The sequence below is a fragment of the Streptomyces sp. NPDC090119 genome, assembly GCF_044747085.1.
Lineage (GTDB): Bacteria > Actinomycetota > Actinomycetes > Streptomycetales > Streptomycetaceae > Streptomyces.
The window spans coordinates 46,509-269,678 of record NZ_JBIVDK010000007.1; the positions used below are offsets into that span (position 1 = coordinate 46,509).

A 223,170-nucleotide genomic window follows, 5' to 3' on the forward strand; every position below is an offset into this window, starting at 1 on the left:
CCGCCCCCCCCCCCGCGCGGCCCCCCCCCCCCCCCCCCCCCCCGCCCCCGCCCCCCCCCCCCCCCCCCCCCCCCCCCCCCCCCCCCCCCGAACGGCCGGGCTTCTACGCCACGAAGGACCCCGGCGCCTCGCCGCCCCCGCTGGCCCCCGACTCCACCAGCCGGGCCGCCGACGCCAGCCGGGCGGCCGCCTCGTCCGCCACCGCGCCCCCCACCGTGAACGGCAGCCGCAGATACCCCTCGAAGGCGCCGTCCACGCCGAAGCGGGGGCCGGAGGGGACCCGGACGCCGACGCGCTCGCCCACCTCGGCGAGGCGGGAACCGGAGAGGCCACCGGCCCGGACCCAGAGGGTCAGACCGCCGGACGGCACCTCGTACTCCCAGTCGGGCAGCTCGCGGCGCAGCGCGGTGATGAGGGCGTCCCGGTTCTCGCGGGCCTGGGCGCGGCGGAGCGCCACCGCCTGCTCCCAGCCGCCGCTGCTGAACAGCCAGTGCACGGCGAGCTGTTCGAGGACAGGGGTGCCCATGTCGGCGTAGGCGCGCGCGGAGACCAGGCTGCGGATGACGTCCGGGGCGGCGCGCACCCAGCCGATGCGCATCCCGGCCCAGAACGCCTTGCTGGCCGAGCCGACCGTGATGACGGTGGAACCGGCCGGGTCGAAGCCGCACATCGGGCGCGGCATGGTCCGGCCCAGCTCCTCGTCGAACCACAGCTCGCTCATCGTCTCGTCGGCCACCAGCACGGTCCCGGCCGCGCGGGCCGCGTCGACGAGACGGCGCCGCTGGTCCTCGTCGGCCAGCGCGCCCGTCGGGTTGTGGAAGTCGGCGACGACGTAGGCGAGCCGGGGCGCGGCCTCGCGCAGCACCTGGCGCCAGCGGTCGAGGTCCCAGCCGCTGAGCCCCTCGGCCATGGCGACGGGCACCAGCCGGGCGCCCGCCTCCCGCATGAGCTGGAGGATGTTGGCGTAGGACGGCGACTCCACGGCGATCCGCTCGCCCCGGCCCGCGAAGAGATGGCAGATCGCGTCGATGGCGCCCATCGCACCGGTGGTCACCATGATCTGCTCGGGCATGGTCGGGATGCCGCGCGCGGTGTACCGCTCGGCGATCATGGCGCGCAGCGCGGGCAGCCCGGCCGGGTAGTCGCCGTGGGTGTGGGCGTAGGGCGGCAGGTCCTCCAGCGCGCCGGTGACCGCGCGGGTGAGCCACGGCTCGGGCGCCGGGAGGGCCGCGCAGCCCAGGTCGATCAGGGAGCCGAGCGTCTCGGGCGGCAGGGGCTCCAGTCCGCGCGCGGGCAGCGGGTTGCCCGCCGGGACGGCCGTCCAACTGCCCGCCCCGCGCCGGGACTCCAGGAAGCCCTCGGTGCGCAGGGTCTCGTAGGCGGCGGCGACGGTGGTGCGGCTGACGGAGAGGGCGAGGGCCAGTTCGCGTTCGGCGGGCAGCCGGGCGGCCACGGGGACGCGGCCCTCCAGCACGAGCAGCCGGATGCCGTCGGCCAGGGCGCGGTAGGCGGGCGGGCGGCGCGTGCCGGGGCCGCCGGGGCGGTCCTGCTGGGAGCCGAGGAGCCGGGCGAGCTGCGCGGCACCCACCGCAGAGGTCCAATGTGCCATGAAGATCAGTCCACCTTCCCCGGATTGGCCATGGATGGCCCTCCGCCTCAAGCCACAGAGTGGCACGGGTCAGGCCACCGTCACCACCCAGGGGGGTATCCCATGGCCACTCCGGACCGTCTCACCCGCCGGTTGTTCCAGCTGTACGCCGGACTCGCGCTGTACGGGGCGAGTTCCGCGCTGCTCGTCCGGTCGGGCCTCGGCCTGGAGCCGTGGAACGTGCTGCACCAGGGGCTCGCCGCCCGCACCGGACTCAGCATGGGCGTGGTGCTGACCCTGCTCGGCGCCGCGATCCTGCTGCTGTGGATACCGCTGCGCCAGCGCCCCGGCCTGGGCACGGTCTCCAACGTGCTGGTGATCGGTTTCGCCATGGACGCCACCCTGTCCGTGCTGCCCGGCGCGCACGGCATGGCGGCGCGGATCGCGCTGCTGGTCTCCGGGATCGTGCTGAACGGCGCGGCGACCGGCCTGTACATCGCGGCGGACTTCGGTCCCGGCCCGCGCGACGGTCTGATGACCGGCCTGCACCGCCGCACCGGCCGCTCGATCCGGCTGATCCGCACCTGCGTGGAGGTCACGGTGGTGGCGACCGGCTTCGCCCTCGGCGGCACGGTCGGCGTCGGCACCGTGCTGTACGCGCTGGCGATCGGCCCGCTCGCCCAGTTCTTCCTGCGCCTCTTCGCGCTGCGCCCGGCGCCCGCGACGACCAGGGTGGTTGCCTCCGGTGCGCCGGAGCGCGCGATACTGCGCCGGTGACCGAGCCGATACGCCATCCGTACCTGGACCATCCCGGCCCCATCGCCTTCGCCCACCGGGGCGGGGCGGCCGAGGGACCGGAGAAGACCGAGAACACCGTGGCGCAGTTCCGCCGGGCGGTGGAGCTGGGCTACCGCTACATCGAGACCGACGTCCACCTCACCGCGGACGGCACGCTGGTCGCCTTCCACGACGACTCCCTGGACCGGGTCACCGACGGCACCGGCCGCATCGCCGACCTGCCGTGGGCGGAGGTCCGGCACGCGCGGGTGGGCGGCAAGGAGCCCGTACCGCTCTTCGCGGAGCTGCTGGAGACGTTCCCCGAGGTCCGCTGGAACGTGGACGTGAAGGCGGAGGCGGCGCTGCTGCCCTTCCTGGAGCTGGTCGGCCGCGCGGACGCCTGGGACCGCGTCTGCCTGGGCTCCTTCTCGGAGGCGCGGGTACGGCGCGCGCAGCGGCTGGCGGGGCCGAGGCTGGCCACCTCGTTCGGCACCCTCGGCGTACTGGGGCTGCGGCTGCGCTCGTGGGGATTGCCCGCCCCGGTGCGCGGCTCGGCCGTGGCGGCGCAGGTGCCGGAGGCCCAGTCGGGCGTCCCGGTGGCCGACCGGCGCTTCGTGCGGGCGGCGCACGCGCTGGGGCTCCAGGTGCACGTGTGGACGGTCAACGAACCCGAGCGGATGCACCGGCTCCTGGATCTGGGAGTCGATGGCATCATGACCGATCACATCGACACGTTGCGCGAGGTCATGGAGGACCGCGGCGTCTGGGTCTGACCCGGTCCCGTACCACCTCCCCCGCCTTGGCACGGCACTGCGGCGGGGAAGCGAGGGCGCGGGGTGGGGATCGACACCGTGCGGGCGGGGGCGTCCGACGAGGCGGCGGGGCTACGGCGCGAGCAGCGCGGCTGGTACTGGTACGACTGGGCGTGCTCGGTCTACTCCACGAGCGTCCTGACCGTGTTCCTCGGCCCGTACCTCACCGCCGTGGCCCGGCACGCGGCCGACGCCGAGGGCTATGTGCACCCGCTCGGGATACCGGTGCGGGCGGGCTCGTTCTTCGCGTACACCGTGTCCCTGTCGGTGATCGTCGCGGTGCTGGTGATGCCCCTGGTGGGGAGCCTGGCCGACCGTACGGGGCGTAAGAAGCCGCTGCTGGCGGCGGCCGCGTACACCGGGGCGGCCGCGACCACGGGCATGTTCTTCCTGGACGGCGACCGCTATCTGCTGGGCGGGCTGCTGCTGGTGGTGGCCAACGCGGCGCAGTCGGTCGGGATGATGCTCTACAACTCCTATCTGCCGCAGATCGCCCCGCCCGCCGACCGCGACCGGGTCTCCTCGCGCGGCTGGGCCTTCGGCTACGCGGCGGGCTCCCTGATGCTGGTCGTCGACCTGGTGCTGTACACGGCCCACGACTCCTTCGGGCTCTCCGAGACGGCCGCCGTGCGGATCTGTCTCGCCTCGGCCGGGCTGTGGTGGGGCGCCTTCGCGCTGATCCCGCTGCGCCGACTGCGCGACCGGCACGCGCGCGTGGCGGGCGCCGCCCCGACCGGGCTGCGCCAGCTCGCGGCGACGGTGCGGGACATGCGCCGCCACCCCCACACCCTCGCCTTCCTGCTGGCGTACCTCGTCTACAACGACGGCATCCAGACGGTGATCACCCAGGCGTCGGTGTACGGCTCGGAGGAGCTGGGGCTCGGGCAGTCCACGCTGATCGGCGCGGTGCTGCTGGTGCAGGTGCTGGCGGTGGCGGGCGCGCTGGCGATGGGCAGGCTGGCGCGGACCCACGGCGCCCGGCGCACGATCCTCGGCTCCCTGGTGGCCTGGACGCTCACCCTGACCGCCGGGTACTTCCTGCCCGCCGGGGCGCCGGTGTTCTTCTACGTCCTGGCCGCCGCGATCGGGCTGGTGCTCGGCGGCAGCCAGGCGCTGTCCCGCTCGCTGTTCTCGCATCTGGTGCCGCCGGGCAAGGAGGCGGAGTACTTCTCCGCGTACGAGCTGAGCGACCGGGGCATGAGCTGGCTCGGCCCGCTGCTGTTCGGGGTGACCTACCAGCTCACCGGGAGCTACCGCTCCGCGATCGTCTCGCTGGTGGCCTTCTTCGTGATCGGTTTCGTCCTGCTGGCGCGGGTGCCGGTGCGGCGTGCGATCGGCGAGGCGGGGAATCCGGTCCCGGAGAGAATTTAGTGTTCAACACGAAAGGGCGGTAGTGTACGCGTTTGGCCTGCCAGGCGTACCGTTACTGCGCGTCAAAGACAGTGAAACGCTGGGTCATATCTGCGCGCAGATGTGACAAACCGGACGCCTGTGGGTAGAACAAGGGGCGGCTACGACGGCGACGCGCGGCCCGGAACGGGACTCCGGACGGGAATCTTTACCGCCGACCGGACGTTGACCGGATGACGACGACAGCGACACCTGTCCTGTGGGCGACAAGCCCGGGAGGCACGATTCATGAGTGAGCGAGCTCTTCGCGGTACGCGCCTCGTGGTGACCAGCTACGAGACGGACCGCGGTATCGACCTGGCCCCGCGCCAGGCCGTGGAGTACGCATGCGAGAAGGGGCATCGTTTCGAGATGCCCTTCTCGGTCGAGGCGGAGATTCCGCCGGAGTGGGAGTGCAAGGTCTGCGGGGCCCAGGCACTCCTGGTCGACGGCAACGGCCCTGAGGAGAAGAAGGCCAAGCCCGCGCGTACCCACTGGGACATGCTGATGGAACGGCGCACCCGCGAGGAACTCGAAGAGGTCCTCGAGGAGCGTCTGGCGGTGCTGCGTTCGGGCGCGATGAACATCGCGGTACACCCGCGCGACAGCCGCAAGTCCGCGTAGCCCCCAGGGGCTGCGCCGGATCGAGCGCACAGCGAACAACCGCGGGCGCCGCACATCTTCAGGGATGTGCGGCGCCCGCGGTTCTGTGCTGTCCGGACCCCGGCGAGGCGGGCGGCCCGCCCGGCTCAGCGGTTGAGCGGCTCAGCGGTTCAGCGGCGGCCGGGGCTCGTCGGTGGGGTCGTCGCGGCGCTCGTGGATGACCTCGCCCTGCACCACCTTGCCGTCCGGATGGTGGATGCGGACCTGCTGGAAGGCGTCACCGAGGGAACCCCGCCCGGCCCCGCCCAGCTTGCGGTTCACCAGATGCTCGGTGCGGCGGCGGACGACGTTCTGCACCGGGGGCAGCAGCAGGAGCAGTCCGGCCACGTCGGAGAGCATGCCGGGGAGCATCAGCAGGAGTCCGGCGAGCATCAGCAGGCCGTTGCTGCCGCCGCCGGAGGAGGGCGCGGTGCCGCGGCGCAGGGCCTCGTCCAGGTTGCGGAAGGCGCGGCGGCCCGCCCGCTTCACCACGACCGCGCCCGCGACGAAGCCCGCGGCCAGGATCAGGAACACGGCGAGCCCGCCGGCCGCGTCCGCGACCAGGACGAGCAGCCAGATCTCCAGCACCAGCCACGCGGCGATGCCCAGCGGCAGATACCTGCGCGGCGCCGAACGCCTGGGCCGCCCGGTCTGCCCGGTCTGCGGAGGAGTGGATGCGCCAGTCGTCATGCTTCCAGTGTGCCTGGGCCCGGCTCAGTGCCGCATAAGGGGTGGATCATCCCGCCCGCCGGGCCCGTACGGGTGCTACCTGCCCCTGGCCTTGATCTTGCCGACGCGGTCGCCCACGCCCCACGCGGTGACCCGCCACAGGGCCTCCACGAGGATGTCCTTGCTCATCTTGGAGTCGCCGAACTCGCGCTCCACGAACGTGATGGGGACCTCCACCACGTGATACCCGGCCTTGACCGCGCGGCGGGCGAGGTCGACCTGGAAGCAGTAGCCCTGCGAGGCGACCTCCTCCAGTCCGAGCCCCTGGAGCGTCTCGGCGCGGAAGGCGCGGTAGCCGCCGGTGATGTCGCGCAGCGGCAGGTCGAGCGCGATACGGGAGTAGAGGCTGCCGCCGCGGGAGATGACCTCGCGGGACCTGGGCCAGTTCACCACCCGGCCGCCGGGCACCCAGCGCGAGCCGAGCACCAGGTCGGCGCCCTTGAGGGCGGTCAGCAGCCGGGGCAGTTCCTCGGGCTGGTGGGAGCCGTCGGCGTCCATCTCGACCAGCACGCCGTAGTCGTGCTCCATGCCCCAGCGGAAGCCCGCGAGGTAGGCGGCGCCCAGGCCCTCCTTGCCCTTGCGGTGCAGCACCTGGACGTGGTCGTCCGCGACGGCCAGCTCGTCGGCCAGCTTGCCGGTGCCGTCCGGGCTGTTGTCGTCCGCCACGAGGACGTGCGCCTCGGGGACCGCCTTGCGTACCCGGCCCACGATGGCCTTGATGTTCTCCGCCTCGTTGTAGGTCGGAATGATCACCAAGGCCGTGCCGAGCGGACCGAACTGCCGCCCTCTGGCCTTGGCGGAGAGGGTCCCGTCGCCGTCGTTCACTGCTGCCCCTTCATGTCGTGCGCAGGCGTCCACCATAGTGGTCACGGCCTGTGTTGACGCCGCGGCACGGGCCGCGGGTGGTTTCGGGACTCGACGACCTGGGCAGAAGCGTGCTCTCCGGCGACGGATGGGGGCCCGCGCCGCCCTTCGGGCCGGCCTGGGACCCGCTGGCTGCGGGTCGACCGAGAGCCGTTGTCTACTGAGCGCGCGGGCCCCATCCGGGTCACACCTTGCCGACCGGCCGGAGCGCTCCCTCGTCGGCGCGAGCACTGCGCCTGGCTGCCGTCGACGGTGCCCCGGTACGGCACACCGTCCTGACCCAGTGGCGCTGCGACGAGTGCGCGAACACTCCCCGGTCGAACGTCCGTTGGTGGACTCGGCCGAACCTACCGGGCGGCCGCCGTCGGCTGTCAACAGCCCCCTGGCCTGGGCGTACACCGGCGGGGGCACGGAAACGGCGGGGATGCGCAGGTCGGACGCCCGGGCGGGGCCACCCGTTCGGCGGGACGGCGGGGCGCGAGATCACTCGCCCGGCCGTACGAACACCGTCCGTCCCCCGACCACCGTCCGCAGACAGACCGGGAGTCCGGTGCCGGGGGTGAGGTCGGGCAGGCCGGGGGTGCCGGAACGCGGATCGGTGGACCAGCGGGCCACCCGGTCGTCGGGGGCCTGCACGATCAGGTCGCCGGTGTGCCAGACCGCGTAGTCGGCGGGCGCGCCCGGCACCAGGACGCCCGCGTCGTCCCGGCCGATGGCGCGCCAGCCGCCGCGCGTGTGCGCGGTGAACGCGGCCCGCACCGACACCCGGTGCTCCGGCGTGCGGTGGAAGGCGGCGGCGCGGACGGTGCCCCAGGGGTCGAGCGGGGTGACCGGGCTGTCGGACCCGAAGGCCAGCGGCACCCCGGCGCGCAGCAGGGCCGCGTACGGGTTGAGGGTGCGGGCCCGCTCGACGCCCAGCCGGTCGGCGTACATGCCGTCGTCGCCGCCCCAGACGGCGTCGAAGGCGGGCTGGACGGAGGCGATCAGGCCCAGCTCGGCGAAGGCGGCGACGGTGTCCGGGGTGAGCATCTCGGCGTGCTCGACCCGGTGCCGGGCGGCCCGGACACGGGCGAGGCCGACCTTCTCGGCGGCGGCGCGGACGCCCTCGACGACGGCGGTGACGGCGGCGTCGCCGATGGCGTGGAAGCCCGCCTGGAGCCCGGCCTCGGTGCAGGCGACGACGTGTTCGGCGACCGCGTCGGCGTCCAGGTAGGCGGTTCCGGTGTGCGGGGCGTCGGTGTACGGCTGGTGCAGGCAGGCGGTGTGGGAGCCGAGCGCCCCGTCCACGAAGAGGTCACCGGCCGCGCCGACCGCGCCCAGTTCGCGGGCCCTGTCGACGTCCCGGTCGGCCCAGTAGCCGACGACGCGGGGGCCGGACAGCTCGGCGGCGAGCCTCAGCAGGCCGGTGAAGTCGTCCTCGGAGGAGATCTGCGGGCCGCCGCACTCGTGCACCGAGCCGATGCCGAGGGAGGCCGCGTGCGCGAGCGCGGTGCGCTGGGCCTCGTCCCGCTGGGCCGGGGCGAGCGCGCCCAGGGCGGCCTCGCGGACGGCATGGTGGTCGTCGGCGGTGAGCGGGGCGTCGGCGCGGCTCACCCCGGCCGGGACGAGGTCCAGCAGGGCGGTGCTGACGACGGCCGAGTGGACGTCGGCGCGGGAGAGGTAGAGCGGGCGGCCCCCGGTGGCGGCGTCCAGCTCCGCGCGCGTCGGCGGACGGCCGCCGGGCCAGCGGGCGGCGTCCCAGCCGTGGCCCAGCAGGACCCGGTCGGCGGGGCGGGCGGCGGCGAAGTCCCGGACCAGGGCGAGGGCCGCCTCCAGCGTCGGCGCGCCGGAGAGGTCGAGGCCGGTCAGGGCGAGTCCGGTGGCGGTGGTGTGGACGTGGGCGTCGGTGAAGGCGGGGGTGACCAGGGCGCCGTCGAGGTCGATCACCTCGTCCACCCCGTCGGCGAAGGCGTCGGCGGCGCCCTCGGAGCCCACCCAGGCGACCTGGCCGCGCTCCACCACCATCGCGGTGGCGAAGGGGTCGGCGGGGCTGTGGACCTCTCCTCGGCGCAGGAGGACGGTCCGGGGGGCGGCGGGCTGCTCACTCATGCCCACCAGTCTCTCCCGTGTCCGCGCGGCGCCCGGAACCGGGGCGCGTGTCGGGCGGCTCAGGAGATCTTCGGCGGGCGTGCCTCGTAGGGCGTGGACAGCACGACCGTGGTCCGGGTGGAGACCCCGGCCAGGGAGCGGAGCCGGGCGAGCAGCTCCTCCAGTTCGTGCGGGGTGGCCACCCGCACCTTGAGGATGTAGTTCTCGTCCCCGGCGACGCTGTGGCACGCCTCGATCTCGGGGACGCCCGCGAGCCGTTCGGCGATGTCGTCGGGGGCGCTGGGGTCGAAGGGCTTGACGGAGATGAACGCGGTCATCGGCAGCCCGACGGCCTCGGGGTCGACGACGGCGGCGTAGCCGCGGATGACACCCCGCTGTTCGAGCCGCCGCACCCGCTGGTGCACGGCCGACGTGGACAGGCCCGTGGCCTTGCCCAGGTCCGTGTAGCTCATCCGCCCGTCCTTGACGAGCAGCTGCACGATCTGACGATCCAGCTCCTCCATGCCGCCAAAACCTACCGTGCCGTCCCGCGCGCGTGCGCGCGGGCGGGCTTCGGGGATCTTTGATGGCGCGGCTCGCGGCATCTGGGCGGATATCCACCGTTAGCCTGTGACGAACGCCACACCACATGAACGCGCTGCGTGAGGTTCTCACGATTACCGCCGAGAACCTGCGGGAAGTGCTTGCTGTGGTCGAGGCCGCAGTGCCTTCACGGCCCAGCCTTAGGGGGAGAATCCCATGCAGAGTGTCAAGCGCCCCGTGCGTTCCGCCGCCAAGCGGCAGCAGTCGGTCGTCGAGCCCGAGCCGGAGGGCGTCGAACCGGGTTCCGGTGACGCCTACGACCTCGACGCCGACTACGACACCTTCGAGATGTACCGGGTGATCTGCCCGGACTGCGCGCAGGCCATCGCGCTGTTGGCGGACGAGGAGTCCCTGCCGGAGCACGCGCTGTGCGCCTCGCCGTGGAACCCGTTCGGCCTGACGGCCTGTGCCGGTACGGGCCGCGCGGCGGCGGACGCCCGCCCCGCCGACGAGTCCTTCGAGCCGCAGGAGCAGGACACCGCCCTGCTGCTCACGCTCCCCCAGGGCCTGGACTGGCGTACACAGCCGTTCTCGCACGTGGGCGGTCCGGGTTCGCGCCCGCTGCGGTTGCCGTTCATGCGCGGCCAGGCCGCCGCCTGAGCCCGTCAGGACAGCGAACGTACCGGTGACCCCGCGGCGAGTGCCGCGGGGTCACCGCGTTCCGTTCGGGATGAGGACGGCGCTGAACTGACGCTCGATTCCCCGCGCCGGTGACCCGTCCCCGCGCGCTCGCGTTGGCCAGGCATGACTCCCACTCAGACGGCCACCGGGCGTCAGCGCCGCGTCTACCTGCCCCGGCCCGCGGATTCGGCTTCGTCGCCGCAGCACCCGGACCCGCCCATCTACACCGAGCTGATGCGGATCTGGGCCGACCTGGGCCGCACACTGCCGGGGCGCCAGGACCCGGAGTGGACCGCGCTGGCGGCCCCGATCGTGCGCAGGGGGCAGTTCAGCGACTCTCCGGCCCCGCCAGGTGACGAGCGATGACCATCCGCTGGATCTGGTTGGTGCCCTCGACGATCTGGAGCACCTTGGCCTCGCGCATGAGCCGCTCGGCGGGGAAGTCGGCGGTGTAGCCGTACCCGCCGAGGATCTGCACGGCGTCGATGGTGACCCGCATGGCGGTGTCGGTGCAGTGCAGCTTGGCCATGGCGGCCTGCTTGGCGAACGGCCTGCCCGCGTCCTTCAGCCGGGCCGCCGCCAGGTACAGCGCCCGGCCGGCCTCGATCTGGGTGGCCATGTCGGCCAGCATGAAGCGCAGTCCCTGGAAGTCCGCGATGGGGTGGCCGAACTGGCGGCGCTCGGCCGCGTAGGACACCGCCTGGTCCAGGGCCGACTGGGCGACACCGATGGCGCAGGCCGCTATGCCGAGCCGCCCCGAGTCGAGGGCGGACAGGGCGATGCCGAAGCCCTGGCCCTCCTCGCCGATGCGGCGCTCGTCCGGGACGCGTACGCCGTCCAGGTGAATCTGGGCGGTGGGGCTGCCCTTGAGGCCCATCTTCTTCTCGGGCGCGGCCGCACTGAGGCCCTCGGCGTCGCCGGGCACCAGGAAGGCGGTGATGCCGCGCGGGCCGTCCTCGCCGGTGCGGGCCATCACGGTGTAGAAGTCGGCGATGCCGCCGTGGGTGATCCACGCCTTGGTGCCGCTGAGCACCCAGTCGTCGCCGTCCCGGACGGCCCTGGTGCGCAGGGAGGCGGCGTCGGAGCCGGAGGACGCCTCGGAGAGGCAGTAGGCGCCGAGCAGGCCGCCGCCGAGCATGGCGGGCAGGTGCTCGACCTGCTGCTGCTTGGTGCCGTGGGTGGCGAGCGCGTACGAGGCGAGGGTGTGCACGCTGACGCCGAGGCCGACGGTGAGACGGGCCGTGGACAGCTCCTCCAGCACCTGGAGGTAGACCTCGTAGGGCTGCTCGCCGCCGCCGTGCTCGGGGTCGTAGGGCAGGCCCAGCAGCCCCGCCTCCGAGAGCAGGGTGAAGACCTCGCGGGGGAAGCGTCCGGCGTCCTCCTCCTCGGCCGCCTTCGGCGCGATCTCGCGCTGTGCGATGTCCCGGACCAGGGCGAGCAGATCCCTCGCCTCGTCCGTGGGCAGTTGACGCTCCACCGGCTGCGTTTCGCGGTCGGACATGGCGTCGGACTCCTCCCTGTGCGGGCACATCGGCGGATGTGCGCCTTGGGTGGGGCGGCTCCGCGCGATCGCTCCGGTTTCGCCGAGGGTGCGCCTCCGGGTCTCGGAAGCGGCTGACCAGCGGCTTGTGCCGTGAGTATGCCCGATCGGGGACCTCCCGTCACCAGTTAACGACCGCTTACTTCAAGAATCCAGCCGGGGCCGTTCCGGGGGCTTTCGTCAGCCGTCGCGGCGGGCCGGTGGCGGGGCCGGACAGGAGGGGTCCAGCTCCTCGATCGCGCGCAGGGTGCCGCCGAGCGTCTTCACCAGCAGCTCGCCGAGGGCGGCGCGGGTCAGCTCGGGGCGGCCGATCCAGTCGAGCGTGGTCCCCTCGACGCTGCACACCCAGGAGAACAGTCCGGTGCGGGCCAGCGGGCCGATGTCGGTCCTGCCGTACGCGCCGTCGGCGATGGTGGCGACGATGGCCGCGCGCACCCCGTCCCGGATGGCGTGCACCTCGGCGTCGAAGCCGACGCCGCCGCTGACGATGGTGCGGTACGCGGCCTGGTGGTGCTCGGCGAAGCGGAGGTAGCCGTCGATGGTGCGCTGGAGGCGGTCCACCTGGGGCAGTTCGGCGCCGCTGGCGGCGAAGGCGACCAGCTCGGCGACGGAGTCCTGGACGATCGCCAGGTAGTAGCCGCGCTTGGAGCGGAAGTAGTAGTAGATCAGGCCTTTGGCGACATGGGCCTGGCGGGCGATGTCGTCCATGGACAGCGCGTCGTAGGAGGTGTCCGCGAACAGCGCGCGCCCGATGGCGAGGAGTTCGGCACGGCGGGCCGCGGAGCGGTCGGTGCCGCGCGCCCGGACGGGGACGGCCGCTTGTTGCTGACGCACGCTCACAGTCTGCCCTGGTCTCGGCGTTCGGCGGGACCCGCGCAGTATGGCAGAGGGGGGGGGGGGGGGGGCCCCCCCCCCCCCCCCCCCCCGTACCGGGTCAGCGCACGCCCACCGCCGCGAGCGCGCGGAGCTGGCGCGGGGTCGGGCGGGCCGGGAAGTACAGGTAGCAGACGCCGCCCGTACCGCTCCTGACCTGGCCGTTCGCGTCATAGCGCTTGGTGCGCAGCCAAATGTTTTCGTATTCCCGGCGGGCGTAGACCCGGCGCACCTCGGGGTCGCCGGGTGAGGCCGGGTCGTTGGCGATGACGTCGCCGGCGGCGGTGAAGCCGATGACCGTCATCAGGTGGCCGGAGGTGCCGTAACCGGCGCCGGTCAGCTCGGTCTTGAGGAACGACTGGGAGGTGATGGCCGGGATGCCCGCCGCGATCAGGGTCTCCAGGTCGGTGAGCGAGCCCAGCCGGGTCACCACGCCCTGGATGCCGGGGAAGGTGGCCGCGTAGGCCGCGTTGAACGGCCAGTTGCCGCAGCCGGTGTACTGGTAGTCGTAGGTGTACCGGGCCGCGTGGTCGACCTGCGGGTCCGCGTAGGAGGGGTCGACCCAGGCGAGCTGCTCCGGGGTGAGGCGGCCGCCCCAGTACTCGACGATCATCTGCGAGGAGGTCGGGCTGCACCACGCCTCGCCGCCGTTGTCGTACTCGGGGTACTGGCCCTTGTGGATCTCCTGCGAGTAGCGCGGGACGACGAGTTCGCGGGCGAGACCGGGGGTGGACGCCGGGACGGTGAAGCGGTCGGGGACGTCGGAGCCCATCGCGCCGACCCGCCACACGGTCGGGGTGCGGCGGGTGCCCGGCGTCCGGTACAGGGTGAGCCGCAGCCGGTACGCCGTCGCGCGCAGGCCGGTGCTCGCGTCGTCGATGGCGAAGGTGTCGGTCCACACCGAGCTCTTGCCGTCGCTCTGGTCGTCCACCGAGGTCCGCTTGATGTCCTCGTCGCCCGCGGCCCAGCGGCCCATCACGTACCAGGGGGCGGCGGTGCCGTCGGAGTATGTCGCCTGGAGCTCGATCTGCAGCCAGGTGCCCGCGGGGGTGTCCGCGTTCCAGGAGGCGATCAGCTCGGTGGCGGGCACCCGGAGCCGGTGGAGCGGGGAGGTCCAGGTCGCGTACTCCCAGGTGGCGGTGGTGCCGGTGTGCGGGTCGGTGTAGTCCGCGCTGCCCCGGGGCGCGCCGATGGCGATGCCGGGGCGCCGGCCGGGGACGGTCCGGACGCCCTGTCCGGTGCCGCCGCGCCAGTCGAGGTACGTGGTCCAGGCGCGGTTGTCGACGGGACGGGCGGGCGCGCGGCCCGCGTCGTCGGCGTCGGCGGCCGCCGGTGCGGTGGCGGCGGCCGCGGGTACCGTTCCGGCGACCGCCGCGACAGCGAAGGCGGCAGCCAGAACGGTACGGCGGGACGGCTGCTGGGCTCTGCTCATGGGCGCGACTACCCCCAGGTGTCCGGGTCGGGACGGTTCAGGTGCACGGGCGTGCGCCAACTCGGGTGCACGGTTGTGCGCCAACTATGGAGCAGCGGACATGCCCCTGCCAGCACTTCGACCCATGCCGCGCCCATGAATATTGGTCTCCACCATTGATGACATGGGCCCACCATGGCAGGCCCATGTCATCCAGTGCCGACAGGGCAGGACTCAGACCAGGTCCATCGCCGCGACCTCGTCGGGGCGGCCATAGCTGACCGGGCCCTGGAAGCGGCGGCGGGCCGTGGTGAACCACCACACCGTGGCGATGAGCAGGACGGCCGCCAGCGCGATCGGCGCGTAGTTGAAGGAGTCCACGGTGATCGGGGACGCCTGCGGGAGCATGAACAGGACGCTGCTGAGCAGGATCCAGATCACCGCGGCCCAACCGATCGGCCGGCCCCAGCGGCCCAGGTGCCAGGGGCCCGGCTGGAACTCGTCACCGAGGCGCAGCCGCAGGAAGATCGGCACCGCGTAGGCGAGGAACAGCCCCACCACGTTGACGCTGACGATCGCCGTGAACGCCGTGTGCGACCACCAGCCGGGCACCACCAGGGCGAGCGAGCAGGCGACGGCGAGCCACACCGCCTTGACGGGCGTACGGGTGCGCGTGGAGACCGAGTGCCACCAGCGCGAGCCGGGCATGGCGCCGTCCCGCGAGAAGGCGAAGATCTGCCGGGTGTTGCTGGTGAGGTTGGCGAGGCCGCAGAAGAGCATGGCGCCGATGACGATGAGCAGCATGGCCTTGGCGGTGCCGAGGCCGAGCCCGTCGATGAGAATCTGGACGGGCGGGGCGTCCGAACCGGCCACCTTGGTGTAGTCGCTAATGCTGTACACCAGCGCGAGCATCAGGATCAGACCGGTGATCGCCGAATAGCCGATGGCGCGGGTGATCCCCTTCGGCGCGTTGACCGTCGCCTGGACCGTTTCCTCCGACATGTGGAAGCTGCCGTCGAAGCCGGTGAACGTCCAGCTGGTGACCAGCAGGCCCAGCATGCCGCCGTAAAGGCCGTTGGTGAAGCCGGTGTTGTTCTCGAAATGCGTGACGAAGGACGCCGACTGGTGATGATCGGGAATCACGATGAGTGCGCCCACGATCACCACGAGTCCGATCAGCAGCCACCACACGGAAATCCGGTTCAGCACCGCGACGAGCTGGACGGTGTAGGTGTTGGCGAGGCCCTGGAGCACGATGATCAGCGCGGTGATCAGCACCGTCTGGTGGGCGGTGGGCTCGTACGACGGCCACTGCAGGGCGACGAACGCCTGGATGAAGGTGGCGGCGGCGTAACCCGTGGCGGCGGTGCCGCCGATCTGCCCGACGAAGTTCAGCCAGCCGGTGAACCAGGACCAGGCGCCCTTGTGCCGCTTGGCGAGCTTACCGGCGGAGAAATACAGCGCCCCGCTCGTCGGATAGGCGGAGGCGACCTCCGCCATGGCGGCACCGATGAACAGCACCATCACGGAGACCCCGATCCAGCCGAACACGAGAATACGGGGGCCACCCGCGTTCAGGCCGAATCCGAAGGACGAGAAAATACCCGAGAGGATATTGATGATGGTGAAGGAGATCGCGAAATTGTCGAATGCCTTGAAACGACGCGTGAGTTTACGCGGATAACCCATAGCGTGCAGGGTCGCGTCGTCGTCGAGCACGACCGGGGTTTCGGCCGCCGGAGCCTCGGCCCCTGGCGGCGATATCCGTTCCGACACTGATCTGCCTTTCTGTTGGGGGGTGGACGCGGTAGGTGGGGGGCTCAGGCGGGCCCGGGGACGGGCAGACCGCAGGCGCGCCGGGCGCGGGAGAGCTGTTCGGCGGGGTCGCCGAAGGCGCTCCAGGGCATGCGCGAGGCGTACGGGCCCATCGCCGCGAAGACCGCGCGGGCCTCGAACTCGCTCTGGCCCATGACCAGCGCGTGCGCGAGGTAGGCCAGGTCGAGCACCGGGGTGAAGCGGGAACGGGCCACCGTGGGCAACCAGTTGCGGTAGGCGGCCAGCGCGGTGGAGCGCCACTGCGGCTGCTCCCAGACCCGGTCGGCGAGGAGCTGGGTGGGGTTGTAGCTCTCCACCAGCGCGACCAGCGGCAGCAGCCGGAGCGCGGATTCGGCGGGCGCGCGCTGACTGAGGAAGGCGGCCACGTCCCAGGCGGCGTTGACCGAGCCGCCGTGCCGGGTGAAGAAGAAGGAGAGGAAGCGGTGGTGGCCCTCGCGGTGCCAGGGGTCCAGGGACAGGATGTGGGCGAACAGCCGCCAGGGTCCGGGCGGCGCGGTGAGCAGGCCCTGCGGTGCCGGTTCGCGCAGCTGGTGCAGCCGGGCCATGGCCAGCTTGGCGACCCAGGGCGTGGGGTCGCCGGGGGCGAGGGCGGCGGCGCGTTCGCAGGCGGTCAGCGCGATCCGCTCCAGCGCCTCGGCGCGCTCGTCGCGCGCGTCGGCGGCCCGCATGGCGCGCTGCACGGCCACCCGGGCCCACATCAGCGCGGCCTCGGGCGACGGCTCCTCGGCGAGCCAGCGCTCCACGAGGTCGGTGCCGGACGCCTCCGAGGCCAGCACCAGCGAGCGGTGGGCGCGCAGCGCGAAATCGGACCGGGTCTCGGCGAGGGCCTCGTAGGCGTAGCGGTGACGTCCGGCGCGCACGTCGACGCAGACGCTCGCCAGGACGCGGTCGTCGGCCGCCGGGTGCCAGACGTACTGCCCCTCGAATAACTCCGCGGCCATGCTCCCCTGTCCGTCCCGATACGACGCGTCGCAGTTGTGCAGGACGCACCTTACTCACCGGCCGACGCACCTGGAACGCCTAATTTCACATATCGGTCGGCGGATTCCGAGTGAAAATCTCCACCGATTGACCTTCGGTCAGCGGGCGGTTCGGGAAGTCGCGTTTTTCCGGCCGTCGAGTACGCCTCCCATCGGCCCCTACTAGACTGTTTCCGGCAGAACTCCCCCACACCGCACCACACCTTAAGGAATCGCCATTCACGACCTCGCGGGGCGCCTGCGCGGCCTCCCCCCGTCGCTGGGGCCGGTCCGGCTGGTCGGCGTCGACGGGCACGCGGGCTCCGGGAAGTCGACCTTCGCCGGACGGCTGGCCGCCGCGCTCGGCGGGGCGCCGGTGCTGCACCTGGACGACATCGCCAGCCACGCCGAACTCTTCGCCTGGACCGGCCGGTTCACCACCCAGGTGATCGAGCCACTGGGCCAGGGCGAGAGCGCGCGGTACGCCCCCTACGACTGGAACCTGCGCGCCTTCGGCCCGCCCCGCACCCTGCTGCCCGCCCCGGTGGTCCTGGTCGAGGGCGTGGGCGCGGGACGCCGGGAGCTGCGCCCGCATCTCGCGGCGCTGCTGTGGATGGAGCTGCCCGAGCGGGAGTCCTGGGCGCGCGGCCGCCGCCGGGACGGCGCCGCGCAGCGGGAGTTCTGGGACGGCTGGACCGCGGCGGAGCGCGCGCACTTCGCCTTCGACCCCTCGCGCCCCCACGCACACCTCCTGGTGTCCGCGACACCGGAGGGGTACGAGGTGCTGCCCGGACCCGCGAGCCCCCTCTGACCGGACTCCGACCGGGCCGGCCCCACCCGAATTATCACTCACGGTGATGACCCATCGGCTGTGTGCTGAACTTGTGAAGGCGGTCGCATCGGAAGTTCGTTCAGGGCCCCAACTCGGCTTGACCCGGCGCCCATCCAGGTCTTACGTTCTCTACACACGGTCCTTCACGGACCGCCCGAAGACACGAAGCCCCCGATCGTTCCCCCGTGATCGGGGGTTTCGTACTGCCCCGAGCCGGTCTCGGGGGAGCCGGACGCACCGATCTGATCACCCTCGGTGACCGCGCCCCGTGCGCCCCGCATGCTCCCACCTCGTCAAATGCCGTCTGCGGCACCCTTCGGCAGCCGGTCTTCCCACGGGTACGATGCCCTCGGTGCGACCTTCGAGCGGCTGCCTCGCGCACCTGCAACTCCGGTTCGCGGTACAGCGGTTCGACCGCGGAGACCGCCGAGCGCCTGCCCGGCGGGCAACCAACGGGGGGCACGGTTCGTGGGGGACGTGATGGACTTCGGCACGCAGGGCCCCGAGGCCCCCGCCGACCTCGCCTGGCTGCGAGGCGTGGACGCCTACACGATGGGCGCCTATCCGCAGGCCGAGGAGGAGTTCCGCGCCGCGGCGCGGATGGACCCGGGGATGGCCGACGCCTGGCTCGGACTGCACGCGCTCCGGGTCGACACGACCACCGCGCTGCTCAGGATGTTCCGGCACCGCGACCGCTTCGGCGAGCAGCGCGCCCGGCACCGCCGCGCCCTCAACTCCTGGTACTGGCTGGGCTGGTGGGTGCAGCCGGTGCTGGAGAGCCCCCGCGATCTGCTGCTGGCGCACGCCTCGCACTGGCTGGACGGCCGCCATGTGCCGGAGCTGGACCGGGCGCTGGCCGGGCTGCCCCCCATGGACACCGACCCGCAGGTACGGTTCCTGCACGCCTGCCGCGCCTATCTCGTCAAGGACTGGGACCAGCTGGTCCGGCACACCGACCCGCTGCGGGACGATCCCCTGCTGGGGATAGAGGCGGGCCTGTTCGGCGGCATGGCCCGGGTCCGGCTGGAGACGTTCGGGCAGGCCGAGCCGCTGCTCGCGGCGGCCCTGATGCGCTGCCGCAGCGAGCAGCCGCAGCGCAAGGAACTGCGGTACTGGCTGGCCCGCGCCCACGAGGGCACCGGCCGCAGCGCCGCCGCGCTGCCGCTGTACCGGGCCGTGCACCGGGTCGACCCGGCCTTCATGGACACTTCCGCCCGGCTCGCCGCCATCGCCGAGGGCGACGGGTACGACGACCCGGCCGACTTCGCGGCGATCACCCTGTCCGGCGCCGGGCAGGACACGATGGACGGCCCCGACACCTTCGACCCGCTGTTCGGCACCGAGGGCCGTGATCTCCGGCTGTCCGAGCCCGAGCTGCCGACCGGGCCGCTCCCCTCGGTGCCGGACCGCGCGGTCCGGGTGAAGAGCGGTGTCACCTCCCCGCACCTGCCGGCCGGGCCGACCGATCCGGCCTTACTGGAGGAGGCGCTCGCGGAGCTGGAACGCATGGTGGGTCTGGAACCCGTCAAGCGCCAGGTGAAGGCGCTCTCCGCGCAGCTGAACATGGCCCGGCTGCGCGCCGGGCAGGGGCTGCCGGTGCAGCCGCCGAAACGGCACTTCGTCTTCTCCGGCCCCTCCGGCACCGGCAAGACCACGGTGGCCCGCATCCTCGGCCGGGTCTTCTACGCGCTGGGGCTGCTCGGCGGCGATCACCTGGTGGAGGCGCAGCGGGCCGATCTGGTCGGCGAGTACCTGGGCCAGACCGCGGTGAAGGCCAACGAGCTGATCGACTCGGCCATCGGCGGGGTGCTCTTCGTGGACGAGGCGTACGCGCTGTCCAACTCCGGGTACGGCAAGGGCGACGCGTACGGCGACGAGGCGCTCCAGGTGCTGCTGAAGCGGGCCGAGGACAACCGGGACCACCTGGTGGTGATCCTCGCCGGGTACCCCGAGGGCATGGACCGGCTGCTGGCGGCCAACCCCGGCCTGTCGTCCCGCTTCACGACCCGCGTGGACTTCCCCTCCTACCGGCCCGCCGAACTCACCGAGATCGGCCGGGTGCTCGCGGCGGAGAACGGCGACGAGTGGGACGAGGAGGCGGTGGAGGAGCTGCGCTCCATCGCCGGGCACGTGGTCGACCAGGGCTGGATCGACGAGCTGGGCAACGGCCGGTTCCTGCGCACGATGTACGAGAAGAGCTGCGCGTACCGGGACCTGCGGCTGTCCACCTGTCCGGGCGTGCTGTCCCGCGAGGACCTGGCCACGCTGCGGCTGCCGGACCTGATGCAGGCGTACGGCGAGGTGCTGTCGGGCCGGGCACCGCAGGACCCGTCGGCGATGTGACGACGGGTCCCGCGGCCGGTGCGCCCTAGGTGGCCAGTGCCTGTTCCGGGTCGCCGCTCTTGCGCTGGCGGGCCGGGGCCGGGCGCAGGGGCACCGGTTCCGTCCTCGGCGCGGGCTCCGGGGTGTCCGGGTGGGCCGGGTCGTGGACCTCGCCCACCAGCAGCTCCAGCGCGTCCTCCAGCGCGACCAGGCCCAGCACCCGGCCGGAGGCGTCCGCCACCTGGGCCAGATGGGTGGCGGCCCGGCGCATCACGGTCAGCGCGTCGTCCAGCGGGAGTTCCGCCCGCATCGTGGCCATCGGACGCCACACGTGCTGCGGCACGGCGCGGTCGGAGTCCTCCAGGTCGAGGACGTCCTTCACATGCACGTACCCCATGAAGGCGCCCGCGCCCGCGGCCACCGGGAAGCGGGAGTAGCCGGTGCGCGCGGTCAGCTCCACGATCTCCCCCGGCGTCACCGAGGGCGGCACCGTGACGAGGGTCTCGCGCTTGAGCAGGACGTCGGTCACCGGGCGGGAGCCCAGTTCCAGCGCGTCCTCGAGCCGCTCCTGCGCCTCCGGGTCGAGCAGCCCGGCCTGGCCGGAGTCCTCCAGCAGGCGGTTGAGCTGCTCGCTGGTGACGACGGCCTCGACCTCGTCCTTGGGCTCGACGCGGAACAGCCGCAGGATGCCCTGCGCGCAGGCGCCGAGCGCCACGGTGACCGGCTTGCAGATCCGGGCGAAGTACACCAGGCCGGGGCCGAGCCACAGCGCGGCCTTCTCCGGCGCGGCCATGGCCAGGTTCTTCGGCACCATCTCACCGATGACCAGGTGGAAGAAGACCACCGCGGCCAGCGCGATCACATAGCCCAGCGGGTGGATCGCACCCTCGGGGACATGGACCGCCTCGAACACCGGCTCCAGCAGCTGGGCCACGGTCGGCTCGGCCACCGCGCCGAGGGTCAGCGAGCAGACGGTGATGCCGAACTGGGCGGCCGCCATCATCTGCGGCAGCCGCTCCAGACCGTGCAGCACCTGGCGGGCACGCGCGGTGCCGACCGGCTCGATCTGGCTGCGGCGGACGGAGACGAGCGCGAACTCGGCGCCGACGAAGAATCCGTTGGCGAGGACGAGCAGCGCGGCGAAGAGGAGTTGGACGACGCTCATCGGGCGGCCTCCGTCGGCTGGGCGATGGGGGCCGTGCGGACCAGGCGGACCCGCTCGGCGCGGTAGTGGCTGACCTGGCGCACGGACAGCCGCCAGCCGGGCAGTTCGGCCCGGTCGCCGGGGGCCGGGATACGGCCGAGCAGATCGGCCATGAGCCCGGCGACGGTCTCGTAGGGCCCCTCGGGGGCGTCGAGACCTATGCGGGTGAGGACGTCGACGCGGCAGCCGCCGTCCACGTCCCAGGCGGGCCGTCCGTCCTCGGGCGGGGCGGGGGCGACCTCGGGCACGACCTGGCGGTCGTGCTCGTCGCGGACCTCGCCGACCAGTTCCTCGACGATGTCCTCCAGCGTGACCACGCCCGCGGTGCCGCCGTACTCGTCGACGACGACCGCGATGGGCTGCTCGCTGCGCAGCCGGGTCAGCAGGGGGCGCACCGGCAGGGTCTCCGGGACCAGCAGCGCCTTTCCGGCGATCCGGGCGACCGGCGTACGCAGTCGCTCGTGCGCCGGGACCGCCAGGGCGTCCTTGAGGTGGACCATGCCGACGATCTCGTCGATCTTCTCCCGGTAGACGGGGAAGCGGGACAGGCCGGTGGCGCGGGTGAGGTTGACGACGTCCTCGGCGGTGGCCGAGTCCTGGAGCGCGCTGACCCGCACCCGCGGGGTCATGACGTGCTGGGCGGTCAGGTCGCCGAGGGACAGGGTGCGGACGAACAGGTCGGCCGTGTCCTGCTCCAGGGCTCCGGCCTGGGCGGAGTGCCGGGCCAGGGAGACCAGTTCGCCGGGGGTACGGGCGGAGGCCAGCTCGTCGGCGGGCTCGACGCCGAGGGCGCGCACCAGCCGGTTGGCGACCGTGTTGAGCACGGAGATCACCGGCCGGAACAGCCGCGAGAACAGGTGCTGCGGGCCCGCCACGAACCGCGCGACCTGGAGCGGCTTGGAGACCGCCCAGTTCTTGGGGACCAGCTCACCGACGACCATCTGGATCGCGGAGGCCAGCAGCATGCCGACAACCACCGCGACGCCGGAGGCCACGCCCTCGGGGATGCCGAGCGCGCCGAGGGGGCCGCCGAGCAGGTCCGCGAGGGCCGGTTCGGCGAGCATGCCGACGACCAGCGAGGTGATGGTGATGCCGAGCTGGGTGCCGGAGAGCTGGAAGGAGAGTTCCTTCAGCGACTCCACGACCGTACGGGCGCGTGTGTCGCCCTCGGCCGCGGCCCGCTCGGCGTCCTGGCGCTCGACGGTGACGAGGCCGAACTCGGCGGCCACGAAGAAGCCGTTGGCGAGGATCAGCAGGAAGGCCGCTCCGAGGAGCAGCAGGGGGGTGCTCATGATGCCGCCGCCTCCGCGTGCCCGCGGGCCGGGTGGTCCGCGGTATGTCGGCTGGGGGCGGCGCAGGTACTACAGGACGATCCGTCCATCGCCGGAGAGGGTCACTCCTCGGATAGCAGGGAAAACCTCCGCGCGCCGGGCGTGGCACGACGGAGGCGGAGGCGAGTGGAAAACGCCTCCGCCAACAGATTAGTCAAGACCGGGGCAGGTGCGGCAAGGGTGGCCGCCCCTGATTGGCCCCCGAGTGGGACCCCGAGGGGCCCCTGAGCCCGTCCGGGGCTCAGGCGCGGGGCAGCTCCGGATCGCGCGGCGCCTGCTGCTCCACCAGAGTGCGCAGGGTCCGCGCGTCGGCGATGGCGCGCTGCTTGGCGACGCCGGGCTGGATGCCGAGCGCGGCCAGGCTGGTGCCGTCGCTGAGGTCGAGGAACACCCAGGGGTCGCCCGGACGCAGGTTGACCCCGACGATCTCGGCCCAGGCCAGCTTGCGGCTGCCCGCGATGTTGACGACCGTGACGCCGGACTGCTCGGCGACGACCTTCACCCGGCCCAGCCGGGCCAGCACCCAGGCCATCAGGGCCCCGGTGACGATGAAGCTGAGGCGCTCCCCCGGACCCATCTCCAGCAGCAGGGCGACGGCGGTGACGACCACGAAGATCGCCAAGCCGGCGGTGAGCAGGATCACCCGCGTGCGTTCCGGCCGGAAGGTGACCGGGAGGGCGGGCTGGGCGGGGGGCTGGGGAAGCTCGGACATCTGGTTCGGGTTCCTCAGAGACGGCAGGCGTGGATGGCCGTGGTCAGGATGGCCCGGGCGCCGATGGCGTACAGGTCGTCCATGATCCGCTGGGCGTCCTTGGTGGGGACCATGGCGCGCACGGCGACCCAGCCCTCGTTGTGCAGCGGGGAGACGGTCGGGGACTCCAGGCCGGGCGTGAGCGCGACGGCCTTCTCCAGCTGCTCGACCCGGCAGTCGTAGTCCATCATCACGTAGGTCCGCGCGACCAGGACGCCCTGGAGGCGGCGCAGGAACTGCTGGACCTTCGGCTCCTCGGCGTCCGCGCCGGTGCGGCGGATGACGACGGCCTCGGACTTCATGATGGGCTCGCCGAAGACCTCCAGGCCCGCGTTGCGCAGCGAGGTGCCGGTCTCCACCACGTCCGCGATGATCTCCGCCACGCCCAGCTCGATCGCGGTCTCCACCGCGCCGTCGAGGTGGACCACGGAGGCGTCGATGGCATTGTCGGCGAGGTGGCGGGCGACGATGCCCTCGTAGGAGGTGGCGACCGTGCGGCCCTTCAGGTCGGCCGCACTGGCGGCGGTGCCGGGCTTGGCGGCGAAGTGGAAGGTGGAGCGGGCGAAGCCGAGGGGGAGGATCTCCTCGGCTTCGGCGCCGGAGTCGATCAGCAGGTCGCGGCCGGTGATGCCGATGTCGAGCTGCCCGGAGGAGACGTAGATCGCGATGTCCCGGGGGCGGAGGTAGAAGAACTCGACCTCGTTGACCGGGTCCACGGTCCGCAGTTCCTTGGACTCCCGGCGCTGCCGGTAGCCGGCCTCATGCAGCATGTCCCCCGCAGGTCCGGACAGGGAACCCTTGTTGGGGACGGCGATGCGCAGCATGAGGACGGCTTCCTTCGTGTGACGGGGTGGTGCGGTGGGTGGGGCGGGTGGGGCGAGGGATCACAGGTGGGCGTAGACGTCGTCCAGCGAGATGCCACGGGCGACCATCATCACCTGGACGTGGTAGAGCAGCTGCGAGATCTCCTCGGCGGCCGCTTCCTTGCCCTCGTACTCGGCGGCCATCCAGACCTCGGCGGCCTCCTCGACGACCTTCTTGCCGATGGCATGGACGCCCTTGCCGACCAGTTCGGCGGTGCGGGAGGTGGCGGGGTCGCCGGTGGCTGCCTTGTGCTGGAGCTCGGTGAAGAGCTCCTCGAACGTCTTATTGGACATGGTGGTCCTCACCCTACGCGGTCCGGGCGGTGTCTCAGTGCCAGGGTTCGGACACCGAGCGGAGGGTGGCCGCCGTGGCGACCGCCGCGGTGACCGCCTCGTGGCCCTTGTCCTCGCTGGAGCCCTCGATGCCCGCCCGGTCCAGGGCCTGCTCCTCGGTGTCGCAGGTGAGGACGCCGAAGCCGACGGGGACGCCGGTCTGCACCGAGACCTGGGTGAGGCCCTGGGTGACGCCCTGGCACACATACTCGAAGTGCGGGGTGCCGCCGCGGATGACGACACCGAGGGCGACGACCGCGTGGTAGCCGCGGTCGGCCATCACCTTGGCGGCGACCGGGAGTTCGAAGCTGCCGGGGACCTTGATCAGGGTCGGCTCGTCGATCCCGAGGTCGTGCAGGGCGCGCAGGGCGCCGTTCACCAGACCGTCCATCACCTTGTCGTGCCACTGTGCCGCGATGACGGCGACCCGGAGGTCGCTGACGTTGCTGCGTACGGAGATCTCCGGTGCACCCTTGCCGCTCACGTTGCTCCTTCGTGCTGTTCGCTCTGTTCGCTTACTGGTTGCCGCAGGTGGACACCGCGGGGGTGTCCAGCCAGGGCAGGTCATGGCCCATCCGGTCGCGCTTGGTGCGCAGGTACCGGACGTTGTGCTCGTCGGCGTGGACCGGCATCGGCTCGCGGCCGGTGACCTGGATGCCGTGCCGGGTGAGCGCGTCGGTCTTGTCGGGGTTGTTGGTCATCAGGCGGACGTCCCGCACGCCGAGGTCGGCGAGGATCTGGGCGCCTGCCGCGTAGTCGCGGGCGTCGGCGGGCAGGCCGAGTTCCAGGTTGGCGTCGAGGGTGTCCCGGCCGCGTTCCTGGAGTTCGTAGGCGCGCAGCTTGGACAGCAGGCCGATGCCGCGTCCCTCGTGGCCGCGCAGGTAGACGACGACGCCCCTCCCCTCGGCGTGGATGCGGGCGAGGGCGGCGTCGAGCTGGGGGCCGCAGTCGCAGCGCAGGGAGGCGAAGACGTCGCCGGTGAGGCACTCGGAGTGGACGCGGGCGAGGACGCCGGTGCCGTCGCCGAGGTCGCCGTGGACGAGGGCGACGTGTTCGACGCCGTCGGGGGCCCGGTAGCCGTAGGCGGTGAAGGTGCCGTGGCGGGTGGGCAGGCTGGTCTCGGCCTCGCGGCGCACGGTGGGCGCGGCGGCCACGGTCTGCTCGCGTTCGGCGGCCTCGGGGGCGCGGAGGTGGGTGACGAGGTCGGCGATGGAGATGATCGTCAGTCCGTGCTTGCGGGCGAACGGGATCAGCTCGGGCAGCCGCAGCATGCGGCCGTCCTCCCCGGCGATCTCCACGATGGCCCCGGCGGGGCGGAGTCCGGCGAGGCGGGCGAGGTCGACGGCGGCCTCGGTGTGGCCGTCGCGGACGAGGACGCCGCCCTCACGGGCGCGCAGCGGGAAGATGTGGCCGGGGCGGACCAGGTCGGTGGGCTGGGCGGTGCCGGTCGCCAGCAGCTTCAGGGTGGTGGCGCGGTCGGCGGCGGAGATGCCGGTGGTCACGCCGTGCAGGGGCGAGGCGTCCACGGAGACGGTGAAGGCCGTCTTCATCGACTCGGTGTTGTCCGCGACCATCTGCGGCAGCTTCAGCCGGTCGAGTTCGGCGCCCTCCATGGGGGCGCAGATCAGGCCCCGGCACTCGCTCATCATGAAGGCGACGATCTCGGGGGTGACCTTCTCGGCGGCGATGACGAGGTCGCCCTCGTTCTCGCGGTCCTCGTCGTCCACGACCACGACGGGGCGGCCCGCGGCGATGTCGGCGACGGCCTGCTCGACGGGGTCGAGGCGGAACTCTTCGATGCTGTCACCGGGGTGCAGCGTGGGTGCCGAGGTCATGCGGGCGTTCCTTCCAGGACGGGCCGCGTGTCCTTGCGGGAGCGCAGCCACCAGTCGCGCATGCCCCACAGGACGAGCGCGCCGTAGATCACGTAGACGAAGCCGGAGAAGGCGTAGCCGTTGGCGAAGTTGAGCGGGACACCGACGAGGTCGACCAGCAGCCAGGCGATCCAGAACTCGACCATGCCCTTGGCCTGGGCGTACATGGCGACGATGGTGCCGACGAAGATGTAGGCGTCCGGCCAGGGGTCCCAGGACAGCGACGGGTACGCGGTGAAGAGCAGCGCGACGGCGACGGTGCCGGCCGCGGCCGCCGCGATCATGGCGGCGCGCTCGCGCCAGGTGGCGAAGCGGGGGGCGATGTGGCCGTCGGCGGCCTTGCCGCGGCTGCGGCTCCACTGCCAGAAGCCGTAGACGGCGACGGCCATGACGACGACCTGCTTGCCCGCGCTGCCCGCGAGGTGACCGTAGAACGCGGCGAAGAGGATCAGGCCGGAGACGAACTGGACCGGCCAGGTCATCAGGGAGCGGCGCCAGCCGAGCGCGAGGGCGGCCAGGCCGAAGAGGTTGCCGATCATGTCCGACCAGAGGATGTGCTGGCCGAACAGGGTGAACGCCTCGGTGTTCAGCGAGTTCACGCGCCTGCCTCCTGCCCGGCCGCGAGCAGCCGCTCCACGTACTTGGCGATGACGTCGACCTCGAGGTTGACCGGGTCGCCGGGCTGCTTGTGGCCGAGCGTGGTCAGGGCGAGGGTGGTGGGGATGAGGCTGACGGTGAGGAAGTCGGGGCCCGCTTCGACCACGGTGAGGCTGATGCCGTCGATGGTGATGGAGCCCTTCTCCACGACGTAGCGGGAGAGGTGGGCGGGCAGCGAGATCCTGACGATCTCCCAGTGCTCGGACGGGGTACGGGCCAGCACCTCGCCGGTGCCGTCGACATGGCCCTGCACGATGTGGCCGCCGAGGCGGGCGCCGACGGCGGTGGGGCGCTCCAGGTTGACGCGGGAGCCGACGGCGAGCGCGCCGAGGCTGGAGCGCTTGAGGGTCTCGGCCATCACGTCGGCGGTGAACTCGTCGCCTTCGTGGTCGACCACGGTGAGACAGACACCGTTGACGGCGATGGAGTCCCCGTGGCGGGCGCCTTCGGTGACGACGGGGCCACGGAGCCGGAAACGGGAGGCGTCGCCGAGGTTCTCGACGGCGGTGACCTCGCCCAGCTCTTCCACGATTCCGGTGAACACGTCCCCGGTCCTCCTGCCTCTTCGGGCACGGACTCCGGGGGCCGGTCGATGAACGACGGCATGGACGGGCGGAACGCACCGAGGTCACGACGCCGAGACGGACCCGTCCGGACACGGACGAGACCGGAAATACGGCGGCGCGCAGGATGCTGCTCGCCCGCCGCGCACTGCCTCCCATCCGGACTTTAACCGTCGGTCCAGGAATTTCACCTGGTCAACCGGCCGCTGGAAGCGACCGGGTCGCGGACTGTAACCGCCGGTTCGGACTTTCACCGACCCCGGAGTGCGCTGCTTCTGGTACACGGCAAGTCTGCCACGCCCGCCCGTCGGCCATACAGGTGACCGGTGTGGGCTGCCTCACAGCCAAGCCGTTCGAGTGAACTCCCAAGTCAACATCCCCGCATCACAAGGCAATTGAGCTTGGTCCGGACCTATTGACCGGAGTGGTCTAGTCCTTTTATGGTGCGACCGGACCCGGCGGCGGTGACGAAGGCCCTTGCCCGCCGCCGGGTCACCCCAGCCGGATGTCACATTCCCGGCGGTGGCGCCGTCCTGGGTCATGGGGCGCGCCGAACGGGCCGCCCCCGACCCTCAGGGAAGGCGAGCGGCATGACCACGATCCTGGTGACGGGCGGCACCGGCACCCTCGGCCGGCTGGTGACGGAGAAGCTCCGGGCGGACGGCCACGAGGTGCGGGTGCTCAGCAGGCACAGCGAGCCGTACGCGGTCGATCTGCGCAAGGGCGGCCCCGCGCTGGACGCGGCGCTGGCGGGTGTGGACACCGTGGTGCACTGCGCCAGCTCGCCGAACGGCGGCGACGAGAAGGCCGCGGGCCACCTGATCCAAGCCGCGCGGCGGGCCGGGGTGGCGCACCTGGTGTACATCTCCATCGTCGGCGTGGACCGGGTGCCGCTGCCCTACTACCGGGCCAAGCTCGCGGTGGAGCGGCGGATCGAGGAGTCGGGGCTCGGCTGGACGGTGCTGCGCACGACCCAGTTCCACGACCTGATGGTCACCTTCCTGAGCAAGCTGACCGCACCCCCGCTGGCCCTCCTCCCGGCCGCCCTGTCGGACCAGCCGGTGGAGGTGGCCGAAGTGGCCGCCCGCCTGGCCGAGTTGGCGCTCACCGCACCTGCGGGACGCGTGCCCGACATCGGCGGCCCCGAGGTCCGCTCGGTGACCTCCCTGGCCCGCGCCCACCTGGACGCCACGGGCAGGCGCCGCCGCCTGCTGGAGGTGCCCCTGTTCGGGCGGACGTACGGGGCGTTCCGCGCGGGCGGCCATCTGGCACCGGAACGGGCGGTGGGCAGGGGGACGTTCGAGGAGTACCTGGCGCGCCGGTTCGGCTGAGCGGAGGGTCTCGGGACCGCTCTACGGGGCGAACAGCTCGTCCTGGGCGCGGTCGCGGGCCGTCAGGAGGGCGCCGCGCAGGACCGCCGTGCCGCCGAGGGTGCCGGGGCGGACCTCGGTGGACAGGGGCGACATGCGCTTCAGGCGGGCGCCGACCCGCGCCGCGAGCGCCTCTCCCCCGGCCTGGCCGACCTCGCCGCCGAGGACCACGCAGCCGGGGTCGAGGATCGCGGTCACGGCGGCGGCGCCGATGGCGAGGCGGTCGGCGAGGGCGTCGAGGAAGCGGGCGGCGGGCGCGGTGCCGTCGGCGACCGCCCGCGCGACCAGGCGCGCGGCGACCGGCCCGTCCGGCGGGCCCTCGACCGGCAGCCCGTGCTCGCGGGCGAGGGCGCCGATCGCGGCGGCGCCCGCCAGGGCGTGGAAGCCGCCGTCACAGTCGGTCGCGGAGGGCAGCGACCCGGTGCCGGGGACGGGCAGGAAGCCGATCTCGCCCGTACCGCCGGAGGCTCCCCGGCGCAGGCGCCCGTCGAGGACGACGGCGGCGCCGACCCCGTGCCCGAGCCAGAGCAGGACGAAGGTGTCCCGGTCGCGGGCGGCGCCCTCGCGCTGCTCGGCGAGGGCCGCGAGGTTGGTCTCGTTCTCGACGGTGACCCGCGCCTCCGGCAGCCGCCACTGGAGCGCCGCGACCAGGCTGCGGTGCCAGGCGGGCAGCCCGCTGGAGTCGCGCAGGTCGCCGGTGGCGGGGTCGACCAGGCCGGGCGCGCCGATGCCGACGGTGTGCAGCCCGGCCCAGACGTCCGGGCCCGCCTTCCGCGCCGCCTCCTCCACCGCGGCGACCGCCCGCTCCACGGCGGGGCCGGTGCCGCTCCCGGCGTCGATGGGCACGGCCACCTCCGCGAGCACCCGCCCGACCAGGTCGGAGACCAGCACCAGGACCCCACCGGTGCGCACGTCGAGGGCGGCCAGGTGGGCGCGGTCGGCGGCGATGCCGTAGAGCCGGGCGTTGGGTCCCCGGCGCTGTTCGCCCGACTCCCCCACCACCCGGATCAGACCGGAGACGGTGAGGCGCTCGACGAGGTCGCTCACGGTCGGCCGGGAGAGTCCGGTCAGCTGCTTGAGCTGTCCCGCCGTCAGCGGGCCCTCCTGCTGCAACAGCCGCAGGGCGAGCCGGTCGTTGATGGCCCGTGCGGTGCTCGGTGATGCGGGCATGACGGGAATCCTCCCAGAGATTCCAGAGGCGGGCTGCCGGACGCACTCTATCTATCAGGCAGGGTCCCTGATAGTTTGCGCGGATGCCGAGGACGTGCCGAGGACGGTACGGCGGGCGACTTGCTGGGGAGGGACGTGAACATGGGTGAGATGAGCCGGCCGGCCGGGGAGGTCAGGCGGGCCCGGTACGCCGTGGCCGCCGTGTTCGCGGTGCACGGCGCGGTGACGGGTTCGTTCGCCACTCGGGTGCCCTGGATTCAGGAGCACGCGGGGCTGAGCGCGGGCCAGCTCGGTTTCGCGCTCGCCTTCACGGCGCTCGGTGCGTCCGTCGCGATGCCGCTGGCGGGCTGGATCAGTCACCGCTTCGGTACCCGTACGGCCCTGCGCGGACTGCTCGCGCTGTGGACGCTCTCCCTGGTGCTGCCCTCGCTGGCGCCGAACCTGCTCACGCTGTGCCTGGGCATGTTCGCGTACGGCGCCGCCGCGGGCATGGCGGACGTGGCGATGAACGCGCTCGGGGTGGAGATCGAGCGGCTGCTCGGCAAGTCGATCATGTCGGGGCTGCACGGCATGTGGAGCACGGGCGCCCTGATCGGCTCGGCGGCGGGCACCCTCGCCGCCCACCTGGGCGCGGACGCGCGGCTGCACCATGTGCTCGCCGCCGCCGTGCTCACCGTGCTGGGCCAAGTGGCGTGCGTCTGGGTGCTGGACGTGCAGCCCGCCGAGGACGAGGAGCCGCCGCCGAGGTTCGCGCTGCCGCCCCGCTCGGCCCTGCTGATCGGCGCGGTCGGCTTCTGCGCGGTGTTCGCAGAGGGGGCCAGCCTGGACTGGTCGGCGGTGTTCCTGCGGGACCGGCTGGACGGCTCACCGGGCCTGGCGGCCGCCACGACGACCGGGTTCATGCTGACCATGGCCGTCGCCCGGATCGCCGGGGACGCGGTGGTGAACCGCTTCGGCGCGGTGCGCACGGTCCGGACGGGCGGCCTGCTCGCCGGGGTGGGCGGGCTGCTGGTGGTCCTCGCGGACCGACCGCCGCTGGCCATGGCCGGGTTCGCGCTGATGGGCCTCGGCATCGCGGTGGTCGTCCCGCTCTGCTTCGCGGCGGCCGGGCACTCCGGGCCCAACCCGAGCCAGGCCATCGCGGGCGTGGCCACCATCACCTATACCTCGGGGCTGATCGCGCCGAGTCTGATCGGCGGGGTGGCGCAGGTGACCAGCCTGACCGTGTCGTTCATCGTGGTGACCGTGCTGGCCTGTGCGCTGGCCGGGTTCGCGGGCGTGCTGCGCACCGCCGAGCGCGGTGGCGGCGAGGTCAGTCGGCAGGCCGCAGCAGTTCCCGGCCCGCCTGCCTGAACCCCTCGCTCCAGGGCGCGGGCCGCAGCGTGGCCGCGTCCAGCCGGACCAGGACGCGGGTGCCGCGCGCGTAGGTCGTGGCGCCGTCGGCCGAGCAGAGCCGGAAGCCGTAGGTCAGGCCCGTGGTGCCGAGCCGCTCCAGCCAGAGGTGGACGGCGTAGGTGCCGGGTCGGGTGACGGGCGCCTCATAGCCGATGACGAGTTCCCGGACCGCGTTGCAGGCGTCGCCCGCCGCCGCCCAGTCACCGTCGAAGCGGACCCCGCGGGCGTTCCACAGCTCGGTCCAGGCGCGCTCGACCAGCAGCGGATACCGGGCGTTGTGCAGGAGTCCGAGTGCGTCCAGGTCGTCGAAGTGCACGGCGACGGGGACGAGTTGGCCGTAGGAGACGGTGGGGGTGGTCGGGGCTTCGGCGGTCACGGGTGGGGCTCCCGGGCGTGGCGGGCGGGGCGGCACGCGCCCCCGGACACCGTCATACTAAGCGACCGCTCAGGCCCCCTCGGAGGCAACTCCCCTGGTCAGACCGGGGTCCCCGGACACCCGTTCCCGGCGCGCGAGGGACACCGCGGGCGCGAAGCGCACCTCGGTACCCCTGACAATGGTGCGGACCGTCTTCAGTACAGAGAAAGCGAAACCCCACCATGGACCTCGGCGTGCGTTGGCGAATGCACGGTGATGGAAAGTCACCCGCACCCGGAGCGGTGGTACGCCCCGACGAACGGCTGACCTGGCCGCGCACGGTGGGCCTGGGCGCCCAGCACGTCGTGGCGATGTTCGGCGCCTCCTTCGTCGCCCCCGTGCTCATGGGCCTGGACCCCAACCTGGCGATCATGATGTCGGGTGTGGCGACGGTGATCTTCCTGCTCGCCACCCGCGGCCGGGTCCCCAGCTACCTGGGCTGCTCGCTGTCCTTCGTCGGCGTCGCCGCGGTGATCCGCGCGGACGGCGGCAGCAGCGCGACCGTGACCGGCGCGATCCTCGTCGTCGGCGTGGTGCTGTTCCTGGTGGGTCTGGCGGTGCAGAAGTTCGGCGCGCGGATCATCCACGCCGCGATGCCGCCGATCGTCACGGGTGCCGTGGTCATGCTGATCGGCTTCAACCTGGCGCCGGTGACCGCGACGACGTACTGGCCGCAGGACCAGTGGACGGCGCTGCTGGTGATGCTGTTCACCGGGCTGGCCGTGGTCTGCCTGCGGGGCTTCTGGTCGCGCATCGCGATCTTCCTGGGCCTGGTCTTCGGCTACCTGATCTCCTGGATCTTCGACCTGACCCTCGGCAAGATCCACTCGGCGGACGCCAGCGGCAAGATCACCGACCACTGGCGCCTGGACCTGTCCGGCGTCTCCAAGGCGGACTGGATCGGGCTGCCCACCTTCCACGGGCCGTCCTTCCAGTGGTCCGCGATCCTGGTCGCGCTGCCCGTGGTGATCGCCCTGGTCGCGGAGAACGCGGGCCACGTCAAGGCGGTCGGCGAGATGACCGGCGACTCGCTGGACGACAAGCTCGGCACCGCGATCTCGGCGGACGGCGTCGCCTCGGTGCTGTCCACCGCGGTCGGCGGCCCGCCGAACACCACCTACTCCGAGAACATCGGCGTGATGGCCGCGACCCGCGTCTACTCCACGGCCGCCTACTGGGCCGCCGCCTGCTTCGCCCTGCTCTTCGGCGTCTGCCCCAAGTTCGGCGCGGTGGTGGCCGCGATCCCCGGCGGTGTCCTCGGCGGCATCACCGTCATCCTGTACGGCATGATCGGCCTGCTCGGCGCGCAGATCTGGCTGCACGGCAAGGTGGACCTGCGCAATCCGCTGAACCTGGTCCCGGCGGCCGCGGGCATCATCATCGGCGTCGGCAACGTCACCATGAAGTTCACCGACACCTTCTCGCTGAGCGGCATCGCGCTGGGCACCCTGGTCGTCATCACCGGCTACCACGCCCTGCGCGCCTTCGCCCCGGCCCACCTGAAGACGCAGCAGCCGCTGCTGGACGAGGGCACGTCGTCGTACGACAAGTCGGCCGACGGCTCCTCCGACCGTCCCGCCGACGGGTCCGGCAAGCCGTAGCGGCGGCCGTACCGGCCCGGCGTTCGCTCGTTCCGGCGAAGCACCGGGCCGGTCGGCCCACCGGCCGGTGCGCGGCTGCCACCCTTCCCCCATGGCGCTGCCGCGATACACCACCACCCCTGTCGACGCCGTCCTGGCCCGGATGCGCGCGCTCGGCTCGGAGCTGCCCGAGCGGGACGGGGTCGCCGTGTTCAACCGGGTCTACCTCACCGTCACCGAGGAGGTGGACCGGCGGCTGGACGGCGGGGAGTTCCCGGACCCGTGCGCGGCGGCCGCGCTGGACGTCCGGTTCGCGGAGCGGTACCTCGCGGCCGTGGACGCGGTCGCCGAGGACCGCCGTCCGCCCGCCTGCTGGCGCCCGCTGTTCCAGCTCCGCCGCCATCCCGGCGTCCGGCCCCTGCAGTTCGCGCTGGCCGGTATCAACGCGCACATCGGGCACGACCTGGCGCTCGCGGTGGTCGACACCTGCCAGGCGCTGGGGTGCGCCCCGGCCGAGCTGGAGGACGAGTTCGACCGGGTCGGCGAGGTGCTGGCCGCGCTGGAGGAGCGCATCCGCGAGGATCTGATGCCGGGTCCCGACCTGCTCCAGATCGCCGACCCGATCACGCATCTGCTGGGCGCGTGGAGCCTGGAGCGGGCCCGCGACGCCACCTGGTCGGCGGCCCGGGTGCTGTGGGCGCTGCGCCGCTGCGGTGACGTGGCCGAGGAGTTCACGACCCGGCTGGACGCGGCGGTCGGCTTCGCGGGGCGGATGCTGCTCACCCCCCTGGGTGATTGAGGTGGCCTGAAGTCACCCCATCGGGTGACTTGGGGAACAGCCGGGCGAGGACCGCGCGTTGGAGAGGCATCCCGACGCGAAGGAGCACCGGCATGACGACCAGGCTCGGCCTCGGCCTTCCCCAGATGCGCCAGTACGACCTCGCCAAGGACGTGCCCGACGTGGCGCGCGCCGCCGAGGAGATCGGTTACGACAGCCTGTGGGTCTTCGAGCGGGCCCTGGTCCCGGAGCCCGCCACCCAGGGGCTGTACGGCATACCGGGCATGCCCTGGCCGGACTACTACCGGGGCGTGGCCGACCCGCTGGTCACCCTCACCCTGGCCGCCACCGCGACCTCGCGGGCCGAGCTGGGCTCCAGTGTGCTGGTGGCCCCGCTGCACCTGCCGTTCCAGCTCGCCAAGTCGCTGGCCACGCTGGACGTGGTGAGCGGCGGCCGCGTCATCGCGGGCTTCGGCACGGGCTGGTCCCTGGACGAGTACGCGGCCTCGGGGGTGCTCCCCTTCGAGGAGCGCGGCACCGCCCTGGACGAGGTGATCGCGGTGTGCCGGGCGGTGTGGGGCCCCGACCCGGTCATCCACCACGGCAAGACCACCGACATCGACTCCGCGATCGTGGGTCCGAAGCCGGTGCGGCCGGTCCCGGTCCTGCTGGCGGCGACGAACCGGCGGGCGATGCGGCGGCTGGTGGAGCGGGCCGACGGCTGGCTGCCGGGCGCCTATGGTCCGGAGCAGCTCGCCGCCCAGTGGCGCGACCTGAGCGAGCTGGCTGAGGAAACCGGCCGCACCGAGCCCGTCCGTACGGTCATCCGGGTGAACGCGCGCGTGACCCCCGGGCCCCGCACCGGCGCCGAGGGCCCGCTGTTCGAGGGCACCATCGACCAGATCGTGGCCGACATCGCGGCGCACACCGGCATCGTCCCGGACGCGGAGATACTCCTCGACGTCCAAAGCGAGTCGCGGGACGCGGCCCAGCTGAAGGACACCGCGGCGGAGCTGTACGAGAAGGCGCGGGCGGCCGGGATCTGAGCCCCGGCCGCCGCCCCTTGGCCGTTGACGTGCTCCGGCTCAGTCCTCGGGCAGCTCGACCGGCGCGATCTCGTCGTAGACGTCGCCGGGGCCCGGGTTGGTCGGGTCGGTCTCGCCGCCGAAGTGCCGCATGACGCCCCAGACCGCGTTCAGCGCGGTCTGGACCGCGCCCTCGGCCCAGCCTGCCGTCCAGGAGATGTCGTCACCGGCGAGGAAGACGCCCCGCTTGTCCTCGGGCAGCCGGTCCTGCATGAAGTGCGTGAACAGGCGGCGCTGGTAGCGGTAGTGGCCGGGCAGGTTGGCCTTGAACGCGCCCATGAAGTAGGGCTCGTTCTCCCAGGAGACGGTCACCGGGTTGCCGATGATGTGCTTCCGGATGTCGACCTTCGGGTAGATCTCGCCGAGCGACTTCAGCATGACCTCCATCCGCTCGTTCGCGGACAGCGGCAGCCACTTCAGGCTGTCGTCGCACCAGGTGTAGGAGAGGCAGATGACGGCGGGCTTGTCCGGACCCTCGTCCAGCAGGTAAGTACCGCGCGTCATGCGGTCGGTGAGCGTCATCGACATGACGTCCCGGCCCGTCTCCTCGTCCTTGTCCAGCCAGAAGGGGCGGTCCACGGGCACGAAGAGCTTGCTGGACTCCATGTAGTGGGTGCGCTCGATCGCGGTCCAGTGGTCGATCGGGAAGAGCGAGTCGTCACAGGCGATCTTGGAGAGCAGCATCCAGGACTGGGCGGTGAAGATCGCCGCCTGGTAGGTACGGATGTCGCCGTTCGCGTCGGTGACCGTGATCCGGTTGCCGGAGGTGCGGTTCAGCCGGGTCACGGCCGGGCGGGGCTCGCCGTTCACGTGCAGCGACGCCAGCGAGGTGCCGTAGGGCCAGTGGACGATCTTCTCCGGCTCGCGCTCCCACATGCGCAGCGGGAGCTGCTGGGAGCCGCCGACGATGCCCCGGTGGTGGTCGTCGGCCTCGGTGTAGACGACGCGCAGGATCTCCAGGATGGAGTTGGGGAAGTCGGTGTCCCAGCCGCCGGTGCCGAAGCCGACCTGGCCGAAGATCTCGCGATGCCGGAAGGACTTGAACGCCTCGGAGTCGCAGAGGAAGCCGTAGAAGGTCTGGTTGTCGAGCTTCTCGACCAGGTTCGCCCAGATCTCGCGGATCCGCGGCACGTCACGCTCGCGCATGGCGCGGTTCATGTCGGAGAAGTCGGCGCCCTCCTCCAGGCACTTGTTCCACGCGGCGGCGACGTCCCGGTAGACCTGCGGCAGGTCGGCGACGGTCTCCGCGTAGTGCGACTCGCCCTTGAGGTCCACCACGGTCGACGGGGTGCCCTCGGCCAGCGGGTTGGGGAAGGGGCGGGTGTGCAGCCCGACGAGGTCGATGTAGTGCTGCAGGGCCGTGGAGGACGGCGGGAAGCGCATCGCGCCCATCTCGGCGGTCAGCGACTCGTCGCAGCCCTCGAACCCGACCGTGCGCAGCCGTCCGCCGAGCTGGTCGGCCTCGTAGACGACGGGCTTGAGGCCCATCTTCATCAGCTCGTACGCGGCCACGATGCCGGACAGACCGCCGCCGATGACGGCGACCTCGGTGCCGTGCTCGGTCGCCGGTATCTGGCCGATGCCCGCCGGGTGGGCGAGGAAGTCGTCGTAGGCGTAGGGGAAGTCCGGGCCGAACATGGTGATCGGCGGCTGCTGCTCGTCGGCGTGCTCGACGGCGTTGGGCACCGTGGACGTCATGGGGTACGGACTCCTTGCGCGGAAGTACTGCGAGGAACTGTGGGGAGGGAGGTTCAGACGGTGAGCGAGCCGTACAGACCGGGTCGGCGGTCCTTCAGGTACGGGTTGGCCTCACGGGAGGCGGCCAGGAAGGCGGGGTCGGCGTCGGCGAACACCAGCTCGGCCGAGGCGCGCCCGGCGCGGACGCGGGCCACCCCGTCGGGCCCGGCCAGCGTGGTGAGCCCGACGAACTCGAACTCCCCTTCCTGGCCGACCCGGTTGACGTAGGCCACGTACATCTGGTTCTCGAAGGCCCGCACCGGGATCATCGACTCCGGCACGAACTGGTACGGGTGCATCTGCGCGGTCGGCACGATCAGCAGGTCGGTACCGGCCAGCGCGTGGGCGCGGACGTTCTCCGGGAACTCGACGTCATAGCAGATCAGCAGGCCCACGGTGAGGCCGTTCAGCTCGGTCTGCACGACCTGCCGCTCGCCCGGCGTGAAGTGGTCGCGCTCGAAGCAGCCGAAGAGGTGGGTCTTGCGGTAGTTGGCCAGCCGGGCGCCCTCGGCGGAGATGATCTGCGCGGAGTTGTACACCGTGTCGCCGTCGCGCTCGGGGTAGCCGTAGGCGACGGCCAGGCCGTGCCGGGTGGCGATGTCGGCGACCGCGTCGGCCGAGTCGCCGTCGGCGGGCTCGGCGAGGTGCGGGATCTCGCCGCCGATCGCGTACCCGGTCAGGAACATCTCCGGTGCGGCCAGCAGCCCGGCGCCCGCCTCGGCGGCACGGCCCGCGGCCTCGTCGAGGACCTTGAGGTTCTCGGCGACGGAGCCGGGGCGGCCGGAGCTCTGGAGCAGGGCGGTGCGCATGCGTGATCCTCACCGGAAAAATGGGGGTTCGGGGGGCATCGGGAAGCCAGTTAGACGGTACGGTCGGCGCGCTCACCCGGACAAGAAGCACCCGTTGCGCGCCGGTGCGCGGTTCGTTGCGTCGCCGGGCACCCGAACGGCGATTCATTGCGCGTGCCACGGATGCACGCGCGTAGAACTCGGCTACAGCTCGCGGAGTCGCGCCACGATCTCCCGCAGCAGTTCGGGGTCGGCGGCGTCGTGCACCGGGAGGCGGCGGGGCGCGTCGATGCGGATCAGGCCCTGTTCGGCGAGGTCACCGAGGAGGACGCGGACCACGGTGAGCGGCAGATCGGCGTCGGCGGCCAGCTCGACCACCGGGCGCGGGCCGCGCCGGACATGGCCGAGCAGCTCCGCGCGGGGGTGGTCGACGCCGGGGCCGTCCGGGCCGGGCTCCAGGGCCGTGACCCGGGACATCAGGTCGATGGCGTGCCGCTCCGAGGGCCGGGTGCGGCCTCCGGTGACGGTGTAGGGGCGGACCATCGCCCCGGTGTCCTCCTCGTACCAGTACTCCTCGTCCACCGCCGGTCACGGCGCCGAGCGGGCCGCGGCGTCCAGATGGCGGCCGAGGCGGCGGACGAGGAGGGCCATCTCGTGGGCGAGCTGCCCCACGTCGGTGCGGGCCTCGCAGAGCACGGCGAGCCTGCTGCCGTGTCCGGCGGGGGTGATGAAGAGGTAGGCGTCCTCCAGCATGACCATGGTCTGCCGGACCTCCCCGGCGGCGAACCGGTCCCCCGCCGAGTCGGCGAGCCCCTGGAGGCCCGAGCAGACGGCGGACAGATGCTCGATGTCGCGGCGGCGCATGCCGTCGGAGCTGCTGAGCGGCAGCCCGTCGGCGGTGAGGAGCACGGCCTGGCGTACGTGTTCGGTGCGCGACACGAGATCGTCGAGCAGCCAGCCCAGGTCGGTGCCGGGCGCGCCCTGGGGCACGGCCGGGTTCTCCGGGTTCAGATCGTCACCGTACATCGTCGGTGTCCGTCCCTTCGTCGGCGTTGACGTCGGCGGGCAGGCCGTTGCGGCCGTTGTGCAGCCCCCGCTGGAACGCGGCGAACAGCGCCCGCATCTCCTCGGGGTCGGCCGCGCCGAGCGGGGTGTCGTCGGCGGGCGGCGGGTCGGCGCGGAGTTCCGGGGCGAGGGACGCCTGCCGGGTGCGGGTGGGCAGCGCGGCGGTGCCGGGCGACGCCGATATCGGGGTGCGCACCGGTCTGCGGGGGCTCGGGGGCGTGGGGGCCGGGCGGCCCCGAGCGGGTTCGACGGTCGCCAGCACCCCGGCCGGGAGCAGCACCGTGGCGGTCGTGCCCCCGTAGGGGGATTCCCCGAGGCTCACCTCGATGCCGTGCCGGGCGGCGAGGCGGCCGACCACGTACAGGCCGAGCCGGTCGTGCCGGGTCGGGTCGAAGGCGTCGGGGTCCCGCAGGGTGCGGGTCGCCTCTTCGCGCTGTCCGGCGTCGAGGCCGAGGCCCCGGTCGTCGACGCGCAGTACGAGGCGGCCGTCCTCGTGCTCGGTGCGCAGGGTGACCTCGGTGTGCGGGGGCGAGAACAGGGTGGCGTTCTCCAGCAGTTCGGCCAGCAGGTGCGCCACGTCGGCGACGGCGTCGGCCGCGATCCCGGCCCCCGGCATCGGCGGCACGACCACCCGGGCGTATGCCTCGATCTCGCCGACCGCCGAGGCGACCACGTCCGCGACGGGTACGGGTCCGCGCCAGCGGCGGCCGGGTGCGGCACCGGAGAGGATGATCAGGCTCTCCGCGTGGCGCCGCATCCGGGTGGTGAGGTGGTCGATCCGGAACAGCTCGCGCAGCACGTCCGGGTCGTCGGTGCGCCGCTCCAGGGTGTCGACGAGCTTCAACTGCCGGTGTACGAGCGCCTGGTTGCGGCGGGCGATGTTGAGCAGCACCGCGGACAGGCCCCGGCGCAGGGCGGCCTGGTGGACGGCGGCCTCGACGGCGGCGAGCCGGGCGGTGTTGAAGGAGCGGCCGACCTGGCCGATCTCGTCGTCGTACACCTCGCCGGCGGCCAGCGGCGGGGCCTCGGCAACCGCGTCGACCCGCTCACCGGCGCTCAACCGGCGCATGACGTCGGGGAGTTGTCGGGTGCTGAGCAGGTCGGCCGCGTCGCGCAGGTTCTCCAGCCTCCGGGAGACGCGCCGGGCACCGCGTACCGCGAGCCACAGGGAGAGGGCGGCGGCGACCAGCCCGACCGCGCCGACGACGGCGGCCTTGGTCAACTCCCGGTAGGCGAAGGCCCGTCCGCGCGCGGCGGAGTGCTCGGCGGCGCTGGAGCACAGCCGCATGTAGCTGTGCACGGCCCGGTCCGCGACCGAGCGCCAGGTGCCCGCGGCGACGGCCTGGTCCGCGCCGCCGACCCCGGCGGTGAGCAGGGCGTCCTCGGCGCGTTCCAGTGCCCGGTGCAGGTCGCCGTCGCGGAACTCCTCGTACCGGGCGTAGGAGTCGGCGGGCAGCTCGGGCGCGTAGGTCCGCTCGAAGAGGCGGCGGTCCTCGATGGCGGCGGTGAGCAGGGCGTACTGCGGTGCGGTCAGGGTGCCCGCGGCCCGTGCCCCGGCGACCAGGGCGTCCTCCCGGGACACGAACTCCCGGACCCGGACCAGCTCGATGACGGTCTGGGACTCGCGGGCGAGCTGTCCGGCCTGGAGGGCGGTGAGCGCGGACTCGACGGCGAAGCCGGGTTCGACCAGGGCGTTGTACCGGGTGACGGCCTGGTCCCAGCCGATCCGCCGGGACAGGACGTCACGGCGCAGCGCCTCCAGCTTCGTGGTGGCGGTGGCCATGGCGTCCAGGGCCCGGCGCTGGCGGGCGGTGAGCCGGTCCCGGTCGCCGCTCGCGAGGGCCCGGCGCATGGCGGTGACCGCGCGGTCGGTGCGGCGCTGCTGGGCGAGGAGGGCTGCCGCCGGTTCGGTCGCGCGGGGGTCGCCGAGGTGGGCGGCGGACATCCGGCGCTCGATCTGGATCTGCCCGATCGCGGTGTCCACGGGGGTGCCGTAGTCCTCGTAGACCCCCTGGAGCCGGATCAGGGCCCGTAACTCGCCGGTGACGGAGACCATCGCGAAGCTCCAGAGCACGGTCAGGGCGAGGGCCGGGGCCAGGGCGAGGGCGATGATGCGGGCGCGGATGGTACGGGGACGCCAGACGGGCCGACGCATGCATCACCTGCCGGTTACCAGTCGGTAGAAAGTGCCGGTCAACCTACGGGATCGCTCCAGGGAGCGCAATGGTTACCGTAGGTAGCCCGGCCCCCGCGATCAGCCCGGCGCGCCCGACGAGAAGCGCCGCAGCAGCGGCGAGAGCACCAGCACCGACTTGGTCCGCTCCACGAAGGGCTCCCCGGCGATCCGCTCCAGGACCCGTTCGAAGTGCCGCATGTCGGAGGCGAAGACCTGGGCGATGGCGTCCGCGTCCCCGGTGACCGTGGAGGCGGCCACCACCTCCTGGTACCGCTCCAGACCGCGCAGGATGGTCTCCGGCGAGGTGTTGCTGCGGCAGTAGATCTCGATGTACCCCTCGGTCTCCCAGCCGAGGGCCGCCGGGTCCACCCGGACGGTGAACCCGGTGATGGCTCCGGTGGCCCGCAGCCGGTCCACCCGCCGCTTCACGGCGGGTGCGGACAGGCCGACCAGTTGCCCGATGTCCGCGTAGGAGCGGCGGGCGTCCTCGGCGAGGGCGTGCACGATGCGTTCGTCGAGATCGTTCAGCACAGGGGGTGGTTCACTTCGTCGGTACGGTCACTTCTCCTACGAAGTAGAACACGAGCCCCGCCCGTCCCCGCACCAGGAGCGCGCAGGTCGCGGGCGTGTGCGGGGTCAGCTCCAGCTGGCGTGCAGGGGCATGCCCTCGGCGTACCCGGCCGCGCTCTGGATGCCGACGATGGCCTTCTCGGCGAACTCCTCCAGCGAACCGGCACCCGCGTAGGTGCAGGAGGAGCGGACGCCCGCGATGATCGAGTCCACCAGGTCCTCCACGCCCGGCCGGGCCGGGTCGAGGAACATCCGCGAGGTGGAGATGCCCTCCTCGAAGAGCCCCTTGCGGGCGCGGTCGTACGACGACTCCTCCGAGGTGCGGTTGCGCACCGCGCGGGCCGACGCCATGCCGAACGACTCCTTGTACAGGCGGCCGTTGGCGTCCTGCTGGAGGTCGCCGGGCGACTCGTAGGTGCCCGCGAACCAGGAGCCGACCATGACGTTGGAGGCACCGGCCGCGAGGGCCATGGCCACGTCGCGCGGGTGGCGGACGCCGCCGTCGGCCCACACGTGCTTGCCGTACTTCCGCGCCTCGGCCGCGCACTCCAGCACGGCGGAGAACTGCGGGCGGCCCACGCCGGTCATCATCCGGGTGGTGCACATCGCGCCCGGTCCGACACCGACCTTGACGATGTCGGCGCCCGCCTCGATCAGATCGCGGACGCCCTCGGCGGAGACGATGTTGCCCGCGACGATCGGCACCCGCGGGTCGAGCGCGCGCACGGTGCGGACCGCGCTGATCATCGACTCCTGGTGGCCGTGCGCGGTGTCGATGACGAGGGTGTCCACGCCCGCGTCGAGCAGCTGCTTGGCCTTGCCCGCCACGTCGCCGTTGATGCCCACGGCCGCCGCGACGCGCAGCTTGCCGTCGGCGTCCACGGCCGGGGTGTAGAGGGTGGCGCGCAGGGCGCCCTTGCGGGTGAGGATGCCCGCGAGGCGGCCCTCGGCGTCGACGGCCGGGGCGTAGCGGCGGTTGGCCGCGTCCAGGGTGTTGAAGGCCTCGCGCGGGTCGATGTCGGCGTCGAGCAGCAACAGGTCGCGGGACATGACCACTTCGAGCTGGGTGAAGCGGTCGACCCCGCTGAGGTCCTGGTCGGTGACGACGCCGACCGGACGGTGGTCGCCGTCCACGACGACCCCGGCGTTGTGCGACCGCTTGGGCAGCAGGGCCAGCGCGTCGGCCACCGTCTGGTGCGGGGACAGCACGATCGGGGTGTCCAGCACGAGGTGACGGCTCTTGACCCAGGTGACGACCTCGGTGACGACGTCGATGGGAATGTCCTGCGGGATGACCACCAGGCCACCGCGCCGGGCCATGGTCTCCGCCATCCGGCGGCCCGCGATGGCGGTCATGTTGGCGACGACCAGCGGAATGGTGGTGCCGGTGCCGTCGGGAGAGCCGAGGTCCACCGCCTGCCGCGAGCCGACCGCGGAACGGCTCGGCACCATGAAGACGTCGTCGTACGTCAGGTCGTAGGCGGGCTGGATGTCATTGAGGAAACGCACGTGCCGCACATCCCGGTCGATCAGAGGTGACCCCCTGACGGGTGCGCCAGGGGGAAAGAGCACGTACCTCATTGTCCCATGCCAGGGGCCTGATCATGCCCCCGCTGAACCTCCAGGGACACCGGGTCACAGCTCGGAGGTTCCTCCAAGGGCAAGCATCACGTCGAGGAACGAGGTGCGGTCGACCGCCTCGGAGAACACGTCCCGCGCGATGCGCCACTCCTGCCCGTTCAGCTCGGCGAACGGCTCCCAGTTCCGCACGACGACCAGCAGCCCGCGCTCGATCGCGGCCGGGGGCCAGACGGTGTTGTCGGAGAGGGAGTCCAGCAGGGCGTCCCAGTTGCGGCCGAACCAGTCGGGCAGGTTCAGCGCGGTCACGACCTGGTCCATCAGTCCGGCCTTGTCGCGGACCCCCTTGAGGTCGAGGGTGACCGCGACCCGGTCGACAAGGTCTTCACTCATCTCAGCACCGCCCGGAACGAGTTGTAATGATCATCGGTGTAGTAGAACTCCCCGCCGTCCCCGGTGATCATGCGCCGGGCACCCCGGCTCCCGACGCCCGGGGTGGGCACGGTGTACTCGTGGTAGTAGCCACGCTGGTGCTTCGGCAGATGGCCCTCGAAGTTCCCGAAGACGATCCCGTCCCGTGCGTACGGATAGGGGCCGCCCTTGTCGATGAGGGCGAGGGTCCGCCGGGCCTCGGCGGGCAGCCGGGACTCCGGGACGGTGGCCATGCCCTCGGCCCACGCCGGGACCGAGCCGGTCTGCTGCGAGGCGGCCGGAGGCTCGGGGGCCGTGTCCATGCCGGCGCAGCCGGCCAGCAGGACACCGAGGACGGCGAGCACACCGGCGAACAGGCGTGCCCGGCCGCTGTTCCTCTTGAGGATCTGGGGGACGAACCGCGACAGCATGCCGCAGATGCTGCCACGGCGCGCCCGCCGTGGCAGCGTTCCGCCGGATTTCGGGCGGCCGGTCCTCAGACCCCGTCGGGGTCGGCGCGGCTGAGCGCGGCCTTCGGCGTGGGGCCCGCGGTGAGCAGGTAGTCCGCGGCCGAGGTGTCCGTCACCAGGCTGGTGACCAGCCCGGAGCGCAGCACCGCGTCGATCGCCGGGCCCTTGCGCTGGCCGCCCGCGATGGCCACGACCTCCGGGATACGGCGCAGCTGGTCGGTCTTGACCGTGATGCACCGCTCCCCCAGGTCGCGTCCGATGCGGCGGCCGTCGGCGTCGAAGAGGTGCGCGGACATCTCGGCGGCGACACCGAGCGAGGCGTAGTGCGCGCGCTCCTCGTCGCTGAGCATGTCGTGCACCGTGGAGATGCCCGGTTCCCAGGAGCCGATGGAGACGCAGGCGACCGTGACCTTGTCGAAGTACTCGAAGGCGCGGGCGATCCCGGTCTGGTTGCGCAGGGCGGCGGCGGTGGCCTCGTCCGGCAGCAGCATCGGCGCGTAGATGGGGTGGGCGTCGCCGCCGGACACCTGGGCGGCGCGGCGGACGGCCTCGACGGAGCCGCGCTCGGCGGTCCCGGCGTCGTACACGCCCGTCAGCTGTACCACCGTGCACGGCGGCAGCCGGTCGAGCGCGGCCGCCATGTGGATGGTGGAGCGGCCCCAGGCGAGGCCGAGGACAGCGCCCTCGTCGACGAGTTCACCGAGCAGTTCGGCGGCGACCTCGCCCAGGTTCTCCGGGTCGGGGGTCTCCTCGGCGTCGGCCGGGGACTCGACCACGACGGCGTGTCTGAGGCCGTACCGGGCGCGGAGCGCGTCCGAGCGCTCGGCGTCCAGTTCGGCCGGGACGCGGATCTCGATGCGGACGAGATCCCGTTCGAGGGCGGTCTCCAGGACCCGGGCCACCTTGAAGCGGCTGACGCCGAACTCCTCCGCGATCTGGATCTTGGACTTTCCCTCCAGGTAGAAGCGGCGGGCCATGGCCGCCGCCTGCACCAGCTCAGCGGGTCCCATCCGCATGGCTGACCGGCCCGCCGACATACCCGACACGGCGCTCTCCTCACTGCTGTTCACACTCTGGATTCGCCGTTCATCCTCGCAGATCCGGCGCCGCGCTTCCGCCCTGATGGGTGGCCTTCTCTCAACCGTTCACCTCGGCGTGGCTCAGTGGCCGCACGCCCAGGACGAATCGGCGATCGCGCGGTCCGCCTGCGCGCGCAGCACCCGGACCGCCTCGGCCGGGTCCTGGGCGCCGTACACGGCCGATCCGGCGACGAAGACGTCCGCTCCGGCCTCGGCGCAGCGCTCGATCGTCTCGGCCGAGACACCGCCGTCGACCTGCAGCCACATCTGCAGGCCGTGCTTGGCGATCAGGTCGCGGGTGCGGCGGATCTTGGGCAGCGTGATGTCGAGGAACGCCTGCCCGCCGAAGCCCGGCTCGACCGTCATGATCAGCAGCATGTCCAGCTCGGGGAGCATGTCCTCGTACGACTCGATCGGCGTCGCGGGCTTCAGCGCCATGGCGGCGCGGGCACCCTTGGCGCGGATCTCACGGGCGAGCCGGATGGGGGCGTGCGCCGCCTCCACGTGGAAGGTCACCGAGGAGGCGCCCGCCTCCACGTACTGCGGGGCCCAGCGGTCGGGGTCCTCGATCATCAGGTGGCAGTCCAGCGGGATGTCCGTGGCGCGGGCCAGGGACTCCACGACCGGGGTGCCGAGCGTGAGGTTCGGGACGAAGTGGTTGTCCATGACGTCGACATGGAGATAGTCGGCGCCCTCGACCGCCTTCGCCTCGTCGGCGAGGCGGGCGAAGTCTGCGGACAGGATGCTGGGGTTGATCTGCGCGGCCATGGGCCAAGCCTGCCATGCCCCTCCGGGGGGTGCGGCGTCGGCCCGGTGGAGGTGCGGTCGTTCTTCGGGTGCCGGCCCGGTGGGGGTTGTTCGCGCAGTTCCCCGCGCCCCTGGGTCGGCTGCCCTCAGCGGGGTTTCAGACGTGTCCCAAGTGCTTCACGCCGTGCGGCGGATCAGGGCCAGGTACATGGCGTCCGTGCCGTGTTTGTGGGGCCAGAGTTGGATGTCGGGGCCTTCGCCGAGGTCGGGGACGCCGGGGAGGAGGGGGCGGGCGTCGATGAGTTCGGCGTCGGGGTGCTGCTTGAGGAGGTCGGCGACCACCGCGCGGGTTTCGGCCAGGTGCGGGGAGCAGGTGGCGTAGCCGACCACGCCGCCGACGCGGACGGAGTCCAGGGCGGTGCGGAGGAGGGCGCGCTGGAGCGGGGCGAAGTTGTCGAGGTCCTCGGGGCGGCGGCGCCAGCGGGCTTCCGGGCGGCGGCGGAGGGCGCCCAGGCCGGTGCAGGGGACGTCCATCAGGACGCGGTCGAAGGTGCCGGAGCGCCACGGCGGACGGGTGCCGTCCGCGGTGATCACCTGGTAGGGGCCGGGGTTGCCCGCCAGCGCCTTGGCGACCAGGCCCGCGCGGTGCGGCTGCTTCTCGGCGGCGAGGAGGGTGGCGCCGCGTTCGGCGGCGAGGGCGGCCAGCAGCGCGGCCTTGCCGCCGGGACCGGCACAGCCGTCGAGCCACTTCTCGTCGGGGCCGTCCAGGGGCGCGTTGGCGAGGGCGAGGGCGACCAGCTGGCTGCCCTCGTCCTGCACACCGGCCCGCCCCTCGCGCACGGCCGTCACCGCGCCCGGCTCGCCGCCCTCGGTGAGCCGTACCGCGTACGGCGACCAGTCACCGGCCACGGCGGCGTCCTCGGTCAGCAGTTCCTCGGCGGTGGCCCGGCCGGGCCGCGCGACGAGGGTGACCTCGGGCCGCTCGTTGTCCGCCGCGAGCAGCTCCTCGATGCCCGCGCGGCCGCCGCCGAGGGAGTCCCAGAGTGCGGAGACGACCCAGCGGGGGTGGGAGTGGACGACGGCGAGATGGTCCTCGGGGTCCTCGTCGTAGGGCGGCGCGACCAGTTCCAGCCAGCCGTCCAGGTCGTGCTGGGCGATCTTGCGCAGCACGGCGTTGACGAACTTGGCCCGCCCGTCGCCGAGCACCACGCGGGCCAGCTCGACCGAGGCCGACACGGCGGCATGGGTGGGGATGCGCGTCCCGAGCAGCTGGTGGGCACCCAGGCTCAGCACGTCGAGCACCGGCGGGTCCACCTCGCGCAGCGGCCGGTCGACACACCGGGCGATGATCGCGTCGTACGTGCCCTGACGGCGCAACGTGCCGTAGACCAGCTCGGTGGCGAGGGCGGCGTCCCGCGCGTCGAAGTCGCCGTTCTCCCGCGCCTTGCGCAGCAGCGGGGGCAGCACGAGGTTGGCGTAGGCGTCCCGTTCGTCCACCGCGCGCAGCGCGTCGAAGGCGAGGACGCGGACGGGGTCCTTCTGGGGGCGCCGGTAGGGCTTGGCGGGCCGCTGCGGCCGACGGGACTGCTCGCTCACGAAAGGTGCTCCGGATGTGCTTCAGGGGGGTGCGATCACCAGCGTACGTCGGCGGACCGTCACCCCCCACTCGCGGGGTGTCAGCCGCCGAGCGTCTCGCCCTCGCCGATCCGCGCCCCGCGCGCCCAGTCGGCGGCCCGCATCGGCTTCTTGCCCTGGGCCTGCACCCACAGCAGTTCGACGGCGTACGAGCCGGTGCCCACGTGCACGCTGTTCTTTCCGACGGCGAGCTGACCCGGCGCGAGGTCGGTCCGCTCGGGCACGGGCGTGACCTGGACCAGCTTGAGCCGCTCGCCCCGCAACACCGTCCACGCGCCGGGGGCGGGCGTGCAGCCGCGCACCACCCGGTCGACGCGCAGCGCGGGCGCCGCCCAGTCGACCTTGGCGTCCTCGACCGTGATCTTCGGCGCGAGGGTGATGCCCTCGGCGGGCTGCGGTACGGCCTTCAGGGTGCCGTCCGCGATGCCGTCCATGGTGGCCGCGAGCAGCCCGGACCCGGCGAAGGCGAGCCGGGTGAGCAGGTCGCCGCTGGTGTCGGTGGGGCGGATCTCCTCGGTGACGGTGCCGTAGACCGGGCCGGAGTCCAGGCCCTCCTCGATGAGGAAGGTGGCGGCGCCGGTGATCTCGTCGCCCGACATGATCGAGTGCTGCACGGGCGCGGCTCCGCGCCAGGCGGGCAGCAGCGAGAAGTGCAGGTTGACCCAGCCGTGGGCGGGGATGTCGAGGGCGACGCGGGGCAGCAGGGCGCCGTAGGCGACGACCGGGCAGCAGTCCGGGCCGATCTCCCTCAGGCGCTCCAGGAACGCCGGGTCGCGGGGGCTGACCGGCTTCAGCACCTCGATCCCGGCCTCCTCGGCCCGCTCGGCCACGGGCGAGGCGACCAGCCTGCGGCCCCGCCCGGCGGGCGCGTCGGGCCGCGTGACGACGGCGGCGACCTCGTGCCGCCCGGAGGCGATCAGGGCGTCCAGGGCGGGAACGGCGACCTCGGGGGTACCGGCGAAGACGAGCTTCATGGGCGGGATCGAGCCTCTCGATCGACGGCGGACGGGCAGCGGACCAGTCTATGACGGCGGGCGAATGTCAGATCGCCGCAGGCGCCGTTCCCCGCCGCCCACCCGCCCGAGGCCGCCGACGGCGACAGGCCCCCACATGTCGTCCAGCCTCCCGGCCGACAGTGAACGGGTGGTGCGCGGGTGGGAGACCCCGGCGTACAAACACACTCCGCACGCCCCCACCCCGTGACCAGCGGAGCGTCCACGCGTTGGTCAAGAGAGAGTTGACCACTTCGGGCCGCTCAAGCCCCCGCTTCAGCCGCCCACTTCCTTTCAACGCCGGTTCGAGAGGCTTGTCCATGGCCGACCACGCAACCCACGACGCCCAGGCCCGTGCCAGCCTGCACTTGCTGGTGCGGGACATCGAGCGGGTCCGCCGGCAGGTGGACGCACTGCGCACCCTCACCGCCCAGCTCGGCAACGTCTACCGCCCCCGCCGCTCCGGCCCGTCGACCGGCTTCGTCGTCTACGGACGCGCCCCCGCGCCGACGGTCCGCCTCGCCCAGGAACTCCGGGACAGCGTCGAGACCCTGGTGACGGCGGCTGTGGACTTCGACCGCTCGCTCGGCTTCTCCTGGGACGCGGTGGGTTCCGCGCTCGGCGTCACCAAGCAGGCCGTGCACCGCCGTTACGGCGCCCGCCGGGCCGCCGCCCAGGCCGCGGCCGATGCCGAGCGGGCCACCGAGCCCTCGGGCACCCGCACCATCAACACCGGCATGCCGACCGTCCCGGCGGCCCGCTCCATGCCGACCCAGCCGACCGCGGGCAGCTCCACCCTCCGCGACGACCCACGGCCGCCCGCCTTCCCCGGCCCGCGCAGCAGCGGCTGACCCGGCTCACCCCGCGCCCTCCCGGCACCGCCCGGGAGGGCGTTCGCACGCCCGGACACGCGACGATGCCCTGCCCGCCAGGGCCTCAGCCGATGTCCGGCGGGTCGACCCGCACCCGCACCGGCTCCGCGCTCCCGCGGGCCATCCGGGCAGCCTGGGCCGTCTTGAGGGCGGCGGCCAGTGCGGCGCCGCTGCCGGGCGGTACCCGGATCAGCGCCCGTTCCCAGCTCTCCCCCGGCGGTGGCGCGCCGGGCCTGCGCGGGCGGCCGGGCAGCGTCGGGGGCAGCGGTACCGGACCCAGCACCTCGGCGTCCGGGGGCGACTCGACGGCGGCGAGGAACTCGGCGACCGCCTGGGGCGTCCCGGACACGGCCGCCATCCGCGACACCGGGGGGAAGCCCAGCTCGGCCCGCTCGGCCAGCTCGCGCACCGCGAACCCGACCGGGTCCCACCGCACCAGCGCCTGCACCGGCCGCAGGGTCGGCTCGGCCACGACCACGACGGTCCCCCGCTCCCCCTGCGGCCGGACCAGTGCCGCCGCCCCGATCCACCGGCGCAGCGCGTCCTCGCCGGAGCGCAGGTCGGGACGGCCGAGCATGGCCCAGCCGTCGAGCAGCAGCGCCGCCGCGTAACCGCCCTCGGCGACCGGCTCGGCGCCCGGTGTACTCACGACCAGGGCGGGCGCGTCCGGCACGGTGTCGAGGACATGCTCACGGCCGGAGGTGCGTACGGGGACGGCGGGGAAGGCGCGCCCCAGTTCCTCGGCGGTGCGGCGCGCGCCGACGACCTGGGCGCGCAGCCGGAAGCCGCCGCACTCGGGACAGTGCCAGGAGTGCTCCTCGCGCCCGCACCACTCGCAGCGCAGCGCCCCGGCGTCCTGCGCCTGGAGCGGCCCGGCGCAGTGCGCGCACCGCGCGGGCGCCCGGCACTGGGCGCAGGCCAGGCGGGGCACGTATCCGCGCCGGGGCACCTGCACCAGCACCGGGCCGGTCTTCAGCCCCTCCCGGACGGCCTGCCAGGCGAGGCTGGGCAGGCGGGCGGCGCGGGCGGCCTCGTCGCGGGCGAGGTCGGTGTCCCCGACGGTGCGTACCAGCGGCGCGGTGCGGCGGACCTGGTCGCGCCCGGCGGTCAGGGGGCGCGCCCAGCCGCTCTCGACGAGCTGGGCGGCCTCCACCGTGCAGCTCCAACTGCCCACCAGGAAGGCGCACTTGTCGAGGGAGGCGCGCAGCAGCAGGACGTCGCGGGCGTGTGGCTGAGGGGCGTGCTGTTCGCTGTGGCTGTCGTCGCCGTCGTCCCAGATGGCCACGAGACCGAGGTCCTGGACGGGCGCGAACATGGCGGCGCGGGTGCCGACGACGGCCCGTACGGAGCCGCGCCGTACCGCGAGCCACTGCGCGTACCGCTTCTCGGGTCCGGCGTCGGCGGTGAGCAGCGCGTGGCGGCCCTTGCCGAGTAGGTCGGTCAGCGCGGCGTCGACCCGTGCGGCGGTGCGGCCGTCGGGGACGACGACCAGCGCGCCGCGTCCCGAGGCGAGGGTGGCGGCGACGGCGCGGGCGATCTCCTCGCTCCACTCGGGTCCCGGCAGCGCGTTCCACACCGCGCGGGGCGAACCGCCGGAGGCCAGGGCGTCGAGGAAGGCAGGACCGTGCTCGTAGCGGGCCCAGGTGCCCGCGTCCGGGGCCGGGGGCGCCGGGAGGGGCTCGGGGGAGGCACGCTTCTCCGCGCGGGCGCTGCGCGGCGGCACGGCCAGTTGCAGCACGTCGGCGAGGCTGCCCGCGTACCGGTCGGCGACGGCGCGGGCGAGTCCGAGGAGTTCCTCGCCGAGCACCGGTTCCGGGGAGACGACCTGGGCGAGGGCGGCGAGCGGGCCCGCGTAGTCGGAGTCGTCACGTCGCTCGATCAGGTAGCCGTCGATCAGGCCTCCGCCCTCACGGCGCCCGTCCCGCACCCGGTGCCGCCCGGCGCCGAACCGCACCCGGACCCGCACACCGGGCTGCGCGTCGGCGTCGAGTTCCTCGGGCACGGCGTAGTCGAAGTAGCGGTCGAGGTGGAGCACGCCCTTGTCGACGAGCACCCGGGCGACCGGCCGGTCCTTGGCGAGCGCCGCCCCCCGCCAGGTGCGCGGCTTGGCGCGCGGTACGTCGGCGCCGCGCACGCTCTCCCGGATGAGCGCGAGCTGCTCCGGCGGCGGCCCCTCGGCCCCGCCGCCCCCCGGCCCGTTCTCGCTGCTCACGCTTGCATTCTTCCAAAGACCACTGACAGCACCGTCCGCGAGCTACCCGGAACACGCCGAGGCCCGGCGCCCCCGAAGGGAGGCCGGGCCTCGGTTCACGCGGTGCGGGTCAGACGCCGGCGGCCTTGCGCAGGGCGTCGACGCGGTCGGTGCGCTCCCAGGTGAAGTCGGGGATCTCCCGGCCGAAGTGGCCGTAGGCCGCCGTCTGGGCGTAGATCGGACGCAGCAGGTCGAGGTCGCGGATGATCGCGGCCGGGCGGAGGTCGAAGACCTCGTCGATGGCCTTCTCGATCTTCTCCGGCTCGATCTTGGCGGTGCCGAAGGTCTCCACGAACAGACCGACCGGCTCGGCCTTGCCGATCGCGTACGCGACCTGGACCTCGCAGCGCGAGGCCAGACCCGCCGCCACCACGTTCTTGGCGACCCAGCGCATCGCGTACGCGGCCGAACGGTCCACCTTCGACGGGTCCTTGCCCGAGAAGGCACCGCCACCATGACGGGCCATGCCGCCGTACGTGTCGATGATGATCTTGCGGCCGGTCAGACCCGCGTCACCCATCGGACCGCCGATCTCGAACCGGCCCGTCGGGTTCACCAGCAGGCGGTAGCCCTCGGTGTCGATCTTGATGCCCTCGTCCAGCAGCGCCTTCAGCTCGGGCTCCACCACGAACTCGCGGATGTCCGGCGCCAGCAGCGACTCCAGGTCGATGTCCGAGGCGTGCTGGCTGGAGACCACGACGGTGTCGAGACGGACGGCCTTGTCGCCGTCGTACTCGATGGTGACCTGCGTCTTGCCGTCGGGGCGCAGGTAGGGGATGGTGCCGTTCTTGCGGACCTCGGAGAGCCGCTTGGACAGGCGGTGCGCCAGGAAGATCGGCAGCGGCATCAGCGTCGGCGTCTCGTCCGAGGCGTAGCCGAACATCAGACCCTGGTCGCCCGCGCCCTGCTTGTCCAGCTCGTCCTCATCGCCCTCGACCCGCGACTCGTAGGCCGTGTCGACGCCCTGCGCGATGTCCGGGGACTGCGCGCCGATGGACACCGAGACGCCGCAGGAGGCGCCGTCGAAGCCCTTCTTCGAGGAGTCGTAGCCGATCTCCAGGATCTTCTCGCGCACCAGCTGGGCGATGGGCGCGTAGGCCTTGGTGGTGACCTCGCCGGCCACGTGGACCAGGCCGGTGGTGATCAGCGTCTCGACGGCGACGCGGGACGAGGGGTCCTCGCGGAGCAGCGCGTCGAGAATGGTGTCGCTGATCTGGTCAGCGATCTTGTCGGGGTGACCTTCGGTCACGGACTCCGAGGTGAACAGGCGACGGGACACAACGCTCCCTGGGGTTGCAGCGGCTGCTGTCTGATCATTGAAGGACCACGTCGGGAGCTGCGCCCAACGTCGTCCGTGAACAGTTTATCGGTCACACCTGCCCACAAGGCCACCTGTTCTCGACCAGCGAGAACGCTGTGACCTGCGGCACAGGCATTCTGCCCGCAGGCGCGCGGCGTTGGCCAGAGCCGCCACGCGCCATCGCGGTGTGAAAAAAAGACTCCGGGTGGCCGAAAACGACCGTCCCGTACGGCCCAGCCGGTTCAGCCGAGCCGGGCCGCCACCAGGTCCCAGACGGTGTCGGCCAGGGCCTCCTTCGGTCCGTGCGGGACGGCCGTCTCGGTGCCGTCGGCGCCGAGGACCACCGCCTCGTTGTCCGCCGAGCCGAAGGTCCTGCGCTCCCCCACCTCGTTCACCACGAGCAGATCGCAGCCCTTGCGGGCCAGCTTGGCGCGGCCGTTGGCGAGCACGTCGTCGGTCTCGGCGGCGAAGCCGACGACGACCTGGCCGGGACGGGCGCGCTCGGCGGCGACCTCCGCGAGCACGTCCGGGTTGCGGACCAGGGCGACCGGTTCGGGCTCCTGGCCGTCCTTCTTCTTGATCTTCCCGCTCGCGTAGACGGCCGGGCGGAAGTCGGCGACGGCGGCGGCCATGACCACGGCGTCGGCGTCGGCCGCGGCCTTGAGCACCGCCTCGCGCAGCTGGACGGCGGTGCCGACGCGCACGATGTCCACCCCCGCCGGGTCGGGCAGCTCGGCGTTGGCCGAGACCAATGTCACGCGGGCCCCGCGCGCGGCGGCGGTCCGGGCGAGGGCGTAACCCTGCTTGCCGGAGGAACGGTTGCCGAGGAAGCGCACCGGGTCGAGCGGCTCACGGGTGCCGCCCGCCGAGACCACCACATGGCGGCCCGCGAGATCGGGTTCGGCCACGCCCCGCGCCAGCACCCGGCGGCACACCTCGAAGATCTCGGCCGGGTCGGGCAGCCGCCCCTTGCCGGTGTCGACACCGGTGAGGCGGCCGACGGCGGGCTCGACGACGACCGCGCCCCGGCGGCGCAGGGTGGCCACGTTCTCCTGGGTGGCGGGGTGCTCCCACATCTCGGTGTGCATCGCCGGGGCGAAGACCACCGGACAGCGCGCGGTGAGCAGCGTGTTGGTGAGCAGGTCGTCGGCGAGGCCGTGCGCGGCCTTGGCGAGCAGGTCGGCGGTGGCGGGCGCGACGACCACGAGGTCGGCGTGCTGCCCGATCCGGACGTGCGGGACCTCGTGCACGTCGTCCCAGACCTCGGTGGAGACCGGGTTGCCGGACAGCGCGGACCAGGTGGGGGCGCCGACGAAGTGCAGCGCGGAGGCGGTCGGCACCACGCGCACGTCATGGCCCGACTCGGTGAACCGTCTGAGCAGCTCACAGGACTTGTACGCGGCGATGCCACCGCTGACGCCCAGCACGACCTTCGGCTTGTCCACCGTCTCCACCGTCTCTCCCCGGCTCCCCTCGGACTTTCGGGAACCTCTGACACCCATGACACACCACAGGCCCGGCAGCATGACTGCCGGGCCTGTGGATAAGTCAGCCGCGATCTGAAAGTACGACCGCGACCGGAAGGAACTACTGGACCGGGCCCTCGATGGCCTCGGAGGTCAGCAGACCGGCGTTGATCTCCCGCAGGGAGATCGACAGCGGCTTCTCGTGGACGTGGGTGTCGACGAGCGGACCGACGTACTCGAGGAGACCCTCACCGAGCTGCGAGTAGTACGCGTTGATCTGACGGGCGCGCTTGGCCGCGTAGATCACCAGGCTGTACTTCGAGTCGGTGGCCTCGAGGAGCTCGTCGATCGGAGGGTTGATGATGCCCTCGGGCGCGGTGATGGAAGAGGACACGCTCTGCCTTCCGATGGGTGGGAAAGATTCAGTCGGTGTGCGACTCGGGACGAACCGCCGTGACCGATGCGTCCGATTGATGGACGGCGGTCACGATCACACAACGTCCATCAAGGCTAGCAGCTCCCCGGCCACGTCCTCGACGGAGGTGTTGACCAGGGTCACGTCGAACTCGGGCTCGGCCGCCAGTTCCGTCCTGGCCGCCTCCAGCCGGCGTTCGATGACCTCGGGCGACTCGGTGCCGCGACCGGTGAGCCTGCGCACCAGCTCCTCCCAGGAGGGCGGGGCCAGGAACACCAATTGGGCGTCGGCCATCGACTCGCGGACCTGCCGGGCGCCCTGGAGGTCGATCTCCAGCAGCACCGGCTCGCCCTTCTCCAGCCGCTCCAGCACGGCCGCGCGGGGCGTGCCGTAGCGGTTGCCGGCGAACTCGGCCCACTCCAGCAGCTCGCCGTTGGCGATCAGCTTGTCCATCTCCTCGTCACTGACGAAGAAGTAGTGGACACCGTGCTGCTCGCCGGGGCGCGGCTTGCGGGTGGTCGCGGACACCGACAGCCATACGTCGGGGTGTGCCTTGCGCATATGGGCGACGACCGTGCTCTTGCCGACCCCGGAGGGGCCGGAGAGCACGGTCAGCCGCGGACGTGCGTCCGGGGGTACGGGGGACGTCCCCCGGAATGTTCCAGCCATGCAGCGATTATTCCAGCAATCCCGGAGTGCCCGGGACTCCGGTCCGGGCAGCGCCCGGACTCAGGAGCCGGTGCTGCCGAACTCACGCTCCAGGGAAGCAATCTGGTTGGAACCGAGGCCGCGGACACGGCGGCTCTCGGAGATGCCCAGACGCTCCATGATCTGCTTGGCGCGGACCTTGCCCACGCCCGGCAGGGACTCCAGCAGGGCCGAGACCTTCATCTTGCCGATGACCTCGTTCTCCTGGCCCTGCTTGATGACCTCGTGCAGCGAGGCGCCGGAGTGCTTGAGTCGATTCTTGACCTCGGCCCGCTCCCGGCGAGCCGCGGCGGCCTTTTCGAGCGCGGCTGCGCGCTGTTCAGGGGTAAGGGGCGGAAGAGCCACGCCTACGTCACCTCGGATGTCGAACTGTCGGATACGGACCGGTGAGGAACCTAGTCGCCCCACACCTGGGGAGGGACGAGCAACACGCTCGCCCGCTCTCACTGCTCGGAGACTAGCGGGCAAGTTCGCCGGAGTCAGCGAGAACAGCGGAAAAGTCCTGGTCAGCCTCCGTGAGGCCGGACTTTTCCGGCATACTGCCCATGATTCGGGGATGTATTCGCCTCCCGGACCCCCGGCCGAGGCCGTCCGGCGTGCTCAGACACCCGCGACGGCGGCCCGGATCTCGTCCGCGAAGGCCGCGGTCGCCGCCCGCAGCGCATCGACGCCGGGACCGTGCCGCAGCACGCCCCGGCTGACGTTCGGCACCACATTGCCCACGGCGCTCCCGAAAACCGCCGGAAGGTCGGCCGGGGTCGCACCCTGCGCGCCGACGCCGGGGGCGAGCAGCGGGCCGTCGATGGCGAGGTCGTAGGAGGACAGGTCGCCTACCGTGGCGCCGACGACCGCGCCGAAGGAGCCCAGCGGCTCGGCACCCGCGTTCTCGGCGGCGAGGTGGCCCAGCACGGTCGCGGCGACCGTACGGCCGTCCGCGCGGACCGCGTGCTGCACCTCGGGGCCCTCCGGGTTGGAGGTCAGCGCGAGCACGAACAGTCCGGTGCCGTTCTCGCGGGCCAGCTCGAACGCCGGGGCGAGCGAGCCGAAGCCGAGGTAGGGCGAGACGGTGAGCGCGTCCGAGAACAGCGGGGCGTCCTTGTGCAGGAACGCCTCCGCGTACCCGGCCATGGTGGAGCCGATGTCGCCGCGCTTGGCGTCCATCACGACCAGGGCGCCCGCCGCGCGGGCCTCGGCCACCGTGCGCTCCAGGACCGCGACACCGCGCGAGCCGAACCGCTCGAAGAACGCGCTCTGCGGCTTGATGACGGCGACCCGGTCGGCGATCGCCTCCACGACGGTGCGGCTGAACCGCTCCAGGCCGTCCACGTCGTCGTTCAGGCCCCAGTCGGCGAGCAGCGAGGCGTGCGGGTCGATGCCGACGCACAGCGGGCCGCGCTCGTCCATGGCGCGGCGCAGCCGGGTGCCGAAGGGCTCGCTCATGCGGGGTTCCTCACGTCGGCGCCGACCGCGTCGGCGAGGGTGGCGTAGGGGCTGGCCTTCAGCCGGGCGGCGAGGCCCTGGTGGACGGCGCGGGTCCAGAAGGGGCCCTCGTAGACGAAGGCGCTGTAGCCCTGGACCAGGGTGGCGCCCGCCAGGATGCGCTGCCAGGCGTCCTCGGCGGTCTCCACGCCGCCGACGCCCACCAGGGTGATGCGGTCGCCCACGCGCGCGTACAGGCGGCGCAGCACCTGGAGGGAGCGGGTCTTCAGCGGGGCGCCGGACAGGCCGCCCGCCTCCTTCACCAGCGAGGGCGCGGAGCGCAGGCCGAGGCCCTCGCGGGCGATGGTGGTGTTGGTGGCGATGATGCCGTCGAGACCGAGTTCCACGGCGAGGTCGGCCACGGCGTCGACGTCCTCGTCCGCGAGGTCGGGGGCGATCTTCACCAGGAGCGGGACACGGCGGTCACCGGTGGCGCGGTCGGCGGCCTCGCGCACGGCGCTCAGCAGCGGGCGCAGCGCCTCGGTGGCCTGGAGGTTCCTGAGGCCCGGGGTGTTCGGGGAGGAGACGTTGACCACGAGGTAGTCGGCGTGCGGGGCGAGCCGCTCGGCGGACTTCACGTAGTCGGCGACGGCGTCCGCCTCGGCGACGGCCTTGGTCTTGCCGATGTTGACGCCGACGACCGTACGGAACACCGGGCGCCGGGCGGCGAGGCGGGCAGCGACGGCGAGGGAGCCCTCGTTGTTGAAGCCCATGCGGTTGATCAGGGCCCGGTCGGCGACCAGCCGGAACAGCCGCTGCTTGGGGTTGCCGGGCTGGGCCTCGCCGGTGACGGTGCCGATCTCGACGTGGTCGAAGCCGAGCATGGAGAGCCCGTCGATGCCGACGGCGTTCTTGTCGAAGCCCGCGGCGAGTCCGAAGGGGCCGTGCATGCGCAGGCCGAGGGCCTCGGTGCGCAGTTCCGGGTGCCGGGGGGCGAGCACGGCGGCGACGAAGGTGCGCAGGACGGGGACGCGGGCGAGCAGCCTGATCCAGCGGAAGGCGAGGTGGTGCGCCTGTTCCGGGTCCATCCGCTTGAAGACGAGGTGGAAGAAGAACTTGTACATGGGTGTCCTCATGACATGGCGGTGCTCATGAAGAGGGGGACACCGTTTCCGGTGTCCCCCTCGTCGGTGGCTAGTCGCGGGCGGCGTTCAGGTGTTCCGCGTGTTCCTGCAGCGACCGGACGCCCACGTCCCCGCGGCCGAGGGCGTCGATGCCCTGGACGGCCGCGGCGAGCGCCTGGACGGTGGTCAGGCAGGGCACCGAGCGGGCCACGGCCGCCGTACGGATGTCGTAGCCGTCGAGGCGGCCGCCGGTGCCGTAGGGCGTGTTGACGATGAGGTCGACCTCGCCGTCGTGGATGAGCTGGACGATGGTCCGCTCACCGTTCGGGCCGGCGCCCTCGGACTGCTTGCGCACCACGGTGGCGTTGATGCCGTTGCGCTTGAGGACCTCGGCGGTGCCGGAGGTGGCCAGCAGCTCGAAGCCGTGGGCGACCAGCTCACGGGCCGGGAAGATCATCGAGCGCTTGTCGCGGTTGGCGACCGAGATGAACGCGCGGCCCTTGGTGGGCAGCGGTCCGTACGCGCCCGCCTGCGACTTGGCGTACGCCGTGCCGAAGACGGAGTCGATGCCCATGACCTCGCCGGTGGAGCGCATCTCCGGGCCGAGCACGGTGTCCACGCCGCGGCCCTGGATGTCCCGGAAGCGGGACCAGGGCATCACGGCCTCCTTGACGGAGATCGGCGCGTCCAGCGGGAGTTCGCCGCCGTCGCCGGTGGCGGGCAGCAGGCCCTCGGCGCGCAGCTCGGCGATGGTCGCGCCGAGCGAGATGCGGGCGGCGGCCTTGGCGAGCGGGACGGCGGTCGCCTTGGAGGTGAAGGGGACCGTGCGGGAGGCGCGGGGGTTGGCCTCCAGGACGTAGAGGATGTCGCCGGACATGGCGAACTGGATGTTGATCAGTCCGCGCACGCCGACGCCCTTGGCGATGGCCTCGGTGGAGGCGCGCAGCCGCTTGATGTCGAAGCCGCCGAGGGTGATCGGGGGCAGGGCGCACGCCGAGTCGCCGGAGTGGATGCCGGCCTCCTCGATGTGCTCCATGACGCCGCCGAGGTAGAGCTCCTCGCCGTCGTAGAGGGCGTCGACGTCGATCTCGATGGCGTCGTCCAGGAAGCGGTCCACGAGGACCGGCCGGGAGGGGCTGATCTCGGTGGACTCCTCGATGTACGCGGAGAGGCGCTCCTCCTCGTACACGATCTCCATGCCGCGTCCGCCGAGGACGTAGGAGGGGCGGACCAGGACCGGGTAGCCGATCTCGTCCGCGATGGCCTTGGCCTCGGCGAAGGTGGTGGCGGTGCCGTGCTTGGGCGCGGGCAGTCCGGCCTCGGCGAGGACGCGGCCGAAGGCGCCGCGGTCCTCGGCGGCGTGGATGGCCTCCGGCGGGGTGCCGACGACCGGCACGCCGTTGTCCTTCAGGGCCTGTGCGAGGCCCAGCGGGGTCTGCCCGCCGAGCTGCACGACCACACCGGCGATCGGGCCCGCGAGGGACTCCGCGTGCACGATCTCCAGCACGTCCTCCAGGGTGAGCGGCTCGAAGTAGAGCCGGTCGGAGGTGTCGTAGTCGGTGGAGACGGTCTCCGGGTTGCAGTTGACCATCACGGTCTCGTACCCGGCGTCGGAGAGCGCGAAGGAGGCGTGGACGCAGGAGTAGTCGAACTCGATGCCTTGGCCGATGCGGTTGGGACCGGAGCCCAGGATGATCACGGCGGGCTTCTCGCGCGGCGCGACCTCGCTCTCCTCGTCGTAGGAGGAGTAGAAGTACGGCGTCTTCGCGGCGAACTCGGCGGCGCAGGTGTCGACCGTCTTGTAGACCGGGCGGATGCCCAGGACGTGCCGGACCTCGCGGACGACGTCCTCGCGCAGGCCCCGGATCTCGGCGATCTGGAGGTCGGAGAAGCCGTGCCGCTTGGCCTCGGTGAGCAGTTCGGCGGTCAGCTCGGGGGCCTCGGCCAGCTCGTCGGCGGTCTCCTTGATCAGGAAGAGCTGGTCCACGAACCAGGGGTCGATCTTCGTGTAGTCGAAGATCTCCTCGGGCGTGGCGCCCGCGCGGATCGCCTGCATGACGGTGTTGATCCGGCCGTCGGTGGGGCGGACCGCCTCTTCGAGGAGGGCGGTCTTCTCGCCGGGTTCACCGGTGAAGGTGAACTGGCTGCCCTTCTTCTCCAGCGAGCGCAGCGCCTTCTGGAACGCCTCGGTGAAGTTGCGGCCGATGGCCATGGCCTCGCCGACCGACTTCATGGTGGTGGTCAGCGTGGAGTCGGCCTGCGGGAACTTCTCGAAGGCGAACCGGGGGGCCTTGACGACGACGTAGTCGAGCGTGGGCTCGAAGGAGGCCGGGGTCTCCTGGGTGATGTCGTTGGGGATCTCGTCCAGGGTGTAGCCCACGGCCAGCTTGGCGGCGATCTTGGCGATCGGGAAGCCGGTGGCCTTGGAGGCGAGCGCGGAGGACCGGGAGACGCGCGGGTTCATCTCGATGACGATGACCCGGCCGTCCTCGGGGTTCACCGCGAACTGGATGTTGCAGCCGCCGGTGTCCACGCCGACCTCGCGGATGATCGCGATGCCGACGTCGCGCAGGAGCTGGTACTCGCGGTCGGTGAGCGTCATCGAGGGCGCGACGGTGATGGAGTCACCGGTGTGCACGCCCATCGGGTCGAAGTTCTCGATGGAGCAGACGACCACGACGTTGTCGTTCTTGTCGCGCATCAGCTCCAGCTCGTACTCCTTCCAGCCGAGGATGGACTCCTCCAGGAGCACCTCGGTGGTCGGGGAGAGCGTGAGGCCCTGGCCGGCGATGCGGCGCAGCTCGTCCTCGTCGTGGGCGAAGCCGGAACCGGCGCCGCCCATGGTGAAGGAGGGGCGGACGACGACGGGGTAGCCGCCGAGCGTGTCAACGCCCTTGAGGACGTCGTCCATGGTGTGGCAGATGACCGAGCGGGCGGACTCGCCGTGGCCGGTCTTCTTGCGGACCTCCTCCACGACGCCCTTGAAGAGGTCGCGGTCCTCGCCCTTGTGGATCGCCTCGGGCTTGGCGCCGATCAGCTCGACGCCGTACTTCTCCAGCACACCGCTGTCGTGCAGGGAGATGGCGGTGTTCAGGGCGGTCTGGCCGCCCAGGGTGGGCAGGAGGGCGTCGGGGCGCTCCTTGGCGATGATCTTCTCGACGAACTCAGGAGTGATCGGCTCGACGTACGTGGCGTCGGCGATCTCCGGGTCGGTCATGATCGTCGCGGGGTTGGAGTTGACGAGGACCACGCGCAGGCCCTCGGCCTTGAGCACGCGGCACGCCTGGGTGCCGGAGTAGTCGAACTCGGCGGCCTGACCGATGACGATCGGGCCGGAGCCGATGACCAGGACGGACTGGATATCGGAGCGCTTAGGCACGCTGGCCCTCCAACAGGGAGACGAAGCGGTCGAACAGGTAGGCGGCGTCGTGGGGTCCCGCTGCCGCTTCGGGGTGGTACTGGACGGAGAAGGCCGGCTGGTCGAGCAGCTGGAGGCCCTCCACCACGTCGTCGTTCAGGCAGACGTGGGAGACCTCGGCGCGGCCGAACTTCGTGTCGCTGACCTTGTCCAGCGGCGCGTCGACGGCGAAGCCGTGGTTGTGCGCGGTGACCTCCACCTTGCCGGTGGTGCGGTCCTGGACCGGCTGGTTGATGCCGCGGTGGCCGTACTTCAGCTTGTAGGTGCCGAAGCCGAGGGCGCGGCCGAGGATCTGGTTGCCGAAGCAGATGCCGAACAGCGGGGTCTTCCGCTCCAGCACGGCGGTCATGAGGGCCACCGGGCCGTCGGCCGTGGCCGGGTCGCCGGGGCCATTGGAGAAGAACACACCGTCGGGGGCGACGGCGTAGACGTCCTCGGCCGTGGCGGTCGCCGGGAGCACGTGCACCTCTATGCCGCGCTCGGCCATCCGCTGCGGGGTCATGCCCTTGATGCCGAGGTCGATCGCGGCGACGGTGAACTTCTTCTCACCGACCGCGGGGACGACGTACGCCTCCTTGGTGGCGACCTCCTCGTAGAGGCTCGCGCCCTTCATGTGCGGCTGGGCCTGGACCCGCTCCACCAGTTCGGCGTCGGGGGCCAGCGTCTCGCCGGAGAAGATCCCGGCGCGCATGGAGCCGCGCTCGCGCAGGTGGCGGGTGAGGGCGCGGGTGTCGATGCCGCTGATGCCGACGACGCCCTGGGCGGTCAGCTCGTCGTCCAGGGAGCGCCGGGAGCGCCAGTTGGACGGCACACGCGCGGGGTCGCGCACGACGTAGCCGGAGACCCAGATGCGGCCCGACTCGTCGTCCTCGTCGTTCCAGCCGGTGTTGCCGATCTGGGGGGCGGTGGCGACGACGATCTGGCGGTCGTAGGAGGGGTCGGTCAGGGTCTCCTGGTAGCCGGTCATGCCGGTGGAGAACACGGCCTCGCCGAAGGTCTCCCCCACGGCCCCGTAGGCGCGGCCGCGGAAGGTGCGGCCGTCCTCCAGGACGAGAACGGCGGGAGTCTTGGCGGCTCCCCTGGTGGAGGTCGTCATCGTGCGCCTTCCGTGTGGTTGGTCATCTGGTTCAGGGTCTCGACCCAGGTGGTGTGTTCGGCGGCGTGGTCGGAGCGGAAGCCGGAGTCGATCAGCTTCTCGCCGTGCGCCCAGGTCACCACGAGCAGTCCGCCCTCGGTGAGGACCTTGCCCGCGATGCCCTTGTCGAGCCGGGCGCCGCGCAGCGCGTCGGCGGGGATGAGGAAGTCGGTGGCGCCGGGGCGCTCGACGGCCAGCCCTTCGTCGGTGAGGGTCAGCTCGGCCCGGCTGCGGGAGCCCAGGCCGTGGGCCACGATCCGGTCCAGCCACTGCCCGGCGGTGGTGGAGCCGTGGTAGCGGCCGCTCATGGAGAGTTTCTCGGGGCCGAGGTCGTCCGGCACCTCGGGCAGTGCGGGCAGGTCGCTCTGGAGGGTGCCGCGCCACTTCCAGCCCTCGCGCATCAGCCAGTAGACGAGGGCGACGAAGAGGGCCAGGCCGACGAGCCAGCCCAGGCGGGCGGCCCAGTCGGTCACCGCGGCCGACTTCTTCTCGTCCGCCAGGGTCGTGGCGAGCGATGCGGCGAGCTGAGTTGCAGGTGTCACGTGAGCTTCCCGTCCATGAGCGTGGCCTTGCCCCGCAGCCAGGTGTGGGTGACACGGCCCGGCAGCTCGCGGCCCTCGTACGGGGTGTTGCGGCTGCGCGAGGCGAAGCGCGCGGGGTCCACCTGTCCACGGTAGGCCGTGTCCACGAGGGTGAGGTTGGCGGGCTCGCCCGCGGCGACGGGGCGCCCGTGGCCGGTGGCGCCGCCGATGCGGGCCGGGGTGAAGGACATCCGGTCGGCGACCGCGGCCCAGTCCAGCAGGCCGGTCTCGACCATGGTCTCCTGCACCACGGACAGCGCGGTCTCCAGGCCGACCATGCCCATGGCGGCCGCGGCCCACTCGCAGTCCTTGTCCTCGTGCGGGTGCGGGGCGTGGTCGGTGGCGACGATGTCGATCGTGCCGTCGGCCAGCGCCTCGCGCAGGGCGCGGACATCGCGCTCGGTGCGCAGCGGCGGGTTGACCTTGTAGGCCGGGTTGTAGGTGCGCACCATCTCCTCGGTCAGGAGCAGGTGGTGCGGGCACACCTCGGCGGTGACGTCGATGCCACGGGACTTGGCCCAGCGGATGATCTCCACCGAGCCGGCCGTGGAGAGGTGGCAGATGTGCAGGCGGGAGCCGACGTGCTCGGCGAGCAGCACGTCCCGCGCGATGATCGACTCCTCGGCGACGGCGGGCCAGCCGCCGAGGCCCAGCTCGGCGGAGACGACGCCCTCGTTCATCTGGGCGCCCTCGGTGAGCCGGGGCTCCTGGGCGTGCTGGGCGACGACCCCGCCGAACGCCTTCACGTACTCCAGGGCGCGGCGCATGATCACCGCGTCGTCCACGCACTTGCCGTCGTCGGAGAAGACGCTGACCTCGGCGGCGGAGTCGTGCATGGCGCCCAGCTCGGCGAGCTTCTTGCCCTCCAGGCCCACGGTGACGGCGCCGATGGGGCGGACGTCGCAGTAGCCGGACTCCTTGCCGAGCCGCCAGACCTGCTCGACCACGCCCGCGGTGTCGGCGACGGGGAAGGTGTTGGCCATGGCGAAGACGGCGGTGAAGCCGCCGGAGGCGGCGGCGCGGGTGCCGGTGAGCACGGTCTCGGAGTCCTCGCGGCCCGGCTCGCGCAGATGGGTGTGCAGGTCGACCAGGCCCGGCAGCAGCACCTTGCCGTCGGCCTCGACGACCTCGGCGCCCTCGGCGGCGAGGCCGGTGCCGACCGCCGCGATCAGCTCGCCGTCGATCAGTACGTCCTGCGGCTCGCCCCCGAGCACCTTCGCACCACGGATCAGGATCTTGCTCATGGGTCTTACTTCTCCTCGGTACGAAGGTGGGCGGTGGCGGGCTGGGTGCTGGCGGGCTCGTAGCCGCCGAGCAGCAGGTAGAGGACGGCCATGCGGATGGAGACGCCGTTGGCGACCTGCTCCACGACCGTGCAGCGGTCGGAGTCGGCGACCTCGGCGGTGATCTCCATGCCCCGGACCATCGGGCCGGGGTGCATGACGATGGCGTGCTCCGGCAGCCGGGCCATGCGGTCCCCGTCGAGGCCGTAGCGGCGGGAGTACTCGCGCTCGGTGGGGAAGAACGCGGCGTTCATCCGCTCTCGCTGGACGCGGAGCATCATCACCGCGTCGGACTTGGGCAGCGTGGAGTCGAGGTCGTAGGACACCTCGCAGGGCCAGGTCTCCACGCCCACGGGGAGCAGGGTGGGCGGGGCGACCAGGGTGACATCGGCGCCGAGGGTGTGCAGCAGGTCCACGTTGGAGCGGGCGACCCGGCTGTGCAGGACGTCGCCGACGAGGGTGACGCGCTTGCCCGCGAGGTCCTGGCCGAGCCCGGCGTCGGGGCCGATCAGGCGGCGGCGCATGGTGAAGGCGTCCAGCAGGGCCTGGGTGGGGTGCTGGTGGGTGCCGTCGCCGGCGTTGATGACCGGGGCGTCGATCCAGCCGGAGTTGGCGAGGCGGTAGGGGGCGCCGGAGGCGCTGTGCCGGATGACGACGGCGTCCACGCCCATCGCCTCCAGCGTCTGGGCGGTGTCCTTCAGGGACTCGCCCTTGGAGACGCTGGAGCCCTTGGCCGCGAAGTTGATGACGTCGGCGGAGAGGCGCTTCTCGGCGGCCTCGAACGAGATCCGGGTGCGGGTCGAGTCCTCGAAGAAGAGGTTGCAGACCGTGCGGCCGCGCAGGGTCGGCAGTTTCTTGATCGGCCGGTCCGCGACCCTGGCCATCTCCTCGGCGGTGTCGAGGATCAGGACGGCGTCGTCGCGGGTGAGGTCGGCGGCCGAGATGAGATGACGCTGCATCTGTCAGGCTCCGTAAGGCAGTTAATACGGGAGGTTTCGGGCGGACCGGGGTGCGTCGAGGCACGCCGAAGCGGCCGGACGCCCGGAAGCGCTACTGGTCGGCAGACTTGGCACCGAGCAGCACGGTGTCCCGGCCGTCCTCCTCGGCGAGCTGGACCTTGACCGTCTCCCGCAGCGACGTGGGGAGGTTCTTGCCGACGTAGTCGGCGCGGATCGGCAGTTCCCGGTGGCCGCGGTCGACGAGGACGGCGAGCTGGACCGCGCGGGGGCGCCCGATGTCGTTCAGGGCGTCGAGGGCGGCCCGGATGGTGCGGCCGGAGAAGAGCACGTCGTCCACGAGCACCACCAGGCGGCCGTCCACGCCGTCACCGGGGATCTCGGTGCGGGCGAGGGCGCGCGGGGGGTGCATGCGCAGGTCGTCGCGGTACATGGTGATGTCGAGCGAGCCGACCGGAATCTTGCGGTCGGTGACCTGCTCCAGCTTGACGGCGAGCCGCTGGGCGAGGAAGACGCCTCGCGTGGGGATGCCGAGGAGCACCACGTCGTCGGCGCCCTTGGCGCGTTCGACGATCTCGTGGGCGATGCGGGTGAGGACGCGGGCGATGTCAGGGCCTTCGAGCACGGGCCGGGCATCGGACGTCAGGGGATTGGCGTGCGAGTCCATGTGAAACGGACCTCCTTCTCCGCCTCACGGGACGGACTTTAAAGGACGTCGGATTTGCGCCAACCACCCTAGCAGGTCATCGGAGGGGCTTCTTCACCCGCTTGGCGCAGTGGGCGGCCACTACCACGGAAGAGTCGGTGTGGACCATTCGGCTTGACGCAGGAGAATCACGCTGCGTAACCTCACAGTGAGTTACCAGCCGCGCGGTGGGATCACCTGCCGCCCGCGTCTACACAGTGTCCGGGGAGCTATATGTCCAGCGAATACGCCAAACAGCTCGGGGCCAAGCTCCGGGCCATCCGCACCCAGCAGGGCCTTTCCCTCCACGGTGTCGAGGAGAAGTCCCAGGGGCGCTGGAAGGCCGTGGTGGTCGGTTCCTACGAGCGCGGCGACCGTGCCGTGACCGTGCAGCGCCTGGCCGAGCTGGCCGATTTCTACGGCGTTCCGGTGCAGGAGCTGCTGCCGGGCACCACGCCGGGCGGGGCCGCCGAGCCGCCGCCGAAGCTCGTCCTGGACCTGGAGCGGCTGTCCACGGTGCCGGCCGAGAAGGCGGGCCCCCTCCAGCGGTACGCGGCGACCATCCAGTCCCAGCGCGGTGACTACAACGGCAAGGTGCTGTCGATCCGCCAGGACGACCTGCGCACCCTCGCCGTCATCTACGACCAGTCCCCCTCGGTCCTCACCGAGCAGCTGATCAGCTGGGGCGTCCTGGACGCGGACGCGCGTCGCGCGGTGGCCCACGAGGACAGCTGACCGCTCCGCGGGGTTCAGCAGCAGAAACGTGCCGCCGGGGTGGCCGGAACTCATCGGTTCCGGCCACCCCGGCGGTTTCTCGTGTGCCACGCAGGACGCCGGAGGGCCCGCAGCAGGCGTGCTGCGGGCCCTCCGGCGTCTTGTCGTACCGTTTACGCCTCGTCGCGGCGCAGAGACGGCTTGAGCTCCTTGAAGCGGCCCAGGAGGCCGTTCACGAAGGCGGGCGACTCGTCCGTGGAGAACTCCTTGGCGAGCTGCACCATCTCGTCGAGGACGACCGCGTCCGGGGTCTCGTCCTCCCAGATCAGCTCGTACGCGCCGAGACGCAGCAGGTTGCGGTCGACGACCGGCATCCGGTCGAGCGTCCACCCCACCGCGTACTGGGCGATCAGGTCGTCGATACGGCGGGCGCGCTCGGCGTACCCCTCGACGAGCTGCATCGTGTACTCGCTCACGGGCGGCTGCCGGGTGTCGCTCCGGGAGAGCCGGACCCAGTCGGCGAGAACCGTGATGACGTCGGTGCCGCGCTGGTCACCCTCGAAGAGGATCTGGAAGGCGCGCTTGCGGGCCGTGTTGCGGGCGGCCACGGTTAGCTGTTCACCCGGCCGAGGTAGTCGCTGGTGCGAGTGTCGACCTTGATCTTCTCGCCGGTGGTGATGAAGAGCGGGACCTGGATCTGGTGGCCGGTCTCCAGCGTGGCGGGCTTGGTGCCACCGGTGGAGCGGTCGCCCTGGACGCCCGGCTCGGTCTCCTGGATGACCAGCTCGACGGCGGCCGGCAGCTCGACGAAGAGCACCTCGCCCTCGTGCTGGGCGACGACGGCGGTGAAGCCCTCGATCAGGAAGTTCGCGGCGTCGCCGACGGCCTTCGGGTCGATGTGCAGCTGGTCGTACGTCTCCATGTCCATGAAGACGAAGTACTCGCCGTCCTTGTACGAGTACTGCATGTCGCGCTTGTCGACGGTGGCCGTCTCGACCTTGACACCGGCGTTGAAGGTCTTGTCGACCACCTTGCCGGAGAGGACGTTCTTGAGCTTGGTGCGCACGAAGGCCGGGCCCTTACCGGGCTTGACGTGCTGGAACTCGACGACGGACCACAGCTGGCCCCCGTCGAGCTTGAGCACCATGCCGTTCTTGAGGTCGTTCGTGGAAGCCACGGTTGCGGAATCTCCTGGACTGACGTACGACCCCGGCGCTCGCACCTGGCTACAGGGCGAGCAGTTCCTTGGTCGTGATGGTGAGTAGCTCGGGTCCGCCGTCCGCCTCGGGGCGGACGACGAGCGTGTCATCGATCCGGACTCCGCCCCGGCCCGGAAGGTGGACCCCCGGCTCGACGGTGACCGGCACGCAAGCGTCAAGTTTACCCATGGCCGCGGGGGCGAGCTGCGGGTCCTCGTCTATTTCGAGTCCGACACCGTGTCCGGTGACCGGCTGGAGGGCGGCGCCGTATCCGGCGGAGTCCAGCACCTGGCGCGCGGCACGGTCCACGTCACGGCAGGCGGCGCCCGGCACGAGGGCCTCGCGACCGGCCCGTTGGGCGGCGAAGACCAGGTCGTACAGCTCGATCTGCCAGTCGGCGGGCGAGGTGCCGATGACGAAGGTCCGGCCGATCTCGCAGCGGTAGCCCCGGTAGGTGGCACCGAGGCAGACGGAGAGGAAGTCGCCCTCCTCCACCCGGCGGTCGGTGGGACGGTGGCCGCAGCGGCCGGAGTTGGGGCCGGTGGCGACCGAGGTCGGGAAGGCGGGGCCCTCGGCGCCGTGGTCGACCAGGCGGCGCTCCAGCTCCAGCGCGAGATGCCGTTCGGTCCGGCCGACCAGGATGGACTCCAGCAGCTCGCCGAGGGCCTGGTCGGCGATCTCGGCGCCGATCCGCAGACAGGAGATCTCCTCCTCGTCCTTGACCAGCCGCAGCTGCTCCACGGCCGTGCCGAGCCCGGCGAGGCGCAGTCCGGGCGCGACCGCGTCGAGGGCGCGGTAGCGGGCGACGGTGAGGTGGTGCTCCTCCACCGCGAGGGCGTCGCTGCCCTGGCTCCCGGCGAGGTCGGCGGCGGCCACGGCCGGATCGTGGCCGGGTGTGGACAGCACGTGCAGGACCAGGGACTCGTCGGGGCGCCCGTCCACCGGCCGGTCCTCCGGCGGGACGGGGCACACCAGCTGGTCCTGGTGCCTGCCGAGCAGCAGGACGGCGCCCTGGGGCGCGGCGCCCGCCAGGTAGCGCACATTGGCGGGGCGGGAGATGAGCGCTGCCGCGGTACCGGCCGCGTTGCAGCGTTCCCTCAGCCGGGATCGACGGGTCGCGTACACCTCTGACATGAGACGAGCGTAGAAGTTGTGCCCGGTTTGTGCCGGTTGGCGGGGGCCGAGTGGGGTGCGGCCGGTGTCCCTACCAGCTCGGCGGGCTGGCGATCGCGCGGGCCAGCACCTCGTCCAGCACCCGTGCGGTGCCGGGGACGTCCAGCTGGGAGTTGTCGATGATGGGCAGCCCGGAGCCGTACCAGCCGGCCATGCGGCCGTGGATGCGGGCCACCTCCTCGTCGGTGAGGCGGCGGTTGCCGGAGCGCTCGGCGTTGCGCTCCAGGACGATGTCCAGGCCCGGCAGCAGGACCACCGGGAGCAGGCCGGGGCCCACGTGGCGCTTCCAGCCGCCGAGGCCCACGACCGGGCGGTCCGGGAAGACGGCGTCGTCCAGGATGCAGGAGATCCCGTTGGCCAGGAAGTTGCGGGCGGCGAAGCCGCAGGTGCGGCGGGCCAGGCGGTACTGGGCCTCGGAGTGGTCGTTCCACCCGGTCTGCGGGTCGGCGAAGCCGGAGCGGACCCACTCGCGGACGTCGTCCAGGCTGATGTGGGCGGTGGCGGCCCGGCGGTGGTCGGCCCAGTACTTGGCCACGCTGGTCTTGCCCGCGCCCGCCGGACCGATCAGCAGCACGGCGAGCGTGGTGGCCGACGGGTCGGGGGCGGTCGCCGCGGGCGGCGGCGCGGGGACACCGACGGGACCGCCGGGCGGCAGCGGCACATGCCCGGAGGCATCGGGCGCGGAGGGCGGGACCAGTGGATGCTGCGGCGCCGGTGGGTGCTGCGGGGCCGGAACCTGCGCGGGCGGGGCGGGCGGGGTGGGCGGCGCCGGTGGTACGGGGGCCGCGCCGGAGAACCCCGGTGGCGGGACGCCCGGACCCTGCGGCGCCCCCGCGGCCGGTGCCCAGCCGGTGTGCGGCCCGTGCCCCGGCTGGTGGGGCGGCGGCAGCGGAGATCCCACTGCGTGCTGCATCCGTTGCCACTCCATCTCGTACACACACTCGGCGCCGGAAGGCGGGTACGGAGCCCGCACCCTACCGAACGGTACCGCCCCCGGCCGTCATTCGGTGAAACGGCCGGGGGCGGTGCGAAGTGCCCGCTCCGGGTGGGGAATCGGGCACACCGGGCGGTACGGGACCTACTGGCCGACCTCGCCGTAGGCGGCGAGGAGGACGGCCGGGTCGGGGCCTTCCAGCACGGTCGGGCGGGCGAGGCCGTCCAGGACGATGAAGCGCAGCAGGTCGCCGCGGGACTTCTTGTCGACCTTCATCGCCTCCACCAGCTTGGGCCACTGGTCGTAGCGGTAGTGCAGGGGCAGGCCGACCGATTCGAGGATCGCGCGGTGCCGGTCGGCCGTGGCGTCGTCCAACCGGCCTGCCAGGCGGCCGAGTTCGGCGGCGAAGTGCATGCCGACGGCGACGGCGGCGCCGTGCCGCCACTTGTACCGCTCGTTCTTCTCGATGGCGTGGCCGAGGGTGTGGCCGTAGTTGAGGATCTCCCGGCGGCCGGACTCCTTGAGGTCGGAGGAGACCACGTCCGCCTTGACCCGGATCGAGCGCTCGATCAGCTCGGCGGTGTGCGGGCCGGCCGGGGTGCGGGCGGCCTCCGGGTCGGACTCGATCAGGTCGAGGATCACCGGGTCGGCGATGAAGCCGGCCTTGATGACCTCCGCGAGCCCGGAGACGTAGTCGTGCACCGGCAGGGAGTCCAGCGCGGCCAGGTCGCACAGGACGCCGGCCGGGGGGTGGAAGGCGCCGACGAGGTTCTTGCCCTCGGCGGTGTTGATGCCGGTCTTGCCGCCGACCGCCGCGTCCACCATGGCCAGCACGGTGGTCGGGACGGCGATCCAGCGCACCCCGCGCAGCCAGGTGGCGGCGACGAACCCGGCGAGGTCGGTGCTGGCGCCGCCGCCGACGCCCACGACCACGTCGGTGCGGGTGAAGCCGGACTGGCCGAGCGCCTTCCAGCAGTAGGCGGCGACCTCGGCGGTCTTCGCCTCCTCGGCGTTGGGCACCTGGATGGCGACCGCCTCGTACCCCTGCTCCGCCAGGTCGGCGCGGAGCGCGTCACCGGTCTCGGCGAGCGCCTCGGGGTGGATGACGGCTACCCGCTTGGCCTTCGGACCGATCAACGCGGCCAGCTCGCCCAGCAACTGGCGGCCCACCAGGACCTCGTACGGGTCGGTGCCTTCCGTCCCGGCGATCTGGATGCGGGTGACTGCCTCGCTCATGCTTCCTTCAACTCCAGTGCGTCCAGGACGGCTCGGGCGACGTCCTCGGGACCGCGTCCGTCGGTCGTCACGACGACGGTGGCGACCTCCTCGTACAGATGGCGGCGGGCCTCCATCAGGGTGCGCCACTGCTGGCGCGGGTTGACCGCGAGCAGCGGCCGGGCGGCGTTCAGCCCGGTGCGGCGCACGGCCTCCTCGACGTCCATCGAGAGGTAGACCACCCGCTGCGCGGTCAGCAGCGCGCGGGTGTCCGCGTCGAGGACGGCGCCGCCGCCCAGCGCGAGCACACCCGGGTGCCCGGCGACCGCCTCGGCCACCGCGCGCTTCTCCAGCGCGCGGAAGGCGTCCTCGCCGTCGTCCACGAAGATCTCGGCGATGGTGCGGCCCTCGGCGGCCACGATGTCGTCGTCGGTGTCCCGGAAGACGGCGCCCAGCCGGTCGGCGAGCAGCCGCCCCACGGTGGACTTGCCCACGCCCATCGGCCCCACCAGGACCACCACGGGCACGGCGCTCATCCGATCGCCAGGTTCTCGAGGTAGGAGCGGACGTTGCGGCGGGTCTCGGCGACGCTGTCGCCGCCGAACTTCTCCGCGACCGCGTCCGCGAGGACCAGGGCCACCATCGCCTCGGCCACGATGCCCGCGGCCGGGACGGCGCACACGTCGGAGCGCTGGTGGTGGGCCTGCGCGGCCTCGCCGGTGGCGACGTCGACCGTGGCCAGCGCGCGCGGCACGGTAGCGATCGGCTTCATGGCCGCGCGCACCCGCAGCAGCTCACCGGTGGTCAGGCCACCCTCGGTGCCGCCGGAGCGGCCGGTGGCGCGCCTGATGCCCTCGGGGGTGGTGAGGATCTCGTCGTGCGCCTTCGAGCCGGGCACGCGGGCCAGGTCGAAGCCGTCGCCGACCTCGACGCCCTTGATCGCCTGGATGCCCATGAGGGCGGCCGCGAGCCGGGCGTCCAGCCTGCGGTCCCAGTGCACGTGCGAGCCGAGGCCGACCGGGACGCCGTACGCCAGCACCTCGACCACGCCCCCGAGGGTGTCGCCGTCCTTGTGGGCCTGGTCGATCTCCGCGACCATCGCCTTCGACGCGTCCGCGTCCAGGCAGCGCACCGGGTCCTCGTCGAGCCGCTCGACGTCCGCCGGGGTGGGGTACACGCCGTACGGCGCCTTCGCGGCGGCCAGCTCCACGACGTGGCTGACGATCTCGATCCCGGTGGTCTCCTTCAGGTACGACCGCGCCACCGCGCCGAGCGCGACCCGCGCCGCGGTCTCCCGCGCGGAGGCCCGCTCCAGGATCGGCCGGGCCTCGTCGAACCCGTACTTCTGCATGCCGGCGAGGTCCGCGTGGCCGGGGCGCGGGCGGGTCAGCGGGGCGTTGCGCGCGAGGCCGGCCAGCACCTCCTCGTCCACCGGGTCGGCCGACATGACCTGCTCCCACTTCGGCCACTCGGTGTTGCCCACCATGACCGCGACCGGGGAGCCCATCGTGAGCCCGTGCCGCACACCGCCGAGGAACGTGACCTCGTCACGCTCGAACTTCATCCGCGCGCCGCGCCCATAGCCGAGCCGCCGCCGCGCGAGATGATCCGCCACCATCTCCGTGGTGATCGGCACGCCGGCGGGAAGTCCCTCCAGCGTCGCGACGAGTGCGGGACCGTGGGACTCCCCCGCGGTCAGCCAACGCAGCCTGCTCAACGGTGCTCCTCAGATTTCGCGCCCACTACTGCCCCGCGCACGCGTCTTTCGCGCCCGCGGTGGCGGCCCGGCCGGGTGCGCGATCCCGGCCCGCCACCTCCGATCCTCCCATGCCGTGCCCGGTATCCGGGCCTCGGTCCGGATACCGGGACCCTGGTGCGGGGCCGGGCGGCGGGTGCTCAGCGGGCGGCGAGGGCCTTCTCGCCCGCGTGCCGCATGGCCTCCAGCGGGGCGGGGGCGTGGCCGGTCATCCGCTCCACCTGGAGCACGGCCTGGTGGACGAGCAGGTCGAGGCCGCCGACCACGGCGCCGCCGAACATGGACCAGCGGGCGGCCAGCTCGGTGGGCCAGGGGTCGTACAGCACGTCGAAGAGGGTGGCCGGGCGCTCGGGGACGGCGGTGGCGAGGGCGTCCGCGGTCCCGGCGGGCGTGGTGGCGACCACCAGGGGCGCCCGCAGGGCCTCGGCCGCGTCCGCCCAGTCGGCGGTGCGGACCCGCACGTCGAGCCGTTCGCCCCACTCCCGCATCTCGGCGGCGCGGGCGGCGCTGCGGACGTACACCACGACCTCACCGGCGCAGACCCGGGACAGCGCGGCGAGCGCGGAGGAGGCGGTGGCACCGGCGCCGAGGATCGCGGCGGACTCCACCTCCTCGATGCCGTGCTCGCGCAGGGCCGCCACCATGCCGGGGATGTCGGTGTTGTCGCCGACCTTGCGCCCGTCCTCGGTGAACACGACCGTGTTGACCGCGTCGACGGAGGCGGCCGTCTCGCTCACCTCGTCCAGCAGCGGCATCACCGCCCGCTTCAGCGGCATGGTCAGCGACAGCCCCGCCCACTCGGGGCCCAGCCCGTCCAGGAACCCGGGCAGCCCGGCCTCGTCGACCTCGAACCGGTCGTACGACCAGTCGTGGAGGCCGAGTTCGGCGTAGGCCGCCCGGTGCAGCACCGGGGAGAGCGAGTGCGCGATGGGCTTGCCGAGCACGGCGGCCCGGCGGGGTGCGGTGGCCCCTGGACTCATCAGTTGCCCGCCTGCTTCCGTGCCTCCTGGTACTTCTGCACGTTCCGGTTGTGCTCCTCGTTGGTGACGGCGAACACCGTCTCGTTCTCGTTGATCGAGACGAAGTAGTACCAGGGACCCGGCGTGGGGTTCAGCGCGGACTCGATCGCCTCGCTACCGGGGTTGCTGATGGGGCCCGGCGGAAGTCCCTTGATGTCGTACGTGTTGTACGGGTCGGCGATCTTCCGCAGGTCGGCGACCGAGCCGACGTCCAGGGTGCTCTGGCCCTTCAGGTAGTTGACCGTGGAGTCGAACTCCAGGCGGCCGGCGGTCTCGACGTTGTCCGGCTTGAGACGGTTGTACACGACGCGGGCGACCTTGCCGAAGTCGTGCTTGTACTTGCCCTCGACCTGCACGAGGCTCGCCACGGTGAGCACCTGGAGCGGGCTGTCCAGGCCCAGGTCCTGCGCCTTGCCCGCGAGGTCGTACTGCTTGTACTGCTCGTTCGAGCGCTCGACCATGTCCTTCAGGACGTCCTTGGGCTTCATGCCCTTGGCGACCGCGTAGCTGGACGGGTAGAGGAAGCCCTCCAGGGGGTCCTTGACGTCCTTGTCGCTGTTCGCCCAGGAGGGCAGGCCGAGGCTCTTCCAGTCGCTCTTGGCGACCTTCGCCGTCGTGCCCTTGGCGAGCTTCAGTCGGGTGTCGATCGCCTGGTACACCCAGATATTGCGCTTGCCCTCGGGGATGACGAGGTTGTCGCGGCTCTTCGGGCTGAGCATCAGGTCCACGGCGCTAGCGGCGGACATGTGCTTCTGGAGGGTGTAGATGCCGTCCTGGAGGGACTTCGCCTTGGGGTTCGCCGCCTGCGCGGAGACAAAGGCGTCCACGCTCTCGACGACCCCCGCCTCCTTCAGCTTGGCGCCGATCGCATAGCCGCCGGCCCCCTTGGGAATGTCGACCGTCACCGCTTCGCCGTTGCCGCTGCCCGCGTAGTCGGGGGCTGGGGCGAAACGATTTTTGTAGAACTGGTAGCCGAAGTACGCGACACCGCCGAGGCCGCCGCCGAAGACCAGGACGACCACCATCAGGGCGCAACCGGTGCGCCCCTTCTTGCTCTTGACGGGCTTGCGGCCCTTGCCGCGCCGCTCGGTGCGCGCCTCCCGGCCGTCCGCCTCGGGGTCGGCGTCGTCGTCACCGGGGGGCAGGGGGTGCTCGTCGGGGGCCGCCTGGGGGTCCCAGCCGCCCTCGTGGTCCGGCTCGGGGTGCTGCCGGTGGCCGGGGGGCTGGGGCGGCGGGTAGGCGTCATCGGTGACGTAGTGGTCGGGCTGCTCGGCGCCGTAGGCCGCGGGGTGCTGCCCGTAGGGGTCGCCCGGATCGGCGGCGTAGGGCACATGGCCGTGCGTGCCCGTCGCGTCCCAGCCGCCCTGGTGCTGCTGGGGATGCGGGTGCTGACCGGTCTGCTGGGGATCGAAGTGCTGCTGGCCGTGCTGCTGGCCATGACCGTCGTACTGCGGGTACTGCTGGCCGCCGTAGCCCTGCTGGTCCTGGGACCAGCCGTCGTACTGCTGGTGCTGCGGATGCTGCGGCTGGCCGCCGTACGGGTGCTGCTCGCCCGGGTGCGCCGCTTGCGCTCCCCATCCGCCGTCCCCGTACAACGGGTCCTCCGGATGCCACGGTTCGGTGCCTGGGCCCCGGCCATACTCAGTCATCGATCCCCTACGAGCCGCGAGGTCGAAGGTCGCGCGGCTCCAGGACCGGCTTCCGTTCCGCCTCTTGCTGTGCGGCGGCTGTTCGAACACCGCCGCATCGCGCGGAACGTTACCGCACCGCGATCAGATGACCACTTCGACGCCCTCACCGGGTGGTGCACCTGACACCCGTTCGGATTCCAGGGCCTGCTGGAGAATGATCACCGCAGCTGCCTGGTCGATCACGGAGCGGCCCTTCTTGGACTTCACGCCCGAGGCGCGCAGTCCCTGGCTGGCCGTCACCGTGGTCATCCGCTCGTCCACCAGCCTGACCGGCACCGGCTTGATGCCCCGTGCCAGCTCCTGGGTGAACGCGCGCACCTTGACCGCCGCCGGGCCCTCGCCCCCCTTGAGGGAGCGAGGGAGGCCGACGACGACCTCGATCGGCTCGTACTCCTCGACCAGCTGCCGCAGTCGGCGGTGCGCGGCCGGGATGTCACGTCCGGGAACCGTCTCCACCGGGGTGGCGAGGATCCCGTCGGGGTCGCACGAGGCGACCCCGATCCGGGCGTCCCCGACGTCGATGGCGAGTCGGCGTCCTCTGCGCATGGTGCCGGGCCTACTTCGCGGTGTCGGCGACGAGGCGCTCGACGGCGTCGGCGGCCTCGCCGACGGCGGCCGGGTTCTGGCCGCCGCCCTGGGCGACGTCCGGCTTGCCTCCACCGCCGCCGCCGAGGGTCTTGGCGGCGGTACGGACCAGCTCACCGGCCTTCAGGCCGCGCTCGCGGGCCGCCTCGTTGGTGGCGATGACGGTGAGCGGCTTGCCGTTGTTCACCGTGAACAGGGCGACCACGGCGGCCCGGCCGCCCTGGATGCGCCCGCGCACGTCGAGGACCAGCTTGCGCAGGTCGTCCGGGGCGGTGCCGTCCGGGACCTGACCGGTGACCAGGGCCACCCCGCGCACGTCCTTGGCGGACTCGGCGAGACCGGCGGCGGCCTGGAGCACCTTCTCCGCGCGGAACTTCTCGATCTCCTTCTCGGCGTCCTTCAGCTTGCCGAGCATCGCGGAGACCTTCTCCGGCAGCTCCTCCGAGCGTCCCTTGATCAGCTCGCTGAGCTGGTTGACGACCGTGTGCTCCCGGGCCAGGAAGTTGTAGGCGTCCATGCCGACCAGCGCCTCGATCCGGCGTACACCGGAGCCGATGGAGGACTCGCCGAGCAGCTTCACCAGGCCCAGCTGGGCGGTGTTGTGGACGTGCGTGCCGCCGCACAGCTCCTTGGAGAAGTCGCCGATGGTGACGACGCGGACCCGCTCGCCGTACTTCTCACCGAACTCGGCGATGGCGCCCTGCTTCTTGGCCTCGTCGATGCCCATGACCTCGGCGTGCACGTCCAGGTCGTGGGAGAGCACCTCGTTGATCTTCTGCTCGACGTCGGTCATCACGGCCGTGGGAACGGCGGACGGGGAGCCGAAGTCGAAGCGGAAGCGGCCGGGCTGGTTCTCCGAACCGGCCTGGGCGGCCGTCGGGCCGAGGGCGTCGCGCAGCGCCTGGTGGGTGAGGTGGGTGGCCGAGTGGGCGCGGGCGATGGCCTTGCGGCGGCGGGCGTCGATGGACGCCTGGGCCTTGGCACCGACCGTGACCTCGCCGACCTGGACGACGCCCTTGTGGACGTAGACGCCGGGCACCGGCTTCTGGGTGTCGCGGATCTCGATGACGGCACCGGTGTCGACCTTGATGCGGCCGGTGTCACCGATCTGGCCGCCGCCCTCGGCGTAGAACGGGGTGCGGTCGAGGACGATCTCGACCTCGTCGCCCTCGGTGGCGGCCGGGGAGGAGACACCGTCGACGAGGATGCCGACGATGGTGGTCTCGCTCTGGGTGTCGCTGTAGCCGACGAAGTCGGTGGCGCCGGAGGCGTCCGCGATCTCCCGGTAGGCGCCGAGGTCGGCGTGGCCGGTCTTCTTGGCGCGGGCGTCGGCCTTGGCGCGCTCCCGCTGCTCCTTCATCAGGCGGCGGAAACCGGCCTCGTCCACGGCGAGGCCCTGCTCGGCGGCCATCTCCAGGGTGAGGTCGATCGGGAAGCCCCAGGTGTCGTGGAGCAGGAACGCCTTGTCGCCGGAGAGGACGCTGCCGCCGGACTGCTTGGTCTCGGTGACGGCGGTGTCGAGGATGTTGGTGCCCGACTTGAGCGTCTTGAGGAAGGCGTTCTCCTCGGCGACGGCCACCTTCTCGATGCGCTCGCGGTCGGTGATCAGCTCCGGGTACTGCTGGCCCATCATGGCGATCACGACGTCGACCAGGTCCTTGGCGACCGGGCCGGTGGCGCCCAGCAGGCGCATGTTGCGGATGGCGCGGCGCATGATGCGGCGCAGCACATAGCCGCGGCCCTCGTTGCCGGGGGTGACGCCGTCGCCGATCAGCATGACGGCGGTGCGCATGTGGTCGGTGACCACGCGCAGCGAGACGTCGGACGCCTGGGCGTCGCCGTAGGCCACGCCGGTCAGCTCGGTGGCCTTCTCGATGACGGCCATGGAGGTGTCGATCTCGTACATGTTCTGCACGCCCTGCAGAATCATGGCGAGGCGTTCCAGGCCGAGGCCCGTGTCGATGTTCTGGCTCGGCAGGTCCCCGAGGATCTCGAAGTCGTCCTTGCCGATGCCCTCGCCCCGCTCGTACTGCATGAAGACGAGGTTCCAGATCTCGACGTACCGCTCGTCGTTGACGGCGGGGCCGCCCTCGACGCCGAACTCGGGGCCGCGGTCGTAGTTGATCTCGGAGCAGGGGCCGCAGGGACCGGGGACGCCCATGGACCAGTAGTTGTCCTTCATGCCCAGGCGCTGGATGCGCTCCTTGGGCACGCCGACGATGTCGTGCCAGATGCGCTCGGCCTCGTCGTCGTCCTTGTAGACGGTGATCCACAGGCGCTCGGGGTCGAGGCCGTAACCGCCCTTGTCCTGGGGGCTGGTGAGCAGCTCCCAGGCGAACTTGATGGCGCCTTCCTTGAAGTAGTCGCCGAAGGAGAAGTTGCCGCACATCTGGAAGAACGTGCCGTGGCGGGTGGTCTTGCCGACCTCTTCGATGTCGGGCGTGCGTACGCACTTCTGCACGCTGGTGGCGCGCGCGAAGGGGGGCTTGACCTCACCCAGGAAGTAGGGCTTGAAGGGCACCATGCCGGCCGGGACGAGGAGCAGAGTCGGGTCGTCCGCGATGAGCGACGCCGAAGGGACGACGGTGTGCCCGCGCTCCTCGAAGAAGCTCAGCCAGCGGCGGCGAATCTCGGCCGACTCCATCAGTGGTCCTCATTCCGGTTGTACGTGTACGTCGTGTTCTCGATGTACTTCACTGTGCTGCTGTTGTTCTCGATGGCGGTGATCCGCCGGGGCTCCGGCAGGGCGGGGCTCTCGTGGATGCCGAGCGCCTCCTGGAGCTCCTCTTCCCGCTGGACCATGTTGTCGCGGACGTCGAGCGCGAAGCCGACCGCCGCGTCCTTGAGCCGGTGCCCGGTCTCCAGTGCCTTGTTGGCCGCGGTGGCGGCGAGGCTCTCGGGAGTGAGCTGCTTCAGCTTGCGGTTGACCTTGGTGGTGGCCCACACACCGGCGGCGACGCCCGTGCTGAACCAGAACGTACGGCGGAACATCGCGGTTCTCAGTCCTTCTTTCGCTTGCCCCGCCGTGCGGCCGGGACCGTCCGGCCCACGATGACCGTGCGGCGCGGCGTCTTCGCGGGCTTGCCCTCGTCGCGGCCGCCGAGCGCGCGGCGGACGCCGTAGCCGAAGGCGGCGACCTTGACCAGGGGGCCGCCGAAGGTGGAGGCGACGGTGGAGGAGAGCGCGGAGGCGTTCGACGTCACCTCCTGCACGTCGGAGGCGATGGCGTCGACCCGCTCGATCTGGGTCTGCGCCGAACGCACCGCCGTGGACGCGTCGGCCAGCAGCGGGACGGCCTGGTCGGTCACGTCCGCCACCAGCTTGGTGGTCGCCTTGAGCGTCTGGGCCAGCCTCGCCAGCGCTACGGCGAGGAAGGAGACCAGGATCGCCCAGAAGACGGCCACCAGGATCCCGGCAACCTCTCCACCGGACACTGTGCGCACCTGCTCCCTGAAACGTGCTTGAGCATCGGAAAAGTCGTGCACCGAGCCTATCGCGCCGTCGGCGGGGCTCCGTACCGGATTACCGGGCCCCGGCGGGGAGCCGCGGGCGTCCGGGAACGCGCGAGCCCGCCGGCCCGCCCGCCGGAGGGCGGGGGGACGACGGGCCGTGGTGCTGCGCCGGGGCTGGGATCAGCGGGCGTAGTACTCGACGACGAGCTGCTCGTCGCAGATCACCGGGATCTCCTTGCGGTTCGGCTCACGGTCCAGGCGGAACGCCAGGGCCTTGAGGTTCACCTGCAGGTAGCGCGGGGTCTCGCCGTCGGCGGCGAAGCCACCCTCGCGGGAGACCTGGAACAGCGTCTTGTCCTTGGAGCGGTCGCGGACCTGCACGACGTCGTCCGGACGGACACGGAAGGACGGCTTGTCGACCTTCTGGCCGTTGACCTGGATGTGGCCGTGGACGACCATCTGGCGGGCCTGGTAGATCGTGCGGGCGATGCCCGAACGCAGGACCAGCGCGTCGAGGCGGCGCTCGAGCTCGATGATCAGGGCCTCACCGGTCTTGCCCTGAACCTTGGCGGCACGCTCGTAGGCGCGGACGAGCTGACGCTCGGACACGTCGTACTGCGCGCGCAGACGCTGCTTCTCGAGCAGACGGACCTTGTAGTCCGAGTTCTGCTTGCGGCCGCGGCCGTGCTCGCCCGGCGGGTAGGGGCGGGCCTCGAAGTACTTGACGGCCTTCGGGGTCAGCGCGATGCCGAGGGCACGCGACTTCTTGACCTTGGGGCGGGACTGGTTCGCCATGAACCAAACACCTCGTTTTATCTGTGCGAATACGGCTTCACCAGGGTTAGGGGAGGTCGCATCCGCAGCCGGGGAGACCCTGCCTGTCCGCAACGGACGGGCCGGGCAGCCGTTCCCCGAACTGGGCACATACGTGCAGCACGCGAGTGGCCCACCGGCCCGGTCCGGCTGCTGCCGGAGGGTGGTGGGCTGCCCGCGACACCTTCGACGGTGCGCGACGCTCCTGGAGAACCCCGCCCGAGGGCCGGACTCTCCGGCTGGATGTCCCGCTCTGGTGAGCCGTTCCCCCGTGATCGAGGGCCCGGACACGGGACTCAGCACTTCGACGCAGTCTACAGGGCGCTCAGGACCGCTTTCGACCGAGGTGCTTCCTGGTCCATTCGACCGCGTCCGCGTACCGCGCCTCGGCGCCGTGCCGGGTCGGGGTGTAGTACTCGCGGTCCTTGAGGGCGTCCGGGGCGTACTGCTGGGCGGCGATGCCGTCGGCCTGGTTGTGCGGGTAGACGTAGCCCTTGGCGTGGCCGAGCTTCTTGGCGCCCTGGTAGTGCCCGTCCCGCAGGTGGGCCGGGACCGGGCCCGCGTGGCCCTTGCGAACGTCGGCCATGGCCTCGGCGATCGCGGTGGTCGCGGAGTTGGACTTGGGGGCGAGCGCGAGCGCGATGGTGGCGTGGCTGAGGGTGAGGGACGCCTCGGGGAAGCCGATCATGGCGACGGCCTGGGCCGCGGCCACGGCTATGGGCAGCGCGTTGGGGTCGGCGACGCCGATGTCCTCGCTGGCGGAGATCATCAGGCGCCGGGCGATGAAGCGCGGGTCCTCACCGGCCTCGATCATCCGGGCCAGGTAGTGCAGGGCCGCGTCCACGTCCGAGCCCCGGATGGACTTGATCAGGGCGCTGGCCACGTCGTAGTGCTGGTCGCCGTCACGGTCGTACTTCACCGCCGCGCGGTCGACGGTCTCCTCCAGCGTGGTCAGCGCGATCTCGGCGTCGCCCTTGTCCAGGGAGGCACCGGCGGCGGCCTCCAGCACGGTGAGGGCGCGGCGGGCGTCTCCGCCCGCCACCCGCAGGATGTGCTCCTCGGCGTCCTCGGGGAGGGTGAGCGCGCCGCCGAGGCCCCGCTCGTCGGCAAGGCTGCGGCGCACCAGGTCGCGGACGTCGTCGTCGGTGAGGGGTTCGAGGGTGAGGAGCAGGGAGCGGGAGAGCAGCGGGGAGATGACCGAGAAGTACGGGTTCTCGGTGGTGGCCGCGATCAGGGTGACCCAGCGGTTCTCCACGGCCGGGAGCAGGGAGTCCTGCTGGGCCTTGCTGAAGCGGTGGATCTCGTCGAGGAAGAGGACGGTCTCCTTGCCGAAGCCGCCGGTGGCGCGGCGGGCGCCGTCGATGACCGCGCGGACCTCCTTGACGCCGGCGCTGATCGCGCTCAGCTCCACGAAGCGCTGGTCGGTGGCGCGGGAGACGACATGGGCGAGGGTGGTCTTGCCGGTGCCGGGCGGGCCCCAGAGGATCACCGAGGAGGGTCCGGCGGGACCGCGGCCGCCCTCGCCGACCAGTCTGCGCAGCGGTGAGCCGGGCTTGAGCAGATGGCGCTGGCCCACGACCTCGTCGAGGGTGCGCGGGCGCATGCGCGCCGCCAGGGGGCTCCCGGCGGGCTCCTTCTCCTGGCGTTCTTCGGCTGCGGCGGTGAACAGGTCGGCTTCCACACCGAAAACCCTAAATCACGCCACTGACAACGGGCCTGGCCGTCAGCTGGTCCAGAAGGTCCACCAGCGGGTCAGGATCAGCATGCCGATGATCCCGATGTGCAGCACGGGCAGCACCCAGGTGAACTCGCCGAAGAAGGAGCGCAGCGGGCGCGGGGCGGGCAGGAAGCCCTGGCGCACGTTGAAGGAGGTCACGTACCAGAACATGATGATCGTGGCGACCCAGGCCAGCGAGCACCACAGGCACAGGGCATTGATCCGGTACAGGGACTGGAACTGGAGCCAGGTGCAGAAGGCGACCCCGAAGAGGGTGCCCGCGTTGAAGGTCAGCCAGTACCAGCGGGGGTAGCGGGCGCGGGCGAGCAGGCTCACCCCGACGCAGATCACGATGCCGTAGGCGACCAGGCCCAGCATGGGGTTGGGGAAGCCGAAGGCGGCGGCCTGCTTGCTCTCCATGACGCTGCCGCAGGAGACGACCGGGTTGAGGCTGCAGCCGGGGACGAAGGTCTTGCCCGCGGCCTTGGCCTCGAGCAGCTTGAACTTGTCGATCGTGATGACCCAGGCGGCGAGCAGTCCGGCCGCGCCGGTGATCACCAGCATCAGGGCGAAGGCGCGGCTGCCGCCCTCGGCGCGGGCCGTGCCGTGAGCACGCTCGGACCCGGACTGGGTGGAGACGTCGGTCACTGTCGTCTTGCTCATCACGCCGATTCCGTCACTCGCTAGATCGGACCTGCTTCGGGCATCGGTCATTGTGCCGCACCGGCGCCCCCGCGCACCGTTCGCTGTGCATAAGTTCGAAGCGGGCGGGGCACGCTCCCTCCATTTTCGGCCGGTTCGGCCGGGACGGCAGCACAGGCGATCGAACGGTGACGGGCCGGACGGCTGTCCGTCCGGCCCGTCACCGTTCTCAGTGACTCAGAGACTCAGAGCCGGGACTCCAGCTCCGCGACGACCTCGTTGATGCCGACCGCGGTCTGCTCGCCGGACTCCATGTCCTTGACCTGGACGAGGCCCTCGGCGATGTCGCGCTCGCCGAGCACCAGCGTGTAGCGGGCGCCGGAGCGGTTGGCGGCCTTCATCGCGGCCTTCAGGCCCTTGCCGCCGAAGGCGAAGTCGGCGGCGATGCCGACCTTGCGCAACTCGGTGACCTTGGCGAACAGCACCCGCCGGGCCTCCTCGCCGAGCGGTACGGCGAAGACGCTGGTGGCGGACGGCAGGTCCAGCTCCACACCCTCGGCCTCCAGGGCGAGGACGGTGCGGTCGACGCCGAGCGCCCAGCCGACGGAGGGCAGCGCGGGGCCGCCGATCATCTCGGAGAGGCCGTCGTAGCGTCCGCCGCCGCCGACGGCGGACTGGGAGCCGAGGCCGTCGTGGACGAACTCGAAGGTGGTGCGGGTGTAGTAGTCCAGACCGCGCACCAGCCGCGGGTCGTCCTCGAAGACGACACCGGCCGCGGTGATCAGCTCGCGGACCTCCTCGTGGTACGCCTTGCAGGCGTCGCACAGGTAGTCGCGCAGCAGGGGGGCGCCGGTGAGCTGCTTCTGCACCGCCTCGCGCTTGTCGTCCAGGACGCGCAGCGGGTTGATCTCGGCGCGGCGCAGGGTGTCCTCGTCGAGGTCGAGTCCGCGCAGGAAGTCCTGGAGCGCGGCCCGGTACACCGGACGGCACTCCTTGTCGCCCAGGCTGTTGAGCAGGATGCGGAACTCGCGCAGGCCCAGCGAGCGGTACGCCTGGTCGGCCAGGATGATCAGCTCGGCGTCCAGGGCGGGGTCCTCGGCACCGATCGCCTCGGCGCCGACCTGGGAGAAGTGGCGGTAACGGCCCTTCTGCGGGCGCTCGTAGCGGTAGTAGGAGCCGGAGTACCAGAGCTTGACCGGGAGGTTGCCCGCCTTGTGCAGGTTGGCCTCCAGGGCGGCGCGGAGCACGGAGGCGGTGCCTTCGGGGCGCAGGGCGAGCCGGTCGCCGCCCTTGGTCTCGAAGGCGTACATCTCCTTGGTGACGATGTCGGTGGACTCGCCGACCCCGCGCGCGAACAGCTCGACGTTCTCGAAGCCGGGGGTCTCGATGTAGCCGTACCCGGAGTCGCGCAGGGGGGCGGCGATGGCCTCGCGCACCGCGAGGTACTGGGCGGACTGCGGCGGGATCAGGTCGTACGTGCCCTTGGGGGCCTTGAAGGTGCTCACGGAAGTTCTCTCGTCACATTCCTCGTCGGGGAGCCGGGTCGGTTCCCTGGCCGGCCGCCACCTGCCGCAGATAGGGGTTGGTGGCGCGCTCCTGGCCGATGGTGGTCTGGGGGCCGTGGCCGGACAGCACCACGGTGGAGTCGTCGAGCGGCAGGCACACGCGGGCCAGCGACGCGAGCATGTCGTCCGCCGATCCGCCCGGCAGGTCGGTGCGTCCCACGGAGCCGGCGAACAGCAGATCCCCGGAGAAGAAGACCGACGGGATGTCGGCGCTCTCGGGCATCCGGAAGGTCACCGACCCCTTGGTATGGCCCGGCGCGTGCGCGACGGAGAAGTCCATCCCGGCGAGCCGGAGCTTCGCCCCGTCGGTCAGCTCCCGGACGTCGTCCGGCTCCCCCACGGTCAGTTCGCCCATGAGCGGCATGCCGATGGACCGGCCGAGCGCCTTCTCGGGGTCACTGAGCATGTAGCGGTCGTCGGGATGAATCCACGCGGGCACGTCGTGCGCGCCGCACACGGGGACGACGGAGGCGACATGGTCGATGTGGCCGTGGGTGAGGACGACGGCGGTGGGCTTGAGGCGATGCTTCTTCAGCGCTTCCTCGACGCCGGGGGCGGCCTGATGGCCGGGGTCGATGATCACGCACTCCTCACCGGCGGCGGGGGCGACGAGATAACAGTTCGTCCCCCAGGCCCCGGCGGGGAACCCGGCAATGAGCACGATCGTCCTTCGTTGTGTCGGTACGGGAGGGCTCGCGCGCGGGCGGCCCGTGGTGGGAAAAGCCCCTAGAGCCTACCGGCGCTGCCGTTTCCTCAGCGAACCCATATACGGTACGGGGCTACACGCGCCTGTCGGATCACAGGACGCACGCGTACCGGTCGGTATACGACACGCATGAGGAGAGAACCCGGTGGTCAGCCAGGAGCAGCGACGGCGTCAGCTCGCACGGGAGAAGTTCTTGCGGCAGCAGCAGCGGCGCACGGACTCGCGACGCAAGGCGCGCATGCGCAACTCGGTGATCGCGTCGGTGCTCGGCGTGATCGTGATCGGCAGCGTGGCGCTGTACACGACGGGCGTGATGAAGGACGACGGCGACAAGAAGGTGGACGCCGCCGGGTCCTCGCCGAGCGCGGCCGCGAGCCCCAGCAAGGTGCCGGACCCGTGCGAGAAGCCGGCCAAGGGCTCGGTGAAGAAGCAGTCCTGGAAGAAGGAGCCGGCGATGTCGATCGACACGTCGGCCGACTACACGATGAAGCTGGCCACCACCTGCGGTGACATCGGGATCGCGCTGAAGGCGTCGGCGGCCCCGCACACGGTGAACTCCTTCTCCTACCTCGCGGACAAGGGCTTCTTCGACCACACCAAGTGCCACCGGCTGACCACGAAGGGGATCTACGTCCTGCAGTGCGGCGACCCGACGGGTACCGGCACCGGCGGGCCGGGCTACACCATCCCGGACGAGAATCTGAAGGACAAGAGCCTCGCGAAGAACACGTACCCGGCGGGCACGGTGGCGATGGCCAACACCGGGCAGCCGCACACCGGGGGCAGCCAGTTCTTCCTGGTCTTCAAGGACAGCCCGCTGCCGCCCCAGTACTCGCCCTTCGGCACGATCGACAAGGCCGGGCTGAAGGTGCTGGACAAGATCGCCAAGGCGGGCGAGAACACCGGCCAGGGCGACGGCGCCCCGAACGCGACCGTCGTGATCGACAAGGCGACGGTCACCAAGTCCTGACGCCACCGCGGCGTTCCGGTCCGTGCTCGCGGGCCGGTCGCCTGCGGAATTGGCTGCCGCCGGATGCGGACAGGCACCTTGCCGGTCGCCTATGTTGGCGATGACGAAACTGTGGACGATGCCAGGGGGCCGGGAGGCTTCCCGCAGGCATCATGTGGAGGAGGCGCTGTGAGCAGCGACCCGTGGGGCCGCGTCGACGAGACGGGGACCGTGTACGTGCGTACGGCCGAGGGCGAGCAGGTCGTCGGATCGTGGGCGGCAGGCTCCCCCGAGGAGGCGCTTGCCTACTTCGAGCGCAAGTACGAGGGCCTGGTGGTCGAGATCGGCCTCCTCGAAAAGCGTGTACAGACCACCGATCTGTCCGCGAAGGACGCCCAGACCGCGATCGGTCACATCCGCGAACAGGTCGACGCGCACCACGCGGTGGGCGACCTGGAGGCGCTGCGGACCCGCCTGGACAAGCTCGTCCAGAAGGTCGAGTCGCGCCGCGAGGAGCGCAAGGCGCAGCGCGCCAAGCAGTCCGACGAGGCCCGCAAGGCCAAGGAGGAGCTGGTCGCGGAGGCGGAGCAGCTGGCGGCGTCCGACCAGTGGCGGGTGGCCGGTGAGCGGCTGCGGGCCCTGGTGGACATCTGGAAGGGGCTGCCCCGGCTGGACCGCAAGTCCGACGACGAGCTGTGGCACCGCTTCTCGCACGCCCGGTCGGCGTTCTCCAAGCGCCGCAAGGCGCACTTCGCGCAGCTGGACTCGCAGCGCGAGGACGCCCGGCGCGTCAAGGAGCGGCTGGTCGCGGAGGCGGAGGCGCTGTCCGGTTCGACGGACTGGGGCACCACGGCGGCCCGGTACCGCGAGCTGATGGCGGACTGGAAGGCCGCGGGCCGCGCCCAGCGTGAGAACGAGGACGACCTGTGGAACCGCTTCCGGGGCGCGCAGGACGTGTTCTTCGCCGCGCGCAGCTCGGTGTTCGCCGAGCGGGACGCGGAGCAGGGCGAGAACCTGAAGCTGAAGGAGGCGCTGGCCGACGAGGCCGAGCAGATCCTTCCGGTCCGGGACCTCAAGTCCGCGCGTGCCGCCTTCCGTTCGGTCAACGAGCGGTGGGAGGCCGTCGGTCATGTGCCGCGGGACGCGCGGGGCAAGGTCGAGGGCCGGATGCACGCCGTCGAGCGGGCGATCCAGGAGGCCGAGGAGACCGAGTGGCGCCGGACCAACCCGGAGGCGCGTGCGCGTGCCGCGGGGCTGACCGGTCAGCTGCAGGCCGCCGTGGACAAGCTCCGCGGCCAGGTCGAGCAGGCGCGCGCCCAGGGCAACAACTCCCGCGCCGACAAGCTGGAGCGTGAGCTGGAGGGCCGCCAGGCGCTGCTGGACCAGGCGCTGAAGGGCCTGGAGGAGTTCGGGGGCTGAACTTCCCCCACCGCATACGCCGAGGGCCCCGTACACCGCGTACGGGGCCCTCGGCGTATGCGTCGCTAGCCGCGGTTGCGGGCCGAGGTGACGCGGTAGACGTCGTAGACGCCCTCCACGCCGCGTACGGCCTTCAGGACGTGGCCGAGGTGCTTGGGGTCGCCCATCTCGAAGGTGAAGCGGGAGGTGGCGACCCGGTCGCGGGAGGTCTGCACGGCCGCGGACAGGATGTTGACGTGCTGGTCGGACAGGACGCGGGTGACGTCCGAGAGCAGCCGGGAGCGGTCCAGCGCCTCGACCTGGATGGCGACCAGGAAGACCGAGGACTGGGTGGGTGCCCACTCGACGTCGAGGATGCGCTCGGGCTCCCGCGACAGGGACTCCACGTTGACGCAGTCGCTGCGGTGCACCGAGACGCCGCTGCCCCGGGTGACGAAGCCGATGATCGGGTCGCCGGGTACCGGGGTGCAGCAGCGGGCCAGCTTCACCCACACGTCGTCGACGCCCTTGACCACGACACCGGGGTCGGAGCTGGAGCGGCGCTTGCGGCTGCGGCGGGTCGGCGGGACCGGCTCCTCGATCTCCTCGGTGGCCGCCTCCTCGCCGCCGAGTGCCTGGACCAGCTTCTGCACGATGTTCTGCGCGGAGACATGGCCCTCGCCGATCGCCGCGTACAGCGCGGAGATGTCGGAGTAGCGCATCTCGTGCGCGAGGGTGACCAGGGAGTCGCCGGTCAGGATGCGCTGGATCGGCAGGTTCTGCTTGCGCATCGCCCGGACGATCGCGTCCTTGCCCTGTTCGATCGCCTCGTCGCGGCGCTCCTTGGAGAACCAGGCGCGGATCTTGTTGCGGGCGCGGGGCGACTTGACGAAGCCCAGCCAGTCGCGGGACGGCCCGGCGCCGGGCGCCTTGGAGGTGAAGACCTCCACCAGGTCGCCGTTGTCCAGGGTGGACTCCAGCGGGACCAGGCGTCCGTTGACGCGTGCCCCTATGGTCCGGTGGCCGACCTCGGTGTGCACCGCGTAGGCGAAGTCGACCGGGGTGGCCCCGGCCGGGAGCGCTATCACGTCGCCCTTGGGCGTGAAGACGAAGACCTCGTTGCGGGACAGGTCGAAGCGCAGGGACTCCAGGAACTCGCCGGGGTCCTCGGTCTCCTTCTGCCAGTCCAGCAGCTGGCGCAGCCACGCCATGTCGTTGAGGTGGTCGTCCTTGCCCTTGCCGGACGACTTCGGCGCGTCGGTGCGCACCTTGGAGGCACCGGCGACGGCCTCCTGCTTGTACTTCCAGTGCGCGGCGATGCCGTACTCGGCGCGGCGGTGCATGTCGAAGGTGCGGATCTGCAGCTCGACCGGCTTGCCGTTGGGTCCGATGACCGTCGTGTGCAGCGACTGGTACATGTTGAACTTCGGCATCGCGATGTAGTCCTTGAACCGGCCGGGGACCGGGTTCCATCGCGCGTGGATCGTGCCGAGGGCCGCGTAGCAGTCCCGGACGGTCTCCACCAGGACGCGGATGCCGACCAGGTCGTAGATCTCCGCGAAGTCACGGCCGCGGACGATCATCTTCTGGTAGACGCTGTAGTAGTGCTTGGGGCGGCCGGTGACGGTCGCCTTGATGCGGGCGGCGCGCAGGTCGGCCTGGACCTCGTCGGTGACTATGGCCAGGTACTCGTCACGCTTGGGGGCGCGCTCGGCCACCAGCCGCACGATCTCGTCGTACATCTTGGGGTAGAGGATGGCGAAGGCCAGGTCCTCCAGTTCCCACTTGATGGTGTTCATGCCCAGGCGGTGGGCGAGCGGCGCGTAGATCTCCAGGGTCTCGCGCGCCTTCTTCTCCTGCTTCTCGCGCTTGAGGTAGCGCATGGTGCGCATGTTGTGCAGGCGGTCGGCGAGCTTGATGACCAGGACGCGGGGGTCCTTGGCCATGGCGACGACCATCTTGCGCACGGTCTCGGCCTGCGCGGCCTCGCCGAACTTGACCTTGTCCAGCTTGGTGACGCCGTCCACGAGCAGCGCGACCACGTCGCCGAAGTCCCGGCGCAGGTCGTCCAGGCCGTACTCGGTGTCCTCGACGGTGTCGTGCAGCAGCCCGGCCATCAGGGTCGCCGGGTCCATGCCCAGCTCGGCGAGGATGGTGGTGACGGCGAGCGGGTGCGTGATGTACGGGTCGCCGCTCTTGCGCTTCTGGCCGCGGTGCCAGCGCTCGGCGACCTGGTAGGCGCTCTCGATCTGGCGGAGCGTCGCGTTCTCGATCTTGGGGTCGTTGCTGCGCACTATCCGCAGCAGCGGCTCCAGCACCGGGTTGTACGGGTTGGCGCGCTGCACGCCGAGCCGGGCCAGACGGGCGCGGACGCGGTTGGAGGAGCCGGAGCGGGGCGCGGTCTGACCTGCCGCCGGGCGCACGGGGGCGGGCTTGGGGCGCACGGTGTCGGCGCTCTTCTCCACCGGCGCGGACTGGGCGTGCTCGACCGAGCCGCGCGCGTCGTTCTTCGCGTCGGACGCGTGCGACGCGGGCTTCACCGCGGGCGCCGGAGCGGGCTCCGGCTTGGCGGCGGTCAGTGGCTGGGCCTCGTCTGGCAAGAGGACTCCTAGTGCGCGGTCCGGGTCCCCCGGTCAGGCTCCGGAAACCCCATGGTAGCGATCCCGCGCCTCACCATCGCCTTCAGCCTGACGGAAGAGCGGTCCACCAGTGGAACACGTGGGGCGGGTGGGGGATTCCTCGGGGCCCGGCCCCGGAACGCGGAGCGGCCGCGAGCGCGGGCCGGGGTAGACCCGGTGGGTGCGCTCGCGGCCGCTCACGGTCCGCTCGGACGGTCGGAACTGGGTCAGACCTGGAGCAGCGCCTCCAGGGGCGCGCCGTTCAGGGCGGGCTCCAGGCGGGCGCGGCCTTCGAGGAAGCCCAGCTCCATGAGGACGGCGACGCCGCAGACCCGCGCGCCCGCGCGCTCGATCAGCTTGATCGCGGCCTCGGCGGTGCCGCCGGTGGCGAGCACGTCGTCGACGATGAAGACGCGGTCACCGTCGGACAGGTCCTCGGCGTGCACCTCGATCTCGGCCGAGCCGTACTCCAGGTCGTACGCCTGGCGCAGGGTCGCTCCGGGGAGCTTGCCCGCCTTGCGGACGGGGATGAAGCCGAGGCCCGCGCGGACGGCGACCGGCGCGCCCAGGATGAAGCCCCGCGCCTCCAGGCCGACGATCTTGGTCGCCCCGGTGCTCGTGGCCAGCTCGGCCAGGGTGTCGGTGAGGGCCGTGAACGCGGCGGGGTCGGCCAGGAGCGGGGTGATGTCCTTGAACATCACGCCCGGCTCCGGGTGGTCGGCCACGTCGCGGATACGGCTGAGCAGCAGCTCCTGGATGGAGGTCATCGGCGCTTTCCAGAGGGTCGGCCGCGGCCCCGGTTGCGGGTCGCGGACTGGTCGCGCGGGCCCACCACGGCGGGCGACGCGTCGTCGGACGGTTCTCCGGCGGCGGACCGGGACTCCCCCTGTGCCTCTCCGGCCGCGGCCTGGGCACGCTTGGCCAGGACCCGCTTCCGGAGGGCCTTCATCGCGGGCTCGCGCTCCTTGAGGTCGGCGACGAGCGGCGTGGCGATGAAGATCGAGGAGTACGCGCCGGCCGCGAGGCCGACGAACAGCGACAGGGAGATGTCGTTGAGGGTGCCCGCTCCGAGGAAACCGCCGCCGATGAACAGCAGGCCCGCCACCGGGAGCAGTGCGACCACCGTGGTGTTGATGGAGCGCACCAGGGTGCTGTTGATCGAGTGGTTGGCGATGTCGCTGTAGGTGAAGCGGGTCTGCTTGGTGATGCCCTTGGTCTGCTCCTTGAGGCTGTCGAAGACGACGACCGTGTCGTAGAGCGAGTAACCGAGGATGGTCAGCAGACCGATCACCGTGCCGGGCGTGACCTCGAAGCCGACGAGGGCGTAGATGCCGACGGTGATGGTGATGTCGTGGATCAGGGCGACGAGGGCCGCGATGGCCATGCGCCATTCGAAGGCGATCGCCAGGTAGATCACCACGAGCACCATGAAGATCGCCAGGCCCTGCCACGCCTTGTTGGCGATCTGCTCGCCCCAGCTCGGGCCGACCAGGTCGGCGTTGAGGCGCTCGGGGTCGATCTTGAGGTCCTTGGCGAGGGTCTCCTTGATCTGGTCCGACTTACCGGTGTCGATACCGGCGATCTGGATGCGCAGGCTGCCGTTGCCGAGCTTCTGCACCACGGCCTCGTGGCCGGAGGCGTCGTGGGCGTACTCCTCGACCTGGGCGACCGAGGCGCTCATCTTGGTCGGGGTGGTGAAGACCGCGCCGCCCTGGAAGTCGATGCCCATGTTCAGGCCGCGCACCGCCAGGCCGAGGATGGCCGTGATGGTGATCAGGATGGAGACGCCGTACCAGATCTTGCGCTTGCCGATGAAGTCGTAGCTGACCTCACCGCGGTGCAGCCGCGCGCCGAGGTTACCGAGTTTCGACATCGCTCACGCCCCCTTGGGGTCGACGGGGCCCGCGGAGGGACCGGAGGGACGGCGGGTGCGGCGCAGCGGCGGCTTGGCACCCAGGCTCTGCGGGTCGAGCCCGGACCACTTGTGGCCGTCCGCGAAGAACTTGCGGCGGGCGAGCAGGGTCATGAGCGGCTTGGTGAAGAAGAAGACCACCACGACGTCGAGGACGGTGGTCAGGCCGAGCGTGAACGCGAAGCCCTGGACCTTGCCGACGGTGACGATGAAGAGCACCACGGCGGACAGGAGCGAGACGAAGTCGGAGACCAGGATGGTGCGCCGGGCGCGCGGCCAGGCCCGCTCGACGGCGGGGCGCAGCGAACGGCCCTCGCGGATCTCGTCCCGGATGCGTTCGAAGTACACGATGAACGAGTCCGCGGTGATACCGATGGCGACGATGGCACCGCAGACGGCGGGCAGGTTCAGCGCGAAGCCGATGGCCGGGCCGAGCAGCGACATGATCACGTAGGTGAGGATCGCGGAGACCAGCAGGGAGGCCATGGCCACGAGCGACAGACCGCGGTAGTAGGCGATCAGGTAGATCGCGACCAGGACGAGGCCGATGGCGCCCGCGAGGAGACCGGCCTTGAGCTGCTCGCCGCCGAGCGCGGCGGTGACGGTGGTGACGGTCTCCTGCTGGAAGGACAGCGGGAGCGCGCCGTAGGACAGCATGTTGGAGAGGCTCTGGGCCTCCTCCTGCGTGAACCGGCCGGAGATCTCGGCCTGGCCGCCGGTGATGGCCTGCTGCACGTACGGGCTGGAGACGACCTCGCCGTCGAGGACGATGCCGAACTCGTTCTGCGGCTGCTGGTTCTTGGCCAGCTCGCCGGTGATGTCGGCGAACTTCTTGGCGCCGGAGGAGGTGAAGTTCATCTGCACCTGCCAGCCGGAGGCGCCCTGGGTGTCGAAGACCGCCTGGGCCTTCTTCACCTCGGTGCCGTCCACGGCGGCGGGGCCGAGGACGTACTTGTACCAGACCTTGTCGATCTCGCCGCAGGCCACGGTGGGCTCACCGGGCTTGCCGGCCTGGCCGACCTTGGCGCGTTCGGCGGGCTTGGCGCAGTCCAGGGCCGCGTACTGGGCCTGGAGCTTCGCGGTGGCCGCGTCGGCGCTGGGCGCCGGGGACGGGCTGGTCGGGGCGCCGGAGGACTTGGCGCTCGGGGAGCCGGTGGGCGACGGGGTGGCGTCGGCCTTCAGCGCGTCGCTGACGGCGCGGCCCTGCGAGGTGGCCGAGGCGTTCGGCGAGGCCGCGCCGGAGGGCGAGGTCGCCTTCTGGTCGCCGGAGGGGCTGGCGGCCGGGCTCGGGGAGCCGCTGGCGCCGGAGGAGGTGCTCGGCGACGGCTTGGGGGTCGCGCCGCCGCTGGGCTCGCTGGCCAGGACCGGGCGGAAGTACAGCTTGGCGGTGGTGCCGACCTGCTGCTGGGCCTCCTTGGAGTTGGTGCCCTTGGGGATGTTGACGATGATGTGGTCGTCGCCCTGGGTCTGCACCTCGGCCTCGGAGACACCAAGGCCGTTGACACGGCGGTTCATGATGTCGACCGCGGTGTCCATGTTGGCCTTGTTGATCGCCGACCCCTGGTCGGCCTTCGCCTTGAGCGTGATGCTCGTACCGCCGGCAAGGTCGATGCCGAGACGCGGGGTGGTGTGCCCGGCGGCGAACATGCCGCCGGTCATCGCCACGATGGCGATCAGGATGAGGACCAGCGAGCGCACTGGCTTGCTCTGGGCACTCGCGCCCCGGCCCTTCTTAGGTGCTGCCACCTTCTCGTACTCCCTCTCGGGCCGCCCGGTGCGCCGTGGGCGCCGGTGGCCATGACATGGTGTCGGGTTCCCGTGCGGGGAACCGTGCGGGAAACAGAGCCGTCCGGGGCGTGCCGTGCGCCCGGTGAGGGGCGCCGGGACGCCCCGGAGACGTGACTACTTCGCGTCGGTGTCGCCGTCGGTCTTCTTCGGCGTCTCGGCCTGCTCGGCCGCGTCCGCCTTGTTCACGACGGTGTCGTCCTTGGTGACGGGCTCGACGGTCTCGGCCTTCTCGGCGAGGGTCTTGTCCTCGGCCGGGGCGACGTCCGCGTCCTTCTTGCCGAAGTCGACGGCCTTGTGCTCGGCGTCGGTGTCGGCGAGGGAGGAGGCGTCGTCCGGGACGATCTCGGAGTCCGACTTCAGGTCGTGCTCGACGCCGTGGATGATGCGGTTGTACTCCTCGTCGGAGAGGACGGCGCCGATCGCGTTCTTCGCGAAGATCAGCTCGACGCCCGGCCCGGCGTCCAGGAGGACGGTGTCCTCCGTGACCTCCTTGACCGTCGCGTACATTCCCCCGATCGTGCGGACGCCCGAACCGGGCTGCATCTCGTTCCGCATGTTGGCGGCCTGCTGCTGCTTCTTCTTGGCCGAGCGCGTCATCACGAACATGAGCCCGATGAGCACGATGAAGGGGAGAAGAGTATAGACATTCACGAGACGGAATTTCCTTCGCGTGACCGCGCGGTGAGCGGCCTGTTGGAGGGGGCTGGTCGCCGTCGCCCGCAAGGGCGGCATCGGCGGAGTCTAAGCGAGTCCGCGTGCATGGAACAACGCTCAGCATGGCACCAGGGTTCCTCCTGGGGCCAATGCGCCGGTCTCACGCCCCGAACAGGTCCTGTTGTCCGTTTCCCGTGGCCCGCGCCTGCGGCGGGGTGAGGCCCAGGTGCGCCCAGGCCGCCGGGGTGGCGACGCGCCCGCGCGGGGTTCGGGCGAGCAGGCCCTCGCGCACCAGGAACGGTTCGGCGACCTCCTCCACCGTCTCACGCTCCTCCCCCACCGCGACGGCCAGTGTCGACAGGCCGACCGGGCCGCCGCCGAACAGTTTCAGCAGCGCCTCCAGCACGCCCCGGTCGAGCCGGTCGAGGCCGCGCGCGTCCACCTCGTAGATGGCGAGGGCGGCGGCCGCGATGTCCTCGGTGATCAGGCCGTCCGCCTTGACCTGGGCGTAGTCCCGCACCCGGCGCAGCAGCCGGTTGGCGATCCGGGGCGTGCCGCGGGAGCGGCCGGCGATCTCGGCGGCGCCGGACGGGTCGATCTCCACGTCCAGCAGGGCGGCCGAGCGGTGCACGACGCGCTGCAGCTCGCGCGGCTCGTAGAACTCCATGTGCGCGGTGAAGCCGAAGCGGTCGCGCAGCGGGGGCGGCAGCAGGCCCGCGCGGGTGGTGGCGCCGACCAGGGTGAACGGGGGCAGCTCCAGCGGGATGGCGGTGGCGCCGGGGCCCTTGCCGACGATGACGTCGACCCGGAAGTCCTCCATCGCCATGTACAGCATCTCCTCGGCGGGCCGGGACATGCGGTGGATCTCGTCCAGGAAGAGGACCTCGCCCTCCTGGAGGGAGGAGAGGATCGCGGCGAGGTCACCGGCGTGCTGGATGGCGGGGCCGGAGGTGATGCGGATGGGGGCGCCCATCTCGGCCGCGATGATCATCGACAGGGTGGTCTTGCCGAGGCCGGGCGCGCCGGAGAGCAGCACGTGGTCGGCGGTGGCGCCGCGCGCGCGGGCGGCGCGCAGCACGAGGTCGAGCTGTTCGCGGACCTTCTCCTGGCCGATGAACTCGCCGAGGTCCTTGGGGCGCAGGGCGGCTTCGACGGCCTGGTCCTCCCGGTCGGCGGCGGTGTCCACCAGCCGGTCCGCGGCGGCGCCGTCCGTCGTGTCGTCCCAGTTCACTTCAGGTGCTCCTAGCGGTGGCGCGCGGTCAGCGGGCGCGGTTCAGGGTCTGGAGGGCGGCCTTGAGCAGCTGGCCGACCTGGGGGGTGCCGCCCGCCGCCTCCGCCTGGGGGGCCACCGCGGACACGGCCTCGTCGGCCTCGCGGGTGGCGTAGCCCAGGCCGATGAGGGCCGCGTGCAGCTGGTCGCGCCAGCCCTGGCTCACCGGGGCGCCGACAGCCGGGGCGCCGATGGGGGCGCCGAGCCGGTCCTTCAGTTCCAGCAGCAGCTTCTGCGCGCCCTTCTTGCCGATGCCGGGCACGGCGGTGAGGGCCTTCTCGTCGGCGGTGGCGACGGCGCGGCGCAGCGTGTCCGGGCGGTGGGTGGCCAGCATGGCCTGGGCGAGGCGGGGGCCGACGCCGCTGGCGGTCTGGAGCAGCTCGAAGACCTGGCGCTCGTCGTCGTCGGCGAAGCCGTACAGGGTGAGGGAGTCCTCACGGACGACGAGGGAGGTGTGCAGCCGGGCGTCCTGGCCGACGCGGAGCTTCGCCAGGGTGTCGGGCGTGCACTGGACGGACATGCCGACCCCGCCGACCGCGACGACCGCCGAGTCGGGGGCGAGGGCGGCGACGGTGCCGCTGACGAAGGCGATCATGCCGTTCGGCCTTTCGTTGCTCGAGGTGTGCGCGCGGCTGTGTGCTGGGCGACCGCCTGCTGGAGCCGGTTCTGCGCGGGGGCGCGCCAGATGTGGCAGATGGCGAGGGCGAGGGCGTCGGCGGCGTCGGCGGGCTTGGGGGGCGCGCTGAGCCGGAGCAGCCGGGTGACCATGGCGCCGACCTGGGCCTTGTCGGCGCGGCCGGTGCCGGTGACGGCGGCCTTGACCTCGCTGGGCGTGTGCAGGGCGACCGGGATGCCGCGCCGGGCGGCGCACAGCATGGCGACGGCGCTGGCCTGGGCGGTTCCCATGACGGTGCTGACGTTGTGCTGGCTGAAGACCCGCTCCACGGCGACGAACTCGGGCTTGTGCTCGTCCAGCCACTGTTCGAGGCCCTGCTCCACGGCGAGCAGCCGGTGGCTCAGCTCGGCGTCGGCAGGCGTACGGACCACCCCGACGCCGACCATGGTGAGCGGCCGCCCCGCGACCCCGTCGACCACCCCGACCCCGCACCGCGTCAGTCCGGGGTCCACCCCGAGTACCCGCACCTGTCGCCCCCTGGGCTCGATCATTTGTTTGTGCAGGCTATCGGGTGCCACCGACAACGCCCCGCAACCGGGCCCCGGCAACGCGACGGGCCGACGGGAGAACCCGTCGGCCCGTACGCACGGCGAAGCCCGCGGCGGCGTTACGCGTCCACCTTCTCCATGACCTCGTCGCTGACGTCGAAGTTGGCGAAGACGTTCTGGACGTCGTCGCTGTCCTCGAGGGCGTCGATCAGCTTGAAGATCTTCTTGGCGCCGTCCTCGTCCAGCTCGACCTGCATGGTCGGGACGAAGTTGGAGTCGGCGGAGTCGTAGTCGATGCCCGCGTCCTGGAGGGCGGTGCGGACCGCGACCAGGTCGGTGGCCTCGCTGAGCACCTCGAAGGACTCACCGAGGTCGTTGACCTCCTCGGCACCGGCGTCCAGGACGGCGCCGAGCACGTCGTCCTCGGTCAGCTCGCCCTTGGGGACGATGATGACGCCCTTGCGGTGGAACAGGTACGACACCGAGCCGGGGTCGGCCATGTTGCCGCCGTTGCGGGTCATGGCGACGCGGACGTCGGAGGCGGCGCGGTTGCGGTTGTCGGTGAGGCACTCGATGAGCACCGCGACACCGTTGGGGCCGTAACCCTCGTACATGATCGTCTCGTAGTCGGCGCCGCCGGCCTCCAGGCCGCCGCCGCGCTTGACCGCGGAGTCGATGTTCTTGTTGGGGACCGACTGCTTCTTCGCCTTCTGGATGGCGTCGTACAGCGTCGGGTTGCCCTCGATGTCGACGCCGCCCATGCGGGCCGCGACCTCGATGTTCTTGATGAGCTTCGCGAAGAGCTTGCCGCGCTTGGCGTCGATCACGGCCTTCTTGTGCTTCGTCGTAGCCCATTTAGAGTGGCCGGACATCTGCCTGTCTCCTTCGCGTAACCCGATCCGATACGGACTCCCCGGGCGCTGGGAGAGCCTGAGGGGTACCGCCGCAGATCCTACAAGGACTACGGCGTCCGGTTCGCGCGGACCATGTCGACGAAGAGCCCGTGCATCCGGTGGTCGCCGGTCAGCTCCGGGTGGAACGAGGTGGCGAGCACGGCGCCCTGGCGGACCGCGACGATGTGGCCGTCGTGCTCGGCGAGCACCTCGGCGGCCGCGCCCACGGACTCGACCCAGGGGGCCCGGATGAAGACGCCCTCCACGGGAGCGCCCTCGACGCCCTTGACGTCGACCGCCGCCTCGAAGGACTCGTTCTGGCGGCCGAAGGCGTTGCGGCGGACGATCATGTCGATGCCGCCGATGGTCTCCTGGCCCGAGCGCGGGTCGAGGATCTTGTCGGCGAGCAGGATCAGCCCGGCGCAGGTGCCGTAGACGGGCATCCCTTCGCGCACGCGGGCGCGCAGGGGCTCCATCAGGCCGAAGAGGACGGCCAGTTTGGAGATGGTGGTGGATTCGCCGCCGGGGAGGACGAGGGCGTCGACCTCGGCGAGTTCTTCGGGGCGCCTGACCGGCCTGGCCACGGCGTCGGCCGCGGCCAGGGCGATCAGATGCTCCCGTACGTCGCCCTGGAGGGCCAGGACGCCGATGACGGGGGTGCTCATGGTGTGGAGGTCCTACCAGCCGCGGTTGGCGTAGCGCTCGGTCTCGGGGAGGGTGTCGCAGTTGATGCCGACCATGGCCTCGCCCAGGTTGCGGGAGGCGTCGGCGACGATCTTCGGGTCGTCGTAGAAGGTGGTGGCCTTCACGATGGCGGCGGCGCGCTTGGCCGGGTCGCCGGACTTGAAGATGCCGGAGCCGACGAAGACGCCCTCGGCGCCGAGCTGGCGCATCAGGGCGGCGTCGGCCGGGGTGGCGACGCCGCCGGCGGAGAACAGGACGACGGGGAGCTTGCCCAGCTCGGCGACCTCCTTGACCAGCTCGTACGGGGCGCGCAGCTCCTTGGCGGCGGCGAACAGCTCGTTGTGGTCGCAGCCGCGCAGCTTGGCGATCTCGCCCTTGATCTGGCGCAGGTGGCGCACGGCCTCGACGACGTTGCCGGTGCCCGCCTCGCCCTTGGAGCGGATCATCGCGGCGCCCTCGGCGATGCGGCGCAGGGCCTCGCCCAGGTTGGTGGCACCGCAGACGAAGGGGGTGGTGAACGCCCACTTGTCGGAGTGGTTGACCTCGTCGGCCGGGGTGAGCACCTCGGACTCGTCGATGTAGTCGACGCCGAGGGACTGGAGGACCTGGGCCTCGACGAAGTGGCCGATGCGGGACTTGGCCATGACCGGGATCGAGACGGCCTCGATGATGCCCTCGATCATGTCCGGGTCGGACATCCGGGCCACGCCGCCGTCCTTGCGGATGTCGGCCGGGACCCGCTCCAGGGCCATGACGGCCACGGCACCGGCGTCCTCGGCGATCTTCGCCTGCTCGGCGTTGACCACGTCCATGATGACGCCGCCCTTGAGCTGCTCGGCCATGCCGCGCTTCACACGGGCGGTGCCGGTCTCGGGACCCTGGTTGTCGATGATGGACACGCGTGACCTCACTGGTGGGTAAAGACGGTTTCTGCACCGCCGAGGAAACGCGACCGGACCAGGCCACATCAAGGGCCAATGGGAAGCCGGTGGATCATTTTGTCCCGGCGTGCCCCCGTGGGACCCCCGTGGGACTCCGCTCAGGCGACCCGCTCGACCAGCGCGGCGGGCGGTTCGTCGTCCATCTCGAAGGCCAGCGGGAACGGCGCGTGCCCGGCCAGCCGGAACCAGCGGACCTTGCGGTGCTCGCGCAGCCTGCGGGCCGCGCCGACGGCGTCGTTGTGGAAGCGGCGGGCCATCGGCACCCGGCGCACCGCCTCGGCCAGTTCGTGCGCCGCGTCCTCACCACCGGGCGCGGCCCGTACGCCCTCCACCTGCCGGGCGTCCTCGAACACGGCCCGTAGCGCCTGGCTCAGCTCGCTCTCCGCGACCTCGCGCTGCTCCTCCTCGGCCTGCCGGGCGGCGTGCGCGGCCTCGTAGAGCACGATCGAGGCGGCCGGGTCCAGGACGCCGGCGGTGGCGAGTTCCTGCGCGACGGACGCCCGGCGCAGCAACTGCGCGTCCAGGGCGGCGCGGGCGGCGTCCATGCGGACGTGCAGCCGGTCCAGCCGTCCGGCGGTCCAGCTCAGGTAGACGCCGATCGCCAGCAGCGCGACGAGAATCCAGATGAGGGTGGGGATCACGCGCGAAGGTTATCGCTGGAGGGCGGGGCACTCGCCTCCGCGTCCCGCTCACGGGCCAGGCCGAACCTGGACCACAGGCCCGGCCGCTCGTCGGTGGCGACCGCGGCGGTGCCGGTGGTGACCGTCTCGTACACCGAGAGGATGTCCGCGCCGACCGTGGACCAGTCGAAGCGGCGCACATGGGCGCTGCCGCGCTCGCGCAGCTCCGCCCGGCGCGCGGGGTCCGCGAGCAGGGCCACGGCCTTCCCGGCGAGCGCGTCGGCGTCCTCGCCCGCGAAGACCTCGCCCGCCTGCCCCTGGTCCAGGACCTGGACGAAGGCGTCCAGGTCGGATGCGAGGACGGGGGCGCCCGCCGACATGGCCTCGACCAGGATGATGCCGAAGCTCTCGCCGCCGGTGTTGGGCGCCACGTACAGGTCGACGCTGCGCAGGAAGCGGGCCTTGTCCTCGTCGCTGATCATGCCGAGGAACTCCACGTGGGAGCGCAGTTCCTCGGGCAGTTCCGCGACGGCCGCCTCCTCGTCGCCCCGGCCCGCGATCAGCAGCCGGGTCTCCGGGTGGGCGGCGACGATCTTCGGCAGGGCGCGCATCAGCACCGGCAGGCCCTTGCGGGGCTCGTCGATGCGCCCTATGAAGCCGATGGTGCCGCCCTGCCACTCCGCCTTGGGCTCGGCACCGGCGAAGAAGTCCACGTCGACCCCGTTGGGGATCACCACCGCGTCCCCGCCCAGGTGCTCGACCAGGGTGCGGCGGGCGTACTCGCTGACCGCGATCCGGGCGCTGATCTTCTCCAGCGCGGCCTGGAGGATCGAGTAGGCGGCGATCATCGCGCGGGAGCGCGGGTTGGAGGTGTGGAAGGTGGCCACGATGGGTCCCTGCGCCGCCCAGCAGGTGAGCAGGCCGAGCGAGGGCGAGGTCGGTTCGTGGATGTGCACCACGTCGAACGCGCCGTCGTGCAGCCACCGCCGCACCCGCGCCGCCGACAGGAACCCGAAGTTCAGCCGGGCCACCGACCCGTTGTACGGCACCGGCACCGCGCGCCCCGCCGAGACCACGTAGGGCGGCAGCGGGGTGTCGTCGTCGGCCGGGGCGAGCACGGAGACCTCGTGGCCGAGGCGGATGAAGTACTCGGCGAGGTCCCGGATGTGGAACTGGACGCCACCGGGCACGTCCCAGGAGTACGGGCAGACGATCCCGATTCTCACGCGGGTCCCTTCGCCGGGTCGAGGTCGGCGAGCCACAGCCGCTGGAGCATGTGCCAGTCCTCCGGGTGCTCGGCGATCCCGGTGGCGAAGGCGTCGGCCAGCGCCTGGGTCATCACGGCCGTCTTCTCGGTCCGCGTACCCGTCCCGGGCACCTCGACCGGGGGGTGCACCCGGCCCTGCATCACCGGCGACTCGTCGTACCAGAGGGTGACCGGGAGCAGCTGGGCGCCGGTCTGCTGGGCGAGGAGGGCCGGGCCCGCGGGCATCCGGGCGCGCTCGCCGAAGAAGTCGACCTCGACGCCGCTGGCCGACAGGTCCCGGTCCGCGACCAGGCAGACCAGGCCGCCGTCCCGCAGCCGCCGGGCCAGGGTGCCGAACGCGGAACCCCCGCTGTGCGCCAGCACCTCCATGCCGAGGCCCTCGCGGTAGGCGACGAAGCGGTCGTACAGCGTCTCGGGCTTCAGGCGCTCGGCGACGGTGGTGAAGGGGATGCCGAGGCTGGTGGTGACCCAGGCGCCGGCCAGGTCCCAGTTGGCCAGGTGCGGCAGCGCAAGTATCACGCCCTTGCCCTTGGCCAGGCCGTCCGTCAGGTAGTGGGCGCCCTTGGGGTCGAAGCCGGTACGTACCCGCTCCGCGCTCCAGGCGGGCAGCCGGAACGACTCCATCCAGTACCGCAGGTAGGAGCGCATGCCCGCGCGGGACAGCTCGGCGAGCCGCTCCGGGGAGGCGTCCGGCACCACGCGCGCGTAGTTGGCCTCCAGCCGCTGGACCCCCTTGCCGCGCCGCTTCCAGGCGATGTCGGCGACGGTCCGGCCCAGCTTGGCGGCGGCCGGTTCGGGGAGCTTCTTGACGGTGCTCCAGCCGAGCCCGTACAGCCCGTCGGTGAGGCGTTCGGCGGCGCTCACTGGGCCGCCTCGCTCCCGGCGCCGAGCCGGGCCGCCTCCTCCGCCTCGGCGGACTCCCGGCGCACGGTGACGACCCGCTGCACCAGCGTGACGAGGCTGCCGACGGCGACGATCCACAGGGCGATGGGCAGCAGGTACTGGATGCCCGGCACACCGAACTTGTGCAGACCCGCGAAACCGGCCGCGACCAGCGAGATCACCAGCCGCTCGGCCCGCTCCACCAGCCCGTTGACCGCCACTGGCAGCCCGATCGACTCGCCGCGCGCCTTGGTGTACGACACCACCTGGCCGCTGGCCAGACAGAAGATGGAGACCGCGCACAGCACGTTGTCGTTGCCGCCGCCCGCGTACCAGAGGGCGAAGCCGCCGAAGATCGCGCTGTCCGCGACCCGGTCCAGGGTCGAGTCCAGGAAGGCGCCCCAGCGGCTGGAGCGGCCCAGCTGCCGGGCCATGTTCCCGTCGACCAGGTCGGAGAAGACGAACAGCGTGATCACGATCGTGCCCCAGAAGAACTCTCCCCGGGGGTAGAAGACCAGCGCACCCGCGACCACACCGGCGGTGCCGATGAGCGTCACCGCGTCGGGGCTCACCCCCCGCCGGATGAGAAACGCGGCGAACGGCGTGAGGACACGCGTGAAGAATGCACGCGCGTACTTGTTCAGCATGGCCTTCCCGACGGTCGGTGTCGCCGTGGCCCGTGGTGGCCGTCGGCTGGCCCATCGTAGCCACGCGCGCCCGCGCACGGGGGCGCGCACCCTCGGCGACGGCACGATCCGTGACCTCCGAGGGCCCGCCGGGGTCCGTCGTATGGACGCGGCATGACGGGAGTGGAAAGCTCGAAGGACCGCGGGCGCCGCCGGAGCCGCCGCAACCGTGCGGGCCGCCGCCGCGTTCGCGTCCCCGATGACCTCACCGTGCACGGGAGGCAGGATCATGGGCGACAAGACTCACACACACCCCGGAGCCGCCGGCAGGGCAATGACGGCCGACCACCCCGCGTCCGTACGGAACGTGGTGCTGGTCGGCCCCTCCGGATCGGGCAAGACCACCCTGGTCGAGGCCCTCGCGCTGACCGCGGGGGCGGTGAACCGGGCGGGCCGCGTCGAGGACGGCGGCACGGTCTCCGACCACGACGACATCGAGCACCGCCAGCACCGCTCCGTACAGCTCTCGCTGGTCCCCGTCGAATGGGACGGCATCAAGATCAACCTCCTCGACACCCCCGGATACGCCGACTTCGTCGGTGAGCTGAGGGCCGGTCTGCGCGCGGCGGACGCGGCCCTCTTCGTCGTCTCCGCCTCCGACGGCGTCGACGGCGCGACCCGGATGGTCTGGGAGGAGTGCCAGGCCGTCGGCATGCCCCGCGCCCTCGTGGTCACCCACCTGGAATCGGCGCGCGCCGACTTCGAGGAGATGACCCGGGCCTGCGCCGAGGCGTTCGGCGCCGACGACCCCGACGCCGTGCTCCCCCTCTACCTCCCGCTGCGCGGCCCCGCCGGACCCGACGGCCACGCCCCGGTGACCGGCCTGGTCGGCCTGCTCTCGCAGAAGCTCTTCGACTACTCCCCCGGCGAGCGCAAGGAGTCCGAACCCGGCGAGGACCAGCTCCCCGGCCTGGAGGAGGCCCGTAACCGGCTGATCGAGGGGATCATCGCCGAGAGCGAGGACGAGACCCTCATGGACCGCTACCTCGGCGGCGAACAGGTCGACGTCAAGACCCTCATCGAGGACCTCGAACGCGCCGTCGCCCGCGGCACCTTCCACCCCGTCCTCGCCGCCGCGCCCGCCACCGAGGACGCCCGCCAGGGCCTCGGCACCGTGGAACTCCTGGAACTGATCACCCGCGGGTTCCCCACCCCCTTCGAGCACCCCATGCCCGACGTCACCGACCTGGACGGCACCCCCCGCCCCCTCACCCCCTGCGACCCCGAGGGCCCCCTCGTCGCCGAGGTCGTCAAGACGTCCTCCGACCCCTACGTCGGCCGGATCTCCCTGGTCCGCGTCTTCTCCGGCACCCTGCGCCCCGACGACACCGTCCACGTCTCCGGACACGGCCTCGCCGACCGGGGCCACGAGGACCACGACGTCGACGAGAAGGCCGGCGCCCTCTCCATGGCCTTCGGCAAACAGCAGCGCCCCGTCGAGCAGGCCGTCGCGGGCGACCTGGTCTGCGTCGCCAAGCTCGGCCGCGCCGAGACCGGCGACACCCTCTCCGCCAAGGACGACCCGCTGCTCATGGAGCCCTGGCGGATGCCCGACCCGCTGCTCCCCCTCGCCATCCAGGCCCACAGCAAGCCCGACGAGGACAAACTCTCCCTCGGCCTGTCCCGGCTCGTCGCCGAGGACCCGACCATGCGGCTCGAACAGAACCAGGACACCCACCAGGTCGTCCTGTGGTGCCTCGGCGAGGCCCACGCCGACGTCGCCCTGGAACGCCTCCGCAGCCGCTACGGCGTCCAGGTCGACGTCGTCCCGCACAAGGTGCCGCTCCGCGAGACCTTCGCGGGCAGGGCGGCCGGACGCGGGCGGCACGTCAAGCAGTCCGGCGGCCACGGCCAGTACGCCATCTGCGAGATCGAGGTCGAACCGCTGCCCGGCGGCTCCGGCATCGAGTTCGTCGACAAGGTCGTCGGCGGCGCCGTACCCCGCCAGTTCATCCCCTCCGTCGAGAAGGGCGTCCGCGCCCAGGCCGCCAAGGGCATCGCCGCCGGGCACCCCCTGGTCGACGTTCGCGTCACCCTGCTCGACGGCAAGTCGCACTCCGTGGACTCCTCCGACGCCGCCTTCCAGACCGCGGGCGCCCTCGCCCTGCGCGAGGCCGCCGCCGAGACCCGCATCCACCTGCTGGAACCCGTCGCCGAGGTCAGCGTCCTGATCCCCGACGACTACGTCGGCGCCGTCATGAGCGACCTCTCCAGCAGACGCGGCCGCGTCCTCGGCACCGAACAGACCGGCGCCGGACGCACCCTGATCCGCGCCGAGGTACCCGAGTTCGAGATCGGCCGCTACGCCATCGACCTGCGCTCCCTCTCGCACGGCACGGCCACCTTCAGCCGCGCCTACGCCCGCCACGAACCGATGCCGCCCCAAGTCGCCGAACGACTGCGGGAACAGGACGGGGACACCCCGTAACTCCCGGCGCCGGCGGGCGGCTTCGGCCGTCCACCGACGCACGGGGGACGGCTGCCGATACCCTGGCCACGGGGGCACGGCCCGGCCGAACCGGCGCCGTGGCCACGGGACATCGCGACGATGTCCGGTTCGACAGGTGTGCGCGGCGGGGAAGCCGGGAAGGCCGCAGGAGCGACACGGCGGCGATGGGGGCGGGAATGTCGGTTGGGACGGAGTGGGACGGGCCTCAGGTGCCCGTCTCCGGCGACGAAGGCCAGGCGGCGACCCTCGCGCTGGCCTCGGCGGCCTACCGGGACAACATGATCGCGGAGATCAAGAAGGCCGACAACGAGTGGCACGAGTCCACCGTCAAGCCCGGCCGCATCCCGCTGTTCCGCCCCAACCTGGGCGAAGCCTTCTCCCGCGCCGTGGCCGACCGCATGCTCGCACCGGGCCGCAAGCCCCTGATCCAGTCCTTCGGCGCCGACCCCCAGGTCGTCGTCGAACACTGCCTGGCCGCCAACAACATCCGCCGCGAACGCGACAACAAGCTGACCCTGGTGATGGTCGTCTGCGGCCTGATCTTCCTGCCCGGCCTGATCGCCTGGCTCCTGGTCTTCCTGCTCCGTTCCTTCCTCGCCAAGCGTGAGGGACGGGCCGGAGCACTCGGTACCGCGCTGCTCGCCGGAGTCGGCGTCCTCGCCGTGCTCTTCCTGCTCAAGCTGCCCTTCCACGGCTTCTGGGGCTGGTACACCCGCGCCGCCGTCGTCGCCCCCGTCCTCGGCTGGTTCTGGGCCCGCCGCGTCTGCGAGCGCACTGCCGCCGACCTGCGCGAACGCTGGGCGGGCCTGCTCTCCGGCAGCAGCGTCGGCGCCAAGGTCCCCGAGGCCGTGCCCCGCAGCCCCGGCGAGACCGCCGCCGAACAGCTCCGCCAGTCCCTGGCCCGCCTCGGCGCCGAACAGCGCTCCAACTCCGTCTTCTACGCCGGACCCAAGGGCATCCTCGGCATGGGCACCCGCTGGGGCTCCTGGCAGCTCGCCGAGGACCTCGTCTCCGCCGACCCCCCGCGCGAGATCCACCCCTTCCGCAGCTGGGACGTCATACGCGCCATCCACGACCAGCTCAGCCTGCTGGAGCGCGGCCCCCTCAACACCGGCGGCTTCCCCCGCCCGTCGGTACGGCACTGGATCGTCACCCCGATCGGCGAGAAGGCCGACGCGGTCTCCCGGCCCGACGGCACCGACGTCGAGGCGTTCCAGGTCAAGCAGCACGCCATACAGGAGATCTGCAACAAGCAGCAGTTCGGCAGCGGCGACCGGCACTACCTGGGCGTCCAGTGGACCCTGTGGGACGGCCAGCTCGTCCTCACCATGATGATCACGGTGACCGTCCTCCACGAGACCCTGCGCATCGAGGTCACCGGCCACGCCCTCGGCCCGGTCAACCCGCTCTTCCACGCCAAGCCGGCCGCCCTCACCAAGGAGGTCGCCAAGTCCCTCAAGCCGTGGGAGAACCGCACCGTCAAGATCCCCATCGTCCCCACCGACGAGGTCGTACGGCTCGCCGTCCGCGCCCCCTTCACCTGGTTCACGCCCACCCTGAACTGGCTCGGCGGCTCCATCGGCCTCCCCGAGCCCTTCGGCCTGCGGCACGCCTGGGCCGACCAGCCCTGGCGGCACCGCTTCATGGCCGACGACGCCCTGCGCGCCGCCACCCCGGTCCTCCGGGTGGTGCACGCCGCCGCGATCAAGGTCCTGAAGGAGAACGGCGTGGACACCGAGAAGTTCGGCGCCCGCTCCGCCTTCCTCAGCGGCATGGTCCAGGACCCGGCCCCCCGGAAGGCCGACCTCTACGACGCGTGAGGGCCGTTCAGCCTTCCGGCCACGCCTCCGCGAGCATCTTGCGGGTGTCGCCCAGGAGTTGGGGCAGCACCTTGGTCTGGCCGACCACCGGCATGAAGTTCGTGTCGCCACCCCAGCGCGGCACGATGTGCTGGTGGAGGTGGGCCGCGATGCCCGCACCGGCCACCGAGCCCTGGTTCATGCCGATGTTGAAGCCGTGCGCCCCGGACGCCGTACGCAGCGCCGTCATCGCCTGCTTGGTCAGCTCCGCCAGCTCGGCGGTCTCCGGCACGGTCAGATCGGTGTAGTCGGCCACATGCCGGTAGGGCACCGTCATCAGATGCCCACCGTTGTACGGGTAGAGGTTGAGCACCGCGTACACATGCTCACCCCGGCGCACGATCAGCCCGTCCTCGTCCGATTTGGCCGGGATGGAGCAGAACGGGCAGCCGTCGTCCGCCCCGGGACCGCTCGGCTTGTTCTCGCCCTGGATGTAGGCCATCCGGTGGGGCGTCCACAGGCGCTGGAACGCGTCCTGCGTCCCCACTCCGATCTGCTGCTCCGGCTCACTCGTCATGCAAGGCAGCATATGGCTTCGCCCGTTCGCGGCGTGTCGCCGGGGCGACGGGAAGGGTGCCTGCGGCCAAGCTGGGCCGGTGCAGCACGACAGAACCACGACCCGCTGGGAGCGCCGCATGGAGATGCCGCTCACCTTGGCGTCCCTGACGTTCCTCGGTTCGTACGCGGCCCTCGTCCTCGCCCCACGCCCCGGCACGGCATGGGACGACCTCTGGATCGCCCTGCTGCTGGCCTGCTGGGCGCTGTTCGCCGTGGACTACACGATGCGCTGGAGACTGAGCGGCGAGGGCCCGCGCTTCGTACGCACCCACTGGCTGGACACGCTCGTCCTGCTGCTGCCCCTGCTGCGCCCGCTGCGGGTCGTCCGGGTCTACGAGTCCATGGAGCACCGGCGCGGTCTGCCCCGGCTCCCCCTGTACGCGCGGGTGATCGCCTACTCCGGGCTCACCGCCCTGCTGATGGGCTTCACCGGCGCGCTCGCCGTCTACCAGCAGGAACGGGACGCACCCGCGTCGAACATGCGCACCTTCGGCGACGCCGTGTGGTGGGCCTGCTCCACGCTGTCCACCGTAGGCTACGGCGACATCGTCCCGGTCACCCCGGGCGGCCGGATCATCGCGGCCGCGATGATGGCGGGCGGCCTGGCCCTGCTGGGCGCGGTGACGGGCTCGTTCTCCTCGTGGCTGCTGCAGGTGTTCGCGCGGGAGGAGGACGACGAACCCCCGAGGCGGCGGTGACGCCTCGGGGGTTCGGGGAGATCTGTCGGGTCAGACCTGGACCCGCTCCGCCACGACCTTCTCGATCTTGGCGATGGCGTCCTCGAACGGGATGCCGTTCTCCTGCGAGCCGTCGCGGTAGCGGAAGGAGACGGTGTCCGCGTTCATGTCCTCGTCACCGACGATGATCATGAACGGCACCTTCTGGCGCTGGGCGTTCCGGATCTTCTTCTGCATCCGGTCGGAGGAGGAGTCCACCTCGACCCGCAGGCCCTTCCGCTTGGCCTCGACCGCGAACTTCTCCAGGTACTCGACGTGCGCGTCCCCGATCGGGATGCCCACCGCCTGCACCGGAGCCAGCCATGCCGGGAAGGCACCCGCGTAGTGCTCCAGGAGCACGGCGAAGAACCGCTCGATGCTTCCGAACAGAGCGCGGTGGATCATCACCGGGCGCTGCTTGGAGCCGTCGGGGCCGGTGTACTCCAGGTCGAACCGCTCGGGCAGGTTGAAGTCGAGCTGGATGGTCGACATCTGCCAGGTGCGGCCGATCGCGTCCTTGGCCTGGACGGAGATCTTCGGACCGTAGAACGCGGCGCCACCGGGGTCGGGCACGAGCGGCAGACCCTGCTTCTCGGCGACCTGGCGCAGCGTCTCGGTGGCCTCTTCCCAGGCGTCGTCCGTGCCGACGAACTTGGTCTCGTCCTTGGTGGACAGCTCCAGGTAGAAGTCGGTCAGACCGTAGTCGCGCAGCAGACCGAGGACGAAGGTGAGCGTCTTGTCGAGCTCCTCCGCCATCTGCTCACGGGTGCAGTAGATGTGCGCGTCGTCCTGGGTGAAGCCGCGGGCCCGGGTGAGGCCGTGCACGACGCCCGACTTCTCGTACCGGTACACGGTCCCGAACTCGAACAGCCGCAGCGGCAGTTCACGGTACGAGCGGCCGCGCGCGTCAAAGATCAGGTTGTGCATCGGGCAGTTCATGGGCTTGAGGTAGTAGTCCACGCCCTCGTCGAGCTGCATGGGCGGGTACATGCCGTCGGCGTACCAGTCCAGGTGACCCGAGGTCTCGAAGAGCTTCCCCTTGGTCGCGTGCGGGGTGTAGACGAACTCGTAGCCCTCCTCCTCGTGGCGGCGCCGCGAGTAGTCCTCCATGACCCGGCGGATGATGCCGCCCTTGGGGTGGAAGACGGCGAGGCCGGAGCCGATCTGCTCCGGGATGGAGAAGAGGTCCAGCTCGTTGCCGAGCTTGCGGTGGTCGCGCTTCTCGGCCTCGGCGAGGAACTCCAGGTGCGCCTTCAGCTCGTCCTTGGACGGCCAGGCGGTGCCGTAGATGCGCTGGAGCATCGGGTTCTTCTCGCTGCCGCGCCAGTAGGCGGCCGCGTTGCGCATCAGCTTGAACGCCGGGATGTTCCGGGTGGTGGGCAGGTGGGGGCCTCGGCAGAGGTCCTTCCAGCACAGCTCGCCGGTCTTGGCGTCCAGGTTGTCGTAGATGGTCAGCTCGCCCGCGCCCACCTCGACGTCCGCGCCGTCGTCGGAGGAGGCCGAGCCCTTGAGGCCGATCAGCTCCAGCTTGTACGGCTCGTCGGCCAGCTCGGCGCGGGCGTCCTCGTCGGAGACCACACGGCGGGAGAACTTCTGGCCCCGCTTCTGGATCTCCTGCATCTTCTTCTCGATGGCCTTGAGGTCATCGGGGTGGAAGGGCTTCTCCACGTCGAAGTCGTAGTAGAAGCCGTCCTTGACCGGCGGGCCGATGCCCAGCTTGGCCTCGGGGAACAGCTCCTGCACGGCCTGGGCCATGACGTGCGCGGTGGAGTGGCGCAGGATGTTGAGGCCGTCCTCGGAGGAGATCTCGACGCCCTCGACCTCGTCGCCGTCGGACAGCGCGTAGGTGAGGTCCTTGAGCTCGCCCGCCACGCGCGCGGCGATGATGGAGCGTTCGCCCGCGAAGAGGTCGGCGGCGGTAGTGCCCGTCGTCACCACGCGTTCTTCCCGCTCGGAATCGCGCTGGATGATCACACGGACGTCTGACACCGGTCTCTCCTGACTGAAGGCTCGAGTGCGGCGCCGTACCAGGAGCGCGCGCACAAGGGATCGTACCGACCCGCCCCCGTCGACCGCGAAACGGTTACTCTCCGTCGCCGTCCCCGTACGCCTCTCCGCATGCCTCCTCGAAGAAGTCCAGGTTCTCCTGGAGGGACTTCATCAGCCGGTCGCGCTCGGTCTCGTCGACCCGTACGGGGACGACGCCGGTGGCGCCGGTGAGCCTGCGGAAGCCGCCCCGGCGCTCCAGGCGGCCGCGCACGCGTACGGGGAGGCCGACGAGGTGGGCGTGGCCCGCTATCCGGTAGTCCTCCTCGCCGAGGGTGAGCCGCAGATGCGGGACCTCGGCGCCCGCGAGGACCCGCAGCCGTACGGTGCCCGCGCCGCGCGGCCCGGAGCGGCGCAGCCGGACGACGACGCCGGTGACGCTGACGGCGACGGAGGGTTCGGCGTGGAGGTAGCGGGCCCCGGCCGCGCGCAGGGCGGGGAGGTCGCCGGGTGAGAACTCGACGGGTCCGGCCGAGGCGGCGCAGCCTTCGGGGACTCCGGCGGCGGGTGCCCAGGCGATGGCGACGCGGGCGCCCTCGGTGCCGCGGACGAGCGCGGTGAGCGCTTCGGTGAGTTCGCGGCTGACGCCCGCCTCGACCGCGCCGTCGAAGGCGTCCATGTTTCCGGTGGCCCGCTGGTAGTCGATGGCCTCGCGGGTGGCGTGCAGGGCGTGGTGGAGGCGGACGGTGAGGGGGCGGCCGGTGGGGGCGGGGGCGAAGGCGGTGAGGGTGCGGCCTTCGGTGGCGGGGCCGAGGAGGACGTCGCCGGTCAGCGCGGTGGCGGGGCCTCGGTGCCGGGCGCCGTGGTAGCCGGTGCGGGCGCGGGTGGCGAGGGCGGCGGCAAGGAGGGTCTGGCGGGCGGCGGTGCGCAGGCGTTCGTCGACGGTCCAGGGGGTGGCGCCGTCGACGGGTCCGGCGGGGGTGTCGCGGTGCCAGCGGATCTCGTCGCTGGGGACGGCTAGGGCGATGAGGATCTCGCGGGCGGACGGGGCGGCGGCGCGGTGGAGGGCCTGGAGGGCTTCGCCGAGGAGGTCGTCGGCGTCGGGGAAGGCGCGGCTCTCGGGGACGAGGAGGCTGGTGGGGCCGTCGGCGGGGGCGGGCGGGGTCCAGCGGCCGTAGCGGCCGGGGACTCCACCGCGTCTTTGCCAGCCGTGGCGGCGCAGCAGGGTGGTGAGGTCGGCGGGGTCGACGCGGGCCGGGTCGGGGGGCCGGTGCCAGGCGGAGTCGTCGGGGTGGGGGCGGAGCATGCGCAGGGGTTCTTCGGGGCTTGTCATGGCCTGCCTCCGGTGCCGACGCGCGTCATGATCTCGCAGAGGGCGCGGTCGTCGAAGATGCGCGCGGTGGGGACGCGGACGGTGGTGCGGGTGCGTCCGGTGACGGGGTGTCCGGCGAGGTTGACCCAGTAGCAGCAGTGTCTGAGGTCGAGCCGGTCGTGTCCGGCGCGCAGCCAGTCGTCCTGGGAGCGCGGGACGATCATGACGACGAGGATCTTGTGCACCGAGACGGGGGTGCGGGCGAGTTTGCGCAGGTGGTCGTTGTCGAGGGTGAAGGAGAAGTGGGGGCCCGGGGGCCGGGCGGCGAGCTGGTAGGTGCATTTGAGCTGCACCTTGATGGTGACCTCGTCGTCCACGGTGTGGCCGGGGGCGCTGTGGCTGACATGCCAGTCGATGCCGTTGTCGGGGAACGGCTGGGACAGCGAGCAGCCGGCCGCGGCGGCGACCGCGTGCAGATAGCCGACCTGCAGGGTCTCCATGCAGGCGGTGGTGGCGAGGGTGCCGCGAAGGTGGCCCGTACCGGCGGGCAGCAGCCCGCCCCGCTCGGGCTGCGCCATGGCCATGAACAACAGCCTTCCGAACCAGGGGTTTCCCCACTGCGGGCCGCTGAACTGCAAAGACCCGTACTCCTGTTGTCTCCTCCCGGCGTACGGCGCAAACGGGCCGGGTATCACCAAACGGGCAGAAGACGGAACGTCAGCCGCCATGTGCGGGCGAGGAGTTGGGTTGGGATGACGTGCTGGTACGAAGGGGCGCTGGCCGCCTTCGACACGGAGACGACAGGTGTGGACGTCGAGACCGACCGGATCGTGTCGGCCGCCATAGTGGTCCAGGACGCACCGGGGACGCGGCCGAGGGTGAGCCGCTGGCTGGTCAATCCGGGTGTGCCGGTGCCCGAGGGGGCGACGGCGGTGCACGGGCTGACGGAGGAGCATCTCCAGCACAACGGCCGCTGGCCGGCGCCGGTGGTGTACGAGATAGCCCAGCAGCTCGCGGAGCACACGGCGATGGGGCGGCCGTTGGTGGTGATGAACGCGCCCTTCGATCTGACGCTGCTGGACCGGGAGTTGCGTCGGCACCGGGCGTCGTCGCTGGACCGCTGGTTCGAGTCGGCGCCGCTGCGGGTGCTGGACCCGAGGGTGATGGACAAGCAGTTGGACCGTTACCGCAAGGGCCGTCGCACGCTGGGCGATCTGTGCGAGCAGTACGGGGTGGCGCTGCGGGAGGCGCATGACGCGGCGGCGGACGCGATGGCGGCGCTGGATGTGGTGCGGGCGGTGGGGCGCCGGTTCGCGGCGCGGCTGGAGCGGCTGTCCCCGGCGGAGCTGCACGCGTTGCAGGTGGGCTGGCACGCGGCGCAGGCGCGGGGGTTGCAGGCGTGGTTCGCGCGCAGCGGATCACCGGAGCTGGTGAGTACGGAGTGGCCGTTGCGGCAGGAGTTGTCGGCGGCGGCGTGACCGGGGCGGTGCGTATGGCTCCGGACAGCGGAAGAGCCGGCCCGCTGTGTGCGGACCGGCTCTCGTGCCGGTGGGCGATACTGGGTTCGAACCAGTGACCTCTTCGGTGTGAACGAAGCGCTCTCCCACTGAGCTAATCGCCCGGCAACGCACTGAACCATACAGGTCCGGGCGGGACGAGTCCAAACCGCCGCCGCCCGGCCGGGGACGCCGAGTGCCGTGCGTGCGGTGGGGGACGGAAGTGACCGGCAATCAGAAGGACTCCCGCAAAGGGGACTTGCTAGCACGGGGAATTCACATGTTGTCGCACTTGCGGGAAATCCGGACGCTTTCCGTCGGAATATCGTCTGCATTTCCGCCGTCGGCCGGAACCGTCGGCCGGAATCAGTCGCTCGCGGGCGGGGTCTGGTTCGCCCGGAAGGGGGTCTTGACGGTGTCCGCCGCTTTTTACATGCACACGCCGAAGGCCCGCCTGCTGTTCGCAGACGGGCCTTCGGACCAGGGTGGGCGATACTGGGTTCGAACCAGTGACCTCTTCGGTGTGAACGAAGCGCTCTCCCACTGAGCTAATCGCCCTGGGCGCAGGAAGAACATTACCCCATGTCAGAGGGTGCCTGTGACCACCCGCGACCCCGGCTCACTGGTCCTTGATCTTCCAGGGCATCACGACGCCGAACTTCCAGAGGTAGATCCCGACGAGCACGCCGATGATCACCAACCCGATCGCGGTGAGGGTGATGTTGCGGCGGCGCACCCTCGGGTCCAGGGCTTTCTGTGCCGCCTCGGTCACCTTGCGCTTGGTCCAGCGCAGCACGAGCTGGGCCCAGACGAACTCGGTCGCCCAGATCGCCATGCCGCCGAAGATCACCACCCAGCCGGGTCCGGGCAGCGGGAGCATGATGATGCCCGCCACGACCACGGCCAGCCCGATCACGAAGACACCGACCTGCCAGCTCAGGTGCAGGGCCCTGCGTTGCTTGACGAACTCCGGCGCCCGCGAGCCCAGGCCGTCGTCGGCCGACCCCTCGTCCGTCTCCGCCTCGTTGGGCACCACGGCGACCTCACCCGGCTCGTCACTCCCCGTATTCATACGGTCAAACCCTACCGGAGCGAATGAGTCACTGGAATGGTGGCAGATCTCGTATCACTTCTCGGCCGTAAGAGGTACCTAAAGCCACGCAAAACCCTCGAAGGGGTTTACAACGGCACCGTAGGTGGCATGTCGATTTCGCCGACGTGCGAATCCCCGAGCGCACACTGAGCGAAAGGCCCTGGCGCTTATGAACACCACGGTCAGCTGCGAGCTGCACCTGCGCCTCGTTGTGTCGAGCGAGTCCTCCCTGCCTGTCCCCGCAGGCCTGCGGTACGACACGGCCGACCCCTACGCCGTGCACGCCACCTTCCACACCGGAGCCGAGGAGACCGTCGAGTGGGTGTTCGCCCGCGACCTCCTCGCCGAGGGGCTGCACCGCCCCACGGGCACCGGCGACGTCCGCGTCTGGCCATCGCGCAGCCATGGTCAGGGCGTCGTCTGCATCGCCCTCAGCTCTCCGGAGGGCGAAGCTCTGCTGGAGGCCCCCGCACGGGCCCTGGAGTCCTTCCTGAAGCGAACCGACGCCGCCGTGCCGCCCGGCACGGAACACCGGCACTTCGATCTCGACCAGGAGCTGTCGCACATCCTGGCGGAGAACTAGGCCACGACACCCCACCGAGCCGCCCGGCGCCGTCCACTCGGGGAGACGGCGCGGGCCGAGACAACCGCATAGGGCACCTGGCGGCGTCGCCTCCGTGAGCGCATCACGGAGGCGGCGCCGCCGCGCGTGCGTGCCCCTGAGGGGCCCTCGCGGGGGTCCGGGGAACCCGGGCGGCCGGGCGGGCGTTGCACGGACAGGGGTCGCCGCGAGGCGGCGGCCGGTGGGGCGGGCGCGGTTGTCGCTACCATCTGCCCCCATCGGCGGGCGCCCGCCCGACCCTCAGGCCAGGGAGCGAAACGTGCTGATCACCCACGACACCCGGTGCGCGCTCGACACCGTGGTGGATCTGGTGAACACCGCGCCGGAGGACGACACGGCGGCGGACGGGCTGCCGGACGTGGCGGCGCTGGCGGATTTCACGCACGGCCACTCCGTCAGCGACATCGGCACGCTGTCCGAGTCCGACCTCTCCGCCGTGCGCGAGGTCCGCGGCCGGTTCGCCGGGATCTTCGCCGCGCCGGACGCCCGTGCGGCGGCCGAGATGATCAATGAGCTGGTCGCGGCCGCGGGCACCACCCCGCGCCTGACCAACCACGACGGCTACGACTGGCATGTGCACTACTTCGCCCCCGGCGCCTCGCTGGCCGACCATCTCGCGGCGGACTGCGGGATGGCGCTGGCCTTCTTCGTGGTGGCCGGGGAGCAGGAGCGGCTGCGGCGCTGCGAGGCACCGGACTGCCGGCGCGCCTTCGTGGACCTCTCCCGCAATCGCTCACGCCGTTACTGCGACAGCCGGACCTGCGGGAACCGGCTGCATGTGGCCGCCTACCGGGCGCGCCGCAAGGAGGCGGCTGGCTGAGCCAGGGACTCACCGGGTGCGGGGCGGTTCGACGCCGGTCCCGGCGGGTGACGCCGGGACAGACGCGTACGGCTCACAGCAACAGCAGATCGTGCAGCGCAGCCATGAGGATCAGACACCCGATCACCGCAAGGAAGATCATCAGCGGTGGCTGGGAAAGGGCGAAGAGGCACCCGCGCGGCTCGTCCTTCTGCGGCGCGGCCTCGCTCTGTGTCGTGTCGACCATCTCGCGGTGATGATGGCCCAGGTCAGGCCCCGCTCGCGATCAACACTCACGGAAAGTGCGGGACTGCGCCGAATTCGTACCGTAGCTTTCGCGTCGCTCCGCGCGGTGAACGGTTTCGTACGTGACGTGACGGTATGTGGTGACCGGTCCGTCATGTGCAGATCATCGGTGCTGGCATATGCCAGTGGCTCATATTCCGTGCTTCTTGAGGATCGCCTCGATGTCGCTGAAGTCGTCCGAGGAGGACTTGGCGGGAGCGGAGGGCGCGGCGGCGGGCCCGGAACCACGGTCCGCGTTCCGGCCCAGGGCGGGCGCCGAGGCGGCGGGGCTCACCGGGGTGGCTCTGCCGTCTCCCGTGGCCGCCCGCTCGGCGCGGGTGCCCCGGCGGCGCTCCACGGCGCGGGTGAGGGCGAACAGCGCCCAGGACGCGCCGAGCACCCCGAAGCCGGCCCAGGCCAGCGGGCTGAAGGCGGTGCGGGCGAGCCAGCCGACGGCGCCCGTCATCACCAGGCCGACCGGGATCAGTGAGTAGGCCGCTATGCGCACGGCGGTCAGGAAGCGCTTGCGGTAGGCGGTGACCGCGGCGATGCCCAGGCCCGCCGCGGACACGGCGGAGCAGACGGTCTCGGCGAGCATCCGGTCCTCCTGGCGGGGTCGGTCGGTCCTCCGGTCCGGTGCTCCGGGCCGGGGCGGCGAGAGCACCGGCGGTGCGCTTCGTCCCTTCCATCCTGCACCGCCCGACCCCGGCGGGGCCATGGTCCGGCCCGGAGATCAGGGACTTCTCAGGGATGTCCCCGGCTCCGCTCCGGGTCCCCACCGGGGAGGCCGCCCGCCGCCGGGATTGGGCCCGGCCGCGCCCGCCTGGAAGACTGGGCCGCATGAGCGACACCTCCCCCGCACACCCCGAGCCCGTCGTGCTCGACATCTGGTGCGAACTCCAGTGCACCGACTGCCGCGGCGCCCTGGACGACGTACGCGCCCTGCGTGCCCGCTACGGCGACCGGCTGGAGATCCGGCTGCGGCACTTCCCGCTGGAGAAGCACAAGCACTCCTTCGCCGCCGCCCAGGCCGCTGAGGAGGCGATGGAGCAGGGGCAGGGCTGGCCGTACATCGAGGCGGTGCTGGCGCGGGCCGAGGAGCTGGACCGGCGGGGCGAGGCCGCGCTCGTCGACGTGGCCCGTGAACTCGGCCTGGACGCCGAGGAGTTCGACGTCGCCCTGATCGACGGGCGGCACATCCTGATCGTCGACGCCGACCAGGCCGAGGGCAAGGCGATCGGCGTCACCGGCACCCCGACCTATGTGATCGGCGGCGAGCGCCTGGACGGCGGCAAGAGCCAGGAAGGGCTGCGCGAGCGGATCGAGGGCATCGCCGACCGCCTGCTGGCCGACACGGGGGCCTGAGCCGCTACAGCAGCGGCTTGCTCAGCGTGCGGTACGTCGTCTCGTAGCCGAGCGACTCGTACAGCCGCTCGGCCGGGGTGTTGCCCACGAAGACATTGAGGCCGAGGGTGGGGCCGCCCTCGGAGATCGTGCGGGCCTCCGCGAGGAGCATGAGGGCGCGGCCGTGCCCCCGGCCGCGCCGGGCCTCGTCGGTCTGCACGTCGTAGATCCAGCGCTCGCCCTCGCGGTGGCCCAGCCAGACGTGGCCCACCGGGGTTCCCTCGTGCTCCAGGACGCCGAACCAGACGCCTTCGGTGGCGAGGCCGTCCGGGAGGACGGTGGCGTGGTCGCGCCGGGCCTTGGCGTGGGCGTCGGCCTCGGGGACGCCGCGCTCGATCCACTCCCCCGCGTACCGCACCCGTTCCGCCGCCTGCCAGGCCGTGAACTCCGCCTCGGTCATCGGGCGGCCGGTGTTGCCCGGGGGGAACGTCGGGGGCTCGTCGCCGAGTCGCTTGCGCATGCCGCGGTTGCGCGGGACGTAGCCGAGGGCGTCGGTGAGCCGGGACGCGGCCTCGTCACCGGCCGGGAGGGTCAGCTCGATCTGGCGGCAGCCCCAGCCGCGCGCCACCTCCTCGGCGGCGAGCATGGCCACCGTGCCCCGGCCGCGCCGCCGGTCGGGTTCGTCGATCCGCAGTTCGGTGACGCGGGCCACCGAGGGGCCGAGGAAGGGCGAGGTGTCCAGGTGGACCGCGCCGACCGGACGGCTGTTCACGCACACCTGGAAGCGGCGTGAACGGGTGCCGTCCGCGTGCTGCTGAAGCGGCTCGGTCGGCCGCAGTGTCGTCGTCATCACGGGAGTTGTACCCGTTCGACGGCGCCGGTTCAGCCCGATTGCCCGCGCGGTCTCACGGGTTGGCGTCGGCGGCCGACCGCTCCTCGAAGATCCGCATCGCCTTGGCGGTCACCGGGCCGGGCGCGCCCGGCAGTTCACGGCCGTCGACCCGGTGCACGGCCTGTACGTCGCGCAGCGAGGAGGTCAGGAAGATCTCGTCGGCGCGCTCCAGCACGTCCAGCGGCAGGTCGGTCTCCTTGGCGCCCGTCCACTGGACGGTCAGCGCGCGCGTGATGCCGGCCAGGCAGCCGGAGGGGACCGGCGGGGTGTGGATCTCGCCGTCGAGGACGACGAACACGTTGGAGCCGGTGCCCTCGCAGAGCTGTCCCACGGAGTTGGCGAACAGCGCCTCGGACGCGCCCTGTTCGCGCGCGCGGGCCAGCGCGACGACGTTCTCGGCGTACGAGGTGGTCTTCAGGCCGGTGAGGGCGCCGCGTTCGTTGCGGACCCAGGGGACGGTCACGACCGCCGTGGAGTCGGGGCGGCGGGTGGTCTCGCTCACGGCGACGACCAGGGTCGGGCCGTGGGCGCCGCGCTCGGAGCCGAGGGGGGCCTGACCGCCGGTGTAGGTGACCCGAAGGCGCCCGAGCGGCATGGGGTTGGCCGCCAGTACGGCCGCGCAGGCGCGGGCGACCTCGTCGTGGTCGGGGTCGGGCAGGCCGAGGCCGCGGGCGGAGCGCGTCAGCCGGTCGAGGTGCCGGGTGAGCGCGAACGGCTTTCCGTCGACCGCCTTCAGCGTCTCGAAGACGCCGTCGCCCACGGTCAGCCCGTGGTCGAAGACGGAGACGCTCGCGGTCGTGGCGTCCCGCAGGGCGCCGTCCAGCCAGATGCTCATGTGCGGGCCTTTCCGTTCTCCAGGTACTGCCCCGACGCTACCGCGAGCAGCCGGGACGCCTTCAGTTCGGTCTCGCGCCACTCCGCTTCCGCGTCGGAGCCCCAGGTGATCCCGGCGCCGGTGCCGAAGCGGAGGGCCCCGGCGGCCCGGTCGATCCAGAAGGTACGGATGCCGACGGCCAGCTCGGCGGTGCCCCGGTCGGCGTCCACCCAGCCGATGCCGCCGCAGTAGGGGCCGCGTGGCGCGGTCTCCAGGGCGGCGATAATCCCGAGGGCGCTGGCCTTGGGCGCGCCGGTGACCGAGCCGGGCGGGAAGGTGGCCGCGAGCAGCTCGGGCCAGCCGGTCCCGGCGCGCGGTTCGCCGCGCACGGTGGAGACGAGGTGGACGAGTCCGGGGTGCATCTCGGTGACGCAGAGGTCGGGGACGGTGACACTGCCGGTGGCGCAGACGCGGCCGAGGTCGTTGCGGACCAGATCCACGATCATCACGTTCTCGGCGTGGTCCTTCTCCAGCAGGTCGGCCTCGGTACGGCCGGTGCCCTTGATGGGGCCGGACTCCACGGTGCGCCCGGACCGGCGCAGGTACAGCTCCGGCGAGGCGGTGGCGATCTCCACCCCGTGCTCCGGCAGCCGCACGGTGCCCGCGTAGGGGGCCGGGTTGCCGCGGGCCAGCAGGGCGGTCAGGGCGTCGACGTCGGCGTCGGGGGCGACCGGTGCGCTCAGCACCCGGCAGAGGTTGGCCTGGTAGACCTCCCCGGCCGCGATGTGCTCCCGGACGCGGTGCACGCCACGTACATAGGCGGCACGGTCCAGGGAGGTCGTCCACTCCTCGGGGGCGGGGCCGCGCCAGGCGCCCGGCACCGGGGCGGGCACGGGCGCGTGCCGTACGTCGGCGAAGCGTGCGCAGGTCAGCTTCCCCTCGAAGTCCGCGACGACGGTCCAGAAGCCGGTGGAGTCGAGGGCGGCGGGGTCACTGGTGACGTCGAGGAGGCCGGTGGCGACGCGGTCGCCGAAGCGGGCCAGAGGAGCCGGGAAGGGGGCGGCGGGCGGGAGGTGGAGCACGTGGCCGAGTCTAGGCCGGGTGCTCGAAAGCCGAGCCGGACGGAGGCTCGTGATGAGCCCCGACCATGGTGTCCGCCGGGTGCACCGCAGCACGCTGCGCAAACGCGTTTTTGTGCTGGCTCAGGAATCCGCTAGAGTTCAACACGTCGCCGGGACGCGCAAGCGGACCGAAACGACAGGCGGACGTAGCTCAGTTGGTAGAGCGCAACCTTGCCAAGGTTGAGGTCGCGAGTTCGAGCCTCGTCGTCCGCTCGCAGGAAACAGGGGGCTTCCCGATCCCCTACACTCCTGGTGGAGTGGCCGAGAGGCGAGGCAACGGCCTGCAAAGCCGTCTACACGGGTTCAAATCCCGTCTCCACCTCCAAGGACGATTAGCTCAGCGGGAGAGCGCTTCCCTGACACGGAAGAGGTCACTGGTTCAATCCCAGTATCGTCCACTGGATCTTATCCAAGGTCCCATCCCGCGCGATTAGCTCAGCGGGAGAGCGCTTCCCTGACACGGAAGAGGTCACTGGTTCAATCCCAGTATCGCGCACGCAGTGCCCATGATCCGCTCCATGGAGTGACATCGAGTCAGCTCGGTCGATCGTGGTCCCGAGGACGATTAGCTCAGCGGGAGAGCGCTTCCCTGACACGGAAGAGGTCACTGGTTCAATCCCAGTATCGTCCACACATCGAAGAAGCCCCCGGCCGCCTTGCGCGACCGGGGGCTTCTTCGTGCACTTCTCAGCTGGAGAACAGCATGTGGCCGAAGCTCTTGTGGCGGTGGTGGCCGCCGTAGTGGCCGCCGCCGTGGTGACCGCCGTGCGGGGCGCCCCAGGCGGGCGCGGGCGGGGCGGCGGGGTAACCCTGCGGGGCGGGCGGCGGCGGGCCGGGCTGGGTCCACTGCGACTCCATGCGGGTCAGCGCCTCCAGCTCGCCGTAGTCGAGGAAGATGCCGCGGCAGCCGTTGCACTGCTCTATCTGGACGCCGTTGCGGTTGTAGGTGTGCATCGGCGCATGGCATTTCGGACACTGCATGGTTCGGCTCAACTCCTCGCCGTCGGGTACTGCTTGGTGTTTCCCCAGGACAGACCGTTTCTCAGGACAGACTCCGTCCTGCCCCGGTCGGTTGCAGCCTATTCCGGGAAATCGCGGGTCAACTGGGCGGGGGTGGCCGTCATTCGGGCACAGGCGTCCACGAGGGCCTGTTCCACCTCGTCCAGCGGCCGGTCCGCGGTGAGCGCCTTGGTGAGGGCGAGCGCGGCGCTCTGCACGGTGAGCGCGCGGGCGGGGACGTCCAGTACGGGCCAGGGGTCGCCGTGTGCCGGGACGGCGGGGCCGCCCGCCGCCTGGTAGGCGGTGAGGAAGCGGAGCCATTCGTCGGGCGGGAGGAGGCCGCAGGCGTACCAGGCTGCGGGGCGGGCGAGGTCCCAGGCGGGGGTGCCGAGGCCGAGGTCGTCGACGTCGATCAGGTGCCAGGGGCCGTCGGGGGCGGGGTGGCGGACGAGTTGGCCGAGGTGCAGGTCGCCGTGGCAGAGGAACGGGGCGCCGGGGGCGGGGACTTCGGCGCGGGCCCAGGACGGGAGGGCGGCCCAGGCTTCCAGGACGGGCGTGGCGGCGGGGGTGGGGTGGTCCCGGAGGGTGTCGCGCAGCCTCGATATCGCGCGGGCCGCTTTGGCCGGGCCGCGCATCGGGGGCAGGCCCGGGGGCGCCGGGACGCGGTGGAGGCGGGCGAGGAGGGTGGCCGTGGCCTCCCAGGGGGCGGCGTCGGGGTCGTCGCGGTCGACCGGGGTGCCGTAGGGCCAGTGGGTGATGAGGCGGCCGTCCAGGCGGTCCGGGGCGGGGGTGAGCGGGGGCAGCAGGACGCCGGGGAGGCGGGCGGCCACGGCCAGGCGGAGGGCCAGCTCGCGCGGGTCGGTGTCCGGGGCGTGGGCCTTCGCGACCGTCGCGCCGTGCCGGACGACGGTGGCGTCCGGGCGGTCGGCCAGCGGGCCGCAGACGCAGGCGCACGGACCGGCGCCAGGATGTACGGCCGTCCTGAGGCGGGCCGTCAGGGCCGGGGCTGCTTCTGGGGTCACGGGAGGTGAGCGTACTGGGGGTGCGGAAAACGCAAAGCCGGCGCAGCTCCCCAGCTGCGCCGGCATTGCGTGCCGTCCGTCGCACCCCCGTCCCCACGGGGTTTCCTGGATGGGAGGGAGATCCCGCCCGGACCGCTCTTCCGGGCCTGGTCCGCTTCTCAGCGACCCAGCAACGCACCCACGGACGACGCCTGTGTGGCCACCGTCTCCCAGCCGTCGAAGACGAGGAGGAGCAGGGCCGCCAGGGGAAGGGCCATGAGTGTCGCCACCAGGGGGTGGCGGCGGCCCGCGCGGCGTCGAGCGAACGCGTCGTGCCTCGGTGCCGTGGGGGCCATGGTTCCTTCTCCCGGCCGATTCGGTTGTCGACAGCGGCGGGCGTCCAGCCTCGGGGGGCGAGCGCCGCACCCGCCGCTTGACCTCAAATCTAGGTTCGCGGCGCCGGGCGGGCGTCATGCCCTCGTACCGAATGGCGGGCCTCCCGGAGGATGAGCCTCCTCTCCCGAACTACTCCCCTGGGTGGAGACGCGGGGAGGAGTCTCAGGGTCTTCCCGGAAGGGTCGCGGCCGCCCGCCCCCGTGTCTCCTCCCAGGGGTGGATTGGCGTGACTTCAGTCACTTTGGCCGTCCGTGGGCGGGAACGGGAGGCGGTGCGGCGCCGTGGGCCGTCGGAGCGGTGGCCGCCCGCTCCTCCCCCGCGTTCCGGGACGCTGTCCCCTGCCGCCAGTTGACTTAAAGTCAACGTAGGTACCAGGTCAGAGGGTTGGTGGCGTTCTTACATCAACCACACAGCAAGATCCGTGTCGCTGACCGCGTTTCACCTGCGGCATGGGGTAGGCGCAATCCATCGGCCCGAGAGGGCGCGGCCTCTGCGCGCGGGCGGCCGTGGAAACGTAAGCTGGGCACGTCACAGGGACCGGGCAGCGGGGATGAACATGGCGATGATGCGCCTGAGGCGCGAGGACCCGCGCGTCGTCGGCTCGTTCAGGCTTCACCGACGGCTCGGCGCGGGCGGGATGGGCGTGGTCTACCTCGGCTCCGACAAGAAGGGCCAGCGGGTCGCGCTGAAGGTGATCCGGCCCGATCTCGCGGAGGACCAGGAGTTCCGGTCACGGTTCGCACGCGAGGTGTCGGCGGCCCGGCGTATCCGGGGCGGCTGTACGGCACGGCTGGTGGCGGCGGACCTGGAGGCCGAGCGGCCCTGGTTCGCCACGCAGTACGTGCCCGGCCCGTCCCTGCACGACAAGGTCGCCGAGGAGGGCGCGCTGTACGCGGCGGACGCCGCGGCGATCGGCGCGGCCCTGTCCGAGGGGCTGGTGGCGGTGCACGAGGCCGGTGTGGTGCACCGGGACCTGAAGCCGTCCAACATCCTGCTGTCGCCCAAGGGCCCGCGGATCATCGACTTCGGCATCGCCTGGGCCACCGGCGCCTCCACGCTCACGCATGTCGGTACGGCGGTGGGCTCCCCCGGCTTCCTGGCGCCGGAGCAGGTGCGCGGCGCGACGGTCACCCCGGCCACGGACGTGTTCTCGCTGGGCGCGACCCTGGCGTACGCCTCGACCGGTGACTCGCCCTTCGGGCACGGCAGTTCCGAGGTCATGCTGTACCGGGTGGTGCACGAGGAGCCGCAGCTGCACGGGGTGCCGGACGCGCTGGCGCCGCTGGTGCGGGCCTGCCTGGCGAAGGACCCCGCGGACCGGCCGAGCACGCTCCAACTGTCGCTGCGGCTCAAGGAGATCGCGGCCCGCGAGGCACAGGGCCTGGGTGTACGGCCGCCGGGACCGCGTACGCCGATGGCGGAGCGGCCCTCGGGGCGGCTCGCGGACACCTCGCCCGACCAGCAGCGCACCACACAGCGCAGGGCCGCCCCCGGCACCCCGCCGCCGCGCGGCGCCGCGCCCTCCCGTGGTGGGGCACCTTCGCGTGGCGGTGTCGCGTCCCGTCCCGGTACCCGGCCCGGCCCGGCGCAGCGTGGCACCGGCAACCGCCCGGCCCCGCGCAGTGGTGCGGGCCGCCCCGCTCCGCGCACCACGGGGACCAAGCTCCGTCCGGCCAACCCCCGGCTGCTGCGGCAGCGGCTGACCGTGTTCGTGGTGGTGACGCTGCTGGTCGCCCTGGGCATCGCGGTGGCCCAGGGCTGTACGGGTCCGGCGCGCGGTCTGGGCGGGGACGGCGGCGAGCACCGTACCGGGGTGCGGCAGGTCGCTGGGCCGGGGGTCGGTCAGGGGCGGGTCACGTAGAAGGCGACCGCCGAGGCCGCCGCCACGTTCAGGGAGTCGACGCCCGCCTCCATCGGGATGCGCACATGGACGTCGGCCGCCGCGAGGGCCGCCGGTGACAGCCCCTCGCCCTCGGTGCCCAGCATCAGGGCGAGCTTCTCCGGGCGGCGGGCGGCGAGTTCGTCCAGGGTGATGGAGTCGGCCGAGAGGCACAGCGCGGCCAGCTCGAAGCCGTGCGCGCGGAGCGTGTCCGCGTCGTGCGGCCAGGAGTCCAGGCGGGCGTACGGCACCGCGAAGACCGTGCCCATGGACACCTTCACCGAGCGCCGGTAGAGCGGGTCGGCGCAGCGCGGGGTGAGGAGGACGGCGTCCACGCCGAGGGCGGCGGCGTTGCGGAAGGCGGCGCCCAGGTTGGCGTGGTCGACCATGTCCTCGAAGAGGGCGACCCGGCGCGGGGTGCCCTCGGGTCCGGCGGACTCCAGCAGTTCGGCGGGCGTGGGCAGCGGATTGCGGGCCATGGAGGCGAGGGCGCCCCGGTGGACGTGGTAGCCGGTGACCTGCTCGGCCAGCTCGGGGGTCACCACGTAGACCGGGCAGGTCAGTTCCTCGATCAGGTCGGCCATCGTGTCGACCCACTTGGGCGTGAGCATCATCGAGCGCATGCCGTGACCGGCGTTGCCCGCGCGGCGGATGACCTTCTCGCCCTCGGCGATGAACAGTCCCTCGGCGGGCTCGCGTCGGCGGCGCAGGGCCACGTCGGTGAGGTTCGTGTAGTCGTGCAGGCGCGGGTCGGCGGGGTCGTCGACGGTGATGAGCTGGGCCACGGGGTGCTGCTGCCTTGTTCTTCTGTAGGGGGGCTTCTGTAGGGGTGCTGCGTAGGGGTGCTGCGGGAGGGAGCGGGTCAGGGCCGGTCGGCGGGCGCGGCGGCGTCCACCACGGCGCCGATGACGATGACCGCGGGGGGCTTCACGGCCTCGGCGCGTACCGTCTCCGCCACGGTGGCCAGCGTCGCGTCCACCCGGCGCTGGGCGGCCGTGGTGCCCTCCTGGACGAGGGCCACGGGGGTCATGGGGTCCTTGCCGTGGGCGATCAGGGTCTCGGCGATCTGGCCGATCTTGTCGACGCCCATGAGGACGACGAGGGTGCCGGTGAGGCGGGCCATCGCGGGCCAGTCGACCAGGGAGCGCGCGTCGTCGGGAGCGACATGGCCGCTGACCACGGTGAATTCATGGGCGACACCGCGATGGGTGACGGGTATCCCGGCCGCGGCCGGTACCGATATCGAGCTGGAGATGCCGGGGACGACGGTGCAGGGGATGCCCGCCTCGCCGAGCGCCTGCATCTCCTCCATGCCCCGGCCGAAGACGAACGGGTCGCCGCCCTTGAGCCGGACCACAGACTTGCCTTGCTTGGCATGCTCGATCAGGGCGTTGTTGATGGCCTCCTGGGCCATGTACCGCCCGTAGGGGATCTTCGCCGCGTCGATGACCTCGACGTGCGGCGGGAGTTCGGCGAGCAGGTCGCGCGGGCCGAGCCGGTCGGCGATGACGACGTCGGCCTCGGCGAGCAGCCTGCGCCCGCGGACGGTGATCAGGTCGGGGTCGCCGGGGCCGCCGCCGACCAGGGCGACACCCGGTGTGCGGGTGCGGTGGTGGGGGGCGACCAGGGTGCCGTCGCTGAGGCCCGCCACGACCGCGTCGCGGATGGCGGCGGTGTGCCGGGGGTCGCGGCCGCGCGTGCTGGTCGTGAGGACGGCGACGGTCACGCCCTCGCTGGTGCCGGTGGCGGGCGTCCACGCGGTGGCCTGGTCGGCGTCGTCGGAGCGGACGCACCACACGCGCTCGCGTTCGGCCTCGGCGGAGGCGGTGGCGTTGGCGACGGGGTCGCTGGTGGCGATCAGGGCGTACCAGGCGCCGTTCAGATCACCCTCGGCGTACGGCCGCCGCTCCCAGGTGATCTCGCCCGCGTCGGCCATCGCCTCCACGGAGGGCGTGGCCTCGGGCGAGACCAGCAGGACGTCCGCGCCCGCCGCGATCAGCGCCGGGAGGCGGCGCTGGGCGACCTGGCCGCCGCCGAGGACGACCACGCGACGGCCGGCCAGGCGGAGACCTACGGGGTAGGCGGGGTGTTCGGCCATGAGGTGCGGCTCCTCGTCCTGCTCTGCGGTAGGCGCGCTACGGCGGCGGAGCGGCCCTGACGTGCGGATTTTACGGCGCCGGGGCGGGCGGCGGCACGGGCGGTCCGGTGGGTGAACACCGGACCGCCCCTCTCGCGCGAGGGCCGGACCACCTAGGGGTGGTCCGGCCCTCTGTGACGGCCTACTTCTCGGTGACGCCCGCCGAGTCGAACGTCGCCACCTCGTGCATCGCGCGGGCCGTGCTCTGCACCAGCGGCAGTGCCAGCAGCGCGCCGGTGCCCTCGCCCAGGCGCAGGTCGAGGTCGACCAGCGGGCGCAGGCCCAGCTTGTTGAGCGCGGCCACATGGCCGGGCTCGGCGCTGCGGTGACCGGCGATGCAGGCCGCCAGCACCTCGGGGGCGATGGCCCGGGCGACGAGCGCGGCGGCACCGGCGCTCACCCCGTCCAGGATCACCGGTGTGCGCAGCGAGGCGCCACCCAGCAGCAGGCCGACCATGGCCGCGTGCTCGAAGCCGCCGAGGGCCGCGAGGACCCCGATCGGGTCGGCCGGGTCCGGCTGGTGGAGTTCCAGCGCACGGCGGACGACGTCGGTCTTGCGGGCCAGGGTCTCGTCGTTGATGCCGGTGCCCCGGCCGGTGACCTCGGCCGGGTCGGCGCCGGTGAAGACGGAGATCAGCGCGGCGGAGGCGGTGGTGTTGCCGATGCCCATCTCGCCGGTGAGCAGCGCCTTGTTCCCGGCGGCGACCAGGTCGCGGGCGGTCTCGATGCCGACCTCGATGGCGGCTCTGGCCTCCTCACGGGTCATCGCGGGCCCGGTGGTCATGTCGGAGGTGCCGCCGCGGATCTTGCGGGGCAGCAGACCGGGGGTGGCGGGCAGGTCGGCGACGACGCCGACGTCCACGACGCACACCTCGGCGCCGACCTGGTTGGCGAAGGCGTTGCAGACCGCGCCGCCGCCCAGGAAGTTGGCGACCATCTGGCCGGTGACCTCCTGCGGCCACGGGGTGACGCCCTGGGCGTGCACTCCGTGGTCACCGGCGAACACGGCCACGGCCGCGGGCTCCGGGATGGGCGGCGGGCACTGGCGGGACAGGCCCGAGAGCTGCGCGGAGATGATCTCCAGCATGCCCAGCGCGCCGGCCGGCTTGGTCATACGCTTCTGGCGCTCCCACGCCTCGCCGAGCGCCTTGGCGTCGAGCGGGCGGATCTGCGCGACGGTCTCGGCAAGCAGGTCGTGGGGTTCCTCTCCGGGCAGGGCGCGGCGGCCGTACGTCTCCTCGTGCACCACCCAGGACAGCGGGCGGCGCTTGGACCAGCCCGCCTGCATCAGCTCGGGTTCGTCCGGGAACTCGTCGACGTACCCGACGCACAGGTAGGCGACGACCTCCAGGTGCTCGGGCAGGCCGAGCGCGCGGACCATCTCCCGCTCGTCGAAGAAGCTGACCCAGCCGACCCCGAGGCCCTCGGCGCGCGCGGCGAGCCAGAGGTTCTCCACCGCGAGCGCGGAGGAGTAGGGGGCCATCTGCGGCTGGGTGTGGCGGCCGAGGGTGTGGCGGCCGCCACGGGTGGGATCGGCGGTGACGACGATGTTCACCGGGGTGTCGAGGATGGCCTCGATCTTCATTTCCTTGAACTGCTTCGCCCGGCCCTTGGGCAGCGACTTGGCGTACGCCTCACGCTGGCTCATGGCCAGGTCGTGCATCGCGCGCCGGGTGTCGGCGGAGCGGATGACGACGAAGTCCCAGGGCTGCGAGTGGCCGACCGAGGGGGCGGTGTGGGCCGCCTCCAGGACGCGGAGCAGCACGTCGTGCGGGATCGGGTCGCCGCGGAAGCCGTTACGGATGTCGCGGCGTTCGCGGATCACCTTCAGCACGGCCTCGCGCTCGGCGTCGTTGTACGCGGGCGCGGCCGGTCCGAGGGGCGGCGCGGGCTCCGCCTCGGCGGGCTCGGGCTCCTCGGGCTGGTCGGCGTCGGTCGTGACCAGGTCCTCGGCGTGCTGGACGAAGTCCGGCTCGGGCTCCTCGGCCGCGCGGGGCGTGGGCACGGCGGCCACGGGGCCCTGCGGGGCGAACGCGTCCAGGTCGGGCAGGATCAGCGGCTGCGGCGGGGTGGGGGCCAGGTGCGGGGTGGTCGGCACCTGGCCGTCGACGGCCACGAACTGCCCGAGCGGCTGCGCCGGGTGCGGTGCGGCCAGCAGGCCGGAGGGCAGCGGCTCCGCGAAGGCGGGGGCCTCCTCGGGGGCCTGGAGCTGGGGGCCCGCGGGCGCTTCGTGGGCGGGTGCCTCTTCGGGGGCCGGGGACGCGGGCTGCTCGGTGGCCTCGAAGACCAAGGGCTGCGGGGCGGCCACCGGGATGTCCTCGGGGTCGGCGGGGAGCTCGGGCTCGGGGAGCGGGAAGTCCTCGGCCGGGAGCGGGGCTTCCGCCACGGGAGCCTCGGCGACGGCCTCGGCCTCCGGTACGGCTTCCGCCGCGACCTCCTCGACCGGGGCGGCCGGGGTGACGGGGACCGCGACGGGTTCGACGGCCTGCGGGGCCTCCTCGACGGGGGCCACTTCCTCGGCCACGCCCTGGGGAGCCTGCGGAGCCTCCTCCTCGGCCTCCGGGGCGGCGGCTTCCGGCGCGACGGCCACGGGAGCGACAGCCTCCGGGACCACGACGGGCTCGGGCGTCACCTCGGCGGCCTCGGCCGAGACCTCCGCCTCGACGGCCTCCACGAGGGCCTCCTCGATGGCGGCCTCTGCCTCGTACCCCGGAGCGGCCTCGGGGACGGCCTCCACGGCCTGCTCGGGCACCTCCGCCTCCGGTACCTCGGCCACGAAGGGGGTCTCCGGCGCCTCCTCCACGGCGGCCTCCGCCTGCGCGGTCAGCCGGTCGACGGCGGCCTGCGCGGCCTCCCCCTGCTCGACGGGCGCGCCCTGCGCGTCGGGCAGAACCTCTTCGGGCAGACCCGCGTCGGGCAGAGCCGCGTCAGCGGGGGCCGTCTCAGGAAGAACCGTCTCCGGAAGAGCCGTCTCCGGCACGGCCACGTCCGGGACAACCGTTTCGGCCGCCGGTGCGACGGCCTCCGCCGGGGCGGTGCCCCAGGGCGCCGCGGTCTGCGGGGCCGGGTCGGGCAGCGCCTGCACGTCGAGGTACTCGGGCCCGGCCATGGGCCGCGGCGGCGCTCCGGCGGGGCCACGGTCGGCGAGGGAGCGGACCGGGCTCGCGGAGGCGTCCGGGAGGGGCGGGCCGAGGTGCAGCGGACGGCGCGGCGGCTGTACGGCCGTCGGCGCCTCGTGCGCGGCCGACGGCAGCGAGCCGGGGCCCTGCTCGGGCAGCCGTACGCCGCCGAGGTCGACGGAGCCGGTGTCCCGGCCCGCCGTCTCATGGGCGTCCGGCTGGTGGACGGCCTCGAAGATCGGTTCCGGGGCGGGCGGCGGCATCTCGTTGCCCCACGCGCCCTGAGCGCCCGGCAGCAGCAGGTCCTCGTCCTCGGCGGGCGCCTCGGCGAGGTAGGTGTACGCGCCGTGCCCGAGGGCGCCCGGCTGCTCCACCATGCCTGCGCTCTCCGGCTGTCCCTCGGCCGGGACCTGGCCGGTGTCGGTCATGCGTACCCCTCGCCCATCGGTTTAGTGCTCCTACGACCAGCTCACGTGGAACGGCGCACCGACCGCCCCGTAGTGAGAACGAGCGTCCGTGCGCATCGGCACGAACGACCCGCCAGAAATGGCGACAAAGCCATTCGGTGGCATTCTCGCGGCCGTTGTGCCGTCGTGACAGCGAGATCACGTGACAGCCCGTTGTGGACTGCGCCACGTTGCGCGTCCTCCGGTTTTGCCGTACCTCACCCACCGCCCCAAACCGGGCGAGCTTTCCGGACATTGACGAACGAACTTCCGGATCGCGGGTGCGGTACAACGATCGGCCAGCCTACCGCGCGCGGTACGACAACCGGATCACGGGGCGAATCGGGCGCGATGGTACGGCGCTGGTTCAGCGCGGGGTCTCGCGCGGCGGCAGCTCGCCGCTGAGCAGGAAGACGACGCTCCGCTCGTTCTCCGTCCAGGACTTGGTGTCGAGTCCGACGGCCTGGAGCAGGGCGCACTCGACCCGGTAGCCGTGCTCAGTGAGGTCCCTGCCGATGAGTTCGGCGGCGTCGCGGGTGGCCGCGTGGGCGACGATGCGCTGCGGGCGCCGGTCGGCCACGGCCGCGACGACGGCCGCTCCCCCGCCGCCGACGCGTACGACGTCCGGCTCGGGCAGGTTCTCCAGGATGTGCGGTGCCTCGCCCCGCACGATCTGGAGGTGGACCCCGAACTCGCGGGCGACGGCGTCGGTGCGGGCGCAGGACTCGGGGTCGAGGTCGACGGCGAGTACGGCGGCACCGGCGCGGGCGGCCTCCACGGCGAAGGCGCCGGAGCCGCAGCCGATGTCCCAGACCAGGTCGCCGGTGCGCGGGCCGAGCCGGGCGAGCTGGGCGGCGCGGAGCAGTTCGTTCTCGCCCTCGCCGAGGACGCCGCCGTACACCTCGTCGGGCTGGGTCCAGCCGCGCGGGCCGGCGCTCGGGTCGCGGCCGGCGATCCAGCCGCCGCCCTCGACGGCGGCCGCGGGGGCCCCGATGACGATGACCACGTTGGGGTCGCGCCAGGTGTGGTCGGGGGCCTTGTCGGAGGTGAGGACGCTGACGCGCTCGTTCTCGGTGCCGAGTTCCTCGCAGACGACGAAGGTGCGGTGCACCTCGTCGAGGAGCAGGCCGAGCTCGGCGGGTCCGGCACCGGGTGAGGTGAGGACGGCGACCTTGGTGTGGGCGCGGCATACGTTCACGGCGCGGCGCAGCGTGCGGGGGTGTGCGACGACCACATGTGCGTCGTCCCAGGGCATGCCCGCGCGGGCGAAGGCGGCGGCCACGGAGGAGACGCCGGGGATGACCTCGACCTCCAGGCCGAACTCGGGGTCGCGCAGGGAGCGGACGACGCCGAAGAAGCCGGGGTCGCCGTCGGCGAGCACGACGGCGGTGCCGCGGTGGGCGGCGACCCGGCGGGCGGCCAGGGTGACGCTGCCGAGGCGGACGCGTTCGGCGGTCTCCGGGATCTCGGGGAGCGCGAGGTGGTGGGGGGCGCCCGCGACGAGCGTGGCGGCGCCGAGGGCGCCGCGTGCCGCGTCGGTAAGCGGCGAGCCGTCCCAGCCGATCACCGTGACCCGGTCGGCCATCGTCGTCGTCTCCAGGTCTTCGCGTGTCGTTCAGAGGGGGCCCGGATACGGGCTTCGTGAGGTTACCTGGTGGCGCGGCGGGACGGGGCGGCGGGGCGGGGTCAGTTCCACTGGGCGTAGGAGCCGAAGCCCCGGCTGTCGGCGAGCTGTTCGTCGCTGCCCTCGAGGTCCTCGGGCAGCAGGCTCCAGATGATGAAGTCGGTGCGCATGTCGGTCCAGCTGCCGTCCTCGGTGCGCACGTGGACTATGCAGGCGTTGCGGAGCACGCCCTCGCTGATGCAGCCGATCTTCTGGGCGACCTGCTGGGAGGCGGTGTTGTCGGCGGCGGTGCGCAGTTCGATGCGCTCGAAGCGCTGGTCGCCGAAGAGCCACTTGGCGGTGGCGAGCGCGGCCTCGGAGGCGTAGCCCTCGCCGCGTGCCCAGGGGGCGATGATGTACGACAGCTCGGTGGACCGGATGCGCCAGTTGGTCTTGCCGAGCTGGACGACGCCGACCAGGCGCTGGGTGAGGAACTCGGTGACGGCGAGGTCGATGCCGCGTCCGGCGGCGCGTTCGGCGGGCGCGTACCGGGTGATCCAGCGCCGGGCGCCGTCCTCGGTGAAGGGCTGGGGGACGTCGGTCCAGGCGGCGACCTGTTCGTCGTTCATCATCTCGGCCAGGGCGGGCAGGTCGTCCTCGTCGAGGGGACGCAGGCCCAACCGCTCCGTGGAGATGGAGACGTTGGGGAAGGTGCTAGTCATGCGCCGCTCCGTAACCTTCGATGATTCGTGAGGGTCCGTCAGGGCCCGCTGAACTGCCCAGCATGCAGCATGACAGCACCCATGTGCACGTACGGGCCCGCCCCCTGCCGCCTGTCGCGGGAGGCGGGGGCGGGCCCGTGCGTGAAGGTCAGTCGCCGCTGACGGGCAGGACCGACCCCTTGTACTTGTCCTCGATGAACTTCTTCACCTCGGGCGAGGTCAGCAGCTTCGCCAGCTTCTTCACCCGCGGGTCGTCCTCGCTGCCCTTCTTCACCGCGAGCAGGTTGGCGTAGGGGTTGTTCTTCGCGGACTCCAGGTAGATGGCCTCCTTGGTGGGGCTGAGGCCGGCGTCCTGGGCGAAGTTGTTGTTGATGACGGCGGCGTCCATGTCGTCCAGGGAGCGGGGCAGCTGGGCGGCCTCCATCTCGCGGAACTTCAGGTGCCCGGGGTTCTTGGTGACATCGGCCGGGGAGGCGTCGGCGCCCGCGCCGGGCTTCAGCTCGATGACACCGGCGGCGGCGAGCAGCTTCAGCGCGCGGGCCTCGTTGGTGAGGTCGTTGGGCACGCCGACGGTGGCGCCGTCACGGAGCTTGCGGACGTCCTTGACCTTGTGGGAGTAGACCCCCATGGGCGGCAGGTACGCCTTCACCACCGAGACCAGGTCGGTGCCCTTGGACTTGTTGAAGTCGTCGAGGAACGGCTGGTTCTGGTAGAGGTTCGCGTCGAGCGTGCCCTCCTGGAGCGCGGTGTTCGGCAGGACGTAGTCCGTGAACTCCTTGATCTCCAGCTTGAGTCCGGCCTTGGCGGCGAGATGCTCGTCGATGTGGTGGAGCACCTCACCGGCGGGGACGGGGGTGACACCCACGACGAGCGGGCCGTCGGTGTCACCTCCCTTGCCGGTGGCCGAGCCTGAGCCGCAGCCGGTCAGGCCGAGCGAGAGGGCCGCGGCGGTGGCCGCCGCGAGCCATACGGTCTTGCGCATGTGTCGATCCCCTTGAGAGCGGTCGGGGTCTGGCTGCCGGGCGCGGTCAGAACGAGGGGATGACGGAACCCTGGTACTTGTCCTCGATGAACTTCTTCACCTCGGGCGAGGTCAGCAGCTTCGCGAGCTTCTTGACCCGCGGGTCGTTCTCGTCGCCCTTCTTCACCGCGAGGAAGTTGCCGTAGGGGCTGTTCTCCGCGGACTCCAGGGCGATGGCCTCCTTGGCGGGCTTGAGGCCGGAGGATATGGCGTAGTTGCCGTTCACGACCGCCGCGTCCACGTCGTCCAGGGAGCGCGGGGTCTGGGCCGCCTCGACCTCCTTGAACTTCAGGTTCTTGGGGTTCTTGGTGATGTCGGCGGGGGTGGCCTCGGAGCCGACGCCGTCCTTGAGCGTGATCAGCTTGTTGGCGGCGAGCAGCTTGAGCGCGCGGGCCTCGTTGACGGCGTCGTTGGGGACGGCGACGGTCGCACCGCTCTTGAGGTCGTCGGCCTTCTTGACCTTGTGGGAGTAGAGGCCGAGCGGTTCCAGGTGGACCGTGACGACGGGCACGATGTGGGTGCCGCGCTTCTTGTTGAAGTCGTCGAGGTACGGCTGGTTCTGGAAGTAGTTGGCGCCGACCGAGCCGTCCTCGGTGGCCGTGTTCGGCGTGATGTAGTCCGTGAACTCCTTGACCTGCAGGTCGAGTCCGGCCTTCTTGGCCAGGTTCTTCTGGACGAAGTCGAGGATCTCGGCGTGCGGGGTCGGGCTCGCGGCGACGATCAGCGGGCCGTTGGCGTCGGCGGAGCCGGAGTCCTTTCCGGAGCCGCAGGCGGAGAGCCCGAAGGTGAGGGCTCCGGCGGCGAGGACGGCAGTGGTGAGCTTGGCGGTGTTACGCACGAAAAGTGCCTTTCCTGAAGGTGGTGCGACCCCGGGCTTGGGTGGCCGGGGAGTCCTGAAGGGGGGACGGGCGCGCTCAGGCGACCTTGGTGATGTCGGCGGCGGCCGGCTCCTTGGCCTTGAGCAGGCGCAGCTTCGGCACCGGGCCGGAGCCGCCGCGGCCGTGCAGGGAGCGGGCGGCGAAGTCACCGGCGAACTGGATGAGGGAGATGACCACGGCGAGGATGCCGACGGTGATCCACATCAGTCCGGTCTCGAAGCGCTGGTAGCCGTAGCGGACGGCGAGGTCGCCGAGTCCGCCGCCGCCGACCGTGCCCGCCATGGCCGAGTAGCCGATGAGCGCGATGATCGTGGTGGTGGTGCTGGCGATCAGCGAGGGCAGCGCCTCGGGGACGAGGACCTTGCGGACGATGGTCCAGCTGCTGCCGCCCATGGACTGCACGGCCTCGACGAGTCCGCCGTCCACCTCGCGGACGGCCGTCTCGACCAGCCGGGCGAAGAACGGGATGCCGCCGATGGCGAGCGGCACGATCGCGGCGGTGGTGCCGATGGTGGTGCCGGTCACCGAGCGGGTGAAGCCCATCAGCGCGACCATCAGGATGATGAACGGCATGGAGCGGCCGACGTTCACGATCTGGCCGATCACCTTGTTGGCGACGACGTTCTGCAGCAGTCCGCCGCGTTCGGTGAGGACGAGGAGGATGCCCAGCGGCAGGCCGAGGGCGATGGCGATCAGGGTGGACCAGAGCACCATCGAGAACGTCTCGGAACACGCCTGGGACAGCAGCGGCTGTATCTCGGACCAGGTCACTTCGCACCCTCCTTCACCAGTACGGACTCACCCTCGGCGCCGACCACGTCGACCTGCAGGCCCTGCTCGCGCAGGAAGCCGACCGGCACCACGTTGTCCTCGTAGCGGCCGGGCAGTTCGATACGCATCCGGCCGATCTGGAGACCGGCGACGGTGTCGATGGCCGCGCCGAGGATCGAGATCTCGATGTTGTAGGTGCGCGCCAGCTGGGAGACGACCGGCTGGGTGGCCGCCTCGCCGTGGAAGGTGATGTCGAGGACGGTGCGGTCGTCGCCGGTGGCCTCGCCGCCGACCGGGAACAGGGCGGAGGCCAGCTGCGAGCCGGGGGTCGCCAGCAGTTCGCTGACGGTGCCGGATTCCACGATGCGTCCCTTCTCCATGAGCGCGGCGGAGTCGCAGATCGACTTCACCACGTCCATCTCGTGCGTGATCAGCAGGACGGTCAGGCCGAGCTGCTGGTTCAGGTCGCGCAGCAGCTGGAGGATGGAGCGGGTGGTCTCCGGGTCGAGGGCGCTGGTGGCCTCGTCGGAGAGCAGCACCTTCGGGTCGCCGGCCAGGGCGCGGGCGATGCCGACGCGCTGCTTCTGGCCGCCGGAGAGCTGGGCCGGGTAGGACTTCGCCTTGTCGGCGAGACCGACGAGGTCGAGGAGTTCCAGCGCCTTGCGGGAGCGCTCCTTGCCGGACTTGCCGAGGATCTCCAGCGGCAGCTCGATGTTGTCCTGCACGCTCCGGGAGGACAGCAGGTTGAAGTGCTGGAAGACCATGCCGATGTGGCTGCGGGCCTGGCGCAGTTCCTTGCCCGCGCGCGGTCCGCGCCCGGCGAGGGCGGTGAGGTCCTGTCCGGCGACGGTCACGGTGCCCGCGGTGGGGCGCTCCAGCAGGTTGACGCAGCGGATCAGGGAGGACTTTCCGGCGCCGGACTGGCCGATGACGCCGTAGACCTCTCCTTCGCGGACGTGGAGGTCGACGCCGTCGAGGGCGGTGACCTCACGGCCGCGTGAGCGGTAGACCTTGGTCAGGCCCGAGGTGGTGATCACAGGGGGGTTTCCGTCACTGTCGAGTGCCCGGCGCGGGTGTGCCAGGCACAGGTGCATGGGGTTGCATTTCAGGGACGCGGCACGGTTCTCGCGGTGGCGAGTGAACCGGGGAGAACGGCGTGTGCGCGAATGGCACGGGTCCGGTACGGCGGTGTTCCGGAGCCCGGACGGGCCATGGCTCTCGCTTCGGGGCGCGAGGCTTGTCGGTGGTGCGGGGGCCCTCTAGAAGGCGCGCATTCGGCACGTCATGCGACACATACAACGAGCACCGGGCGTGTAGGTCGCCTCGGTCGCAAGGGTGCGGCTGCTCGTCGTGGTCATGCGGTCAGTAAACCAGACCGGCCACGCGCCCCGAAGAGACCTGTCCACATGCTGGACAGACGTGGATGGTGCCGGTGAGACACTAGGGACGGCCCGATCGCCGGTCGCCCCCACCATCAAGGGGCAGGAGCCCCTCTCGGCCGCACCGGGTCCGGCGCCCCGGCACGGCCCGCTGTGGCCAACGCCACGACGGCCGTCCGGGCGCCGGGGGCGGCGACGGGCGTCCGATTCGGCCGTAATAAGGTCTCCGCATGCTCAATGCCCTGACGCTGGCGACCGGGATCGCCGCGCTGCTGCTGGCCGCCTGGTGCGGCTGGGCCGCACACCGGGACCAGCCGACCAAGGACTGGCACTTCATCGGCATGGCCGTGGTGTCCGTGCTGGCCGTGATCCAGCTGGTCGTCGGGATCGTGCTGCTGGCGCGGGGCGAGAAGCCGGACCAGGGCACGACGATCTTCGTGGCCTATCTGCTGGGCGCGCTGGCCTGCGTGCCCGCGGCGGGCTTCATGTCGCTGGCCGAGCGCACCCGCTGGGGTTCGGTGACGGTCGCGGCGGGCGGCGTGGTGCTGGCCGTCCTCGAAGTACGGCTCTTTGACATCTGGGGAGGCTGACATGACGGCGCTGGAGGAGAAGCCGGCCCGGCTGATCAGCGGGCCGGGCATGCTGCTGGTCTGGTTCTACGGCGTGATGGTGGTCGGCGCCGTGTCGCGCTCGGTCTACCAGATCGCCACGGAGTTCGACCGGGCACCGCTCGCGTACTCGCTGTCGGCGCTCGCGGGCGTGGTGTACGGCTTCATCACGTACACGCTGGTCCGGGGCGGCGAGACGGCCCGCCGGGCGGCGGTGGTGTGCTGCGCGGCCGAGCTGGCGGGCGTGCTGATCGTGGGCACCTGGACGCTGGTCGAGCCGTCCGCGTTCCCGGACGCCACCGTGTGGTCGGACTACGGGATGGGGTACGTCTTCATCCCGGTGCTGCTGCCGGTGACCGCGCTGTACTGGCTGCGCGCGGCGCGGCGGCGGCAGGCGGCCTGAGACCGCCCGCCCCCGGACGCGTCAGGCCGTGGCCGCGTAGGCCGTGGCCGGTTTCTCCAGCACGATCATCTCGACGCCGTCGGCGCCCCGCGAGCGGCCCACCGCCCGGTAGCCCAGTTTGCGGCACAGCCGCAGGCCGCTCTCGCTGCGGTGGCCGGTGCGCAGCCGGTACGTGGTGGCGCCGCGCTGCTCGGTGAGGGCCTTCTCCGCCGCGCCGAGGAGACGGGCGCCGATGCCATGGCCCTGGAGGCGGGGGTGGACGCAGAGCGTGCCGATGGCCGCCGCGCCGTCCTCGGTGAGCCTGCCGCGCACCGAGCCGACCACTTCGTCACCGAGCCGGGCGACGAAGACGCAGTCGGCGGCGACCTCCTCGCGGACCTGGTCCAGGCTCTGCACGAGCGGGTCGATGCGGTAGTTCCCGTAGCGCGCGGCCTCGCTCTGGAAGCAGAGGTACTGGAGCTTGAGGATCTGCTCCGCGTCCGGCTCGGTCGCCGCCGAGATGGTCACGCTCATGCCCATGTGCGCATGCCTCCCGCTCACCTGATCACTGTTGTCCCCCACCTCTATCCCCGTGCTCCGGTGCCGGCAACCTCCGCCGCGAGCATTCGTCGCAGACATCCCAGACATCTGGAACGTTCCGGTCCGAGACTGCCCTGTGAGATGCCCAACTCCCCGGCGATCTCGCGGTAGGTGAGGTCGCGGGGGGAGAGCAGGGCCGCCATGATCCGGGGGCAGCGGCCGGGCAGTCCGCGCACCGCCTCGCGCACCACCCGGTGCCGGGCCGCGCGGAGGGCGAGCTGTTCCGGACCGTGCCGGGTGTCGTCGGCGGGTTCGCCGTCGTAGGGGCCTTCGACGTCGTGGGTACGGCGGCTGAGCCTGCCCTCGTCGCGGACGGCGTCGCGCAGCCAGCCGGACGGGTCCGGCGGCGGGCCCTGGCTCTCCAGCCGTTCCAGCAGCCGGAGCCAGACGGCCTGTTCCAGGTCGCCGGGCTCGCTCCCGGAGGCATGTGCCTCGGCGGACGCCTCCGCGGTCAGGAGCGGGCGCAGATCGGTCAGCAGGTCATGGGTCATGTGCGTCGAGACGCGCCGTCCCGGCCGACGGGTTTCCGGGACGGCGCGCTGTCACCCGGATCAGCGGGAACGGGGCGCCGGTGTTGACGCCCCGGCCGGTGTCAGTGGCCCAGGAAGTCGGCGCGGGCCAGCACGCCGGTGTCGGCGTTGTCGGTGAAGACGCCGTCGATGCCGGTGGCGAAGTAGGTCCGGTAGGCCCCGAACACGTCGCCGTAGCCGTCCGGGTCGGCGCCCTTGCGGTACTCGGCCGGGAGGAAGGGGTTCTCGTTGCGCATGGTGTACGGGTGCAGGATCAGCCCGACCTTGTGCGCGTCGGCGACCAGCCGGGTGGGCTCGCCCAGGGTGCCGTCGGACTTCTTCGGGATGACCAGGTCCAGGGTGGGGCCGATGCCCTGGGCGTAGCCCGCGATCTCGCGCAGCCCCTGGGGCGTGACGAGGTCGGCCACCGTACGGGGGTCGCCGGTGGCGACGAAGTCGTACGGGCGGGTGCCCGCGGCGTCCAGCAGGACGACCAGCGGGTTGTCGACGATCCGGTTGAGCCGCTGGATGCTGGTCGGCTCGAAGGACTGCAGGATGACGGGCGCGTTCCGGCTGTCCTTGCCGTGCTTGCGCAGCGCCTTGGCCACCCGTCCCTCCAGCTCCAGGCCGAGGCGGCGGAAGTAGGTGGGGTGCTTCAGCTCGGGGTAGATCCACACCTGGCGGCCGCGCTCACGGGTGCGGGCGTCCTGCCACTTCAGCACCTCCTCGAAGGTGGGGATCTCCCAGCGGCCGTTGTAGAGGGTGTTGTGCGGGCGGTTGGCCGGGATGCGCTCGACGGCGCGCAGCGTCTTCAGCTCGGCGAGCGTGAAGTCCTCGGTGAACCAGCCGGTGACGGAGACCCCGTCGAGGACCTTGGTGGTCTTCCGGCCGGCGAACTCGGGGTGCGAGGCGACGTCCGTGGTGCCGCCGATCTCGGGTTCGTGGCGGCAGACGAGATGCCCGTCCTTGGTGGGCACCAGGTCACCCGCCTCCACGATGTCGGCGCCGAGTTCGAGCGCGAGGTCGTAGGAGCCGAAGGTGTGCTCGGGGCGGTATCCGCTGGCACCCCGGTGGCCGATGATCGTCGGCACCGGCAGGCTCTTCAGTCCGCGTCCGCCGGACCGGGCCGTCCGGGTGCCGGCCGCGTGGGCGGCCGAGGGCAGTCCGAGGACCGCCCCGCCCGCGCCGAGCACCGCCGCACCGAGGACCGCGCGCCGTCCGGTCGCGCGCGAGGGCTGGTTGGTCCGGTCGCTTTCCATACGCGTCTCCCGCTGTCGTTACGCAGGTCTTCTTCGCTCCGACCTGGCTGTGTCTCGTGGGTGCGCGCCGATCGTAGGGGCGTGGACATGACGGAGGGGAGACCTCGGCGGGAACACGCGGGTGACGCCTGATGTCCCCTGGGGTCTCGTCGGCAGGTGAGCCCATGTCAACAACACGTAAGACCTCGGTGAATCGCGCGGCTCGATGTGCGCTTTCCCCGTGGCCGCGAGTAATGTCCTCACCTGCACAGACTCATATCGCCCGCTCGGCCTGGAGGACCCGTTGTCCCGCTTCGCGCTCATCAAGGCAGTGCTCGCGCCGGCCATGCGCCTGATGTTCCGCCCCCAGGTGGAGGGCCTCGAGCGCATTCCCGGCGAGGGTCCGGTGATCCTGGCGGGCAACCACCTCACGTTCATCGACTCGATCGTGCTCCCGGTGGTCTCCAAGCGGCAGGTGCAGTTCATCGGCAAGGACGAGTACGTCACCGGCAAGGGGATCAAGGGCCGGGCGATGGCCTGGTTCTTCACCGGCGTCGGCATGATCCCGGTGGACCGGGACGGGGCGAACGGCGGCGTGGCCGCGCTGATGACCGGGCGCCGGGTGCTGGAGGAGGGCCGGGTCTTCGGGATCTACCCCGAGGGGACCCGCTCCCCCGACGGACGGCTGTACCGGGGGCGTACGGGGATCGCTCGGCTGACCCTGATGACGGGGGCGCCGGTGGTGCCGTTCGCGATGATCGGCACGGACAAGCTTCAGCCGGGAGGGAAGGGGTTCCCTCGGCCGGGGAAGGTGACTGTCCGCTTCGGCGAGCCGATGGAGTTCTCCCGGTACGAGGGGATGGACCGGGATCGTTATGTGCTGCGGGCTGTGACGGATTCTGTGATGGCCGAGGTCATGCGGCTTTCCGGGCAGGAGTACGTGGACATGTATGCCACTAAGGCCAAGGCGGCCTGAGGTCGTTATTCGGGTGCGGGTGCGTTGTGGCTGGTCGCGCAGTTCCCCGCGCCCCTAAAGATCCTTGTCCAGCCGTTGGTTCTTCAGCAGGAGCCACGCTGCTGCGGACGCCGCCAGCAACACTGCCGCTCCTGCTCCTGACGCCAGATGCAGGCCATGTACGAAGGACTCTCTGGCCGCGTCCAGAAGTGCCTGGGACGTGGAGGCGGGGAGGCTCGTCGACGCTTCTACTGCCGCGCCCAGCGACTCATGGGCCGTTTCCGGGGTGCCCGGTGGCGCCGTGAAGTCGCGGTAGGCGGCCGTCACGATCGAGCCCAGCAGGGCGATGCCCAGGGCCGCGCCCAGTTCGTAGGCCGTCTCCGAGACAGCCGAGGCGGCGCCCGCGCGGTTCCTGTCCACGCTGGAGAGGATCACGTCCGAGGTGACGGTGAAGGAGAAGCCCGCGCCGACGCCGACGATCAGCAGGGCGGCGCCGAGCAGCGGGTAGCCGGTGGTGGCGTCGAGCGTGGTGAGGACGGCGAGGGAGACGCCGATCGCGGCGAGGCCGCCGGAGACCACCGCGCGTACCGAGAAGCGGCGCGCCGCGCGGCCCGCGACCAGTCCGGCCACCACCGCGCCCACGGCGGCGGGGAGTTCGGCGAGGCCCGCCTCGAACGGGTGCCTGCCCTGGACCAGTTGGAGGAACTGGGACAGGAAGAACACCAGCCCCGACATGCCGAGCACGGTCAGCAGGTCCGCCAGCACCGCCCCGCTGAAGCCCCGGTGCCGGAACAGCCGCATGTCCAGCAGCGGGGTCGGCAAAGTGAGCTGGCGGCGGACGAAGCCGTACAGCGCGGCCGCGCCCAGCAGGCCGGTGGCCAGGGTGAGCGGGCCGAAGCCGTGGGTGGCGGCCTCCTTGACCGCGTAGACCAGGGCGAGCATGCCGACCAGGGACAGCAGCACGCTGAGCAGGTCCCAGGGGCCGGGGTTCGGGTCGCGGGACTCGGGCAGCGTGCGGACGCCGACCAGGACCAGCACCGCCATCACCGGCAGGTTGATCAGGAACACCGAGCCCCACCAGAAGTGCTCCAGCAGGAAGCCGCCCACGATCGGGCCGACGGCCGTTCCGGCCGAGGCGGTGGCGCCCCAGATGCCGATGGCGAGGCTGCGCTCGCGCGGGTCGTGGAAGAGGTTGCGGATCAGGGCGAGGGTCGCGGGCATCAGGGTGGCGCCCGCGACGCCGAGCAGGGCCCGCGCGAGGATCATCAGGCCGGGGCTGGTGGCGTAGGCGTTCAGGACGGAGATCGCGCCGAACGCGGCCGCGCCGCACAGCAGGACGCGCTTGCGGCCGACGCGATCGCCGAGGCTGCCCATGGACACGAGCAGTCCGGCGAGGACGAAGGAGTAGACGTCGCCGATCCACAGCAGCTGGGTGCCGGACGGGTGCAGGTCCTCGCTGATGTAGGGGGTGGCGAGACCGAGGACGGTGGCGTCGACGGCGACGAGCAGGACGGCGAGGACGAGCACCGCGAGCGCCAGCCAGCGGCCGGGACGCGGCTCGGTCTCGGTCCGTACGGGTCGCAAGGTGCTGGTCATGACTGCTCTGCCGGTCATGACTGATCCCGGCGCAGCGCGCCGCCGAGGAGCAGCTCGGCGACCATCGTGGAGAAGTCGCGGGAGGCCACCCGGCCGTCCAGCGCGGCCCAGGCGCACGAGGTGATCAGCCCGTAGAAGGCTTCGGTGAGCCAGCCGGGGGTGAGGTCGATACGGAGGTCGCCGTCGCGCTGGCCGCGCTGGAAGAGGGCGCTGATCCGGGTGTCCAGGCCCAGCCAGCGGGCGTTCTGCCCCTCGCCCTCCCAGAGCTGGTTCTCGCCGTAGAGGAAGGCGAGCAGTCCGGCGGCGGGCTGGATCTCGCTCACCAGTCGGCGCACGGCGTCGGCGGCGGGGCCCTCGTCCAGCCGGGCGCGGTCGAGCGCCGCCTCGCACTCCGCGATACCGAGCGCCTCCAGCGCGCGGACCAGCGCGTCGCGTCCGGCGAAGTGGCGGTGGAGCGTGGCGCGGCTGATCCCGGCGGCCCGGGCGACCTCGTCCATCGTCGCCGTGGACTTGCGGGTCAACAGGGCGGCGGCGGAGCGCAGCACGTGGTCACGGTCGAGAGCCATGAGACAAGAGTACCTCGCTTGAGACATTGATGTCTCATTGCGGGCACGCGTGACTCATCGAGGCTGGTCGCGGCGGGTCTCAGTGCCAGGGCAGCTCGCCGCGTCGCTCCCAGTACGCCCGGGGGTCCTCCGCGAGGGCGTCGAGGCGGGCCCGCTGGTCGTCGGTGAGGTCGACGGCGGCGGCGTGGAGGTTGGAGCCGAGCTGGGGGACGGTCGCGGCACCGGACAGGACGACTCCGGCCCAGGGGCGGCTGAGGATGAGGGCCAGGGCGACGGCGTCCGGGCCGAGGCCGGTCTCCTCGGCGATGTCCCGCAGGGCCTCGGGCGCGTGCTCCGGGGCGAGCCTGCCGTTGGCCATGCCCTCCTTGACGATCACCGCCAGCCCGGCGTCGTGCGCCTCAGCCAGCGCGGGCCCGGCCGAGGTCTCCAGCGCGTTGTACGTGGACTGCACGGTGCCGAAGAGCGGCCTGCCGTCCACGGTGATCTCCAGCGCGGCCCGGATGGTGTCTGCCTGGGCGGGGCCGCTGGTGGAGAAGCCGATGGTGAGGCCGCCCGCGGCCGCTTCGGCGAGGCGGGCGTGCAGGGCGCGGTCGGTGAGGGCGGGGCTGTCGGGGGTGAGGGAGTGGATCTGGTAGAGGTCCAGCCGGTCCCCGAGCAGCTCGGCCGTCTCGGCGCGCTGCCGGTCGTGCGTGGCGAGGGTGTGGTCCTTGACCTCGTGCCGGTCGGCCTCGGTGGACCAGTCGGCGGTGTAGGTGTAGCCCCACTTGCTGCCGACCACCACGTCGTCGTTCTCCGGGCGGGCCGTCAGCCAGTCCGCGAGGAACTCCTCGCTGCGGCCGTAGGAGCGGGCGGCATCGAAGTAGCGGACGCCTTGGGCGTAGGCGGCGTCGAGGAGGTCGTGGGTGCGGGTGCGCAGCGCTTCGGCGCTGCGGTCCTGCCCCAGGTCTCGGTCCCGGCCCAGGTTGATGTAGCCGGGGCGGCCGACCGCGGCCAGACCGAGACCCAGGTGGCAGGTGGGGGTGGTCGCGGAGGATAGGCGGGCGAAGGGCATCGCGGGCTCCGTTCGGTCGGCTGATCAGCTCCCAAACTAACCCGCGACGCCCTTCGTTCAGTGCTTCTTGGCGTCCGCCCAGGCATGCTGCCGCGCGAGGTCGTCCTTGACCTCCGCGAGCTGCACCGCCACCGCGCTCGGCGCCGTACCGCCCCTGCCGTCGCGGGACGCGAGCGCGCCCTTGACGTTCAGTACCGTGCGGACCTCCGGGGTGAGGTGGGGGGAGATCTTGGCGAACTGGTCGTCCGTGAGGTCGCCCAGTTCCTTGCCGTCCGCCTCCGCGACCTTGACGCACTCCCCCGCGACCTCGTGCGCGACGCGGAACGGCACGCCCTGGCGGACCAGCCATTCGGCGATGTCGGTGGCGAGCGAGAACCCGGCCGGGGCCAGCTCCTCCATGCGCTCGCGGTTGACGGTGAGGGTGGCGATCATGCCGGTGAAGGCCGGGAGCAGCACCTCCAGCTGGTCGCAGGAGTCGAAGACGGGCTCCTTGTCCTCCTGGAGGTCCCGGTTGTAGGCGAGCGGCAGCGCCTTCAGCGTGGCCAGCAGGCCCGTGAGGTTGCCGATCAGCCGACCGGACTTGCCGCGTGCCAGCTCCGCGATGTCCGGGTTCTTCTTCTGCGGCATGATCGAGGAGCCGGTGGAGAACGCGTCGTGCAGGGTGACGAAGGAGAACTCCTTCGTGTTCCAGATGATGATCTCCTCCGCGATCCGCGAGAGGTCGACGCCGATCATCGCGGTGATGAACGCGAACTCCGCGACGAAGTCCCGCGAGGCCGTCCCGTCGATGGAGTTCCCGGCGCTGCCCCGCTCGAAGCCGAGGTCGCGGGCGACCGCCTCGGGGTCCAGGCCGAGGGAGGAACCGGCGAGCGCGCCGGAGCCGTACGGCGAGACGGCGGTGCGCTCGTCCCACTGGCGCAGCCGCTCGGCGTCCCGGCCGAGGGACTGGACGTGGGCCAGCACATGGTGGGCGAAGAGCACCGGCTGGGCGTGCTGGAGATGGGTGCGGCCGGGCATGGCCACGTCCGGGTGGGCCTCCGCGAGGCCGACCAGGGCGTCCTGGAGCTCGGCGATCAGGCCGCCGATGATCCGGGCGTGGTCGCGCAGGTACATCCGGAAGAGGGTGGCGACCTGGTCGTTCCGCGAGCGTCCGGCGCGGAGCTTGCCGCCGAGGTCGGGGCCGAGCCGCTCCAGCAGACCGCGCTCCAGGGCGGTGTGCACGTCCTCGTCGGCGATGGTGCCGGTGAACTCCCCGGAGGCCACGTCGGCTTCGAGCTGGTCGAGCCCGGCGAGCATGCGGGTCAGCTCGTCCTCGGTGAGCAGCCCCGCGGTGTGCAGAACGCGCGCGTGGGCGCGGGACCCGGCGATGTCGTAGGGGGCGAGCCGCCAGTCGAAGTGGACGGACGCGGACAGCTTCGCCAGGGCCTCGGCGGGACCGTCGGCGAAACGGCCGCCCCAGAGCCGTACGTCACCGCTGTTGCTGCTCACTGCGTTGCTCCTCAAGCTCGGGATGTGCCGCCGCCTCCCCACCCTGGCAGGCGGAGAGGCGGTGGCCTACTGCTTAACGACGGTGCCTACGCGAGGTCCCGCTTGGCCGCGATCTTCGACGACAGGCTGTAGATGTCGATGAAGCCCTTGGCCGCGGCCTGGTCGAAGCTGTCGCCGGTGTCGTAGGTGGCGAGGTTGAAGTCGTACAGCGACGACTGGGACCGGCGGCCCGTGACGACGGCGCGACCGCCGTGCAGGGTCATCCGGACGTCGCCGGAGACGTGCTCGTTGGCCTCGGCGATGAAGCCGTCCAGCGCCCGCTTGAGCGGGGAGAACCACTGGCCGTCGTAGACCAGTTCGCCCCAGCGCTGCTCCACCTGCCGCTTGTAGCGGGCGAGTTCACGCTCGACGGTGACGTTCTCCAGCTCCTGGTGGGCGGTGATCAGGGCGATGGCGCCCGGCGCCTCGTACACCTCGCGGGACTTGATGCCGACGAGGCGGTCCTCGACCATGTCGATCCGGCCGATGCCCTGGGCCCCGGCGCGCTCGTTGAGCTGCTGGATGGCCTGGAGGACGGTGACCGGGCGGCCGTCGAGGGCGACCGGTACGCCGCGCTCGAAGGTGATGACGACCTCGTCGGCCTCGCGGGCCTCGGCCGGGTTCGAGGTGTACTCGTAGATGTCCTCGATCGGGGCGTTCCAGATGTCCTCCAGGAAGCCCGTCTCGACGGCGCGTCCGAAGACGTTCTGGTCGATGGAGTACGGGGACTTCTTGGTGGTCGCGATCGGGAGGTTCTTCGCCTCGCAGAAGGCGATCGCCTTGTCCCGGGTCATCGCGTAGTCACGGACCGGGGCGATGCACTTCAGCTCGGGGGCGAGGGCGACGATGCCCGCCTCGAAGCGGACCTGGTCGTTGCCCTTGCCGGTGCAGCCGTGGGCCACCGTGGTGGCGCCGTGCTTCTGCGCGGCGGCGACGAGGTGCTTGACGATCGTCGGCCGGGACAGGGCGGAGACCAGCGGGTAGCGGTCCATGTACAGGGCGTTCGCCTTGATCGCCGGGAGGCAGTACTCCTCGGCGAACTCGTCCTTGGCGTCGGCCACCTCTGCCTCGACGGCACCGCACGCGAGGGCGCGCTTGCGGATGACGTCCAGGTCCTCGCCACCCTGACCGACGTCCACCGCAACGGCGATGACCTCGGCGCCCGTCTCCTCGGCGATCCAGCCGATGGCGACGGAGGTGTCCAGTCCGCCTGAGTAGGCGAGTACGACGCGCTCGGTCACGGTTTCTCTCCTCACGTGCATTCGCTGATATGCATGAGTATGCAGAACTCCGCATGATTCGTCAATCGCGGAGGTGGGGTAGGCAGCGGGCATGGGAAAGACATATGAGCGGATCGACGGCAGGCTGCGGAAGTTCATCGAGGAGCAGCCCCTCTTCTTCACGGCGACCGCGCCCCTGGCCGGCGACGGCACGGTCAACCTCTCCCCCAAGGGCCTCAAGGGCTCCTTCGCCGTGCTGGACGAGCTGACGGTGGCCTATCTCGACTTCGCGGGCTCCACCGCCGAGACCGTGGCCCACCTGCGGGAGAACGGCCGGATCACCCTGATGTGGTGCGCCTTCCAGGGCCCGCCGAACATCGTGCGCGTGCACGGCCGGGGCGAGCCGGTCTTCCGCGACGACCCGCGCTTCCCCGAGCTGCTGGCCGCCTTCCCCGGCATCGACCCGGCCCCGCACGGACTGCGGGCGATCATCGTGGTGCACGCCGAGCTGGTGCGGGACTCCTGCGGATACGCCGTGCCCCGCATGGTCTACGAGGAGGACCGCGATCTGCACGGGCGGCGCTTCGCCCGCGAGGACGACGCCTCGCTGAGCGACTACTTCACCAGGAAGGAGCACATCGCGACGAGCATGGACGGGCTGCCCGGCCTGCCGTTGCCGCTGCCGCCCTCTACGGTCTGAGCCATGCGCCGCCGCCTGGTCACCGCCCTCGTGTCCGCCTCCTTCTGCGCGCTCGGCCTCGCACCGGCCGACACCCCCTTGCCCGCACGCCTCGCGGACACCGGCGGCGGTACCCAGCTCATCACCGCCGAGGCCCCGGACAACGGCTCCACCACCGGCACCCTCACCTGGTGGGACCGGCGGCACGGCCACTGGACGGCGGCCGGGACCGCGCCCGCCCGGTTCGGGTCGGGCGGGCTGGTGGCGGGCAACGAGCGGCAGCAGGGCACCAACACCACCCCGACCGGGCTGTACGACCTGCCGTTCGGCTTCGGCATCGAGGCGGCACCGGCCGGGACCCGCGTCAAGTACCGCCCGGTCGCGGAGAGTTCCTGGTGGTGCCAGGACAACGACTCCCACGCCTACAACCGCTGGGCGGACCCCCTCCCGGCCGACTGCCGTGCCTCGGAGTCCGAGCACCTGGTCACGTACCCCAGCCAGTACGCCCACGCGCTGGTCATCGGCTTCAACTACCACCGTCCGGTGCGCGGACGCGGCGCGGGCATCTTCCTGCACGTCAACGGCAAGGCGGCGACGGCCGGTTGTGTCTCGGTACCCCCTGAGGCCATGACCCAGATCCTCCGCTGGACCGACCCGGCCCGGCATCCGCACATCGCCATCGGCACGACGGGCGGGGCCACCTCGATCACCCGCTACTGACACCCGCCAGGTCACCCGCCGGGACGCTGAACACTCCGCTCGTACCGCACGTATGTGTGGGCCAAGGGTCAAGTCCCCCGGAGGAACCGTGACCACCACGCTCGCAGGCGGACGTGCCGCCCGCCGCCAGACGATGCGCCGCATCCGCCCGCGCCGCTCACCGGCCGTCCCCCTGCTGCTCGCGGTGTGGGCCGGTGCGGCGGCCGTGTTGTGGCTCTGGTGGCACAACACCCCCTCGATCGCCGACAACGCGGGCCGCGTCCTGAACGCGGGCCGGATCACCGGTCTGCTCGCCGGGTACCTGATGGCGCTGGTCGTGCTCCAGATGGCGCGCGTACCGGCGCTGGAGCGGCGGGTCGGCTCGGACCGGGTGGCCCGCTGGCACGCGATGAGCGGCCGCTACACGCTGAGCCTGGTCCTGGCGCACGTCTTCCTGATCATGTGGGGGTACGCCCTCCAGGCGGGCAAGTCGCTCGGCGACATCGTCCAGCAGACGATCGACTCGGTGAACCAGCTGCCCGACATGGGCAAGGCGGCCATCGGCACCGGCCTGTTCGTGGTGATCGGGCTCTCCTCCATCGGCGTGGTCCGGCGCAGGCTGCCGTACGACACCTGGTACCACGTGCATCTGCTGACGTACGCGGCGGTGTTCCTGACCTTCTGGCACCAGATCACCACCGGCAACGACTTCGCGGTCGAGCCGATGGCGAAGACGTTCTGGTACGTGCTGTACGGCGCGGTGACCGCGCTGGTGCTCTGGTACCGGGTGATCGTGCCGGTCCGGCTGAACCTGCGGCACCGGATGCGGGTGGAGGCGGTGATCGAGGAGTCGCCGGGCATCGTGTCGGTGCTGATCTCCGGGCGGAAGCTGCACCGGATGGGCGCGGAGGCGGGGCAGTTCTTCCGCTGGCGGTTCCTGGCGCCGGGGATGCGGTTCAGCTCGCACCCGTACTCGCTGTCGGCGGCGCCCCGGCCGGGGATGCTGCGGATCACCGTGAAGGCGATCGGCGACCACAGCGCGCGGCTGCGCGAGCTGGAGCCGGGCACGCGGGTGTGGGCGGAGGGCCCGTACGGGGCGCTCACCGCGCAGCGCCGCAGCCGGGGCAAGGTGCTGCTGGTGGCGGGCGGGGTCGGGATCACGCCGATGCGGGCGCTGTTCGAGACGCTGCCGGGCGCCTCGGGTGACATCACCCTGCTGTACCGGGCCAACACCACGCAGGACCTGGCGCTGTGGGACGAGCTGGCCGCGATCGCCGAGGAGCGGGGCGCCCGGCTGATGTACGCGGTGAACAGCCCGGAGGGTGAGCGGCCGGACATCTCGGCGGAGAACCTCCGGCGCAAGATGCCCGACATCGACCGCCACGACGTCTTCATGTGCGGGCCGCCCGGCTTCGCGCAGTCGGTGTACGAGGCACTGCGCGGCGCGGGGGTCCCCGCCCGGCGCATCCATCACGAGTCGTTCGAGATGTGAGCGGAGCTCCAGAAGCCATGAGGAAGAGCCACCCCATTCGGCGCGTGATGCTGGCCACCGCGGCCACCGTGTCCGGTGTCGTGCTGCTGCTGTCGCTGAAGCCCGCCTCCGATCCGGCCGCGGCGTCGGCGGCCGCCCCTCCGGCGGCCGGGGCGCAGGAGTCGCCGCAGGGCGGGTCCGGCGGCGGTGCCCAGGCGTCGGACAAGGCCGGCACGGTCACCGGGGCCGCGGCGCAGACGCCGTACGGTGCCGTGCGGGTCCGGTTGACGGTCAGCGGCGGGAAGATCACCAAGGCGGAGGCCGTCGAGGCGCCGAAGGGTCCGACGAGCGACGAGAAGACCGCGCTCGCCGTGCCCCGGCTGAACCAGGCGGCGCTGGCGACGCAGAGCGCGGACATCGACTCGGTGTCGGGCGCGACGTACACCAGCACCGGGTACAAGAAGTCGCTGCAGTCGGCGCTGGACCAGGTGAAGAAGCCTTCCACGGGCGGGAGTTCGGGGGCCGCGCAGGCCCGTACCGTCACCGGCAAGGCGGAGCAGACGCCGTACGGGGCGGTGCAGGTCCGGGTCACGCTCAGCGGGAAGAAGGTCACCAAGGCGGAGGCGGTCCAGGCGCCGAAGGGCCCGACGAGCGACGAGAAGACCGCGCTGGCCGTACCTCGGCTGAACCGGGCGGCCGTCGCCTCGGGGAGCGCGGACATCGACTCGGTGTCCGGGGCGACCTACACCAGCACCGGGTACAAGAAGTCGCTCCAGTCCGCGCTGGACCAGGCCGGGTGACCGGGACGGTGGCCGAGCGGGCGGGGACACCGCATGTGGTGCGGCACGCGGAGGAGGTCATGGGGACCGTCTTCTCCTTCGACGTGCGCGGCGGCGACCCCGACGAGGTGCGAGCGGCGCTGGACACGGCGGTCGCCGGGCTGCACGAGGTCGACGCCGTGTTCAGCACGTACCGCGAGGACAGCGAGGTGTCCCGGCTGGCCCGCGAGGAGCTGACGGCGGGCCAGTGCGCCCCGGAGGTCCGCGAGGTGCTGGAGCTGGCGGCCGAGGCGGAGCGGGTCAGCGACGGCTGGTTCAGCACCCGGTACCGGGGGACGCTGGACCCGACCGGCATCGTCAAGGGCTGGTCCGCCGAGCGGGCCGCGCGCACGCTGGCCGCCGTCACCGGGGTGTGCGGGGTGAGCGTGAACGGCGGGGGTGACGTCCAGATGCTGGGGGCGCCCGAGCCACACCGGGCCTGGCGGGTGGGCGTGGCCGATCCGCTCCGGCCGGGCGGACTGGCGGCGGTGGTGTCGGCGGCCGGTACGGACGAGCTGGCGGTGGCGACCTCGGGCACGGCCGAGCGGGGCGCGCACATCGTGGACCCCCGCACCGGCCGCTCCGCGGTGACCGACCTCGTCGCCGTGACGGTGGTGACCCCCCGGCTGACCTGGGCGGACTGCTGGGCCACGGCCGCCTTCGCCATGGGCTCCCGCGCGGGCCTGGCCTGGCTGGAGTCCCTGCCGGACGTGGAGGGCCTGCTGATCACGGCGGGCGACGAGGTGCGCTGCACGGGGGGTCTGGCGACCCGGCTGGGGTGAGGATGCCGCCCCGGCCGGGACGCCCCACGAGGTGCCGTCCGTCGCGGGGCTAGGGGGTGTCTTGTCGATCAGGCCGCGAGCCCGGCGTGATCGGCAAGACACCCCCTAGGTCTTCTTTCCCCTCTTGAGCCTGGTGTTGCGCCACATGCCGATCGACACGTTGATGACGATGATCAGGGTGAGGATGATCGCCCCGGTGGGCCAGAAGTCGCTGCCACCGTCGGCCGCCAGCTGGAGCAGTGCCATGGCCGGGTCCCCTCTCGCGCCGTGACCGGTCCCGCTCACGCGGATACCCCGCGCCGGAGCCTCAAGGCGTGTTCTGCGCCAGCCGGAGCAGATGGTCGGCCAGGGCCTGGCCGCCCGTGGGGTCGCGGCTGATCAGCATGACGGTGTCGTCGCCCGCGATGGTGCCGAGGATGTCGTGGAGTTCGGCCTGGTCGATGGCCGAGGCGAGGAACTGGGCGGCACCGGGCGGGGTGCGCAGCACGACGAGGTTGGCGGACGCCTCGGCGGAGATCAGCAGCTCCTGGGACAGGCGCCGCATCCGCTCCTCCTTGGCGGAGCCGCCCAGCGGGGCGCGCGGGGTGCGGAAACCGCCCTCACTGGGCACCGCGTAGATCAGGTCGCCGTCGGTGTTGCGGATCTTGACCGCGTTCAGCTCGTCCAGGTCGCGGGAGAGCGTCGCCTGAGTGACGCTCAGCCCGTCGTCGGCGAGCAGCTTGGCGAGCTGGCTCTGCGAGCGCACCGGCTGCCGGTTGAGGATGTCCACGATCCGGCGGTGTCGGGCCGTCCGGGTCTGCGGTACGGCGGGTCCGCCCGCCGCCTGATCGTGGTCCTGCGCCTGGCTCATCGTCGTCTCATTCTCGGGGTCGTCCGTCCTCATCGTCTGCGCTCGCGTCGAGGATGCCGGGCAGCGCCTGGAGGAAGGCGTCCACCTCGTCGTCGCGGAGGTTCAGCGGGGGCATGAGCCGTACGACGTCGGGGGCGGGCGCGTTCACCAGGAACCCGGCCTCCTGGGCCGCCGCCTGCGCGCGCGCCGCGTGCGGCCCGGTGAGCACGATACCCAGCAGCAGGCCCGCACCCCGGACATGGTCGACCAGCGGGTGGCCCAGTGCCTCGATCCCGGCGCGCAGGGCCTCGCTCTGCCGCTTGGCGTTCGCGAGCAGGCCCTCGTCCTCGATGGTGTCGAGGACGGCGAGTCCGGCGGCGCAGGCGACCGGGTTGCCGCCGAAGGTGGTGCCGTGCTGGCCGGGCTGGAGCAGGTCGGCGGCGCGGCCGAAGGCGAGGGTGGCGCCGAGCGGCAGTCCGCCGCCGAGCCCCTTGGCGAGGGTGACGACGTCGGGCAGTACGCCCTCGTGGGCCTGGTAGGCGAACCAGTCGCCGGTGCGGCCGACGCCGGTCTGCACCTCGTCCAGCACGAGCAGCGCGCCGGTCGCGGCCGTGATGGCGCGGGCGGCCTTCAGGTAGCCGGGCGGGGGCACCACGACCCCGTTCTCGCCCTGGATCGGCTCGATGATCACCATGGCGGTGTCCGGGGTGACGGCGGCGGCGAGGGCCTGCGGGTCGCCGTACGGGACGTGTGTGACGTCGCCGGGCAGCGGGCGGAACGGCTCCTGCTTGGCGGGCTGGCCGGTGAGGGCGAGGGCGCCCATGGTGCGGCCGTGGAAGCCGCCGTCGGTCGCGACCATGTGGGTACGCCCGGTCAGTCGGCCGATCTTCAGCGCGCCCTCGTTGGCCTCGGCGCCGGAGTTGCAGAAGAACACCTTGCCGTCCCGGCCGAACAGCCGCAGCAGGCGCTCGGCGAGGGCGACGGGCGGCTCGGCGACGAACAGGTTGGAGACATGGCCGAGGGTGCCGATCTGCTCGCTCACCGCGCGGACGACCGCCGGGTGGGCGTGCCCGAGGGCGTTGACCGCGATACCGCCGACGAAGTCCAGGTAGCGCTTGCCGTCGGCGTCCCAGACGGCGGTGCCCGCGCCTCGGACGAGGGGAAGCCGCGGGGTGCCGTAGTTGTTCATGAGGGCGCCCTGCCAGCGGGCGGTCAGTTCCTCGTTGCTCATGACTCCCCCGGGGTGTCCGGCTCGTCGGGCACGACCATGGTGCCGATGCCCTCGTCGGTGAAGATCTCCAGCAGGATCGAGTGCTGGACGCGGCCGTCGATGACGCGGGCGGTGCGCACGCCGTTGCGTACGGCGTGCAGGCAGCCCTCCATCTTGGGCACCATGCCCGAGGAGAGTTCGGGCAGCAGTTTCTCCAGCTGGGTCGCGGTGAGGCGGCTGATCACCTCGTCGGAGTGCGGCCAGTCCTCGTAGAGGCCCTCGACGTCGGTGAGGACCATGAGGGTTTCGGCGCCCAGCGCAGCAGCGAGTGCCGCAGCCGCCGTATCAGCATTGACGTTGTAGACATGTCCGTCGTCCTGGGAGCGGGCGATCGAGGAGACGACCGGGATGCGGCCGTCGGCGAGCAGGGTCTCGATGGCGCCGGTGTCGATCTCGGTGATCTGGCCGACGCGTCCGATGTCGATGAGTTCGCCGTCGACCCTCGGCCGGTGCCGGGTCGCGGTGATGGTGTGGGCGTCCTCGCCGGTGAGGCCGACGGCGAGCGGCCCGTGCTGGTTGAGCAGGCCGACCAGCTCGCGCTGCACCTGCCCGGCGAGCACCATCCGTACGACGTCCATGGCGTCCTCGGTGGTGACACGCAGGCCCGCCTTGAACTCGCTGACGATGCCGTGCCGGTCGAGGGCGGCGCTGATCTGGGGGCCGCCGCCGTGCACGACGACGGGCCGCAGCCCGGCGTGGCGCAGGAAGACGACGTCCTGGGCGAAGGCGGCCTTGAGGCTCTCGTCGACCATGGCGTTGCCGCCGAACTTGATGACGACGGTGCGGCCGTGGTGGCGGGTGAGCCAGGGCAGCGCCTCGACCAGGGTCTGGGCCTTGGGCAGCGCGGTGTGCTTCCGCGCGGGTGTGCTCATGAGCTGTACGCGCTGTTCTCGTGGACGTAGTCCGCGGTCAGGTCGTTGGTCCAGATGGTGGCGGTCTCGGTGCCCGCGGCGAGGTCGGCGACGATGTGGATCTCGCGGTAGCGCATGTCGACCAGGTCGCGGTCCTCGCCGATCGAGCCGTTCCGGCAGACCTGGACACCGTTGATGGCGACGCCCAGCCGGTCCGGCTCGAAGGCGGCCGTGGTGGTGCCGATGGCGGAGAGCACGCGGCCCCAGTTGGGGTCCTCGCCGTGGAGGGCGCACTTGAGGAGGTTGTTGCGGGCGATGGAGCGGCCGACCTCGACGGCGTCCTCCTCGCTGGCCGCGTTGATCACCTCGACCTTGATGTCCTTGCTGGCGCCCTCGGCGTCGCCGATGAGCTGGCGGCCGAGGTCGGCGCAGACCTCGCGGACCGCGTCGGCGAACTCGTCGTAGCCGGGGGTGATGCCGGAGGCGCCGGAGGAGAGCAGCAGCACGGTGTCGTTGGTGGACATGCAGCCGTCGGAGTCGACCCGGTCGAAGGTGACCTTGGTGGCGGCGCGCAGGGCCTTGTCCAGCTCGGCGTCGCTGAGGTCGGCGTCGGTGGTGAGGACGACCAGCATGGTGGCGAGGCCGGGGGCGAGCATGCCCGCGCCCTTGGCCATGCCGCCGACCGTCCAGCCGTCCTTGCTCACCACGGCGGTCTTGTGGTGGGTGTCGGTGGTCTTGATGGCGAGGGCGGCCTTCTCCCCGCCGTGCTCGCTCAAGGAGGCGGCGGCCGTCTCGACGCCGGGCAGCAGCTTGTCCATGGGCAGGGTCACGCCGATGAGGCCGGTGGAGCAGACGGCGACCTCGATGGCGCCGCGTCCGAGGACCTCGCCGACCTTCTCGGCGGTGGCGTGGGTGTCCTGGAAGCCCTGGGGGCCGGTGCAGGCGTTGGCGCCACCGGAGTTGAGGACGACGGCGCTGACCTGGCCGCTCTTGAGGACCTGCTCGGACCACAGCACCGGGGCGGCCTTGACGCGGTTGGCGGTGAAGACGCCGGCGGCGGCTCGGCGGGGGCCGGTGTTGACCACGAGGGCCAGGTCGGGGTTGCCGTTCTGCTTGATCCCGGCGGCGATGCCCGCCGCGGTGAATCCCTTGGCCGCTGTGACGCTCAAGGCGCGACTCCGATCGTGGAAAGCCCGGTGGTCTCGTCGAGTCCGAGGGCGATGTTCATGCTCTGTACGGCACCGCCCGCGGTGCCCTTGGTCAGGTTGTCGATGGCGCTGATCACGATGACCCGGCCGGTCTCCGCGTCCAAGGCGGTCTGCACCTGGACGGCGTTGGAGCCGGTCACGGCGCCGGTGACGGGCCACTGCCCCTCGGGCAGCAGCCGGACGAACGGCTCGTCGGCGTACGCCTTCTCGTAGACCGCGCGGACCGTCTCCGCGGTGACTCCGGCGCGGGCCTTGGCGCTGCACGTGGCGAGGATGCCGCGGGGCATCGGCGCGAGGGTCGGGGTGAAGGAGACGCTCACCCGCTCCCCGGCCGCCGCGCTGAGGTTCTGGATCATCTCGGGGGTGTGCCGGTGCCCGCCGCCGACGCCGTACGGGGTCATGGAGCCCATGACCTCGCTGCCGAGCAGATGCGCCTTGGGTGCCTTACCGGCCCCGGAGGTGCCGGAGGCGGCGACGATCACGGCCTCGGGCTCGATGATCCCGGCGTCGTGGGCGGGGAAGAGGGCGAGGGAGACGGCGGTCGGGTAGCAGCCCGGTACGGCGATGCGCTTGGTGCCCTCCAACGCGGCACGCGCGCCGGGGAGTTCGGGCAGGCCGTAGGGCCAGGTACCGGCGTGCGGGGAGCCGTAGAACCGCTCCCAGTCGGCGGGGTCCGTGAGCCGGAAGTCGGCGCCCAGGTCGATCACGAGGACGTCCGGGCCGAGCTGCTCGGCGACGGCGGCGGACTGTCCGTGGGGCAGCGCCAGGAACACCACGTCGTGCCCGGCGAGCGCCTCGGCGGTCGTCTCCGCCAGCACCCGGTCGGCGAGCGGCGCGAGCTGCGGCTGCAGCTCCCCCAGCCGTCGCCCCGCGCTGGAGTGCGCCGTCAGCGTGCCGACCTCGACCCCGGCATGCCCGAGCAGCAGTCGCAGCAACTCCCCACCCGCATACCCACTGGCCCCGGCCACCGCCGCGCGCACCACCATGTCAGCCTCCTTCATTGGCATGACTATACGTAGCGCTGCACTTTTATGCAATCACTTGTACGAGAGGGCGGCTCGGGGGTGTGGAGGGGGATGGACGGTCACGGGGCGACCGTCCGGGGTGTGTACAGCGCCGCCATCGCTCGCGTCGATGCCGTCATGCGGTCCCGGAGTTCGGGTGGCGCGAGGACCTCCACCTCCGGGCCCAGGCGCAGCAGTTCCGACTCGGCGTGGTCGAGGTTCTCGACGGGGATGGTGGCGCGGTGGCGGCCGTCGGGTTCGCGTTCGCCCCGGTCCACGGCGTCGATCACCGCCCGCGCCGCGAAGTCCCGCAGCCGGGCGATACCGGCCGGAGAGACGCGTATCTCCGCCTCGCCCTGCCACAGCCGCTCCTGGAGCGCCGCCGAGTGGGCCTGCCAGTGGCGGGCCAGGTCGAACCCGGCCGGGGGGTCGAACGTCTCGTCCAGTCGCTCCAGGGCGAGAATCTGTCCGATCCGGTAGGTGCGGAGATCGCCGTCGGCACGGGCGACGGTGTACCAGCGTCCGGCCTTGAGCACGATCCCGTACGGCTCCAGCCGCCGGTCCACCTCCCGCGGGGCGTTCCAGCGGCGGTAGCGGACCCGGATCGCGCGGCGTTCCCACACCGCGGCCGCCACCGCCGTCAGGTGCGGCACCTCGTCCGCCTCCCGGTACCAGCCGGGTGCGTCGAGGTGGAAGCACTCGCGGATGCGGCGGCTCTGCTCCCGCGGCCCGACGGACAGTGCCGCCTCCAGCTTCAGTTCGGCGGCCGCCAGTACCGGGCCGAGGCCCAGCTCGGCCGCCGGTCCCGGGAGGGCGGCCAGGAACAGGGTCCGTGCCTCGTCGGGTGTCAGCCCGGTCAGCCGGGTGCGGTAGCCGTCCAGCAGGGCGTAGCCGCCCGCGTGGCCCGCCTCGCCGTAGAGCGGGATGCCCGCCGCGCTCAGCGCCCGCACGTCCCGGTACACCGTGCGTACGGACACCTCCAGCTCGGCCGCCAGCTCGTCGGCGGTCATCCGACCACGGTTCTGGAGCAGGAGCAGCAGGGAGAGGAGTCGACCGGCGCGCATGGCCGCGAATCTACGCGGGTCTCCTGACAGCAGGTGTCAGGAGACCCGTCCTAACGTCTGCCGCATGACCGACAACGACTTCGCGTTCTTCACCGGCACCTACGACGTCGCCAACCGCTGGCGCAAGGGCTTCCTGGACCCCACCGAGGGCGACGACCGCTGGGAGGAGTTCCCCGGCGTCACCCGCGCCTCCGTCCACTTCGACGGCGCCGCCAGCTTCGACGAGATCGAGTTCCCGACCAAGGGCTTCTCCGGCCTGACGCTGCGGCTGTACGACCCGGAGACCGCCCAGTGGTCCCTGTACTGGGCCAGCAAGCGCACCGGCACCCTCTTCCCACCCGTCACCGGCGGCTTCGGCCCGGACGGCACCGGCGTCTTCCACGGCGACGACGAGCACGACGGCCACAAGGTCCGCGCCCGTTTCGTCTGGTCCGGCATCACCCCGGACCACGCCCACTGGGAGCAGGCGTTCTCCCTCGACAAGGGCCGGACCTGGCTCACCAACTGGCACATGGACTTCACCCGCCGAGCCTGACCGCTACGGCAGATCCCGCTGCCCGAGGGCCGTGGCGACCGAGGTGCCGCCGAGGCGCGGCGAACGCCGACCCCGCGTGGATCAAGGGCCCGGCACAACTCGGACAGGTCCGCCTCGCCCTGTCGTACCACTGCTTGTACGAGACACGGCAGGAGAGGCAGACGTAGGAGGTCTTTCCGTGGGGCACCGGGCCGGCTCAGAGATCGGTTCCGGGCGGGGCTGCCGCTTTTCGGCGCGGGCGTCCGCGCTGAGCGAGCGGCTGTCGGAGGAGTTCGGGGGGCCTTGTCCTCTCGACGGGTCGATGCAGGACGCCAGCTGCTACTTCGCGGTGGGCGTGCCTGCCGCCCGCACCGAAGCCGGGGTCGGTCTCGGCATCCGGCTGAGCAACTACGGGTGGCTCGCCACGGTGGTCACGTCCATACCCGACAGCCACGCCGACTTGGACGACGCCGTCGCAAAGGGCGCTCTGTCGGGGGCGGATCGTCGGCGGGTCGAGAGCGCGCTGACGGAACTGGGGTACCGACTCGTCCCCTGGCGGCTGCTGCGGCTGCGCTACGAGGGGCTGCTGCCCTGGCTCAAGGACCTCCGGAGCCAGGACGGCGCGGCGACCTGGTGGGCCAGGTTCTTCGATTACCTGCGATCAGCCCGCCGTCGCCCTCGGCGACCCGTGCATAGGATCACCGGCATGGGACTGCGACCTGTGCACGTCAATATCAAGGCCGTTGACGCCTCGGTGGTCGGGCGGTTCTGGGCGGAGGCGTTGGGGTGGGTCGCCTACACGCCCGGTGCGACGACCTACGTAGGGCCTCCCGGCGGCCTGGTCTGGCCGGACCCGGTCGTCGTCGGGGTGGATGTCGTACCCGTGCCGGGGCGCCGGACGGCGGCGAAGAACCGTACGCATCTCGATCTCGCGACGACCTCCCTGGCACACCAGGCGGAGCTGGTCGCGCGGCTGGAGGGTCACGGGGCCACGCGTCTCGACATCGGGCAGGGTGACGTGCCGTGGACGGTGCTCGCCGATCCCGAGGGGAACGAGTTCTGCGTACTGGAGCCTCGGGAGCGGTACCGGAACACCGGGCCGATCGCGGCGGTGGTCATGGACTGTGCCGAGCCGCGGGCGATGGCCCGGTTCTGGGGTGGGGCGATGGGCTGGACCGTGCAGCGGGAGACCGATGACCTCATGCTGCTGCGGTCGGCCGACGGCACGGGTCCGTACCTGGAGCTGTTCCGGTCGCCGACCGCGCACACGGCGCCCGACCGGGTCCATCTCGACCTCCTCCCCGACCCCGGCGGCGACCAGGCGGCGGAGGTGGCCCGGCTGAAGGCTCTCGGCGCCACCGGCCTCGACCTCGGCCAGGGGGACGTCCCGTGGACGTGCCTCAGCGACCCCGAGGGCAACGCGTTCTGCGTGCTGGCGCTGCCCTGACGGCTCAGTCCTTCGCCGCCTCCACCAGTACGTCCGCCGACAGCAGCCCCAGCGCGTTGGAGGCGAGCGGGCTGTCGCCGGTGAGGAGTTTGCGGTCCTGGTGGGTCTGGCCGGTGATGTCGGAGTTCAGGACGGTGACGCCCTGCCGCTCCAGCAGATCGGCGACCAGCCAGCGCAGCCGCCCGGGGAGGTAGCCCATCTCCAGGTTGGCGCCGGTGTCGAGGGCGTCGGGGAAGACGCACAGGGAGTAGCCGTCGAAGGGCGACTCGTCCTTGCCCCGGGCGGCGGCGAGCAGCGCGGCGGGGCCGTGGCAGAGGGTGATGACGTACTTGTCGTTGGCGAGCGCCCAGTCCAGGGTCTCGGTCACGTCCTCGCTCTCCGCGAGCCCGATCACCGCTCCGTGTCCGCCGGGGATGAAGACGGCGATGTAGTCGGACTCCGGACCGAGCTTGTCCGCGACCACCTCGGACAGTTTCAGCGGCTGCTTCAGCTTCGGTTTGATCGCCTCGTAGGTCTCCATGACGGCCTTGTCCTCTTCCGGCATGGCCCACAGTTCCAGCTTGACGGGGTTGCCGCTGAGGGTGGCCACGTCGACGTCGAAGCCCGCCTCCATCATGTGGTGCAGCGGGAGCAGCATCTCGACGGGATGGTTGCCGGTGGAGAAGAACTTGCCGTCCTCGGTGAGCAGATACCGCTCGTCCGTGCCGATCATCAGCACCTTCCACCGCCCGCCGGTGTAGGCGTTCTTGTGCTGGACGCCGTCGAAATCGGTCTTGGGCGATGTGTACTTGCTCAGCGAGTACGGGGAGGGGAAGAACGCGTTGTCCTCGGCCGGGTCCGGAGCCGGGTCCTTGCTCGGGTCGGTCGCGTCGGACATGGGAAACCTCCTTCTGGCAGGGGAAACCTCCTTTCCTCCAACGTAGACACCGCACCGGGCACCCGCATGATGTGGCGGGCGCCGCCCCAGGGGTGCAGAGTGGCCGGGGGGAGCGCGCGTGGAGGAGCGAGGATGCCTCAGCAGCCACCGGAAACCGCTCAGGAATTTGACTTCGTCGTCGTCGGCTCGGGCGCGGGCGGCGGCCCCCTGGCCGCCAATCTCGCCCTGGCCGGTCACCGGGTCCTGGTGCTGGAGGCGGGCGACGAACACGACTGCCAGTACTACTCGATCCCGATCATGCAGGCGTTCGCCAGCGAGGACCCCGACATGGCGTGGAGCTTCTTCGTACGCCACTGGGACGACCCGGCGACCCGGCGTGCGGACCGCAAGTTCACCGGCGCCGAGGACGGTGTGCTGTACCCGCGCGGCAGCTCGCTCGGCGGCAGTACGACGGTCAACGCGCTGATCATGCTGTTCCCGCAGGGCAGGGAGTGGCAGCGGCTGGTCGAGCTGACCGGTGACACGGGGTGGAGCGCGGAGGCGATGCGTGAGCGCTTCCAGCGCCTGGAGAACTGGCAGGGCCAGGACGCCGAGCCGCTCCCCGGCGACACAGCCGCCGAGCGGGACGCCAAGTCCCGGCACGGCAAGGAGGGTTGGCTCGGCACGACCAGGGCCGCACCGTCCCTGGCGCCCCGCGAGCCCCGCTTCCTCGACATCATCGGCGCCGTGGAGCGTACCGCCCGCGACCGCTTCGGCATCCCCGACGACGTGCCCCTCCCCCGCGACCCGAACGCGGCCGACACCCCGCCGGACTTCCAGGGCATGGGCTTCATCCCGGTCTCGGTCGACGACGGCGCCCGCAACGGCACCCGCGAGCGGCTGCTCGATGTCCGCCACCGGGTCGGAGACCTCCTGACGATCAGGACGAACACCCTGGTAACCCGGGTGCTGTTCGACGGCGACCGGGTGGTGGGCGTCGCGTACCGCGAGCAGCGGCGCGCGTACGGCGCCTCGTCGGACCGCACCTGCCGGCTGCGCCCGGACGCGGCGGACCGGGACGAGGACGAGGTGACCGAGGGGACGGCGTACGCCCGCAACGAGGTCATCCTGGCCGGGGGCACCTACAACACCCCGCAGCTCCTGATGCTGTCCGGCATCGGGCCGCGCGAGGAACTGGAGCGGCTCGGCATCCCGGTGCGCGTGGACGCACCCGGCGTGGGCCGCAATCTGCACGACCGATACGAGGCGTCGGTGGTGGCCGAACTCGACCAGGACTACCCACTGTTCGAGGGATCGACACTGAACGTCCCGCTCGCGGGCGAGAAACAGGACGAGCTGATCAGCGAGTGGCACACCGACCGGGGCGGCCCCTACGGCACCAATGGCCAACTGGCCGCGCTCATCGGCAGGTCGAGCGTGTCCGACGGGGACTCCGACCTGATGCTGCTGGCGATGCCGGTCGACTTCCATGGTTACTACCCCGGTTACGCCGAGGAGGCCACCCACGGCCGGGACCGGCTGGGCGTGGTCGTGCTCAAGGGTCACACCAAGAACCGGGGCGGCTCGGTGACCCTGCGCTCGACCGATCCCACCGAGCCGCCCGAGATCCGGTTCCGCTACTTCGCCGAGGGCACACCGGGCTGGGAGGAGGATCTGGACGGCCTGGTCGACGGGTTGCGGATAGCCCGGGACGTGATCGCCAACGCCGGCGACGCGGGCGTGCGGGGCGAGCTGGTCCCCGGGCCCGAGGTCCGGACCGACGACCAGCTCAAGGAGTGGGCGCGGACCCAGTCCTGGGGCCATCACGCGTGCGGCACCGCCAGGATCGGCACCGAGGACGATGAACTGGCGGTGCTGGACGGCGACTTCCGGGTGCGCGGGGTGGAGGGACTGCGGGTGGTGGACGCCTCGGTGTTCCCCGACATCCCCGGCCTGTTCATCGCGTCCGCGGTCTACCTGGTCAGCGAGAAGGCGAGTGAGACGCTGACGGCGGAGTATCCGGCGCCGTGACGCCGAACCACTTGGGCAGGTGCGCGAGCAGTTCCTCCTGGCTCTCCCCCGCCCAGGCGACATGACCGTCCGGACGCAACAACACGGCGGGTACGTCGAGTTCGTCGCTGACGTCGACAAGGTGGTCCACGCGGTCGGCCCAGCCCTCGACCGAGAGGCGTCCGGTCTGGTCGAGGAGGAGACCGCGGGCGTGATGCAGGTGCTCGTAGAGGCGCCCCTGCTTCAGCTGGACGTCCCGTAGCCGCCTGCCGAGGAGTTCATGGCCCTCGCCCAGGTCGTAGCGGAGGTCGACGGCGGTGATCATGCCGGTGATGTGACGGTTGACCTCCTCGAAGTCCATGAGCCGGGAGAAGAGTTCGCGCAGCGCGGTGGCGCCGGGGTCGGTGCCGAGGAGGGTCATCGCGGCGCGGGTGGTCGCGAGGACGCGGGCGCCGACCGGGTGGCGTTCGGTGTGGTAGCTGTCGAGCAGGCCGTCCGGTGCCCGGCCGTGCACCTCGGCGGCCAGCTTCCAGCCGAGGTTGAACGCGTCCTGCACCCCGAGGTTGAGCCCCTGGCCGCCGGCCGGCGGGTGGATGTGGGCCGCGTCACCGGCCAGCAGGACCCGACCCACGCGGTACCGCTCGGCCTGCCGGGTGGCGTTGCCGAAGCGGGACAGCCAGCGGGGTGAGTGCACGCCGAAGTCGGTCCCGGCGACCGCCCGCAGCTGCCGTCGGAACTCCTCGAGGGTCGGCGGGGTTGACCGGTCCTCGGCGACACCGTCGGCGGGCACGATGACGCGGTACAGGCCCTGCTGGCCGTCCACGTCGGGCGAGAGCCCGAAGCGCAGCTCCGTCTTGCGGACCTCTTCCACGACGGCGGCGATCGTCGCCGGGTCCTCGCTGGCCTCCATGTCGCCTAGCAGGGTCTCGACCGTGGCGGGCTCACCGGGGAAGCCGATGTCGAGCAGCCCGCGTACCGTGCTGCGGCCGCCGTCGCAGCCGACGGCGTACCGGGCACGCAGGTCGGTGCCGTCGGCCAGTCCCACGGTCACGCCGTCCGCGTCCTGGGTCAGCGCGACCACCTCCTGGCCGCGCCGGATCTCGGCGCCGAGTTCACGGGCCCACGCCTCCAGCAGCCGCTCGGTGACCGCCTGCGGGGTGGCGAGGCCGTACGGGTGCGCGGTGTCCAGCCGGTCCGGCCACGGCTTCATGATGCCGCCGAACAGCCCGCCGACCTGGAACTTCTCGCTCTCCGCGAGGAACCTCCCCAGCAGACCCCGCTGGTCCATCACCTCGACGCTGCGCGCGTGCAGGCCGCGTCCGCGGGACTGGCTGCTCGGCTCGGCCAGCCGCTCCAGCACGACGACCTCCACCCCGGCCAGCCGCAGTTCCCCGGCCAGCATCAGCCCGGTCGGCCCGCCGCCGACCACGATCACGTCAGTCATCCACCCACCCATCGAAGAATTGGAACGCGATCCGGAGGAACTACGCGTATTCCACTAACGCGCCATTTCCGTCACTCGCGACCGCGGCCGCCCATTCTGCGACACCACCGGGGCCTTGCCGCAAGGCCCCCTGTGCGCTATATCTTGAAAGTGGCAAGGAGACCCAAGAGCTCCTTGCCTTCGTTGTTTCCTGGGCTGTTTTCCGGGCCCCGCCCCCCACCCGACAGAATCGGGCACGGATTGTCGGGTGCCGGGTTCCCCCTCGCACCTAGCGTTCCCGGTGTCAGAAGGAAGGGAACGGGGCGTGCTGGAACGGTTCAACCAGGCCATGGAGCACATCGAGCTGGGACTCGACGAGCATGTCGATCCGGAGGAGTTGGCGCGGGTCGCGGGTACGTCGGTGTACCACCTGCGGCGGCTGTTCTCCGCGCTCGCCGGGATGCCGCTGTCGGAGTACGTCCGGCGCAGGCGGCTCACGCTCGCGGCCGCCGAGGTGGTCGCGGGGCGGGAGACGCTGCTCGACATCGCGGTGCGCTACGGGTACGGCTCGGGCGAGGCGTTCGCCCGGGCGTTCCGGGCGATGCACGGCGTCGGCCCGAGCGAGGCCCGGCGGGCCGGTGTCACGCTCAGCTCACAGCCCCGGATGTCCTTCCGCCTCGTCATCGAAGGGAACAGCGGAATGCGACACCGCATCGAGCACAAGCAGGAGTTCGGCGTGGTCGGGTACAAGGCCCGAGTGCCACTGGTGCACGCCGGACCGAACCAGGCAATCATGGACTTCGTCCGGGGGATCGACCAGGAGGACCTGCGGCGGCTGGCGAAGCTGTCGGACCAGGAACCGGAGGGGATCGTCGCGGTCTGCGACGACCTGGACCCGAGCCGGGCCGAGGGCACGGAACTCGACTACTACCAGGGTGTGATCACCTCGGCCTCCGCCCCCGAGGGCACGAGCGCCCTGACCGTCCCGGCCGGCACCTGGGCGGTGTTCACGGTCTCCGGGCCCATGCCGCAGGCGGTCCAGACGCTGTGGCGGGACGTGTTCACGCAGTGGTTCCCGTCGAACCCGTACACGAGCCGACCCGGCCCGGAGATCCTCCGGGTCCGGCCGACCGGGGACGGGGACGGCAGCGAGGCGGACGCGGAGCTGTGGCTGCCGGTCGAGGCGGCGGTCGAGTGACCCTGTCGGAGGGCGGCCCGTAAGCTCAGCCGTATGAATGCGTGGGTGCCCTACCTGATCCTCCTCGGCGGGCTCGCGGTGGTGCTGGGGGCCCTGACCTGGCTGGCCCGGTTCGTGCGGCGGCGCGGGGGCGGAGGCGGGGTGCTCGCGGCGTACGAGGAGGCTTTCCGGGCCACCGGTCATGTCGCGCATCACGAGGTCAGGGCGCAGGCCCGGCGGAAGCGGCCGGTCGGGTCGCCCGACGGGCCGCGCGGAGGGTCCCGGTGGACGCGGTGAGCGACGGCGGTCGGCTGCCCGTTCCCGATGTGCTCGGGTTCCTCGCCGGGCGCTGGCGGGTCACACGGACCGTGCGGGATCTCGCGGGCGCGGACGAGGGGCACTTCGAGGGGCACACGACCTTCGCGCCGGTGCCGGACGGGCTGTTGCACGAGGAGGCCGGGGAGTTCACCTGGCAGGGGGTGACGCGGCCCGCCACGCGAACGCTGCGGTTCGTGCCGGGGTCGGTGCCGGGTACGGCGGAGGTGCGGTTCGCGGACGGGCGGCCCTTCCACGACCTGGACCTGCGCGGCGGGCGGCACATCGCCGGGCACCCTTGCGCGGCCGACTTCTACCGGGGCGAGTTCACCGTCACCGACGCCGACCACTGGCGTTCGGTGTGGCGGGTCGGCGGGCCGAAGAAGGACCTCGTGCTCACCACGGACTACGTGCGCGAGGGCTGAGGGGACACCGCGTCCAGCCGCAGGGTCCAGCGGCCCGCGCGCCCGGCGACGGTGATCGTCGAGAGCGGGCGCACGTCGATGCTCCAGAAGGCGGACGGCGGCGCCTGGAGGGCGTAGACCAGGGCCGCGCGGATCACGGAGGGTTCGGCCACGGCGACGATGCGGGCGTGGTCGTCGCCGGGCCGGGTGTCGAGCCAGCCGCCCACCCGTGAGATGAACGCGAGCATCGACTCGCCGCCGTGCGGGCTGGCCCTCGGGTCGGCGAGCCAGGCGTCCACCGCCTGCGGCTCGCGGGCCATCGCCTCGGCCACGGTCAGCCCCCGCCAGCGCCCCATGTCGCAGTCGCGCAGGGCGAGTTGGGCGAGGGGGGCGTAGCCGAGCGCGTCGCCGGTGGCGCGGCTGCGCGGGGTCGGGGAGCAGTAGCGCAACTCGGCCGCGGCCAGCGGCAGCAGGTACCCCACCGAGCGCTGCACCTCGTCCCAGCCCGCCTGGTCCAGCGGCCGGTCGTCCTGGAACCGCTCCGCGTGCGACGGGGAACCGTGCGCTGCGGCCACGAACGTCACCCGAAGTGGCATGCCGTGATGGTGATCCCAGGACGGGGGGCGGTCAAGAGTCATGGCCCCGGCCACTCGGAGGGTGACCGGAAAACATCGCCCCGACTGTCTCAACGCCCCCATTTCCGCAGCGACTTGAGTGACTTCAATGCACTTCGTCCCACGCCGCCCGCAGCCGCCGCACCCCCTCCGCGATCTCCCCGGTACCCGCGACCGCGGCGAAGCTCAACCGGATGTGGTTCGCCGGGGGTTCGGCGCTGAAGTAGGCGCGACCAGGGGTGATGGAGATGCCCGCGCGGAGGGCGGCCGCGGTCAGGGCCGCCTCGGTGACGCCCTCGGGCAGCCGGAGCCAGAGATGGAATCCGCCCAACGGAATGTGCGGCAGGGCGAGTTCGGGCAGGCGCAGGCCGAGCGCCCCGGTCATCGCCTCGCGCCGTACGGCCAACTCGGCCGACAACGAGCGGAGATGGCGCGGCCACGCCGGTGAGCCGACGAGTTCCAGCGCCGCCTCCTGGAGTGGCCGGGGCACGAAGAAGCTGTCCACGATCTGGATGGCGCGCAGGCGTTCCAGCACCGGCCCGCGCGCGGCGAGGGCGGCCACCCGGAAGCTGGGCGAGGTCGCCTTGGTGAGCGAGCCGACGTGCACGACGACACCGTCCGGGTCGTCCGCCGCCAGCGGCCGGGGCAGCGGGGGCGCGTCGGCGTGCGCGAGGCGGCGTACGTAGTCGTCCTCGATGACGAAGGCGCCCGAGGCGCGGGCGATGCGCAGCACCTCGGCGCGGCGGTCGGGGGCGAGCACGGCGCCGGTCGGGTTCTGGAACAGGGGCTGGCAGACGAAGACGCGGGCGCCGGTGGCGCGGAAGGCGTCGGCCAGCAGGTCGGGGCGTACGCCGTCGGCGTCGACCGGCACCGGTACGGGCCGCAGACCCGCCGCGCGGGCCAGGTCCAGCATGCCGGGGTAGGTGGGCGACTCGACCAGGACCGGTGCGCCGGGCGGGGCGAGCGCGCGCAGGGCGGTGGCCAGCGCGGCCTGTCCGCCCGCCGCGATCAGCACCTCGGCGGCGGTGACGGAGCCCCCGATGCCGCGCGCGAACCACTCCCGCAGCTCGGGCAGCCCCTCCAGCGGCGGCCGCCCCCAGGCGCCGGGCCGCCGTCCCGCGCGGGCGAGGGCCGCGGCCATGGCCTGCTCGGGCTGGAGGCCGGGGTGCGGGTAGCCGCCGCTCAGCTCCAGCACGCCGGGCGGCGGCGCGGGCAGCGACACCATCACCCCGGAGGCGTCCACGGTGCGGGGTACGACGTCACCGGCGGCGTCGGCGCTCAGCGCGACCTCCTGCCAGGAGGTGTCCCCGGCGGGCGGAGCGGCGGCGCGCGGCCGGGCCCGGAAGGCGCCCGCACCGGGCCGGGTGACGACCAGGCCCTCGGCGGCGAGCTGGGCGAGCGCCCGCGAGACGGTCACCGGGCTGACCCGGAACCGTTCGACCAATGCCCTGCTCGACGGCAGCTTTCCGCCAGGTGAGTAGCGGTCCAGCTCCCTCCGCAGCTGTTCCGCCAGCTCCCGCCCACTGCTACGCTCATTCATGAGAGCACAGAGTAGCGCTACCGATGCGACCCCGATAGCAGTCACCGTGCCCCACGAGCCCCTGCTCCTGGGCACCGGGCAGGCCGCGCTGGGCGTCGTCGCCTTCTCCCTCACCTTCCCCGCCACCGCCTGGGGCCTGGAGAGCTTCGGCCCCTGGTCACTCGTGGGGGTCCGGGGTGTCCTCGCGGCCCTGGTCGCGGGCGCCTGCCTGCTGCTCCTGCGGGTGCCGCTGCCCGAGGCCCGCCATCTGCCGGGGCTCGCGATGGTCGGGATCGGCACGGTGCTCGGCTTCCCGCTGCTGACCACGCTGGCCCTGCAGACCTCGACCACGGCGCACGCGGCCGTCGTCGTGGGCCTGCTGCCCCTGACCACGGCCGCGATCTCCGCGCTGCGCACCGGCGTACGCCCCTCGCGCCGGTTCTGGACAGCCGCGCTGGCGGGCGCGGCGGCGGTGGTCGCGTTCACGGTCGTCCAGAGCGGCGGCGCGCTGACCCGGGCGGACGCCTATCTCTTCGCGGCGCTGCTGGTGTGCGCGGCCGGATACACCGAGGGCGGACGGCTGGCGCGGGTGATGCCGGGCTGGCAGGTCATCGGCTGGGCGCTGGTGCTGTGCCTGCCGCTGAGCGCGCTCGGCGCCGCGCTGGCGCTGGGCCACGAGCCGGTACGGCTCACCGCGCACGGGGTGGCGGGGGTGCTGTGGGTCGCGGTGGGCTCGCAGTTCCTCGGGCTGCTGCTCTGGTACCGGGGCATGGCGGCGGTCGGCGTCCCGCGGGCCAGCCAGTTGCAGTTGGCTCAGCCGCTGCTCACACTGGTGTGGTCGGCACTGCTACTGGGCGAGCACGTTCCCGCGGCGGCACCGCTTACCGCGCTCGCCGTGCTCGTGTGCATCGCCGTCACCCAACGGTCGTGACCGTGAGGAGGGCCTGACAATGCACGCGTCGAAGGGCGACCACCTTGTCCAGCACGGACGAGTGGTCGGCCAACACGATCAGGTCACCGAAGTGGTCGAAGTGATCGGCGAGGAGGGCGAACCGCCCTACCGCGTCCGCTTCGAGGACGGGCACGAGGCCATCATGTCGCCCGGCCCGGACTGCCAGGTCCGCCACCACGAGGACGAGACGAACTAGCCGTACGAGACGGACGGCAACGGGGTCAGCGCGGGGGTCTCGCCGGCCGGCCGTAATGGTCGGCGACGACCCTCGCCATCGCGCCCAGCGGATCGCGGGCGACCTCCTGGGCGGCGAAGAAGACATGCCCGCGCACCTGCGGATACTCAGCGGCCAGCGTGAGATGCCGGGACAGCTCGGCGGGGTCCTGCCAGGCCGGGGGCTGCCCGGCCGCGCCCGCCTTGTACAGCGCCTCCCCCACGTACAGCCGGGTCCGGGTGTCCGCCGCCTGCGCCGCCCACCAGTCGACCAGCTTCGCGTAGTCGGCGGCGGGGAAGCCGATGTTCCAGTAGATCTGCGGGACGATGTAGTCGATCCAGTGCGCGCGGACCCATTTCCGGGTGTCCGCGTACAGGTCGTCGTACGTCTGCACGCCCGCCCGGGTGTCGGAGCCGAGCGGGTCGGTGGCGGCGTTGCGCCACACGCCGAAGGGGCTGATCCCGAAGCGGGTGCCGGGCCGGACCCGCCGGATGCCCGCCGCGACCTCCCGCACCAGCCGGTCGATGTTGTCGCGCCGCCAGGCGGCCCGGTCACCGAAGCCGCCCCCGTACATGTCGTAGGCGGCGTCGTCGTCGAAGGTCTGCCCGGCGACGGGATACGGGTAGAAGTAGTCGTCGAAGTGGACGGCGTCCACGGGATAACGGGCGACCGCGTCCAGCATGGCCCGGCGCACGAAGCGCCGGACCTCGGGCAGGCCGGGGTTGTAGTACAGCTTGCCGCCGTACGGCACGACCCACTCCGGGTGCCGCCGCGCCGGATGCTCCGGGACGAGGCGTGTGGGGTCGGTGTGGTTGGCGATGCGGTACGGGTTGAACCAGGCGTGCAGCTCCAGGCCGCGCGCGTGGGCCTCGCGTACGGCGGTGCCCAGCGGGTCCCAGCCGGGGTCGCGGCCCTGGGTGCCGGTGAGGTACTCGGACCAGGGCTCGTACGGGGAGGGCCACAGGGCGTCGGCGGTGGGGCGCACCTGGAAGATCACGGTGTTGAGCCGCGCGGCCACCGCCCGGTCGAGATGGGCGATCAGCTCGGCCCGCTGCTCCTCGGGTGTCAGCCCCGGCCGCGAGGGCCAGTCCCGGTTGGCCACGGTGGCGAGCCAGACCCCGCGCATCTCCCGGCGGTGCCGCCCGGAGGCGTACGCCGGGGCGCTCCCGGCCGCCGTGGTCAGGGCGGCCAGCACCCCGAGGGCGACGGTACGCCGCGAGACGGCCCCCGCCGCAGAACGCGCACCGGACATCGCACGAGCCGCCATCCGTACCTCCCACACGCTCCGAGTCCGCCCCGTGACGGATCGTCCCGGAGGCGCGGCTTGTCCCTACCCCGTCGATCGATCATCGATACTTGGCGGTAACGTGCACGATCGGAGCAGGCACCGAAACCGGACGTCCTGCACGAGCCGGAGAACCAGCGAAGGGGACGATGTGACGGACTTCCGAGCCGGAGACATCTCGCGCGTCGGAGTCGTGGGCTGCGGCCAGATGGGCGCGGGCATCGCCGAGGTGTGCGCACGCGCGGGACTGGACGTGATGGTCGCCGAGACCACGGGCGACGCCCTGGAGTACGGCCGTACCCGGCTGTACAACTCGCTGGCCAAGGCCGCGGAGCGCGGCAAGATCAGCGAGGAGGAGCGCGACTCGGCCCTCTCCCGGCTGAGCTTCACCACCGACCTGGGCGAGTTCGCCGACCGCGATCTGGCGATCGAGGCCGTGGTGGAGAACGAGCAGGTGAAGACGGAGATCTTCCAGGTGCTCGACCAGGTGATGACGCGTCCCGACGCGATCCTGGCCTCCAACACCTCTTCCATCCCCCTGGTGAAGCTGGCGGTCGCGACCTCACGCCCCGACCATGTGATCGGCATCCACTTCTTCAACCCGGCCCCGGTGCAGAACCTGGTCGAACTGATCCCGGCCCTCACCACCTCCGAGGGCACCCTCAGCCGGGCCCAGATCTTCGCGGAGAAGGTCCTCGGCAAGCACGCCATCCGCGCCCAGGACCGCTCCGGCTTCGTCGTCAACGCCCTGCTGGTGCCGTACCTCCTCTCCGCGATCCGCATGTTCGAGTCCGGTATCGCCAGCCGCGAGGACATCGACAACGGCATGGAGATGGGCTGCGCCCACCCGATGGGCCCGCTGAAGCTCTCCGACCTCATCGGCCTGGACACGATCGTCTCGATCGCCAACTCGATGTACATGGAATACAAGGAGCCCCTCTACGCGGCTCCCCCGCTGCTCCAGCGCATGGTCGAGGCGGGCCGCCTGGGCCGGAAGTCGGGCTCGGGGTTCTACTCGTACTGAGTGCGCGCAGCACACAGGGACCCACCACATGGGCCCGGCACCCATAGGTGCCGGGCCCATGTGTTTCACACTCCGTGTGTGTCACGGGCTCGCATATGCCGTTCGCACACGCTCCCCCCGGGGCTGTCGGGGCGGTTGACTCTGCGTGCAGGGGATGCGGAGTCGTCCCGTCCGACCATGGAGAGGAGTGGACCCGTGACCGTCGAACCGGAGCAGGCCGTGGTTCACGGAGAACTGGCCGAGTTACGCCGCCGCCTCGACGTCGCCTACGCGCGCGTCGAAGGCGGGCTGGCACTGCTCAGTCACCGTACCGAGGAGACCGCCAAGGAGCTCGACGAGCTGAACTCCCGGGTGAAGTCCCTCGAACACGCCCGTTGGCCACTGACCTCGATCGCCGCGCTCACCGCCCTGGGCGCGCTCGCCGTCGCCGTCTGGCAGGCGCTGGCTCACTGACCGTCGGCGAGCCGGAGATGGTGCAGCAGGAGTAACGCGGCCGCCATGTTGGCGGCCGGGACCTCCCCACGGGCGATCATGTCGGGGACGAGCTTGAGCGGGACCCACTCACGGCGGTCCGACTCGAAGTCGTCCACCGGATGACCGGTGTACTCCCCCTGCTCGGACCAGTAGACGTGGTGCCGGGCGTCGGTGAGGCCGTTGGACGGCTCCACGCTCATCAGGTGGTGCAGAGGCCCCGGCCGCCAGCCGGTCTCCTCCTCCAGTTCCCGCGCGGCCGCGGTCATGATGTCCTCGCCGTCCTCCACGACCCCCGCGGCCAGTTCCCAGCCCCAGCTGTCGGTGATGAAGCGGTGCCGCCACAGCAGCAGGACCTCGTTGGCCTCGTTGACCACCGTGGCGACGGCGACCGGCCGGAGCCGGATCAGGAAGTGGTCCAGATGTGAGCCGTTGGGCAGCTCCACATCCGCCAGATTGACGCTGAACCAGCGGTTCGCGTACACAGTTTGTTCGTTCTGTTTCGTCCACTGCACGGTTCTGCCACCTTCCGCCGAGTAAGTGGCAATATCGCAGCAGGGACTATTCCCGGCCTACAGGGCGCTCGCTTCGGCGACGCGCGCCCCCCGCCCGTTACAGCGGTACGCGCAGCGCGCCGTCGATCATCTCCGCCGCGTCCGCGGTCCCGGCCGAGCCGCAGCGCACCAGATACTCGCGCACCGCCCGGAGCCGGTCGCGCAGCCGCTGGGACTCCATGCCGCGCGCCTGCTCGGCCATCTGCACGGCGGTCGCCACCGCCTTGTCGGCGTTGCCCTGCCGCAGCTCGATCGTGCTCAGCATCGCCAGCCGGTGCACCCGGCCCCGGTCGTGCGCCGGGGTGTCCACGGCCGCCGCCGCGTGCTCCCGTGCGGCCGACAGCTCCCCGAGGCTCAGCAGCGCCTCGGCCACCTGGACGTTGACCAGACCCGGCTGCACGTACCCCGTCTCGTCCGGTTCGGTGCCCGGCCGGATCTGCCCGGCCGCCGTCTCCGCCCGCCGGATGCCGGACAGCGCGCCGCCTCCGTCGCCGAGATGCGCGTACGCCTTGGCCTGCATCGCGTACAGGTCGGAGGCGAGCGCCGGGGTGATGTGACGGCCGGCCGTCCGCAGCGCCGCCTCCGCGAAGGCGACCGCCTGCCGGTACTCCCGCATGAACAGCGACTGGTTGACCAGCAGCGCTATCACGTACGCCCCCAGCCCCCGGTCCCCGCTCGCCTTCGCCAGCCGCAGCGCCTGGTGGAAGTAGCGCTGCGCCAGCCCGTGCGCGTCGGAGTCGTAGGCGCAGATGCCCGCGATGGCCACCAACCCACCCGTGGCGCGGTGCAGTTGACGGCCGGTGTGGTCGGGGTAGCTGCCACGCAGCAGCGGCGCGGCCTCCGCGTTGAGGAAGCCGACGATGCGGGTACGCGTCGCCACTCCGCCCGCCTTGCGGTACATCTGCTCGTAGTGCGCGCGGGCCGCCCGCAGGGTGCCGATGTCGGCCTCGGTGACCCGGAGTTGGCCACCGCGCGAGACGTCCACGTCCTCCGGCGGGTTCTCCCACTCCCACACCGGCATCACCGCGGGCGTACCGGTGACGGCGGGGGCGCCCAGGACGTGCGGACGCTGCTGTTCGTCGGAGCGCCACAGCGCGGTGGCCCGCTCCACGAAGCCGGAGAGCGAGCCCGCGTGGGCGGTGGCGGGTTCGCCCGGCACGCCGAGGCCGATGTCGTCCAGCGTGACCGGGCGCCGTAACCGGCCCGCGAGCACCTCGCAGATCAGATCCGGCACCTGGCCGCGCGGCCGCTGGCCCTTCAGCCACCGCGCGACGGCGGTGTGTTCGTATCTGAGCGCGAGACCCCGGCGGCGGCCCGCCTGGTTGACGTGGGCGGCGAGCCCGGCGTGCGAGATCCCCGCCTCGTCCAGGATCGCGTCGAGCAGGGTGTTGGGCTGCATCAGTGGCCCCCCGAGTGGCGTGGTGCCGTAAGCGTAGTGCGAACGGGTTCACACGGGGTGTGAACGGAGTGCGCGCATCCGCGTCCCGCGCGCGCTGTCGGGCATACCGGTCGGACGGCTTCACTTGGTGCCCCGCCTCGCGAGAGGCGGGCCGGGCCGCTCGCTCCCCCTCACAAGGCGGCGGTCCGGCCGAGCGCCCCCGGGTGTCGGGCGGAGCCCCGCATGACACCGCCGCGCGGAACCGGTACCGCGTCGCCGGTACGGCCATCAGGCCACCGGCCCGCGTTCGCGCGGCGGCAGCCGGGCACCCGGCCCGGTGGGCGCCGGGAACGGCGCCGGCCGGTCACGGATCGAGTCCGTGACCGGCCGGTGCCTTCGGCTTCTCGCGGGGATCAGCCGCGCAGCTCCGCGCCCGTACGCTCGTTCGCCAGGGCGATGGCGGCGTCCCGCGCGGCGGACGCCTCGTCCACGGTCAGCGTGCGGTCGGCTGCCCGGAAGCGCAGCGCGTACGCGAGGGACTTGCGGCCCTCGCCGAGCTGCTCCGGGTTCTCGTAGACGTCGAACAGCCGGATGGACTCCAGCAGTTCGCCCGCACCCTCGGCCAGCGCGGCCTCGACCTCGGCGGCGGGCACCGGCTTGTCGACGACCAGGGCGACGTCCTGCGTGGCGACCGGGAAGGTGGAGATCCCGGGGCCCTGCGGGGTGTCGTCGCCGACCCGCTCCAGGGTGTCCAGGTCCAGCTCCATCGCGCAGCCGCGCTCCGGCAGACCGAGGGCCTTGAGCACGCGCGGGTGGAGTTCGCCCGCGTGGCCGACGACGCGCTCGGCGCCGTCCTCGACGACCACCAGCTCGGCGCAGCGGCCGGGGTGCCACGGGCCGTACTGGGCCTTGCGCACGATCAGCTCGGCACCCGCCTCACGGGCGACGGTCCGGGCGGCCTCGACGGCGTCCGCCCAGTCGGCCGGGCGGCCCTCGCCCCACCAGCCGGACTGCTCGCGGGCACCGGCGAGGACGACGGCCACATGGCGCGGCTGCTCGGGCAGCGTGGCGTCCAGGCGGGCGATCTCCTCGGCGGTGGGACGGCGGTCGACGGGCACCGGCCCGGCGACGGCGGCGGTCTCCCGCGGGTGGAAGACCAGGCCGGTCTCGAAGAGCGCCAGGTCGTGCGAGCCCCGGCCGCCGTTGCGGCGCAGCGCGCCCAGCAGGCCGGGCAGCAGCGTGGTGCGGAGCGCGGGCTCCTCGTCGTTGAGCGGGTTGGCCAGCGTGACGACGCGGCGGGCCGGGTCGTCGGCGTCCAGCCCGAGCTGGTCGAAGACCTGCTCGGCGACGAACGGGTAGTTCGGCGCCTCGACGTAGCCCGCCCCGGCCAGGGCCCGGCCGATCCGGCGGTGCAGCCGCTGACGGGGGGTCAGGCCGCGGCCGGAGGGGGGCTTGGGCAGCGTGGAGGGCAGGTTCTCGTAGCCCTCCAGCCGGATGACCTCTTCGGCGAGGTCGTTCGGCTCGGTGAGGTCGGGCCGCCAGGACGGGACGGTGACGATCAGCTCGTCTTGCCCGTACACGTCGCAGCCGATCTCCTGAAGGCGGCGGACGACGATCTCGCGGCCGTAGGTGACGCCCGCGACCTTGTCCGGGTGGTCGGCCGGGATGGCGATCGTGCGCGGCGCGGACGGCGCGATGATCTCCGTGACGCCCGCCTCGGCGGTGCCGCCCGCGAGCAGGACCAGCAGGTCCACGGTGCGCTGCGCGGCAGCGGCGGCGGCCTCGGGGTCGACGCCCCGCTCGAAGCGGCGGGACGCCTCGGAGGACAGCTTGTGACGGCGGGCCGTCCGCGCGATGGAGACGGCGTTGAAGTGGGCCGCCTCCACCACCACGTCGGAGGTGGAGCGCTCGGTGTCGTCGTGGTCGGCGATCTCCGTGTCGGCGCCTCCCATGACACCGGCCAGGCCGATGGGGCCGCGCTCGTCGGTGATGACGAGGTCCTCGGCGTGCAGCGTGCGCTCGGCCCCGTCGAGGGTGCGCAGCTTCTCGCCCTCCTCGGCACGGCGGACCCCGATGGCGCCCTGGACCGAGGTGCGGTCGTAGGCGTGCAGGGGCTGGCCCAGCTCCATCATCACGTAGTTGGTGATGTCCACGGCCAGCGAGACCGGGCGCATGCCGACCTTCTGCAGGCGGCGGCGCAGCCAGATCGGGGACCGTGCCTCGGGGCTCAGCCCGGTGACGGTGCGGGCGGTGAAGCGGTCGCAGCCCATCGGGTCGGCGACCTTGACCGGGTAGCCGTAGGCGTTCGGCGCGGGCACGTCGATGAGCGCCGGGTCGCGCAGCGGCAGGCCGTAGGCGATGGCGGTCTCGCGGGCGACACCGCGGATGGACAGGCAGTCGCCGCGGTTGGCGGTGACGGCGATGTCCAGGACCTCGTCGACCAGCTCCAGCAGCTCGATGGCGTCCTTGCCGGTCTCGGTCTCCGGCGGCAGCACGATGATGCCGTGCGTGCCGTCGTCGCCCATGCCCAGCTCGTCGGTGGAGCAGATCATGCCGTGCGAGGTCTTGCCGTACGTCTTGCGGGCGGCGATGGCGAAGTCGCCGGGCAGGACCGCGCCGGGCAGGACCACGACGACCTTGTCGCCGACCGCGAAGTTGCGGGCACCGCAGACGATCTCCTGCGGCTCACCGGTGCCGTTGGCGGTGCCGACGTCGACCGTGCAGAAGCGGATCGGCTTCTTGAAGCCCTCCAGCTCCTCGATGGTCAGCACCTGACCGACGACGAGGGGGCCCTTGAGGCCGGCGCCGAGCTGCTCGACGGTCTCGACCTCGAGGCCGGAGTCGATGAGCTTGGCCTGTACGTCACGGCCGGTCTCGGACTCCGGCAGGTCGACGTACTCCCGCAGCCAGGAAAGCGGGACACGCATCAGATCTCCATCCCGAACGGCCGGGTGAACCGGACGTCACCCTCGGCCATGTCTCGCATGTCTTCGACGTTGTGGCGGAACATCAGCATCCGGTCGATGCCGAAGCCGAAGGCGAACCCGCTGTACTTCTCCGGGTCGACGCCACAGGCGGTCAGCACCTTGGGGTTGACCATGCCGCAGCCGCCCAGCTCGATCCAGCCCTCGCTGGAGCAGGTGCGGCAGGGGCGGTCGGGGTTGCCGACGGACGCGCCACGGCAGACGTAGCACTCCATGTCCATCTCGGCGGACGGCTCGGTGAACGGGAAGAAGTTCGGCCGCAGCCGGGTCTTCACGCCCTCGCCGAACAGGGACTGGACCATGTGGTCCAGGGTGCCCTTGAGGTCGGCCATGGTCAGGCCCTCGTCCACGGCGAGCAGCTCGACCTGGCGGAAGACCGGGGTGTGCGTGGCGTCCAGCTCGTCGGTGCGGTAGACGCGGCCGGGGCAGATCACGTAGACCGGCGGCTCACGGTCGAGCAGCGAGCGGATCTGCACCGGGGAGGTGTGGGTGCGCAGGACGACGCCGGAGTCGGTGCCGCCGTTCTCGTCGCGCACGAAGAAGGTGTCGGCCTCACCGCGCGCCGGGTGGTCCGGGCCGATGTTGAGCGCGTCGAAGTTGAACCACTCCGCCTCGACCTCGGGGCCCTCGGCGACCTCGTAGCCCATGGCCACGAAGATGTCCTCGATGCGCTCGGAGAGCGTGGTCAGCGGGTGCCGGGCACCGGCCTGGACGCGGTCGTACGGGAGGGTGACGTCGACGTCCTCCTCGACCAGCACGCGGGCGTCCCGCTCGGCCTCCAGCTCCACCTGGCGGGCTGCCAGCGCCTTGTTGACCGCGCCGCGGGCCATGCCGACGCGCTTGCCCGCGTCGGCCTTGGCGTGCGGGGGCAGGGCGCCGATCTCGCGGTTGGCGAGGGACAGCGGGGAGGCCGGGCCGGTGTGGGCGACCTTGGCCTCGTGGAGCGCGTCGAGGGAATCGGCGGCACCGAAGGCGGCGAGCGCCTCGTCCCGCATCCGCTCGATCTCTTCCGGTTTCAACGCCTCGACCTCGACAGGGTCGTACGACTTATTCGGTGCCGACATCTCTTCCCGTGCTTCCGATTGGGGTGGCTGGTGGTCCCGTCACCGCCCGAGGGGGTCCCGGTGGGCCGCGTGCGGACACAAAGGTGCCAGCAGCCGAGTCTAACGGGGACGGGCTGGGCGAATGGCCCGCGGGAGCCCTAGGCCAGGTAGGCCGGGGCGCTCACGGGCAACGTAAATCGGAACTGGGCGCCGCCGCCGGGGGCGCGGCCGACCGTGATGGTGCCGCCGTGGGCCTCGACGATGCCCTTGACGATGTAGAGCCCGAGGCCGGTGCCGCCGCGCTTGCTGCCCCGCCAGAAGCGGGTGAAGACGCGGTTCATGGACTCCTCCGGGATGCCGGGCCCCTCGTCGCTCACGGTGACCGACGTGCCTGTCTCCTCGCCCTCGCGCGGGGACGGGGCGGGCTTGACGTCGATGGTGACAGTTCCGGCGCCGTGGCGCACCGCGTTTTCCAGCAGGTTGCTGAGCACCTGGTCGACCTTGTCGGGGTCGGCCCACAGGGCGGGCAGCGGGTGCTCGACACGGAGCAGGAAGCGGTCGGCGGGCTGTCCGGCGGCGACATGGGCCTGGATGTGGCGGCCGACGGCGGCGGCGGTGTCGACGGGCTGACGGCGCACCTCCAGGCGGCCGCTGTCGATGCGGGAGATGTCGAGGAGTTCGGCGATGAGCCGGGTGACCCGGTCGGCGTCGGCGTCGACGGTCTCCAGCATCAGCCGCTTCTGCTCGTCGGTGAACCGCTCCCACTTGGCCAGCAGGGTGGCGGTGAAGCCCTTGACGGAGGTCAGCGGGGAGCGCAGCTCGTGCGCGACGGTGGCGATCAGCTCGGCGTGGCTGCGCTCGGTGCGGCGCCGGGCGTCGGTGTCCCGGAGGGTGACGACGAGGCGGTGCAGCGGACCGAGGGGTTCGTCGCGTACGAAGCGGGCGGCGACCAGGACCTCCCGGCCGCCGGGCAGCAGCAGGTTCCGCTCGGGCTGCCGGACCCGGATGGCGAGGCCGCCGTAGGGGTCGGTGAGCTGCCACCAGCGGCGGCCTTCGAGGTCCTCCAGCGGCAGCGCCTTCTCCAGCGGCCGGCCGAGGGCCTCGGCGGGGCTGACGGCGGTGATCCGGGCGGCGGCGGCGTTGAACCGGACGACCCGCCCGTGCTCGTCGGCGACGACGAGGCCGTCGGGCAGCTGGTCGGGGTCGATCGGGTCGGCGGGAAACGCGCGCACGTCCCGCCCGTCCGGCGCCGTACTCGTGCCGACGACACTCATCCCCGTACCCCACCTCTCAGCCTGCGCAGGGCCCCGAGTGGGTCACCCTACTAGGCCCTGCCGTCAAATTCCCGCCTGCGGGGCGACGCCATGCACGCACTCCCGCCGCACCGGGCGCGGACCCACGTACGTCCAGTACGACGGCCCACGCCCGGCACGCCGGGAGCACGCACCTGACGCCGCCCCGCCCGCCCTCGCGGGCGGACGCCGGGAATTTGACGGCAGGACCTAGTTCGGCGTGCCGGAACGGCAGCCTCCGGGGGCGCGCTGGGCGCGGGCCGACGCGTACAGGCATACGGCTGCGGCGGTGGCGAGGTTCAGGCTCTCGGCCTTGCCGTGGATGGGGACGCTGACGACGGCGTCGGCGAGGGCGCGGGTCTCCTCCGGCAGCCCCCATGCCTCGTTGCCGAACACCCAGGCGGTGGGGTCGCCCATGGCGCCCTTGTCCAGCTCCGCGTCGAGGTCGCGGTCCCCCGCGCCGTCGGCGGCGAGGATGCGCACCCCGGCGTCCTTCAGCCCCCGCACGGCCTGCTCGACGGGCACGCCCATGGCGACGGGCAGATGGAACAGGGAGCCCACGGAGGCGCGTACGGCCTTGGGGTTGTACAGGTCGACGGAGGCGTCGGTGAGGATCACCGCGTCGGCACCGGCGGCATCCGCGCAGCGCAGGACGGTGCCCGCGTTGCCGGGGTCGCGGACGTGCGCGAGGACGGCGACGAGCTTGGGGCGGGCGGCGAGGATGTCCTCGAACGGGGTGTCCAGGAACCGGCAGACCCCGACGACACCCTGCGGGGTGACGGTGGTGGAGATGTCGGCGATGACGTCCTCGTCGGCGAGGTGCACGCGGGCGCCCGCGGCGCGGGCCTGCTCGATGATGTCGGCGTACCGCTCGGCGGCCTCGACGGTGGCGAACAGCTCCACCAGCGTCGGCTCTCCCCCGGCCCGGTGCCCGGCGGCCTCCCGCACGGCCTGCGGCCCCTCCGCGAGGAACAGCCGCTCCTTCCCCCGGAAGTTCCGCCTCCCGAGCCGCCGCGCGGCACTCACCCGCGCAGACCGGGGAGAGATCAACTCAGGGTTGCCGGAGCCCATAGTCCTCATCACTTCGACAGAGATCCCAACGTTAAGCGAGGGTTTTCAGGGGCGCGGGGAACTGCGCGACCAGCCACGACGGAGCCGCACCCGACCACACACCGCCAGCCCCAACAGCAGGACCCGCAAGCCAAAAGCCTGCGGGTCCTGAAGTCAACCGGCTCAAGGCCAGCGCAGCGTCACGCGGCCTTCGGCGCGTTGACGTCCGCGGGGAGCGCCTTCTGAGCGACCTCGACGAGCGCGGCGAACGCACCGGCGTCGTTGACGGCCAGCTCGGCCAGGATCTTGCGGTCGACCTCGATGTTCGCGGCCTTCAGACCCTGGATGAAGCGGTTGTAGGTGATGCCGTTGGCGCGGGCAGCGGCGTTGATGCGCTGGATCCACAGCTGACGGAAGTCGCCCTTGCGCTTCTTGCGGTCGTTGTAGTTGTAGACCAGGGAGTGGGTGACCTGCTCCTTGGCCTTGCGGTACAGGCGCGAGCGCTGACCACGGTAGCCGGAGGCCTGCTCGAGGATCGCCCGGCGCTTCTTGTGGGCGTTGACTGCCCGCTTGACGCGTGCCACTTGTTTAACTCCTTGTAGCGGGGCCGCGGAGTGGACTCAGACTCACACGACCCGGAAATGATGGGGTCCCGGTGAAGACGTACGACGCTCGGTGCGAGCGCCGCTCACGTCACTTGCCGAGAAGCTTCTTGATCTTCGCGGCGTCGCCCGGAGCCATCTCGGCGGTGCCGGTGAGGCGGCGCGTCACGCGGGACGACTTGTGCTCGAGCAGGTGGCGCTTGCCGGCGCGCTCGCGGAGCACCTTGCCGGAGCCGGTGATCTTGAAGCGCTTGCTGGCACCGCTGTGCGACTTGTTCTTCGGCATAGCGCCGTATCTCCTCGTCGGTGGCGCTCCGGTGCCCGGTCGTGAAACCGGGCACGGTGGAGCGTCGCTCTCTTATCGGTTAATTCCCCGGGACTCGCGTCCCTGGGATCACGCCTCGGCGGAAGCCTCGGCAGGGGCCTCGGTGTTCGCGGCCTCGGGGGCCTCGACACCCTCGGCCTCGAGGTCCTCGGCGCTGTCCGCGGCGTTCTGCGAGCGGCCGGGGTTGGCCTTCGCGTCGGCCTTGCGGGCCTCCTGCGCCTGGCGGGCCTCGGCCATCGCCTCGGTCTTCTTCTTGTGCGGACCGAGGACCATGATCATGTTTCGGCCGTCCTGCTTCGGGTTCGACTCGACGAAACCGAGGTCCTGGACGTCCTCCGCGAGGCGCTGAAGCAGTCGGTAGCCCAGCTCGGGGCGGGACTGCTCACGGCCACGGAACATGATCGTGATCTTGACCTTGTCGCCCTGCTTGAGGAACCGGACGACGTGACCCTTCTTGGTGTCGTAGTCGTGCGGGTCGATCTTCGGCCGGAGCTTCATCTCCTTGATGACCGTGTGCGCCTGGTTCTTGCGCGCCTCACGGGCCTTCATGGCCGACTCGTACTTGAACTTCCCGTAGTCCATGAGCTTGCACACGGGCGGACGGGCGGTCGCCGCGACCTCGACCAGGTCCAGGTCGTACTCCTGCGCAAGCTCCAGTGCCTTGGCCAGGGGGACGATGCCCACCTGCTCGCCACTGGGGCCGACAAGTCGCACCTCGGGAACGCGAATCCGGTCGTTGATGCGGGGCTCGGCGCTGATGGATCCTCCTCGGTAGCACCACGCGACGGTCTGGCGGACAGCCGCGTAACGTCTGTATCAGTAAGACCTAACCGCGCCGAAGCACAAAAAATGCCCCGGACGATCACATGCGGGGCTCCTCGAACTACCGGAACACCGCCGCGATGGCCGCGGGGCGCGCTCTCGGACGGGGTCCGCAGCCGTGGGCGGCGGAAATCCGTCTGACCGGTGACCCGCCACCCGTGAGGGTGGTCGGGTGGGAGCTCGAAGCCTCCACTTGTGGGCCGGAGCGCTCGCCGCAGGGCGTGCTCGTCCGGCCGGTCGTCACACAAGGTTAGCAGCTCCGGGGAGGAAGGGCTAACCGGGGCCGCCGGGCGCCCGGCCGGGGACCGGCGCCTATCGTGTGGGGTATGAGTGAGACCTCCCCTGAGACGCCCGACTTCGACGCCATGACCCGCGACATCGCCGAGGTCCCCGCCGTCGAGGTGATCGTGACGGTCGCCGTCAACCTGATGAGCGCCGCCGCCGTGAAGCTCGGGCTGAGCGAGGAGGGCGAGAAGTACAAGGACCTGGACGAGGCCCGCAAGCTGATCACCGCGCTCGCCGGTCTGCTCGACGCGAGCACCACCGAGATCAGCTCCTTCCACGCGGCTCCGCTGCGCGACGGCCTGAAGTCGCTCCAGCTGGCCTTCCGCGAGGCGTCCCTCGTCCCGGACGAGCCGGGCCACGGCCCCGGTGAGAAGTACACCGGGGCGATCTACGGCTAGCCGTCAGTCACGCACGTACAGGGGCTCGCCCGGAGGGGTGGTCCCGGCCGGCAGGAGTGCCAGGTCGAGGCCGCGCACCAGGCGGGCCCTCAGTGTCTCGTCGGCGGCCAGCCGCTCGGCGACGGCGCGGGCGGCCGGGGCGGGCGGTGCGGCGGGGTCGAGGACGAGCGCGAGGGTGCCGTCGGCCGATCCGGGGCCGAGATGCGCGGAGCGCACGGCGGGCTCGGCGGCGACGGCCGCGCGGACGGCGGCCACCACGGCCGGGTCGGTGAGCGGATCGACGCTGGTGCGGCCCTCGGCCAGCGCGAGCAGTGCCGCACCGGTCAGCTCGAACGGCACGGGCCCGGCGAGGTCGAGTACGACCGTGTCGGCCTTCTCGTGGGCGGCGGCCTGGAGGGCCTGGTGCAGCGGTACGGCGACCGGCCGGGCGGCGGGGTCCCAGCGGGCCAGCGACGCGGTGGAGGTGAAAGCGGGCAGCGCGGTGCGCCCGGCCGCCTTCAGCGTGGGAACGGCCATGTCACTGGTCTTCTCCCGGCGCAGGCCGTTCTCATCCACCTCGACCTCCCCGAGCACGGCGACCACGGGCACGAGCAGCCGGGCGCCCTTGAGCGCCTCCAGCACGGGCCCGAGCGCCGTCCGGTCCTCGGCCCAGGCCGCGAGCGCGGCGGTCAGCCGGGGGTCGGCGGTGCCGTCGTCGTCGGAGAACCCGGAGTCGGGAATGTTCTTGTTCGCCACGGTCCCGACCCTATCGGGGCCGGTACGGGCCCACGCCGACGGGAGGCACCGGTGGCGGAGCTGAGCATGGCGGTGCCGGAGGGCGTCCGGCTGTCGGTGGGGGTGCTCGATCCGGGCTCCGGGCGGAGCGCGGTGTACGGCGACGGCGTCCACGACACGGCGAGCGTCGTCAAGGTCGGCATCCTGGCCGCGCTGCTGCTCCGGGCCCAGGACGCGGGCCGGACGCTGACGGCGGCGGAGCGGGAGCGGGCCGCGGACATGATCAGGCGCAGCGACAACGGCTCCGCGACCGCCCTGTGGCACGCGATCGGCGGCGCCTCCGGTCTGGACACGGCCCACCACCGCCTGGGCCTGACCGCGACGGTGGGCGGTGCGCACGGCTACTGGGGCCTGACCCGCACCACGGCCCGGGACCAACTGACCCTGCTGCAGCACGTGTTCGGGCCCTCCCCCGTGCTGGACGCGGCCTCGCGGGCGTACCTGGTCCAGCTGATGGGCTCGGTGGTGCCGGAGCAACGGTGGGGCATCTCGGCGGCGGGGCCCGGTGCGCCGGAGAACGGCTGTGCGCGGAAGGACGGCTGTGCGCTGAAGAACGGCTGGTTCCCGCGCGACGCGACCGGCCGCTGGGTCGTGCACAGCGTCGGCCGGGTGTCCGGCCCCGACGGCGACCGGCTGCTGGCGGTCCTCACCGAGGGCACGGCGAGCCACGCGGAGGGGGTCGCGCTGGTGGAGTCGGCGGCCCGGGCGGCGGTACGGGCGTAGGTCGACCCGGTGTGATCAGCCGGTCGTGCCGGGCCTGCGGTCGCGCCAGACCACGACGACGGCCGCGATGAGCAGGGCGGTGCCGGTGCCACCCGCCAGCCAGGCCGCCCAGCCGGTGGTGCCGGAGTCGGAGCCGGGGCTGTCGGGGCCGGGGCCGAAGTACTTCTCGCCGTAGGCGGCCGGGCGCGGGTTCTCGGGCTTCAGCCGGGCCGCGGACCTGAGGGCGGCGGCCGGGTCGATCATGCCGAAGCCGCGGGAGTCGTCGCGGCCGCCCGTGGGGGCGTCCCGCGCGGTGTCCTCCAGCACCTTCTTGACCTGCGCCGGGGTCAGCTTCGGCCGGTCGGCCTTGAGCAGGGCGGCGGCGCCGGAGACGAAGGCGGAGGCGGCGGAGGTGCCCCAGCCCTCGTAGTAGCGGTGGTCGGGGTCGGCGATGACGACGTCCACGCCGGGCGCGCTGACGGCGGCGTACCAGCGGCGGGTGGAGAAGGAGGCGCGGGTGCCGTAGCGGTCGACCGCAGTGACGGCGATGACGCCGGGGTAGGCGGCCGGGTAGGAGACGTGGTCGCCCTTGTCGCCGCCGTTGCCCGCCGAGGCGACCACGACGACGCCCTTGCCGAGGGCGTACTGCACGGCCTCGTCCTCGCTGGGCTCGGGGTGCGCGGAGTCGGAGTCGTCGCCGAGGGAGAGGTTGATGACGTCGGCGCCGTGGTCGGCGGCCCAGCGGATGCCGTCGGCGAGGGCGTTGCCGCGGGTGACGCGGGCCTTGGCGCGGGCGGTGTCCTTGTCCTCCAGGATGACCCGGACGGGGAGGATCTTCGCCTTGGGCGCGACGCCCATGATCCCGGAGCCGTCGCCGGGGCCGTGCCCGTGACCGGCGATGATCCCGGCCATGGCGGTGCCGTGCCGGGCCCAGGCGCGGTCACCGGGTCCGGCGCCGAAGCCCACCATGTCCTTGCCCGGCAGGACGTTGCCCGCGAGGTCGGGGTGGTCGTCCTCCACGCCGGTGTCCAGCACGGCGACGGTGACGCCCTGCCCCTGGGTGGTGCGCCACGCCTCGTCGAGGTGGAGCGCGGACAGCCCCCACTGCTGGGCACGGATGGAGTCGGCGTGGGCGGTGGTGGCCGGGAGCAGGGCGAGCCCGGCCGCGAGCAGCAGGCTCGACGCGGTGCGGGTACGGCGCCTCATGAGGGTTTCTCCGTGGCCGGGCTGACGGTCTGGCGGAGCTTGCGCTGGATGCGGTCGGCGAGTCCCTGGGCCTCGTTGCCGAGTCCGGCCTGCGCGGGTGCGGAGGTGGCGCCGGAGCGCACGGCGTCCGGGGCGGGCTGCGGGGTGTCGACGGTGCGGCCGTCGGCCCAGCCGGAGACGGCGAAGGCGACGATGGGGGCGTCGGTGAGGACGTTGACCGTCCAGCTCGCCCGCTGCTTCGCGCCGAACCCGGCGGCGGGGGTGCCCTTGGCGGCGTACGGCAGGGGCAGCAGGTCGGTGCGGCGGTCCAGGCGCTCGGTGCGGAAGCGGGCGGCGAGCCCGGCCATGGCGGCGGGGTCGGCCTTGGTGAACAGCAGGCCGACGGTGGTGACATGGGTCTGGGTGGCGTCGGTGTAGGTGGCGCGCAGTAGGCGGGCGCAGCCCACGGGGGCGAGGGCGCGCGCCAGCAGCGGGTCGAAGGCTCCCGCGCAGCCGGTGTCGGGGGCCACCGCGATCCGGTTCCAGCTGCGGTCGGCTCCGCCGGGTCCGGCGCCGGTGCCCTGGACGGTGGGCGGGAAGAGCTGGTCGACGGGCACGTTGTGCCAGAGCGCCCCGGCGGCGGCGAACCCGCTGTCGGCGCCGTGTCCGCCGTCCTCCCCGGTGAGCCAACTCCCGGCCAGGGCGCCGCCGATGAGGCCGAGGCCGAGGACGACGCAGACGGCGGCGACACCGGTGCGGCTGCGCAGCCGGGCCAGCGGGCCGAGGCCGCGTACGGGTTCCTCGTACGGCTCGGGCTGTCCGAACGCGCCGACCGGCCAGGGGGCGTTCCAGGAGAGGGAGGGGTCGGGCGCGGGGACCGGGCTCCAGGCGGGCGGGGGCGGCACCGGTACGGGCGGTTCGGGGTCGGCCGGTACGGGCCGGAGCCGGGTGGTGGTCTCCGTCGGCGTCTCGGCCGGGGTGCGGGTCGGCGGGGCGTCGGGGAAGCGGGCGGAGGCCGGCGGGGGCGGCGGGGGTGTGGTGATCCGGGCCTCGGGGACCGGCGGCCGGGTCTCCCGGGGCCGTTCGAGGGGGCGGCGCGGGGCGAACACCGAGGGCTCGTCCTCGACCGGGGGTCGCGGCTCGGCGGGTGCGGGGTCGTCGGTGGGGCGCGGAGGGAACGGGGCGCGGCGCGCTTCCGTGCTCATGCACCCCCCGTTTCCTGGCGACCGGGCCGACTTCTCGTACGCGGGCCGTCCGGTGTGGCGGCCGCGGCCCGTCGGACGAGTTCCGTCCGGGCACGCATACCCGTACGGCTGGACCGGCATCCCGGTTCAGCACCGCGGCCGGGTGTTTTCCGCCGTACGTGCGCGTCACTTTACGGGCTTCGGGCGGGCGGGACGGACCCGGTCCGCGCCGTCGGGGCATCTGCCCGGAACATCCCCCTACCCCGCGGTTATCGCGTCTGGCAGGCTGCCGTCATGACTGCGCGTGCCGCCGACCGGGCCCGGTACGACCGGGCCACCGCCGCCTACGACGCCCCGCTCGCCCTCGTGGATCTGGCCGCCTTCGACGCCAACGCGGCCGATCTGGTGCGCCGGGCGAACGGCAAGCCGATCCGGGTCGCCTCCAAGTCCGTGCGCTGCCGGGCCCTGCTGGAACGGGTGCTGGCGCGGGAGGGCTTCGCCGGGATCATGTCGTTCACGCTGGCCGAGTCGCTGTGGCTGGCGCGCTCGGGCTTCGACGACGTGCTGCTGGCCTACCCGTCCGCCGACCGTGCCGGGTATGCCGAGCTGGCCGCCGATCCCAAGCTGGCCACCTCGGTCACGGTGATGGTGGACGACGTGGCCCAGCTGGACCTGATCGACGCCTCGCGTGCGGGTGGGCGTGAAGTGGTGCAAGTCTGCCTGGAGTTGGACACCTCGCTGCGTCTGTTCGGCGGCCGGGTCCGCGTGGGCGCCCGCCGTTCCCCGCTGCACTCCCCCGCCCAACTGGCCGAGCTGGCCCGGTCGGTGGCGCGGCGGCCCGGCTTCACGCTGGTGGGCCTGATGGGGTACGAGGGTCATGTGGCGGGCGTGGGCGACGCGTTGGCCGGGCGTCCGGTGCGCTCCCGTGCGATCCGGCTGATGCAGGCGGCGGCCCGGCGCGAGCTGGCCGAGCGGCGCGGGGCGGCCGTACGGGCGGTGCGGGCGGTGGCGCCGGAGCTGGAGTTCGTGAACGGCGGCGGCACCGGGAGTGTGCAGCACACGGCGGCCGAGGACGCGGTGACGGAGATCGCGGCCGGTTCGGGGCTGTACGTGCCCCGGCTGTTCGACAACTACACGTCGTTCACGGGCCGTCCGGCCGCCCTGTTCGCGCTGCCCGTGGTCCGGCGTCCGGGGGTGGGCGCGGTGACGGTGCTGGGCGGCGGCTATCCGGCGTCGGGTGCGGCGGGCCCGGACCGGCTGCCGGTGCCGTACCTCCCGGAGGGGCTGCGGTTCGACCCGCAGGAGGGCGCCGGGGAGGTGCAGACCCCGCTGCTGGGCTCGCCCGCCGACGATCTGCTGATCGGCGACAAGGTGTGGTTCCGGCACGCCAAGGCGGGCGAGCTGTGCGAGCGGTTCGACGTGCTGCACCTGGTGGAGGGGGACACGGTCACGGCGACCGTGCCCACCTACCGGGGCGAGGGGCACACGTTCCTGTGACGGGCCCTCAGTAGACCGTGTCCGCCTGGTCCGGCACCACCGAGCCGTCCGGGCGGAGCAGCGGGGTGTGGCCGCCGTCCGGGGCGTTGTAGGCGGTGGTGGAGCAGGGGTACGGGTCGGTCTTGCGGGGCAGCGGCTCGATGAACATCGGGTTGATCACCCAGCGGCCGTCCGCGTCGTCGTAGGCCCGGCACATCAGCTCGGCCTTGTTGCGGTTGAGGACCAGGTGGGCGCCGGTGGCGTCGGAGACGAAGGTGACGTCGGTGTCCGCGTCGCCGCCGCCGACCGCGATCCGCTGCTTCCACGACTGCTTCTGCCAGGCGGCGGGGCCGTGGATGCCGTAGATGTCCTGGTTGATCCAGCACCGCTTGCCGTCGATGTACGGGATGACCTCGCCCTTGTTCACCCCGATCCCGCCGCAGCCCTCGTTGCGGGTGGTGATACGGCCGCGGTGGTCGAGGACGGAGCGGATGGCGATGGTGTGCGCGGCGTCGACGCCGACCCCGCGCGACCAGACCTCGGTGACCGGTTCGGACCCGGCCGAGACGATGTACACCCGGAATCCGGCCCGCTGGAGGGTGCGGATGAGGTCGCGCTGCTGGTCGTAGTAGCGGACGTAGGCGGGGACGGTGTGGGTGCCCAGGGTGCGGGTGGCGCCGACGGGCGCGGCGAGCGCCTCGGTGCGGGCGGCGGCCGCGTACGAGGAGAGCTGGGCCGGGGTGCGGCCCGCGAAGAGCTGGGGCACCCAGGCGTACTGCGGGACGGTGCGCCGGTGGTTCCAGGTGCCCGCGAAGGCGGCGGCGCCGCTCATCGTGGTGCCCTTCTCCCGGATCTCCACGATCTCGTCGGTGCACGCGGGCCGGTCCGAGGTGCGCAGGGAGCCGCCCGCACCGGTGCCGCAGGCGGCGGTGAGCGCCCGGTCCCCGGCGTCGGTCATCCAGGCGCTGGTGTCCTTCCAGCGGGCGGGCCGGGGCAGCGCGTCGTGCCGCAGGGCCCAGGAGAGGGTGGCGTCGGTGACGTCGTTCTTGGTGATCGTGTTGTCCCAGTCGAACGCGGCGACCGCGCCGCGGTGTCCGGAACAGGTGCCGCGGGCGTCGATGACCTGTTGCAGGTGGGCGCGGTTGTCGCCGTACCAACGGGTGCTCAACTTGGGGCACTTGGTGTCGGATGCCGCCGCGGTGGGGGCGAGGGCGGGGGCGGCCGCGAGGGCGGCGGCCGCGGCGAGGGACCAGGCGAGTAGCTGTCGCATGGGACGGGGACCGTACACCTTTCGTCGGGAGGGGGGCGGGGTACGCGCCGACTAGAGCGGGGTGACGTAGGCGCCGGAGATGCCGCCGTCGACCAGGAAGTCGGTGGCGTTGACGAAGGAGGCGTCGTCGCTGGCGAGGAAGGCGACGGCGGCGGCGATCTCGTCGGCCCGCGCGAACCGGCCCAGCGGGATGTGCACCAGGCGGCGGGCGGCCCGCTCGGGGTCGGTGGCGAACAGTTCCTGGAGCAACGGGGTGTCGACCGGGCCGGGGCACAGCGCGTTGACCCGGATGCCCTCGCGGGCGAACTGCACCCCGAGTTCCCGGGACATGGCGAGCACCCCGCCCTTGGACGCGGTGTAGGAGATCTGGGAGGTGGCCGCGCCCATCCGGGCCACGAAGGACGCGGTGTTGATGATGGAACCCCGGCCCTGGCGCCGCATGTAGGGCAGCGCGGCCTTGCAGCACAGGTAGACGGAGGTCAGGTTGACCTCCTGCACCCGCTTCCACGCCTCCAGGCCGGTGTCCAGGATGGAGTCGTCGTCGGGCGGGGAGATACCGGCGTTGTTGAAGGCGATGTCGACGCTGCCGTAGGTGTCGTGGGCGGCCTTGAACAGCGCCTCGACCTGCTCGGGGTCGGTGACGTCGGTCTTCACGAACAGTCCGCCAACCTCCTCGGCGGCGGACTTGCCGCTGGTCTCGTCGATGTCGGCGCAGACCACGCGGGCGCCCTCGGCGGCGAGCCTGCGGACGGTGGCCAGCCCGATGCCGCTGCCGGCTCCGGTGACGACGGCGGTGCGGCCGACCAGGCGGCGGCAGACGGGAGTTTCGGTCTCGGTCACTTAAGCGGGCCCCTCCGTGCTGAGGAAGACGTTCTTGGTCTCGGTGAAGGCGGTCAGGGCGTCCGGGCCGAGTTCGCGGCCGAGTCCGGACTGCTTGAAGCCGCCGAACGGGGTCCAGTAGCGGACGCTGGAGTGCGAGTTGACGGACAGATTGCCCGCGCGGACGGCCCCGGAGACGCGTAGGGCGCGGCCCAGGTCGCGGGTCCAGATGGAGCCGGAGAGGCCGTACGGGGTGTCGTTGGCGAGCCGGATCGCGTCCCGCTCGTCGTCGAAGGGCAGCAGGACGGCGACGGGCCCGAAGATCTCTTCGACGGCGGCCGGGGAGTCGGGGGCCGCGTCGGTGAGCACGGTCGGCGGGAACCAGAAGCCGGGTCCGTCCGGGGCGGTGCCGCGCAGGGCGGGGGCATGGTCGGGGACGTGGGAGCGGACGCGGTCCAGTTGGGCGCGGGAGATCAGTGGGCCCATCTGCGTCTTCTCGTCGGCCGGGTCGCCGACGACCACGGCGGCGAGGGCGTCGGCGAGGAAGGCCCGGGCCTCGTCGTAGACCTCGCGCTGGACCAGGACGCGGGTGCGGGCGCAGCAGTCCTGGCCGGCGTTGTCGAGGAAGGAGAAGGGGTCGAGGGCGGCCTTGAGATCGGCGTCGGCGAAGACGATGTTGGGGCTCTTGCCGCCGAGTTCGAGGGTGACCGGCTTGAGCTGCCGGGCACAGCGCTCCATGACCTCGTGTCCGGTGCGGGTCGACCCGGTGAACACGATCTTGGCGATGTCCGGGTGGTCGACCAGGGCGCGTCCGGCGATGTGGCCGTACCCCGGCAGCACCTGGAAGAGATGCTCGGGCAGGCCCGCCTCCAGGGCGAGTTCGGCGAGGCGGAGCGCGGTGAGCGGGGTGGTCTCGGCGGGCTTGAGGACGACGGCGTTGCCCGCGGCGAGCGCCGGGAAGGAGCCCCAGGCGGCGATGGGCATCGGGAAGTTCCAGGGGGCGATGACGCCCACCACGCCGAGGGGTTCGTGGAAGGTGACGTTCCAGCCGCCGGGCACCGGGATCTGACTGCCGAGGAGGCGCTCGGCACCGCCCGCCGCGTAGAGCAGCAGATCGCGGGCGTTGCCTGCCTCCCAGCGGGCGTTGCCGAGGGTGTGGCCCGCCTCCCGGACCTCCAGCAGGGCCAGTTCCTCGATGTGGGCGTCGACGGTGTCGGCGAAGCGGCGCAGCAGGCGGGCGCGGTCGGCGGGGGCGAGCGCGGCCCAGGCGCGCTGTGCGGGGACGGCGCGGGCGACGGCGGCGGCCACGTCTTCGGCGCTCGCGGCGGGGACGGTGGCGAGGGTCTCCTCGGTGGCCGGGTCGACCACCTGGAGCTCGTGCGGGTCCGTCAAGGAGGTGTCACCTTTCAGGGGCGTTCACAGGTGTGCGCGGGTTCACGGGTGTGCACAGCCGACGGCCTGTTCGCGGGTTCACGGCCGTTCACAGCCGACGGCCTGTTCACAGGCGTTCGAAGGACCGCCGCAGTTCCCAGTCGGTGACGGCGGCGTCGAAGGCGGCCAGTTCGACGCGCGCCATGTTGGCGTAGTGGGCGACGACGTCCTCGCCGAAGGCGGCCTTGGCGATGGGGCTGGTCTCCCAGAGCTGGGCGGCCTCGCGCAGCGTCGTCGGCACGTGCTCGTAGTCGGCGGTGTAGGCGTTCCCCTCGCAGGCATCGGGCAGTTCGAGCCGCTGCTCGACGCCGTACAGTCCGGCGGCGACGAGTCCGGCGACCGCGAGGTACGGGTTGACGTCACCTCCGGGGAGCCGGTTCTCGAAGCGCAGTGAGGGGCCGTGGCCGACGACGCGCAACGCGCAGGTGCGGTTGTCGTGGCCCCAGGCGACGGCGGTGGGCGCGAAGGAGCCGGGCTGGAAGCGCTTGTAGGAGTTGATGTTGGGCGCGTACAGCAGCGAGAAGTCGCGCAGCGCGGCGAGCTGTCCGGCCAGGAAGTACCGCATCACCTCGGACATGCCGTCGCCGTCGGCCATCGCGCTGCGGCCGTCCTCGTCGGCGAGCGAGAGGTGGATGTGGCAGGAGTTGCCCTCCTTCTCGTTGAACTTCGCCATGAAGGTGAGCGCCATCCCCTCCTGGCTGGCGATCTCCTTGGCGCCCGTCTTGTACACCGCGTGCTGGTCGCAGGTGCGCAGGGCGTCGGTGTAGCGGAAGGCGATCTCGTGCTGGCCGGGGTTGCACTCCCCCTTGGCGGACTCGACGGTGAGGCCCGCGCCCGCCATCTCGTTGCGCAGCCGCCGCAGCAGCGGCTCGACACGGCCGGTGCCGAGGATGGAGTAGTCGATGTTGTACTGGTTGGCCGGGGTCAGTCCCCGGTACCCGGTGTCCCAGGCGTGCTCGTAGCTGTCCCGGAAGACGATGAACTCCAGCTCGGTACCGGCCTGGGCGGTGTATCCCAGCCCGGCGAGCCGCTCCAGCTGGCGGCGCAGGATCTGGCGCGGGGCGGCGGTGACCGGGGTGCCGTCCTCCCAGGCGAGGTCGGCCATGAGCAGGGCGGTGCCGGGGTGCCAGGGCAGGCGGCGCAGGGTGGCGGTGTCGGGGCGCATGGCGAAGTCGCCGTAGCCCCGGTCCCAGGAGGACATCTCGTAGCCGTCGACGGTGTTCATCTCGGTGTCGACCGCGAGGAGGTAGTTGCAGCCCTCGGTGCCGTGGTCGAGTACCTCGTCGAGGAAGAAGCGGGCGGCGAACCGCTTGCCCTGGAGCCGCCCCTGCATGTCGGTGAAGGCGAGCACGACGGTGTCGATGTCACCACCGGCGACAAGGGCCCGCAGTTCCTCGACGCTGAGCGGGGGTGTGCGGTCTGCCACGGGAGGGCCTCCTTGGGCATGCTGCGCGCGGTGCGGCCGGAGCCTTAAGGTACGGCCGGGAGCCATAAGGTATGGCGGGGGACCATTGCTTGGGAAGGGGGCGCGACCGGATGACGGGAAGGACGGGCGCGCACGAGGGGGGCGACCGCCTCGGGGCGGTGCTGCGGCCGGTGCGGGCGGGCAACGGCTTCGAGGAGGCGCTGGAGCAGATCCTCCAGGTGGTCCGGCTGGGCCTCGTACCGGACGGTGAACGGCTGCCCGCCGAGCGGGAGTTGGCGGAGCGGCTGGGCATCAGCCGGGTGACGCTGCGCGAGGTGCTGCGGGTGCTGCACGACCAGGGGCTGGTGGAGTCGCGGCGCGGGCGGTACGGCGGCACGTTCGTGCTGCGGCGCGCGGACGGCGTCGGCGAGGACGAGCTGCGGCGCCGGACGGCCGGGGTCGACATCGAGGACGTGCTGCGCTTCCGAGAGGTGCTGGAGGTGGGCGCGGCCGGGCTGTGCGCGGCGCACGGGCTGGCCGGGGAGGGCGTCGTACGGCTGCGGCGGGCGCTGGACCACACGCGGGACGCGCCGCTCGCGGACTACCGGCGCCGGGACACCCTGCTGCATCTGACGCTGGCCGGGCTGTGCGGCTCGCCGTCGCTGGCCGGGCAGTACGCGGCGGTCCGGGCGGGCGTCAACGACCTGCTGGACTGCATCCCGCTGCTGGTACGGAACCTGGAGCACTCCCAGCGGCAGCACAGCGCGCTGGTGGAGGCGGTGCTCGACCGGGACGCGGAGGCGGCGCGGGAGATCGCGCGCGAGCACTGCGCGGGCACCGCGGCACTCCTGCGGGGCTTCCTCGCCTGACCCCGGCTCTGCAAAGGTATGGTCGAGCACCTTTGGAGGGCACATGGGCGGACGGCCGCTGATCGGCGTGAGCACGTATCTGGAGGCGGGCGCCCGCTGGGGCGTCTGGGAGCTGGAGGCCGCGCTCCTCCCCGCCGCCTACCCCCGCCTGGTGAGCCGGTCCGGCGGCCTCCCGGTCCTGCTCCCGCCGGACCAACCGGAGTTGGCCCCACAGGTGGTGGCCCGCCTGGACGGCGTGGTCATCGCGGGCGGCCCCGACGTCGACCCCGCCCGCTACGGCGCCGAACGCGGCCCGCGCTGCGGTCCGCCCGCCCCGGAGCGGGACGCCTGGGAAATCGCCCTGATCGAGGCCGCGTTGGCCGCACGCGTCCCGCTGCTCGGCATCTGCCGGGGCATGCAGCTCCTCAACGTCGCCCTGGGCGGCACCCTCGTCCAGCACCTCGACGGCCACGCGGAGGCGGTCGGCGTCTTCGGCGCGCATCCGGTCCATCCGGTGCCGGGCACCTTGTACGCGGCCGTCCAGCCGGCCGGCACCAGCGTCCCGACCTACCACCACCAGGCGGTGGACCGCCTCGCCCCCGGCCTGATCCCCTCGGCCCACGCGGCCGACGGCACGATCGAGGCCGTCGAACTCCCCTCCGCCCAGGGCTGGGTGCTGGGTGTGCAGTGGCACCCGGAGATGGGCACGGACGAGCGGGTGATGCGCGCGCTGATCGCAGCCGCGAGCGAAACCGGGTCCTAGCTCCGGGTCAGCGCCAGCAGCTCCCGTGCCGGTCCCGTCGGCCGGTGTCCGGTGGGCCAGACGGCCCGCAGGTCCCGGTGCAGGGAGACGCCCTCCACCGGGATGCCGACCAGGCGTCGGGTCGCCAGTTCCTCCCCCACCGCCAGTTCGCTGAGGACGGCGGGGCCCGCGCCGCCGACCACGGCCGCCTTCACCGCCGTGGTGGAGGAGAGCTCGATCAGGGGGCGGGCCGGGGCGCCGAGGGCCGCGTCGAGGACCTGGCGGGTGCCGGAGCCGCGTTCGCGGAGGATGAGCGGGGTGGCGGCCAGTTCCGCCGTCTTCAGCGGCCCGGGGCGGCGCGCCCAGGGGTGGGCGGGGGCCGTGACGACGGTGAGGCGGTCGTGGGCGATGACGGCCGAGTCCAGGCCGGTCGGGACGGACAGCCCCTCCACGAAGCCGAGGTCGGCCTCGCCCGCCAGGAGGAGTTCGGCAACCTTCGCCGAGTTGCCCGCGAGCAGCGACACCGCCGTGTCCGGCCGTCCGGCGCGCAGCGCGAGCAGCCAGCCGGGGAGCAGGTACTCGGCGATGGTCATGCTGGCCGCGACCCGCAGCCGGGAGTCTCGCGTCGCCCCGGAGCGCCTGCGCGCCCGCGTCGAACACCTCGGCCGCCGCCACGACCTGCCGGGCCCAGTCGGTGACCAGGGCGCCCGCGTCGGTGAGCCGGGAGCCGCGTGGCGAGCGGTCGACCAGGGCGACACCGAGCTGCCGTTCCATGGAGCGCAGCCGACTGCTGGCGGCGGGCTGGGTAATGCCCAGCTCGCGCGCGGCCGACCCGAGACTGCCCAGCCGGGCCACGGCCAGCAGCAGCTCCAGCGCGCCCAGGTCGGGCACCCGGTGCGCCAGCGAACCGCTCCTCGCCCGCTCTTCGCTCATAAGACCACCTTATGCCCCCATAGAAACGACGTCCCTGGTCAGCGGTGATCCGCGCCGCGATGCTGGTCCCATGGTCACCGCAGCCCGCCTCCGCCACCTCGGCCCGAACTGGTACGCCGCCGTCATGGGCACGGCGATCGTCGGCTCGGCGGGCGCCGCGCTCCCCTCGCACGTCCGGTGGCTCTGTGCCGCGTTCTGGGCGCTCTCCCTGCTCCTGCTGCTCACCCTGCTCGCCGCCCGGACCCTGCACTGGGCCCACCACCGCGACCAGGCCCGCGCCCACCTCCTCGACCCGGCGACGGCCCCGTTCCACGGCTGCGCCGCCATGGCCCTGCTCGCGGTGGGCGGCGGCGCGCTCTCGGCGGGCCGGTACTGGATCGGCACGCCCGCCGCCGTGGCCCTGGACGCCGTCCTGTTCACGGCCGGTACGGCACTGGGGCTCGCGTCGGCCGTGGCGGTGCCGTACCTGATGGTGACCCGGCACCGGCCCGGCCTCGCCGACGCCACCCCGGTGTGGCTGCTGCCGTTGGTCGCGCCGATGGTGTCGGCCGCGCTGGGCCCCGCCTTGGTGCCGTATCTGCCGCCCGGCCAGCCCCGCGAGACCCTGCTGCTGGGCTGTCTGGCCCTGTTCGGGCTGAGCCTGCTGGCCACGCTGCTGATGCTGCCGCTGCTGCTGGCCCGGCTGCTGCTGCACGGCCCGCTGCCGCTCGCGCTGACCCCGGCGCTGTTCCTGGTCCTGGGCCCGCTGGGCCAGTCCACCACCGCCACCGGCGCCTTCGCGGACCTGGCTCCGGGGGTGGTACCGGCGCCGTACGAGCGGGGGCTCGCGGTGTTCGCGGTGCTGTACGGGGTGCCGGTCATGGGGTTCGCGCTGCTGTGGCTGGCGTTCGCCGCCGCGCAGGTGGTGCGGGCGCGGCGGCGGGGCATGCGGTTCGGGCTGACCTGGTGGGCGTTCACCTTCCCGGTGGGCACCTGTGTCACCGGCGCGGCCTCGCTGGCCCGGCACACCGGGCTGGCGGTGTACGCGGGGCTGGCGGTCGGCCTCTACGCCCTGCTGCTCCTCGCCTGGGGCGCGGCGGCCACCGGCACCGTGCGCGGTCTGCTCAGCGGCGCCCTGCTGCCAGCGCCTCCGCCAGCACTCGGGGAGCTTCGAGCAGCGAGGGTCCGTACCAGGTCAGGTGCCGTCCGCTGACGAGGGCGCAGGCGAGGCCGGGGAACGCCTCGGGACCGTCGTCGGGGGTGAAGCGGTACGGCTCGTCGGGCAGCACGACCAGCTCGGGGGCCGCCTCGGTCAGCTCGTCCAGCGGGACGCGCGGGTAGCGCTCGGCGTGGTCGGCGTACAGGTGCCGTACACCGAGGCGGGCCAGGACGTCGCCCGCGAAGGTGTCCCGGCCGAGCACCATCCAGGGGCGACGCCAGATCGGTACGACGGCGCTGACGGGGCGCTGCGAGTCCGGGAGCGCGGCCCAGGCGGCCTCTGCGCGGTCCAGCCAGCCGGGGCGACTCGTGACGCCGCACGCCGACAGCACCCGGTCCAGCTCGGTGAACGCCTGCGGCACCGTGCGCACCTCGGTGACCAGCACCGGGACGCCCGCCGCGCGCAGGGCGTCGAGGTCGGGGGCGCGGTTCTCCTCCTCGTTGGCGATCACCAGGTCGGGTTCGAGGGCGGCGATCCGGGCGGTGTCGGGGTTCTTGGTACCGCCGATCCGCTCGACGTCGAGATCCGCCGGGTGTTCGCACCAGTCGGTGGCCCCGACCAGCACGCCGGGCAGTGTCACGGCGACCGCCTCGGTCAGGGACGGCACCAGGGAGACGACCCGCACTACCGGGACCGGTCCTGGACCGCCTCGATGTGTTCAGCGACGGCCACCACGATCACCCGGGTGTCCGGCACGGTGGCCCGCCAGCGGTGGCGGACGCCGCCGGTCAGGTACATGGTGTCGCCCCGGCCGAGGCGGTAGGCGCGGCCCTCGGCCTCGATCTCGACGGCGCCGTCCGCGACGTACATCAGCTCGTCGTTGCGGTGCTGGAACTCGCGGCCCGCGTCGTGGTCGCCGGTGAACTCGGAGGCGTGCAGCTGGTGGTGGCCGCGCACCAGGGCGCGGGTACGGGCGGTGAAGTCGCCGTCGGCGACCGTCTCACCGCGTACGACGTCCACGCTGCACGCGGGGTCGGCGGCGGCGAGGAGTTCCACGGCCGTGGTGCGCAGTGCGTCGGCGAGCTTCTCCAGGGAGGTGCGGCTCGGGCGGGCCCGGTCGTTCTCCACCTGGCTGAGGAAGGGCACCGAGAGGCCGCTGCGCTCGGCCACGACCGCGAGGGTGAGTTCGAGCGTCCGGCGGCGCCGCCGGACGGCCGCGCCGACCCGCACGGGCTGTCGCTCTTTGTGGTCGCCCATCGCTGCGGCTCCCTCCTTCACGCGTGGCGCGGCTGCCCGGACGCCCGGTGCCGGACGTCCCTGTCCTGAGTTGTCTGCACCCTACGCACGTTCGGCAAACCGTTTCACGCGCCTCTCACATCCCGCGCCGCCGCCGGGCCGGTACCCCACGGTTCGCGCCAGTGCCGCGGTGCGCCGGACGCTCCGTCCTGCCTCGGCATTCCGCGGCTTTCACCTGCTTCAAGGCTCGGGCGTCCCCAGGTGTTCCCGCGCGGCGGGGTCGATGGCGCTCCGTGGTTGGCCGGATCTCCACGGTGGTGAAACCGGCGCGGGGGCGGACACGAATACCGCGTCCGCCCCCTGAAGGTCACCTTCGTCCTGTCAGGTCACCCGGCGGCTTCCTGCTGGGCCTTTCCGGCCGGTGCCCAGGTGTCGGCCAGCTTCGGGTTCTCCTTGAGCCAGGTGCGGACGGCGTCCTGCTCCTTGCCCTTGCCTGCCTTCTGGATGCGGGCCTCCAGGCCGGTGAGCTGCTCCTCGGTCATCGAGAAGTCCTTCAGCCACTTGGCGACCTCAGGGTTGTCGGCGCTGAACCCCTTGCGGGCGAGGGTGTGCACCTTGTCGCCCTTGCCCCAGGCGTTCGCCGGGTCCTTCAGCTTCTTCAGCTGGTAGTCGCTGTAGGCCCAGTGCGGGGACCACAGGGTGACGACCACGGGCTGCTTCCTGTCGTAGGCACGCTTCAGCTCGGTCAGCATGGCCGGGGTGGAGCCGTCGACGACCTCGTACTTCCCCTTGAGGCCGTACTGGTCCAGGACCTTGTCCTTGAGCAGGCCCATCATGCCCGCGCTGGGCTCGATGCCGATGATCCGGCCGTCGAACTCGGCGGCGTGGGCCTTCAGGTCGGCCAGGGTGTTCACGTCCTTCACGTAGGACGGGACGGTCAGCTCCAGGGAGGTGGCGCCGTACCAGTTGCCTAGGTCCTCCATCCGGTCGCCGTACTTCTTCCAGTACTCGGCGTGCGTGGTCGGCAGCCAGGAGTCCGTCTCGAAGTCGAGGCGGCCGGTGGCGAGGCCGGTGTAGAGGGGGCCGGCCGCGTACTGGGTGACGGTGACCTTGAAGCCGCGCCGCTCCAGCAGCTCCTTCCAGAGGAAGGTGGAGGCGATGCCCTCGTCCCAGGGGATGTAGCCGAGCTTGATCTCCTTGCCCTTGCCGATGTCCGTGCCGGACGCGGTGGACTTGGTGGAGCCGGGTCCGAAGACCCCGAGCCCGCCCGCGACCAGCGCGAGCACGACCACCGCGACGACGGCGACGGCCGGGCGCGGCCGGTACGACCAGGCGCTGGGCCGGGCCTTGGCGGCGGCACGGCGGCCGAGCGGGGAGAGCTGGGTGCCGAGCGCGCCGGTCACCCGGTCCAGGTAGATGGCGAGGACGACGATGCCGACGCCCGCCTCGAAGCCGTAGCCGATGTCGAGCTGGCCGATGGCCTCGTTGACGGCGCCGCCGAGACCGCCGGTGCCGACCATGCCCGCGATGACGACCATGGACAGGCCGAGCATGATGACCTGGTTGACGCCCGCCATGATGGTCGGCAGGGCGAGCGGGAGCTGTACCCGCCACAGGGTGTCGCGGGGTGTGGTGCCGAACGCCTCGGCGGCCTCGACGAGTTCGGCGTCGACCTGGCGGATGCCCAGCTCGGTCATGCGGACGCCGGGGGCGAGGGCGAAGATCAGGGTGGCGACGACACCGGCGGCGGTGCCGAGCCCGAAGAAGAGCATGGCCGGGATCAGCAGGACCATCGACGGCATGGTCTGCAGCAGGTCCAGTGCGGGGCGCACGGTGGCGCTGACCGCGCGGGAGCGGGCCGCCCAGATGCCGAGCGGGATCGAGATGACCAGCGCGATGATGGTGGCGACCAGGACGAGCGCCAGCGTGGACATGGCCCGTTCCCACAGGTCGAGGGAGTCCACGAGCGCGAATCCGGCGAAGGCGAGGACGCCGCCGAGCAGTCCGCGCAGCCACCAGGCGAGGACGGCGAGGATACCGGCGAGCAGCAGGGGGTGGGGGGCGGTGAGGACGGCGTCGATGCCGTCGTACATGCCCTCCAGGACGGCGCGGATGGCGTCGAAGAGCCAGGAGAGGTGGTCGACCAGCCAGTCGACCCCGGAGTCGACCCAGTCGCCGAGCGGGAGCCTAGGCACGGGCGGTCACCTTCCTCTCGTCGCGGGGGTGGTCGCAGGCGATCGGGTCCCCCTGCTCGTCGCCGAGGAAGCCGACCAGACGGCGCTCCGGGACGACGCCCACGAGGGTGCGGTCGGCGTCGACGACGGCGACCGGGTGGCTCAGCCGGGCGCTGAGCGCGCACAGTTCGGTGAACGGCGTGCCGGGCGCGGCGGTCTCGCAGGCGCAGTTCGCCTCGTCGCCGCGGACGTCGGTGTCCATGACGGCGGCCGCGGTGAGCACGCGGGAGCGGTCGACGTCCTGGATGAAGGAGGCGACGTAGTCGTCGGCCGGGCGGAGCAGGATGTCCTCGGCGGTGCCGGTCTGGACGATGCGGCCGTCGCGCATGACGGCGATGCGGTCGCCCAGGCGCATGGCCTCGTTGAGGTCGTGGGTGATGAAGACGATGGTCTTGCGCAGCGTCTTCTGCAGTTCGAGGAGCTGGTCCTGCATGTCGCGGCGGATCAGCGGGTCCAGCGCGCTGAACGACTCGTCCATCAGGAGCACGTCGGCGTCGGTGGCGAGCGCGCGGGCGAGGCCGACGCGCTGCTGCATGCCGCCGGAGAGTTCGTCGGGCCAGGAGTCCTCCCAGCCGGCCAGCCCGCACAGGGCGAGCGCCTCGTCGGCGCGGCGTTCGCGCTCGGCGCGGGGCACGCCCTGCACGGCCAGGCCGTAGGCGGCGTTGTCGCGGACGCTGCGGTGCGGGAAGAGCGCGAAGTGCTGGAACACCATGCTGATCTTGTGGGCGCGGATCTCGCGCAGCTCGCGGTCGCCGAGCGCGGTGAGGTCCTGCCCGTCGAAGCGGACCCGGCCCGCGGTGGGCGTGAGCAGGCCGTTGAGCGTGCGCAGCAGGGTGGACTTGCCCGAGCCGGACAGGCCCATGACAACAAAGATCTCACCGGGTGCGACGGTGAAGGAGGCGTCGATGACGGCGGCGGTGCTGCCCTCCCCGCGCAGCTCGTCGCGGTCGGCGCCCTGTTCGAGCCGCGCCACGGCGTTCTCCGGTCGTCTGCCGAACACCTTGTAGAGATGTTCCGCTTCGATTCTCGCGGTCATGCATGTCCCTCGGCTAGGCGGCAAGGAGCAGGAGACGAGGGATAGTTGTCGCCCGATAAGCAACCGCCCCGTTCCGGCGCGCGGCGCCTGCCCGGTCGCATTTGAGCCAAACTCGGAAGTGGCCCAGGTCACACCCGCGGGCCCGGTGCGCGAGGCCGCTGTCAGTGCGGTGCGGCATGATGCGAGCGTGACCGGACGACTGATGCTTCTCGACACCGCCTCGCTCTACTTCCGCGCCTACTTCGGCGTGCCGGACTCGGTGCGGGCGCCGGACGGCACCCCGGTGAACGCGGTGCGCGGACTGCTGGACTTCATCGACCGCCTGGTCAAGGACCACCGCCCGGATCAGCTGGTGGCCTGCATGGACGCCGACTGGCGCCCCCAGTGGCGGGTCGACCTGATCCCCTCCTACAAGGCGCACCGGGTGGCCGAGGAGCACGAGGGCGCGCCGGACGCCGAGGAGGTCCCGGACACCCTCTCCCCGCAGGTCCCGGTGATCGAGGAGGTGCTGGACGCGCTCGGCATCGCCCGCGTGGGCGTGGCCGGATACGAGGCGGACGACGTGATCGGCACGTTCACCGCCCGCGCGGACGGCCCCGTCGACATCGTCACCGGCGACCGCGACCTGTACCAACTGGTGGACGACGCCCGCGAGATCCGTGTCCTGTATCCACTCAAGGGCGTCGGCACCCTCCAGCTCACCGACGAGGCGTGGCTGCGCGAGAAGTACGGAGTGGACGGCGGGGGTTACGCGGACCTGGCGCTGCTGCGCGGCGACCCGAGCGACGGCCTGCCGGGGGTGCCCGGTGTCGGGGAGAAGACGGCGGCCAAGCTGCTGGCCGAGTTCGGGGACCTGGCCGGGATCGTCGCGGCCGTGGACGACCCGAAGGCGAAGCTCACCCCGACCCAGCGCAAGCGCCTCACCGAGGCGGCCCCCTATCTCGCGGTCGCCCCGAAGGTGGTCCGGGTGGCCGGTGACGTCCCGCTGCCCGCCGTGGACACCGAGCTGCCGCACACCCCGCGCGACCCGGCCGCACTGGACGCGCTGGCCGCCCGCTGGGGCCTGGGCAGCTCGCTCCAGCGGCTGCTGACCACCCTGGAGGCGTGAGCGCGACCCCTCCACAAGGGGAATTTTCGGACGAAGGGACCCCCGGGAACAGGGCGACACCGGCGCGAGGTGCTAGCTTAGGTAAACCTAACCAAGGCAGCAGGAGGCCGTCATGGCAGAGCGTCCGGGGCGAAAGCCGCGCAAGCTCCATTCCGCCCAGGTGGTACGCACCGAGCGGCTGACCCCGCACGTCCAGCGGATCGTGCTCGGCGGCGCCGGACTGGCCGATTTCTCGGCCGACGCCTGGACCGACCACTATGTGAAGCTGCTCTTCGCCCCGGTGGTCGGCATGACCTACCCGGAGCCGTTCGACCTGGAGCGCGTCCAGGCCGAACTCCCCCGCGAACAGTGGCCGGTGACCCGTACGTACACCGTGCGCTCCTGGGACGCCGAGCACCGGGAGATGACCCTCGACTTCGTCATCCACGGCGACGAGGGTCTCGCCGGGCCCTGGGCCACCCGGGTCCGCCCCGGCGAGACCCTGCGCTTCTTCGGCCCCGGCGGCGCCTACGCCCCCGATGTGACGGCCGACTGGCATCTGCTCGTCGGGGACGAGAGCGCGCTGCCCGCCATCGCCCGCGCCCTGGAGTCTCTGCCGCCGGGGACGCCCGCGCACGCCCTGGTGGAGGTGGCCGGCCCCGAGGAGGAGCAGAAGATCGACTCCGATGTGGAGGTCGTCTGGCTGCACCGCGGGGACCGCCCGGTCGGCGAGGCCCTGCTGGAGGCCGTACGGGCACTTCGGTTCCCCGAGGGACGCGTGCACGCCTTCGTGCACGGCGAGGCGGCCTTCGTGAAGGAGCTGCGCCGGATGCTGCGGGTCGAAGCGCAGATCCCGCGCGAGGACCTGTCCATCTCCGGCTACTGGCGCCTGGGCCACAACGAGGACGGCTGGCAGGCGAGCAAGCCGGAGTGGAACGCGCGGATCGAGGCCGAGCAGGAGACCGCGGCCGCGTGAACCGGCCGGGGCGGCCGCTCAGTCGCCCCTGAGCCGGGCGTGCAGATGCATGTCGTGCCAGCCGTCCGGGTGCAGCAGCGCCCGGCGCCGGGTGCCCTCCACGGCGAACCCGGCCTTGGTGGCGACCCGGCAGGACGCCTCGTTGGCGGCTGCGTGCATCAGCTCCAGCCGGTTGAAACCGATCTCGTCGAACGACCAGCGCACCAGCGCGTCCGTGGCATGCCGGGCCACGCCCTGCCCGCGCGCCGCCGCCACCGTCCAGTACGCCACCTCGGCCACACCGTCCCGCAGACGGATCTCCCGCAGCGCGGCCCGGCCGCGCAGCTCGCCGGTGTCCGCGCGCACCACGGCCCACTGGGCGTCGCTCTCCCGCGCCCACTCCGCGTGCCAGTTCTCGATCCAGCCCGCGGCCTCCTCCGGGGAGTCGCAGGACTTGGCGTGCCACTGGTTGAGCGTCGGGTCCTGGAACGCGGCGTGCACGGCGGACGCGTCCTCGGCCCGCCAGGGGCGCAGGCGCAGCCCGGCACCGGCCGGGATCTCGGGCTGCGGCCGACGGGACAGGGTTCCTTCGGGCAGCACCGGGCTGGTCAGATAGGGCATGCCCGGCATCCTGCCAAGCGCCGGGCGGCGGGCCAACCGAATTGGGCGCCCCCCGTAACCTGGGACACCTGATGAGACGCCGTACGCAGCCCCCGCCCGCCCCGCTCCCCCAGCGCCGGGGTGTCGACCCGGTGCGGGTGCGGCTGCCCGGGAACGGGGCATGGGCCACGGTGCGCGAACACCTCGTGGCGCGGCTCACGGGCGCCGGTCCGGGCATGGTCGAGGCGATGTTCGACGCCGGGGCGGTGGTGGGCGCCGACGGGCTGCCGGTGGCGTCGGACGCGCCGTACCGGCCGGGGATGTTCGTGTGGTTCCACCGCGAGCTGCCACCGGAGGTGCCGGTGCCGTTCCCGGTCGAGGTGGTGTACCGGGACGAGCACATCGTCGTCGCCGACAAGCCGCACTTCCTGGCCAGCACCCCGCGCGGCTCCCATGTCTCCGAGACCCTGCTCGCCCGCCTCCGCCACGACCTCGGCCTGCCCGCACTCGGCGCCGCGCACCGGCTGGACCGGCTCACCGCCGGACTGGTGCTGTTCACCGTCCGCCCCGAGGAACGCGGCTCCTACCAGGGCCTGTTCCGCGACCGCCGGGTGCACAAGGAGTACGAGGCCGTCGCCCGGCACGATCCGGCGCTGGAGCTGCCCCGGACCGTGCGCAGCCGCATCCTGAAGGAGCGCGGGGTGCTGGCCGCGCGGGAGGTGCCGGGCGAGCCCAACGCGGTGACGCGGGTGGAGCGGGCCGGACACCGCGAGAGCGACGGGCTGGCCCGGTACCGGCTGCTGCCCGCCACCGGCCAGACCCATCAGCTGCGGGTGCATCTGAACGCGCTCGGCGTCCCCATCCTCGGCGACCCCCTGTATCCGGAGATCGCCCCCGCGGCGGCGCCCGGCGACTTCCGCCGACCCCTCCAACTCCTCGCCCGTGGGCTCGCGTTCACCGATCCGGTCACCGGCGCCCGGCACAGCTTCATCAGCGGGCGCACGCTCCAGGCGTGGGCGTCGCCCGAGGAGTGGGCCGACGCCTGACGGCCGGGCCTACTCCCCCAGCAGCCACCGCCACATCCGCTGCCAGCGGCTCGGCGGGACGCTCTCCGGCGCGGGCGGGACGGCGGGTGGGGCGGTGGCCGGGGTCGGCTCCACCCGTTCCTCCGCCCTCTCCACCCTCTCCGCCCGTTCTTTCTGCCGCTCGCGCGGCGGGGCCACCGGCTCCGGCATCCGGTGCGGGTGGAGGGAGGACATGCTGGGCGCCCGGTTGACGTCCTGCTTCGGCTTGGGCTCGAACAGCACCGGCAGCGACACCAGATGCCGGGACGCGATCGAGGACCGCCAGCGCAGATCCTCCTCGGCGCACTCCAGCCGGATGTCCGGCAGCCGGGTCAGCAGGGCGTCCACCCCGATGTCGGCCACGGCTCGCCCGATGTCCTGACCGGGGCATTCGTGCGGGCCCCCGCCGAAGGCGAGATGGGACCGGTTGCCCATCATGTGCGCGGTCGGGTCGGGGCGTACCCGCGGGTCGAGGTTGCCCGGCGCGGGCGCGAACAGCAGCCCGTCGCCCCGCCGGATGCGCTGCCCGCCCAGCTCGGTGTCCTGCTTGGCGTAGTAGCCGAGGACGGTGCTGAACGGCGGCTCGTCCCACAGGGACTGCTCGATCGCCTCCGGCACCGTCATCTGCCCGCCGTTGAGCCGGGCCCGGAAGCCCGGTTCGGTCAGCACCATGCGCAGCGCGTTGGCCAGCAGGTTGGCGGTGGTCTCGTACGCGGCGAACAGCAGCAGCCGCAGATGCTCGCGGACCTCGTCGTCGGTCAGCCCCGCCGCGTGCGTGATCAGGTGGCTGGTGACGTCGTCCTCGGGGCGGGCGCGGCGCCGGGTGGTGAGCCTGCTGAGCGCGCCCATGACGTGGGCATGGCTCTCGTTGGCGGTCGCGGTGCCCTTGAGCGCGTCCCGGGCGGCCTGCACCATCCGGTCGTCGTACTCCTCGGGCATGCCGAGGATCTCGCACATCACGGCCATCGGCAGATGTTCGGCGAACTGGGAGACCAGATCGGCCCGGCCACGCCCGCAGAAGCGGTTGACGAGTTCCTGGGTGGATCCGTTGATGGAGCGGCGCAGGCCCCGGTGGTCGATGGTCGCCATGGCGGCGGTGACGGCCGCGCGCAGCCGCTGGTGCTCGTCGCCCTCGGCGTGCGCGCAGATCGGCTGCCGGGCGATGTGCGGCATCAGCGGATGGTCGGGCTTGACCATGCCCTCCAGCAGCGGGGTCCAGCCCCGGCTGTCGCGGGTGTACTGCGAGGGGCTGCGCACCATGTGCAGGTTCTCGGCGTGCCCGAGGACCACCCACATGGGCACGTCGTCGTGCAGGAGTACGGGGGCGACCGGGCCGTGCTTCTCGCGCAGCCGCTCGTACAGGCCGTCCAGGTCGAGCGCGTCCGGGCCGTACAGCCGGTGCAGGCCGCCGGGGCCGGTGCCGTGCGCGGGGCAGCCCGGCGGCGGGCCGGGCACGGTGTCGGGAATGCCTGTCGGGGTCTGGGGTTCAGGCGTCACAGTGATCGCTCCGAAGGAAGACGTCTGGGTTTGTGCGCCCGCTCAGGTCAGGGCGCCGGACCGGGCGAGGGAGTGCAGGAAGTGCATCAGCGTCAGCAGGGTGTCCCGGCTGGAGGCGCGGCGGCGTACGTCGCACTCGACGATCGGGATCTCCGGGGCCAGGTCGAGCGCGCCGCGCAGCTCCTCGATCGCGTGCCGGGGCGCGTCCGGGAAGGAGTTGACGGCGACGATGAACGGCACGCCGCGCTCCTCCAGGCGGCCCATGACGTCGAAGCTGACGTCCAGGCGGCGGGTGTCTACCAGGACGACCGCGCCGAGCGCGCCCTCGAAGAGGCGGTTCCACAGGAACCAGAACCGTTCCTGGCCGGGGGTGCCGAACAGGTACAGCACCAGTTTCTCGGTGATGCTGATGCGGCCGAAGTCCATGGCCACGGTGGTGGCCGTCTTGGTCTCGGAGCCATAGTTGTCGTCCACGCCGATCCCGGCCTGGGTCATGGTCTCCTCGGTGGTCAGCGGTCTGATCTCGCTGACCGAGCCGACCATGGTGGTCTTGCCGACGCCGAAGCCGCCCACGATCACGATCTTCACCGCGGCCTGGGCGCTCTGCGGGAGCCGCTCCTCGGTGCGCGGGCCGGGGATCGCGGGGGCGGCGTCAGAGGCGTTGAAGTCCATGCATCACCGCTTCGAGGAGGGACCGGTCGGGGAGCGCCTGGCGGACGATCGGGGCGCGCGCCTGCACGAGGTCGGCGCCGATCAGCTCGGAGAGCAGCGCGGTCATCGCGCTGAACGGCAGGTCGAGGTAGGCCGAGAGTTCGGCCACGGACAGGGGTGCGGAGCAGAGCCGGAGCACGGCCGCCTGTTCGGGGGTGCCGGACGGCGGAGGCGCGGAACGGGCCACGATCAGGGTGACCAGGTCGAGCTGCGCCCGCCCGCCCTCGTGGAGGCCGGTGACGGCGTACAGCCGCTCGGGGTTGCCGCTCTCCCCCTCGTCGCCCGCCTCCGGGGCGACGGGCGGCGGGGAGGGCGCCTCCTGCGGCAGACGCCGTTTGCGGCGCGGCGTCATACGGCCTGCCCGCCGCGCCGGGGCGGACTGGTGAGGTGGGCGCCGATCCGGACGACGAGGTCGCGCATCATGCCGCCCATCCGGCCCGGCTCGCACACCACGTCGGCGAGGACGGCGAGGTAGGCGTTGTCACCGGCAGCCATCAGATAGAAGTAGCCGCCGTCGATCTCGATGACGACGAGCTTCATCTCGCCGCTGCTGCCGGGCAGTTCCTGGGCGACCGCCCCGGCCAGGCTCTGCACTCCGGCGCAGGCGGCGGCCACCCGGTCGGCGGCGTCGGGGTCGCCGCCGTAGCGGGCGATGCGCAGGCCGTCCGAGGAGAGCACCACGATCATCTCGATGCCGGGTACGCCGTCGTGCAGTTGCTTGAGCATCCAGTCGAAGTTGGCGCGCTGCTGGATCACTTGGGCTCCCCCTCGTCCCCGGCCCCGGTGTCGGCCGAGTCGTCGATCAGATGCAGGTAGGCGGTCGGATTCCGGGTGAAGTCGGTCGGGTGGGCGCCCTCGTTGCCCTTCTTCATGCCCTCCCAGAAGGCGTCGACCCACATGCCCGGTTCGCGGTCGAGAAGCTTCTGCCGCTCGGGGTCGGTCTCCGGCTGGGGCTGCGGCTGGGGCTGGGACCAGATGGTGGGGCGGCCCTCGCGTTCGGCCTGCTCGATGGCGGCCTGTTCGGCGTACCGCTGGCTGAGCGGCACCGTCACCCGGCTGCGCCGCTGCGGCAGTCCGTTCGCCGTCCACTCGGTGACCTCGGGGACGTCGTCCTCCATCGAGACCGGGGCGGGGACGCGCGGGGCGGTGGGGCGGCGGCGCTTGGGCGGACGCTTCGGCCCTTCCAGCGCGCCGAGTTCGGGCATCGGCACGGCGGTGGCCCCGATACCGTGCGCGGCGCCGACACCGGGCTCGGTGGTGAGCATGTCGCGCGGTACGACGAGGATGGCGCGGACACCGCCGTACGCGGAGGCGCGCAGCGAGACGTCCATGCTGAAGGCGTTGCAGAGCCGGCCGACCACGGCGAGGCCGAGCCGGGGGCTGTCACCGAGGTTGTGCGCGTCGTCGTCGGCGCGGGCGTCCAGGATCATCTGCTCGACGCGGGCCCGCCCCTCCTCGCTGAGGCTGACCCCGGCGTCCTCGATCTCGATGGCGAGGCCGGTCTGCACCTCGAAGGCGGTGACGTGCACCTTGGTCGAGGGCGGCGAGTAGCGGGTGGCGTTGTCGAACAGCTCGGCGGCGGCGTGGATGATCGGCTCGACCGAGGTGCCCTTGATGTTGATGTTGACGATCGAGGCGAGGTTGATCCGGGGGAACTCCAGGATGCGGGACATCGCACCGCGCAGCACGCTGTAGAGCGAGACGGGCACCGGCCACTGGCGGCCCGGTCGGCCGCCGCCGAGCACCGAGATGGAGTCGGCGAGGCGGCCGATCAGCGCGGTGCCGTGGTCGACGCGCAGCAGGTCGTCGAAGACCTCGGCGTTGCGGCCGTGGTCCTCCTCCATCTCCCGCAGTTCCTTGGCCTGTTGGTGGACGATGGCCTGCACGCGCCGGGCGGTGGTGACGAACGCCCGCTGGGTGGCGTCCCGCATGTTGATCTCATGCTCGGCGCCACGCAGCGCGATGCGCAGCAACTCACGCTGGGACTGCGGAAGATGACGCAGCTCGGGATCCTCGTCGACGACGTTGCGCAGCACGTCCCGCAGCCGCTCGCCCCGGCGCAGCCGCCCGAGCGCCAGGGGCAGCACCTCGGAGCCGAGGCGGACGATCTCCGCGTCATGGGCGGCGATGCGATGCTCCAGATACGCGGTGTGCCGGGCGTTCTCGGCCTGCACGGACCGGAGTTGACGCCCGCGACGCACCACCTCGCTCGCGGTGGCGAGCAGCAGCAGCGTGGCCACGGCTCCGCAGCAGCCGACGGCGAGACGGGCGGACCGCGGCACCAGGAACACGGCCGCCGCGGTCACCGCGACCATCACCAGGGCGGGCGGCAACAACGCCTGCGCGTACGGACGTTCACGGACACCGGGAGGTTTCTGAACACTCACCATGGATGCCTTCTGGGAAGAACGGTATATAGGGGAACAGGCGCCCGAATCCATCTCAACCGGGTCCGCCGCGGGCGAGCCTAATCCGACCGGGACACCCCCGTGTCATATTCGGCAAGCACCTGAAATCCCCCGAGCAACAGGAGTACCGTCGCCCCTATTTACACAGCGTGCACCCATTCGAACACGCTTGGTAACGCAACACGGGCGTGCAAAAAGGGCCGACCGAAGCCGACCCTTCTTGGCGCGGAGAACCTCACCCCACGGACGAGTAGGCGACCACTCCCCGCAGCAGCTGATCAACAGCCTTGCGCGCATTCTTGGCGACCGTCGAGCCCTCCGCAGGAGCAGCCGCCGCGACCTGCCCGAGCACGTCGATCACCTGCTTGGTCCACCGCACGAAGTCCCCCGCGGGCATCTCCGCCTCGCGGAGCACCTCGTCGAGCCCCTTCCCGGAGGCCCACTGATGGGCGACCCAGGCGAACCCGAGGTCCGGCTCCCGCTGCCCGACACCCTCGGTCTGGCTGATCCCGAAGTCCTCCTCCAGGCCGTCCAGCCGCCCCCAGATCCGCACCATCTCGCCGAGCGCGCTCTGGGCCGGGCCGGAGGGCAGCTTGGGCGCCATGGCGTCGTCGCTGACCCGCGACTCGTACACCAACGCCGAGACGCAGGCGGCGAGTTCGGCGGGGCCGAGCCCCTCCCACACGCCCTCGCGCAGGCATTCACTGGCCAGCAGGTCCAACTCGCCGTAGAGCCGGGCGAGCCGCTTGCCGTTGGCGGTGACCTCGTCGCCCCGCAGATAGTCCAGTTCGGTCAGCAGGGCCACGATGCGGTCGAAGGTCCGCGCGATGGTGTTGGTACGGCCCTCGATGCGCCGCTCCAGCTGCGAGGTGTCCCGCTGCAGCCGGTGGTAGCGCTCGGCCCAGCGGGCGTGGTCCTCGCGGTCGTCGCAGCCGTGGCAGGGGTGCGCGCGGATCTCGGTGCGCAGCCGGGCGATCTGCCGGTCGTCGGCGGCCTGTGCGCGCTTCTTCCGGGCGCGCTCCGGCGGGATGTGCCCGGCCTTGGTCCGCAGCGCGGAGGCGAGGTCCCGGCGGGACTGCGGAGAGCGGGCGTTGAACGTCTTCGGGATGCGCATCCGGTCCAGCGCCTCCACCGGGACGGGGAAGTCGATGGACGCCAGCCGCTTGACCTGCCGTTCGGCGGTGAGCACCAGCGGGCGGGGCCCGTCGTGGTGGTCGAAGCCCCGGTGGCCACCGGTCCGCCCGGCGGGCAGGCCGGGGTCGAGGACGAGGGCGAGGCCCGCGAACTTGCCGGTGGGCACATGGATGATGTCGCCCGCCTTGAGCTTCTCCAGGGCGACGGCGGCCTCGGCGCGCCGCTCGCTGGCGCCCTGCCGGGCCAGCTCGGTCTCCCGGTCCTTCAGTTCGCGACGCAGTCGCGCGTACTCGTCGAAGTCGCCGAGGTGGCAGGTCATGGAGTCCTTGTAGCCCTCCAGGCCCTCCTCGTTGCGCTGCACCTGCCGGGAGATCCCGACGACCGACTTGTCGGCCTGGAACTGGGCGAACGAGGTCTCCAGCAGCTCCCGCGAGCGGTGCCGCCCGAACTGCTCGACCAGGTTGACCGCCATGTTGTACGACGGCTTGAAGCTGGAGCGCAGCGGATAGGTGCGCGTGCCCGCGAGCCCGGCCAGGTGCTCGGGGCTCATCCCCCGCTGCCACAGCACCACCGCGTGGCCCTCGACGTCGATACCGCGCCGCCCAGCCCGGCCGGTGAGCTGGGTGTACTCGCCGGGGGTGATGTCGGCGTGCTGTTCGCCGTTCCACTTGACGAGCTTCTCCAGCACCACCGAACGGGCGGGCATGTTGATGCCGAGCGCGAGGGTCTCGGTGGCGAACACGGCCTTGACCAGGCCGCGCACGAACAGCTCCTCCACGACCTCCTTGAAGGTCGGCAGCATGCCCGCGTGGTGGGCGGCGATACCGCGCTCCAGGCCCTCGAGCCACTCGTAGTAGCCGAGGACGTGCAGGTCCTCGGGCGGGATGTTGGCGGTGCGCTCCTCGACCAGGGCGCGGACCTGCTCGCGCTCCTCCTCGTCGTTGAGCCGGAGCCCCGCGTACAGGCACTGCTGGACGGCGGCCTCGCAGGCGGCGCGGCTGAAGATGAAGGTGATGGCGGGCAGCAGGCCCTCGGAGTCCAGGCGCTCGATGACCTCGGGGCGGCCCGGTGTCCAGGCGCGCTGGCGCTGCCTGCGCTCCCGCTCCCGGTCGGCCTCGCGCATGCCGCGGCCGCGCTTGCGGTCCTGGTAGGAGGGCCGGGTGGCCTCCATCCGGGCGAGCCGGGCGAGGTCGGGGTTGACGGCCTTCTTGTGGCCCTCGCCCTCCTCGAACAGGTCGTACATCCGCCGCCCGGCCAGCACGTGCTGGAACAGCGGTACGGGCCGGTGCTCGGAGACGATCACCTCGGTGTCGCCGCGCACGGTGTCCAGCCAGTCGCCGAACTCCTCCGCGTTGGACACGGTGGCCGACAGCGACACCAGGGTCACCGACTCGGGCAGGTGGATGATCACCTCTTCCCAGACGGCGCCCCGGAAACGGTCGGAGAGGTAGTGCACCTCGTCCATGACCACGTAGCCGAGGCCCAGCAGGGTCTGGGAGCCCGCGTACAGCATGTTCCGCAGCACCTCGGTCGTCATGACGACGATCGGGGCGTCGGAGTTCACGCTGTTGTCGCCGGTGAGCAGGCCGACCTTGTCGGCTCCGTAGCGGCGGCACAGGTCGGCGTACTTCTGGTTCGACAGCGCCTTGATGGGTGTCGTGTAGAAGCACTTCTTGCCCTGCTCCAGGGCCAGGTGGACGGCGAACTCGCCCACGATCGTCTTGCCGGAGCCGGTGGGGGCGGCCACCAGCACGCCCTTGCCGCCCTCGAGTGCCTGACAGGCTTCCACCTGGAAGTCGTCGAGACCGAAGTCGTACATCTCGCGGAAGCCCGCGAGCGCGGTGGCCTGCTCGGCTGCCCGCACTCGGGACGCCGCGTACCGCTCGGCCGGTGAGAGGTCCTCTGTCATCGTGCTTTCGAGCGTACCGGGCCGAACCGACAACAGGACGATCATTATCGCTTCCCACGCCCACCGAAACGGAATGACCGGCTCCGAGCCGGTGGCGCACATGGATGAGGGGCCGGACGGAAGATCCGTCCGGCCCCTCACCACGGGTCCTGGTCCGCTCAGGTGACGTCGTCGTAGCCGTCGTACCGGCCCGGCGGCAGGGCCTCGGTCTGGCGGCCCTGCTCGGGCACCGCGGCGGACAGCCGCTCCACCCCACCGACCGGCTCCGGCCTGAGGTCCAGCGGTGACGCCTCGTCGTCGTCCAGCTCGGCGGACTCCTCGGCGCGCTCACGGCGCCGGTCGTTGAGCAGGGCGATGCCGACGGCGATGAAGTACAGCACCACGATGGGTCCGGCCAGCGCGATCATGCCGAAGGGGTCGGTGGTGGGGGTGGCGACGGCGCCGAAGACGAAGACGCCCATGACCACACCGCGCCACCAGCCGGCCATGCGGCGCCCGGTCACCACACCGGCGAAGTTCAGCATGACCAGCAACAGCGGAAGCTCGAAGGCGCCGCCGAAGATGAGGATCATCCGGACGATGAAGTCCAGGACCTTGTCCATCGGCAGGATGTTCGCCGACCCGTCGGGGGTGATGCCCAGCAGCACCCGCATGCTGATCGGCAGGATCGTGTAGGCGAGCCAGGCGCCCGCCATGAAGAGCGGCACCGCCGCGGCCACGAACCCGTAGGTGTATTTGCGCTCGTTGCGGTGCAGGCCCGGCGCGATGAACGCCCACAGCTGGTAGAGCCAGACGGGGCTGGAGATGACCACACCCGCCATGAAGCAGACCTTCACCGTGGTGGTGAAGGGCGACAGCAGGTCGGTGTAGGCGATGACGGCGCAGGAGCCTCCGGTGGACTCCCCCAGACCCTGGGTGCAGCGCGGGACCGGCTGCGAGAGGAAGGACATCAGGTTCTGGCTGTAGAAGGCGGCCACCACGGAGACCACCGTGATCGCCAACATGCCCTTCGCGAGCCGGTTGCGCAGCTCACGCAGGTGCTCCACGAGGGGCATCCGCCCCTCGGGGTCCTTCTCTTTCTTGCGGGCAGACTTGAGCAACCCACGTCCTCATCTCGTGCGGCAGGCCGGGAATGCGGCCGCGGGTCAGCGCTGGGGGGTGTCCGAGGGCTCGTTGACCGGGCGGGCGCTGTTCACGTCGCCGGGAGCGGACTGGATGGTGCGCTGCACGGGAGGCTGCTCCCCGGGGGCGGGCGAGGCGGCCGGGCCGGAGGCGTTGCTCTCGTCCTTCATCGCCTTGGCCTCGCTCTTGAGGATGCGCGCGGACTTGCCCAGCGAGCGGGCCATGTCCGGAAGCTTCTTCGCGCCGAAGAGCAGGAAGACGACGACGAGGATGAGAATGATCTCGGTAGGACCGAGCCTTCCGATCATGAGTGTGTACCTTCTCACCGAGGCGGGGGTGGGGGTGCTGCCCGGCCGCTCGGACAGGCGTCCGAGAAGGTGGGCCGGCAGCGATCGTAACGCTCAGGGGTAAACGGGAGGCAATCCCCGTGCGTACTCCCGGTCGGCGGTACGCGCCTCGTTATCCGCACCGCGATCAGCAGCGTACCCGCACGCCTGTCCCGCATGACAGGGCGAAGTGACGCAAACCGCTTGTGGCGTGTCCGGCGTCCTGGCCGCCGCGCAGGTCAGAAGGTGTCGGCGGCGCGGGCGGTGCTCACCGCGGCCCGCTCCAGGTCCTCGGCGGCCCGGCTGATCCGGCGCCCGGAATCGGCCACCTGCACACCGAGCTGCCGCGCCGCCAGGAACACCCGGACGGCGAACACCCCGAGGACGGCGAGACCCAGAAAACCCATGGCTACCGCGAACATCGGCCAGAACATGAGGACGAGCCTAGACCGTCTCAGACGGCCGAGTGCAGCCGCAGGGTCCGCACCCCGGCCCCGCTGAGCAGCTGCACGATCCGCTCCCCGGCGGGCTTGCGCACCGCCGTACCGCACTCGGGGCAGGTGAAGGAGTAGAACGTGGTCCGGCTGGAGCCGCCGACGGCCAGCCGCAACGCGCCCGCGGCGAGTTCGAACCGGCCCCGGCAACCGGGGCAGGCCGCCTTGAACACCACGGGGACGACACTCCGCATCCCGGCGAACGCGGCGGCCGCCGTCACCTCGCGCGTCACCGGCGCCGACGTCTCGTTCACGACGTGTGCTCCGGCCCCTCGTACGCCGCCAGGGCCTCGCGGGCGGCCCGGCGGGCGCGGTCGGCGAGGTCGGGCGGTGAGGCGATCCGGCCGTCCGGGCCGAGCCGCAGGGCGAGGCGCCGCAGGGAGGCCGGGTCGGGGGTGCGCAGCGTGATGCGCAGGCCTCCGTCGGGCAGCTCCTCCGCGCTGTCGTGCGGGTAGTACTCGGCGACCCAGCGACCGCCGGGGCCGACCTCGACCACGACCTCCGGGTCCTCGGCGGCGGGCTGCACCAGCCCCTCGGACAGGTCGCGCGGTTCTATCTCGGGCGGCGCGGCGGGCTCGTCCAGGATGCGGATCTCCGCGACCCGGTCCAGCCGGAAGGTACGGCGCGCCTCCGAGCGGCGGCACCACGCCTCGACGTAGGTGTGCCCCACGCTGACCAGGCGGATCGGGTCGATCTCCCGCTCGGTCAGCTCGTCCCGGGCCGGGGAGTAGTAGCGCACCCACAGCCTGCGGCGCTCGGAGATGGCCCGGTCCACGTCGGCGAAGACACCGCCCTCGGACTCGAAGGTCACCGACAGCCGGGAGCTGGCCCCGGCCGCCTCACCGGCGGCGGTCTCCACCTTGGCGGTGGCCCGCACCAGCGCCTGCCGGTCGCTCTCGCGCAGCCCGGGCAGCGTGGCCACCGCGCGGGCGGCCACCAGCAGCGCGGTCGCCTCGTCGGCGGCGAGCCGGAGTGGTTCGGCCGCGTCCTCGCCGAGCGCCGCCGGGTTGTGCCACCAGATGCGCTCGCCGTCGGTGTCGATGTCCAGCAGATCCCCGCCCCGGAAACTGGTGCCGCACATGGGCAGCACGTCCAGGTCGGAGACGAGTTCGTCCTCGGTGATGCCGAAGGCGCGGGCCACGTCCGCGATCCGGGCGCCGGGGCGCTCACGCAGATACGTGACCAGCGAGAGCATCCGCCGGGTCTGGTCGATGGCGTTCACGGGCCTTGCCGGTTTGCCTGCCATGGTCTTGGTTCCGCTCCCCCTCAGCCCTTGGCCACGGCACGCAGCCGGTCCACCACGTCCGCACGCAGCTCGGCCGGTTCCAGCACCACCACGTCCGGCCCGAACTCCACCAGCCAGGCATCCAGCCCGTGCCCGTACGGAATCTCCAACTCGTCCCAGCCGTCACCCAGTTCCCGCACCTTGCCGGCCTTGGCCCGCAAGGGGTAACCGGCACCCGCGCGCAGCCGGATCAGCGCCGAGCGGTCGGCGGTCTCCCCCGCCCACCCGGCGACGGTCTCCCGCACGGTGACCACGTCCGGCACCGGCGCGGTGAAGCCCGTACCGCGCGCCCGGACCTTGCCGGTGATCCGGGACAGCCGGAACACGCGCTCCGCGCCCCGCTCACGGTCGTGACCCGCCAGGTACCAGTGGCCGCGCCAGCACTCCAGCGCCCACGGCTCGACGTGCCGGGTCTCGGGGCGGGCGGCGGACGCCTTGCGGTAGTCGAAGACGACCGGACGGCGGTCCCGGCAGGCCAGCATCAGCGGTTCGAAGGCGGCCTCGTGCACGGGGATGCGCGGCTCCAGCGCGCCGTGCGAGCCATAGGGGTCGACGTCCTCGGGCAGCCCGGCCGCGCGCAGCTTCTGCAGGGCGCCGCTGGCCGCACCGGCCAGCCGGGCCTGCTGCCAGACCTTGGCGGCCAGGCCCAGGGCCGCGGCCTCCTCGGCGTCCAGGGTGATCGCGGGCAGCCGGTTGCTGTCGCGGCGGGCGAGATAGCCGACGTCGCCCTCGAGGTTCTCCACGGTCTCGATGACCAGGCCCAGCTCGCGCAGATCGTCCTTGTCCCGCTCGAACATGCGGTTGAAGGAGTCGTCCGACCCGGCTTCCAGGTACGCCTCGATGGACCCGCGCAGCTCGCGCTTGCTGAGCGGCCGCCGTGTGCCGAGCAGGCACAGCGCGAGGTTCATCAGCCGCTCGGCCTTGGCAATGGCCATCGACGCCCTACGCCTTCCCTCAGATGCTTCCGACCGTTGACCGTACCGCTCCGGGGTGGCGCGGCAAAAGCCGGAGCAAAGAAGAAGGGCCTACGCGGACGACAAGGGTCGAAGAAGAAGGGCCCGTGCACCAGGCACGGGCCCCACTTCGATCAGAACCGATCAGATCGGCTCAGGTCAGCGCTTGGCGACGCCCACGAGGTCGCAGACGAAGATCAGCGTCTCACCCGGCGCGATCCGGCCACCGGCACCCCGGTCGCCGTACGCGAGGTGCGCCGGGATGACCAGCTGGCGACGGCCGCCGACCTTCATGCCCTGCACACCCTTGTCCCAGCCCTGGATGACCTGGCCGGCACCGAGCTGGAAGTCCAGCGGCGTGCCGCGGTTCCAGGACGCGTCGAACTCCTCACCCGTGGAGAACGCGACGCCCACGTAGTGCACCTTGACGAAGTCGCCCGCCTCGGCGACCTCGCCGTCGCCCTCCCAGATGTCCTTGATCTCAAGGTCCGCCGGCGGCTCGCCGCCCGGAAAGTCGACCTCGGGCTTGTCGATGCTCACGTCAAAAGCTCCTGCTTGTGTACGAAACGAAACACGGACAGTCTGTCATCCCCGCAGCTCCGGCGCCCGGAACGCTACATCGCCGCGAGGATGTCCACCGTGAAGACCAGCGTGGCGCCCTTCTTGATACCGCTCCCGCTCGGCGGATTGTCGCCGTAGCCCAGGTCCGGCGGCACCACGATCAGCACCCGGCTGCCGACCTTCTTCCCCGTGACCCCCTGCGCAAGTCCCTTCACGACCTGCTCCATCTGCTCCACCGAGAACTGGCTCAGCCGCCCCGAACCGTACGTCTTCTGGAACGTCCGGCCGCCCTGCCACTCCAACCCCTGGAACTGGCACAGGATCGCCTGCTTCTTGGTGACCTCGTCCCCGTCACCCTCCAGGACGTAGTTCGACACCAGCTTCTTCGGCGGGTCCGACTTCGGCAGCGTCACCTTCGGCAGATTGCCGTCCGTGTTCGTGGCCACCTTCGGCAGCGCCGCGTCCGTCTGCGGGATCTCCTTGCCCTTCGCCGAACTCTTGGCGTTGAAGGAGTCCAGCAGATCGATCACGAACACCAGCGTGTCCGTACCCTTGATCCCCGCCTGCTCATTGCCCGACGGCCCGTACCCCCAGGTCGGCGGCACCGCGATCTCCACCCGGCTGCCGATCTTCTTCCCCGTCAGCGCGTACCGCCAGCCGTCGATGATGCTGCCCTGCGCCAGCTGCAGCACCAGCGGATTGCGGTCGTAGGAGTTGTCGAAGACCTTCCCCGAGCTCCAGATCTGGCCCAGGTAGTTCGCCTGGATGAAGTCGTTCTCCGCCACCGTGCGGCCGTTGCCCGCGATCACCGTCTTGACCGCCAGGTCCTTCGACGGGTCCCCCGACCCCTTGGCGACCGTCGGCTTCTCCCCGAAGTTCGTCCCCGCCGTGATCGCCGGCAGCGGCCCCTCCACGATCTTCGGCGGCGGAGGCGACGACGCCGACGGCGAGGGGGACGCACTGGACTTGCTCGACTTCGAATCGCCGTCGCCGCACCCGGCGAGCGTGACCAGTCCAGCGGGAACGGCGGCCAGGAGGAGTGAGCGTCGGCGCACGGGAGATGCCTCGTAATCGGTCGATCTTGCGGATTGGTGCGCGCAACTCTACGGCGTGACAAGGGCGCCGTACGGGAAACGTACGGCGCCCGTGTGGCGCTCGAAGGCAATACGGCGCCAAAAGCCGCGACCGGAGGGGCCGCTCCTACATTCCGGCGATCAGCTTCTCCACCCGGTCGTCCACCGAACGGAACGGGTCCTTGCACAACACCGTGCGCTGCGCCTGGTCGTTGAGCTTCAGATGCACCCAGTCGACCGTGAAGTCCCGGCGCTGTTCCTGCGCCCGCCGGATGAAATCACCACGCAGCCGCGCCCGAGTCGTCTGCGGCGGTACCGACTTGCCCTCGAAGATCTTCAGGTCATTGCAGATCCGCGCCGCCTGACCCTTCTTCTCCAGCAGGTAGTACAGCCCACGACGCCGGTGGATGTCGTGATACGCGAGGTCTATCTGCGCGACCCGCGGATGCGACATCGTCATGTTGTGCTTCTCGCGGTACCGCTCGATGAGCTTGTACTTCATCACCCAGTCGATCTCGGTACCGATGCGGTCCAGGTCCTCCGACTCGATCGCGTCCAGCGTCCGGCCCCACAGCTCCAGCACCTGCGCGACCGTACCCGTACGGATGCCCCGGCGGTCACAGAAGTCCACCGCCTTGTCGAAGTACTCGCGCTGCACCTCCAGCGCCGACGCCTCCCGGCCACTGGCGAGACGCACCTTGCGCCGCCCGGTGATGTCATGACTGACCTCACGGATCGCCCGGATCGGGTTCTCCAGCGTCAGATCCCGCATCACCGTGCCCGCCTCGATCATGCGCAGCACCAGATCGGTGGCACCGACCTTCAGCAGCATCGTCGTCTCGGACATGTTCGAGTCACCCACGATGACATGCAGCCGCCGATAGCGCTCGGCGTCCGCGTGCGGCTCGTCACGGGTGTTGATGATGGGCCTCGAACGCGTCGTCGCCGACGACACGCCCTCCCAGATGTGCTCCGCCCGCTGGCTCACGCAGTACACCGCACCACGCGGCGTCTGCAGCACCTTGCCCGCGCCGCACAGCAGCTGCCGGGTCACCAGGAACGGGATGAGGATGTCCGCGAGCCGGGAGAACTCCCCGTGCCGCGCCACCAGATAGTTCTCGTGGCAACCATAGGAGTTGCCCGCCGAGTCGGTGTTGTTCTTGAAGAGGTAGACGTCGCCCGCGATTCCCTCCTCGTGCAGGCGTCGTTCCGCGTCCACCAGGAGTCCCTCGAGAATGCGCTCGCCGGCCTTGTCGTGAGTGACCAACTCGGTCACATTGTCACACTCGGGTGTCGCGTATTCCGGATGTGAGCCCACGTCGAGATACAGCCGGGCACCGTTCCGCAGAAAGACATTGCTGCTGCGGCCCCATGACACGACACGGCGGAAGAGGTACCGCGCCACCTCGTCAGGAGACAGACGCCGCTGTCCCCTGAACGTGCACGTGACGCCGTACTCGTTCTCCAGCCCGAAAATGCGGCGGTCCATGACTGAACATTACGCCCGATCCCCTGAACTGAAACGGGGTTCGGCAGCACGATCTGGATCATTTTCCGATGAAGCCGCAACCACACCGCCCCCGACGGGAGCCGTCAGCACCCGTCCCGTGGCCAGCAGGACCAGCAACGACACACCCCCCGCCACCCCCGGCAGCGCGAACCCCCACGACGCACCACCCGACTGGACCACCGGCCCCGCGAGCCCCGTCCCCACCGACGCGCCCACCATGAACGTCGTCACCAGCCACGAGAAAGCCTCCGTCACCGTCCCCGCCGGAGCATGACGGTCCACGATGATGAACGCGCACGCGATGCACGGCGCCAGGAACACCCCCGACACCACCGACAACAACACCATCGCCACCGTGCCCGGCATCAGCAGCAACGGCAGGTAACACACCGCCAGCAACGCCACCAGCACCCTGAGCCGCCGCTCCGGAACCCCCGGCCAGTGCCGCACCCCGTACACCGTCCCGCCGACCAGCGCGCCCAGACCCAGCCCCGCCATCATCCAGCCGTACACCGCGTCCCCGCCGTGCCCGTCCGCGTACGACACCGACGCCACCGTGATCGACCCCATCGCGATCCCCACGAACAGGAACGCCCCCAGCAACGCCAGCAGCCCCCGCGAGCGCAGCGCACCCAGCCAGTGCGCCTCCCGCGGCTCCGAGCGCCACGCCCGCGACGGCGCCGACACCACCACCGACAGCGCCCCCAGCACCCCCAGCAGGTTCAGCACCAGCAGCGCCGCCCGCTCCGACCACGCCGACACGCACAACGTCACCAGCAGCGGGCCGACCGTGAACATCACCTCCTGCGCCACCGCGTCCAGCGCGTACGCCGTGTGCACCTGATCCCCCCGGCGCAGCACCGACGGCCACAGCGCCCGCAGCCCGCCCTCCAGCGGCGGCGTCAGCAGCCCCGACAGCGCCACCAGCGCGTACGCCAGACCCAGCGGACCGATCCCGCAGAACGCGAACCCCGCCATCGCCAGCGCCGACCCCACCGCCGCGGGCAACTGCACCCGCGGCTGCCCGTACAGGTCCACCAGCCGGCCCAGCAGCGGCTGCCCCACCGCGTTCGCCACCCCGTACACCGCCGCCAGCGCGCCCGCCAGGGTGTACGTACCGCCCTCCGCGCGCACGAACAGCACCATGGCGATCGGCGCCACCGCGTTGGGCAGCCGCCCCACCAGCGTCCCCGTCAGCAGCCGCAGCGCATGCCGCGCCCGCAGGATCTCCAGATAACCCGTCGCCATGTCCCGCCCCTTCAGCGGCCGCTCCGGCACCCCCGACCGGCGTCGCGATGTCCCCGAAGTGTTACGTATAACTAGCGCTTTCATACGTACCATGTGCGCTGTCCGACCGTCCACACAGCACCAGAGGAGCACGCCCGCGGTGGCACCCAGCAGCACGCGCCCGACCAGCCGTGACGTCGCCCGCGCGGCCGGAGTCAGCCAGGCCGCCGTCTCCCTCGTCCTCGGCGACAAATGGCGCGGCCGCGTCGCCGAGACCACCGCCGAACGCGTACGCCAGGCCGCCACCGACCTCGGCTACCGGCCCAACCTCGCCGCCCGCAACCTCCGCCTCGGCCACACCCGCACCGTGCTCCTCGTCGTCCCCGCCCTCACCACCGAGTTCTTCGCGGGCGTCTACACCGGAGCCGCCCGCGTCGCCGCCGAACACGGCTTCGGCGTCGTCCTCTACCCCTCCCCCGAAGGCGTCGGCCCCGCCCGCGACCCCTTCGCCTCCGCCCAGGCCGCCCTCGACGGCGTCATCGCCTCCTCCATGGCCGCCGACGCCCTCACCGCCATCAGCGGCGACCAGCTCCCCCTCGTCATGCTCGACAGCGACCCCGCGGGCAGCCTCGGCGCCGCCACCGTCAACCTCGACATCACCGACGGCGTCCGCCAGGTCACCGACCACCTCCTCGGCCTCGGCCACCGCCACCTGCTCCACCTCGCCGCCGACGTGCCCTCCTGGACCTTCGAGATCCGCGCCCGCGAACTCGCCGCCCGCCTCGCCACCACCCCCGGCACCCGGCTCACCACCACCCACGCGCCCATCACCATCGACGCCGCCCGCGCCGCCACCGAAGCCGCCCTCGCCACCCCCGGCCCCCGCCCCACCGCCATCGTCTGCGACGACGACAAACTCGCCGCGGGCGCCTACAAGGCCCTGCGCCGCCTCGGCCTGCGCATCCCCGACGACATCTCCGTCACCGGCCTCGACGACCTCGCCCTCGCCACCGCCCTCGACCCCGAACTCACCACCGTCCGCCTCGACGCCGAACTCTTCGGCGAACGCGGCATGCGAGCCCTCCTCGCCGTCCTGGACGGCCGCGAGCCCGACCACGGGGACATCCCGGTCCAGCTCATCCCCCGCGCCTCCACGGCCCCGCCACGGCCCTCCTAGGGCCCACCGGGCGCCACCAACACAAAGCGCCCCCGACCGGAAACCGGCCGAGGGCACCTGAAAAACACCGCGCGAGCGCGCCTCACCCCTTCTCGGGGCCCGCCGCACCCGGAGAACCCGGAGCGTCCTCAGGGTCGTCCGCGCTCTCCGCCTCGGTCGCCGCGCCGTTCGCCGCCAGCAGCCGCGACAGCTGACCGCCCACGATGCGCTTGAACTTCCGCTTCTGCGGACGCGTCCGGTCCAGCACCGCCACCTCGAGACGCTCCGCCGGAATCTCCCGCTCACCGCCGTTGGTGTCCCGCGACAGCGCCTGCACCGCCAGCTTCAGCGCCTCCGCCAGACTCATCCCGTCCCGGTGCCGCTGATCCAGGAACGTGCTGATCTGCTCCGCGTTGCCGCCGACCGCCACCGAACCGTGCTCGTCCACGATGGAACCGTCGTGCGGCAGCCGGTAGATCTGGTCACCGTCCGGAGTCCCGCCGACCTCCGCCACCACCAGCTCCACCTCGTACGGCTTCTCGGCCGCCGAGGAGAAGATCGTGCCCAGCGTCTGCGCGTACACGTTCGCCAGGCCGCGCGCGGTCACATCGTCACGGTCATAGGTGTAACCCCGCAGATCCGCGTACCGCACACCACCGATCCGCAGATTCTCGTACTCGTTGTACTTACCGGCGGCCGCGAAACCGATCCGGTCGTAGATCTCGCTGAACTTGTGCAGCGCACGGGACGGGTTCTCGCCGACGAACACGATGCCGTCGGCATACTGCATGACCACCAGGCTGCGACCGCGCGCGATGCCCTTGCGGGCGTACTCGGCGCGGTCCGCCATGGCCTGCTGGGGTGAGACATAGAACGGCGTCGACACCGGTTATCCGTCCCTTTCTGTCATGGTCACTGGGATCACCTCACTGCGAAGACCGAGCACGCCCGCTCAGAGCAGGGCGGCCCGCGGACCGTCCGGCTCCTCCAGCCGCCGCTGCAGCACCGCGCGCGACAGCTCGGACGCCTGCTCCTCGGTCAGCCTGCGGAAGCCCTCGTCGGTGATCACCGTGATGATCGGATAGATCCGGCGGGCGACGT

Annotated in this window: 214 protein-coding genes, 7 tRNA genes, 3 pseudogenes and 1 riboswitch (1 of these 225 cut by a window edge); of the genes and pseudogenes, 58 read left to right on the top strand and 166 right to left on the bottom strand. The window is 72.1% G+C overall.

Annotation, left to right across the window (positions count from 1 at the left end):
- Nucleotides 1-103: 103 nt before the first annotated feature.
- Nucleotides 104-1,609: a PLP-dependent aminotransferase family protein gene (locus ACIPPM_RS27325; RefSeq protein WP_401452554.1), complete on the bottom strand. Its 1,506-nt coding sequence runs from the start codon at nt 1,607-1,609 to the stop codon at nt 104-106.
- Between the two features lie 102 nt (nt 1,610-1,711).
- On the opposite strand from ACIPPM_RS27325, the gene ACIPPM_RS27330 reads away from it, so the two are divergent.
- The 4 genes from ACIPPM_RS27330 to ACIPPM_RS27345 all read left to right on the top strand — a co-directional run bounded on the left by ACIPPM_RS27330 (nt 1,712) and on the right by ACIPPM_RS27345 (nt 5,190).
- A complete protein-coding gene (locus ACIPPM_RS27330) occupies nt 1,712-2,365 on the top strand; it encodes a YitT family protein (RefSeq protein ID WP_401452556.1) in 654 nt (217 codons plus the stop codon).
- Entirely contained in the window at nt 2,362-3,138 is a 777-nt protein-coding gene (locus tag ACIPPM_RS27335; protein WP_401452558.1) for a glycerophosphodiester phosphodiesterase, read from the top strand. The genes ACIPPM_RS27330 and ACIPPM_RS27335 overlap by 4 nt, the downstream gene beginning before the upstream one ends.
- 63 nt (nt 3,139-3,201) lie before the next feature.
- On the top strand, nt 3,202-4,548 hold the full coding sequence (locus tag ACIPPM_RS27340) for an MFS transporter (RefSeq protein ID WP_401452560.1): 1,347 nt from the start codon (nt 3,202-3,204) through the stop codon (nt 4,546-4,548).
- Between the two features lie 267 nt (nt 4,549-4,815).
- Nucleotides 4,816-5,190 carry an RNA polymerase-binding protein RbpA gene (locus tag ACIPPM_RS27345; RefSeq protein WP_042173984.1) on the top strand — a complete coding sequence of 125 codons (375 nt, stop codon included), beginning with the start codon at nt 4,816-4,818 and terminating at the stop codon, nt 5,188-5,190.
- A 141-nt stretch (nt 5,191-5,331) separates the two neighbouring features.
- Here ACIPPM_RS27345 and fxsA read toward each other — a convergent pair whose 3' ends face one another.
- The 4 genes from fxsA to ACIPPM_RS27365 form a co-directional block, all read right to left on the bottom strand.
- Nucleotides 5,332-5,898, bottom strand: coding sequence for an FxsA family membrane protein (gene fxsA, locus ACIPPM_RS27350; protein WP_401452562.1), 567 nt, complete (start codon nt 5,896-5,898; stop codon nt 5,332-5,334).
- Between the two features lie 75 nt (nt 5,899-5,973).
- Nucleotides 5,974-6,762, bottom strand: coding sequence for a polyprenol monophosphomannose synthase (locus ACIPPM_RS27355; RefSeq protein ID WP_401452564.1), 789 nt, complete (start codon nt 6,760-6,762; stop codon nt 5,974-5,976).
- A gap of 522 nt (nt 6,763-7,284) precedes the next feature.
- Entirely contained in the window at nt 7,285-8,889 is a 1,605-nt protein-coding gene (locus tag ACIPPM_RS27360; protein WP_401452566.1) for an amidohydrolase, read from the bottom strand.
- A 59-nt stretch (nt 8,890-8,948) separates the two neighbouring features.
- On the bottom strand, nt 8,949-9,392 hold the full coding sequence (locus ACIPPM_RS27365) for an Lrp/AsnC family transcriptional regulator (protein ID WP_030810457.1): 444 nt from the start codon (nt 9,390-9,392) through the stop codon (nt 8,949-8,951).
- Between the two features lie 235 nt (nt 9,393-9,627).
- Here ACIPPM_RS27365 and ACIPPM_RS27370 point away from each other — a divergent pair, with 235 nt between their 5' ends.
- Nucleotides 9,628-10,071: a hypothetical protein gene (locus ACIPPM_RS27370; RefSeq protein WP_401452568.1), complete on the top strand. Its 444-nt coding sequence runs from the start codon at nt 9,628-9,630 to the stop codon at nt 10,069-10,071.
- 144 nt (nt 10,072-10,215) lie between these two features.
- On the top strand, nt 10,216-10,458 hold the full coding sequence (locus tag ACIPPM_RS27375; protein WP_401452570.1) for a hypothetical protein: 243 nt from the start codon (nt 10,216-10,218) through the stop codon (nt 10,456-10,458).
- Here ACIPPM_RS27375 and ACIPPM_RS27380 read toward each other — a convergent pair.
- The 5 genes from ACIPPM_RS27380 to ACIPPM_RS27400 form a co-directional block, all read right to left on the bottom strand.
- A complete protein-coding gene (locus ACIPPM_RS27380; RefSeq protein WP_401452572.1) occupies nt 10,421-11,593 on the bottom strand; it encodes an acyl-CoA dehydrogenase in 1,173 nt (390 codons plus the stop codon). The two genes, ACIPPM_RS27375 and ACIPPM_RS27380, sit on opposite strands and share 38 nt — an antisense overlap.
- A 219-nt stretch (nt 11,594-11,812) precedes the next feature.
- Nucleotides 11,813-12,466 carry a TetR/AcrR family transcriptional regulator gene (locus ACIPPM_RS27385; protein WP_401452574.1) on the bottom strand — a complete coding sequence of 218 codons (654 nt, stop codon included), beginning with the start codon at nt 12,464-12,466 and terminating at the stop codon, nt 11,813-11,815.
- 100 nt (nt 12,467-12,566) lie between these two features.
- The gene (locus ACIPPM_RS27390) at nt 12,567-13,937 is read right to left on the bottom strand and encodes a peptidase C39 family protein (protein WP_401452576.1); all 1,371 of its coding nucleotides are present in this window, start codon (nt 13,935-13,937) and stop codon (nt 12,567-12,569) included.
- Nucleotides 13,938-14,150: 213 nt separating this feature from the next.
- Nucleotides 14,151-15,692 carry an amino acid permease gene (locus tag ACIPPM_RS27395; protein WP_401452578.1) on the bottom strand — a complete coding sequence of 514 codons (1,542 nt, stop codon included), beginning with the start codon at nt 15,690-15,692 and terminating at the stop codon, nt 14,151-14,153.
- A 44-nt stretch (nt 15,693-15,736) separates the two neighbouring features.
- Complete coding sequence (locus ACIPPM_RS27400; protein WP_401452580.1) at nt 15,737-16,693, bottom strand: hypothetical protein; 957 nt, start codon at nt 16,691-16,693, stop codon at nt 15,737-15,739.
- Nucleotides 16,694-16,949: 256 nt separating this feature from the next.
- Here ACIPPM_RS27400 and ACIPPM_RS27405 point away from each other — a divergent pair.
- Nucleotides 16,950-17,591, top strand: a pseudogene (locus ACIPPM_RS27405) (uridine kinase).
- A 432-nt stretch (nt 17,592-18,023) separates the two neighbouring features.
- Nucleotides 18,024-19,886 (top strand): AAA family ATPase, encoded by a 1,863-nt coding sequence (locus tag ACIPPM_RS27410; protein ID WP_401453095.1) that lies wholly within the window; start codon nt 18,024-18,026, stop codon nt 19,884-19,886.
- A gap of 25 nt (nt 19,887-19,911) precedes the next feature.
- Here ACIPPM_RS27410 and ACIPPM_RS27415 read toward each other — a convergent pair whose 3' ends face one another.
- From ACIPPM_RS27415 to ACIPPM_RS27455, 9 genes are all read right to left on the bottom strand, one after another.
- Nucleotides 19,912-21,030 carry a hemolysin family protein gene (locus ACIPPM_RS27415; protein WP_401452582.1) on the bottom strand — a complete coding sequence of 373 codons (1,119 nt, stop codon included), beginning with the start codon at nt 21,028-21,030 and terminating at the stop codon, nt 19,912-19,914.
- Nucleotides 21,027-22,361 (bottom strand): hemolysin family protein, encoded by a 1,335-nt coding sequence (locus tag ACIPPM_RS27420; RefSeq protein ID WP_401452584.1) that lies wholly within the window; start codon nt 22,359-22,361, stop codon nt 21,027-21,029. Before ACIPPM_RS27420 ends, ACIPPM_RS27415 begins: the two co-directional genes overlap by 4 nt.
- Before the next feature lie 280 nt (nt 22,362-22,641).
- The gene (locus tag ACIPPM_RS27425; RefSeq protein WP_401452586.1) at nt 22,642-23,112 is read right to left on the bottom strand and encodes a PH domain-containing protein; all 471 of its coding nucleotides are present in this window, start codon (nt 23,110-23,112) and stop codon (nt 22,642-22,644) included.
- A 14-nt stretch (nt 23,113-23,126) separates the two neighbouring features.
- On the bottom strand, nt 23,127-23,975 hold the full coding sequence (gene hisG, locus ACIPPM_RS27430) for an ATP phosphoribosyltransferase (RefSeq protein WP_393607334.1): 849 nt from the start codon (nt 23,973-23,975) through the stop codon (nt 23,127-23,129).
- Nucleotides 23,976-24,035: 60 nt separating this feature from the next.
- Nucleotides 24,036-24,308, bottom strand: coding sequence for a phosphoribosyl-ATP diphosphatase (locus tag ACIPPM_RS27435; RefSeq protein ID WP_006378313.1), 273 nt, complete (start codon nt 24,306-24,308; stop codon nt 24,036-24,038).
- A gap of 34 nt (nt 24,309-24,342) precedes the next feature.
- Nucleotides 24,343-24,831: a 6,7-dimethyl-8-ribityllumazine synthase gene (gene ribH / locus ACIPPM_RS27440; protein ID WP_393599754.1), complete on the bottom strand. Its 489-nt coding sequence runs from the start codon at nt 24,829-24,831 to the stop codon at nt 24,343-24,345.
- A 31-nt stretch (nt 24,832-24,862) separates the two neighbouring features.
- Nucleotides 24,863-26,182 (bottom strand): bifunctional 3,4-dihydroxy-2-butanone-4-phosphate synthase/GTP cyclohydrolase II, encoded by a 1,320-nt coding sequence (locus ACIPPM_RS27445; protein ID WP_401452589.1) that lies wholly within the window; start codon nt 26,180-26,182, stop codon nt 24,863-24,865.
- Nucleotides 26,179-26,820 carry a nicotinamide riboside transporter PnuC gene (locus ACIPPM_RS27450; protein WP_401452591.1) on the bottom strand — a complete coding sequence of 214 codons (642 nt, stop codon included), beginning with the start codon at nt 26,818-26,820 and terminating at the stop codon, nt 26,179-26,181. Before ACIPPM_RS27450 ends, ACIPPM_RS27445 begins: the two co-directional genes overlap by 4 nt.
- A complete protein-coding gene (locus tag ACIPPM_RS27455; RefSeq protein WP_393599749.1) occupies nt 26,817-27,422 on the bottom strand; it encodes a riboflavin synthase in 606 nt (201 codons plus the stop codon). The genes ACIPPM_RS27450 and ACIPPM_RS27455 overlap by 4 nt, the downstream gene beginning before the upstream one ends.
- Before the next feature lie 160 nt (nt 27,423-27,582).
- A riboswitch (FMN riboswitch) is annotated at nt 27,583-27,713 on the bottom strand.
- A 318-nt stretch (nt 27,714-28,031) separates the two neighbouring features.
- On the opposite strand from ACIPPM_RS27455, the gene ACIPPM_RS27460 reads away from it, so the two are divergent.
- Entirely contained in the window at nt 28,032-28,772 is a 741-nt protein-coding gene (locus ACIPPM_RS27460) for an SDR family oxidoreductase (RefSeq protein WP_401452593.1), read from the top strand.
- Nucleotides 28,773-28,793: 21 nt separating this feature from the next.
- On the opposite strand, the gene ACIPPM_RS27465 is transcribed toward ACIPPM_RS27460, so the two are convergent.
- On the bottom strand, nt 28,794-29,981 hold the full coding sequence (locus ACIPPM_RS27465) for an ROK family transcriptional regulator (protein ID WP_401452595.1): 1,188 nt from the start codon (nt 29,979-29,981) through the stop codon (nt 28,794-28,796).
- A 141-nt stretch (nt 29,982-30,122) separates the two neighbouring features.
- On the opposite strand from ACIPPM_RS27465, the gene ACIPPM_RS27470 reads away from it, so the two are divergent.
- Nucleotides 30,123-31,334, top strand: coding sequence for an MFS transporter (locus ACIPPM_RS27470; protein ID WP_401452597.1), 1,212 nt, complete (start codon nt 30,123-30,125; stop codon nt 31,332-31,334).
- Here the strand turns inward: ACIPPM_RS27470 and ACIPPM_RS27475 are convergent.
- Nucleotides 31,294-31,752, bottom strand: a complete 459-nt coding sequence (locus tag ACIPPM_RS27475; RefSeq protein ID WP_401452599.1) for an acyl-CoA thioesterase — start codon at nt 31,750-31,752, stop codon at nt 31,294-31,296. The two genes, ACIPPM_RS27470 and ACIPPM_RS27475, sit on opposite strands and share 41 nt — an antisense overlap.
- A gap of 221 nt (nt 31,753-31,973) precedes the next feature.
- Between ACIPPM_RS27475 and ACIPPM_RS27480 the strand changes: the two genes are divergently transcribed.
- The 3 genes from ACIPPM_RS27480 (at nt 31,974) to ACIPPM_RS27490 (ending at nt 35,195) form a co-directional block, all read left to right on the top strand.
- Nucleotides 31,974-33,392, top strand: coding sequence for a uracil-xanthine permease family protein (locus ACIPPM_RS27480; protein ID WP_401452601.1), 1,419 nt, complete (start codon nt 31,974-31,976; stop codon nt 33,390-33,392).
- A 91-nt stretch (nt 33,393-33,483) separates the two neighbouring features.
- Nucleotides 33,484-34,170 (top strand): DUF5995 family protein, encoded by a 687-nt coding sequence (locus ACIPPM_RS27485; protein ID WP_401452603.1) that lies wholly within the window; start codon nt 33,484-33,486, stop codon nt 34,168-34,170.
- A 92-nt stretch (nt 34,171-34,262) separates the two neighbouring features.
- Complete coding sequence (locus tag ACIPPM_RS27490) at nt 34,263-35,195, top strand: LLM class F420-dependent oxidoreductase (protein ID WP_401452605.1); 933 nt, start codon at nt 34,263-34,265, stop codon at nt 35,193-35,195.
- A gap of 39 nt (nt 35,196-35,234) precedes the next feature.
- On the opposite strand, the gene ACIPPM_RS27495 is transcribed toward ACIPPM_RS27490, so the two are convergent.
- From ACIPPM_RS27495 to fmt, 13 genes are all read right to left on the bottom strand, one after another.
- Nucleotides 35,235-36,932 carry a flavin monoamine oxidase family protein gene (locus ACIPPM_RS27495; protein ID WP_401452607.1) on the bottom strand — a complete coding sequence of 566 codons (1,698 nt, stop codon included), beginning with the start codon at nt 36,930-36,932 and terminating at the stop codon, nt 35,235-35,237.
- Between the two features lie 53 nt (nt 36,933-36,985).
- Nucleotides 36,986-37,780: a carbon-nitrogen hydrolase family protein gene (locus ACIPPM_RS27500; protein WP_401452609.1), complete on the bottom strand. Its 795-nt coding sequence runs from the start codon at nt 37,778-37,780 to the stop codon at nt 36,986-36,988.
- 183 nt (nt 37,781-37,963) lie between these two features.
- On the bottom strand, nt 37,964-38,341 hold the full coding sequence (locus ACIPPM_RS27505) for a DUF742 domain-containing protein (protein ID WP_401452611.1): 378 nt from the start codon (nt 38,339-38,341) through the stop codon (nt 37,964-37,966).
- Between the two features lie 6 nt (nt 38,342-38,347).
- The gene (locus ACIPPM_RS27510) at nt 38,348-38,785 is read right to left on the bottom strand and encodes a roadblock/LC7 domain-containing protein (RefSeq protein ID WP_393599730.1); all 438 of its coding nucleotides are present in this window, start codon (nt 38,783-38,785) and stop codon (nt 38,348-38,350) included.
- Nucleotides 38,775-40,979, bottom strand: a complete 2,205-nt coding sequence (locus ACIPPM_RS27515; RefSeq protein WP_401452613.1) for a nitrate- and nitrite sensing domain-containing protein — start codon at nt 40,977-40,979, stop codon at nt 38,775-38,777. The genes ACIPPM_RS27510 and ACIPPM_RS27515 overlap by 11 nt, the downstream gene beginning before the upstream one ends.
- A gap of 99 nt (nt 40,980-41,078) precedes the next feature.
- Nucleotides 41,079-41,531: an Lrp/AsnC family transcriptional regulator gene (locus ACIPPM_RS27520; RefSeq protein WP_030810550.1), complete on the bottom strand. Its 453-nt coding sequence runs from the start codon at nt 41,529-41,531 to the stop codon at nt 41,079-41,081.
- Between the two features lie 105 nt (nt 41,532-41,636).
- The gene (locus ACIPPM_RS27525) at nt 41,637-43,079 is read right to left on the bottom strand and encodes a GuaB1 family IMP dehydrogenase-related protein (RefSeq protein ID WP_401452616.1); all 1,443 of its coding nucleotides are present in this window, start codon (nt 43,077-43,079) and stop codon (nt 41,637-41,639) included.
- 126 nt (nt 43,080-43,205) lie between these two features.
- Nucleotides 43,206-43,541, bottom strand: a complete 336-nt coding sequence (locus ACIPPM_RS27530) for a barstar family protein (RefSeq protein WP_401452618.1) — start codon at nt 43,539-43,541, stop codon at nt 43,206-43,208.
- Nucleotides 43,538-43,990, bottom strand: coding sequence for a ribonuclease domain-containing protein (locus ACIPPM_RS27535; protein ID WP_401452620.1), 453 nt, complete (start codon nt 43,988-43,990; stop codon nt 43,538-43,540). The genes ACIPPM_RS27530 and ACIPPM_RS27535 overlap by 4 nt, the downstream gene beginning before the upstream one ends.
- Before the next feature lie 65 nt (nt 43,991-44,055).
- Complete coding sequence (locus tag ACIPPM_RS27540; protein ID WP_401452622.1) at nt 44,056-45,099, bottom strand: sugar-binding transcriptional regulator; 1,044 nt, start codon at nt 45,097-45,099, stop codon at nt 44,056-44,058.
- Nucleotides 45,100-45,189: 90 nt separating this feature from the next.
- On the bottom strand, nt 45,190-45,876 hold the full coding sequence (gene rpe, locus ACIPPM_RS27545) for a ribulose-phosphate 3-epimerase (RefSeq protein ID WP_030810562.1): 687 nt from the start codon (nt 45,874-45,876) through the stop codon (nt 45,190-45,192).
- Between the two features lie 156 nt (nt 45,877-46,032).
- Nucleotides 46,033-47,451 (bottom strand): RsmB/NOP family class I SAM-dependent RNA methyltransferase, encoded by a 1,419-nt coding sequence (locus tag ACIPPM_RS27550; protein ID WP_401452624.1) that lies wholly within the window; start codon nt 47,449-47,451, stop codon nt 46,033-46,035.
- 80 nt (nt 47,452-47,531) lie between these two features.
- Nucleotides 47,532-48,464: a methionyl-tRNA formyltransferase gene (gene fmt / locus ACIPPM_RS27555; protein ID WP_401452626.1), complete on the bottom strand. Its 933-nt coding sequence runs from the start codon at nt 48,462-48,464 to the stop codon at nt 47,532-47,534.
- Nucleotides 48,465-48,802: 338 nt separating this feature from the next.
- On the opposite strand from fmt, the gene ACIPPM_RS27560 reads away from it, so the two are divergent.
- The gene (locus tag ACIPPM_RS27560; protein WP_401452628.1) at nt 48,803-49,333 is read left to right on the top strand and encodes a hypothetical protein; all 531 of its coding nucleotides are present in this window, start codon (nt 48,803-48,805) and stop codon (nt 49,331-49,333) included.
- 85 nt (nt 49,334-49,418) lie between these two features.
- Here ACIPPM_RS27560 and ACIPPM_RS27565 read toward each other — a convergent pair whose 3' ends face one another.
- The 14 genes from ACIPPM_RS27565 to pyrR form a co-directional block, all read right to left on the bottom strand.
- A complete protein-coding gene (locus tag ACIPPM_RS27565; protein WP_401452630.1) occupies nt 49,419-51,566 on the bottom strand; it encodes a primosomal protein N' in 2,148 nt (715 codons plus the stop codon).
- A gap of 109 nt (nt 51,567-51,675) precedes the next feature.
- Nucleotides 51,676-52,884 (bottom strand): methionine adenosyltransferase, encoded by a 1,209-nt coding sequence (gene metK, locus ACIPPM_RS27570; RefSeq protein ID WP_389004620.1) that lies wholly within the window; start codon nt 52,882-52,884, stop codon nt 51,676-51,678.
- Between the two features lie 263 nt (nt 52,885-53,147).
- Nucleotides 53,148-54,350 carry a bifunctional phosphopantothenoylcysteine decarboxylase/phosphopantothenate--cysteine ligase CoaBC gene (coaBC, locus tag ACIPPM_RS27575; protein ID WP_401452633.1) on the bottom strand — a complete coding sequence of 401 codons (1,203 nt, stop codon included), beginning with the start codon at nt 54,348-54,350 and terminating at the stop codon, nt 53,148-53,150.
- A 142-nt stretch (nt 54,351-54,492) separates the two neighbouring features.
- Entirely contained in the window at nt 54,493-54,765 is a 273-nt protein-coding gene (rpoZ, locus tag ACIPPM_RS27580; RefSeq protein ID WP_401452635.1) for a DNA-directed RNA polymerase subunit omega, read from the bottom strand.
- 96 nt (nt 54,766-54,861) lie between these two features.
- Nucleotides 54,862-55,455 carry a guanylate kinase gene (gene gmk / locus ACIPPM_RS27585; RefSeq protein ID WP_401452637.1) on the bottom strand — a complete coding sequence of 198 codons (594 nt, stop codon included), beginning with the start codon at nt 55,453-55,455 and terminating at the stop codon, nt 54,862-54,864.
- A 60-nt stretch (nt 55,456-55,515) separates the two neighbouring features.
- The gene (locus ACIPPM_RS27590; protein ID WP_030810589.1) at nt 55,516-55,839 is read right to left on the bottom strand and encodes an integration host factor; all 324 of its coding nucleotides are present in this window, start codon (nt 55,837-55,839) and stop codon (nt 55,516-55,518) included.
- 255 nt (nt 55,840-56,094) lie between these two features.
- Nucleotides 56,095-56,934, bottom strand: coding sequence for an orotidine-5'-phosphate decarboxylase (gene pyrF / locus ACIPPM_RS27595; protein ID WP_401452639.1), 840 nt, complete (start codon nt 56,932-56,934; stop codon nt 56,095-56,097).
- The gene (locus ACIPPM_RS27600) at nt 56,931-58,037 is read right to left on the bottom strand and encodes a quinone-dependent dihydroorotate dehydrogenase (protein ID WP_401453097.1); all 1,107 of its coding nucleotides are present in this window, start codon (nt 58,035-58,037) and stop codon (nt 56,931-56,933) included. The genes pyrF and ACIPPM_RS27600 overlap by 4 nt, the downstream gene beginning before the upstream one ends.
- A 70-nt stretch (nt 58,038-58,107) precedes the next feature.
- Nucleotides 58,108-61,416 carry a carbamoyl-phosphate synthase large subunit gene (gene carB, locus ACIPPM_RS27605; protein ID WP_401452641.1) on the bottom strand — a complete coding sequence of 1,103 codons (3,309 nt, stop codon included), beginning with the start codon at nt 61,414-61,416 and terminating at the stop codon, nt 58,108-58,110.
- On the bottom strand, nt 61,409-62,551 hold the full coding sequence (gene carA / locus ACIPPM_RS27610; RefSeq protein ID WP_401452643.1) for a glutamine-hydrolyzing carbamoyl-phosphate synthase small subunit: 1,143 nt from the start codon (nt 62,549-62,551) through the stop codon (nt 61,409-61,411). The genes carB and carA overlap by 8 nt, the downstream gene beginning before the upstream one ends.
- Nucleotides 62,548-63,132, bottom strand: a complete 585-nt coding sequence (locus tag ACIPPM_RS27615; RefSeq protein WP_401452645.1) for a hypothetical protein — start codon at nt 63,130-63,132, stop codon at nt 62,548-62,550. The genes carA and ACIPPM_RS27615 overlap by 4 nt, the downstream gene beginning before the upstream one ends.
- Nucleotides 63,129-64,415, bottom strand: coding sequence for a dihydroorotase (locus ACIPPM_RS27620; protein WP_401452647.1), 1,287 nt, complete (start codon nt 64,413-64,415; stop codon nt 63,129-63,131). The genes ACIPPM_RS27615 and ACIPPM_RS27620 overlap by 4 nt, the downstream gene beginning before the upstream one ends.
- A gap of 5 nt (nt 64,416-64,420) precedes the next feature.
- On the bottom strand, nt 64,421-65,413 hold the full coding sequence (locus ACIPPM_RS27625; protein ID WP_401452649.1) for an aspartate carbamoyltransferase catalytic subunit: 993 nt from the start codon (nt 65,411-65,413) through the stop codon (nt 64,421-64,423).
- Between the two features lie 91 nt (nt 65,414-65,504).
- A complete protein-coding gene (pyrR, locus tag ACIPPM_RS27630; protein ID WP_393596527.1) occupies nt 65,505-66,077 on the bottom strand; it encodes a bifunctional pyr operon transcriptional regulator/uracil phosphoribosyltransferase PyrR in 573 nt (190 codons plus the stop codon).
- Between the two features lie 252 nt (nt 66,078-66,329).
- Here pyrR and bldD point away from each other — a divergent pair, with 252 nt between their 5' ends.
- Nucleotides 66,330-66,830, top strand: a complete 501-nt coding sequence (gene bldD / locus ACIPPM_RS27635) for a transcriptional regulator BldD (protein WP_389004630.1) — start codon at nt 66,330-66,332, stop codon at nt 66,828-66,830.
- Nucleotides 66,831-66,982: 152 nt separating this feature from the next.
- Here the strand turns inward: bldD and nusB are convergent, their stop codons facing one another.
- The 18 genes from nusB to ACIPPM_RS27725 form a co-directional block, all read right to left on the bottom strand.
- A complete protein-coding gene (nusB, locus tag ACIPPM_RS27640; protein ID WP_389004631.1) occupies nt 66,983-67,417 on the bottom strand; it encodes a transcription antitermination factor NusB in 435 nt (144 codons plus the stop codon).
- Between the two features lie 2 nt (nt 67,418-67,419).
- On the bottom strand, nt 67,420-67,986 hold the full coding sequence (gene efp, locus ACIPPM_RS27645; RefSeq protein WP_130339883.1) for an elongation factor P: 567 nt from the start codon (nt 67,984-67,986) through the stop codon (nt 67,420-67,422).
- 49 nt (nt 67,987-68,035) lie between these two features.
- Entirely contained in the window at nt 68,036-69,142 is a 1,107-nt protein-coding gene (locus tag ACIPPM_RS27650; protein ID WP_401452652.1) for an aminopeptidase P family protein, read from the bottom strand.
- Nucleotides 69,143-69,212: 70 nt separating this feature from the next.
- Nucleotides 69,213-70,094 carry a Pro-rich N-terminal domain-containing protein gene (locus ACIPPM_RS27655; protein ID WP_401452654.1) on the bottom strand — a complete coding sequence of 294 codons (882 nt, stop codon included), beginning with the start codon at nt 70,092-70,094 and terminating at the stop codon, nt 69,213-69,215.
- A gap of 165 nt (nt 70,095-70,259) precedes the next feature.
- Complete coding sequence (gene aroB, locus ACIPPM_RS27660) at nt 70,260-71,351, bottom strand: 3-dehydroquinate synthase (RefSeq protein WP_393596524.1); 1,092 nt, start codon at nt 71,349-71,351, stop codon at nt 70,260-70,262.
- On the bottom strand, nt 71,348-71,866 hold the full coding sequence (locus ACIPPM_RS27665; RefSeq protein WP_401452657.1) for a shikimate kinase: 519 nt from the start codon (nt 71,864-71,866) through the stop codon (nt 71,348-71,350). Before ACIPPM_RS27665 ends, aroB begins: the two co-directional genes overlap by 4 nt.
- A complete protein-coding gene (gene aroC / locus ACIPPM_RS27670) occupies nt 71,863-73,047 on the bottom strand; it encodes a chorismate synthase (RefSeq protein WP_401452659.1) in 1,185 nt (394 codons plus the stop codon). The genes ACIPPM_RS27665 and aroC overlap by 4 nt, the downstream gene beginning before the upstream one ends.
- Before the next feature lie 179 nt (nt 73,048-73,226).
- Nucleotides 73,227-74,066 carry a shikimate dehydrogenase gene (locus ACIPPM_RS27675; RefSeq protein WP_401452661.1) on the bottom strand — a complete coding sequence of 280 codons (840 nt, stop codon included), beginning with the start codon at nt 74,064-74,066 and terminating at the stop codon, nt 73,227-73,229.
- A complete protein-coding gene (gene mltG / locus ACIPPM_RS27680) occupies nt 74,066-75,754 on the bottom strand; it encodes an endolytic transglycosylase MltG (protein WP_401452663.1) in 1,689 nt (562 codons plus the stop codon). The genes ACIPPM_RS27675 and mltG overlap by 1 nt, the downstream gene beginning before the upstream one ends.
- A 123-nt stretch (nt 75,755-75,877) precedes the next feature.
- Nucleotides 75,878-76,342 (bottom strand): Holliday junction resolvase RuvX, encoded by a 465-nt coding sequence (gene ruvX / locus ACIPPM_RS27685; protein WP_086695596.1) that lies wholly within the window; start codon nt 76,340-76,342, stop codon nt 75,878-75,880.
- A 10-nt stretch (nt 76,343-76,352) separates the two neighbouring features.
- Nucleotides 76,353-79,025, bottom strand: a complete 2,673-nt coding sequence (gene alaS, locus ACIPPM_RS27690) for an alanine--tRNA ligase (RefSeq protein ID WP_401452665.1) — start codon at nt 79,023-79,025, stop codon at nt 76,353-76,355.
- On the bottom strand, nt 79,025-79,372 hold the full coding sequence (locus ACIPPM_RS27695) for a hypothetical protein (protein WP_401452667.1): 348 nt from the start codon (nt 79,370-79,372) through the stop codon (nt 79,025-79,027). Before ACIPPM_RS27695 ends, alaS begins: the two co-directional genes overlap by 1 nt.
- Nucleotides 79,373-79,380: 8 nt before the next feature.
- Complete coding sequence (locus ACIPPM_RS27700) at nt 79,381-79,824, bottom strand: DUF948 domain-containing protein (RefSeq protein WP_401452669.1); 444 nt, start codon at nt 79,822-79,824, stop codon at nt 79,381-79,383.
- Between the two features lie 189 nt (nt 79,825-80,013).
- The gene (gene rpsD / locus ACIPPM_RS27705) at nt 80,014-80,628 is read right to left on the bottom strand and encodes a 30S ribosomal protein S4 (RefSeq protein ID WP_161150195.1); all 615 of its coding nucleotides are present in this window, start codon (nt 80,626-80,628) and stop codon (nt 80,014-80,016) included.
- 343 nt (nt 80,629-80,971) lie between these two features.
- Nucleotides 80,972-82,327 (bottom strand): replication-associated recombination protein A, encoded by a 1,356-nt coding sequence (locus tag ACIPPM_RS27710; protein ID WP_401452671.1) that lies wholly within the window; start codon nt 82,325-82,327, stop codon nt 80,972-80,974.
- Between the two features lie 42 nt (nt 82,328-82,369).
- A complete protein-coding gene (locus ACIPPM_RS27715) occupies nt 82,370-83,026 on the bottom strand; it encodes a vitamin K epoxide reductase family protein (protein ID WP_401452673.1) in 657 nt (218 codons plus the stop codon).
- Between the two features lie 224 nt (nt 83,027-83,250).
- Nucleotides 83,251-84,510 (bottom strand): histidine--tRNA ligase, encoded by a 1,260-nt coding sequence (gene hisS / locus ACIPPM_RS27720; protein WP_401452675.1) that lies wholly within the window; start codon nt 84,508-84,510, stop codon nt 83,251-83,253.
- 13 nt (nt 84,511-84,523) lie between these two features.
- Nucleotides 84,524-85,231 carry an MBL fold metallo-hydrolase gene (locus ACIPPM_RS27725; protein WP_401452677.1) on the bottom strand — a complete coding sequence of 236 codons (708 nt, stop codon included), beginning with the start codon at nt 85,229-85,231 and terminating at the stop codon, nt 84,524-84,526.
- A 190-nt stretch (nt 85,232-85,421) separates the two neighbouring features.
- Here ACIPPM_RS27725 and ACIPPM_RS27730 point away from each other — a divergent pair, with 190 nt between their 5' ends.
- Nucleotides 85,422-86,246 carry a peptidylprolyl isomerase gene (locus ACIPPM_RS27730; protein ID WP_393596512.1) on the top strand — a complete coding sequence of 275 codons (825 nt, stop codon included), beginning with the start codon at nt 85,422-85,424 and terminating at the stop codon, nt 86,244-86,246.
- 168 nt (nt 86,247-86,414) lie between these two features.
- Nucleotides 86,415-87,644, top strand: coding sequence for a DUF349 domain-containing protein (locus tag ACIPPM_RS27735; protein WP_401452680.1), 1,230 nt, complete (start codon nt 86,415-86,417; stop codon nt 87,642-87,644).
- A gap of 65 nt (nt 87,645-87,709) precedes the next feature.
- On the opposite strand, the gene ACIPPM_RS27740 is transcribed toward ACIPPM_RS27735, so the two are convergent.
- From ACIPPM_RS27740 to pgsA, 15 genes are all read right to left on the bottom strand, one after another.
- Complete coding sequence (locus ACIPPM_RS27740) at nt 87,710-90,223, bottom strand: RelA/SpoT family protein (protein ID WP_401452682.1); 2,514 nt, start codon at nt 90,221-90,223, stop codon at nt 87,710-87,712.
- A gap of 245 nt (nt 90,224-90,468) precedes the next feature.
- Nucleotides 90,469-91,008: an adenine phosphoribosyltransferase gene (locus ACIPPM_RS27745; RefSeq protein WP_401452684.1), complete on the bottom strand. Its 540-nt coding sequence runs from the start codon at nt 91,006-91,008 to the stop codon at nt 90,469-90,471.
- On the bottom strand, nt 91,005-92,114 hold the full coding sequence (secF, locus tag ACIPPM_RS27750; RefSeq protein WP_393596508.1) for a protein translocase subunit SecF: 1,110 nt from the start codon (nt 92,112-92,114) through the stop codon (nt 91,005-91,007). Before secF ends, ACIPPM_RS27745 begins: the two co-directional genes overlap by 4 nt.
- Before the next feature lie 3 nt (nt 92,115-92,117).
- Nucleotides 92,118-93,899: a protein translocase subunit SecD gene (gene secD, locus ACIPPM_RS27755; RefSeq protein WP_401452686.1), complete on the bottom strand. Its 1,782-nt coding sequence runs from the start codon at nt 93,897-93,899 to the stop codon at nt 92,118-92,120.
- Between the two features lie 156 nt (nt 93,900-94,055).
- Nucleotides 94,056-94,592, bottom strand: a complete 537-nt coding sequence (gene yajC / locus ACIPPM_RS27760; protein WP_401452688.1) for a preprotein translocase subunit YajC — start codon at nt 94,590-94,592, stop codon at nt 94,056-94,058.
- 163 nt (nt 94,593-94,755) lie between these two features.
- Nucleotides 94,756-95,826, bottom strand: coding sequence for a Holliday junction branch migration DNA helicase RuvB (gene ruvB, locus ACIPPM_RS27765; RefSeq protein WP_401452690.1), 1,071 nt, complete (start codon nt 95,824-95,826; stop codon nt 94,756-94,758).
- Between the two features lie 28 nt (nt 95,827-95,854).
- Nucleotides 95,855-96,460, bottom strand: coding sequence for a Holliday junction branch migration protein RuvA (gene ruvA, locus ACIPPM_RS27770; protein WP_401452692.1), 606 nt, complete (start codon nt 96,458-96,460; stop codon nt 95,855-95,857).
- A complete protein-coding gene (gene ruvC / locus ACIPPM_RS27775; RefSeq protein WP_401453099.1) occupies nt 96,457-97,008 on the bottom strand; it encodes a crossover junction endodeoxyribonuclease RuvC in 552 nt (183 codons plus the stop codon). Before ruvC ends, ruvA begins: the two co-directional genes overlap by 4 nt.
- Before the next feature lie 140 nt (nt 97,009-97,148).
- Nucleotides 97,149-97,901: a YebC/PmpR family DNA-binding transcriptional regulator gene (locus ACIPPM_RS27780; RefSeq protein ID WP_389004656.1), complete on the bottom strand. Its 753-nt coding sequence runs from the start codon at nt 97,899-97,901 to the stop codon at nt 97,149-97,151.
- 89 nt (nt 97,902-97,990) lie between these two features.
- Nucleotides 97,991-98,587: a pyridoxal 5'-phosphate synthase glutaminase subunit PdxT gene (pdxT, locus tag ACIPPM_RS27785; protein ID WP_401452694.1), complete on the bottom strand. Its 597-nt coding sequence runs from the start codon at nt 98,585-98,587 to the stop codon at nt 97,991-97,993.
- Between the two features lie 12 nt (nt 98,588-98,599).
- Complete coding sequence (gene pdxS / locus ACIPPM_RS27790) at nt 98,600-99,505, bottom strand: pyridoxal 5'-phosphate synthase lyase subunit PdxS (protein WP_356429871.1); 906 nt, start codon at nt 99,503-99,505, stop codon at nt 98,600-98,602.
- A gap of 140 nt (nt 99,506-99,645) precedes the next feature.
- Nucleotides 99,646-100,188, bottom strand: a complete 543-nt coding sequence (locus tag ACIPPM_RS27795) for a hypothetical protein (protein WP_164188002.1) — start codon at nt 100,186-100,188, stop codon at nt 99,646-99,648.
- On the bottom strand, nt 100,185-101,393 hold the full coding sequence (locus ACIPPM_RS27800; RefSeq protein WP_401452697.1) for a glycosyltransferase family 4 protein: 1,209 nt from the start codon (nt 101,391-101,393) through the stop codon (nt 100,185-100,187). Before ACIPPM_RS27800 ends, ACIPPM_RS27795 begins: the two co-directional genes overlap by 4 nt.
- Entirely contained in the window at nt 101,390-102,298 is a 909-nt protein-coding gene (locus tag ACIPPM_RS27805; RefSeq protein WP_401452699.1) for a phosphatidylinositol mannoside acyltransferase, read from the bottom strand. Before ACIPPM_RS27805 ends, ACIPPM_RS27800 begins: the two co-directional genes overlap by 4 nt.
- Complete coding sequence (gene pgsA / locus ACIPPM_RS27810) at nt 102,295-102,963, bottom strand: phosphatidylinositol phosphate synthase (protein ID WP_401452701.1); 669 nt, start codon at nt 102,961-102,963, stop codon at nt 102,295-102,297. The genes ACIPPM_RS27805 and pgsA overlap by 4 nt, the downstream gene beginning before the upstream one ends.
- A 268-nt stretch (nt 102,964-103,231) precedes the next feature.
- Here pgsA and ACIPPM_RS27815 point away from each other — a divergent pair, with 268 nt between their 5' ends.
- On the top strand, nt 103,232-105,430 hold the full coding sequence (locus ACIPPM_RS27815) for an elongation factor G-like protein EF-G2 (protein ID WP_401452703.1): 2,199 nt from the start codon (nt 103,232-103,234) through the stop codon (nt 105,428-105,430).
- Between the two features lie 197 nt (nt 105,431-105,627).
- Nucleotides 105,628-107,271 (top strand): hypothetical protein, encoded by a 1,644-nt coding sequence (locus tag ACIPPM_RS27820; protein ID WP_401452705.1) that lies wholly within the window; start codon nt 105,628-105,630, stop codon nt 107,269-107,271.
- Between the two features lie 7 nt (nt 107,272-107,278).
- Here ACIPPM_RS27820 and ACIPPM_RS27825 read toward each other — a convergent pair whose 3' ends face one another.
- Nucleotides 107,279-107,839, bottom strand: a complete 561-nt coding sequence (locus ACIPPM_RS27825) for an HIT family protein (RefSeq protein ID WP_389004662.1) — start codon at nt 107,837-107,839, stop codon at nt 107,279-107,281.
- A gap of 106 nt (nt 107,840-107,945) precedes the next feature.
- Here ACIPPM_RS27825 and ACIPPM_RS27830 point away from each other — a divergent pair, with 106 nt between their 5' ends.
- Entirely contained in the window at nt 107,946-108,566 is a 621-nt protein-coding gene (locus ACIPPM_RS27830; RefSeq protein ID WP_401453101.1) for a potassium channel family protein, read from the top strand.
- Between the two features lie 30 nt (nt 108,567-108,596).
- On the opposite strand, the gene thrS is transcribed toward ACIPPM_RS27830, so the two are convergent.
- The 3 genes from thrS to ACIPPM_RS27845 all read right to left on the bottom strand — a co-directional run bounded on the left by thrS (nt 108,597) and on the right by ACIPPM_RS27845 (nt 112,466).
- The gene (gene thrS, locus ACIPPM_RS27835) at nt 108,597-110,573 is read right to left on the bottom strand and encodes a threonine--tRNA ligase (RefSeq protein WP_401452707.1); all 1,977 of its coding nucleotides are present in this window, start codon (nt 110,571-110,573) and stop codon (nt 108,597-108,599) included.
- Between the two features lie 94 nt (nt 110,574-110,667).
- Complete coding sequence (locus tag ACIPPM_RS27840; protein ID WP_401452709.1) at nt 110,668-111,903, bottom strand: hypothetical protein; 1,236 nt, start codon at nt 111,901-111,903, stop codon at nt 110,668-110,670.
- Nucleotides 111,900-112,466, bottom strand: a complete 567-nt coding sequence (locus ACIPPM_RS27845) for a DUF4365 domain-containing protein (RefSeq protein WP_401452711.1) — start codon at nt 112,464-112,466, stop codon at nt 111,900-111,902. The genes ACIPPM_RS27840 and ACIPPM_RS27845 overlap by 4 nt, the downstream gene beginning before the upstream one ends.
- 168 nt (nt 112,467-112,634) lie before the next feature.
- Between ACIPPM_RS27845 and ACIPPM_RS27850 the strand changes: the two genes are divergently transcribed.
- Nucleotides 112,635-113,360 carry a 3'-5' exonuclease gene (locus ACIPPM_RS27850; RefSeq protein WP_401452713.1) on the top strand — a complete coding sequence of 242 codons (726 nt, stop codon included), beginning with the start codon at nt 112,635-112,637 and terminating at the stop codon, nt 113,358-113,360.
- 71 nt (nt 113,361-113,431) lie between these two features.
- On the opposite strand, the gene ACIPPM_RS27855 is transcribed toward ACIPPM_RS27850, so the two are convergent.
- The 3 genes from ACIPPM_RS27855 to ACIPPM_RS27865 form a co-directional block, all read right to left on the bottom strand.
- Nucleotides 113,432-113,503, bottom strand: a tRNA-Val gene (locus tag ACIPPM_RS27855).
- A 361-nt stretch (nt 113,504-113,864) separates the two neighbouring features.
- Nucleotides 113,865-113,936 (bottom strand) — tRNA-Val (locus tag ACIPPM_RS27860).
- A gap of 61 nt (nt 113,937-113,997) precedes the next feature.
- Nucleotides 113,998-114,450 (bottom strand): TIGR02611 family protein, encoded by a 453-nt coding sequence (locus tag ACIPPM_RS27865; protein ID WP_401452715.1) that lies wholly within the window; start codon nt 114,448-114,450, stop codon nt 113,998-114,000.
- A gap of 190 nt (nt 114,451-114,640) precedes the next feature.
- On the opposite strand from ACIPPM_RS27865, the gene ACIPPM_RS27870 reads away from it, so the two are divergent.
- Complete coding sequence (locus ACIPPM_RS27870; RefSeq protein WP_010351314.1) at nt 114,641-115,054, top strand: SsgA family sporulation/cell division regulator; 414 nt, start codon at nt 114,641-114,643, stop codon at nt 115,052-115,054.
- Between the two features lie 298 nt (nt 115,055-115,352).
- Complete coding sequence (locus ACIPPM_RS27875; protein WP_401452717.1) at nt 115,353-115,913, top strand: CGNR zinc finger domain-containing protein; 561 nt, start codon at nt 115,353-115,355, stop codon at nt 115,911-115,913.
- Between the two features lie 73 nt (nt 115,914-115,986).
- Here ACIPPM_RS27875 and ACIPPM_RS27880 read toward each other — a convergent pair whose 3' ends face one another.
- Both ACIPPM_RS27880 and ACIPPM_RS27885 read right to left on the bottom strand, forming a co-directional pair.
- Complete coding sequence (locus tag ACIPPM_RS27880; protein WP_165425682.1) at nt 115,987-116,139, bottom strand: hypothetical protein; 153 nt, start codon at nt 116,137-116,139, stop codon at nt 115,987-115,989.
- A 189-nt stretch (nt 116,140-116,328) separates the two neighbouring features.
- Nucleotides 116,329-116,775, bottom strand: a complete 447-nt coding sequence (locus ACIPPM_RS27885; RefSeq protein WP_401452719.1) for a hypothetical protein — start codon at nt 116,773-116,775, stop codon at nt 116,329-116,331.
- 242 nt (nt 116,776-117,017) lie between these two features.
- Between ACIPPM_RS27885 and ACIPPM_RS27890 the strand changes: the two genes are divergently transcribed.
- The gene (locus ACIPPM_RS27890; RefSeq protein WP_401452721.1) at nt 117,018-117,542 is read left to right on the top strand and encodes a DsbA family protein; all 525 of its coding nucleotides are present in this window, start codon (nt 117,018-117,020) and stop codon (nt 117,540-117,542) included.
- 4 nt (nt 117,543-117,546) lie between these two features.
- Here the strand turns inward: ACIPPM_RS27890 and ACIPPM_RS27895 are convergent, their stop codons facing one another.
- The 3 genes from ACIPPM_RS27895 to ACIPPM_RS27905 are packed head-to-tail and all read right to left on the bottom strand — an operon-like array spanning nt 117,547 to nt 120,309.
- Nucleotides 117,547-118,371 (bottom strand): GNAT family N-acetyltransferase, encoded by an 825-nt coding sequence (locus ACIPPM_RS27895; RefSeq protein WP_401452723.1) that lies wholly within the window; start codon nt 118,369-118,371, stop codon nt 117,547-117,549.
- Nucleotides 118,372-118,426: 55 nt separating this feature from the next.
- The gene (locus ACIPPM_RS27900) at nt 118,427-119,248 is read right to left on the bottom strand and encodes an aminotransferase class IV (RefSeq protein ID WP_401452725.1); all 822 of its coding nucleotides are present in this window, start codon (nt 119,246-119,248) and stop codon (nt 118,427-118,429) included.
- The gene (locus ACIPPM_RS27905; protein WP_401452727.1) at nt 119,245-120,309 is read right to left on the bottom strand and encodes a chorismate-binding protein; all 1,065 of its coding nucleotides are present in this window, start codon (nt 120,307-120,309) and stop codon (nt 119,245-119,247) included. The genes ACIPPM_RS27900 and ACIPPM_RS27905 overlap by 4 nt, the downstream gene beginning before the upstream one ends.
- 179 nt (nt 120,310-120,488) lie before the next feature.
- On the opposite strand from ACIPPM_RS27905, the gene ACIPPM_RS27910 reads away from it, so the two are divergent.
- The 5 genes from ACIPPM_RS27910 to ACIPPM_RS27930 all read left to right on the top strand — a co-directional run bounded on the left by ACIPPM_RS27910 (nt 120,489) and on the right by ACIPPM_RS27930 (nt 120,979).
- A tRNA-Gly gene (locus tag ACIPPM_RS27910) sits at nt 120,489-120,561 on the top strand.
- Nucleotides 120,562-120,599: 38 nt separating this feature from the next.
- Nucleotides 120,600-120,673: transfer RNA gene (locus ACIPPM_RS27915), tRNA-Cys, on the top strand.
- A 1-nt stretch (nt 120,674) separates the two neighbouring features.
- A tRNA-Val gene (locus tag ACIPPM_RS27920) sits at nt 120,675-120,746 on the top strand.
- A gap of 26 nt (nt 120,747-120,772) precedes the next feature.
- Nucleotides 120,773-120,844, top strand: a tRNA-Val gene (locus ACIPPM_RS27925).
- 63 nt (nt 120,845-120,907) lie between these two features.
- Nucleotides 120,908-120,979 (top strand) — tRNA-Val (locus tag ACIPPM_RS27930).
- Nucleotides 120,980-121,035: 56 nt separating this feature from the next.
- Here the strand turns inward: ACIPPM_RS27930 and ACIPPM_RS27935 are convergent.
- The 3 genes from ACIPPM_RS27935 to ACIPPM_RS27945 form a co-directional block, all read right to left on the bottom strand.
- Nucleotides 121,036-121,329: a zf-TFIIB domain-containing protein gene (locus ACIPPM_RS27935; protein ID WP_401452729.1), complete on the bottom strand. Its 294-nt coding sequence runs from the start codon at nt 121,327-121,329 to the stop codon at nt 121,036-121,038.
- A gap of 98 nt (nt 121,330-121,427) precedes the next feature.
- On the bottom strand, nt 121,428-122,369 hold the full coding sequence (locus tag ACIPPM_RS27940; RefSeq protein ID WP_401452731.1) for a phosphotransferase family protein: 942 nt from the start codon (nt 122,367-122,369) through the stop codon (nt 121,428-121,430).
- 158 nt (nt 122,370-122,527) lie between these two features.
- Nucleotides 122,528-122,704, bottom strand: a complete 177-nt coding sequence (locus ACIPPM_RS27945) for a hypothetical protein (RefSeq protein ID WP_389004676.1) — start codon at nt 122,702-122,704, stop codon at nt 122,528-122,530.
- 590 nt (nt 122,705-123,294) lie between these two features.
- On the opposite strand from ACIPPM_RS27945, the gene ACIPPM_RS27950 reads away from it, so the two are divergent.
- On the top strand, nt 123,295-124,605 hold the full coding sequence (locus ACIPPM_RS27950) for a protein kinase (protein ID WP_401452733.1): 1,311 nt from the start codon (nt 123,295-123,297) through the stop codon (nt 124,603-124,605).
- Here the strand turns inward: ACIPPM_RS27950 and ACIPPM_RS27955 are convergent.
- The 9 genes from ACIPPM_RS27955 to ACIPPM_RS27995 form a co-directional block, all read right to left on the bottom strand.
- Nucleotides 124,587-125,408: a TrmH family RNA methyltransferase gene (locus ACIPPM_RS27955; RefSeq protein WP_401452735.1), complete on the bottom strand. Its 822-nt coding sequence runs from the start codon at nt 125,406-125,408 to the stop codon at nt 124,587-124,589. The genes ACIPPM_RS27950 and ACIPPM_RS27955 overlap by 19 nt on opposite strands.
- 77 nt (nt 125,409-125,485) lie before the next feature.
- Entirely contained in the window at nt 125,486-126,721 is a 1,236-nt protein-coding gene (cobA, locus tag ACIPPM_RS27960) for a uroporphyrinogen-III C-methyltransferase (RefSeq protein ID WP_401452737.1), read from the bottom strand.
- Nucleotides 126,722-126,902: 181 nt separating this feature from the next.
- Complete coding sequence (gene cobT, locus ACIPPM_RS27965) at nt 126,903-130,307, bottom strand: nicotinate-nucleotide--dimethylbenzimidazole phosphoribosyltransferase (RefSeq protein ID WP_401452739.1); 3,405 nt, start codon at nt 130,305-130,307, stop codon at nt 126,903-126,905.
- 385 nt (nt 130,308-130,692) lie between these two features.
- Nucleotides 130,693-131,910, bottom strand: coding sequence for a precorrin-6y C5,15-methyltransferase (decarboxylating) subunit CbiE (gene cbiE / locus ACIPPM_RS27970; RefSeq protein ID WP_401452741.1), 1,218 nt, complete (start codon nt 131,908-131,910; stop codon nt 130,693-130,695).
- A gap of 101 nt (nt 131,911-132,011) precedes the next feature.
- The gene (locus tag ACIPPM_RS27975; protein ID WP_401452743.1) at nt 132,012-132,650 is read right to left on the bottom strand and encodes a GNAT family N-acetyltransferase; all 639 of its coding nucleotides are present in this window, start codon (nt 132,648-132,650) and stop codon (nt 132,012-132,014) included.
- 148 nt (nt 132,651-132,798) lie between these two features.
- A complete protein-coding gene (locus ACIPPM_RS27980; RefSeq protein WP_401452745.1) occupies nt 132,799-133,632 on the bottom strand; it encodes a MetQ/NlpA family ABC transporter substrate-binding protein in 834 nt (277 codons plus the stop codon).
- Nucleotides 133,633-133,678: 46 nt separating this feature from the next.
- The gene (locus ACIPPM_RS27985; protein ID WP_401452747.1) at nt 133,679-134,509 is read right to left on the bottom strand and encodes a MetQ/NlpA family ABC transporter substrate-binding protein; all 831 of its coding nucleotides are present in this window, start codon (nt 134,507-134,509) and stop codon (nt 133,679-133,681) included.
- A 76-nt stretch (nt 134,510-134,585) separates the two neighbouring features.
- Nucleotides 134,586-135,320, bottom strand: coding sequence for a methionine ABC transporter permease (locus ACIPPM_RS27990; RefSeq protein WP_389004685.1), 735 nt, complete (start codon nt 135,318-135,320; stop codon nt 134,586-134,588).
- On the bottom strand, nt 135,317-136,357 hold the full coding sequence (locus tag ACIPPM_RS27995) for a methionine ABC transporter ATP-binding protein (protein WP_401452750.1): 1,041 nt from the start codon (nt 136,355-136,357) through the stop codon (nt 135,317-135,319). Before ACIPPM_RS27995 ends, ACIPPM_RS27990 begins: the two co-directional genes overlap by 4 nt.
- Before the next feature lie 572 nt (nt 136,358-136,929).
- Between ACIPPM_RS27995 and ACIPPM_RS28000 the strand changes: the two genes are divergently transcribed.
- Both ACIPPM_RS28000 and ACIPPM_RS28005 read left to right on the top strand, forming a co-directional pair.
- Nucleotides 136,930-137,289: a hypothetical protein gene (locus ACIPPM_RS28000; protein WP_389004687.1), complete on the top strand. Its 360-nt coding sequence runs from the start codon at nt 136,930-136,932 to the stop codon at nt 137,287-137,289.
- Nucleotide 137,290: 1 nt separating this feature from the next.
- Nucleotides 137,291-137,710, top strand: coding sequence for a hypothetical protein (locus ACIPPM_RS28005; protein WP_389004688.1), 420 nt, complete (start codon nt 137,291-137,293; stop codon nt 137,708-137,710).
- 21 nt (nt 137,711-137,731) lie between these two features.
- On the opposite strand, the gene ACIPPM_RS28010 is transcribed toward ACIPPM_RS28005, so the two are convergent.
- The 3 genes from ACIPPM_RS28010 to ACIPPM_RS28020 all read right to left on the bottom strand — a co-directional run bounded on the left by ACIPPM_RS28010 (nt 137,732) and on the right by ACIPPM_RS28020 (nt 140,057).
- Entirely contained in the window at nt 137,732-138,229 is a 498-nt protein-coding gene (locus tag ACIPPM_RS28010) for a GNAT family N-acetyltransferase (protein WP_401453103.1), read from the bottom strand.
- Nucleotides 138,230-138,273: 44 nt separating this feature from the next.
- Entirely contained in the window at nt 138,274-138,780 is a 507-nt protein-coding gene (locus ACIPPM_RS28015) for a sigma-70 family RNA polymerase sigma factor (protein WP_401452752.1), read from the bottom strand.
- Between the two features lie 101 nt (nt 138,781-138,881).
- Nucleotides 138,882-140,057, bottom strand: a complete 1,176-nt coding sequence (locus ACIPPM_RS28020) for a glycerophosphodiester phosphodiesterase (protein ID WP_401452754.1) — start codon at nt 140,055-140,057, stop codon at nt 138,882-138,884.
- Between the two features lie 325 nt (nt 140,058-140,382).
- Between ACIPPM_RS28020 and ACIPPM_RS28025 the strand changes: the two genes are divergently transcribed.
- Nucleotides 140,383-141,012, top strand: coding sequence for a lysophospholipid acyltransferase family protein (locus tag ACIPPM_RS28025; protein ID WP_374201406.1), 630 nt, complete (start codon nt 140,383-140,385; stop codon nt 141,010-141,012).
- 54 nt (nt 141,013-141,066) lie between these two features.
- Here the strand turns inward: ACIPPM_RS28025 and ACIPPM_RS28030 are convergent, their stop codons facing one another.
- The 5 genes from ACIPPM_RS28030 to ACIPPM_RS28050 form a co-directional block, all read right to left on the bottom strand.
- Nucleotides 141,067-142,587 carry an MFS transporter gene (locus tag ACIPPM_RS28030; RefSeq protein ID WP_401453106.1) on the bottom strand — a complete coding sequence of 507 codons (1,521 nt, stop codon included), beginning with the start codon at nt 142,585-142,587 and terminating at the stop codon, nt 141,067-141,069.
- Nucleotides 142,588-142,601: 14 nt separating this feature from the next.
- The gene (locus tag ACIPPM_RS28035; RefSeq protein ID WP_401452756.1) at nt 142,602-143,153 is read right to left on the bottom strand and encodes a TetR/AcrR family transcriptional regulator; all 552 of its coding nucleotides are present in this window, start codon (nt 143,151-143,153) and stop codon (nt 142,602-142,604) included.
- A 79-nt stretch (nt 143,154-143,232) separates the two neighbouring features.
- Nucleotides 143,233-144,204 carry an aldo/keto reductase gene (locus ACIPPM_RS28040; protein WP_401452758.1) on the bottom strand — a complete coding sequence of 324 codons (972 nt, stop codon included), beginning with the start codon at nt 144,202-144,204 and terminating at the stop codon, nt 143,233-143,235.
- Between the two features lie 57 nt (nt 144,205-144,261).
- Nucleotides 144,262-145,692: an argininosuccinate lyase gene (argH, locus tag ACIPPM_RS28045; RefSeq protein WP_401452760.1), complete on the bottom strand. Its 1,431-nt coding sequence runs from the start codon at nt 145,690-145,692 to the stop codon at nt 144,262-144,264.
- An 86-nt stretch (nt 145,693-145,778) separates the two neighbouring features.
- A complete protein-coding gene (locus ACIPPM_RS28050; RefSeq protein ID WP_401452762.1) occupies nt 145,779-146,972 on the bottom strand; it encodes an argininosuccinate synthase in 1,194 nt (397 codons plus the stop codon).
- Between the two features lie 91 nt (nt 146,973-147,063).
- Here ACIPPM_RS28050 and ACIPPM_RS28055 point away from each other — a divergent pair, with 91 nt between their 5' ends.
- The 5 genes from ACIPPM_RS28055 (at nt 147,064) to ACIPPM_RS28075 (ending at nt 151,400) form a co-directional block, all read left to right on the top strand.
- Complete coding sequence (locus tag ACIPPM_RS28055; protein ID WP_401452764.1) at nt 147,064-147,651, top strand: pyridoxamine 5'-phosphate oxidase family protein; 588 nt, start codon at nt 147,064-147,066, stop codon at nt 147,649-147,651.
- Between the two features lie 3 nt (nt 147,652-147,654).
- On the top strand, nt 147,655-148,350 hold the full coding sequence (locus ACIPPM_RS28060; protein ID WP_401452766.1) for a L,D-transpeptidase: 696 nt from the start codon (nt 147,655-147,657) through the stop codon (nt 148,348-148,350).
- A gap of 88 nt (nt 148,351-148,438) precedes the next feature.
- Nucleotides 148,439-149,821: a ferric reductase-like transmembrane domain-containing protein gene (locus ACIPPM_RS28065; RefSeq protein WP_401452768.1), complete on the top strand. Its 1,383-nt coding sequence runs from the start codon at nt 148,439-148,441 to the stop codon at nt 149,819-149,821.
- 17 nt (nt 149,822-149,838) lie between these two features.
- On the top strand, nt 149,839-150,600 hold the full coding sequence (locus tag ACIPPM_RS28070) for an FMN-binding protein (protein ID WP_401452770.1): 762 nt from the start codon (nt 149,839-149,841) through the stop codon (nt 150,598-150,600).
- A gap of 59 nt (nt 150,601-150,659) precedes the next feature.
- Entirely contained in the window at nt 150,660-151,400 is a 741-nt protein-coding gene (locus tag ACIPPM_RS28075; protein WP_401453108.1) for an FAD:protein FMN transferase, read from the top strand.
- 105 nt (nt 151,401-151,505) lie between these two features.
- Here the strand turns inward: ACIPPM_RS28075 and ACIPPM_RS28080 are convergent, their stop codons facing one another.
- From ACIPPM_RS28080 to ACIPPM_RS28110, 7 genes are all read right to left on the bottom strand, one after another.
- On the bottom strand, nt 151,506-151,646 hold the full coding sequence (locus tag ACIPPM_RS28080) for a hypothetical protein (protein WP_401452772.1): 141 nt from the start codon (nt 151,644-151,646) through the stop codon (nt 151,506-151,508).
- A 61-nt stretch (nt 151,647-151,707) separates the two neighbouring features.
- Nucleotides 151,708-152,250: an arginine repressor gene (locus ACIPPM_RS28085; protein WP_393596462.1), complete on the bottom strand. Its 543-nt coding sequence runs from the start codon at nt 152,248-152,250 to the stop codon at nt 151,708-151,710.
- 7 nt (nt 152,251-152,257) lie between these two features.
- A complete protein-coding gene (locus ACIPPM_RS28090) occupies nt 152,258-153,460 on the bottom strand; it encodes an acetylornithine transaminase (protein ID WP_401452774.1) in 1,203 nt (400 codons plus the stop codon).
- Nucleotides 153,457-154,371: an acetylglutamate kinase gene (gene argB, locus ACIPPM_RS28095; protein WP_401452776.1), complete on the bottom strand. Its 915-nt coding sequence runs from the start codon at nt 154,369-154,371 to the stop codon at nt 153,457-153,459. The genes ACIPPM_RS28090 and argB overlap by 4 nt, the downstream gene beginning before the upstream one ends.
- Complete coding sequence (gene argJ / locus ACIPPM_RS28100) at nt 154,368-155,519, bottom strand: bifunctional glutamate N-acetyltransferase/amino-acid acetyltransferase ArgJ (protein WP_401452778.1); 1,152 nt, start codon at nt 155,517-155,519, stop codon at nt 154,368-154,370. The genes argB and argJ overlap by 4 nt, the downstream gene beginning before the upstream one ends.
- Complete coding sequence (gene argC / locus ACIPPM_RS28105; RefSeq protein ID WP_401453110.1) at nt 155,516-156,544, bottom strand: N-acetyl-gamma-glutamyl-phosphate reductase; 1,029 nt, start codon at nt 156,542-156,544, stop codon at nt 155,516-155,518. Before argC ends, argJ begins: the two co-directional genes overlap by 4 nt.
- Before the next feature lie 98 nt (nt 156,545-156,642).
- Complete coding sequence (locus ACIPPM_RS28110) at nt 156,643-157,626, bottom strand: helix-turn-helix transcriptional regulator (RefSeq protein WP_401452780.1); 984 nt, start codon at nt 157,624-157,626, stop codon at nt 156,643-156,645.
- A 64-nt stretch (nt 157,627-157,690) separates the two neighbouring features.
- Between ACIPPM_RS28110 and ACIPPM_RS28115 the strand changes: the two genes are divergently transcribed.
- Nucleotides 157,691-158,161, top strand: coding sequence for a hypothetical protein (locus ACIPPM_RS28115; RefSeq protein WP_401452782.1), 471 nt, complete (start codon nt 157,691-157,693; stop codon nt 158,159-158,161).
- Nucleotides 158,162-158,207: 46 nt separating this feature from the next.
- Here ACIPPM_RS28115 and ACIPPM_RS28120 read toward each other — a convergent pair.
- Nucleotides 158,208-158,348 (bottom strand): annotated as a pseudogene (locus tag ACIPPM_RS28120) (deoxyxylulose-5-phosphate synthase); the annotation flags it as partial.
- Nucleotides 158,349-158,846: 498 nt separating this feature from the next.
- Here ACIPPM_RS28120 and ACIPPM_RS28125 point away from each other — a divergent pair.
- The gene (locus tag ACIPPM_RS28125) at nt 158,847-159,587 is read left to right on the top strand and encodes a VOC family protein (protein WP_401453112.1); all 741 of its coding nucleotides are present in this window, start codon (nt 158,847-158,849) and stop codon (nt 159,585-159,587) included.
- Nucleotides 159,588-159,591: 4 nt separating this feature from the next.
- On the opposite strand, the gene hchA is transcribed toward ACIPPM_RS28125, so the two are convergent.
- Entirely contained in the window at nt 159,592-160,464 is an 873-nt protein-coding gene (gene hchA / locus ACIPPM_RS28130; protein WP_401452784.1) for a glyoxalase III HchA, read from the bottom strand.
- A 132-nt stretch (nt 160,465-160,596) separates the two neighbouring features.
- Between hchA and ACIPPM_RS28135 the strand changes: the two genes are divergently transcribed.
- Complete coding sequence (locus ACIPPM_RS28135; protein ID WP_401452786.1) at nt 160,597-162,474, top strand: GMC family oxidoreductase; 1,878 nt, start codon at nt 160,597-160,599, stop codon at nt 162,472-162,474.
- Here the strand turns inward: ACIPPM_RS28135 and rox are convergent.
- Nucleotides 162,425-163,897, bottom strand: a complete 1,473-nt coding sequence (rox, locus tag ACIPPM_RS28140; protein ID WP_401452788.1) for a rifampin monooxygenase — start codon at nt 163,895-163,897, stop codon at nt 162,425-162,427. The genes ACIPPM_RS28135 and rox overlap by 50 nt on opposite strands.
- A gap of 304 nt (nt 163,898-164,201) precedes the next feature.
- Between rox and ACIPPM_RS28145 the strand changes: the two genes are divergently transcribed.
- Genes ACIPPM_RS28145 through ACIPPM_RS28155 form a run of 3 tightly spaced genes read left to right on the top strand, consistent with a single transcriptional unit; the run spans nt 164,202 to nt 165,793 of the window.
- Nucleotides 164,202-165,074, top strand: coding sequence for a helix-turn-helix domain-containing protein (locus ACIPPM_RS28145; protein ID WP_401452790.1), 873 nt, complete (start codon nt 164,202-164,204; stop codon nt 165,072-165,074).
- A 33-nt stretch (nt 165,075-165,107) separates the two neighbouring features.
- Complete coding sequence (locus tag ACIPPM_RS28150; RefSeq protein ID WP_401452792.1) at nt 165,108-165,350, top strand: hypothetical protein; 243 nt, start codon at nt 165,108-165,110, stop codon at nt 165,348-165,350.
- Nucleotides 165,338-165,793, top strand: a complete 456-nt coding sequence (locus ACIPPM_RS28155) for a DUF6314 family protein (RefSeq protein WP_401452794.1) — start codon at nt 165,338-165,340, stop codon at nt 165,791-165,793. The genes ACIPPM_RS28150 and ACIPPM_RS28155 overlap by 13 nt, the downstream gene beginning before the upstream one ends.
- Here ACIPPM_RS28155 and ACIPPM_RS28160 read toward each other — a convergent pair.
- Together ACIPPM_RS28160 and ACIPPM_RS28165 are read right to left on the bottom strand one after the other, a co-directional pair.
- On the bottom strand, nt 165,775-166,368 hold the full coding sequence (locus ACIPPM_RS28160; protein WP_389004714.1) for a histidine phosphatase family protein: 594 nt from the start codon (nt 166,366-166,368) through the stop codon (nt 165,775-165,777). The genes ACIPPM_RS28155 and ACIPPM_RS28160 overlap by 19 nt on opposite strands.
- 124 nt (nt 166,369-166,492) lie before the next feature.
- Nucleotides 166,493-167,926, bottom strand: a complete 1,434-nt coding sequence (locus ACIPPM_RS28165; protein ID WP_401452796.1) for a PLP-dependent aminotransferase family protein — start codon at nt 167,924-167,926, stop codon at nt 166,493-166,495.
- Here ACIPPM_RS28165 and ACIPPM_RS28170 point away from each other — a divergent pair.
- Both ACIPPM_RS28170 and ACIPPM_RS28175 read left to right on the top strand, forming a co-directional pair.
- Nucleotides 167,925-168,836 (top strand): DMT family transporter, encoded by a 912-nt coding sequence (locus tag ACIPPM_RS28170; protein WP_401452798.1) that lies wholly within the window; start codon nt 167,925-167,927, stop codon nt 168,834-168,836. The two genes, ACIPPM_RS28165 and ACIPPM_RS28170, sit on opposite strands and share 2 nt — an antisense overlap.
- 19 nt (nt 168,837-168,855) lie before the next feature.
- Nucleotides 168,856-169,053 carry a DUF1918 domain-containing protein gene (locus tag ACIPPM_RS28175; protein WP_393915494.1) on the top strand — a complete coding sequence of 66 codons (198 nt, stop codon included), beginning with the start codon at nt 168,856-168,858 and terminating at the stop codon, nt 169,051-169,053.
- Nucleotides 169,054-169,078: 25 nt separating this feature from the next.
- Here the strand turns inward: ACIPPM_RS28175 and ACIPPM_RS28180 are convergent, their stop codons facing one another.
- Entirely contained in the window at nt 169,079-170,338 is a 1,260-nt protein-coding gene (locus ACIPPM_RS28180; RefSeq protein WP_401452800.1) for a glycoside hydrolase family 10 protein, read from the bottom strand.
- Between the two features lie 169 nt (nt 170,339-170,507).
- Between ACIPPM_RS28180 and ACIPPM_RS28185 the strand changes: the two genes are divergently transcribed.
- Nucleotides 170,508-171,380, top strand: coding sequence for a 3-hydroxybutyryl-CoA dehydrogenase (locus ACIPPM_RS28185; protein WP_401452802.1), 873 nt, complete (start codon nt 170,508-170,510; stop codon nt 171,378-171,380).
- A 195-nt stretch (nt 171,381-171,575) separates the two neighbouring features.
- Entirely contained in the window at nt 171,576-171,833 is a 258-nt protein-coding gene (locus ACIPPM_RS28190; RefSeq protein WP_389004720.1) for a hypothetical protein, read from the top strand.
- Here ACIPPM_RS28190 and ACIPPM_RS28195 read toward each other — a convergent pair.
- The 9 genes from ACIPPM_RS28195 to infC form a co-directional block, all read right to left on the bottom strand.
- Nucleotides 171,827-172,366 carry an NUDIX hydrolase gene (locus ACIPPM_RS28195; protein WP_393596441.1) on the bottom strand — a complete coding sequence of 180 codons (540 nt, stop codon included), beginning with the start codon at nt 172,364-172,366 and terminating at the stop codon, nt 171,827-171,829. The two genes, ACIPPM_RS28190 and ACIPPM_RS28195, sit on opposite strands and share 7 nt — an antisense overlap.
- Nucleotides 172,367-172,463: 97 nt before the next feature.
- Nucleotides 172,464-173,804 (bottom strand): transcriptional regulator, encoded by a 1,341-nt coding sequence (locus ACIPPM_RS28200; RefSeq protein ID WP_393596440.1) that lies wholly within the window; start codon nt 173,802-173,804, stop codon nt 172,464-172,466.
- Between the two features lie 392 nt (nt 173,805-174,196).
- A complete protein-coding gene (gene pheT / locus ACIPPM_RS28205; protein WP_401452805.1) occupies nt 174,197-176,710 on the bottom strand; it encodes a phenylalanine--tRNA ligase subunit beta in 2,514 nt (837 codons plus the stop codon).
- Complete coding sequence (gene pheS / locus ACIPPM_RS28210; RefSeq protein WP_401452807.1) at nt 176,710-177,831, bottom strand: phenylalanine--tRNA ligase subunit alpha; 1,122 nt, start codon at nt 177,829-177,831, stop codon at nt 176,710-176,712. Before pheS ends, pheT begins: the two co-directional genes overlap by 1 nt.
- 137 nt (nt 177,832-177,968) lie before the next feature.
- On the bottom strand, nt 177,969-179,084 hold the full coding sequence (locus ACIPPM_RS28215; protein ID WP_401452809.1) for an ATP-binding protein: 1,116 nt from the start codon (nt 179,082-179,084) through the stop codon (nt 177,969-177,971).
- Between the two features lie 228 nt (nt 179,085-179,312).
- Entirely contained in the window at nt 179,313-180,173 is an 861-nt protein-coding gene (locus ACIPPM_RS28220; RefSeq protein WP_401452811.1) for a TrmH family RNA methyltransferase, read from the bottom strand.
- 179 nt (nt 180,174-180,352) lie between these two features.
- Nucleotides 180,353-180,736 (bottom strand): 50S ribosomal protein L20, encoded by a 384-nt coding sequence (rplT, locus tag ACIPPM_RS28225; RefSeq protein WP_103845028.1) that lies wholly within the window; start codon nt 180,734-180,736, stop codon nt 180,353-180,355.
- A 109-nt stretch (nt 180,737-180,845) separates the two neighbouring features.
- The gene (gene rpmI, locus ACIPPM_RS28230; protein ID WP_006374321.1) at nt 180,846-181,040 is read right to left on the bottom strand and encodes a 50S ribosomal protein L35; all 195 of its coding nucleotides are present in this window, start codon (nt 181,038-181,040) and stop codon (nt 180,846-180,848) included.
- Nucleotides 181,041-181,148: 108 nt separating this feature from the next.
- A complete protein-coding gene (infC, locus tag ACIPPM_RS28235) occupies nt 181,149-181,838 on the bottom strand; it encodes a translation initiation factor IF-3 (RefSeq protein ID WP_401453114.1) in 690 nt (229 codons plus the stop codon).
- A 389-nt stretch (nt 181,839-182,227) separates the two neighbouring features.
- On the opposite strand from infC, the gene ACIPPM_RS28240 reads away from it, so the two are divergent.
- Nucleotides 182,228-182,584 (top strand): DUF1844 domain-containing protein, encoded by a 357-nt coding sequence (locus ACIPPM_RS28240; protein ID WP_389004727.1) that lies wholly within the window; start codon nt 182,228-182,230, stop codon nt 182,582-182,584.
- A gap of 3 nt (nt 182,585-182,587) precedes the next feature.
- On the opposite strand, the gene ACIPPM_RS28245 is transcribed toward ACIPPM_RS28240, so the two are convergent.
- The gene (locus ACIPPM_RS28245; RefSeq protein WP_401452814.1) at nt 182,588-183,319 is read right to left on the bottom strand and encodes an SseB family protein; all 732 of its coding nucleotides are present in this window, start codon (nt 183,317-183,319) and stop codon (nt 182,588-182,590) included.
- Between the two features lie 51 nt (nt 183,320-183,370).
- Between ACIPPM_RS28245 and ACIPPM_RS28250 the strand changes: the two genes are divergently transcribed.
- Nucleotides 183,371-184,081: a serine hydrolase gene (locus tag ACIPPM_RS28250; protein WP_401452816.1), complete on the top strand. Its 711-nt coding sequence runs from the start codon at nt 183,371-183,373 to the stop codon at nt 184,079-184,081.
- Between the two features lie 15 nt (nt 184,082-184,096).
- Here ACIPPM_RS28250 and mycP read toward each other — a convergent pair whose 3' ends face one another.
- Nucleotides 184,097-185,266, bottom strand: coding sequence for a type VII secretion-associated serine protease mycosin (gene mycP / locus ACIPPM_RS28255; RefSeq protein WP_401452817.1), 1,170 nt, complete (start codon nt 185,264-185,266; stop codon nt 184,097-184,099).
- Nucleotides 185,263-186,450, bottom strand: a complete 1,188-nt coding sequence (locus tag ACIPPM_RS28260) for a hypothetical protein (RefSeq protein WP_401452819.1) — start codon at nt 186,448-186,450, stop codon at nt 185,263-185,265. The genes mycP and ACIPPM_RS28260 overlap by 4 nt, the downstream gene beginning before the upstream one ends.
- A gap of 273 nt (nt 186,451-186,723) precedes the next feature.
- Here ACIPPM_RS28260 and ACIPPM_RS28265 point away from each other — a divergent pair, with 273 nt between their 5' ends.
- Nucleotides 186,724-187,926, top strand: a complete 1,203-nt coding sequence (locus tag ACIPPM_RS28265; RefSeq protein WP_401452821.1) for an amino acid deaminase/aldolase — start codon at nt 186,724-186,726, stop codon at nt 187,924-187,926.
- 7 nt (nt 187,927-187,933) lie between these two features.
- Here ACIPPM_RS28265 and ACIPPM_RS28270 read toward each other — a convergent pair whose 3' ends face one another.
- From ACIPPM_RS28270 to ACIPPM_RS28285, 4 genes are all read right to left on the bottom strand, one after another.
- Nucleotides 187,934-189,175, bottom strand: coding sequence for a haloacid dehalogenase-like hydrolase (locus tag ACIPPM_RS28270; protein WP_401452823.1), 1,242 nt, complete (start codon nt 189,173-189,175; stop codon nt 187,934-187,936).
- A 51-nt stretch (nt 189,176-189,226) separates the two neighbouring features.
- Complete coding sequence (locus tag ACIPPM_RS28275) at nt 189,227-190,015, bottom strand: 3-oxoacyl-ACP reductase (protein ID WP_401452825.1); 789 nt, start codon at nt 190,013-190,015, stop codon at nt 189,227-189,229.
- The gene (locus tag ACIPPM_RS28280) at nt 190,016-191,386 is read right to left on the bottom strand and encodes an aldehyde dehydrogenase family protein (protein ID WP_401452827.1); all 1,371 of its coding nucleotides are present in this window, start codon (nt 191,384-191,386) and stop codon (nt 190,016-190,018) included.
- Nucleotides 191,387-191,492: 106 nt separating this feature from the next.
- Nucleotides 191,493-192,851 (bottom strand): glutamine synthetase family protein, encoded by a 1,359-nt coding sequence (locus ACIPPM_RS28285; protein ID WP_401452829.1) that lies wholly within the window; start codon nt 192,849-192,851, stop codon nt 191,493-191,495.
- Between the two features lie 110 nt (nt 192,852-192,961).
- Between ACIPPM_RS28285 and ACIPPM_RS28290 the strand changes: the two genes are divergently transcribed.
- Nucleotides 192,962-193,699, top strand: coding sequence for a FadR/GntR family transcriptional regulator (locus ACIPPM_RS28290; RefSeq protein ID WP_401452831.1), 738 nt, complete (start codon nt 192,962-192,964; stop codon nt 193,697-193,699).
- 43 nt (nt 193,700-193,742) lie between these two features.
- Nucleotides 193,743-194,441: a gamma-glutamyl-gamma-aminobutyrate hydrolase family protein gene (locus ACIPPM_RS28295; protein WP_401452833.1), complete on the top strand. Its 699-nt coding sequence runs from the start codon at nt 193,743-193,745 to the stop codon at nt 194,439-194,441.
- Here the strand turns inward: ACIPPM_RS28295 and ACIPPM_RS28300 are convergent.
- Nucleotides 194,438-195,353 (bottom strand): annotated as a pseudogene (locus tag ACIPPM_RS28300) (LysR family transcriptional regulator). The gene ACIPPM_RS28295 and the pseudogene ACIPPM_RS28300 sit on opposite strands and share 4 nt — an antisense overlap.
- Before the next feature lie 70 nt (nt 195,354-195,423).
- Here ACIPPM_RS28300 and ACIPPM_RS28305 point away from each other — a divergent pair.
- The gene (locus ACIPPM_RS28305) at nt 195,424-196,545 is read left to right on the top strand and encodes a TDT family transporter (RefSeq protein ID WP_401452835.1); all 1,122 of its coding nucleotides are present in this window, start codon (nt 195,424-195,426) and stop codon (nt 196,543-196,545) included.
- On the opposite strand, the gene ACIPPM_RS28310 is transcribed toward ACIPPM_RS28305, so the two are convergent.
- From ACIPPM_RS28310 to ACIPPM_RS28325, 4 genes are all read right to left on the bottom strand, one after another.
- Nucleotides 196,457-197,176 (bottom strand): helical backbone metal receptor, encoded by a 720-nt coding sequence (locus ACIPPM_RS28310; protein WP_401452837.1) that lies wholly within the window; start codon nt 197,174-197,176, stop codon nt 196,457-196,459. The two genes, ACIPPM_RS28305 and ACIPPM_RS28310, sit on opposite strands and share 89 nt — an antisense overlap.
- Nucleotides 197,176-197,748: a helix-turn-helix domain-containing protein gene (locus tag ACIPPM_RS28315; protein ID WP_401452839.1), complete on the bottom strand. Its 573-nt coding sequence runs from the start codon at nt 197,746-197,748 to the stop codon at nt 197,176-197,178. The genes ACIPPM_RS28310 and ACIPPM_RS28315 overlap by 1 nt, the downstream gene beginning before the upstream one ends.
- A 365-nt stretch (nt 197,749-198,113) precedes the next feature.
- Nucleotides 198,114-199,922 (bottom strand): ABC transporter permease/substrate binding protein, encoded by a 1,809-nt coding sequence (locus ACIPPM_RS28320; protein ID WP_401452841.1) that lies wholly within the window; start codon nt 199,920-199,922, stop codon nt 198,114-198,116.
- Nucleotides 199,915-200,997, bottom strand: a complete 1,083-nt coding sequence (locus ACIPPM_RS28325) for a glycine betaine/L-proline ABC transporter ATP-binding protein (protein WP_401452843.1) — start codon at nt 200,995-200,997, stop codon at nt 199,915-199,917. Before ACIPPM_RS28325 ends, ACIPPM_RS28320 begins: the two co-directional genes overlap by 8 nt.
- 187 nt (nt 200,998-201,184) lie before the next feature.
- Between ACIPPM_RS28325 and ACIPPM_RS28330 the strand changes: the two genes are divergently transcribed.
- Both ACIPPM_RS28330 and ACIPPM_RS28335 read left to right on the top strand, forming a co-directional pair.
- Nucleotides 201,185-202,105 carry a 5'-3' exonuclease H3TH domain-containing protein gene (locus ACIPPM_RS28330; RefSeq protein ID WP_401452845.1) on the top strand — a complete coding sequence of 307 codons (921 nt, stop codon included), beginning with the start codon at nt 201,185-201,187 and terminating at the stop codon, nt 202,103-202,105.
- Between the two features lie 112 nt (nt 202,106-202,217).
- Complete coding sequence (locus ACIPPM_RS28335) at nt 202,218-203,060, top strand: siderophore-interacting protein (protein ID WP_401452847.1); 843 nt, start codon at nt 202,218-202,220, stop codon at nt 203,058-203,060.
- A gap of 18 nt (nt 203,061-203,078) precedes the next feature.
- Here ACIPPM_RS28335 and ACIPPM_RS28340 read toward each other — a convergent pair whose 3' ends face one another.
- Nucleotides 203,079-203,660 carry a GNAT family N-acetyltransferase gene (locus ACIPPM_RS28340; protein WP_401452849.1) on the bottom strand — a complete coding sequence of 194 codons (582 nt, stop codon included), beginning with the start codon at nt 203,658-203,660 and terminating at the stop codon, nt 203,079-203,081.
- 71 nt (nt 203,661-203,731) lie between these two features.
- On the opposite strand from ACIPPM_RS28340, the gene ACIPPM_RS28345 reads away from it, so the two are divergent.
- Entirely contained in the window at nt 203,732-204,685 is a 954-nt protein-coding gene (locus tag ACIPPM_RS28345; protein ID WP_401452851.1) for a pseudouridine synthase, read from the top strand.
- A 9-nt stretch (nt 204,686-204,694) separates the two neighbouring features.
- Here ACIPPM_RS28345 and ACIPPM_RS28350 read toward each other — a convergent pair whose 3' ends face one another.
- The 16 genes from ACIPPM_RS28350 to ACIPPM_RS28425 all read right to left on the bottom strand — a co-directional run bounded on the left by ACIPPM_RS28350 (nt 204,695) and on the right by ACIPPM_RS28425 (nt 220,934).
- The gene (locus tag ACIPPM_RS28350) at nt 204,695-206,200 is read right to left on the bottom strand and encodes a cytochrome P450 (protein ID WP_401452853.1); all 1,506 of its coding nucleotides are present in this window, start codon (nt 206,198-206,200) and stop codon (nt 204,695-204,697) included.
- A gap of 42 nt (nt 206,201-206,242) precedes the next feature.
- Nucleotides 206,243-206,872, bottom strand: a complete 630-nt coding sequence (locus ACIPPM_RS28355) for a GTP-binding protein (RefSeq protein WP_401452855.1) — start codon at nt 206,870-206,872, stop codon at nt 206,243-206,245.
- Complete coding sequence (locus tag ACIPPM_RS28360; RefSeq protein ID WP_393596413.1) at nt 206,853-207,263, bottom strand: DUF742 domain-containing protein; 411 nt, start codon at nt 207,261-207,263, stop codon at nt 206,853-206,855. The genes ACIPPM_RS28355 and ACIPPM_RS28360 overlap by 20 nt, the downstream gene beginning before the upstream one ends.
- Nucleotides 207,260-207,667: a roadblock/LC7 domain-containing protein gene (locus ACIPPM_RS28365; RefSeq protein WP_030812755.1), complete on the bottom strand. Its 408-nt coding sequence runs from the start codon at nt 207,665-207,667 to the stop codon at nt 207,260-207,262. The genes ACIPPM_RS28360 and ACIPPM_RS28365 overlap by 4 nt, the downstream gene beginning before the upstream one ends.
- On the bottom strand, nt 207,664-209,301 hold the full coding sequence (locus ACIPPM_RS28370; protein ID WP_401452858.1) for an ATP-binding protein: 1,638 nt from the start codon (nt 209,299-209,301) through the stop codon (nt 207,664-207,666). Before ACIPPM_RS28370 ends, ACIPPM_RS28365 begins: the two co-directional genes overlap by 4 nt.
- 253 nt (nt 209,302-209,554) lie before the next feature.
- Nucleotides 209,555-212,407 carry a DEAD/DEAH box helicase gene (locus ACIPPM_RS28375; protein ID WP_401452860.1) on the bottom strand — a complete coding sequence of 951 codons (2,853 nt, stop codon included), beginning with the start codon at nt 212,405-212,407 and terminating at the stop codon, nt 209,555-209,557.
- Between the two features lie 113 nt (nt 212,408-212,520).
- Nucleotides 212,521-213,417, bottom strand: a complete 897-nt coding sequence (tatC, locus tag ACIPPM_RS28380) for a twin-arginine translocase subunit TatC (RefSeq protein WP_401453116.1) — start codon at nt 213,415-213,417, stop codon at nt 212,521-212,523.
- A gap of 90 nt (nt 213,418-213,507) precedes the next feature.
- Entirely contained in the window at nt 213,508-213,792 is a 285-nt protein-coding gene (gene tatA / locus ACIPPM_RS28385; RefSeq protein ID WP_401452862.1) for a Sec-independent protein translocase subunit TatA, read from the bottom strand.
- A gap of 257 nt (nt 213,793-214,049) precedes the next feature.
- On the bottom strand, nt 214,050-214,244 hold the full coding sequence (locus ACIPPM_RS28390) for a hypothetical protein (RefSeq protein ID WP_401452864.1): 195 nt from the start codon (nt 214,242-214,244) through the stop codon (nt 214,050-214,052).
- A gap of 20 nt (nt 214,245-214,264) precedes the next feature.
- On the bottom strand, nt 214,265-214,558 hold the full coding sequence (locus tag ACIPPM_RS28395) for a hypothetical protein (RefSeq protein ID WP_401452866.1): 294 nt from the start codon (nt 214,556-214,558) through the stop codon (nt 214,265-214,267).
- The gene (locus ACIPPM_RS28400; protein ID WP_401452868.1) at nt 214,555-215,550 is read right to left on the bottom strand and encodes a helix-turn-helix transcriptional regulator; all 996 of its coding nucleotides are present in this window, start codon (nt 215,548-215,550) and stop codon (nt 214,555-214,557) included. The genes ACIPPM_RS28395 and ACIPPM_RS28400 overlap by 4 nt, the downstream gene beginning before the upstream one ends.
- A 20-nt stretch (nt 215,551-215,570) precedes the next feature.
- The gene (locus ACIPPM_RS28405) at nt 215,571-216,524 is read right to left on the bottom strand and encodes a helix-turn-helix transcriptional regulator (RefSeq protein WP_389004757.1); all 954 of its coding nucleotides are present in this window, start codon (nt 216,522-216,524) and stop codon (nt 215,571-215,573) included.
- Between the two features lie 177 nt (nt 216,525-216,701).
- On the bottom strand, nt 216,702-217,082 hold the full coding sequence (locus ACIPPM_RS28410) for an FKBP-type peptidyl-prolyl cis-trans isomerase (RefSeq protein ID WP_401452870.1): 381 nt from the start codon (nt 217,080-217,082) through the stop codon (nt 216,702-216,704).
- Between the two features lie 74 nt (nt 217,083-217,156).
- Nucleotides 217,157-218,158: an FKBP-type peptidyl-prolyl cis-trans isomerase gene (locus tag ACIPPM_RS28415; RefSeq protein ID WP_401452872.1), complete on the bottom strand. Its 1,002-nt coding sequence runs from the start codon at nt 218,156-218,158 to the stop codon at nt 217,157-217,159.
- Between the two features lie 145 nt (nt 218,159-218,303).
- Nucleotides 218,304-219,665 carry a Pup--protein ligase gene (gene pafA / locus ACIPPM_RS28420; protein ID WP_389004760.1) on the bottom strand — a complete coding sequence of 454 codons (1,362 nt, stop codon included), beginning with the start codon at nt 219,663-219,665 and terminating at the stop codon, nt 218,304-218,306.
- A 9-nt stretch (nt 219,666-219,674) separates the two neighbouring features.
- Nucleotides 219,675-220,934 carry an MFS transporter gene (locus ACIPPM_RS28425; protein ID WP_401452874.1) on the bottom strand — a complete coding sequence of 420 codons (1,260 nt, stop codon included), beginning with the start codon at nt 220,932-220,934 and terminating at the stop codon, nt 219,675-219,677.
- Between the two features lie 139 nt (nt 220,935-221,073).
- Between ACIPPM_RS28425 and ACIPPM_RS28430 the strand changes: the two genes are divergently transcribed.
- Nucleotides 221,074-222,090: a LacI family DNA-binding transcriptional regulator gene (locus ACIPPM_RS28430; protein WP_401452876.1), complete on the top strand. Its 1,017-nt coding sequence runs from the start codon at nt 221,074-221,076 to the stop codon at nt 222,088-222,090.
- A gap of 82 nt (nt 222,091-222,172) precedes the next feature.
- Here ACIPPM_RS28430 and prcA read toward each other — a convergent pair whose 3' ends face one another.
- A complete protein-coding gene (gene prcA, locus ACIPPM_RS28435) occupies nt 222,173-222,955 on the bottom strand; it encodes a proteasome subunit alpha (protein ID WP_401452878.1) in 783 nt (260 codons plus the stop codon).
- A gap of 66 nt (nt 222,956-223,021) precedes the next feature.
- A protein-coding gene (gene prcB, locus ACIPPM_RS28440; RefSeq protein WP_393596400.1) for a proteasome subunit beta crosses the window boundary here: on the bottom strand, nt 223,022-223,170 show its 3' portion. 697 nt of this gene lie beyond the right edge of the window; only the last 149 of its 846 coding nucleotides appear in the window; its start codon lies off the right edge, out of view — the gene reads right to left on this strand; the stop codon is at nt 223,022-223,024.

What these genes read in the sequence shown, in the direction of transcription:
- ruvA (WP_401452692.1), bottom strand. Translation starts at nt 96,460, where the DNA reads ATGATCGCCTTCGTCAGCGGCACCGTCGCCGCCCTCGCCCCCGACTCG.
- rpe (WP_030810562.1), bottom strand. Translation starts at nt 45,876, where the DNA reads ATGGCCGCGCAGATCAACCCCAGCATCCTGTCCGCAGACTTCGCCCGC.
- ACIPPM_RS28055 (WP_401452764.1), top strand. Translation starts at nt 147,064, where the DNA reads ATGGGAAAGACATATGAGCGGATCGACGGCAGGCTGCGGAAGTTCATC.
- ACIPPM_RS27530 (WP_401452618.1), bottom strand. Translation starts at nt 43,541, where the DNA reads ATGAGTGAAGACCTTGTCGACCGGGTCGCGGTCACCCTCGACCTCAAG.
- ACIPPM_RS27415 (WP_401452582.1), bottom strand. Translation starts at nt 21,030, where the DNA reads ATGAGCGTCGTCCAACTCCTCTTCGCCGCGCTGCTCGTCCTCGCCAAC.
- ACIPPM_RS27620 (WP_401452647.1), bottom strand. Translation starts at nt 64,415, where the DNA reads ATGAGCAAGATCCTGATCCGTGGTGCGAAGGTGCTCGGGGGCGAGCCG.
- ACIPPM_RS27435 (WP_006378313.1), bottom strand. Translation starts at nt 24,308, where the DNA reads ATGTCCAATAAGACGTTCGAGGAGCTCTTCACCGAGCTCCAGCACAAG.
- ACIPPM_RS28135 (WP_401452786.1), top strand. Translation starts at nt 160,597, where the DNA reads ATGCCTCAGCAGCCACCGGAAACCGCTCAGGAATTTGACTTCGTCGTC.
- ACIPPM_RS27780 (WP_389004656.1), bottom strand. Translation starts at nt 97,901, where the DNA reads ATGTCCGGCCACTCTAAATGGGCTACGACGAAGCACAAGAAGGCCGTG.
- ACIPPM_RS28030 (WP_401453106.1), bottom strand. Translation starts at nt 142,587, where the DNA reads ATGACCAGCACCTTGCGACCCGTACGGACCGAGACCGAGCCGCGTCCC.
- ACIPPM_RS27715 (WP_401452673.1), bottom strand. Translation starts at nt 83,026, where the DNA reads ATGAGCAAGACGACAGTGACCGACGTCTCCACCCAGTCCGGGTCCGAG.
- ACIPPM_RS27745 (WP_401452684.1), bottom strand. Translation starts at nt 91,008, where the DNA reads ATGACCTCCATCCAGGAGCTGCTGCTCAGCCGTATCCGCGACGTGGCC.
- ACIPPM_RS28005 (WP_389004688.1), top strand. Translation starts at nt 137,291, where the DNA reads ATGACGGCGCTGGAGGAGAAGCCGGCCCGGCTGATCAGCGGGCCGGGC.
- ACIPPM_RS28160 (WP_389004714.1), bottom strand. Translation starts at nt 166,368, where the DNA reads ATGCCACTTCGGGTGACGTTCGTGGCCGCAGCGCACGGTTCCCCGTCG.
- ACIPPM_RS28400 (WP_401452868.1), bottom strand. Translation starts at nt 215,550, where the DNA reads ATGGCAGGCAAACCGGCAAGGCCCGTGAACGCCATCGACCAGACCCGG.
- ACIPPM_RS27460 (WP_401452593.1), top strand. Translation starts at nt 28,032, where the DNA reads ATGACCACGATCCTGGTGACGGGCGGCACCGGCACCCTCGGCCGGCTG.
- hisG (WP_393607334.1), bottom strand. Translation starts at nt 23,975, where the DNA reads ATGCTGCGCATCGCCGTCCCCAACAAGGGTTCCCTGTCCGGACCTGCG.
- ACIPPM_RS28340 (WP_401452849.1), bottom strand. Translation starts at nt 203,660, where the DNA reads ATGCCCTATCTGACCAGCCCGGTGCTGCCCGAAGGAACCCTGTCCCGT.
- cobT (WP_401452739.1), bottom strand. Translation starts at nt 130,307, where the DNA reads ATGACCGACACCGGCCAGGTCCCGGCCGAGGGACAGCCGGAGAGCGCA.
- ACIPPM_RS28360 (WP_393596413.1), bottom strand. Translation starts at nt 207,263, where the DNA reads ATGACGCCGCGCCGCAAACGGCGTCTGCCGCAGGAGGCGCCCTCCCCG.
- ACIPPM_RS27600 (WP_401453097.1), bottom strand. Translation starts at nt 58,037, where the DNA reads ATGTACAAGTTCTTCTTCCACCTCGTCTTCAAGCGGATGGACCCGGAA.
- ACIPPM_RS28355 (WP_401452855.1), bottom strand. Translation starts at nt 206,872, where the DNA reads ATGGACTTCAACGCCTCTGACGCCGCCCCCGCGATCCCCGGCCCGCGC.
- ACIPPM_RS27950 (WP_401452733.1), top strand. Translation starts at nt 123,295, where the DNA reads ATGAACATGGCGATGATGCGCCTGAGGCGCGAGGACCCGCGCGTCGTC.
- ACIPPM_RS27655 (WP_401452654.1), bottom strand. Translation starts at nt 70,094, where the DNA reads ATGCAGCACGCAGTGGGATCTCCGCTGCCGCCGCCCCACCAGCCGGGG.
- ACIPPM_RS27935 (WP_401452729.1), bottom strand. Translation starts at nt 121,329, where the DNA reads ATGCAGTGTCCGAAATGCCATGCGCCGATGCACACCTACAACCGCAAC.
- ACIPPM_RS28170 (WP_401452798.1), top strand. Translation starts at nt 167,925, where the DNA reads ATGAGAGCACAGAGTAGCGCTACCGATGCGACCCCGATAGCAGTCACC.
- ACIPPM_RS28060 (WP_401452766.1), top strand. Translation starts at nt 147,655, where the DNA reads ATGCGCCGCCGCCTGGTCACCGCCCTCGTGTCCGCCTCCTTCTGCGCG.
- ACIPPM_RS28370 (WP_401452858.1), bottom strand. Translation starts at nt 209,301, where the DNA reads ATGGTGAGTGTTCAGAAACCTCCCGGTGTCCGTGAACGTCCGTACGCG.
- rpsD (WP_161150195.1), bottom strand. Translation starts at nt 80,628, where the DNA reads ATGGCGAACCAGTCCCGCCCCAAGGTCAAGAAGTCGCGTGCCCTCGGC.
- cbiE (WP_401452741.1), bottom strand. Translation starts at nt 131,910, where the DNA reads ATGGCCGACCGGGTCACGGTGATCGGCTGGGACGGCTCGCCGCTTACC.
- ACIPPM_RS27390 (WP_401452576.1), bottom strand. Translation starts at nt 13,937, where the DNA reads ATGAGCAGAGCCCAGCAGCCGTCCCGCCGTACCGTTCTGGCTGCCGCC.
- ACIPPM_RS28290 (WP_401452831.1), top strand. Translation starts at nt 192,962, where the DNA reads ATGACGGGAAGGACGGGCGCGCACGAGGGGGGCGACCGCCTCGGGGCG.
- ACIPPM_RS27625 (WP_401452649.1), bottom strand. Translation starts at nt 65,413, where the DNA reads ATGCAGCGTCATCTCATCTCGGCCGCCGACCTCACCCGCGACGACGCC.
- ACIPPM_RS28025 (WP_374201406.1), top strand. Translation starts at nt 140,383, where the DNA reads ATGCGCCTGATGTTCCGCCCCCAGGTGGAGGGCCTCGAGCGCATTCCC.
- ACIPPM_RS27840 (WP_401452709.1), bottom strand. Translation starts at nt 111,903, where the DNA reads ATGACAAGCCCCGAAGAACCCCTGCGCATGCTCCGCCCCCACCCCGAC.
- cobA (WP_401452737.1), bottom strand. Translation starts at nt 126,721, where the DNA reads ATGGCCGAACACCCCGCCTACCCCGTAGGTCTCCGCCTGGCCGGCCGT.
- ACIPPM_RS27900 (WP_401452725.1), bottom strand. Translation starts at nt 119,248, where the DNA reads ATGAGCATCTGGCTGGACGGCGCCCTGCGGGACGCCACGACCGCGAGC.
- ACIPPM_RS28220 (WP_401452811.1), bottom strand. Translation starts at nt 180,173, where the DNA reads ATGGGCTCCGGCAACCCTGAGTTGATCTCTCCCCGGTCTGCGCGGGTG.
- ACIPPM_RS28070 (WP_401452770.1), top strand. Translation starts at nt 149,839, where the DNA reads ATGAGGAAGAGCCACCCCATTCGGCGCGTGATGCTGGCCACCGCGGCC.
- ACIPPM_RS28175 (WP_393915494.1), top strand. Translation starts at nt 168,856, where the DNA reads ATGCACGCGTCGAAGGGCGACCACCTTGTCCAGCACGGACGAGTGGTC.
- ACIPPM_RS28115 (WP_401452782.1), top strand. Translation starts at nt 157,691, where the DNA reads ATGACCGACAACGACTTCGCGTTCTTCACCGGCACCTACGACGTCGCC.
- ACIPPM_RS28010 (WP_401453103.1), bottom strand. Translation starts at nt 138,229, where the DNA reads ATGGGCATGAGCGTGACCATCTCGGCGGCGACCGAGCCGGACGCGGAG.
- ACIPPM_RS27510 (WP_393599730.1), bottom strand. Translation starts at nt 38,785, where the DNA reads ATGTACGGTGACGATCTGAACCCGGAGAACCCGGCCGTGCCCCAGGGC.
- hchA (WP_401452784.1), bottom strand. Translation starts at nt 160,464, where the DNA reads ATGTCCGACGCGACCGACCCGAGCAAGGACCCGGCTCCGGACCCGGCC.
- ACIPPM_RS27500 (WP_401452609.1), bottom strand. Translation starts at nt 37,780, where the DNA reads ATGCGCACCGCCCTGCTCCAGAGCTCCGGCCGCCCCGGCTCCGTCGCC.
- ACIPPM_RS28265 (WP_401452821.1), top strand. Translation starts at nt 186,724, where the DNA reads ATGACTGCGCGTGCCGCCGACCGGGCCCGGTACGACCGGGCCACCGCC.
- ACIPPM_RS27375 (WP_401452570.1), top strand. Translation starts at nt 10,216, where the DNA reads ATGACTCCCACTCAGACGGCCACCGGGCGTCAGCGCCGCGTCTACCTG.
- fmt (WP_401452626.1), bottom strand. Translation starts at nt 48,464, where the DNA reads ATGAAGCTCGTCTTCGCCGGTACCCCCGAGGTCGCCGTTCCCGCCCTG.
- ACIPPM_RS28125 (WP_401453112.1), top strand. Translation starts at nt 158,847, where the DNA reads ATGGGACTGCGACCTGTGCACGTCAATATCAAGGCCGTTGACGCCTCG.
- ACIPPM_RS28405 (WP_389004757.1), bottom strand. Translation starts at nt 216,524, where the DNA reads ATGGCCATTGCCAAGGCCGAGCGGCTGATGAACCTCGCGCTGTGCCTG.
- ACIPPM_RS28215 (WP_401452809.1), bottom strand. Translation starts at nt 179,084, where the DNA reads ATGAGTGTCGTCGGCACGAGTACGGCGCCGGACGGGCGGGACGTGCGC.
- ACIPPM_RS28270 (WP_401452823.1), bottom strand. Translation starts at nt 189,175, where the DNA reads ATGCGACAGCTACTCGCCTGGTCCCTCGCCGCGGCCGCCGCCCTCGCG.
- ACIPPM_RS28295 (WP_401452833.1), top strand. Translation starts at nt 193,743, where the DNA reads ATGGGCGGACGGCCGCTGATCGGCGTGAGCACGTATCTGGAGGCGGGC.
- argC (WP_401453110.1), bottom strand. Translation starts at nt 156,544, where the DNA reads ATGGTGGTGCGCGCGGCGGTGGCCGGGGCCAGTGGGTATGCGGGTGGG.
- ACIPPM_RS28165 (WP_401452796.1), bottom strand. Translation starts at nt 167,926, where the DNA reads ATGAATGAGCGTAGCAGTGGGCGGGAGCTGGCGGAACAGCTGCGGAGG.
- ACIPPM_RS27515 (WP_401452613.1), bottom strand. Translation starts at nt 40,979, where the DNA reads ATGCGTCGGCCCGTCTGGCGTCCCCGTACCATCCGCGCCCGCATCATC.
- ACIPPM_RS27400 (WP_401452580.1), bottom strand. Translation starts at nt 16,693, where the DNA reads ATGGCCGCGGAGTTATTCGAGGGGCAGTACGTCTGGCACCCGGCGGCC.
- pafA (WP_389004760.1), bottom strand. Translation starts at nt 219,665, where the DNA reads ATGGACCGCCGCATTTTCGGGCTGGAGAACGAGTACGGCGTCACGTGC.
- ACIPPM_RS27360 (WP_401452566.1), bottom strand. Translation starts at nt 8,889, where the DNA reads ATGAGTGAGCAGCCCGCCGCCCCCCGGACCGTCCTCCTGCGCCGAGGA.
- ACIPPM_RS28090 (WP_401452774.1), bottom strand. Translation starts at nt 153,460, where the DNA reads ATGAGCAACGAGGAACTGACCGCCCGCTGGCAGGGCGCCCTCATGAAC.
- ACIPPM_RS28085 (WP_393596462.1), bottom strand. Translation starts at nt 152,250, where the DNA reads ATGAGCCAGGCGCAGGACCACGATCAGGCGGCGGGCGGACCCGCCGTA.
- pheT (WP_401452805.1), bottom strand. Translation starts at nt 176,710, where the DNA reads ATGCGTGTCCCGCTTTCCTGGCTGCGGGAGTACGTCGACCTGCCGGAG.
- ACIPPM_RS28015 (WP_401452752.1), bottom strand. Translation starts at nt 138,780, where the DNA reads ATGACCCATGACCTGCTGACCGATCTGCGCCCGCTCCTGACCGCGGAG.
- mycP (WP_401452817.1), bottom strand. Translation starts at nt 185,266, where the DNA reads ATGAGGCGCCGTACCCGCACCGCGTCGAGCCTGCTGCTCGCGGCCGGG.
- ACIPPM_RS27370 (WP_401452568.1), top strand. Translation starts at nt 9,628, where the DNA reads ATGCAGAGTGTCAAGCGCCCCGTGCGTTCCGCCGCCAAGCGGCAGCAG.
- ACIPPM_RS27815 (WP_401452703.1), top strand. Translation starts at nt 103,232, where the DNA reads ATGGGCGACAAGACTCACACACACCCCGGAGCCGCCGGCAGGGCAATG.
- carA (WP_401452643.1), bottom strand. Translation starts at nt 62,551, where the DNA reads ATGACGACCTCCACCAGGGGAGCCGCCAAGACTCCCGCCGTTCTCGTC.
- mltG (WP_401452663.1), bottom strand. Translation starts at nt 75,754, where the DNA reads ATGACTGAGTATGGCCGGGGCCCAGGCACCGAACCGTGGCATCCGGAG.
- ACIPPM_RS27485 (WP_401452603.1), top strand. Translation starts at nt 33,484, where the DNA reads ATGGCGCTGCCGCGATACACCACCACCCCTGTCGACGCCGTCCTGGCC.
- ACIPPM_RS27420 (WP_401452584.1), bottom strand. Translation starts at nt 22,361, where the DNA reads ATGAGCACCCCCCTGCTGCTCCTCGGAGCGGCCTTCCTGCTGATCCTC.
- ACIPPM_RS28315 (WP_401452839.1), bottom strand. Translation starts at nt 197,748, where the DNA reads ATGGGCGACCACAAAGAGCGACAGCCCGTGCGGGTCGGCGCGGCCGTC.
- ACIPPM_RS28425 (WP_401452874.1), bottom strand. Translation starts at nt 220,934, where the DNA reads ATGGCGACGGGTTATCTGGAGATCCTGCGGGCGCGGCATGCGCTGCGG.
- ACIPPM_RS28110 (WP_401452780.1), bottom strand. Translation starts at nt 157,626, where the DNA reads ATGCGCGCCGGTCGACTCCTCTCCCTGCTGCTCCTGCTCCAGAACCGT.
- ACIPPM_RS27495 (WP_401452607.1), bottom strand. Translation starts at nt 36,932, where the DNA reads ATGACGTCCACGGTGCCCAACGCCGTCGAGCACGCCGACGAGCAGCAG.
- alaS (WP_401452665.1), bottom strand. Translation starts at nt 79,025, where the DNA reads ATGGAGTCGGCCGAGATTCGCCGCCGCTGGCTGAGCTTCTTCGAGGAG.
- ACIPPM_RS28305 (WP_401452835.1), top strand. Translation starts at nt 195,424, where the DNA reads ATGGTCACCGCAGCCCGCCTCCGCCACCTCGGCCCGAACTGGTACGCC.
- ACIPPM_RS28345 (WP_401452851.1), top strand. Translation starts at nt 203,732, where the DNA reads ATGAGACGCCGTACGCAGCCCCCGCCCGCCCCGCTCCCCCAGCGCCGG.
- gmk (WP_401452637.1), bottom strand. Translation starts at nt 55,455, where the DNA reads ATGGCTGGAACATTCCGGGGGACGTCCCCCGTACCCCCGGACGCACGT.
- ACIPPM_RS28180 (WP_401452800.1), bottom strand. Translation starts at nt 170,338, where the DNA reads ATGGCGGCTCGTGCGATGTCCGGTGCGCGTTCTGCGGCGGGGGCCGTC.
- ACIPPM_RS27465 (WP_401452595.1), bottom strand. Translation starts at nt 29,981, where the DNA reads ATGCCCGCATCACCGAGCACCGCACGGGCCATCAACGACCGGCTCGCC.
- ACIPPM_RS28080 (WP_401452772.1), bottom strand. Translation starts at nt 151,646, where the DNA reads ATGGCACTGCTCCAGCTGGCGGCCGACGGTGGCAGCGACTTCTGGCCC.
- ACIPPM_RS27895 (WP_401452723.1), bottom strand. Translation starts at nt 118,371, where the DNA reads ATGACGACGACACTGCGGCCGACCGAGCCGCTTCAGCAGCACGCGGAC.
- ACIPPM_RS27945 (WP_389004676.1), bottom strand. Translation starts at nt 122,704, where the DNA reads ATGGCCCCCACGGCACCGAGGCACGACGCGTTCGCTCGACGCCGCGCG.
- ACIPPM_RS27850 (WP_401452713.1), top strand. Translation starts at nt 112,635, where the DNA reads ATGACGTGCTGGTACGAAGGGGCGCTGGCCGCCTTCGACACGGAGACG.
- ACIPPM_RS27885 (WP_401452719.1), bottom strand. Translation starts at nt 116,775, where the DNA reads ATGCTCGCCGAGACCGTCTGCTCCGCCGTGTCCGCGGCGGGCCTGGGC.
- secF (WP_393596508.1), bottom strand. Translation starts at nt 92,114, where the DNA reads ATGTCGAAACTCGGTAACCTCGGCGCGCGGCTGCACCGCGGTGAGGTC.
- pyrR (WP_393596527.1), bottom strand. Translation starts at nt 66,077, where the DNA reads ATGGACTCGCACGCCAATCCCCTGACGTCCGATGCCCGGCCCGTGCTC.
- ACIPPM_RS27825 (WP_389004662.1), bottom strand. Translation starts at nt 107,839, where the DNA reads ATGCTGCCTTGCATGACGAGTGAGCCGGAGCAGCAGATCGGAGTGGGG.
- ACIPPM_RS28375 (WP_401452860.1), bottom strand. Translation starts at nt 212,407, where the DNA reads ATGATCGTCCTGTTGTCGGTTCGGCCCGGTACGCTCGAAAGCACGATG.
- ACIPPM_RS28390 (WP_401452864.1), bottom strand. Translation starts at nt 214,244, where the DNA reads ATGTTCTGGCCGATGTTCGCGGTAGCCATGGGTTTTCTGGGTCTCGCC.
- ACIPPM_RS28325 (WP_401452843.1), bottom strand. Translation starts at nt 200,997, where the DNA reads ATGACCGCGAGAATCGAAGCGGAACATCTCTACAAGGTGTTCGGCAGA.
- pyrF (WP_401452639.1), bottom strand. Translation starts at nt 56,934, where the DNA reads ATGAGCGAGCCCTTCGGCACCCGGCTGCGCCGCGCCATGGACGAGCGC.
- ACIPPM_RS27975 (WP_401452743.1), bottom strand. Translation starts at nt 132,650, where the DNA reads ATGACTAGCACCTTCCCCAACGTCTCCATCTCCACGGAGCGGTTGGGC.
- pgsA (WP_401452701.1), bottom strand. Translation starts at nt 102,963, where the DNA reads ATGCTGAACAAGTACGCGCGTGCATTCTTCACGCGTGTCCTCACGCCG.
- ACIPPM_RS27870 (WP_010351314.1), top strand. Translation starts at nt 114,641, where the DNA reads ATGAACACCACGGTCAGCTGCGAGCTGCACCTGCGCCTCGTTGTGTCG.
- aroB (WP_393596524.1), bottom strand. Translation starts at nt 71,351, where the DNA reads ATGAGCGAGGCAGTCACCCGCATCCAGATCGCCGGGACGGAAGGCACC.
- ACIPPM_RS27330 (WP_401452556.1), top strand. Translation starts at nt 1,712, where the DNA reads ATGGCCACTCCGGACCGTCTCACCCGCCGGTTGTTCCAGCTGTACGCC.
- ACIPPM_RS27365 (WP_030810457.1), bottom strand. Translation starts at nt 9,392, where the DNA reads ATGGAGGAGCTGGATCGTCAGATCGTGCAGCTGCTCGTCAAGGACGGG.
- ACIPPM_RS27425 (WP_401452586.1), bottom strand. Translation starts at nt 23,112, where the DNA reads ATGTCCGAGCTTCCCCAGCCCCCCGCCCAGCCCGCCCTCCCGGTCACC.
- tatC (WP_401453116.1), bottom strand. Translation starts at nt 213,417, where the DNA reads ATGCCCCTCGTGGAGCACCTGCGTGAGCTGCGCAACCGGCTCGCGAAG.
- ACIPPM_RS27695 (WP_401452667.1), bottom strand. Translation starts at nt 79,372, where the DNA reads ATGTTCCGCCGTACGTTCTGGTTCAGCACGGGCGTCGCCGCCGGTGTG.
- rox (WP_401452788.1), bottom strand. Translation starts at nt 163,897, where the DNA reads ATGACTGACGTGATCGTGGTCGGCGGCGGGCCGACCGGGCTGATGCTG.
- ACIPPM_RS28335 (WP_401452847.1), top strand. Translation starts at nt 202,218, where the DNA reads ATGGCAGAGCGTCCGGGGCGAAAGCCGCGCAAGCTCCATTCCGCCCAG.
- ACIPPM_RS28040 (WP_401452758.1), bottom strand. Translation starts at nt 144,204, where the DNA reads ATGCCCTTCGCCCGCCTATCCTCCGCGACCACCCCCACCTGCCACCTG.
- rpmI (WP_006374321.1), bottom strand. Translation starts at nt 181,040, where the DNA reads ATGCCGAAGAACAAGTCGCACAGCGGTGCCAGCAAGCGCTTCAAGATC.
- ACIPPM_RS27470 (WP_401452597.1), top strand. Translation starts at nt 30,123, where the DNA reads ATGGGTGAGATGAGCCGGCCGGCCGGGGAGGTCAGGCGGGCCCGGTAC.
- ACIPPM_RS28000 (WP_389004687.1), top strand. Translation starts at nt 136,930, where the DNA reads ATGCTCAATGCCCTGACGCTGGCGACCGGGATCGCCGCGCTGCTGCTG.
- ACIPPM_RS27650 (WP_401452652.1), bottom strand. Translation starts at nt 69,142, where the DNA reads ATGTCAGAGGTGTACGCGACCCGTCGATCCCGGCTGAGGGAACGCTGC.
- ACIPPM_RS28260 (WP_401452819.1), bottom strand. Translation starts at nt 186,450, where the DNA reads ATGAGCACGGAAGCGCGCCGCGCCCCGTTCCCTCCGCGCCCCACCGAC.
- ACIPPM_RS27410 (WP_401453095.1), top strand. Translation starts at nt 18,024, where the DNA reads ATGGACTTCGGCACGCAGGGCCCCGAGGCCCCCGCCGACCTCGCCTGG.
- ruvX (WP_086695596.1), bottom strand. Translation starts at nt 76,342, where the DNA reads ATGCGCAGAGGACGCCGACTCGCCATCGACGTCGGGGACGCCCGGATC.
- ACIPPM_RS27665 (WP_401452657.1), bottom strand. Translation starts at nt 71,866, where the DNA reads ATGAGCGCCGTGCCCGTGGTGGTCCTGGTGGGGCCGATGGGCGTGGGC.
- ACIPPM_RS27560 (WP_401452628.1), top strand. Translation starts at nt 48,803, where the DNA reads ATGGCCGACCACGCAACCCACGACGCCCAGGCCCGTGCCAGCCTGCAC.
- ACIPPM_RS27675 (WP_401452661.1), bottom strand. Translation starts at nt 74,066, where the DNA reads ATGAGTCCAGGGGCCACCGCACCCCGCCGGGCCGCCGTGCTCGGCAAG.
- ACIPPM_RS27535 (WP_401452620.1), bottom strand. Translation starts at nt 43,990, where the DNA reads ATGCTGTCGCGGTTCGTCCCCCAGATCCTCAAGAGGAACAGCGGCCGG.
- ACIPPM_RS28075 (WP_401453108.1), top strand. Translation starts at nt 150,660, where the DNA reads ATGGGGACCGTCTTCTCCTTCGACGTGCGCGGCGGCGACCCCGACGAG.
- ACIPPM_RS27890 (WP_401452721.1), top strand. Translation starts at nt 117,018, where the DNA reads ATGAGCGACACCTCCCCCGCACACCCCGAGCCCGTCGTGCTCGACATC.
- ACIPPM_RS27845 (WP_401452711.1), bottom strand. Translation starts at nt 112,466, where the DNA reads ATGGCCATGGCGCAGCCCGAGCGGGGCGGGCTGCTGCCCGCCGGTACG.
- tatA (WP_401452862.1), bottom strand. Translation starts at nt 213,792, where the DNA reads ATGATCGGAAGGCTCGGTCCTACCGAGATCATTCTCATCCTCGTCGTC.
- ACIPPM_RS28150 (WP_401452792.1), top strand. Translation starts at nt 165,108, where the DNA reads ATGAATGCGTGGGTGCCCTACCTGATCCTCCTCGGCGGGCTCGCGGTG.
- ACIPPM_RS27380 (WP_401452572.1), bottom strand. Translation starts at nt 11,593, where the DNA reads ATGTCCGACCGCGAAACGCAGCCGGTGGAGCGTCAACTGCCCACGGAC.
- ACIPPM_RS27865 (WP_401452715.1), bottom strand. Translation starts at nt 114,450, where the DNA reads ATGAATACGGGGAGTGACGAGCCGGGTGAGGTCGCCGTGGTGCCCAAC.
- ACIPPM_RS28240 (WP_389004727.1), top strand. Translation starts at nt 182,228, where the DNA reads ATGAGTGAGACCTCCCCTGAGACGCCCGACTTCGACGCCATGACCCGC.
- bldD (WP_389004630.1), top strand. Translation starts at nt 66,330, where the DNA reads ATGTCCAGCGAATACGCCAAACAGCTCGGGGCCAAGCTCCGGGCCATC.
- ACIPPM_RS27445 (WP_401452589.1), bottom strand. Translation starts at nt 26,182, where the DNA reads ATGACCTCGGCACCCACGCTGCACCCCGGTGACAGCATCGAAGAGTTC.
- ACIPPM_RS28020 (WP_401452754.1), bottom strand. Translation starts at nt 140,057, where the DNA reads ATGGAAAGCGACCGGACCAACCAGCCCTCGCGCGCGACCGGACGGCGC.
- ACIPPM_RS28200 (WP_393596440.1), bottom strand. Translation starts at nt 173,804, where the DNA reads ATGCAGCCCAACACCCTGCTCGACGCGATCCTGGACGAGGCGGGGATC.
- ACIPPM_RS27820 (WP_401452705.1), top strand. Translation starts at nt 105,628, where the DNA reads ATGTCGGTTGGGACGGAGTGGGACGGGCCTCAGGTGCCCGTCTCCGGC.
- ACIPPM_RS27490 (WP_401452605.1), top strand. Translation starts at nt 34,263, where the DNA reads ATGACGACCAGGCTCGGCCTCGGCCTTCCCCAGATGCGCCAGTACGAC.
- ACIPPM_RS27480 (WP_401452601.1), top strand. Translation starts at nt 31,974, where the DNA reads ATGGACCTCGGCGTGCGTTGGCGAATGCACGGTGATGGAAAGTCACCC.
- ACIPPM_RS27325 (WP_401452554.1), bottom strand. Translation starts at nt 1,609, where the DNA reads ATGGCACATTGGACCTCTGCGGTGGGTGCCGCGCAGCTCGCCCGGCTC.
- ACIPPM_RS27345 (WP_042173984.1), top strand. Translation starts at nt 4,816, where the DNA reads ATGAGTGAGCGAGCTCTTCGCGGTACGCGCCTCGTGGTGACCAGCTAC.
- ACIPPM_RS28035 (WP_401452756.1), bottom strand. Translation starts at nt 143,153, where the DNA reads ATGGCTCTCGACCGTGACCACGTGCTGCGCTCCGCCGCCGCCCTGTTG.
- pheS (WP_401452807.1), bottom strand. Translation starts at nt 177,831, where the DNA reads ATGTCGGCACCGAATAAGTCGTACGACCCTGTCGAGGTCGAGGCGTTG.
- ACIPPM_RS27880 (WP_165425682.1), bottom strand. Translation starts at nt 116,139, where the DNA reads ATGGTCGACACGACACAGAGCGAGGCCGCGCCGCAGAAGGACGAGCCG.
- fxsA (WP_401452562.1), bottom strand. Translation starts at nt 5,898, where the DNA reads ATGACGACTGGCGCATCCACTCCTCCGCAGACCGGGCAGACCGGGCGG.
- argB (WP_401452776.1), bottom strand. Translation starts at nt 154,371, where the DNA reads ATGAGCACACCCGCGCGGAAGCACACCGCGCTGCCCAAGGCCCAGACC.
- ACIPPM_RS27980 (WP_401452745.1), bottom strand. Translation starts at nt 133,632, where the DNA reads ATGCGCAAGACCGTATGGCTCGCGGCGGCCACCGCCGCGGCCCTCTCG.
- ACIPPM_RS27830 (WP_401453101.1), top strand. Translation starts at nt 107,946, where the DNA reads ATGGAGATGCCGCTCACCTTGGCGTCCCTGACGTTCCTCGGTTCGTAC.
- pdxT (WP_401452694.1), bottom strand. Translation starts at nt 98,587, where the DNA reads ATGAGCACCCCCGTCATCGGCGTCCTGGCCCTCCAGGGCGACGTACGG.